Source organism: Sulfitobacter sp. JL08 (assembly GCF_003352045.1).
Classification (GTDB): domain Bacteria; phylum Pseudomonadota; class Alphaproteobacteria; order Rhodobacterales; family Rhodobacteraceae; genus JL08.
The window spans coordinates 845,807-1,069,868 of record NZ_CP025815.1 but is presented as its reverse complement, the minus strand read 5'-3'; the positions used below and the strand labels follow the sequence as shown (position 1 = coordinate 1,069,868).

The following is a 224,062-nucleotide window of genomic DNA, read 5'->3' as shown; positions in this document are numbered from 1 at the left end:
GATCAGCCCTGTCGGTGAACACGGTTTCGGCTTCGTGCGTTCGGATGGCGTGGCCGATATCGCCGGATTTGTTCTGACAAACGCAGACCCGCAGGGGCTGGCCCTTGATAATTTGCGGTTTGAACAGCCCCCCCAAATGGGCGCCCTGCATTATCCGCTGCGGGATGCGGGGTGAACTCTTGCCTGCAAGGCTGGATCGGGTAACCTGTTTTCATGCTGAACCGGATTTTCAACCGCCCGCCCGCCACACCGGCCCCATTGCCGGAACCGGATGCCCGTCTGGCGCTGGGGGCGCTCTTGGTGCGCGTCGCCATGGCCGATGGCGTCTATACCGCTGCCGAGATCGGCCAGATCGATCGCATTCTGGGCCAAAGCTATGCCCTGAAACCGATCGAGGCCGCGCGGCTGCGCGCTACCTGCGAAAAACTGGAAAAACACGCCCCCGGCACCGACGAGTTCGCCCGCCTGATCCGGCAGGAAGTGCCTTATCAGGACCGGTTGCAGATTGTTGCGGCGTTGTGGGATGTCGTTCTGGCCGACGGGGAACGCGATGATGCAGAGGAACAAACATTGCACCTGATCGAAACGACATTAGGTATTACCGCGCAGGACAGCGACGCGGCCAAACTGACCGCACTGCGCGACGCAGAAACAGGATAAGCAAGACATGTTCGGAGAATTCTTGAAACGGCTGACCCAGCCGGAACCGGCCACTCTGCCCGATGACGATGCACGGTTGGCACTGACCGCTTTGCTGGTGCGGGTGGCACGCACGGACGGGCACTATGCGCCCGCCGAGGTGGCCAACATAGATCGCATCATTGCAGCGCGCTACGGGCTGGATCAGGACGCAACTGTCGCGCTGCGTACCGCCGCAGAAACGCTGGAAACCGAAGCACCGGATACAGTGCGTTTTACCCGCGCCATCAAGGATGCCGTGCCCTATCCCGACCGTCTGGCCGTGGTCGAGGCGATGTGGCGGGTGGTACTGGCCGATGGCGTGCGGGACGATCATGAAGATGCATTGTTGCGCCTGGTGGCAAATCTGCTGGGCATCAATGACCGTGACAGCGCGATGGCGCGCCAGCGGGTCGATACACCATCATGACGGCCATGTTGGGCATGTATGACCTGCCCCATCTTCAGGCCGCGAATAACAGGTTCTGGGCCACGATCCGTTCTTGTCTGAATACCGGTCCCGACACGTTAGAGCGGTCGCGGGATTTCTGGGATATCTGGCGCGATCCGGGCATGGTGTTTGCGCAGACCTGCGGCATGCCCTACCGCACCGCTCTGCACGGGCATGTGCATCTTGTTGGCACCCCCGATTACGGCCTGCCGGGTTGTCCGCCGGGATATTACAATTCGGTGCTGGTGGCCCGCGCCGATGCACCGGGCGACACGATGGCCGATTTCTCCGGCCAGCGGTTCGCCTATAACGAAGCAGTGTCGCAATCGGGCTGGGCCGCGCCTGCGACCCACGCCGCCAAAACCGGCACGGTTTTCGGGGCCTATATTCCAACCGGCGCACATATCGCATCGGCAAAGGCTGTGGCCGACAACAATGCGGATATCGCCGCAATCGATGCGCTGACATGGGCATTGATCTGTGAATGTGAACCATGGGCCAGCCACCTGCGCGAGGTCGAGCGTACGGATCCGACACCGGGGCTGCCCTATATCACGTCCCTTGCCAATGATCCGGTTCACATACGCACCGCGGTGGAACAGGCGATCGCCATGCTGTCAGAGGCCGACCGCGCGGCCCTGCACCTGCAAGGTCTGGTTGTTATTCCGCAGGATACCTATCTGGCCGTCGCAACGCCGCCCCCGCCACCCGCCTGATGCCGCATCCTGATGCCTTTTTGACGGGCATTTCGGGCTTCCCTCCGGTCACTTTGCACCTTTCGGCATCAAATCGTCCGTTTTGGACGTTGCATTGGCGCGATTTTTCATCCCTATTACCCTGCAATCGCCGCATAACAAGATTGGCCTGCCTTTGTCCGACACCGATACCGATCCAACACCTGTGATAGAAATCAAAGGGCTGCACAAAAGCTATGGCCATCTGGAAGTTCTGAAAGGTGTCGATATCCTTGCGCATCGCGGAGATGTGGTATCGTTGATCGGGTCTTCGGGATCTGGCAAGTCGACATTGCTGCGCTGTGCCAATCTTCTGGAAGACAGCCAGCAGGGCGAAATTCTTTTCAAAGGCGAACCGGTGCTATGGCGCGGCAATGGCCACAACCGCCGACCTGCGGACCCCAAACAGGTTCTGCGCATCCGCACGAACCTGTCCATGGTATTCCAGCAGTTCAATCTGTGGTCGCACATGACAGTGCTGCAAAACGTGATGGAAGCGCCCTGTACCGTTCTGGGCCGCGAGCGTGGCGAAGTGGAAAACGCGGCACGCGGATATCTGGACAAGGTCGGAATCGGCGACAAATGCGATGTGTTTCCTGCCCAGTTGTCGGGTGGCCAGCAACAGCGGGCCGCAATCGCCCGCGCCCTGTGCATGGAACCCGAGGCGCTGTTGTTTGACGAACCGACATCGGCACTGGATCCGGAACTGGAACAGGAAGTTGTGCGCGTGATCAAGGATCTGGCCAACGAAGGGCGCACGATGCTGATCGTGACGCATGATATGAAACTGTCCGCCGATGTATCGGATCACGTTGTGTTCCTGCATCAGGGCCTGATCGAAGAACAAGGGCCGCCCGCCACACTGTTCGGCGCGCCCAAATCAGAACGATTGCAAGGGTTCCTTTCGGCAACCGTTGCAGCGTAAAAAGAACGACCAAAAAAATCAAAGTGGGAGAAAAACCAATGAAAAAACTGATACTTGGAACTGCGGCATTCGCCTTGTCCGCAACATTCGCGATGGCCGATACGGTGCGCATGGGCACAGAAGGTGCCTACCCTCCGTATAACTTCATCAACGACGCCGGCGAAGTTGACGGGTTCGAGCGTGAAGTGGGCGACGAGCTGTGCAAGCGCGCCGGTCTGACCTGCGAGTGGGTCAAGAACGACTGGGATTCGATCATTCCCAACCTGGTGTCCGGCAACTACGATACGATCATCGCCGGGATGAGCATCACGGACGAACGCGATGAAGTCATCGACTTTACGCAAGATTACTTTCCGCCCACCGATTCGGCCTATGTCGGCGCAGCCGAGGGTCTTGATGTGACGTCCGCAGTGGTTGCCGCACAAACCGCGACCATTCAGGCCGGTTACATCGCGGAAAGCGGTGCAACGCTGGTTGAGTTTGCTACACCCGAAGAAACCGTTGCCGCCGTGCGCAACGGCGAAGCGGATGCCGTTTTTGCAGACCGCGACTATCTGGCGCCGCTGGTTGAAGAATCCAATGGCGAGCTGATGTTTGTCGGCCCCAATGTTCCGCTGGGTGGTGGTGTTGGCATGGGCCTGCGCGAAAGCGACAATGAACTGCGCGACAAATTCGACGCCGCGATCACCTCGATGAAAGAGGACGGTTCGTTGAACGAACTGCTGATCAAATGGTTCGGTGAAGGCACCGCAACCTATTGATAGGAAACAGACAGGCCCGCGCTTAGCGGGCCTGTCGTTTTGGCACCCGACATGTTTTCATTTTGCACCGATCCGGACACGCTGGGCACCTTCAGGTGGTTGTCCTGCTATCTGACGACTGGCGTGCACATGTCGTTTTACATCGCTTTTTTCAAAGTGCTGTTGCTGCTGGCCATCACGGCACCTGTGGCGCTTGGCTTTGGCTTTCTGGGGGCCATGGCCGCACGGTCGCGCATTGCGCCGCTGCGCTGGTTCGGGAAAACCTATATCGCGCTGGTGCGCGGTGTGCCCGACATCGCCTTTTTCCTGTTTTTCGTCATTGCGCTGGATCAGGCCTTTGAATTCCTGCGGCACAAGGTCATGTGCCCCGACTGGGATCAGCCGATCCGCCAGGGCAGTGATTTCATCGTCTGCCAGTCCGCGAAACTGCCGCTGAGCACCGCACCGCAATGGGTACACGAGACATACGGCTTTTCGCTGGCGGTGATTACCTTTGCCATCGTGTTCGGCGCTTTTGCCGCCAACGTCCTGTTCGGGGGCATGCGTGCCGTTCCCCACGCCCAGCTTGAAACAGCCGAGGCTTACGGCATGTCGCACCGCCAGACATTCTGGCGCGTTCTGGTGCCGCAAATGTGGGTCTATGCCCTGCCCGGCCTCAGCAATCTGTGGATGGTGCTGATCAAGGCAACGCCGCTGCTGTTCCTGCTGGGGATTGAAGATATTGTCTATTGGGCCCGTGAACTGGGCGGCACCAAGACCAGCAAGTTCACCGCGTATCCTCATGGGGATTGGCGGATGTGGTATTTCCTGTTTTTGCTGGTGTTCTACCTCGCCTTTACCCGCGTTTCGGAAATTGTTCTGGAACGGCTGATGTTGAAACTGACCCATGGCCAGGCCACCGCCGGCGGTGAAGCGCAACGCAAGGCGGCTACGTCATGAGTTGCTGGCAAACCTTTCAGGATTACGCGCTGCGCTCTATCGGTATTGGCGAACGGTTGCTGCCGCGTGACAATTTCACGATTTGCGAACAGGTGACCCTGATCGGATCGGGCATGATCTGGAACGTGTATTTCGGCGTTCTGGCGTTGCTGACCGGCTTTTTCCTGGCCACGGCGCTGGCCGTCGCCAAAGGATCGGGCAACAAATGGCTGCGCAAACCTGCGGAATGGTTCATCTTCGTGTTCCGCGGATCGCCGCTGTTCATCCAGTTCTTCTTTGCGTATTTCCTGTTTCTCAGCCTGAAAGGCGTGAACCCGATCTTTGATCCGTTTACGGCCGCTTGGCTGGGGGCGCTGATCGTGCTTTTCCTGAACACCGCCGCCTATACCGGTGAAATCTTTTACGGCGCGCTGCGTTCGATCCCCAAGGGCGATATCGAAGCTGCGGATGCCTATGGGCTGTCGGGTTGGTCGCGGTTTCGCCGTATCATCTGGCCGACGATGCTGCGGCTGGCATGGCCTGCCTACACGAACGAGGCGATTTTCCTGTTTCACGCCACGACCCTTGTCTACTTCAGCGGATTTCCGGCATGGCAGCAACGCGGCGATGCGCTTTATTATGCCAGCTACTTTGCCGACAAGACGTTCAACCCGTTTGTGCCCTACCCTATTCTGGCCGGTTTTTTCATCCTGCTGACCTTGTGCATCGTCGGCTTGTTCGGACTGGCGAACAAGCATCTCAACCGGCACCTACCGTCAAATGTGCGCCAGAAACTAAAGCTGAAAGTGAACGTCATTCGCTGAATCGCGCGCCCTGGCAGCGCTGTGCCGATTGCATCCCCATAGACATTTACCGCGATGCGTGAGTATTTGAGCAAAAAAATGGGAATGGACGTCGTTTAATGGATTTGAAAAGTTATTCGACCTTTCGTGTCGCGGCCAGCGACCTGAACGGTCAGATGCGGGGCAAACGTGTGCCCGCAAGTTACGCTCGCAAACTGGACACCGGTGTCGTGCGCATGCCGCTGTCGGTGCTGAATGTCGATCTTTGGGGGGCCGACATCGAAGACAGCCCGCTGGTTTTTGCGACAGGCGATGCCGACGGCATTCTGCGCCCGACAGACCGGGGCGCGGTTCCGATGCCATGGTTGTCCAACCCCAGCGCGCTGGTGCCGATGGCGATGGAAACAGCCCCCGGCGTTCCGTTCGAAGGCGATCCGCGTAACGCGCTGGCGCGCATTGTCGCCAAATACACCGCGCGCGGCTGGTCTGTCATGGCGGCAACGGAAATGGAATTCACCCTGATCGATGATTCCGGCGACAGACCGCAGGCGCCCAGCAGTCCGGTGTCGGGCCGCCCGCTCACCAGTTCTGCAATCTTGTCCGTGGCGCAGCTGGATGCGTTTGATGATTTCTTTACCGATCTCTATAACGCCTGCGACGCCATGGAAATTCCTGCGCAGACCTCGATTTCGGAATCCGGCATGGGCCAGTTCGAGGTGACACTGAACCACCAGAACGCCATGCACGCCGCGGATGATGCGTGGCTTTTCAAGACACTGGTGCGCGGAATGGCCCGCAAACATGGCTATTCCGCCACCTTTATGGCCAAACCCTATCCCGAAGATGCCGGCAATGGAATGCATGTGCATTTTTCCGTGGTCGATGGTGACGGGCAAAACGTGTTCAGCAATGGTGGCCCCGAGGGCAGCCAGATCTTGCGCCATGCGGTGGCCGGTTGTCTGGCGGCGATGCCCGCATCGACCCTGATCTTTGCCCCCCACAGCAATTCATATGATCGTCTGGTTCCTGGCGCACATGCCCCGACGGCGGCAGCCTGGGCCTATGAAAACCGCACGGCTGCGATCCGTATCCCAAGCGGCAGCGCATCGGCGCGGCGCATTGAACACCGGGTCGCGGGCGGCGATATCAACCCCTATCTGATGCTGGCCGTTGTTCTGGGTGCGGCCATGCAGGGGATCGAGGCCGAACTGACACCCCCTGACCCGGTCACCGGAAATGCCTATGATGTTCCGGGTCTGCCGCAGCTTGCGTCGGACTGGGAAAGCGCTGTCAGTCTTTTTGAAACCGATCCGATCATTGCCGGTATCTTTCATCCACAACTGATCGAAAACCTTGTGATGACCAAACGGCAGGAAATCAAACGCATGGCCGAACTGCCATCCGAAGAGCACTGGCTGGCGACGCTGGAGCGCGTTTAATCCCTCTTGCCCGCTGAAGAAGGCTCCGCTATTCTGAATTTGATCAAATTATTGGTGACCTATGAAAATCGGCATTCTACAGGCGGGGCACACGCCTGACGACCTGATCCACAAGCTGGGTGATTATGATGTTCTGTATCCCAACCTACTGGCGGGGTACGGGCTTGACTTTCAGGCCTATCCCGTCGTGGATGGCGTGTTTCCCGATGCCGTCACCGACTGCGACGGCTGGCTGATCAGCGGATCGCGCTATGGCGCTTACGAAGATCACCCGTGGATCCCGAAACTGGAAGAGTTCGTGCGCGATATCTATGCGGATGGCCGCCCGTTGGTCGGTGTCTGTTTCGGGCACCAGATCATTGCGCAGGCTTTGGGTGGCAAGGTTGAAAAATATTCCGGTGGCTGGTCTGTCGGCTATACCGAATATGATTTTGACGGCCACAAGGTACCGCTGAACGCCTGGCATCAGGATCAGGTGGTCAAGGTTCCCGAGGGCGCAGAGGTGATTGCGCGCACGGATTTCTGCGAAAACGCCGCTCTGGTTTACGGCGATAAGATATGGTCGATCCAACCCCATCCCGAATTCACGGCTGAATTTCTGGACGGGCTGATGAAAGGGCGCGGCAAAGGCATCGTGCCCGACGAGATCATGGCCGAAGCAAGCACCAAGTTGGACAGGCCCACCGCCAGCGCCGACATCGCAGCCCAGATGGCCGCGTTTTTCAAAAAAGAGAGAACAAGATGACCGACTGGACCGATAAGCTGCCCGAGGCCGCCCGCACCTTTCTGGAGGGGCGCCGTCTGGACGAAGTGGAATGCATTATCTCGGACTTGCCCGGTATCGCGCGGGGCAAGGCCATGCCGGCCACCAAATTTGCCTACCAGAAATATTTTCACCTGCCCGACAGCATCTTTTATCAGACCATTACGGGCGATTGGGGCGAAGCCGCGGGTGAAGAGGGATTTATCGAACGCGACATGATCCTGAAACCGGACCTGAGCACGGCTTCGGCGGCACCATGGACCGGCGACTGGACGTTGCAGGTGATCCACGACGCCTTTGATCGCAAGGACAAACGCGTGCCTTACGCGCCGCGCAATGTGCTCAAGCGTGTGGTTGATCTTTATCGTGCCAAAGGCTGGGAACCGGTCGTTGCCCCCGAAATGGAATTCTATCTGGTGGCGCGCAACATTGATCCTGCACAGGAAATCAAACCGATGATGGGCAGATCGGGCCGGCCCGCCGCCGCCCGTCAGGCTTATTCGATGACTGCGGTCGATGAGTTCGGCGCCGTGATCGATGACATCTATGATTTCGCCGAAGCGCAGGGGCTTGAGATTGACGGTATCACGCAGGAAGGTGGCGCTGGCCAGCTTGAGATCAACCTGCGCCACGGCGATCCGATCAAACTGGCGGACGAGGTGTTCTATTTCAAACGCCTGATCCGCGAGGCGGCGTTGCGCCACGATTGTTTCGCCACGTTCATGGCCAAACCGATTGCCGATGAACCGGGCAGCGCGATGCACATCCACCATTCGATCATCGATATTGAAACCGGCAAGAACCTGTTTTCCGGCCCGCAAGGCGGAGAGACAGACGCATTTTTCAACTTTATCGCTGGATTGCAGAACCACATGCCGTCGGCCATCGCCGTGATGGCGCCTTATGTGAACAGCTATCGGCGCTATGTGCGCGAACACGCCGCGCCGATCAATCTGGAATGGGGCCGCGACAACCGCACTACGGGCATTCGTATTCCGCTTTCGGGGCCGGAGGCACGCCGCGTTGAAAACCGTCTGGCCGGAATGGACTGCAATCCCTATCTGGGCATCGCCGCATCGCTGGCCTGCGGCTATCTTGGTCTGATCAACGAAGAATGGCCCGACAAGCAATACAAGGGCGACGCGTATGAGGGCGAAGGCGATATCCCAAGCGTATTGGGCGACGCGCTGGATCTGTTTGACGAGGCCAAGGATCTGCACGATGTGCTGCACCCGGATTTCGCGCGGGTCTACTCGATCGTGAAGCGGGCCGAGTATCAGGAATTTCTTCAGGTGATTTCACCGTGGGAACGCGAGCACCTGTTGATCAACGTCTAAAATCCAACCGGCACCGGTGCCGCAAGACGCGCGGCGGGAGCAGGTGAGTATTTCCGGACGAATGAAGGCAAGGCGCTGTTCCCCCGGCGCCAGAGCGGAGCTGTAGCATGAACCTTTTGTATTCAAATGACAAAACAGGGACATATCCCGACAGCTGGTATGCCGCGACAGCAAATGCGCTGCCGCCTTTTGCGCCGCTTCGGGGCGAAACCCGGGCAGATGTGTGTGTGGTCGGCGCAGGGTATACCGGATTGTCGGCGGCGCTTCATCTGGTCGAGGCGGGTCTGGACGTTGTGGTTGTCGAAGCACACCGCGCCGGGTTTGGCGCGTCCGGGCGCAATGGCGGCCAACTGGGCAGCGGCCAGCGCATGGAACAGGACGGTCTGGAACGTCTGGTGGGCAAGGATGATGCGGCCAGTCTGTGGCGCATGGGAGAAGAGGCAAAGGCACTGGTCAAGGCGCTGGTGAAAAAGCACAAGATCGACTGCCATCTGAAACCGGGTGTGGCGCACACCGCATCCAGCGCGGCGGATGTGGAGCACGCGCATCGCTACGCCGAAAAGCTGCAACGCGATTACGGCTATGACGAAATCGAACCGCTGGACGAAGCGGCGTGCCATGCGCTGTGCCCGTCGCCCGATTACAAGGGCGGTACGCTGGACATGGGGGCGGGGCATCTGCATCCGCTGAATTTTGTGCTGGGTCTGGCACAGGCGGCGGCAAAAGCAGGTGCTCGCATTCATGAGTTGAGCCATGTGCATAACATCACCGAAGGGACCAAACCCATCGTACACACCGACAAGGGCCGCGTGGTTGCCGATCACGTGGTTCTGGCCTGTAACGGATATATGGGAAATCTGAACCGCAAAGTGGCGGCTCGGGTGATGCCGATCAACAATTTCATCGCAGCCACCGAACCCCTGGGCGACGATGCCGCGCAGGTTCTGACGCGGGATGTGGCGGTGGCCGACAGCCGCTTTGTGGTCAATTATTTCCGTCTGTCCCATGACAAGCGGTTGTTGTTCGGCGGTGGCGAAACCTATGGCTACCGTTTTCCACAGGATATCGGCGCGGTGGTGCGCAAACCGATGTCTATCGTGTTTCCGCATCTGAAAGACGTGAAATTCGATTATACATGGGGCGGAACGCTGGCCATTACGATGAAGCGCCTGCCCTACGTGGCGCGGGTTGCCCCCAATATCCTGTCGGCGTCGGGTTATTCCGGCCACGGCGTTGGCACGGCCACCCATGCGGGGCAACTGATGGCGCTGGCCATTCAGGGGCAGGCCAGCGGATTTGATGTCATGTCGAAGGTTCCGACACCGTCCTTTCCGGGCGGATCGATGATGCGCTCGCCGCTGCTGGTACTGGCGATGACATGGTATGCCATGCGCGACCGCATGGGCCTCTGAGCCGGTCAGCGCAAAGCCGCACATTACCTGAAATCAAGGCCAGTCCGGTTTCGCCGATGCAAGGCGAACGGGCAGTTTTTGCTTTGCACGCCCGCTACATTGTTTTATTATTTTGAAAGGTAGAATTAAGGAAAGCTGATTATGCCCCCTCTTCCCGACACCCATTCCGCCGAACCGATCCCTGAAACTGCCCGCGCCGAAATTGACCGGTTGCTGAAAACGGGCGATCTTTTTCGCTATACGGCCGATGCCGATGCGCCGGTGGCGCTGCTGGAAGCGGAATTTGCGCAAATGATGGGCAGCCGGTTTGCGCTGGCGGTATCATCGTGTTCTGCGGCGCTGTTCCTGTCTCTCAAGGCGTTGGGTCTGCCGCGGGATGCGCGCGTGCTGATCCCCGGGTTCACATTTGCCGCGGTGCCGTCTTCGGTTCTGCACGCCGATTGCATTCCGGTGTTGTGCGAGGTGGGCACGGATTATCGTATTGACCTGGCCGATTTTGAACAGCGTCTGGGGGATGACATCAGCGCCGTGATCATCAGCCATATGCGCGGGCACACGTCGGATATGGATGCCATTCTGGCGCTGTGTGAGAAAGCCGGAGTTCCGGTGATCGAGGATGCCGCCCATTCGCTGGGCACCACATGGAACGGGCGCAACATCGGAACGCTGGGGCGCGTCGGGTGTTATTCGTTTCAATCCTACAAGATGATCAACGCCGGTGAAGGCGGAATTCTGATCACGGATGATGCCGATCTTGTCGCGCGCGCCATCATCATGTCGGGTGCTTACGAACATAACTGGCAGAAACATCCGGTTCTGCAGGAGGCCTTTGCGCGCTGGCAGAACAAATTGCCGCTTTATAACCTGCGCCTGAACAACCTGAGCGCTGCAATCATTCGCCCGCAACTGGCCGAGTTGCCGCGCCGTGTGCGCGACGGGCGGCGCAACCATGATTACGTGGCCGCACAGTTGAACACATCAAAGTGGATGCAGGTGCCTGATGCCCTGCCCCCGGAAAACCGCGCGCCGGATTCGATCCAGTTCAATTTGTCGGGTTTGTCGGATGACGAAGTGCGCCATTTCGTGCAGATCGCAGGGGCAAACGGGGTCAAGGTGCAGGTGTTTGGCCTGTCGGCAGACAACGCGCGCGCATTCTGGAACTGGCAGTTTGTCGCGGATCTGCCGGATTTGCCGCAGACCCGCTCCATGTTGATGCGGGCCTGTGATGTGCGCCTGCCGGTTCAATTGCGGCAAGGCGATCTGGACGCGATTGCCGGCGTCCTGCTGAACGCAATTACCGAAACCATGGGGCCAGTGTTGGGGTCGGTGCGCGCCTATGGCACCTGAAAGGCCTGCCGTCAGTTACTTCAGGCGCGACAGCTTTTCCTGAAGTTCGGCCAGCTGCTTTTTGATCGCATCGAGGTCTTCGGTTTCTTCCGCCTCTTCCGGTGCGGGGCCAGAGGCAGCACCGGTCCATTTGTCAGACATGCCGCCTGTCATGGCCTTGATGAATGCCTTTTGCTGTGCCTGCATCGCATCAAACCCGGGCATTTTCGCCATCGGGTTCAGAGTGGTCATGTTTTCAACCATTTTGGATTGGCCATCGCGCAGCATGTCAAATGACGCTTGCAGAAATTGCGGCACCACAGACCCGCCCGGCAGCATGTAGCTGCGCACTAAATCGGTCAGCACATCAATCGGCAATACGCTTTCACCGCGGCTTTCGTGTTCGGCAATGATTTGCAGCAGGTACTGGCGCGTCAGGTCGTCGCCGGATTTCAGGTCCACGATCTGCACCTCGCGTCCGGCGCGGATGAATCCTGCGATATCTTCCAGCGTCACGTAATCGCTGGTTTCGGTGTTATACAGCCGTCGGCTTGCGTATCTTTTGATGAGCAGGGGTTTATCTGTCTGTGTCACGCGCCAACCTTTCCCAAATGCAGCACTGCGGCATAGCCTAGGACAGGTGCGGTGGAATTGAAAGAGCGTGTCGTACTGGCGGACCTGTGATTTAAGTCAGTCTGCAAAAAAGAAAGGGCGAACCAGAAGGTTCGCCCCCGCAATCGCGTCCTCGGGAGGAAGAACGCTGATCAGCGTTCTTATTTTGCAGTTGCAGCTTTCTTGGCAGCTGCAGTCACTTCGCCTGTGGCTTTTTTGACTGCGGCAGTTGCATCTTCCGAGATGTCTTTGCCAGCGGCCATCATCAGCTCAACTGTGTCCATCTGAACTTTTTTCGCGATTTCAGCGAAAGCGGCCATGTTTTCAGCAGCAACTTCGGCAGAAGCGGATGCGAAATCGGTCATTGCTTTGGCGTAATCGGCAGGCTCTGCTTTGACTTTCGACATTTCAGCCAGTTTGGCCAGAGTGTCTTTTGTCCATTTGCTGGAAATCTCGGTGGATTTTTCAGCAGCGTTCAGAGCAACGCCCGACAGTTTTTCGTTCAGCGATGCTGTTGTCTTGAATGCGTCTTCCATTGCAGCTGTGTCGACCGGGAATGCGCCCATCATGTCTTTCAGAACTGCTGTCATGTCTTGTGCTTTAGCCATTGTCTTAATCCTTTGTCTCTATGTCCGGGCCAGCCCCGTTTCGTCTTGATGACAAAGATATACTTGCTGCGGCGCAGCATTTCAAGTATTTTTTGCTGCATCGCAGCATAAATATTAAAATATTATTGAAATCAAGAACTTGCCTTGATCTCCACATAGGTTCCCGGCGCTGCGGCCAGAACAGGATGATCCGAATCCCCGACTTTTCGGGCCGAAACCATCTTGCCGGACCGTTTCGCCAGCCACCCTTCCCACCGGGGCCACCATGATCCTTCGTGGAAATCCGCGCCTTTCAGCCAGGCATCGTGATCAAGATCCAGATCAGGATTGGTATAGTGGCCGTATTTGTTTTTTGTGGGCGGATTGACGATGCCGGCGATATGGCCCGACTGGGTCATGATAAAGGTCTTGTTCTTGGATCCCATCTGCTGGACCCCGCGATAACAATCCTTCCATGCCGCGATATGATCGGTTTCACACGCGATGGAACACAGCGGCACATCGACATCTTTCAGATGCAGTTTGGTATCGAACAATTCAAACCCGTCTTCGGCCAGTGCGTTGTTCTGGCAAAGACCGCGCAGATATTGCACCGCCATCCTGCCGGGCAGGTTCGCACCGTCGCCGTTCCAGTACAGAAGATCAAATGCCGGCGGGGCCTCGCCCATCATGTAGCTTTTGATCGCGGGTGTATAAATAAGGTCGGTCGAGCGCAGGAAACTGAAGGTCCGTGCCATCACGAATGAAGGCAGCATGCCTTTGTCGGCCACCTCGGCCTCGATACCGTCTATGAAATCGTCTTGCAGGAACGGGGTAAATTCGCCCTGATCCGAAAAATCGGTAAGCGCCGTAAAGAAGGTTGCCGACTTGATCGATTTGTCACCGCGCTGTTTCAACAGCGACAGCGTCAGCGCCAGCGTAGTACCCGCGATGCAATAGCCGACCGTGTTGACCTGTTTTTGACCGGTGATCGCTTTGACCTCGCGAATGGCGGTCAGATATCCCTCTTCGATATACTGCTCCATCCCGACATCCTTGTATTTCGCGTCGGGGTTGATCCAGCTGACTACAAACAAGGTATAGCCCTGATCGGTGATCCAGCGGATCAGGCTGTTTTGCGCCTTGAGATCCAGAATATAGAATTTGTTGATCCAGGGCGGAAAGATGATCAGCGGAACTTCGTGAACCTCTTTCGTGGTGGGCGAATACTGGATCAGTTCCATCATCCGGTTACGGTAAATGACGCTGCCTTCGGCCGTGGCAATGTTGCGCCCCAGTTCAAATGCTTTTTCGTCTGCAAGACGCACAACCAGTTCGCCATTGTTCGCCTCAAGATCGGCAACAAGGTTTTCCAGCCCGTCGACAAGCGATTTGCCTTCGGTCTGGATGGCCTTTTCCAGCGCATCGGGGTTTGTGCCCAGAAAATTGGTGGGCGCCATCATATCGACGATCTGCTGGGTGAAATAGGTCAAACGGCGCTGTTCAACCGGATCCAGATCGCCGGCCTGTGCAACGGCCTGCTTCAGAGCTTCGGAATTGATCAGGTATTGCTGCTTGATAAAGTTGAAATAGGGATGCGTGTCCCACAGCGGGTTTGAAAAGCGGCGGTCTTTCGGGCCGGGATCGGCGGGGGCCTCGAATTTGCCATGGCTCAAGATATGTTGCGCTTCGACATAATGTTTGACCGATTTGCTCCAGAACTCCAGCTGATGCTCCAGCAACTTAGCCGGATTGTGCATCGCCTGCGTCCAGTAGGCCGTGGCCGCTTTGCTGAAAAGCTCCTGATCCGGCGCGCTTAGGGCGGGATTGCTTGGCTTCTTCTGTGACATTGCGTTGATCAAACGCTTTGACAGCTCTTCCACCTTGGTCAGGTTCTCGGTCAGCTTTTCCAGATTTTCTGCTGCAATTTCGCCACCTTCCGTGCCGATCGTATTGCCCGCGTCATTGTCTCGTGTTGTCATCTTGCCGAATCCCCCTTAACGTCGCTGCTGTGCAGCATAGCGCCGCATTCGCTGCGGGGCAAAGCGACGTATGATCCGGACGTGGTTCGCGATCAAGCAAGGAGATGGTTGATGCGCTACATGGTCACATATGACTGGATGGAAACGATCCGGAACACCAACCAGTGGATGGGGGCCTCGGCGCTGGCGATGGCATCCTACCCTGCGTTTTCGATGTTTCCCAATCCGATGATGAACATGATCGCCGCGTGGGGCGAAGTGACGGAACGCACGTTCCAGCGTATGACGGTGAAACCGGACTGGGGCATTCGCACCTTTACCGGCGAAGACGGCAAGGACCATCTGGTTAATGTCGAAACCATCGTATCGCGCCCGTTCGGCGATCTGATCCATTTCAACATCAATGGCCGCAAGCCGCGCCCGCGCAAGGTTTTGCTGGTTGCGCCGATGTCGGGCCACTATGCCACGCTGCTGCGCTCGACCGTGAAAAGCCTGCTGATCGATTGCGAAGTCTACATCACCGACTGGCACAATGCGCGCGATATTCCCGTCAGCGCCGGAAAATTCGATGTCGAAGACTACACATTGTATCTGGTCGACTTCATGCGCGAAATGGGACCGGACACACATGTGATTGCCGTATGCCAGCCCGCCCCGCTGACCTTGGCCGCCACCGCCTATCTGGCCGAACAGGACCCGGATGCGCAGCCCCGCTCGCTGACCCTGATTGGTGGCCCGATTGATCCCGATGCGACACCGACAGACGTTACAGATTTCGGCCGCCGCGTGACGATGGGCCAGCTGGAAGAAACCATGATCCAGCGGGTCGGGTTCAAGTATCCCGGCGTGGGCCGCATGGTGTATCCCGGTTTGCTGCAGCTTGCCTCGTTCATGTCGATGAACAGCGAACGCCACGGGCAGGCCTTTGTGGATCAGATTCAACGGGTCGCCAAAGGCGAAGCATCCGATCACGACGCCCATAACCGGTTTTATGATGAATACCTTGCCGTGATGGATATGCCGGCCGAATTCTACCTGTCCACGGTTGAACGGATTTTCAAAGACCGCGAAATCGCCAAGAACGAATTTATCGTTGCGGGCAAGCAGGTGGATATCGGCAAGATCACGACGGTTGCTGTCAAAACCGTCGAAGGGGCCAAGGATGATATTTCCGCTCCCGGCCAGTGCATTGCCGCGCTTGATCTGTGTACCGGCCTACCCGACAGCAAAAAAGCCAGCCATGTAGAACCCGAAGCGGGCCATTACGGCATTTTCGCAGGCAAAAGCTGGCGCAACAACATCCGCCCGCTGGTTCTGGATTTCATCGACGCCAACAGCGGCAAACCATCCAAGAAAGCCGCGAACAAGAACGCGGCGGCCTGAAAGTCAGCGCAGGATAAACGGCATTTTCAGCCAGTCCCGCAACACCTGAGTGACCGCGTCGGATTGTTCCAGCGGCGGCAGATGGCCGGAATGTTCCATGATCTGCAACTGCGCATTCGGGATCAGTTCGGCCATGAAACTGTGGCGTTTGACCGGCGTAAGCTGGTCGTGCGCGCCGCACATGATCAGCGCGGGAACCTTGCATTTGCGTAACGTGCTTTGCTGATCGCGCCGCCGCTGCAGGGCGCGCGACTGGCGTATGAACACATCCGGGCCCAGCGCCTGCGACATCTCTTTTACAATCGATAACACTTCTACCCGTTTGGGACCGGGGGCAAGGTATTCGGGCTGCAGTGTTTCAGCCATCACATCCTCAAGCCGTCCTGCTTTGGCCCGCACCATCAGGGGCTCGCGCGCGGCGGATATCTGGGGCGTGTCATCAAGCGGGCTGGTCGATATCAGCGCGATCCGCGAAACCCGCTCTGGCGCGCGGCGCAAAAGCTCCATCGCGACGATGCCCCCCATGCTTAACCCGACCAGCGCGCATTTGGCGGGCAAGGCATCCAGCAGGGACGATGCAATCTCCTCGATCCGTTCGCCTTTGGTGATGGGGGCCACCATCACCGGCGTCTGCCCCGACAAATCAAGTATTTGCGCGCCGAACACACGGGCGTCACACATCATTCCGGGCAGAAAAACGACAGGTTCGGTCATGGCCAGCCGCGATTAGAAAGGATTGGGGAAATCATGCTGTGTCCTGCGGCCCGTCATTTTTGGGGTCTTCTTGACGCCACATTGACCAATGCGCCGACCGCAGGCAAGGCCAAGCCAGCCTGTCGGCAGAAAAATGTGGATTAGGGATAGGCTATGCCGCGAAACGGTGGAAAATCGGCATAGCGCGCGCGGCGTTCATCGATCGGCTCATCAGGCGATGCCCCGGCCGCCAGCAGCTTTCCCTTGGGCGCGATATAGCTTGAAATCGTGCGGCGCGGCACCTCGCGCCAGCTTAGGTTGAATGCGGCGAGTTTCGGAAAAAAATACATATGCGAATAGGGCAGATGATCATGGATCCACCACGCGAGATCGCGCCAGTCCCGCCCTTGATCATACTGGTCGGCGAACCACGGGATCGCCAGCGATGTGCCTGCCCCCATCACGCCATTGTCCAGCACATCCCAGATGTGGTGCCCGTAATTGGCATCGTTGCGCGCACAGTTCAGATTGTTTTCGTTGCCATACCGGTTCAGCACCTGACTGCGAAACCCCGAACGGATCGCGATGCGGCCAAAGGTTTCTTCCAGCGGGTCCAGCAGTTCTGTGCACAATATTTTGCCCGCCTTGATCGCCAGATCGGGATTGTCCGGCAGGTTTGGAATACTGTGGAAATTGCCGATTTCGGAATAAAGGAAATCGCGCATGAAAAAATGTTTGCTCAAACGGGTGCGCCCGAAATTTTCAAGGCTTCTCATGCTGGCGGGCGGTTTCATTGTTCCGGATACCCCGCCCAGCGGAATGCGCCCTTGTCGGACAAGGGCGAAAACGGGTTGAACGCAACCTCCCAGATGTGGCCATCGGGATCGGCGAAATATCTTTGGTGCCCGCCCCAGAACACGTCTGATGCGGCTTTCAGGATGCGCGCGCCTGCGTTTTCTGCTGCAGACAGAACTTCTGCCACCTCATCCTTGCGACGGCAATTATACCCCAGTGTTTTCGCGCCGTGGCCCAAGTGATCAACCGGCAAGCCGATATCATCCGCCAGCGCCTGAAGCGGATAAAGCCCAAGCGTCTGACCGATCAGATCGAACACCACAATGCCGCCTTCTGCATCGGCCTGTTCCCATCCAAGGGCGGAGTAAAATGCCTGCGAAACAGCAATGTCACGCACACCGAGGGTAATCAGGCTAATCCGCTGGTCCATGTCCGTCTTCCTTGTCGCAGTATGCTAATCCGCCAGCACATCGTTGACGGCGGACACGATCAAATCCAGACACACATCGTCAGAAAACCGGTGATCCGCATCCTTCACCAGCGTCAGGCGCATATCGGGGCCAATTGCGTGATCCAGCAGGCGCAGGGCGGTTTGCGTGCTGACGGCGGTGTCTTGGGTGCCTTGCAGGAACCGCACCGGAAAAGGCAGGGCAAGCGGTGCGCGCAACACCAACTGGTCTCGCCCGTCTTCGATCATCCGTTTGGTGATGATGTAGGGCTCCATATAGTCAGAGGGCAGTTCCACATGGCCGACACTGTCCAATGCGGCCTTTTGGGCATCGCTGAAACCGGCCCAGTACCCGTCTTCGGTAAAATCCGGCGCGGCGGCGATCGTGACCAGACCGGCGATCCTTTCGGGGATGGCGCGCGCCAGCAAAAGCGATTGCCACCCGCCCATGGACGATCCGACCAGCACCAGCGGCCCGGTGGTCAGGGCGGTGACGGCAGCAAGGCTGTCTTGCGCCCAATCGCCGATACACCCGTCTGTGAACCGGCCCGAGGATTCGCCATGCCCGGAATAATCAAACCGCAAGAACGCCCGCCCCTGCGCTCTGGCCCATGCTTCAAGGTGGACCGCCTTGGTGCCTTCCATATCCGATTTCAGCCCCCCCAGAAACACGATGCACGGCCCCCGCCCCTGGGTCAGATGATAGGCCAGCGTGCGGCCCTGATCGGTCTCCAGAAATGTGGTGGCAGGCATCGGTTTCTCCTTTTGCTGCCATCATGCACGTGACCGGCCTGACCGCAATTCTTCATTGCGATATGGCCGAAAATGTGGCGAGGTATATCAAGACAGCCAAAAACCGGTAAAAAAGGGGCAAAACCCGCGCCGGTGTCTAATCGGGCAGAACAGGGGACAGGCCATGCGACTTGTCGGTAAAATCATTTTCGTCGGCATCCTTGTGTTGCTGGTGGCGGGGCTGACCGTGTGGTCGGGCCTTGCCCTGTGGTTTCGCCTTCCGATGGAAGAAACGGCCCGCATGATTGCGGCGGGGGGTGTGGGCCTGCTGGGCCTGACCACGCTGGCAGCCCAGTTTGGCAAACGCCCGACGCGCTCGCTTGCGATGTTTGCCTTTGCGATGGCGCTTATCTTCATCTGGTGGGAGTCGATCGAACCCCCTGCCGATGGCAATTGGGCCCCGGACGTGGCGCGGCAGGTCACCGGGGAAATCGACGGAGATACACTGACCCTGAACGATGTGCGCGATTTTGAATGGCGCAGCGAAGACGACAAGACGCAAAACTGGGTGCAGCGCAGCTATGATCTGACGACACTGGAAGGCGTCGATCTGTTTCTGTCCCACTGGGACGGGCCGGAAATCGCCCATTTCATTGTCAGCTTCGGGTTTCAGGACGGGCGTTATCTGGCGTGGTCCGTCGAGGTGCGGCGCGAGGTGGATGGCGGGTTTTCCCCGCTGGCGGATTTTTTCAAGACCAACACGCTGGTTCTTGTCGCCGCCGAAGAACGCGATGTGGTGGGCGTGCGCTCCAACATCCGGGGCGAAGACGTGCAGCTTTACCGGTTGAACACATCTCCCCTTGTGGCGCGCACCCTGTTGGAAGAATACGTACGCGATGCCAATTTGCTGGCGGCAACACCGCAATTCTACAACTCTGTCACCACCAACTGCACCACAACCGTGTTTCGCATGGTGCGGGCCATCGGCGTGAACATCCCGCTGGACTGGCGGTTGCTGCTAAACGGCTACCTGCCCGATTTTGCCTATGATCAGGGCGCACTGGACACGCGGGTGCCGATGGAAGAGTTGCGCGCGCTGTCCCATATTGACGAACGCGCGCAGGAGGTTGGGCTGACGTCCGGCTATTCACAAGCGATCCGTGTCGGGGTTCCGACACCGGCGCGGTAATCGTACCGGTTGACTTACCCGCAATCTGTCGCCACACAGCGCGCGAACATAACCCGCAACCGGGCGTCTCGTAGGCGCCAAACCGACGAGGAGGCCCAACATGGCCCAAATCCAACTTACCCTTCCCGATGGCAATGCACGGTCCTATGACGCAGGTATCACCGCGTTGCAGGTTGCTGCCGATATTTCCCCGTCTCTGGCGAAAAAAGCCATTTCCGCCACCGTCGATGGCGCGCATTACGATCTGGCATGGCCGATTGAAAGTGATGCGAGTATCGCCATTCACACCATGAAGGACGAGGCGCAGGCCAATGAACTGGTGCGCCACGATCTGGCGCACATCATGGCGCGCGCGGTGCAGGAAATCTGGCCTGATACCAAGGTCACAATCGGCCCGGTGATTGAAAACGGCTGGTATTACGATTTCGACAGGTCCGAACCGTTCACCCCCGAAGATCTGGGCCTGATCGAAAAGAAGATGAAGGAAATCATTAACAAACGCGATCCCGTCACCACGGAAGTGTGGGACCGCGAGCGCGCCATCAAGTTCTACAAGGCCAATAACGAACCCTACAAAGTCGAACTGATCGACGCCATTCCCGGTGACGAACCGTTGCGCATGTACTGGCACGGCCACTGGCAGGATCTGTGCCGCGGGCCGCACCTGCAACATACCGGTCAGGTTCCGGGTGACGCGTTCAAACTGATGAGCATCGCCGGCGCCTATTGGCGCGGCGACAGCGACCGCGCGATGTTGCAGCGGATTTACGGCGTCGCGTTCACCAACAAGGAACAGCTCAAGGCGCACCTGCACATGCTGGAAGAGGCCGCCAAGCGCGACCATCGCAAGCTTGGCCGCGAGATGGACCTGTTCCACATGCAGGAAGAAGCACCAGGGCAGATTTTCTGGCACCCCAACGGCTGGACGGTTTACACGGAACTACAAAATTACATGCGGCGCAAGCAGCGCGTTGACGGCTATCAAGAGGTCAACACGCCTCAAGTCGTCGACCGAAAGCTATGGGTAGCGTCCGGGCATTGGGACAAGTACCAGGAGCACATGTTCATCGTCGAAGTCGACGAAGAGCACGCACGCGAGAAAGCCATCAACGCTCTTAAACCGATGAACTGCCCCTGCCATGTGCAGATTTTCAATCAGGGCTTGAAATCCTACAGAGACTTACCTTTGCGGTTGGCCGAATTTGGGTCGTGCACTCGATACGAGCCTTCTGGGGCGTTGCATGGAATAATGCGGGTGCGCGGGTTTACTCAAGACGACGCACATATTTTCTGTACCGAGGACCAGATCGAGGCGGAATGTGCCAAGTTCATCGCGTTTTTGTCATCAGTTTACAAGGATCTCAGATTTGAGAAATTCGAGATCATGTTTGCAACAAGGCCGGAAAAACGCGTGGGTACTGAGGAAAGCTGGGACCATGTTGAAAACGCGCTTGAAAATGCAATCAAGGCTACCGGAAACGCCTATACGCTCGACCCAGGTGAAGGCGCGTTTTACGGACCGAAACTGGACTTCAAACTGACTGACGCGATCGGTCGTGAGTGGCAATGCGGCACCTTTCAGGTCGATCCCAACCTGCCGGAACGGCTGGGTGCCACCTATATCGGTGAAGACGGTGCCAAGCACCGCCCTTACATGTTGCACCGCGCGTGTCTGGGATCATTCGAACGTTTCATCGGTATCCTGATCGAAGAACACGCGGGCAAGCTGCCGTTCTGGCTGGCCCCGCGTCAGGTTGTCGTGGCCTCGATCATTTCGGATGCGGATGACTATGTGCACGAAGTTGTGGCGCAACTGACCGCCGCTGGCGTGCGCGCCGAGGCCGATGTGCGCAACGAAAAGATCAATTACAAAGTGCGCGAACATTCGGTTGGCAAAGTGCCTGTCATTCTAGCTGTCGGCGCCCGCGAAGTGGCCGAGCGCACCGTGACGTTGCGCCGTCTGGGCGAAAAACACACCAGCGTCGAGCCGCTGGAGGATGTAACAAAGACGCTGAAGACGGCAGCGACACCGCCCGATCTGCTGTAACAATTCGCAAGGATTTGGCGCAATCCGGTCGGCATGGCCCGGCCGGATTGAAACACCCGGGCGAATCTTTACTATATTTCAACGCGTTGCCGTGTCAGGACTTGTCACACTCTTTAACACGCACGTGAGACACAGCCTCGTGAGTGGAAACCGATGCCGTGGCCGGATATCAATGTTTCACAACAAGTAATGGCGAACACTTCGCTTAGTCCAACAACAGAAGGAACTGCAAAATGTCTACAGCTTTCAAATCTCTGGCCGTCGCAGGCGCCGTTGCCACAGCACTGGCATCGACAGCAACAACCGTGTCTGCCGCATCCAAGGAAAAATGCTTTGGCGTGTCGCTAGCAGGCAAAAACGACTGTGCCGCCGGACCTGGCACAACCTGCGCCGGGTCATCTGTTGTCGATTATCAGGGCAACGCGTGGTCGCTGGTCGAAGCTGGCACATGCACCGAACTGGAATTGCCTGCGCAAGCCGACGGCACACCGCGCAAAGGATCGCTGGAAGCGCTGGAGCGTGACCTGCCGGCCTAAGATCAGGTACAATCACAAAAAGCGGGGTAAGGCAGCTGGTGCCTTGCCCCACGCAAGAAAGGCCTGAACATGCTGGACACCGCATCGCGATTTGACCGCCTGCCGGCTGCGCCGGGCATCGGCTACAAGCCGCAGCATTTCAGCGAAATTCAGGATGATCCGGGCCATGTGCGCTGGCTTGAAGTGCACGCCGAAAATTACATGGGCGACGGCGGTCGTCCGATTGCGCAACTTAAACACCTTTCAGAGCGGTTTGCCATGTCCGTACATGGCGTCGGGCTTAGCATCGGCGGCGAAGGGCCTTTGGATCAGGACCATCTTGCCCGGCTCAAACATCTGGTGGGCTGGCTTAATCCGGCCAGCTTTTCCGAACATCTGGCATGGTCCACCCATGACAGCCATTTCCTGAACGATCTGCTGCCCCTGCCCTATAGCAACGACACGCTGGCCCGCGTCGCATCCCACATTGATCAGGTGCAGGACGTTCTGGGGCGACGGATGCTGCTGGAAAACCCGTCAAGCTATCTGGCGTTCAAGGCATCGACATGGTCGGAAACCGACTTCCTGCGCGAACTTGCGGCGCGCACCGGGTGCGGGTTGTTGCTGGACGTGAACAACGTATTTGTTTCGGCCACCAATCTGGAACTGGACGCGCGCGCCTATATCGACGGGTTTCCGCTGGATCAGGTTGGCGAAATCCATTTGGGCGGGCATGACGAAGACATGGATGATCACGGCGCACCGTTGCTGATCGACAGCCACGGCGCACCGATCGCCGATCCGGTATGGGCGTTGCTGGACTATACGCTGGACCGCGCAGGCCCGCGCCCCGTGCTGGTGGAATGGGACAATGACGTGCCCGACTGGCCGGTGTTGCGTGCCGAAGCGGCAAGGGCGCAGGCCGCGCTTGAAAAGCTGCCGGCATGATCCCCGACCAGACAGCGTTTCACGCCGCCTTGCTGGACGGCGCGCACCCTGTGCCGGACGGCCTGACAGACGGGCAGAACCGCCCCGCCGGGCGCCGCTATAACGTCTATCGCAACAATATTGCCGTGTCGCTGGGCGAAGCGCTGGCCAAAGGGTTTCCGGTGATCGCGAAATTGCTGGGGCCACAGAACTTTGACGGTATCGCCGCGATCTATCTGCGCGCGCATCCGCCACAATCGCCCCTGATGATGCAGTATGGGCAGGATTTTCCCGATTTTCTGGCAGAGTTCGCCGCTTTATCGCATCTGGGATATCTGGCGGATGTGGCGCGGCTGGAACTGGCGTTGCGCGCGTCCTATCACGCGGCGGATGCGCAGCCGGTTGATCCCGCCATGTTACAAACCATCTCGCCCGAAACCCTGATGGCAGCGCAAATCCGGCTGGCCCCGGCGGTGCGTCTGGTACGCTCGGACTGGCCGATATTTGATATCTGGCGCTACAACACAGAAGAAAACGCACCGAAACCGCAGGCAGGTGCGCAGGATGTTCTGATCACACGGCCCGAATTTGATCCCGCGCCCCATCTTCTGCCCCCAGGCGGCGCCGCGTGGATTGCCGCGCTATCAGACCATACGTTCGGGGCGGCGCATGATATCGCCCTGAAGGAAAACCCGAATTTTGATCTTGGCACGGCACTTGGGCTGCTGGTGCAGGGCAATGCCATGACAGATATTATTTCAAAGGACATCCCATGAACGCGCTTATTTCTTTGCACACTGCGATTTTCGGCAGGCTGGACAGGGCCGACTGGCTGTTGCCCACGCTGGCCCGGTTCGTTTTTGCCGCCACGCTGCTGATGTATTTCTGGGTCTCGGGCCTGACCAAGCTGGGCGATGGGTTCATGGGCCTGTTCCAGCCGTCAACCGGGGCCTATGCGCAAATCTTTCCCCGCGCCTTCGAAGCGGTGGGATATGACACCGACGCGTTCGGTTTCTTTCACTGGGCGGTGGTTGTGGCCGGCACCTGGGCCGAATTCATCCTGCCCGCGCTGATCGTGATCGGGTTGCTGACACGGCTTTCGGCGCTTGGCATGATCGGGTTTATCGTGGTGCAATCACTGACCGATCTTTACGGCCATGGCGGCATTGATCATCCCGAAACGCTGGGCGCGTGGTTTGACCGGTTTCCAGATGGCATGATCATGGACCAGCGGGCGTTCTGGATCATGCTGCTGCTGATCCTTGTGGTCAAAGGTGCAGGTCCGATTTCGGTGGATCGCGCAGTGTCACCAAAAGACGCCGCCTAGAAATGCGCCTTGGGTTCGTCGGGCTGGCCCGCGGCGATGCCCAGAACCGCGCCTAGGCCGGCAAAGGCGATGGGGAACATCGTGAACACGTTAAAGCCGAAAGCGGCGTACATTCCCACTGCTGACAGGCCCATCAACAGCCCGCCCGCCAGTGCGCGGGCGCGTGCCATTGCGCCGCCGGCAATCGCCAGCATCGGCGACAGGATCGCCACCACCTGCACCAGCCCGACATTGGAGACCTGTTCGGCCAAACCTTCGATTTCACCGTATTTTTCGATGGCTTCGATATAGCCGAAACTGAAAAATCCGACGATCATACCGGTCAGTCCGGCGATAATGCCAAGGGTCAAAGCTGCGTTGCGCATCGGGGCCTCGTGTCTGTTTCGGGTGCCTTACATAAGGGCGCGGTCACGCAATCCCAAGGGCGGCGCGCACATCAGGCCCCCAGCCCAGATACATCGCGTCCCCCGCCACGATCAGCGGGCGTTTCATCAGCGCGGGGTGGGCGGCCAGCAATGCCAGCGGCGGGGTTTGGCGCGTATCCTCATCCAGCGCGCGCCATGTGGTGGAACGCGTGTTCAGCAAAGCGGCACCAAATTGCTCATGCGCGCGGGCCATCACATCGGCGGGCACGCCATCGGCGCGGACATCGACAAAATCGGCATTTGGCAATTCTTTCAATGCCTTGCGGCAGGTATCACAGTTTTTCAGCCCGTAGAGTATCATCACGCCCCCGTTATCTGGTGCCCAAAATAGCAGCACGGCGGGCGATTGCATCCCGTTTCGCTTGATTTTTATAATTACCGTGTAATCATTCAGGCCGTGGATGTGGTAACGACCTGCCGGTTGCGGTGCGGCGCGTGCCCGCCACTTAGTTTGCCTGCATCGGGTGATGGTGCGGGCGTTAAGGGAAGAAGGAGACACGTGATGCCAACAGGCACCGTGAAGTGGTTTAATACAACAAAAGGGTTCGGATTTATCGAACCCGAAGATGGCGGCAAGGATGTGTTTGTGCACATTTCGGCTGTGGAGCGGTCCGGACTGACCGGACTGGCGGACAATCAAAAGGTCAGCTACGAGCTGGAAGACGGGCGTGACGGACGGCAGATGGCCGCCGATATCAAACCGCTCTGACCTTTCCAAAACGGCGACAGGATCGGGCCGGCCTCTGGATACTGGGGGCCGGGCACAGGTGAAGTGTCGCCGGATGATTTCATGAACAAGGGGTGTGACTGCTGCGCTGCGGTGTGGCGGTGATGTAATTGAGGTGTGCGCATTGGGTTTGCGTTCTAAATAGTGCGCCGCGCCCGAACCGAGGGATGGGCGTAAGCGCCCGCATCACGCCGCAGGCGTGCCTTCGGCACGACGGGGGCGGTTCGGGCGCTGCCCAATCGGAGATTGGGCAACAAATTTCAATTGTAGTCGTGAGCGTTAAGAAAAATACAGGTTCCTCAATTCTTCGCAAATGCTCTCAATTCCAGGAAATAGAGTCGCCTTGGTTATGCCCATTAATCTCAAATCATTTAGAGCTTTCTCTGCTTCTGAAACGGGCAAATCAATTGCCCTTAGGGAAAGTCTGATCAACGCCTTCGGCTTCGCCGCCGTGCCGGCTTGAAGGTAGTTTGGGGCGTCAGACGTCCCATTTCCAGCGATTTTCCCGCTGTTTCGGCCGCCTGAGTGGCGGTTTCGGCGTTTTTGGGCAGACTCTGCCTCATGCTGCCAGCTTTCTCCGGGTCATGAACAGGTTGCCGAGGGCGAAGAGCGTGAACAGATGCGCCCGGTTCTTGGCCAGCCCACGGTAGCGCGTCTTCACGTGGCCGAACTGGCGCTTCAGGATCCGGAACGGGTGCTCAACCTTGGCCCGGACCTTTGCGATGATCCGGTTGATCTGCACGTCGAGCGGATCCAGTTCGCCACCTTTGGGTGCCTTGCGCATCACGCCCCAGAACCGGCCTGCATCCTTGGTGAAGGCCGCCTCTCGTTCGGAATGCACGTAGCCCTTGTCCGCCCAGACGGATGTTTCGTTGCCGTGCAGCAGTTCGTCCCAGACCTGGCTATCGTGGGTCTTGGCAGTGGTGGTCTCCAGGCTGTGGACGATGCCGCTGTCTGCATCGACGCCAACATGGGCCTTCATGCCGAAGTACCAGTCATTACCCTTCTTGGTGGATGACATCTCGGGATCGCGGGCCTTGGCTTCATTCTTGGTCGAGGACGGCGCATCGATGATCGTCGCATCCACCAACGTGCCAGAGCGCAGCGTGACGCCCTTGTCGGCAAGATAGGCATTCACCTCGGCAAACAGCTTCTCGGTCAGCTGATGCTTCTCCAGCAGGTGCCGGAAGTTCAGGATCGTTGTTTCGTCGGGGATGCGGTCATCGCCAAGCTCGATACCGGCAAACCGGCGCATGGCCTCGCTGTCATACAGGCTCTCTTCGGCCATCGGATCGCTCAGCGCGTACCAGCTCTGAAGGAAATACACTCGCAGCATCGTCTCCAGTGGCATCGGTGGCCGACCACCCTTTGACCCAACCTTCGGATAGTGCGGCTCGATCAGCGCCAACAGACGACCCCAAGGCACCACCGCATCCATCTCCGACAGGAACTTCTCGCGGCGCGTCACCTTCTTCTTCACCGCATCACCAAGGCCGGGAATGGCAGGCTGTTTGGGCATCGGCGGGCTCCTCTCTCATCCGCAGAAACCATACCAAATCAAGCCAAAATGGGGAAGTTCTTCAGAGATTCCTTCAGTTCGAATGCGCGCTAAGGAGGATGGGATTAAATCACCGTCTGGGAACAAGTAAGCTATGCCTGAAGCGGCGCCGTCTTCGGCATCGACATCCAACAACACCTCAGCACTTGGATCACCATTGCTTTTGCCAAGCCACTGACCAGCCAAGGAGGAGTTGTTTTCGTCACCCACCAATAACCCCCTCAAACTCCCGCCATTCCCCTTTGCTCATGCCGGAGTTTTCCTGCGTCACCGTCTCGCCCTTCAGCATCCGCTTTACACAGTCCAGCGCGGTCGCGCTTAGCTGTGCGCCGCCCATGCGGTAGTCTTCGAAGGCACCGTAGGCGGCGGGCACCCAGTCGGCGACCACGTTGCAGATCGCATCGGCATAGACACGGATTTCGTATTGCGCGTGGGCATCTGCGCGCAGGCGCAGGAAATGGAACAGGTTGTGAAGATCGACCTTCCAGTACCATTGCGTGTAGATGTTGGCGGGCAGGTTCATGCGGGCCAATTCGCGCGCCAGCCCGTCCTGTCCGTCCTGTGAAATCATCGCCTCGTAATTGTCATAGGCGCGGGTGCTGTCCGCCTTGAGGATTTCCAGAACGCGCGCGGCCTCTTCCCCTTGCAGCACGGCACCGCGGCCCTGATTGTTCACCACCGACTGCGCGTTGATATGTTCAGGCGCGGGGATGTAAAACTCGCGATCCAGAATGGAATAGCGCGCGGAATATTCGTTCACGTTGGCGGTGCGGTGGCGGATCCACTGGCGCGCAACGAACACCGGCAGTTTCACGTGCAACTTGATCTCGCACATCTCGAACGGAGTGGAGTGCCAGTGGCGCATCAGATAGCGGATCAGTCCGGCATCGTTCTGCACCGATTTGGTGCCCTTGCCATAGCTGACCCGCGCCGCCTGACAGATCGCGGCATCATCGCCCATGTAATCGATTACACGGACAAACCCGTGATCCAGAACCGGATTTGCGCTGTACAAATGCGCCTCGATTCCCGGTGCGACGGTGCGCAGGGTTGGCGTGGGCGCACTGCGCTGGGCATCAATCTCGGCCTGTTGTTCGGGGCTTAGCGACATCTTCATTCTCCTGATCCGCAGGTTCTGTTACAGAATCTATTTGCGCCCTACTGTATATAGCTGTTGCCCCTGCGTGAACCGCAATATGATGGTAATTTATCGGCCACGCTGATTTCTTATTACACTGCAACAGCGTTGACTTTTGCAGCGCCCCAATGGAATCTGCCCCAAAGTCAAAAAACGGATTAGGGGCAGATCATGCGCGTTTGGATGAGTGTGGCACTTTTGGCGGCGCTGGCAGCCTGTGGCGACGGCAACCCGTTTGATACCCCGCCACCCGGAAGCGGTGCGCCGGGTGAAATTCCCGACGACAGCACGAACGGCATTCCCGAAGTTTTGGCCGGCAACCTGCAATCGGCAATTTACAATCCCGCAGACGGCACTTTGCAGCTTGAACTGACGTCGCTGGATGCCGGGACGCTTATCGCCCCTTATGTGCGTACGCCCGGGCTTGATATCGGGAACTATCAGGCCTTCACCTACCAGCAAGATTGGGCGAACCGGCATTTTACCGCCCTTGTCGCGGAAAGCACCGATCCCGGCACCTCTGTCAAAGCTGGCGCCGTCTCCGATGGCGGACAGTTCAACCGCTTCTTTTCGGGGGCGTTTTATCAGCGCACCGGCGCCTATGATCCCCCCGGTGGGGTGGCATCGCCATCCGGCCTTGTAACTTACGCCGGTAATTATGCGGGCGTGACCAACCTTGAAGCACCCGGTGGCCCGAACCTTTTGCCCCCGCCCGTTGGCGCGGTGCTGTCAGACCTTCCGGCACAATCGGCCCGCACCACCGGTCAGATTTTCCTGAACGTTGATTTCACCGACGATTCGGTGAACGGCAACGTGTCGGGCCGCACATTGGTTGATACGGCAACCGCCCTGCCGACAATCGTACTGGTCGAAGGCAACATCGCGGCCGATGGCACGTTTCTGGGCAATGTCGAATATGACGGAGATCCGAGCCGCAGCATCGGTGCATTCGGCGGCGTGTTCGGTGGCACAGACGCGGCGGCCGTGGGCGGCGTCATTTCTCTGGACCAGTTTTTTGACGATGCAGGCATCGCCAACGGCACCGAACGCGAACGCGGTGTCTTTGTCCTGATCCAGTGTGGCAAGCCTGGCGATGATCCGGCCTGTCCGTAAACCTGCGCAGGCCATTCGGAACGCTGTCTACCTGATTGCCGCTTGTTTTTCTGTCGTCCTGACGCCGCCGCTTGCGGCGCAGGACACAGCGCAAACCGTCACCCTGTCGCTGGATCAGGCCCGTATCGTTGCCGAACAGGCGCTCAAGGCCGGTGATCCCGACATTGCGTTGCAAGTGGCTGGCGGGTTGTTGCAAGCCGACCCGAACGATGCTTTCGCGCATTTCGTGATGGCCGTGGCCTATTCGCAGAAACGAAACCTGCGCGAGGGCCGCAAGGCGGCATCGCAGGCCTATCGCTATACCCAAAATCCCGGGCGCAAGTTCGAAGCCGCGCAACTGGCGGCGCAACTGTCCTATGCCGAAGGGCGCCCGACGCTGACACAAATCTGGATGCGGCGCGCCGTTCAGCACGCCCCGACCGAGGAGATAGAGAGCCAGATCGGACGTGAATACGCACAGGTGCGCGCGCTGAACCCTTGGTCATTCCAGATCGGGGTGGGTCTGCGCCCATCTGACAACGTGAACAACGGGGCCGATACCGGCCTTAACATCATCGACGGCGTTCCCGCGACCGGCATTCTAAGCCCGGATGCGCAAGCGCTGAGCGGTGTGATCGGGACGCTGGATATTTCAACCGGATACCGCCTGCGCGGGGACGGCAGAAGCACGACAACATGGGGCGGGCGGCTTTACATCAAAGAGGTGCGATTATCCGATGACGCACGATCGCAGGCGCCGATGGCTTCGGATGATGATTTTGACAGCACCTATGCCGAAACCTCGTTACGGCACGATTTTGCGATAGGCTCTGACGGATTCGGATCGGTCGAGGCGGCGGCGGGCCGGTTCTGGTCGGGGGGGCGGGAATCTTATGATTTCGGACGGGTCACTGCGTTGCGCGGGTGGCGGTTGAATGCGCAAAGCGGCGTTACCGTCAGCGGGCTTTATGAAAGCAGGTCGCGGATTGATCCGGCCTCGCAGGATGCAGACATCTACGGGCTGGGCGCACGGTATTTCCAGCGGCTTGCAAATGGCGATGCCGTCAGCGTTGATCTGACCCTGCGCGATGTCAATTCCGTAAATATAAACAACGACTTCAACACAACGGCCTTGCGGGCGGCCTATAGTTTTGCCAACCCGGTTGGCCCAGTCGAAGTCAGTGCCGGAATCACCTTTGGGTATTCCGATTACGATGCGTTCAATGTCGGGTTCATCTCGGTCCCCGGCGGGCGGCAGGATGAATCCGTGCTGGCAGATGTAACCCTTTTGTTTCGCGGGATCGATTATGCCGGGTTTGCCCCGACCATGCGGTTCCAGGCAGGCAAAAGCCGGTCAAATGTCAGCCGCTTTGATACGCGCGAACTGTCGGTGTCGATGGGTATCCGCTCCAAGTTCTGAAACCGTGGATCGCGCTGGATCACAGCGCGGGCTGTGCTAGGTTGAACACGAACAGAAGGAGTTTTTTTATGGGTTTGAAATATTTGCACACCATGGTCCGCGTCAAGGATCTGGAAACGTCGATGGCGTTTTACGAACTGCTGGGTTTGCGGGAAACGCGGCGCTGGGACTCTGAACAGGGGCGTTTCACCAACGTGTTCATGGCAGCGCCGGGACAAGAGGAATGCCCGCTTGAGCTGACGTATAACTGGGATGGCGATGACGCTTTGCCCAGCGACAGCCGCCATTTCGGCCATCTGGCCTACGGTGTCGACAATATTTTTGAAACCTGTCAGCACCTGATGGACAACGGCGTAACCATCAACCGCCCACCGCGCGACGGGCGTATGGCCTTTGTACGCTCGCCGGATAACATTTCGGTCGAATTGTTGCAGAACGGCGATGCGCTTGAAGTGGTCGAACCCTGGGCCAGCATGGAAAACACCGGCCATTGGTAAAACGGCGCCTCTTGCAAGGCGCCGTTTGCGCCATGATGGCGGGCGGGCCGGCGCAGGCTGTAGATTGTCGGCTGGCGCTTGTTCTGGCGATTGATGTGTCGTCATCGGTGGACGAGGCCGAAGACCGTTTGCAGCGCAGCGGTCTGGCCGCCGCATTAATCTCGCCCGATGTGCAGGCCGCGTTTTTTGGCGCGGACCTGCCGGTGGCACTAGCGGTTTTTGAATGGAGCGGACGGTACAATCAGTCGCTGCTGGTCGACTGGCAGATGGTGACAGGCCCTGAAACGCTGCAGGATATCGCCCTTGCGATCCAGCGGTCTGATCGCAGCGAAATCGAATTTCCTACCGCCATGGGTTATGCGCTGGGATATGGCGCGGGCCTGCTGCGGCGCGGCCCGACTTGCCTGTTTCGCACGCTGGATATGGCGGGGGATGGCGTCAACAACGAAGGGTTCATGCCCGATACGGCCTATGGCGCGTTCCCGTTCGAGGGCGTCACCGTGAATGGTCTGGTGATCGCCACGCCGGACACGTCGGACGGGCAGGACGTGATCCGGTTCTATCAGGATCAGGTTCTGCGTGGTCCGGGGGCGTTTCTGGAACAGGCGCACAGTTTTGAAGATTACAAGGACGCCATGCGGCGCAAGCTGGAACGCGAGGTTTCTGCCCGGACAATTGGCAATCTGTCAGCGCCTGCGCCAGACATTCCGGGGTGAACGGGGATGCGCCGTATCGTGTTTGCCGCTTTTGTTCTGGCGTTTTGGGGTCAGATGGCGGTGGCACAATGCCGGCAGGCACTGGCGCTGGCGCTGGATGTTTCGGGATCGGTGGATGCCCGGGAATACCGGTTGCAACTGGATGGACTGGCGGGCGCACTGTCGCATCCCGATGTGCGCGGCGCTTTGCTGGCGATGCCGTCGGCACCAGTGTCGCTGGCGATTTATGAATGGAGCGGCGCGCAGGATCAGCGCATGTTACTGGGCTGGACATATATCGAAAGTGACGCCCAGATTGACAGCATTGCCGCACGGTTGCGTTTAACGCAGCGCATCGTGTCCACACCGGGCACATCACTTGGCGAGACGATGCTGTTTGGCACTGATCTGCTGCGCCAGCAATCGACCTGCTGGAAACGGACACTTGATATTTCGGGCGATGGCAAATCGAATATCGGGCCGCACCCGCGCGCTGTATCGGACAGATTGCAGCGTGGCGGCATCACGATCAATGCGCTGGTGATCGGCGCGGATGCGCCAAAGATCAGCGATGCGCGCCAGGTCGATATTGCGGAAATCTCGTCCTATTTTCGCGCCTATGTGATCGTCGGGCCGGATGCGTTTGTGCAGACAGCGCTGGGGTTCGAGGATTTTGAAGACGCGATGGTGCGCAAGCTTTTGCGCGAATTGCAGGGTCTAGCCCTGTCCAGCCGGTAAGCCCTGCCCCCTGCCCTGTAGATTTAGTAAATGTAGCGGATCTGATCCGTTCAGTACCGTTCCATCCGTTTCAGGGACATCGTGATTTCTTCGATCCCATCAATGCCCAGCACGCCTTTGGTTTCAAGCCCGTCTGCATGTCGCGCAAACAATGCCCCGACAATATCGCGAATGTCACGCCCCTTGCGGGTCAGCCTGACGCGCACCGACCTGCGATCGATCTCGCATCGCTGGTGGTGCATATAGTCCATTTCCACCAGTTTCTTGACGTTTGTAACTTAGGAGAGGATATAGGGAGGGTAGATGACGATTGCTTTGGAGGCTTTCATATGCCCACGGATACGTGTCTGGCGAATGCATACAGTAATCATCATGACGTTCTACACGAAGGTGACGTTGGTTCTGTCGAGCGGGTCTATCTGCACGCCGTGGATACGCTGGGGTTGGTTCACGCGATTATTCTGAGAATTCAAGTATTTATGCTCCCGGTGTTTTCTTTGGTCTTGAGTGGCCACTAATTTGGAACTCATCAGGGAAGTAACCCGCACAACCACGCCGCCTTCAGCCGCCGTTAGTGACCGTTGCGGCGAAGGGGCGGTTTACGGACTTTGATATCTCAGGACGTCGATTTGAAAAATGGCCCACAGAAACGCAAAACCCCTGCTGTCAGCGGGCAACAGGGGTACATTTGTTCAGCATCGAGGAATGAAATGCATCATCCTTCGCGTTCCAATTTTTTGCGTGCCAACTTACGGGCACGGCGGATAGCTTCAGCTTTCTGGCGTGCGTTTTTCTCGGACGGCTTCTCGAAATGTTGCTTGAGCTTCATTTCACGGAAAACGCCTTCCCTCTGTAGCTTTTTTTTCAGAACCCGGAGGGCCTGATCGACATTGTTGTCACGAACGCTAACTTGCATGAGATTTGCACCACCTTTCTAGTTTGAAGTTGCAGTAATTTTCAGCAATTGGCCGAGCTAATTTTTTGGCTTCATCCGCCACTAACTTAGAAAGAGAAAGTAATCTCACCGGATTGCCCGCTGATGCTTTCTGCGTCGACAATTCCCGCCGCAATCATTTTTCCAAATGCGGCTTTGTTGATTTCGGTTGCAGCCTCCATCTTGGCTTGAGTGTCATATTTGGCGATAACAATGCCTTTGCCATCGCCCACTGAGATAACATCAATAAATTCCGCGCCAGCAGCTGCCACTTCTTCGCGTAAAGTTTCAGCGAACTCGACCATCTTGCTCATATCTCGTGATGTAAATTCGGTAAGTCTAAAAACTGGCATCTTTTTGAGCTCCTTGGCTTCTGTTTGAATGGTGAAGGTTACCAGTCTTTCCAATCCGGGCAAACAAAATCTGAGAACCTGTGGGTTTTCTACGCTTCATCTGCTTTTTGCCAAGGTCGCCAAGTCCGCAGTGCGGACCTCCACGCATGGCGCAACGAACGTCCGGAATCCGCCCGAGATATCAGTGGGCTTTCTAAAACAGTTGGAATTTCGCACTTGCAGCGAATTCACACTTTGTCCCGCACAATAGACGCTGCTCGAATTTTTGCGAATGGCTGCTCCAGGAAGAAGCTGACATTCGGACCTGAAATCGCCGTTTCGCTACCGCCAACTCCAGCTTTACCCCGAATAATAGGCATCTGAGCAAAAAAGTCGGATGACTGCGCGGAGCCCAGAGCGGTCCTTTCCTTGACGCCGTGAATATCCAGTACCGGTGGGCACCGGGCGACTTACATCATGTAGGGTATTGCCAGAGACTGCTTCGGGCCGCACTGTAGTTCGGGTAAAGCTTCCACATCGCAGCAAGGATTTCATCTGATGGCCCTCGAAATTATTGGCGCCGGCTTCGGGCGTACTGGCACGGACTCCCTCCGTGAAGCATTGGCGGTTCTCGGCTTCGGACCTTGCCACCACATGCATGAGATCCGGGACAATCCGGAGAAAGCGGGTCCATGGCATGATTATTTTTGTGGTGGGTCGCCGTTGGATCTCGACCTGTTGTTCGACGGCTATCGGTCGCAGGTCGACTGGCCTGGCGCCCATCTTTGGCGCGAGTCGGCTGAATACTACCCGAACGCGAAGGTAATCCTGTCGGTGCGTGATCCGGAGGGCTGGTATGCGTCCTACTCGAAAACGATCAAAGTTTTTCGCGAAACCGAAATGCCGCCGGAGGCGCCACATATGCGCCAAATCCAGGAGTTCGTGGATGTCTTTCTCGCCGACCGCTTCGACACCGAGGAACGGGCAATAAAAGACTTCGAGGCGCATGTTGCCGAGGTGAAGTCAGTGATCCCGGCGGACCGTCTTCTCGTATATGAACTGGGCTCAGGATGGGAGCCGCTCTGTGAGTTCCTCGGAGTATCTGTGCCGGATCAAAGCTATCCGCATACAAACGCCACGACAGACTTTCAGAAGCACAATATTGAACTGCAGAGATAGTCCGCAAAGCAGTCTGTCCGGTCGCGTCTGCGGCAGCTTGGTCCGCATTGCGTGAATTCGCCCCTGAGCTGATTTTGCGATCGCAGCGAATGTCGGCAATGTGGGCTGCAGATGCAGCATCGAACGGCAGTGGTCAACGGCAGCAAAGGGCCGAACGCAACGCTTGGACATCGAAACTTTCTGCTGATCTACCTAGAAGGCAAGGTTTTGACTCTTACAGATACTCGGGTCTCTCCCATAATTAAGACGGATAGCTGAGCCTTGAGTTTTCCATAAGTGCACCCCGGGTTACTCATTAGGATTTCGCCCCAAAAATCTCTGAGGGTATATATACGTGAGCCTTCCGCCAACTCCCCCGTGGCCCCCTCAGAAACCCCGCGAAACACTCAAGGGTGGCTGGGGGTATCTGGCTGGTAACGTGTACATAAATGCTATTTGTCACAAACATCTTGAGGTTATAGCTGACATTGCTGCCCTGATAGTAACCACGGCTTTTCAGCTCGCCCGCCGTCACCTCGTTTTCGCCGATATTGAACAGCAGCAGTGCCTGAACCGCGTTTATTTCCAGTACCCCGACGCGTTCGAATTCATCTTTCACCACATCAAGAAGCAGACGGTGAAGCCGTTCCACCAGCGCCAGCGCATCAAGGTATCCGGCCATGAAACCCTTGTTCTGGGTCATGCCAAGCTGTTGTTGCATACTCATTCCTATCTCCGACTCAAGGCAGTGCAACACCACCCTGACGAAGAAAACCCAACAATCCGTTAAGCCTGTTCAGGCTTGACGGATCAGTCCCTGGTTTGAAGAGTTTGCGCGATATCGTTCATCAACGCCGCATAAGGGGCCGGTGTTGCTACCTGCCCGGTCACCCATTGATAGAGGTCCTGATCGTTTTCGTTCAGCAGCGCATCAAAAAGCGACAGCCCCGCCTCGTCCATATGGGCAAGGTTGGCATCGGCAAATGCGGACAGGATCAGATCCATTTCCTTGATCCCGCGCCGCATTGACCGCATTTTCAGGCGTTTGAGCCGGTGTTCGGGCGTTTCGATCACGCGGCGCTTTCCAAAAGGGAACGGCGCAGTTTCTTTTCCAACCGGCCAAGCCGTTCGGCGGATTTTGTCATCTCGGATTTTACCGCGCGCAGTTCAACCAGAAGGTCCTGCATGTCCTCGGGCATGGTGTCGGTTTCGACGGGTCCGTCCAGGCCTTCGCCTTCGCCGTTGATCAGCCACATCATCGACACGTTCAGAATGCCCGCCAGCATCGAAAGACGGTTGGCGCGCGGTTCGGCCATGTCATCTTCCCATGTGCGCATGGTTGACTGCTTTACGCCCAGTCGTTTCGCCATTTGCGCCTGATCCATACCTGCGGCTTCGCGCGCGGCGGCCAGACGATCCCCAAAGGTGGCAAATTCCGGTCCGTAAAAGTTCGAGTTCATTTCACTCATTCTGCTCTCCTTTGCGTCGTATCACTCTAAGCGCTTGATCGGGATCAACGCGCCGCCTAAGCATGGGTTCGTCATAACCGAACCGAGGCCCCTATGGATTTCCTGTCTGCGACACTGTCACGTGTCAAACCGTCGCCCACAATCGCCGTTAGCACCAAAGCCCAGGAACTCAAGGCCGCAGGCCACGATGTGATCGGGCTGGGCGCGGGCGAACCCGATTTCGACACGCCGAAAAACATCGCGGAGGCCGGTATCGCCGCAATCCGTGCGGGCAAGACGCGGTATACAGCGCCTGACGGAATTATCGAGCTTAAACAGGCCATCTGCGCCAAATTGAAGCGTGACAACGGGCTTGACTACGTTCCCGCGCAGGTGAGTGTGGGCACAGGCGGTAAACAAATCCTTTATAATGCGCTGATGGCCACCCTAAATCCGGGGGACGAGGTGGTGATTCCCGCGCCCTACTGGGTCAGCTATCCCGATATGGTGCTTCTGGCTGGGGGCGAGCCTGTCGTGGCCGCCGCCACGCTTGAGGATGATTTCAAGCTGTCGCCTGCCGCGCTCGAGGCCGCGATTACCCCGAAAACGAAATGGTTCATCTTCAATTCCCCGTCCAATCCGACGGGTGCCGGGTATAGCCGTGCGGAATTGAAGGCGCTGACAGACGTGCTGTTGCGCCATCCCCATGTGTGGGTGATGACCGATGACATGTATGAACATCTGGCCTATGACGGGTTTGAATTCTGCACCCCTGCCCAGGTCGAACCCGCCCTTTATGACCGCACGCTGACCTGCAACGGCGTGTCCAAGGCCTATGCCATGACAGGCTGGCGTATCGGATATGCAGCAGGGCCGGAACATTTGATCGCGGCCATGCGCAAGATCCAGTCGCAAAGCACGTCCAACCCCTGCACTATTTCGCAATGGGCCGCGGTTGAGGCGCTGAACGGCCCGCATGATTTCATCGACAGCAACAACGCGGTTTTCAAACGCCGCCGCGATCTGGTCGTGTCGATGCTGCGCGAAATTGACGGGGTCGCCTGCCCAGTTCCGGAAGGGGCATTTTACGTCTATCCATCGATCGCCGGGCTGATCGGCAAGACCAGTGCCGCCGGAACGCTGATCGACACCGACGAAGCGTTTGCCACCGCGTTGCTGGAAGAAGCCGGAGTTGCCGTGGTGTTCGGTGCGGCATTCGGATTGTCACCGAATTTCCGGATCAGCTATGCCACGTCGGATGACACCCTGAAAGAAGCATGCACCCGCATCCAGACTTTTTGCAAAGGTTTGTCCTGACGCCGAACTTGACCCGTCGGCCAGCTTGATGTGGAACTAGGGGCGACCACCTGCTAGGTGTTCGCCACCATCAACCTGTTCAGGGGCCGCATCATGGCAAGCGAGTTGCCCGATTATTATTTCAGGGTGCGCGAAAACGGCGCTGTCGTGTTTCGTATCGACACCGAGAACCGCCAGCGCCGCATCGAAATGGATCAGATCGCTGTGCTCAATATCCGCAACGGCGAGGTAAAGCCGCACGGGGATCGCACCCTGTCGGATGAAGATCTGGCCATAATCCGGGACTGGATGGAAAAACGCGCCGCGGTTCTGGCGCATCGCGACATTGATGATATCCACCGCGCCGTCGACTACATGAACCTGACAACGCAATGGGCCCAGTCCAAGGCCAGCCCCGACCAGCTTGAGGCGGTCACAGACGATCTTTTGCTGGCCATGCATGATCTGCGGTCTGTTCTGGTGCGCAAGAAAGCCGACCGGTTGATGAAAGGGGATGCCGACGACTAGTCTATGTCGGTATCTGCGGCGCAGGAGCGGCCGAAACCCGCTTTAAAACGGCCTTTCCTTCGGCCACGCGCGATCCAGGCATTGCGTCCGGGCCATTTTTGCTTTGTTTTGTATCTGGCCGGGGGCGGCGACAAGGACAGCAAGAGTGCAGCCAGACTTCAGGAAACCGGCGTGGCACATCGCCTCTTATCCGCGCAGCGGCAGCAATCTTGTCCGCACCCTGCTTGAGACATTTTCCGGTCGTCCGACCATTGGCTGCCCCCAAAGCGGCAAAAAAGATTTGCCGATACATGCCCGCGCGGTGCAAGCGGGCCGGAACCCGATCGAAATCACCGATCAGGATCCCATTGGATACACATCGCATCGTCCAAGCCAGATCATGTTCCACCGCGCGCATGTGGATGCGCCGCTGGGATTTCTTTTTCTGACGCGCCGACCAAGTGCTGCGATTGCATCCAAGCTGCTGCAAGAACACCGACGTTTTGCCGCTTTATCGCCCCTGAAACAGCGCCGGCTGATCGAGACCGAAATCGACAGCTATCTTGGGCTGATGACATTTTTTGCGTCGGAACCTTCGGCCACCAAACATCATCTTCGGTTTGAGGATCTGGTGTCCGGGTCATGGCAGGACGCGCATCTGGCCGAAACACTGGGCCAGTTGTCCGGCGTGCACGATGATCAAGATATCAAGGTGCCGCCGGTTTCATGCCCGAAATCGGCCGGGCAGGATGATCTGAAATCGGGCATTGCCGAACGGGTCGCGCGCGTGTTGACCTATGATGACGTGATGGAAATCATCATCCACAATTCGTGAATTCAACCGCGCAAACGGTGCATTGTGGGCCCCCAGAACCGGACCATCAGCAGCACCGCCGCCACGGCAAGCCCGATCACAAGACCCAGCCAGACGCCGATTGCCCCCATCCCTGCGACAAAGCCCAGAACATAACTGCTTGGCATTCCGATGCCCCAATAGCTGAAGGCCGCAATGAACATCGGCACCCTTGTGTCCTGCACACCGCGCAACAGGCCCAGCGCGATCACCTGTGCGCCATCGACCAATTGGAACAGGGCCGCCATTGCCAACAATCCGACCCCGATGGCCAGTATCTGATCCCGCGCCGGTTCGCCCGCGTCCAGAAAACCGTCGATCAGGAATTCCGGAATGGCCAGAAACACCAGAACCGTCAGCGCCGACATGCCAAGGGACAGGACAATAGCAGTGCGCCCGCCGCGGGCCATATGATCCACATCGCGGCGGCCATAGGCATTGCCCGCACGGATCGTGGCCGCGTTGCTGATCCCCAGATGCACCATAAAGGTGCCACTGGCCAATGTGATGGCGATGCCGTGCGCCGCCAGCGGTATTGTACCCAGCCACCCCATCATCAGCGCGCTGGCCACAAACAGCCCGGTTTCGGCAAGGCTGGTCAGGCTGATCGGCCATCCGAGGTTGAAGACGCGGGAAAACATTTCCGGATCAAGCCGCCACAGGCGCTGGAACAGGTGATGATCGGGCAAGGCACGCACGGCATACCAGACAACGCCGACCAGCCCGATGATCTGCGTGATCACCGACGCAATTGCAGCCCCCTGAAGACCCAGTTCAGGGGCGCCCCAGTTGCCAAAGATCAGCGCATAATTGGCCAGACCGTTTGCAATGGCCGACAGCAGCGAAATCCACAGCACGATCTGTGTCCGCTCCAGCGCGGCCAGATAGGATTTTATCACCATCACCAGCAGGGCCGGCACGATCCCCCAGCCTGCGATACGCAAATACCCCTGCGCAGCCATCGCCAGTTCCGGGTCTTGCCCCAGCGCCTGCAAGATCGGTGAAGACCACCAGAAAACCGGCAGGGCGCAAGCGGCAAAGATCATCGACAGCCACATGCCCATGCGGGTCGCACGGCGCAGGCTGATTTCATCGCCCTCCGCGTGAAAGCTGGCCACCATCGGCATGACGGCCCATGCAAATCCACCCCCCATAATGAACAGGGTGAAAAAGACGCTGCCCGCCAAGGTCACCGCCGCTAGGGCCGTGGCCCCATACCAGCCCAGCATCACGGTATCGGTCAGCCCGATGGCGAACTGCGCAAGATGGCCGCCGATCAAAGGCAGGCCAAGCACGCTTAATGCGCGCGTGTGCAGGGCATAGCTCATCCTGGGTGTGGAATGATGGGATAGAGACGTCATGGCCAACGCTTAGGCCGATTGGCCTGCCCCGGCAAGGCCGCAACCGGATCAGATCAGACGCAGCAGGATTTGAAAGGCAAGGGTTGCAACAACAGCACCCGCCAGCATCTCAAGCACCGCCATCGCGCGCAGGGCCGTTGTGCCCTGCATCTGTGCCAGCGTGCCTTCACGCAGGAAAGTCGCGGCAAAGGCCACGGCCAGCGTGACGCTGGCCGTTCCCAGCCCCATGGCAAACGCACCCGCAATACCGGCGGCGGCAATGCCCATCTGCCATGTCAGGATCAGCACGAACAGCGCACCGGTGCAGGGGCGGATCGCGATCGCCCCGATCAGAATGGCCGCATCACGCCATGTGGTGATCTGGGTCACATCTTCGGGTGTGGGTGCATGTTTGTGCCCGCATGTGTGGCAGTTGTCGTGCGCATGCGTAACGTGGCTGGTCGGGCGCACCGCGCGGAACCGTTTTATTCCGCGCAGCAACAGCCACAGGCCAACCAGCGCAATCGCACCATAGCTGAGCGGCGCAAACAGGGATTCTGCGGCCCCTGTCAGCGCCTCGCGGCCCATGCCCAGAACCCAGACGCCGGAATAGACAAGGATAACAGCCGTTGCCGCCTGCGCCAGCGACGACATGATGGCCAGCGCCCCCAGTCGAAGAGCGGAAACCCGGCGTGCAACGCCATATCCGCCGATCACCAGCTTGCCGTGGCCAGGCCCCGCCGCGTGAAAAAAGCCATAGGCAAAACACAGGCCCAGCAAAACAGACCACGCCCCCGCATCACCGGCGCGCACGGCGCGCAACGCCCCCGCCAGCGCGTTTTGCGCATCCCGTTGTCCGACCGCCGCCCAGCGCGTGACATCGGCCATGCCACCCATCGGCCAAAGCCATATCGCCAGCGCGGCAATTGCGGCCAAACCCACCCAGATCAATTTGCGCATGACACGACCACCGTGCTGGCAAAGGCTTCGCCAACTTCGGGATAGGCATCTTCATCGGCGTCTGCCGCCATTTCACCAACCAGTTTTTCGGTCAGCGCAAAGGCAGCATCCAGATCGGCCTCTTGGATTTGCGTGCTGCATCCACCGCTTACTGTCACGGATTTCAGATCATAGGCGGTGTAGAACGTGGGATCATAGGCGCGTATTGTCACCGCATCCGCCGGCACAGGATCGACCGATCTGTAATGCACGGTACGTATCCGCGCATTCACAACTGTGGTTTCGCGCGGTTGCGGCGGCCCCAACACGATGTTCTCCTGATCGGTGCGAAGGTACAAATCACCTTCATATCCTTCGATCCAGTTCATGTCGAAACCGGCAAGGCGAGCCTCTTCCTCGGGGTTCAAACGCCCGTCATCATCCGGGTCCAGCCCCATATCTTCAAACAAAAGCAGGGAATACAGATCGTCATATTCCCATACCAGTTCAACACCGGTCAGCATGCCGTTGTCATCCACCTGAACCCGCAATTCGGTATCGACAAAAACATGCGGATGCGCGGCCGCACAAGCAGGCCCCAACAACATTGCACACAAGATCAGAACGCGTTCCATGGAAGACATCTAATCTGTAATTTGCAGTGTCACAACGTGGCGCGGGCGTGATTTCGGGCCATTGGCTGGCGCGAAGGCATGTTTTCGCCAAGGCCGGTCAGATGCACAGCGGGTTTTCCGCATTCTTTCTGCCGGCGCAGGCTGTCGCGCGAACTGCCGATGCCCGGCACAACGCCTTTGCCGTGTTCCAACCGGCGCTTAGGCCTTGGCAGTCTGTGCTTTGGCCGGTTCGGCATTTTTCCTGCGGCGCTGACCCGGATGCTGCGCCGTGCCCAGAATCTGGTCTGCGTTGTGCACAACATGGTTGGCGTGCCCCACGATCAGCGGATCGGGCTGTCCGACAAGATCATAGTCTTTGCCCGGGTATTCCAGCGACGCCAGAAAATGGGTCATACAGGCCAGACGCGCGCGTTTCTTGTCATTCGATTTGATGATCGTCCACGGTGCATCGGCGGTATCCGTGTAAAAGAACATGGCTTCCTTGGCCTGGGTGTAATCATCCCATTTGTCCAGCGACGCCTTGTCAATCGGGCTAAGCTTCCAGCGCTTTAACGGGTCGGTGGCGCGACTGTCAAAACGTGCCTTTTGTTCCCTTTGCGTCACTGAAAACCAGTATTTGTAAAGTTTGATGCCCGACCGCACCAGCATCCGTTCCAAATCCGGGGTCTGGCGCATGAATTCCAGATATTCGCCGGGTTCGCAGAATTCCATCACGCGTTCCACGCCCGCCCGGTTGTACCAGCTGCGATCATAAAGCACCATTTCACCGGACGTGGGCAGATGTTCGATATAGCGCTGGAAATACCACTGGCCGCGTTCTTCTTCGGTGGGTTTGTTCAGCGCGACAACGCGGGCAGCCCGCGGGTTCAGGTGTTCGGTAAACCGTTTGATCGTCCCGCCCTTGCCTGCGGCATCACGGCCTTCGAACAACAGAACGAACTTCTGGCCGGTTTCCTGCGCCCATAACTGCACCTTCAAAAGTTCGGCCTGCAACAACGCCTTGCGGGCTTCGTATGTGCGGCGCGACATGCGTGTCGTATAAGGGTAACGCCCGCTTTCAAATGCTTGACGGATTTTATCGGGCGAAGGAGCGTGTTCCACAATTTCCTTCGCCTCAGGCTTTGCCTTGGTGTCGATTTCTGCTGTTTTGGTGGCCGTTGATGTGACTGTCATACAATAATTTCCCGCTTTTGAACTCGGGCAGATTGTAATTCCACCGCGTTGGCCTGTCCTTGATCCCTGTCAAACTAAGCGATCAAAACCCTTGCGCACCAAAGCGGCCTGTGTGCCTTCTGTACCCGTAAGCCGGGGAATTGCGCCCGACAGGAGTATGCCGTGACTGCGAAAACACCCAAATCGGCCATGGTTGCCGCCATGCTTGGCACAGCGCTGGGACAGGCCGCACTGGCGGAGAACCAGATCAGCATGGTGCGTTCGGACGCTCCGGAACTGGCAGCGTTTGGCGATTATACCGTCGGCGTTCAAACCCGCAGGTTCGTACATGCCGATCAGGTCGACATCATAAACACGACAGCCAGTGAAACGCCGCGTTATGACCGCCCCCTGACGGTGGAAATCTGGTATCCGGCACGTTCGGGTACGCCGCAAGGCGGCACCTATCGCGCCATCCTGCGCGACGGCAAAACCGAAGTGACGCTAAGCGGGCGCGCCGCACGGGATGCGCCGCCCCATACCGGCGATGCGTTTCCGCTGATCGTGATCAGCCACGGCTACCCCGGAAACCGGTTTCTGATGTCACATCTGGGCGAAAACCTTGCGTCCAAAGGCTATGTCACGGTGTCCATTGATCACACCGACAGCACCTATTCCGATCAGGGGGCGTTCGGATCGACGCTTTATCATCGCCCGCTGGACCAGAGGTTCGTGATCGATCAGATGGCCGGTCTTGATGGCCCGCTGGGCGATATTGTGGATGCTGGCAATACGGCTGTCATCGGGTTTTCCATGGGCGGGTATGGCGCGCTGGTTTACGGTGGCGCCGGCATCACCCCTGCCGCTGTCGAAGCAAGCTGGAGCGCACCGAACGCCCTGCTTGAACGTCATCTGTCAGGCAGCGAAAGCCACGAGGCGCTGATAGATGCCCGCGTCAAGGCCATTGTGGCGATTGGCCCGTGGGGCATGAATGCCGATATCTGGGACGATGTCGGACTGGCCGGATTGCAAAAGCCCCTGCTGCTGATTGCAGGGTCTGTCGATGATGTTTCGGTCTATGCCGCGATCCGGCAGATTTTTGACGAAACGGTTGGAACGGAACGTCATCTGCTGACCTTCGAGAACGCCAACCACAATGCGGCCGCGCCGATCCCCGCCCCGGTTGAAAGCTGGGCGCCGGTCGACAATCTGGAGTTTGCCCCGGCCGAACATTACAGCGATCCTGTCTGGGACACTGTGCGCATGAACAATATCGCACAGCACTTCACCACGGCCTTTCTGGATATCCACCTGAAACAGGATGTGTCGCGGGCGCGCTTTCTTGATCTGGTTCCGCAGTCTTCCAATGGCGTGTTTGCGCTGGATGATGCCGGCAAGGAAACTGCCGATCACACCTATTGGGCGGGATTTCCCGCGCGCACCGCCGCCGGCTTGCGGTTTGAAACCAAAGCAAAGGACCAATAAAATGCATACTCAGGAACTGACCCTGAACGGCCACCCGTTTTTCATCCGTTCCTGGGGCAATCCGGAGCTGCCGACATTGCTGATGATGCACGGTTTTCCCGAATATGGCGGTGCGTGGGATACGCTGGCGCAGTTGTTGACGGATCGTTATCACTGTGTCGCGCCCGATATGCGCGGCTATGGCCAAAGCTGGACCCCGGAAGGCGTGGAAAACTATGCCGTACCCGAACTGGTCGGGGATATGGCGGCACTTGTCGGGCATTTGGGCGGCGGGCCTGTCACGGTTCTGGGACATGACTGGGGCGCAGCCGTGGCCTACGGGTTGGCGCTGTTCTGCCCTGATCTGGTTGAAAAACTGATCATCATGAACGGCGTGCATCCTGTGCCGTTCAGGCGTGAAGTGTCCGCAGGTGGCGCGCAGTCGCAGGCCTCGCAGTACATGAACCTGCTGCGCTCGGACGGGAGCGAAGACGTGCTGTCGGCGAACGGGTTCGCGGCCCTGTTGGGGTTCATGAACGAAACGATGGATATGGCGTGGCTGACACCTGAAAAACAGGCAGACTACATCACCGAATGGTCGCGCCCCGGGCGGTTCAACGCCATGCTGAACTGGTATCGGGCGGCGCCGTTCAAAGTGGCCGATCCGGGCGTGCCGGTGACTGACATCCCGCAATTGCCGCCCGAAACGATGCAGGTCCACTGCCCTCATCTGCTGATCTGGGGAGTCAATGACACCGCCCTGCTTGAGGTTTCAACCGAAGGGCTGGAAGAGTTTGCCGCCGATCTGACGCGCGTGCGGATCGAAGGTGCGGATCACTGGCTGCACCATCAGAAACCCGCCGAAGTGGCCCGCGCCATTCTGGACTGGAATTAGGCCGCAGGTCTGGGGCGTATGGACACCGGCGTTTCTCCGTAATGTTTCTTGAACGCGCGCGCGAACCCTTCGGGTGAATGATAGCCATAGCGGCGCGCGATGCTGTCCACCCTGTCGCCGCGCAGCACGTCCTGGCGCGCCAGTGTCAGACGCCAGCGCCGCAGATAGGCCGCCGGCGTTTCACCCACCATTTTCAGAAACATGCCCGCGAACCGGCTGAGCGACAGGCCGGCGATCTGCGCCAGATCCTCGTTGCGCCAATCGCGGCCCGGTGTGTCGTGCATGGCGACAATGGCGCGGCTAAGCCGCGGGTCTGACAAACCCGCAAGCAGACCGGTGCGGGTGGTGCCCGCCTCGATCTGGGCGCGCAACAGGCGCACGATCAGCACCTCGCCCAAACGGTTAACGACCGAACCCGATCCGCAGCGTTGGCCCAGCAATTCCGATTGCATCAGCAGGATCAGGCCGGTAGTTTCCCGGTCCCCCGTCACGTCCAGTTCCACAAGCTCCGGCAGCGCGGCCACCAGCGGGTTTGCCGCACCGCCCCAATCCACCTCGGCCGACAACAGAACCGATTGAACCGGCATATCATCCAGATTGGCCTGCGGCCCGAACCGCACCTTTGCCGGCGCGCCATCCGGCCCCGAAACGACCACCAGTGTCGCGTCCCGCACGGCGGCGGGGTGCACGCTCAGGCTAAAGCGGTCCATCAGGGTGGTCAGACGGTCAAAACGGCTCATTCAGGTGTTTCGGTTTGGTATTTTGCATTTTTCAGATGGTAATGCTGATATGTAGGGTAAAGCAACCCATATTCCCGAAAGGACACACGATGCTTATGCCCCGCCAGAAAACCCCCGATCTGACCCTTGAAACGCTGGATCATGGCACATTTGACCTGACCACCGATGGATCGGAACGGGGCACCGTGATCTGTTTCTATCGCGGGCTGCACTGTCCGATCTGCGCCACCTATCTGACCGAATTCCAAAAGCGGGTCGCCGATTTTGCGGATCGCGGCGTAAAAACCATCGCGATCAGTTCCGACGGGCAGGAGCGCACCCGCGCGATGGCGGACAAGATCGGCGCCGATACCTTGCGCTTTGCCTATGATCTGCCCTTGGCCAAAGCGCGTGAATGGGGCCTTTATATCTCGACCTCGCGGGGCACCACATCGATCGGCATCGAAGAACCGGCGCTGTTTGCCGAACCCGGCCTGTTCATGGTGACGCCGGAACAGACGCTCTATTACGGATCGGTGCAGACCATGCCGTTTGTGCGCCCGCATTTTTCGGAACTGGTTGGTGCGCTCGATTTCGCAATCAAGAACAACTATCCGGCGCGCGGCGAATACACCGGCGCCGTTTAAACCGGCCTAGGCATGGCTCCAGTCGTCCGGATCTTGCGAATTTCCGGGCGACAGGCCAATCACATCGCCATCCGTCGAACAGCCCAGCCCCAGAACCGTGCGATTTGCATAGGAAAAATAGGCGCAAACCTGATTGATTTCCAGAATCTGGCCATCATCAAAGCCCGCGGCGCGCAGGTTTTCGATATCGTCTTTTTGCAGGGCGGCGGGGTCTTGCGTTAACATCTGCGCATAGCGCATTGCCGCCTTCTGGCTGTCATCCAAAGGCACGGCATCCACATCGCGCGCTTCAATCGCCGCGCGAATGGCATCGGCGCGCGGATCATCCCCCAAAAGCCGCTTCATCCCCGCAAAATGGTGTTCCACGCAGTAATTGCAGGTGTTCAGCGCGCTGACCCAGACGCCCAGAACCTCAAGAAACCACTTGGGAATGGTATTTCCAGAATGGTGCAGCACATATTTGTAGATCGCCATGTGCCCCTCCATCGTGTGGGGGCGCAGGGAATGCAGCATCATGATATTGTCGACATTGTTGTCGGGGCCGGTCACCCGCTGGTACAGCGTTTTGAGTTTGCCAGTGGCGGTGTCAAACGGAATGGTGGCGATCCAGCTCATCTTGCGTCTTTCTGTTCTGGTATTGGTTGCTTTCACCCTCACATGAATTTCCGGGGCAGGAAAGCTGCACCCTTGCCTGTTTTTCCCGCCCCGCATACCCGAGTGTCGTGCAGGTTCACCCTTTCCCATCGCCCCGCGCGCTGCCATAATGGCGCAAACAAACAAGAACTGAGCAGCGGTATGAACGATCTCCTTTCCGGCCAGCCGGACCCGAAACACTATGATGCCTCTTCGATCGAGGTTCTGGAAGGTCTGGAACCGGTGCGCAAACGTCCGGGCATGTATATCGGCGGCACCGATGAACGCGCGCTGCACCATCTGGTGGCCGAAGTTCTGGACAACTCTATGGACGAAGCGGTGGCCGGACACGCCACCCGGATCGAAGTGGAACTGCTGGAAGACTATTCGGTGATGATCCGCGACAACGGGCGTGGCATTCCGATTGATCCACACCCCAAATTCCCCGACAAATCCGCGCTTGAGGTGATCCTTTGCACGCTGCATGCGGGGGGCAAGTTTTCGGGTGATGCCTATGAAACTTCGGGCGGCCTGCACGGTGTGGGCGCATCCGTGGTCAACGCGCTGAGCGACAGCATGGTGGTGCAGGTCGCGCGCAACAAGGATCTTTACGAACAACGCTTTTCCCGCGGTATCCCGCTGGGACCGGTGCAAAAGATCGGCGCGGCCCCCAACCGGCGGGGCACAACCGTAACGTTCCACGCGGATGCCGATATTTTCGGCCACCACCGGTTCAAGCCGGCGCGCCTGTTCAAATCCATCCGTTCCAAGGCCTATCTGTTTTCAGGTGTCGAAATCCGCTGGAAATCCGCGATCGATGATGGCGAAACGCCGACCGAAGCGACGTTTCATTTTCCCGGTGGTCTGTCGGATTATCTGACCGAAACCCTGGGCAGTGCATCGACCTATGCCGACAAGCCGTTTTCCGGCACGGTGGATTTCAAGGAAAAATTCAACACCCCCGGCAAGGTGGAATGGGCGATCAACTGGACGCCATCGCGTGACGGGTTCATCCAGTCCTATTGCAACACCGTGCCCACACCCGAAGGCGGCACGCACGAGGCCGGGTTCTGGGCCGCGATCCTGAAAGGCATCCGCGCCTATGGCGAACTGGTCAGCAACCGCAAGGCAACGCAGATCAACCGTGACGATCTGATCACCGGCGGCTGCGCTCTGGTCAGCTGTTTTATCCGCGAGCCGGAATTTGTCGGCCAGACCAAAGACCGTCTTGCCACGGTCGAGGCACAGCGGCTGGTCGAAAATTCGGTGCGTGACCATTTTGACAACTGGCTGGCGGCCGATACCAAATCGGCGGGCGCAATTCTTGATTTTCTGGTGCTGCGCGCCGAAGAACGGTTGCGCCGGCGGCAGGAAAAGGAAACCCAGCGCAAAAGCGCCACGAAGAAACTGCGCCTGCCCGGCAAACTGACGGATTGTTCGTCAAACTCGCGCGAAGGCACAGAACTGTTCATCGTCGAAGGCGACAGCGCGGGCGGGTCAGCCAAAATGGCGCGGGACCGCAAGACACAGGCGCTGTTGCCGTTGCGTGGCAAAATTCTGAACGTGCTGGGCGCGGCTTCATCAAAACTGGGATCAAATCAGGAGATTTCCGATCTGACCCAAGCGCTTGGTGTTGGGCTGGGCAGCAAATTCAACGTTGATGATCTGCGCTATGACAAGGTGATCATCATGACGGATGCGGATGTTGACGGTGCCCATATCGCCGCGCTGCTGATGACCTTCTTTTTCACCCAGATGCGTCCGATGATCGATGCGGGGCATCTTTATCTGGCCTGCCCGCCCCTGTTCCGTCTGACGCAGGGGGCCAAGCGGGTCTATTGCCTGGACGAGGTTGAAAAGAACAAACATCTAGAGGCCGGACTGGGCGGCAAGGGCAAGATTGACGTGTCGCGATTCAAAGGCCTGGGCGAAATGGACGCGAAAGACCTGAAAGACACCACGATGAACCCTGAAACCCGCAAACTGATCCGCGTGTCGATTGACGAGGACGAACCGGGCGAAACCGGCGATCTGGTGGAACGTCTGATGGGCAAGAAGCCCGAAATGCGGTTCCAGTACATTCAGGAAAACGCGCGGTTTGTCGAAGAACTGGATGTCTAAGGGCGCGGCATTTCAACTGCCTGGCTACCCCGCCTAAAATTCATACCGCAGACGTACCAGCAATACATTCACACCGGGGTTCACATCCGAGGTTCCGGCGTTTGATTTATGTGTGATCGCAACCGAAAGCGCCGTCTTGTCATTGATCTGGCGGCCCATGCCCAGCAGGGTTCTGATTTCAAAACGGCTGCCGATATCGGTTGAAGGTTCTTCATGAAAATAGAACCCCGGCATCACACTGCCCTCGACAAACCAGCGGTTGCGCAACAGATAAAGCGCGGCAAGCCCGGCACCGGCCCAGACATCGCGGCTGGCATGAACAGTGGCGGCAACAGCCAAAGACATATCCGCGCCCCATATCCGGGTCACAGGATCGGTTTGGTATTCAACACTGCCAATCGCGCGGTCCTTGGTTTCAAGCTCGGTAAAATCGTTAATCCCAACGCCGAATATCCAGGCTTCGGCCCTAGCGGAACGCACACTCGAAAGCGTTGCGCCGAACGCGCAAACGGCGATCAAGGCGCTCCGCAACGCATGACGAAACCGCTTTGGGCGGCTCCGCACGCTCCGTTTTCCATCTTGCTTTTGCATTTTAAGATTTCCACCGTTCGCGCGCCTTTTCTCACAGACACAACCGCCCGCGTCAAACAGCAACTTTTTTGACAGTGCGACATAGGGTGAATTTACAGAGGTGTTGGCACACCGCTTTGCCGACCCTGAGACATTTCTGGCGGGCAAGGTGCAATTCTCTTTCCTTTACGCCTTTGCGCACTAATCTGCCGGTATGGTTTTTCGCGCCCTTTGCATCCTGATCCTGCTGGCCGCTTGCGGACGTCCGCTAAGCGAAAACGAAGCGGCATTCGTCGCCCGCATGAAAGGTGGCGCTATTGATACCAGTCGGGTGCGCCTGATCGAAGGTGTACCGGCGGGTTCTGTCACCTTCAAACGCCCGGCACGCCCGCGCGTAACCTGCCGCGAACGTATCCTGCCGCCGCAGGACGAACAGATTGTCACCGTCAAACCCGGCGCCATGGCTCTTTTCAACCGCGTGTTTGTCCGCAAGGATATTTTTTTCGCTGATTACATAAACGGCTATCCCGACCAGATCAGCCTGCTGGCCACAATGTTCTTTGCCCATGAAATGACCCATGTCTGGCAGTGGCAGAACCGCGACAAGACCGGGTATCATCCGCTAAAGGCCGCATCGGAACATGCACAAAGCAAAGATCCTTATCTGTTCGACATTTCGCCCGATACGCAGTTTCTGGATTTCGGGTATGAACAGCAGGCCTCGATCGTCGAAGAATACATATGCTGCCGTGCGCTGGCCAAAGACGCGCCACGCACCCAGCGGCTGCACGACATGATTTCGCAAAATTTTCCGGTGGCCCCGCTTGAGGATGATCTGCTGGGGCGGGCCGTGGTGCTGCCCTGGAAGGATGCGCAGATCAAAGGTATCTGCGACTGATCGCGGTCAGCTCTGGATGCTTTCCAGATAGGCCAGCAAGGCGGCCAGCGACCGCGGTGTCGGCGTCAGGATACCATCCACTTCCACTGGCACGGTGTCTTCGCCTGTCATCTGCGCGCCGAATTCGGGCATCGCGCGATCCTTGTGGGTGCCTTTGGAATAGCCGTCGATCACCGACAGGGTTTGAGCACGTGGAAACACGCCGCCATTGCGTGCGGCGATCTGTGTCAGGTCCGATGGCGCGGGCGACAGGCCATTGGCCAAGGGGCCGTTTCCGGTGGCTGACACACCGTGGCAAGATACGCAGTTTTCAGCGAAAATTGCGGCTCCTTCGGACGGGCCGGGCATTTCCGATGCCGCACAAGCCGCAACAACGGCAAGTGCGCCGACAGTTCCCCAGATTTTCATGCCATGTTCCCTTCTGCCAGTTTCGCGCCCTTAACGGCGCTTATTGTGTCTGGACAGATTGCAGGAAGGCGACCAGTTGCGCAATGGGGCCGCTTGTCAAAATCGGCTGGCCATTGGCGGCTTTCAGCGCGGTATCGTTACCTTCGAAAAAATCGCCGTATACCGGCATCGGGCTGCCGTGGCTGACCAGCGGGTCACGCCCGTCGATCCGCCGGACCACCCGCTCCATCGGGAATACGCCGTCGTTTTCATTACTCAAGGTCGTCAGATCGGTGGGTTTGATCACCAGAACGCCTGCCATCGGGCCCTGCCCTGTCGCTTCGATCCCGTGGCAGGTGGCGCAATGCTTGAGATAAAGGCCGGCACCTTCGGTAATGTCCTGAGCCTGTGCGCCGCCTGCCGCCAGAACCAGCCCGCACAGCAATGCGGATATCTTTGTAAACTGCATTTTCGCCTCCCGCTTTCGGGCCTGAAATTCCGGCACGGCTGCACCGGAAAGGGTGCGGAATGTCCCCTTTGACCCGCACCCAAGTCTTGTACCAAAGCGCACTTGCAGCAATGATCCAGATCAAGACTCAGCACAGGGACAGAAGAATGGCGCAATACGCAGTGATCATGCTGGTGGCAGGCATCGGCATCCCAATCCTTGCCGCCCTGAACGCCGCCCTTGGTGCGCGGATCGGATCGCCCGCGGCGGCCGCAACCGTGTTGTTTGCCGTTGCCTTCGGGGCCACCGTGCTGGTGTTGCTGGCCACAGGGCCACAGGCGCTGTCCAAAATCACATCTGCCCCCAAACACCTGTTGCTGGCGGGGCTTCTGGTGGCGTTCTACGTGCTGTCGATCACCTATGTCGCCCCCCGTTTCGGAGTGGGCAACGCGGTGTTTTTCGTGTTGCTGGGCCAATTGATCAGCGCCGCCGCGATCGATCACTTCGGATTGTTCGGCGCACAGGTTTCAACGCTGGGCTGGATGCGCCTTGCCGGGATATCGGTCATGGCGCTTGGGGTCTGGATCACTCAACTGGCGTAAGTGGCCAGCGCTTGTGTCTGCGCCCATAGCGCATCGGGCACATCGACCGGATCAGACAGGGTCTTGCCCTGTCCGGGCAGGCGCGCGCCCTTGTCCTGTGCCACCAGATCGCTGATCTCGGACAGGTGCGTGAAAAAATGATCTGCATCTGACGGATCAATCAGCAGGTAATACTGTCCCAGATCATGCGGCGGACCGTCTGCCGCCTTGAGCGCCTTGACATCGCGCGACAGGGCACCCCCAGTCAGGCCCGCTGCCAGCAATTCGGCCATCAGACCAAAGCCCCAGCCCTTGTAGCCGCCCATCGACACCAACGATCCCTTGAGCGCGGCAGCAGGATCGGTTGTGGGTTGTCCGTTTTCATCCACGGCCCAGCCTTCGGGAATGCGTTCCCCCGCCGCATTGGCCATTGTGATCTTGCCCAGCGCGACGGTTGTGGTGGACTGGTCAAACTGCATCGCAACCCCGCCCTGTCCGTCAGGCACGGAAAACGCGATCGGGTTGGTGCCCAGAACACGGGTACGCCCGCCGGGCGGTGCAACAATGGCGGATGCGTTGGTGAACCCGATGCCGATCAGTCCTCGGCGCGCGATCTGGCCGGTAAAATAGCCCAGCGATGTGCAGGTGTGGGCATGACAGATGGCCAGTGATGCGGTGCCGTTGGTGCGCGCCGCAGCGATGGCAGCGTCAAGCCCGGCGGCAAAGGCGGGCTGGGCAAACCCCAGCATGGCATCAACGCGCACGGCACCGGCGCGCGGTGTGCTGACATCGGGCGCGGCATGCCCGTTCACACGGCCCGAAAGCAACTGTTCGCAATAGCTTTGCAGATAATAAAGACCACAGATTTTGTTGCCGGTGCCTTCGGCCTCGCGCACGGCATCCGCAACCGCATCCGCAGCCGGCGCGGCAGCCCCGTGCGCGATCAGCGCTTCGCGCGTTGCCTGTTCGATCTGATCCAGCGAAACCTTTGTCATACCCTGTCTTTCCTTCCTGTCCGCGCCCAGATGTGCGCGCGGCCCGATGTTATGGTCAACCGTGGCTTGCCGTGTCGCTTAACCGGCCCGCATCCAGCCGCACAATCCTGTCCATCCGCGCGGCCAATTCCAGATTGTGGGTCGCGATCAGGGCCGACAGGCCGGTATTGCGCACCAGATCCATCAAGCTGGCAAACACCTGATTGGATGTTTCCGGATCAAGATTACCGGTCGGTTCATCCGCCAGCAACAGGCGCGGTTTATTGGCCAGTGCGCGGCAGAACGCGACGCGCTGTTGTTCCCCGCCCGACAGCGCGGCAGGGCGGTGGTCTGCCCGCGCGGCGATGCCGACAGTGCGCAGCAATTCGATCGCGCGGTTCTGTGCCTGTGTCTTGGGCACGCCGGCGGCCAGTTGGGGCAGCACGATGTTTTCCTGCGCCGAGAACTCGGGCAGCAGATGGTGAAACTGATAAATGAACCCCACATCGGTGCGGCGCACCGTGGTGCGCTGACGGTCGGACAATCCGGTCATGTCGGTGCCCCCGATATGCACCTGCCCTGCATCCGGCGTGTCCAGCAGACCCGCGATATGCAGCAGGGTGGATTTACCCGCACCTGACGGGGCGACCAATGCAACTACTTCGCCCTTGTCCACATGCAGATCGACACCGCGCAGGACAGCCACCTCATTCGGCTTGCCCGCATTGTAGGTCTTGGTCAGGCCCTTAAGATCAAGAATGCGGACGTCATTCATAGCGCAGCGCCTCGACCGGGTTCATCCGTGCGGCGCGGCGCGCCGGAAAGATCGTCACGACAAAGGACAGCCCCAGAGACAGCGTAACGGCGGACAGCACATCTTTGAGATGCAATTCGGCAGGCAGTTGGTAGATGCCGCGCACAGCCGGATCCCAGACTCCGCCGCCCCATGCGTAGTTCACGAAGGAAAAAATCGGATCGATATAGATGGCGAACAAACATCCAAGGATCACGCCAAGGGCGGTGCCGATGATACCGGTAAACGCCCCGCATATGAAAAACACGCGCAGCACCGACCCTTCGGTCAGGCCCATCGTGCGCAGGATACCGATGTCGCGCCCCTTGTTCTTGACCAGCATGATCAGGCCGCTGACGATATTCATCGCCGCAATCAGCACCAGAATCGACAGGATGATGAACATCACATCATCCTCGACCTCAAGCGCGCGCAGGAACCCGCCCGATGCATCACGCCATGTCCAAAGCTGGGCCCGTTCGCCTGCCGACTTCAGCAGATCGAAATTCATGCTGTCGACGGTTTCAGGATCGCGCACCATGACCTCAAGTTCGTCCGCAACACCTTCGCGGTTGAAAAACGCCTGTGCTTCGGCAAAGGGCAGATACACACGGGTGCGGTCGATATCATAGCGTCCCGCATTGAAAATATAGGTTACTTCATAGGCGTTGATGCGCGGGCTGGTGCCAAAGGCGGTTTTTACCCCGTTGGGTGAGATCAGTTTGATCTTGTCGCCCAGTTGCGCGTTCAGTTCCCGCGCCACCCCAGACCCGATCGCCACCCCGCGATCAAAATCGGCGATGTTGCCGATGGCCGTTTCAGGGTTCGCAATACGCGGGATTGTGGCCAGATCGGCGGCGCTGATGCCGTAGACCTCAACCCCGGCGTTGCGGTCGCGCAGGTTGACCATGACCTGCCCGCGCACCAAAGGCGCCACGCGGGTCACACCGTTCACCTGTGCCACGCGATCTGCCAAGGCACTGTAATCCTTGATCGTGCGGTCCAACTGGCCGTTGGGCAGCACATCACCGATCTTGTAAACCGTCACATGGGCATTGGAGCCAAGGATCGTATCCACAAATTCGGCGCGAAAACCTGATCGCACGGCCAGTGTGGCGATCAGGGCGAAAACGGCCAGCGTGATGCCGATCAGGCTGATCCACGTCATGACCGATACGCCGCCTTCGGCGCGGCGCGCGCGCAGATAGCGCCACGCGATCATCCATTCAAAAGGGGCAAAGGGGGCGGGTGTTCTGGCCAAGTTCGCTGTCCTGCTCGTTTGCGCGCGAAAGTGGGGGTTCGCAACAGCGGGGTCAAGCGGTGACTGACGTTTGTGCGATATTGGCGGCCCGTGCCCTGTCAGATCAGCCGCCGCCTGCGCCGGAGAAGGTGCAGCAGCATCAGCACGGCGCGGATCGCGGCCGCCCCAAGGCCAAAGCCAACGAAGGCAAACGCAGCCCCTTCCACCGTGACCGGCACCGCCGGTTTGAACGCCACCAGTGCGGCACTTGCAATATCAGGATCTGTCAGGCGCGTACCGTGATAGGCGCGCATAAACGGCCCTGCGGCAGCCAGTGCTTCCAGATCGGCGCTTCAGGCGCGCATGTCGCGCAAAGCTGCGCTGCATGTCATCACGCCGCCGCTCTACAAACGCTGTGCCGGTCATTTGCGCCAGTGCCTGTTCGCGGGTCAGCCCTTCGGCGGCGGCAGAGGCATCAAAATCGGCCACCACCTGCCCCAGTGCATCAACCGCACCGCCCAGACGCTGGGTGTATTGCTGTGCATATTCGGGAAACTGCGACAGCGTTGCCGCACTGGCAACGCCGCCCGCAAGCACCAATGTGCGCGTGATCATTTCGTCTGCTCCTGCCGCGTGGGCCATCGCCGTCTGCCGTGCGATGTGCCCTTTTGCGTCAGTCTAGCAGATCAGACCGGTCCGATCAAAATCTGAGTCAGATGTAGGTGTGGAACGACCGTTTCCCCATCATTTCCACATGATCCGCCTTGTGATGGCCCGTGTAAATCTCGTAGATTTTCTGCACCGCAGCCTCGGGCGGCAGTTCTTCGCTTTCGCCAGTGCGGCGGCTGGTCAGTTCAACCACACCGTTTTTCAGCCCGCGCGGGCCGACGGTGATGCGCCAGGGCAAACCGATCAGGTCCATCGTGGCGAATTTGCCACCGGCCCGTTCATCGCGATCATCATAAAGCGGGTCCAGCCCCAGCGCCGTCAAAGAAGCATAAAGCGCCTCGCAGGCGGCATCGGCTTCGCCGTCGCCCTGTTTCAGGTTCACGATCCCGCAATGGAACGGCGTGACCCCTTCGGGCCAGATGATCCCCTTGTCGTCATGGCTGGCCTCGATGATCGCGCCCAGCAGGCGGCTGACGCCGATGCCGTGGCTGCCCATATGCACAGGTACCTTTTCGCCGTCCTTGTTCTGAACAGTGGCGTTCATCGCTTCGGAATATTTGGTGCCAAAATAGAAAATCTGCCCCACCTCGATGCCGCGGGATGTCTTGCGCCGCGCTTCGGGGATGGCATCAAACAGGGCCGCATCATGGGTTTCATCGGTGCGGGCATAGGGTGTTGTCCATTCTTTCACGATGGCCGCACATTCGTCCCAGCTGTCATAATCCACCACTCGGTCGCCCAGTTTCAGGTTCAGGATATCGGCATCATAAAACACTTCGGATTCGCCGGTGTCCGCCAGAACCAGAAATTCATGCGTGTCATCCCCGCCAATCGGGCCACTGTCGGCCCGCATCGGCAACGCCTTCAGGCCCATCCGTTCATAGGTCCGCAGATAGCTGACCATATGGCGGTTGTAAGCATGCAGCGCCGAAGGCTTGTCCACATCGAAATTGTAACCGTCCTTCATATAGAATTCGCGGCCCCGCATCACGCCAAAGCGCGGGCGGATTTCATCGCGGAATTTCCACTGGATATGATAGAGCGTCAGCGGCAGATCCTTGTAGCTGCCGACATGGCTGCGGAAGATATCGGTGATCAGTTCCTCGTTCGTGGGGCCATAAAGCATATCGCGCCCGTGCCGGTCGGTGATGCGCAGCATTTCTTCGCCGTAATCGTCATACCGCCCGCTTTCGCGCCACAGATCTGCCGATTGCAGCGTTGGCATCAGCATCGGAATATGGCCTGCACGCATCTGTTCTTCGTGCACGATGTTTTCCACCTTTTTCAGCACCTTGAAGCCCATGGGCAACCACGAATAGATGCCCGCGCTGGCCTGTTTGATCATGCCGGCCCGCAACATCAGGCGATGGCTGACAATCTGGGCATCGGCAGGGTTTTCCCGCAAGACGGGCAAGAAATATCGGGTCAGGCGCATGGGTTTGAAACCTTTTGGCAGTCGAATGTTGCAAGGGGTCTAAGCCAAAGCTGGCAGGCCCGCAATCCGGCAATCACAATGAACAAAGGTGTTTCACCTGTTACAGGCAGTTTACGCGAAACACCTGCCAATTAGAACGATACCGGAATTAGGCAAACAGTGATCACGTCGGCGTGACACTGTGAACCGGGGCGCGATGCAGGCCGTATTCCCTACCACATGCAAGACAGCATGATTGAAACACGGGAAGGGACCCAGAAATGAACAAATTCCGCACCATCGCCGCTGCCGCCGCGACTGCCTTCACATTCGGCACCGCCGCGAGCGCCGCCGACATCGTTGACATCGCCGCCGGAGATGACCGGTTTAGCACGCTGGTCGCAGCCGTCACCGCCGCCGGACTGGTCGATACTCTGAAAGGCCCGGGTCCGTTTACAGTATATGCTCCCGTCAACGATGCATTCGCCGCCCTTCCAGAAGGCACGGTTGAAACGCTGCTGAAGCCGGAAAACAAGGGACAACTGACCAATGTGCTGCTGTACCATGTCGATGACCGCAAACTGACTGCCGGGGACATCCCCAACGGTTCGAACTATTTCAAGCCGGTGCTCGCATCCGAACGCCTGTGCATCACCAAAGGATCGGACGGTGTCACAATTGCTGATGGAACCGGTGAATCCGCGACAGTCATCATCGCAGATATCATGGCCGATAACGGTGTGATCCACGTAGTAGACAAGGTGCTGCTGCCCGGAACACGCCCCGCCTGCCACTGACCCTTTGCCAGTGTCAGATGTTGTGATCATCTGGTTGGTCCCCCCAATCTCATGATCCGGCCGGAAAGGTCCTGCTGTTACAGCAGGGCCTTTTTGCTTGTTCTGAACGTGCTTGCCCCTTGAAACCTTCGGTGGCATCGGCGATGTGTACACCTAACCAACCCGAGGATCGAATGACATTGTCAGCCCGAGATCAGCTGAAGTACTGGGGCATTGCTACGGTCGGTTTTGTCGTGGCTATGTGGCTTCTCGGTGATGTGCTGCTGCCGTTTGTTCTGGGCGGCGCCATCGCGTATTTTCTGGATCCCGTCGCGGACAGACTGGAACGGATGGGTTTGTCGCGCGCTGCCGCAACGGCGATCATTACCGTCGCCGCGGTTCTGGTTTTTGTCATTCTGATCCTGCTGGTCGTGCCAACGCTGGTGGAACAATCCGTATCGCTGTTCAACACCGCGCCCCAACTGGTGCGAGAGTTTTCGACCTTTCTGACCGAACGGTTCCCATCTTTGGTGGATTCCGAATCGACGATCCGCAAATCGCTGGTCACAATCGGGGAAACCGTGCAGGACCGCGGCGGCGAATTGCTGAATTCGGTGCTGTCATCGGCGGCGTCGGTGATCAACGTTGTGATCCTGATGGTCGTGACGCCGGTTGTGGCCGTCTATATGCTGCTGGACTGGGATCGCATGATCGAACGGATCGACGGGCTTTTGCCACGGGATCACGCGCCGGTTATCCGCCAACTGGCCCGCGATATTGACAAAACGCTGGCCTCGTTCATTCGCGGGATGGGCACTGTGTGTCTGATCCTTGGAACCTACTACGCTATCGCGCTGATGCTGGTGGGCCTGCAATTCGGGCTTGTTGTGGGTTTTGTCGCCGGGCTTGTCACGTTCATTCCCTATCTGGGCGCGTTGATCGGCGGGGCGCTGGCGATCGGGCTGGGATTGTTCCAGTTCTGGGGGGATTGGATATCGCTTGCGATGGTGGCGGGTATTTTCGTAATCGGTCAGGTCGTGGAAGGGAATATTCTGACACCCAAGCTGGTGGGAAATTCCGTCGGCTTGCACCCTGTCTGGCTGCTGCTGGCGTTGTCTGTTTTCGGGGCCTTGTTCGGCTTTGTCGGAATGCTTGTCGCTGTTCCGGTCGCCGCTGCGATGGGCGTAATCGCGCGATTTGCTGTCGGGCAATATACCCATAGCCGCCTTTATCTGGGACAGTCGGGCCAGGACAAAACCTGAAATGTCGTCACAACAGCTCAGCTTTGATCTGCCCGCCAAACCGGCGCTGGGGCGCGGTGATTTCTTCGTATCGCCCGCCAATGCGGTTGCCGTGTCGATGATTGATATGTGGCCCAACTGGGTGGGCCGCAAGCTGACTCTGTGTGGCCCCGCAGGATCGGGCAAAACGCATCTGACCCATGTGTGGGCAGCAGCATCGGGCGCGCATGTCGTGCAGGCCCAAGATGTAGGCGACGCCGATATCCCCGCCCTGTCGCGCGGCCACGTCGCGATCGAGGATGTGCCCGACATTGCCCATGACGCCGCCGCCCAAGAGGCGCTGTTCCACCTGCACAATCTGGTTCTGGCCGAAGGTCATTCGCTGTTGCTTACCGGAGTGTGCGCACCGGATCACTGGGGCCTGACATTGCCTGATCTGCAAAGCCGCATGCAAGGCACGCAGAACGCGGCACTCCAGCTGCCCGATGACACGCTGTTGGCGGCGGTTCTGGCCAAACTATTCGCAGATCGCCAGATTACGCCACCGGCTGATCTGATCCCCTATCTGATCCCCCGCATGGATCGGTCTTTTGCCCGCGCCCGCGATTTGGTAGACATGCTGGACCGTCAGTCTTTGGCGCAACGGCGCAAATTGAATCGCGCCCTTGCCAAGGAATTGCTTGGAACAGGCTGACTCTGTTACAAAAACATAACAATTCATCGTAATAAGGCCTTTATGACAAACACAGATTTTCTCAAGGCACCGTTCCCCGAAGCTGTCGACTTGCCGGATCTTGATCTGGGCGGGCCGGGCCGGTTCTTTAACCGGGAACTCAGTTGGCTGGGCTTTAACTGGCGCGTTTTGGAAGAGGCGGAAAACCCCCGGGTGCCGCTTCTGGAACGCTTGCGGTTCCTGTCCATTTCGGCCGGCAATCTGGATGAATTTTATACGGTGCGCGTGGCCGGCCTGCGCGAACTGGCGCAGGCGGGAAACACGATGCCGTCCGATGACGGGCTGACGCCTGCGGAACAATTGCTGCTGATCAACGAGGACGCGCAGAACCTGTTGCGCGCGCAGCAGGCGGCCTTTGTGTCGCTGCGCACGGAAATGGAAGCCAACGGAATCACCATTCTGGAACGCGAAACCCTGAACGAGGCTGATAAAACCTATCTGGAAGACGTATTTCTGAACCGCGTCTTTGCCGTTCTGTCGCCGCTGGCGATTGATCCGGCACATCCGTTTCCGTTCATTCCAAACACCGGCTATTCGCTTGCCCTGCAACTGGAACGCACGCGCGACAAACGTCCGCTTCAGGCGCTTTTGCCTATTCCCGGACAGATCGACAGGTTTATCGCCCTGCCGAGTGAAGAAGGTGAACACCGTTTCCTGCCGCTGGAAGAACTGCTGCTGCTACATCTGGGCAGCCTGTTTCCGGGCTACAAGCTTAAGGCGCATTTCAGTTTTCGCGTCCTGCGCGACAGCGATCTTGAGGTCGAGGACGAGGCCGAAGATCTGGTGCGCGAATTCGAAGTGGCGCTGAAACGCCGCCGTCGCGGCGAAGTGGTGCGCCTGACCCATTCAGCAGGCGCGCCGCCCAAGCTGAAAGAGGTCATCATGCGCGAATTGCATGTGCGCCCCGACGAAGTGATCGAAATTGACGGCATGATTGGCGTGGCCGATCTGGCCGAACTGGTGATTGATGCGCGCCCCGATCTGCTGTGGCCGTCGTTCACGCCACGGGTGCCGGAACGTGTCAGCGATCACGATGGCGACATGTTCGCCGCGATGCGACAGAAAGACATGCTGTTGCATCACCCGTATGAAACATTCGATATGGTGATCCGGTTCCTGCAACAGGCGGCGCGCGACCCTGACGTTGTTGCGATCAAACAAACGCTTTACCGGACCTCCAAGAACTCGCCCATCGTCGAGGCGCTGTGCGAGGCGGCGGAAGACGGCAAATCCGTGACCGCATTGATCGAATTGAAAGCCCGCTTTGACGAGGCCGCCAACATCCGGCAGTCTCGCCGTCTGGAACGGGCGGGCGCGCATGTCGTGTACGGGTTTCTTGATCTGAAAACGCATGCAAAAATCAGCACGGTCGTGCGCCGCGAGGGCAATCTGCTGGTCACCTATACCCATTACGGAACGGGAAACTACCACCCGATCACAGCCCGCATCTACACAGATGTGTCGCTGTTCACCTGCGATCCGGAACTGGGCCGCGATGCCACCAAGGTGTTCAATTACCTGTCGGGCTATGCCGAACCGGAACATCTTGAAAACCTTGCCATTTCTCCCACGACCCTGAAAATCCGCCTGTTGGATCTGATTGCGGCCGAAGCGGCCCATGCCGAAGCGGGCAAACCTGCCGTGATCTGGGCCAAGATGAATTCGCTGATCGACAGCGAAGTCATCGATGCGCTTTATGCCGCAAGCCAGGCAGGGGTGAAGATCAGCCTTGTGATCCGCGGCATTTGCGGCCTGCGCCCCGGCGTCAAGGGGCTGAGCGAAAACATTCGCGTCAAATCCATCGTCGGGCGGTTTCTGGAACATTCGCGCATCGTCTGTTTTGGCAACGGTCACGAATTGCCGGGCAAAAAGGCGCGGGTGTTCATTTCATCGGCCGACTGGATGGGGCGCAACCTGAACCGTCGCGTCGAAACCCTTGTCGAAATCAACAACGCGACCGTCAAGGCGCAGATCGTCAGCCAGATCATGGCCGCCAATCTGGCGGATGTTGCGCAAAGCTGGGTCATGTCACCAGATGGCACGTTTGTGCGCCCGGATGTGCCGCAAGGTACGTTTGCCTTCAACTGCCATCGCTTTTTCATGGAAAATCCGTCGCTTTCAGGGCGGGGTTCGGCGGGTGCGTCCGATGTGCCACAACTGACCCATACTGACGATTAGTGCCGGTTTGCGCCGCGACGGTGATTGACCCTTGCCCGTCGGTGACGCATTTTGCAGGCGCGCCGAAGAACCGGAAAACGGGGGATTGAATGAACGTGGCAGCCGAACCCGCCAACACCGATTGGGGGCCTTTCGGTCGTCCGCTTTTCAATGATGCCTCGGCCCGCGCGCTGTCGCGGGTGGGCGTGATTGATATCGGATCGAACTCGGTGCGGCTGGTGGTATTTGACGGCGCGGCCCGCAGCCCGGCCTATTTTTACAACGAAAAGATCATGTGCGCCCTTGGCGCAGGTCTGAGCGAAACCGGCCAGTTGAGCCCACAGGGCCGTGCGCGGGCGCTGGCCGCGATCAAGCGGTTCCAGACCCTGGCCGATGGCATGGGTATTCCGCCCTTGACCGCTGTGGCCACCGCCGCTGTGCGCGAGGCCAGTGACGGGCGCGACTTTTGCAGTGACGTGGAACGCGAAACCGGATTGCGCATCTGGGTGATAGATGGCGAGGAAGAGGCCCGTCTTTCGGCGCAGGGCGTATTGCTGGGCTGGCCCGGCTCTTACGGGCTGGTCTGTGACATTGGCGGGTCTTCGATGGAACTGGCCGAAATATCGCAGGGCCGCGTCGGGCGGCGGGTGTCTTCGCGACTTGGCCCGCTGGTTTTGTGCGATATCAAGGGCGGCAAGGCCGGGCGGCGCGCGCATATCAAATCGGTGATGCAGGAACTGGGCGAAAAAATGGGCCCGCAGCGCGACCGCCTGTTTCTGGTTGGCGGATCATGGCGTGCCATCGCGCGGATCGACATGCACCGGCGCGGCTATCCCCTGCACGTGCTGCACGAATACCGGATGACAGCGCGATCAGTATCGCAGACGGTGAAATACATCGAAAAATCCGACCCCGAGCAATTGCGCAGCGAATGTGGTGTATCATCGGCACGCATGGCGCTGGTGCCCATCGCCGCCGAAGTGCTGAAACGGTTGATCAGCACCTTTCGGCCCAAAGACATTGCGCTGTCCAGCTATGGCATCCGCGAAGGCATGTTATACGAACAAATGCCGCAGCGCCTGCGTGACCGGGACCCGCTGATAGAAGCGTGTCGCTTTGCAGAGGCCAAGGATGCGCGGCTGCCGGGGTTTGGCAAGGCCTTGCACAGTTTCATCATGCCGCTGTTCCAATCGGCACCGGCTGACAAGAAACGACTGATCAAGGCGGCCTGCCTGTTGCATGATGTCAGCTGGCGCGCGCATCCCGATTATCGCGCCGAGGTGTGTTTTGACAACGCCACGCGGGCCAATCTGGGCGGGCTGAAACATTCCGAAAGGGTATTTCTGGGCGTGGCCTTGCTGCATCGCTATCGCAACCGTCGCGAGGGCACGCGTTTCGAAGACCTGTATAACCTGATCGATGAAAAGAAGCAGTTGCAGGCCGAAATTCTGGGCAAGGCGATGCGGTTCGGCGCAATGCTGTGGATGGAGCCCGACGCGCAAATGGGCAAGCTACGATGGTACCCCAAGAAAAAGCGGCTGGAACTGACGCTGACGCCAGAGGCTGTGCCGCTTTACGGTGAAGTGGCCGAAGCCCGGTTTCTGTCACTGGCGGCCTCACTGGGCGCTGAAACGCATGTCAGCACCGCGGCGTAATCCTTAAAGATCTATGGATCCGTCAGGGCCAAGTTCGGGGCCAAGTTCGGGCGTTGCATCAGGCCCGATTTCTTCCGGTGTTTTCTTGCGCAGTATGATATCGCCGTTGGGCAGGATTTCAGGCGGGTGATACGCGCTCCAATCCTCGACCTGCGCCAGCAGATCAGACAAGGCAGGCCCCATCTGTTCGGCAAACCCCCGCAAGGCTGGTCCCACCTCTTCGCCCAGCCCTTCCAGATCTTTCAGGGTCGGTTCCATCTGTTGCAGGATGCCTTCCATGAACATCTGGGCACCGCGTTCCATCAGCGACAGGCCTTCGCTGTCCTGTTCCTGCGCGCTGGCGGGTACACCGGACAAGGCAATGATCATCACAAGGGGAGCAAACTGTTTCATGCTCCTCAATATACGAGATCCCGCCGTCGTTTTTAAGGGGTCAAAGATCAATATCCAGTGTGACGGGAAAATGATCTGATGCGATAAGCAAAGCATCGCGCAATTCCTCAACGGCCCAGCATGCCGGATCATCCAGAGGATGCCAGATCCGCCAGACCGGCCTTTTCTGGCGCAAATCCTGCGACACCATGATGTAATCCAGCAAGGCTTGCAGATAGCGGCCCTCGTCCTTGATGAAAAACCGCGATGTGGTCGGAAGTGCCGGAATGCGCTGCCCAAGTGCGCGCTGCGCGTGCGGATCAAACAGCGGATTGCCGTTGCCTTCACCCATCACGATTTCCACCGAAGACCGCCCGAACAATCCTTCGTATTCGTCCAGACCGGGGCCGTCATTCAGATCGCCCAGCACAATCACCGGTGTTCCCTGATCCAGATGCGCCTGCACCCGTGCCCGCAACCAGATCGCCTGGGCAAGCTGTTTGCGACGGTTCGCAATCGACAGGCGCATGATCGCATCGCGGCCACGCGCCCCGTGCGGTGCCTTTGATTTCAGATGCGCGCCGATCATCCGGAAAGCCACACCCGTTCTGGTTTCCATCGCCAGTTCCAGAGGCGGCTTGGAAAACTGAACAAGGTCTTCATGCGCGTCAATGTCCAGATCAATCCGGAACACACCGTCAAAGCGGGGCGCATCAACACCGCCCTTTTTACCGGTTTCATCCCCCTGGGGATCATGGCGCGCGCTGACCACTTCCGGATCATAGAGCAGGGCAATTTCCTGCTGGGTGTCGTTGGCAAACCCCATCACGGCCCGGTTTGTTCTCAGATCAAAGGCCGCGGCGAAATCTTCCAGCGCCGCGACTGTCGATTGACTCGGACTTTGATCGGGGGCTTCGATGATCATGATCGCATCGGCATTCAGGGCGGTAAACACGATCCCCAGGGCCTCGGCCTGCTGCGCACGGGTAACATCGCGCCGTCCCGACCACGCGCCATCCGCGACCAGTTTGCTGTTTTCGTCAAAAAGATTGGCGAACCATTCCACGTTATACGTGGCAATCCGCATCAGCCCTGCGCCTCTTTGATCGCTTCCCATGCGCGGTTGATGTCAATCATCCGTTTTTCCGCCAGCTTCACCGCCTCGGGCGGAACCCCCCGCGCGATCATCGCATCGGGGTGGTTGCTGCGCACCAGTTCGCGCCAGACCTTGCGAACAGAGCTTATCGGGGCATCGGCGCTGACCCCCAGAACGGTGTAGGGGTCGGGGTGTGCATCGGGAACGAACCGCGCGCGCAACGCCTGAAAGCTGGCATCGGGCAGACCGAAAATCTCGGCCACGCGTTTCAGAAACAGGTTCTCGTTGGGATGATAGAACCCATCGGCCATGGCGATGTGAAACAGGCCTTCCATCAGGTCGCAGAGCGTGCCCTCCTGACCGTCAAACATTTTCTGGATGCGGGTCGCGTAATCTTCGAATCCGGCAACGTCCTGACGCGCCAGATTGAACACTTTCGCCGCGCCCGCCTCGTCTTCTGCGGCGATCTGGAACACTTCGCGAAAAGCGGTCACTTCGGCGCGCGTGACCTGCCCGTCGGCCTTTGCCATTTTGGCACCCAGCGCAATCACGGCAATCGCAAAGGCCACGCTGCGTTCCGGCGGGCTGCGCAATTTGTCAAAGACAGCCGTCAGGCTTTCGCCCTGGGTCAGGGCGGCAAGGGCATCTGAAATACGGGTCCATAACGTCATGGCGCGACGATACAAGCTGCGGGGACAAGTGTCAGTGGGGTCAGCCGATTATTTTCTGCATCAGGATCAGATCAATCCATTGCCCGTGCTTGAACCCCGCCTGACGGATACATCCCGCATCAGCAAAGCCAAGACTGCGGTGAAACGCGACCGCACCGGGGTTTTGTGCGCTGATCCCCGCGATCAGGCTGTGAACCCGGTGCGCGCAGGCGGCTTTTTCCAGTGTAGCCATCAAATCGCACCCAATGCCCTGACCGCGCGCGCCTGGGCGCAGCATGACCGAATGTTCCTTGCAAAACGCGTATCCCGGCCCGGACCGGAAAGGCCCGTAAGTGGCAAACCCGACAACCGCGCCGGATGTGTCCGTTGCGACAAAAAACGGGTCGGGCGCGTTTGCAATCCTTTCGGCGATGGTTTCGGGTTGTTTTTCTTCGGTTGTGAAGGTGACAAGCGTATCGCGGATGACATCGTTCCAGATGTCACAGATGGCAACGGAGTCCTGCACTTTGGCCGCGCGTACCGGCATCACAGGTGTTGAGTGCCAGTCGGCGTTTCGATATCGGCGTGCAACCCGGCGGGCCCCTTTTCAAAAACGATGACGGACCTGTCGAGATAGGGGGCCAGTTCACCCTCAAGCCGTTCGACCTGCGGGTGCGACACGATCAGGCGCGACAACCGGCAGCCCTGCGATGTCAGCAGGGCACTTGGATGCACCGGAGACTGCCATTCGATCAGCGCCGGAAAGCAGTTGTCATAGGGCAAAATCCCGTCTTTCGGAACGGCCATGCGCCACCGCAGATCACCCCGGCTAAGCGATACGGGCACACCCGCCTGGGGTAACACGCCCAGAACTGCATCCAGATCTTCAACCTGGCAAATCCAGTTGGTCAGACGCGGCGGCCCCTGAAACCGGTCCAGATCAAACCACCGCGTCCGTTCGGGTGGCAGGGCGGACGGATCGATTGCGATGACTTCCAGATACAGCCCGTCGGCCAGACCCAGCAATTCATTGTGGGTACCAAAAAAATCATGCGCTCCGCCGGGTTGCAGGGCTACGCCAAGGCGTGATTCCGTCCAGTCTGTTGCCTCGGCCAATGTCTGGCCTGCGATGGCAATATGATCCAACCTGATGGTTTCAGTGCTCAAATTCTGTGTTCTCCCAGCGCCGTCGCCCGAAATGGCAGCGGGTTCGGCCACAACAGAGCCCATAGGAAAATGAATTTGAGAATATTTCAACTGTTTCCGGACGCAAAGCGCGTTGAAAGCGCGGGCGTCTCAACCCACCCAGACGACGACAGACCAAAGTGCCGCAAGAACTGTTGTGTAGAACGTCGCGGCGAAACCCAACCCGCGCAGCGGCGGGGACAGATGGTATCCGACCCAGAACACCAGCCGCGAAAGCGCAAAGGCAACCCCCATCACCAGCACGACAAAGCCGCCCAGCGTGGTGGCAACAAACGGCCAGATCACCAGCGCAAGCACCGCCTGTTCGGTTGTGTTGGCCAGAACCTTCTGATCGATCCATGCCGCAGAACCCGGTGCGAAATCCTGACCGTCGATGATACTGTCATCAAAGAAACGCCGCTGCGCCAGCCGAGCGATCATCGCCATCATCACCAGACCGGGCGCAAAAAAGGCGGTCAGCAGCGCGACGTTCGCGGGCATGAACGCCCCGCCCGCCAGTCGCTGCCCGCCCCAGACCACGGCCAGCGCCCACAGGGCACCGCCCGCCATGCCCGAAAGGATGGTCGGGCGTTTGCCCATCAGGCGCGCGCCTTGCGGATCAGGCGCAGAATGTCCTGCGCCGCCTCGGGGATGTTGGTGCCGGGGCCAAAGATCGCCTTGACGCCCGCGTCATAGAGAAACTTGTAATCCTGCTGCGGAATGACACCGCCGCAGATCACGATGATATCTTCGGCATCGGCATCCTTGAGGGCCTGAACCAGCTGCGGCGCCAGCGTTTTATGCCCTGCAGCCTGCGAACTGATGCCAATCACGTGCACATCGTTGTCCACCGCGTCCTGCGCGGCCTCTTCCGGTGTCTGGAACAGCGGCCCTACATCCACGTCAAACCCGATATCGGCAAAGGCGGTGGCAATCACCTTGGCGCCGCGATCATGCCCGTCCTGCCCCATTTTCACGACCAGCATGCGCGGGCGGCGGCCTTCGTCAGCGGCGAAATCCTCGACCGATTTCTGGATTGCGGCAAACCCTTCGTCGCCTTCATAGGCCGCGCCATAGACACCGGCCAGCGTTTTGACTTCGGCGCGGTGACGGCCGAATTCCTTTTCCATTGCCATACTGATCTCTCCTACGGATGCGCGGGCGCGGGCGGCATCCACCGCGGCGTCCAACAGGTTTCCGCCTTCGCTGGCGCGGCGGGTCAATTCGTTCAGGGCAGCGGTGCAGGCAGCATCGTCCCGCGTTGCGCGCATTTTCTCAAGCCGCGCCACCTGGCCCGTGCGCACCGCGTCATTGTCGATATCCAGAATGTCGATCGGATCCTGTTTATCCAGTTTGTATTTATTGACCCCGACAACCACCTCTTGGCCGCGATCAATCATCGCCTGTCGACGCGCGGCGGATTCTTCGATCCGAAGCTTGGGCAGGCCGCTGGCAACCGCCTTGGTCATGCCGCCCATTTCCTCGACTTCGTCAATCAGCTTCCACGCCTCGGCCATCAAATCTGCGGTCAGTTTTTCAACGTAATAGGAACCGGCCAGCGGATCGACCACATTGGTGACGCCGGTTTCTTCCTGCAAAATCAACTGGGTATTGCGCGCGATGCGGGCCGAAAATTCGGTTGGCAGGGCAATCGCCTCGTCCAGCGCGTTGGTGTGCAGGCTTTGGGTGCCACCCAACACGGCACTCATCGCCTCGTAGGCGGTGCGCACCACGTTGTTATAAGGATCCTGTTCCTGCAAGGACACGCCGGATGTCTGGCAATGGGTCCGCAGCATCGACGATTTCGGGTTTTTCGGTTCGAATTCCTTCATGATCTCGAACCACATCTGGCGCGCGGCGCGCAGTTTCGCGGCTTCCATGAAAAAATTCATGCCGATGGCAAAAAAGAACGACAGCCGGCCGGCAAACTTGTCGACATCCATGCCGCGCGCAATCGCGGCGCGGACATATTCGCGCCCGTCGGCCAGCGTATAGGCCAGCTCTTGCACAAGGTTCGCGCCCGCCTCTTGCATGTGGTAGCCGCTGATGCTGATCGAATTGAATTTCGGCATCTCGGTGCTGGTGTATTCGATAATGTCCGCGATGATGCGCATCGACGGTTCGGGCGGATAGACATAGGTGTTGCGCACCATGAATTCCTTGAGAATGTCGTTCTGGATCGTGCCGGACAGAACCGCACGGTCATGGCCCTGCTCTTCTCCGGTGACGATAAAATTGGCCAGTATAGGGATCACCGCACCGTTCATCGTCATCGACACCGAAACCTTGTCGAGCGGGATGCCGTCAAACAGGATTTTCATGTCCTCGACGCTGTCAATGGCCACACCGGCCTTGCCCACGTCACCGACCACGCGGGGATGATCGCTGTCATAGCCGCGGTGCGTGGCCAGATCGAACGCAACTGACACGCCCTGCTGCCCTGCCGCCAGTGCCTTGCGGTAAAAGGCGTTGCTTTCCTCGGCAGTGGAAAAGCCGGCATATTGCCGGATGGTCCATGGCCGGCCCGCATACATGGTGGATTTCACACCACGGGTAAACGGCGCCTGCCCCGGCAAGGTGCCCAGATGGGTCAGGTCGGCCATATCCTCGTCCGTATAGACAGGCTGCACGTCGATGCCTTCAAGGGTGTGCCATGTCAGGTCTTCCAGGCTGCGGTTGCGCAGTTCGGCCTTGGCCGCTTCAGCCCATTTCTCTTTTTTCGTTGTCATGTCCGTGTCCTCTTGCATTTCGGGCGATGGCAGACGTGTTCCCCGTCTTGTTCGCCCCTGTTCCCTGGGTGAAATTGGCCAATCCGTCGGCGCCTGTGCGCAGCCAGAACAGATCGTCCAGATAGGTTTCTCGCAGATGCGCGGTTTGTACGGCATCAAACGGATACCAGCGATCCGTACCGGTCAGGCCCGCGCCGTTCTGTCCGCGCTCGGCCACCATCTGGCGCAAGACATCCGGTGCTGGCGTGGCATTGCACCAGTTTCGGGCATGCGTTTCCGGACCGGCCTGCCCTGTCATCAGGGCCAGTTGCACATCGGGTTGGCCCACATAGTTTTCGAATGGCACCACGTTAATGTCCGCATGTGGCATAGCGCAGGCGATATCGGTAATCACGTCGCGCCAGCTGCGGCGCCCCTGCACCAGCCGATCAAGTTCTGCCCGATCAGGCACGCCGCGCCCGCGGGTGATCCCGTATCCCAGCGACGATGCCCAATACCGGTCCAGCGCGCGGATGGTCAGGAAAACCCTGGTTTTCCGGTCTTCAAACGCAGGTGCGAAATGGGCCAAACGCTCACCCGCCGCAGGATAAAGGGTATTTGTGTCCAGATTACCGCATACCGACCCGATCATGTTTTCGTCGCTGATCACCAGATGTGTGTGGCCCCGCGAAAAGGCCCGCGCGCAGCCCAGTTTGACCCGCCCGATCCCGCGTTTTTGAAGATCGCGGCCCGTTGCCGCCCCCGGTTTTGGCAGGATGCCGGCAAAAACCCCGCGCCGTGTGCGCCTTGGCCCCCAGAACCCTGTTCCCATCGCGTTCAGTTCAATCAGGTTGCGACGCATGTAATCCTGAAATGTCGTCGTGCCGGTACGGTGCGCCCCGATATGCAATATCACGTCCATGAATGCGCCCGCCTGTCGCCACAGGGCCGCCCAGTCCGGCCCGATCCTTGGGATGGCGGCCATCATTGCGTTGAACCTCTGACAAAGCACTTAACACAGCCGTTTTGTACAACAACGTTACGATCTGTGTTCGCATTCCGGAAATTGCCCCCTATATTGCGCTTAGCAGGAGACATTATGAAAAACACGTTAGCCCTTGTTTTAGCCGGATTTCTCGCACTGCCAGCCGGTGCGACAGGATCGGTTGATCCAGCCGAACTGCCCTTGATCCGGCCCGCTGAAAGCTCAGATTTGAGCGAATTTTTATGGATAAAGCGGCCCGTCGTCGTGTTTGCGGACACCCCGGCCGACCCGCGGTTCATCGAACAGATCGAATTGCTGGAAAAAGAGCTTGAGATGCTGGAAGTGCGCGATGTCGTGGTGTTGACCGACACAGACCCTGCGGCAAAATCCGCAATCCGCACAAAGCTTCGCCCGCGCGGCTTTACACTGGTGCTTGTTGGCAAGGACGGCGGGGTCAAGCTGCGTAAACCGGCGCCGTATACAGTGCGCGAACTGACACGGGTGATTGACAAGATGCCCGTGCGCCAGCGCGAGGTGCAGGAGCGCCGCGGAGAATAATGCGACCGCGGCCCCTGTAGGGCGGCGGATTCATTGCATGTCAGGCGGCGATGCCCTATATTGAAACAGGAAACGGGCGCATGGTGCGCCTTACCGTCAGGAGTGACCGGATATGTCGAATACACCGAAATCACCGCCTCCTAGAACTGGCCAGACCGGACCGCGTCCGGGGTACTGACGGCTGCGCCATTGGGCGCACCGATACTGGCATTTAACGTTTCAATAGCCTGATTGCCCTGATCCAGCGCTTCAAGCTTGAGCGAAATGTAATCCGTGTACATCTTGATACGCTGTTCCTGATCCATGCCGTCAAACTTGTAGGATCGCAGGTCTTCTATCATCGCCTCGATCGCGAATACCTGATTGTAATAGCGCACCACCGGGCCGATCACCTGTTCGGGCAGGATGCTGATATCGGTCAGGACCGTCTTGAACACCGTGTCATTGCGTTCGGACGGCACAAACGGGGCATAGTTTTCATCGGTTTCCATCTGCCCCACCACTTCGGCCCAGATATCGCGCAGATCGAAGCCGGGATTTGACAGAATATCCATATAATGCTGGATTTCCGCGCGCAGGGCGATTTGCAAATCTTCGCACCTCTCGCGGCGGCGACGCCGGTCGCGCCTGACTTCGCGCTGCCCGGTCACGAACCAGCCCGCCACATTGATCAGCGCCGCAATCACGGCGGCAATAATGGCCGGGCCTATCCATTCGACGGGCAGCATTCAATCTCACTCAAACTCCATGATAACATCGTCCACGGCAAGGCTGTCGCCAGCACCGGCGTTGATCTTGGATACGATGCCCTTGCGCTCGGCGCGCAGGATGTTTTCCATTTTCATCGCCTCGACAGTGCACAGCGCCTGTCCGTCCTGCACTTCATCGCCTACTTCCACGTTCACTTTTACGATCAGGCCCGGCATCGGGCACAGCAGCATTTTCGATGTATCGGGCGGCAGTTTTTCCGGCATTTTGGCGGCCAGTTCGGCCTGGCGCGGGGTACGCACGTGCACTTTCAGATCGGCACCCCGGCTGCGGATACGGAACCCGCCGCTGACCTTGCCCACTTTCAGCACCAGCGGCGCGTCATCCACCGTCAGCATCGCAAGCTGATCGCCCGGCGTCCAATCGCTGGTCACGCGGTGCGATGTCCCATCTTCAAAAGCCACGGTTGCGCCAGCCTTGTCCGCATCAATGGTCACGTCATAGCTTTGGCCCTGCACGGCGACGTTCCAGTCGCGTCCGACCTTGCGCTCGTGATTGTCCATACGGCCCGAGACTCGCGCACGGCGAATTTCGGCAACCCGGTGCATCGCGGCGCAGGACGCTGCGATCTTGCGCAAATCGGCCTCGGCCAGTTCGACGCCTTGAAATCCGTCGGGGAACTGTTCTTCGATAAAGGCGGTGGTCATGTCACCTGCCACAAAGATCGGGTGATCCATCACCGCTGCCAGAAACGGCAGGTTGTGGCCGATGCCTTCCACTTCGAAGCTGTCCAGTGCCACCCGCATCCGTTCAATCGCATCTTCCCGGGTCGGGGCCCATGTGCACAGCTTGGCGATCATGGGGTCGTAATACATGCTGATCTCGCCGCCCTCGTAGACACCGGTATCGTTGCGCACGACATGGCTGGCCTCGGCCACCTCGGCGGGCGGGCGATAGCGCGACAGGCGGCCAATGGATGGCAGGAACCCGCGATACGGGTCTTCGGCATACAGACGGTTTTCGATCGCCCATCCGTTCAGTTTGACATCATCCTGTGTGATGCTCAGCTTTTCGCCGTTGGCGACACGGATCATCTGTTCTACCAGATCAACACCGGTGATCAGTTCTGTCACCGGGTGTTCAACCTGAAGGCGCGTGTTCATTTCCAGGAAATAGAAATTCTTGTCTCCGTCGACGATGAATTCAACCGTGCCCGCGCTGGTGTAATCCACCGCCTGCGCCAAAGCGACGGCCTGTTCGCCCATGGCGCGGCGCGTTGCCTCGTCCAGAAACGGGCTGGGGGCTTCTTCGACAACTTTTTGGTTGCGGCGCTGGATACTGCATTCGCGTTCTCCCAGATAGATGCCGTTGCCGTGACTGTCACACAGCACCTGAATTTCGATGTGGCGCGGCTGGGTCACGAATTTCTCGATAAAAATCCGGTCATCCCCGAACGAACTTGCCGCCTCGTTCTTGGAACTTTGAAAGCCTTCGCGCGCTTCGTCGTCATTCCACGCGATACGCATGCCCTTGCCGCCGCCACCGGCAGACGCCTTGAGCATGACCGGATAGCCGATTTCGTTGCTGATGTTCACTGCCTCGTCGGCATCCGAAATCAGCCCCATATAACCGGGCACGGTGCTGACCCCGGCCTCTTGGGCGATTTTCTTTGACGTGATCTTGTCGCCCATCTTTTCGATGGCGCCGACAGGCGGGCCGATAAAGGCAACACCTTCAGCGGCCAGTGCTTCGGCGAATTTGGAGTTTTCCGACAGGAACCCGTATCCCGGATGCACCGCCTGCGCGCCGCTGGCGCGGATCGCCTCCATCACCTTGTCGATCACGATATAAGACTGGTTGGCGGGGGGCGGGCCGATGTGCACGGCTTCGTCTGCCATCTGAACGTGCAACGCCTGTTTGTCAGCGTACGAATAGATCGCAACGGTCGATATGCCCATCTTGCGGGCGGACTTGATAACACGGCAGGCGATTTCGCCCCGATTTGCGATCAGGATCTTACTGAACATATTTTGTCCCTTTTGGTGATGGAGTGGTCGCACGCCAAACGGCCGCGTGCCCGAAGGTGCGCGGCAGTCAGATCGTGACAAGGATGATCCGAACGCGGCGGGCAGAGGCCCGCAACGGTCAGAGGATTAGCATTTGCCGGGGTTTTGATCGCAATAGATGACGCTACCGGCGGCACCGACTGCCGCTGTGGCAAACGGGTTGGTGTCCAGCAACAGCGCTGCGCCGACACCGGCACCGGCGCCGACAAGCGCCTGTTCACCGGTCGTATCGCCACAGGCTGCGAGCCCGGCGCACACAACGATTGCGGATGTCCATTTGAGGATTGGCATCGGATTTTTCCTTTTTTGCCTGACTGCTCGTTTTCCACAGATGACATAACCTGGCCCAGAGGCAAGGAGTTTTGCGCCAAGGGCGGCAAATGCGCCAAGTGTCGCGCAAAATCGGCCCCGCGCAGCCCAATGGCGGCCGGCGAAACAGAAAAATCTGGCCGCCGACCGTCAAGGGAAGGGGTACGGTAGTGATGCAACTTACGCGCTGTTCGGATGGAAACAGGCGCTGCACCTGCGACACTGGCAATCAATGCGCTGCACGCCAATGGGATTGGACCCACCTGTGAATTTTGGGCTGCATTCTGCCGATTATGATGAACGTTCAGCAACATAGTGCTCAAATTCCGTCAAATACTTCGGGAAACGCCGCGCGCGCCGCCGCTTCGTTGATCTTCAGAAGCGACTCGTAATCAGCAGGATCAAACGGGTCTTCAGCTGGCACCACCTCGCGTCCGAACAGCCAGCTCAGGCGTCCGGCATCCAGATTGCCGCGTTCGAATGGCTGGTCGCCGAAATGTTCCCACAGCGCGGCCATGAATGCCGCATCGGCGCGCCGGTCAGGCGGGCGGCGGTCGGCATAGCGTTCGCGCCGGGTCAGCGGCGTGACGCCTTTGGGGTTGGGCCGCCGGATGGTGAAATGGAAATCCGATCCCGGCAGACGACCGGGAAATCCGCGGTGTTTCAGCATGAAACACCCCCTGTCGCCCCTGTCGGGGCCAGTGCGGGTTGGATCAGGGCAAGCGTTGCCGCCCGCCCTGCCCGATACTTACTTGTACTTGCCTGTATAGGCCGGTTCCTGGCTGATCGGCTCAGGTTCGACGACAACGTATTGTTCCTCGACCGGCTCTTGCGCACAGGCTGCAACAACAGCAACAAAGCTGAATGCTGCAAGTAGCTTGATGTAGTTTGACATCTGCGTCTCCTGCGTTCGGGTCGGGGGGATGCGGCGTGAACTTGCCGCACAACACCCGACATATCAGTGCCTGCCATGACGGCAGCACCGCCGGTCAATCTAGCGTAAGCGCGGGTCAAAAGATATCTGGCGCGCAGCAAGCTGTCGCCCTGTGACTCCAAAGACGCAGAAGCGGCCAGACCTGCAAAAGGCGGCGCAACATATTGTGGTTGCATCATAAACCCTCCCAGATGCAGGTGCCGTTTTCCAGCGTGAATGCCTCGAAAAACTGGGTGGCGTCGGGATCGGGCGTGCCGAATTCAACCGCACGGTCGGCAAGCGAGATGACAACCCTGCCAACATGTACCCCCTGTTCGGCTATGTAAGGCAGAGCCACGGTTTCACACAGATGGGCCATATCGGCCTCGGCGTCGGTAAAGCGGATCGTGCCACCATCGCGCGCGATCGCGGGGGCCAGAAACCGGAACCGTAACACCGGCGCGCCGACGGTTTCGTCCAGCAACACCTCTTGCAATTCCACCGCCTGACCTGACGGAACCTGCTGCGCCCGTGCGGCCGAGGCCGCCCAAAGAACGGACGCGGCAACACCGCCCCCCCAACCCCGTTTCCGGGCTCCTCCCGCTGGGGGGGCGTGACGCAGGGCAGTGCCGCGCGTCTGTTCATATGCCGCAGATGCGATCACGGCGCGGCTTCATCCTGAGTGTGAAAATCGGCGGGCGATATGATCTCGATCAACTCCATATCATCTGAATGGCGCACCTCGCGGTGTTTGATACCGGGGGGCTGCAACACGCAGGATCCCGCGCACAGCATATGTTCGCCCTGCCCCTCGTATTCGAACACCACCCAGCCTTGGGTGACATAGACCATCTGAAAGTCCAGATCATGAGAATGCCACGCCGCAGGGCTTTCCATGCCCGGGACGGCGCGGATCACATGGGCGCCATAAGCGCCCTTGGTCGCATCCCTGATGCCCAGATCACGGTATTCAAAGAACGGCCGCAGCCCCGCGCCCTGAAACTTGCCATCATCGGCATGGGCGATGGTGAAGGCCTGATTTTTGAAGAGTTGGGTCATTTCAGTTTCTTTCAGGTGCGGCGCAACAAAGGCTTACAACGGAATATTGTCGTGCTTCTTCCACGGCATCTGTTTGCGCTTCTTGCGCAAGGACGCGAAGGCGCGGGCAACACGTTTGCGGGTGCTGCGCGGCTGGATCACCTCGTCGATGAAACCGCGTTCGGCGGCGACAAACGGGTTGGCAAACCGCGCCTCATAATCGGCGGTGTGTTTGGCCAGCTTTTCAGGATCGCCCAGATCGGCGCGGTGGATGATTTCGGTTGCACCCTTGGCCCCCATCACCGCAACTTCGGATGTGGGCCATGCATAGTTGAAATCGCCCTGCAGATGTTTGGATGACATCACCACATAGGCGCCACCATAGGCCTTGCGGGTGATCACCGTGACCTTGGGCACTGTCGCCTCGCCATAGGCGAACAGCAGTTTCGCGCCGTGTTTGATCACGCCGCCATATTCCTGGCTGGTGCCGGGCATGAAACCAGGCACGTCGACCAGCGTCAGGATCGGGATTTCGAAGGCATCGCAGAACCGCACAAACCGCGCGGCCTTGCGGCTGCTGTCAATGTCCAGACAGCCGGCCAGCACCATTGGCTGGTTGGCCACAACGCCCACTGTCTGCCCTTCCAGCCGGATGAAGCCGACAATGATGTTGCGCGCGAATTCTTCCTGAATTTCGTAAAAATCGCCCTCATCCGCCAGTTTGACGATCAGTTCCTTCATGTCATAGGGGCTGTTGGGATTTTCCGGCACCAGCGTATCCAGTGAAGGTTCGATCCGGTCTGGATCATCGAAAAACGGCCGCACGGGTGGTTTTTCACGGTTGCTGGCGGGCAGGAAGTCGATCAGGCGGCGGGCTTCGGCCAGCGCCTCGACATCGTTTTCAAATGCAGCATCGGCGACGGATGATTTTTTGGTGTGGGTACTGGCCCCGCCCAGTTCTTCGGCAGTGACCTGTTCGTTGGTCACGGTTTTCACCACGTCGGGGCCGGTGACGAACATGTAAGAGCTGTCTTTGACCATCAGAATGAAATCGGTCATCGCGGGCGAATAAACCGCCCCGCCCGCGCACGGCCCCATGATCATGCTGATCTGGGGCACCACGCCGCTGGCCATGATGTTACGCTGAAACACCTCGCCGTAGCCGGCAAGCGAATCCACGCCTTCCTGAATACGCGCGCCGCCGCTGTCGTTGATGCCGATGACCGGCGCGCCATTTTCAACGGCCATATCCATGATCTTGCAGATCTTGCGCGCATGGGTTTCCGATACGGACCCGCCCAGAACGGTAAAATCCTGGCTGAACACATAGACCAGACGGCCATTGACCGTACCCCAGCCCGTCACCACGCCATCGCCCGCAGGCTTTTGTTTTTCCATACCAAAATCGGTACAGCGGTGGGTGACAAACATATCGAATTCTTCGAAACTGCCCTCGTCCAGCAGCAGATCTATCCGTTCCCGCGCGGTCAGCTTGCCGCGTCCGTGTTGCGCGTCGATCCGCTTTTGCCCGCCGCCCAGTCTGGCGGTGGCACGGCGATCTTCAAGTTGGGACAGGATATCTTTCATGGCAGGACCCTTTTGCAATGTTGCGTGACCTTAAACATTTCTGCGCTGCGGCCAAAGGCCAATTTGGCAAATTTGCAAATCATTTTCCAAAGCGTTTCTGCATAATGCAAATTTGCAAATACGCTCACTTTGAACTGATCAGTTCATTTCGTCTGGACAAGCCCGCGGCTCGGGCATAGGTCTGGGTCATGCCCGATGCGTCACCCCAGACTGCGCAAGCGCCGGCTGTTCGATTTCTGGACCGCACCACCGCTCCGCATATTGCCACGCTGATCCTGCTTGCCAGTATCTCGGCGATGGCGATGAACATCTTTCTGCCCAGCCTGCCCAACATGACCGACTATTTCCAGACCGATTACCGGCTGATGCAGCTTTCGGTGGCGGTGTATCTTGGGGTCAACGCGGTGATGCAGATCATCGTCGGGCCAATCTCGGACAAGTTCGGGCGGCGCCCTGTCCTGTTGTGGGGCTTGGGCCTGTTCCTGCTGGCCACACTGGGCTGTCTCTATGCGCCCAGCGCCGAGGTGTTCTTGTTCTTCCGCATGTGTCAGGCCGTGGTTGCCATTGCCATGGTCCTTAGCCGTGCCGTGGTGCGCGATATGTACCCGCAGGATCGCGCCGCTTCGATGATCGGCTATGTCACGATGGGCATGGCCATCGTGCCGATGATCAGCCCGGCAATCGGCGGCGTGCTGGACGAAGCGTTCGGATGGCGCGCCAGTTTCTGGGCGCTGTTCGGCATGGGCGCACTGACGCTGGTGCTGACCTATGCCGATCTGGGCGAAACCGCCGCCAAAAGCGGGCGTACGCTGGGCCAGCAATACCGCGAATATCCCGAACTTCTGCGCGCTCCGCGGTTCTGGGGCTATTCGCTGTCCTCGGGCCTGTCGTCGGGGGCGTTCTTTGCCTATCTGGGCGGCGCGCCCTTTGTCGGTTCCGAAGTGTTCGGCATGTCGCCCAGCACGCTTGGCATCTACTTTGGCGCACCCGCCATCGGATATTTCGTCGGCAATTTCCTGACCGGCCGGTTCGCCACGCGGTTCGGTATCAACGCAATGATCCAGTGGGGCTGCGGCCTGTGCAGCTTTGGCCTTGGCCTGTCGCTGTTGATTTTCCTTGCCGGACAGGGAAGCGCATTAGTGTTTTTCGGGTTGATGACCTTTGTGGGGCTGGGCAACGGTTTGTGCATCCCCAACGCCACCGCCGGAATGTTGTCGGTCCGCCCGCATCTGGCCGGTACGGCATCCGGATTAGGCGGGGCGATCATGATCGGGGGCGGTGCCGCGCTTAGCGCATTGGCGGGCGCGATGCTGGCACCGGAAACGGGCGCGCTGCCGTTGCTCTGGATCATGTTCATCACGTCGGCATTGTCCGTGGTCTGCATCCGGTATGTCGTGTTCCGCGAAAAACAACTGGGCCTTTAGCGCCCCGGCAATAGCGATTGCAGCCAGGTCTTTGCAAAGTTAGCATCAGGCAGATGCAAATTTGCAAAGGTGCGACATGGCCACCCAGAAACTTTATGCAGGCGCGAAACTGCGCGATATGCGCACCCGTATGGGGCTGACGCAAAAGGATTTCGCCGCCAAGCTGGGCGTGTCGCTGCCCTATCTGAACCAGATGGAAAACAACAACCGCCCTGTCAGCACGACGGTGGTTCTGGCGCTGGCGCAGGAATTCGGGCTGGATGTGACCGAACTCAGCACCGGTGACAGTGAACGGCTGGTCAGCGACATGCGCGAGGCGCTGGCCGATCCGGTCTTTGCCGAAGCCGCGCCGCCGCTGGCCGATCTGCGCCTGACCGCCTCGAACGCGCCGGCGCTGGCACGCGCCTTTATCGAATTGCACCGCGCCTACCGGCAAACCCACGAACGGCTTGCATCGCTGGACGAGGCATTGGGACGCGAAGATGCGCGGATGCAGGCCAGCCCGTGGGACGAGGTGCGCGATTTCTTTCATTACTGCGACAATTACATTGACGCGGTGGACCGCGCCGCGGAACGGTTTGCCACCGGACAGGAACCATCCCAAGACATCCGCGTCCTTGCATTGGCGCAGCTGAAAGCGGGCGGTGTGAAGGTCGAGTTCGTGCAACAGGCGGCTTTGCGCAGCTACGATCCGGACGTCGGTATCTTGCGCCTGTCGGCCCGTGCCGCGCCGGAAACCCAGACGTTTCAGGCGCTGTTGCAGGTGGCGCTGCTGACCCAGGACAAACTGCTGGAAGCAACGCTGGATTTCGCACGCTTTCAGTCGGACGAAGCACGCGCAATCGCAAAGATCGGGCTGGCCAACTATTATGCGGGCGCATCGCTGATGCCCTACGGGCTTTTTCTGGCCGCGGCCCAGGAATGCCGCCACGATCTTGAGGTTCTGGCGGCGCGGTTCGGGGCGTCTGTTGAACAGGTGGCGCACCGCCTGTCCACGCTGCAACGACCTGGGGCCAAGGGCATTCCCTTCTTCTTTGTGCGTGTTGATCAAGCCGGCACGATCACCAAACGCCATTCGGCAACGCGGCTGCAATTTGCCCGATTTGGCGGGGCGTGTCCGTTGTGGAATGTGCACCGCGCCTTTGAAACACCGGGGCGGTTTCTGCGCCAGCTGGCGGAAACGCCGGATGGCGTGCGTTATATTTCGCTGGCGCGGGATGTGTCCAAATCGGGGGGATCTTTCGGAGCGCCCGTGCGCCGCTATGCGATTGCCCTGGGCTGCGAGGTGAAACACGCGCGATCGCTGGTTTATGCGGACAGTCTTGATCTGGGACAGGACAGCGCATTCGAACCCATCGGCATTTCCTGTCGCATCTGCGAACGCAAGACCTGCCATCAACGGTCCGTTCCGCCGCTTGAACGGCGTTTAACGATCAAACCGAACGAGCGCGGCGTGTTGCCTTACGAGGTAAATTAAAAACAACACGCCGCGCTGCTTCACTCAGGATTTGGAAAGATAACCCCAAATTTCGTCTTTCAAGGCCGCGCGCTGCTTGCGCAATGCGACCTCGGCCAGATTGTCCATTGGTTCGACATTGGTCTCGGCCCGGTGCACGGCGCGGTTCACTTCGTGGTATTCATCCGCGAGTTTGGCAAAATGTGCATCCGTTTGTTTCAGGGTGCTGATGGCTTCCGCCTTGTCAGGGAATTCTTCGTGCAATTCGTGGGGGGTGTGAGACATCAACATACTCCGTTTTATTGTGTTGCGCATCACCCTAGCATTTTGGAATGCCCGTGTTCTTTGATACGCATCAAGTCCGGCCCGACATTTGTGGCGCGCATCACCGTTTTGCCGCCCGCCACCCGGCCTTACGCGCGTCAGCCTCGGTGCAGAACCAGCGTTCGCCCTTGGCGGTGTTTATGCCGGTTTTTTCGTAATCCACCTGCCCCGGAACGTGATAGATGCGGGTGCCTTTGGACGATATATTGCCTTTGATGACACAGTCGTCATTCGGCGCGACACGTCCGGTTGTGCGCGCGGCGCGAAACTGTTCGGGCGACTGAACGCGGCTGGCATGCAGGCCACGCGCATTCACGGCAGCGCCTTTTTCGTCCAGATCGTAATCCATCGAATAGCGGCGATAGGCAAAGGCAAGACCGGCAGACACCAATGTGCGCCCTACATCGGCCCCGTCCACGCTACAGCGTGCGACAACGCGCCCATAGCGATCGCGATCAATCTGCTGGCAGGCCGCCTTTTTGCCCTGATAAAGCGCGCGCACCTGGGCGCTGACCCATTCGCCGCAGGGCCAGTTGGCATTCTGCGCATCGGCACAATCCTGATCCGTTTCGGGCGCGTCGATCCCGAAAAGGCGCACCCGCGTCTTGCCAACATCGAATGTGTCACCATCAATGACGTGCACTCTTCCGGTGACATCAGCCAGCGCAGGGGCCAGTGATATGCTTGAAAGCGCAAGAACGAAGGCAAAACAAATTCTTAACATTGTGTTAATATGGGCCAGCCCCGGAGCCGCCACAAGCCGAAGTCACGGTCAGGCGAAACTCTGTTGCAAATTGCCATTTCGCCTGTAGCCGGCGAATTTCCAGCCCTGCAGCGGCGCCATCGCCTTGCCATTCAGGGCGGGGTCTGGCAGGTAATACACAAATGAAATGTCGCTTTAGCGAGGCCCACCATGTCTTTTCTGAAAACAATCACGAAACCTGTCGCGCGGGTCGATGCACCGGGTGTAAATCCGCCGATCTTTGACGGTTCCAAACCGTCAATGAAAACGCGGGCCACCCAGTTCTTTGCGCAAATGCTGCCGCTGTCCTATTTCAAACGGCTGCCGACAATCATCATCATCGACGCCACCAACAGCTGCAATCTGCGCTGCCCTGTCTGCCCCGTTACATTCGCCATGACCCGCAAACGCGGCATGATGAAGCTGGACGTGTTCAAGGGCATTGTGGACGATTTTAAGAACGAAGCCAAAAAGCCCGCCATGTATTTCAGCTTTTCCGGCGAACCGACAATGAACAAGGATCTGCCGGAATTTGTGGCCTATGCCCACGAAAACGGACACGAAACCTATCTCAGCACGAACTGCACCAAACTGACCGAAGAAATGTCGGAACGTCTGATCCTAGCCGGGCTGGACCGGGTAAACCTGTGCATGGACGGATTTTCGAAAGAGGCGCAGGAAGCCTATCGCGTCAATTCCGATTTCGACGAGGTCAAAGCCAACATCGAAATGTTCCTGAACACGCGCAAACGGTTGGGCACCAAGCACCCCAAATGCGTATTGCAGACGTTGCTGACCGGCTATTCCGAAACCCAGATGAAAGACATCGAAGTCTGGGCGCGCGAGGCAGGATTTGACCGCATCCGGTTCAAGACCTTCAGCATCGGATCCTACACAAGCGAAGAACAGAAGCGCGAATTCAGCCACTTTCTGCCCAAGAGCAAGGAATTGCTGCGTCACCCGACCGAAGTTGCCCGCTCGCTTTGCACCGTACCGCTTTATCAGTCGGTGGTGTTCTGGAACGGCGATCTGGGCCTGTGCTGTATCGATTACGACCGCGTCATCGAATTGCCCAATGTCGGCGAAGGCGGCTTTGTCGCGGCCTACCGTTCAGACGAAGCGGCAGCCGCGCGCAAAAAGGGCTATCTGAAACAGTTCGACATTTGCAAAGGCTGTTCCTACAGCAACGCCGAAAACATGGGCTTCAAGGTCGATCTGCACTGACAGCCGATTGATAGGACCAGATTCAAGGCGAGGCGGGAAACTCCATAATTTTCCGCCTCGTTTTTTTTAGCCAAAAGCAGGCCAGATACGCCCTATCGTTGCGATGTTTTCCAATCGGGATGAATCCAAGGCCGGTCATTGGCGCGCGGCAACGGATCAAGCCCCAGTATGTGATCCGATATCTTTTCCCCCACCATGATCGACGGCGCATTCAGGTTGCCATTGGTGATGCGCGGGAAAATGCTGCTATCGGCCACACGCAACCCGTCCACCCCGATTACCTGGCCCTGCGGGTTGACCACCGCGTTTTTGTCCGAGGCACGCCCCATCCGGCAGGTGCCACAGGGGTGATAGGCGCTTTCGACGTGTTCACGGATGAACCCGTTCAGTTCATCATCTGATTGCAACGCCGCGCCGGGCTGGATTTCGTGTTTGACGAAGGGTTTGAATGCCTCTTGGGCGAAAATTTCACGGGTCAGGCGGATACAGGTGCGAAAATCTTCCCAGTCCTGCGGATCGGACATGTAGTTGAACAGAATGCGCGGATCGTCTTTTGGATCGGCAGAGCGCAACGTGACAGCCCCGCGTGACGCGGACCGCATCGGGCCGGTATGGGCCTGAAATCCGTGCCCCTCTGCTGCCGCCTGCCCGTCATAGCGCACCGCCATCGGCAGGAAGTGATACTGAATGTCCGGATAGGGCACGCCCGCACGGCTGCGGATGAACGCCGCGCTTTCAAACTGGTTGGATGCACCAAGACCGGTTTTGGTGAACAGCCATTGCGCGCCGATCACACCCTTGCTGATCAGGTTCCAGTGCTTATAGAGCGTAATCGGCTGGCTGGCCGCCATTTGCAGATAAAGTTCCAGATGGTCCTGAAGGTTGGCGCCGACACCGGGGCGGTCGGCGACAACGTCGATGCCGTGTTCGGCCAGATGTGCGCCCGCCCCGATCCCCGACAACATCAGAAGTTTGGGCGAATTGATCGAGGATGCGGCCAAAATCACCTCACGGCGGGCATGGATCACTTCAACGCGCCCGCCTCGTTCGATTTCAACACCGGTGGCCTTGCCGTCAGTGATCACGACACGCCGCGCGAGGGCGCGCACAAGATCGCAATTGGGATGCTTCAACGCCGGACGCAGATAGGCATTGGCCGCTGACCAGCGCCGGCCGTTCCAGACAGTCTGCTCCATCGGGCCAAAGCCTTCCTGCTTTTCCCCGTTGTAATCACCGGTCACCTCGTATCCCGCTTGCTGGCCACTTTTGACAAAGGCCTCGTATAGCGGGTTCTGTCGCGGGCCGCGGGTGACGTGCAGCGGGCCATCCTTGCCGCGCCATTCGGTATCCCCGCCATGGCCGCCATCGTGCCAGTGTTCCATCCGCTTGTAATAGGGCAGCACATCGGCATAGGCCCAGCCATCGGCGCCCGCTTCGGCCCAGTGATCGAAATCCATTGCATGGCCGCGCACATAGACCATCCCGTTGATCGAAGATGACCCCCCGATCACCTTGCCACGCGGACAGGCCAGGCGGCGCCCGCCCAGATGCGGCTCGGGTTCGGATTTGTAGCCCCAGTCATAGCGCTTCATGTTCATCGGATAGGACAGGGCGGCAGGCATCTGGATGAACGGACCGGCATCGGTACCGCCGTGTTCGATCACCAGAACCGAAGCCCCTGCCTTGGTCAGCCGATAGGCTATGGCACATCCCGCGCTGCCGGCGCCGACGATGACAAAATCGGCCTCCATCATCCGGCCTCCGGATGGGCCAGCGCGCTGTAGCTGATCATGACATGTTCGCGATAGGCCGGACGCGCGGACAAACGTGCATACCAATCCGCGACACGCGCAAGGGGTTTGCGTCGAATATCAATGTCATAATAGCGATGCATCAGATGGCCTGCGATCACATCGGCAAGGCTGAACTGATCCCCCGCAACGAAATCGCGCGTCACAAACACATCCTCCAGCTTGTCCAGTTCAGTTTCGAACGCGACAATGGCCTGTGACAGTGCGGCCTCGTCCCGGTCGTTGGCAGAAAACCGGACGCGGGGCCAGAAAATCGGCGTGGTAAAGCCCAATGCAAGGGACAGTTTGGACCATTCGGCCCACATATCGACCTGCGCGCGCGCCGCCGGATCAGCAGGCCAGAACGCACCGCCATCGCCATAGCGCGACGCCAGATAACGCAGGATCGCACAGCTTTCCCAGATCACGACACCCCCGTCGCGCAGGACAGGCACACGCCCGTGCGGCGACATGGCGCGAAATTCGGGCGTACCGGTGCCGCCGTGCACATGGCCGTAATCCAGCCGTTGTGCGGACAGGCCCAGTTCGGTCAGGCCCCACATCACGGCTTGCACATTTGATGAATTGGCGCGCCCATAGACGGTCAGTTCCGGGGTCTGTGTCATTGGTTTGCCCTGCCCCGCAGGCGCGCGTTCCGGTGCGCAATGCGGGATCGTTGTTTGAGGAAGATCTGGAACATGGCGCTGCTGCTATCCGATCAGTCGCCGCGCGGAAAACGCTGGTTTTCCTCGACCACGTTCAGATCCATGTGGTTGCGCATGTAGCGTTCCGATGCTTTTTGCAGCGGTTGGTAATCCCATGGATAATACCCGCCCTGGCGCAACGCTTCGTATACAACCCAGCGGCGGGCCTGGCTTTCGCGGACTTCGCTGTCGAACCGGTCCAGATCCCATCTGGCGTCGGCCTTGGCGCGCAGGCTTTGCACTGTGCCCTGATGGTCGGGGTGATCTGCCAGATTGGTCAGTTCATGCGGATCAGCATCCAGATCGAACAGCTGGTCGGGATCCAGCGTACAGCGGTTGTATTTCCACTTTCCATAGCGCAGGGACACCAGCGGCGCGTAGGATCCTTCGGCGGCGTATTCCATCGCCACAGGGCTGGTGCGCTGCCCGCCCTGCCCCAGATGAACAAGGCTTTCGCCGGTTGTCCATGGCATCACCTCGTCCATGCTGACCCCTGCCAGATCACACAGGGTCGGGCACACGTCGATTGTCGAGACAGGCGTTTCCACCAGTTCGTGTTTCATCACACCAGGCGCGCAGATCATCAGCGGAACACGCGACGACCCTTCGAAGAACGACATTTTGAACCACAATCCGCGCTCGCCCAGCATATCGCCGTGATCTGACACAAACAGGATGATCGCCTCTTGTCCGGTCGTTTCCAGCGCTTCCATCACCTCGCCGATCTTGTCGTCCAGATAGCTGATATTCGCGAAATAGGCGCGCCGCGCGCGCTGGATATCATCTGCCGTAATGTCAAAGCTGCGCCAGTCATTGGCATCGAAAATGCGTTTTGAATGGCTGTCCTGTTTTTCATAGGGCATCGTGCCAATTTCGGGCAGCAGATGATCGCAATCGGCGTACATGTCCCAGTACTTCCGGCGCGCGACATAAGGGTCATGCGGATGGGTAAAGCTGACCGTCAGGCACCATGGCCGATCATCGTGTCCGCGCGCCAGATCGTACACCTTGCGCGTGGCGTTGTAGGCGACCTCGTCGTCATATTCCATCTGGTTTGATATTTCGGCCACGCCCGCACCCGTGACAGAGCCCATGTTGTGATACCACCATTCTATACGTTCACCCGGTTTGCGGTAATCAGGCGTCCAGCCGAAATCGGCGGGGTAGATATCGGTGGTCAGGCGTTCTTCAAAGCCGTGCAATTGGTCAGGGCCGACAAAATGCATCTTGCCTGACAGGCAGGTCTGATATCCCGCACGGCGCAGATGGTGCGCGTAGGTCGGGATACTGGATGCGAATTCGGCGGCGTTGTCGTAGACGCGCGTGGCGGATGGCAATTGCCCCGACATGAAAGATGCCCGCCCCGGTGCGCAAAGTGGCGATGCGGTATATGTGTTTGCAAACCTTGTGGACCGGGCGGCCAGCTTTTTCAGGTTTGGCGCATGAAGCCAATCGGCAGGTCCGTCGGGAAACAGCGTGCCGTTCAACTGGTCAACCATAAAAATCAGGATGTTGGGCGCGCTCATTTCTGTTCTTTCAAGCATTGGCGGACAGTTTCGAGGATCAGGTTGATTGCGTCTTCGGCGCGCATCGGGCGCTGGCGCAATGCCTGACGGATATAAACGCCATCGATCATCGCCCCGATGGTTTCGGCGACAGGTTCGGGATCATCGACCATCTTGCGCAAACTGGCCATCAGGTTGGAATGCAACCGGCGCTGGTAAATGCCCAGCAGGCGGCGCACCTCTTTTGATTTGTGGGCGTGGACATAGAAATTCAGCCATGCGGCGACAATATCGGGGCGAAAATTGCTGGATGAGAACGAGGCGCGCACAATCGCCTCGATACGTTCCGAAGGGCTGTTTGCCATGCTCATCGCGCCACGCACTTCGGCCCCGTAAAGGTTCAGGATATGGCGCATGGCGGCCAGCAGCATCTGGTCCTTGCTGCCGAAATAATGATGGGCCAGCCCGCTGGACATACCGGCGCGTTTGGCGATCTGGTTCACCGTCACATCCAGTGTTCCAAGCGTGCCAATTTCTGCAATCGTCGCTTTGACCAGCGCGTCACGCCTGATAGGCTCCATCCCAAGCTTGGGCATTCACGACTCCGTTCTGTGCGAAAAGACTGGTGAACGCTAACGGAAATATAATTGACGCGTCAATCAATAAAAAACTACACTGCATGAAATAAATACCAAACGGGAGAACACCATGACCATCAAATCCACCTTATCCGTGCTGGCCCTTCTGGCTGCCACGCCGGCACTTGCCGATTGCGACACTGTCACCTTTGCCGATGTCGGATGGACCGACATCACCGCCACCACAGCCGCGACCAGCGTTGTACTGGATGCGCTGGGTTATGAAACTGACATCAAAGTGCTGAGCGTGCCGGTGACATACACGTCTTTGGCCGCAGGCGACATTGATGTGTTTCTGGGCAACTGGATGCCGACGATGGAAGCCGATATCGCGCCCTACCGCGAGGCCGGCACCGTTGATACCGTCCGCGCCAATCTGGAAGGCGCGAAATACACGCTGGCCGTGAACAAGGCTGCCGCCGATCTGGGCATCGCGGATTTTTCCGATATTGCCAGCCAGTCGGACGCGCTGGAAGGCAAGATCTACGGCATCGAGGCGGGCAATGACGGCAACCGCCTGATCCAGTCGATGATTGATGGCGATGCCTTTGGACTGTCCGGTTTCGAAGTTGTCGAAAGTTCAGAACAGGGGATGCTGGCGCAGGTCGCGCGGGCCGACCGCAAGGATGAACCGGTTGTGTTTCTGGGCTGGGAACCGCACCCGATGAACGCCAATTTCGAAATGTCCTATCTGACCGGCGGCGATGATTTCTTTGGCCCCAATCTGGGCGGCGCCACCGTTTATACGAACACTACTGCAGGCTATGTCGATGCCTGCCCGAATGTTGGTAAATTGCTGACCAACCTGGAATTCACGCTGGCGATGGAAAACGAGATCATGGCGATGATCTTGGATGACGGCATGAACCCTGAAGAAGCCGCCGCCACATGGATCGAAAACAACATGGGCGTGCTGGACGGCTGGCTGGCCGGCGTAACCCACAAGGATGGCAGCGACGGTCTTGCCGCTGTGAAACCAGTTCTGGGCAAATCCTAGAACCTCCAGGCGGCCCGCACATTCTGCGGGCCGCTTCGTTTTTGCCACCTGCGCGCCCCGCGCACCCACCCCAAACCGATGAAGGCCCGCTATGGAATGGCTGACTGACCAGAAAATACCGATTGGCAAGTGGGCAGCTGGCCTGTTCGACTGGCTGCAAACCCACGGCGCATGGTTCTTTGACGGCCTGTCCGAAGCGATGGAAGCGTTGATTGACGGCATTTTGTGGGTGTTGCAAACGCCGCATCCGCTGATTGTCGTCGCAGCCTTTGCCGCGCTGACCTATCTGTTGCAGCGCAGCTGGAAGCCGACCGTACTGATCGCGCTGGGGTTCCTGTTCATCCTGAATCAGGGCTATTTCGAAGAAACCACCGAAAGCCTGACGCTGGTCTTGTCGGCCTGTGTCGTGTGTATGGGTGTGGGTGTGCCCATCGGCATTGCTGCCGCCCACCGGCCCAAACTGTATCAGGTGATGCGCCCGATCCTTGACCTGATGCAGACGTTGCCAACCTTTGTTTACCTGATCCCCGCGATTGTGTTTTTCGGCATCGGCATGGTGCCGGGCCTGATCGCAACGGTGATCTTTGTGCTGCCCGCACCGATCCGGCTGACCCATCTGGGGGTGACATCGACACCCCAGCCTCTGCTTGAGGCGGCGCAGGCGTTCGGGGCCACCCCGCGCCAGACCTTGTGGAAGGTCGAACTGCCTTATGCGTTGCCACAGATCATGACCGGCCTGACACAAACCATCATGCTGTCCCTGTCGATGGTGGTGATCGCCGCGCTGGTCGGGGCGGACGGGCTGGGCGTGCCCGTTGTGCGCGCCCTCAATCAGGTCAATACGGCCCTTGGATTTGAAAGCGGGTTCATCATTGTGGTTGTGGCCATCATGCTGGACCGGATGCTGCGCATGGAGCAGAAATAATGGCCGTTGCCGTCGATTTTCAGGAGGTTTGCATCGTCTTTGGTGACAAACCGCAAACCGCCCTGCCGCTGATGGATGCCGGGCAGGAACGTGGCGAGATTCAAAGCGAGACAGGTCAGGTTCTGGGGGTGCACAATTGTTCGCTGACCGTGGAAGAAGGCGAGATTCTGGTGCTGATGGGCCTTTCGGGATCGGGCAAATCCACGCTGTTGCGCGCTGTGAACGGGTTGAACCCGGTGGTGCGCGGGCAGGTGCAGGTGCGCGGCGAAAACGGGCTGGTCGATGTGACCAACGCAGACGCGGACACTTTGCGCAAAATCCGGCTGAATTCCGTGGCGATGGTGTTTCAGCAATTCGGGTTGCTGCCATGGCGCACGGTGCGCGAAAATGTCGGCCTGGGTCTGGAACTGGGCGGGATGGACAAATCCGAACGCCGCCAGAAAACCGATCAGCAGCTTGAACTGGTCGGGCTTTCGGACTGGGCCGATCGCAAGGTCGGGGAATTGTCGGGCGGGATGCAACAGCGCGTCGGCCTCGCGCGCGCCTTTGTCACCGATGCACCAATCCTGCTGATGGACGAACCGTTTTCCGCGCTGGACCCGCTGATCCGGACCCGGTTGCAGGACGAATTGCTGGATTTGCAGCGCGCACTAAAGCGCACGATCATTTTTGTCAGCCACGATCTGGACGAAGCGTTCAAGATTGGCAACCGCATCGCCATCATGGAAGGCGGGCGCATCGTGCAATGCGGCACCCCGCAAGAGATTTTTTCAGCTCCGGCCACCGAATATGTGGCCGATTTCGTGGCCCACATGAACCCTCTGGGTGTGCTGTGCGCGCGCGACGTGATGGAACCGGCGACCGACGCCGCCAAGCAAACCGTGGCGCCGGATGCCGATATTCGCGATGTGATGGCACAGATCAATTCGGTCGCCGCGCCGATTGCGGTAAAGGATGAAACCGGCCGCACACTGGGTCAGATCACCAAGGACGGTATTCTGGCCAAACTGCTGGATCCGCGCGGATAAACGCCGCGCGGTCGGTTTGGTTCACACCTTGGTTGCAGGTGCGGGCGGCGCGACGACGCGGCGTTTAAGCATGGCTTCGCGCCATGTCAGGAAGCTGATCGATCCCATGATGATGCACCCGCCCAGCACCACCCATCCATCTGCGGGCTCACCAAACACGACCGCGCCCAGCGTCACCGCCCAGACCAGTTGCAGGAACGTAACAGGCTGTGTCACCGTCATCGGCGCGGCCTGAAATGCCAGTGTCATCGTGTAGTGCCCCGCCGTGGCAAAACAGGCGACAGCAAACAACAGCGTGATCTCACCCAGTGTCGGTGTGACCCAAACGGCCGCCGCGAATGGCGCCAGCCCGATTGTCACCCAGACCGACAGCATCGCAACCACAACCACGGGCGACAATTCATCGGTCAGGATTTTGGCCAGCAGGTAGGACGCCGCAAACACAACGGCGGCAAACAGCATCGCCAGGTGGCCCATGTTCACTTCACGGAAACCGGGGCGCAGGATGATCAGCGCGCCCAACAGCGCCGCCGCGACCGCCAGAATGCGCCGCAAAGCCAGTTTTTCGCCCAGAAACAGGGCCGCGCCGATGGTCACGTAAACCGGCGATAGGTAGTTCATCGCCGTCACCTCGGCCAGCGGGATCTGGGTCATGCCGAAGAACCACAGCATCACGCCGATGGAATGCACTGCGCCCCGCGCGCCGAACAATGTCCACTGGCGGCGGCTGACCCGCGCCCGCAACAGCGGCCGGATCATCGGAACAAGAAACACAAGCCCCAGCAGATAACGTAAAAACGCCGCTTCGGGGGCGGGTATACGTGGCCCCAGAACCTTGACCAGGGCCGTGACCGCCACAAAACACAGGCCGGTCACGAGCATCCAGAATACGCCCAGTGCAGGCCGGGAAAGCGCGGGTGGTGTCATGGCTGCATGAACACCCATTCACGGACCGACTGCAAGATGTCACATCAAGATTAATTTGGCCGCAATGGCCCACATGGTCAGGCCGATGATCACGTCCAGCGCCTGCCACGTGCGCGGTCTGGCAAAAAGCGGCGCCAACAGGCGCGCGCCGTAGCCAAGTGCAAAGAAAAACGTGAAACTGGCAGTCACTGCCCCGGCCCCAAACGCCAGTCGGTTGTCATATTGTGCCGAGATCGAGCCAAGCAGGACAACAGTGTCCAGATAGACATGCGGGTTCAGCCATGTCAGCGCAAGAAGCGTCAGCAGGGCTTTGCGCAGGGATTGTCCGTCGCGGCCTTTGCTGTCCAGAATTACCCCACCCCGCCAGGCCGCCCGGAAATTCATCGCCCCGTACCAGATCAGAAACGCTGCCCCGCCATAGCGCATCAACGGTTCGAACCACGGCAGTTTTTGGGCCAGCAGGCCAAATCCCGCCACGCCCGCCGTGATCAACAACGCATCGGACACCGCGCAGGTCAGGCACACCCAGAACACATGCGCGCGATGCAGCCCCTGACGCAGCACAAAGGCGTTTTGCGCGCCAATGGCCAAAATCAACGACAGGCTCAGCGCAAAGCCGGGCAGAAAAGTATCATACATTTTGAAACGGGTCCTCTTGGGGTCCGGGTTTGACTATGTTCTGCTTCCCCATTAATCAAATTAAAGACATTTACGTATGATTAGAGTTTCTAATGCAGTTCGATCCCAACCATCTGGCCGCGCTTTGTGCCATTCTGCGATCAGGCAGCTTTGATCAGGCGGCGGCCGACCTGCGCGTCACGCCCTCTGCGGTATCGCAACGGCTGAAAGCGCTGGAAGACCGGATGGGGGCCACGCTGGTGCAACGCGGGCCGCCCGCACAGGCGACGCCGCTGGGCCGCCGTCTGGCCAAACATGCCGAAGATGTTTCTCTGCTGGAAGCGCAGCTGGCGCGTGATCTGTCGCCGCAACATAATGACAGGCTGACAACCGTGCGCTTTGCCCTGCCCGCAGATTCACTGGGCACATGGGTGATCCCCGCGCTCGCCGCCGTTCCCGATCTGGGGTTCGATCTGGTGATCGATGATCAGGATCACAGTGCGGACTGGTTAAGGCGGGGCGACGTGAATGCCGCGATCACATCGCGCGCCGCCCCCGTCACCGGACATGACAGTATCCCCTTGGGATCATTGCGCTATATTGCAACGGCCAACCCGACCTTTGCAGCGCAGCGGTTCACCAAGGGCCTGACAGCCGATGCGTTTTCGTGCGCCCCGATGATGACCTTTCACCAGAAGGACCAGTTGCAGCATCGCTGGATCAAAACCCTGACCGGGCGCAAGATCAACCCGCCCAAACATGTGCTGCCGTCTACCCACGCGTTTGTCGACGGGGCTTTGGCGGGTCTGGGCTGGGGTATGAACCCCGAACCACTGGTACGCCACCACATTGCAAGCGGCGCGCTGGTTGCGCTGGCCCCCGATCTGCCGCTTGATACGCCGCTTTACTGGCAGGTCAGCCGGATCATGGCCCCGGCACTGGCCCCGCTCAGCGCTGCGATCAAGCAGGCGGCGCGGGTTGCCCTGATCCAGCCCTAAGCCGTCTTGCACCTTCTTTGCCGCCCCGCCAAACTGTGCCCGACCGACAGGAGACATCGACATGTTCGCCAAGGACACCCTGACCTATGCGCCCCACCCTCTGCCCGACCGTGCAGAGATGACGGATGCGCAAATGCGCGCGGCGGCACAGGCGTTTTATGACAAAATGCGCCAACGCCATTCGGTGCGCGACTATTCCGACCGCCCGGTTGCGCGCAACGTGATCGAAAGCTGTATCCGAACCGCCGGTTCGGCCCCGTCCGGCGCCAACCACCAGCCCTGGCACTTCGTCGCCGTTTCAAATCCGGCGATGAAGCAACGTATCCGCGCCGAAGCCGAAGACGAAGAACGCCGCTTTTACGAAGGCGGTGGGGGCGATGAATGGATCAAGGCGCTTGAGCCGATCGGCACGACAGCCGACAAACCGCATCTGACCATCGCACCGTGGCTGATTATCGTCTTTGCCCAGCGCTGGGGCGAATTTGACGATGGCACCCGCTATAAAAACTACTATGTGCCCGAAAGCGTGAACATCGCGACAGGGTTTCTGCTGGCCGCGCTGCACCATGCCGGATTGTGCAGTCTGACGCACACACCCAACCCGATGAAGTTCCTGAACGGCGCGCTGGGGCGGCCTGCTTCTGAAAAACCGACGATGATCATCGCGGTCGGTCATCCCGCAGCTGATGCAACCGTGCCCGGCGTGGCCAAGATCAAGAAACCGCTGGACGAAATACTGACCGTGCTGGATTAAACCAGCACCGGCATCACAGCTGTTCCATCACCTCGTCAGAGGCTTCGAAATTCGTGGTCACGCGCTGGACGTCATCATCATCTTCCAGCGCATCGATCAGACGCATCAGCTTTTGCATCCCGTCCAGATCCATTTCGGTGGTGGTTGTGGGGCGCCAGACCAGCTTGGTCGAGTCACTTTCCCCCAGTTCCGCCTCAAGCGCGGTCGACACTTCGTTCAGCGACGTATCCTCGCACCAGATCACATGCCCCTCTTCGGTGCTTTCCACATCTTCGGCACCAGCCTCGATCGCGGCCATCAGAACGGTATCGGCATCGCCCACACTGGCCGGATAGGTGATTTCGCCCTTGCGGTCGAACATGAACCCGACGCTGCCGGTTTCCCCCAGATTGCCGCCGCATTTGGTAAAGGTCGAGCGCACGGTGCTGGCGGTGCGGTTGCGGTTGTCTGTCATCGCCTCGACAATCACCGCCACGCCATTGGGGCCATAGCCTTCATAGCGGATTTCTTCGTAATCATCGCCTTCACCGGCCTGCGATTTCTTGATTGCGCGATCGATCACGTCCTTGGGCAAAGACTGGCTTTTGCCCTCCTTGATCGCCATGCGCAAACGCGGATTGTTGTCGGGATCGGGATCGCCCATTTTGGCCGCAACGGTGATTTCCTTGCTCAGCTTGGAAAACAGTTTGGAACGAACTGAATCCTGACGGTTCTTGCGGTGTTGGATGTTTGCCCATTTGGAATGGCCGGCCATGGTACTCTCCGATGTGTTCTGCTGTGTCAGCGCGGGTGTCGGTGTCATAATCAGAGCCTGCCTGAGAGGCAATCCCCCTGCACGCGCCACGGGCAGCACAAAACCGCATAGCTCTCTGTTATTGCTGGTTACATGGACGGCGCGTTTGCGGTAATTGAATCCCATGACCCTTGATCAGATCATCCTGTTTTCCCTCTTCATCGCCGTTTTCGCCATGCTGTTGTGGGGCCGCTTCCGCTATGATCTGGTGGCGTTTTCAGCGCTGATGCTGGGTGTGGTTCTGGGGGTTGTGCCGGTAAACGATGCGTTTTCGGGCTTTGGCCACCCCGCAACCATCATTGTGGCGCTTGTCCTGGTGGTGTCCGCGGGGCTTGTGCGCTCGGGCGCGGTGTTTCTGATCACCCGGACGATGGTTGACAGCAGCCGCGCGCTGGGCAGCCATATCGCGATCATGGGCGGTATCGGCGGCGTGTTGTCGGCGTTCATGAACAATGTTGCGGCCCTTGCGCTGTTGATGCCGGTTGATGTTCAAACCGCGCGCAAGGCGGGGCGCAGCCCCGGATTGTCCCTGATGCCGCTTAGTTTCGCGACCATTCTGGGGGGCATGGTCACACTGATCGGCACACCGCCCAACATCATTATTGCCGCCATTCGTCAGGATGCGCTGGGCGCGCCGTTCAAAATGTTCGATTTTGCGCCCGTGGGCGGGATTGCTGCCATCGCGGGGCTGATCTTTGTTGCCCTGATCGGCTGGCGCCTGATCCCCGCCCGCGAAGACGCCGGCGCATCAACCGCCGATCTGGCACAATATATCGCCGAACTGGTGGTGCCGGACGAGGCAAAGATCATTGGCCAGCGCCTGGCTGAACTGGAAGACGTCGCCCATAGCAGCGATGTGGCGATCCTCGGGCTGATCCGTGATGGTAAACGGCGCTACGGCACGGCGCGCAATACCGTGCTGAAGGCCGGCGATTCCCTTGTGCTCGAGGCGACGCCGGATGCGCTGGATGAATTCCGCACCGCGCTCAACCTCGCCTTTGCCGATGCCAAACGCTCTGAACAGCTGAACGCGGATGCCGAAGGGCTTGATATTGTCGAGGTCGTCGTGACCGAAAGCGCGCGCATCGCGGGCAAGACCGCGCAGTCCATCGGATTGTCCTGGCGCCAGCGCACCGTGCTTATGGGCATTTCGCGTGAAGGCACGCGCATCACCAATGAAATGCGCAAAACAGTGATCAAGCCGGGCGATATCCTGTTGTTGCTGACCCCGCGCGACACGGCAAGCGATGTGACCGACTGGCTGGGATGCCTGCCGCTGGCAGATCGTGGTCTGGCCGTCACCGAAAACAGCAAGGTGTGGCTGGCCATCGGCATCTTCGCCGCCGCCGTCGCCGCCGCCAGCTTTGGCCTGATCTATCTGCCGATTGCGCTTGGGCTGGTGGTCATCGCCTATGTGCTGGCCAGAATTGTCCCGCTGTCCGAACTATATACCCATATCGAATGGCCGGTTGTGGTGCTGCTGGGGTCAATGATCCCGCTGGGCGCCGCACTGGAAAACGCCGGCGGAACCGAACTGATCGCCGGCGCGATTGTCGATCTGACCCTGGGCATGCCCGCGTGGATGATCCTGACAGTGCTGATGGTGGTCACGATGACATTGTCGGATGTGCTGAACAATACGGCCACCACGATCGTTGCCGCGCCGGTCGGCATCCAGATGGCCCATTCCCTGAACGTTTCCCCCGATCCGTTCCTGATGGCCGTTGCCATTGCCGCCTCCTCCGCCTTCCTGACCCCCATCGGCCACAAGAACAACACCTTAATCCTATCTGCAGGCAACTATCGCTTCGGTGATTACTGGCGCTGTGGGTTACCCTTGGAGATCATTATCGTGGCTGTATCGATCCCCGCGATACTGGTGTTCTGGCCTTTATAACATGACAAAAAAGGTGGTTGCAGCGGTGTCGGCTGGGGTACCCAAGCGGTACACATCAAGCACCCCTCAGCGCCCCGCACAGCGCCTCTTACAGCGCAGCGTAGGGGTATAGGTAGAGACCACCGGCACCCCATGGGCACCCCCCGCCACCCCCCGTGTACCTTGGGTGTTTCGTGGGGTTTCTGAGGGGGCCACGGGGGGAAGCGGCGGAAGGCTCACGTATATTAACCCACTCAGATTTTTGACCCCAAAACTGATCCCCCTAGTTCACTCAATGTGCAACCCCGCACATCCCATGTTCCACCTTGCCGCTTCCATCCGTACCACCCTGCAGCCATATTTAGGAACAACGATGATGCCATCACAGGAGAGCAACGAATGTCTTGGAACCCCGCGTTGGACCCACACTGCCCCACAGGTGACGCTGTGGATTCCATCGAGACCGTGATCATCCCCCGTGCCCGTGATCTGGGCGGCTTCGAGGTACGCCGTGCCCTACCCGCGCCACGCCGTCAGATGATTGGAAGTTTCATCTTTTTCGATCAAATGGGGCCAGCGGAGTTTCTACCCACAAAGGGGTTGGATGTTCGCCCTCACCCCCACATAGGCCTAGCTACGATCAGCTACCTCTATCGCGGTCGAATGCACCACAGGGACAGCCTAGGAACGGACCAGTGGATTGAACCCAATGCGGTCAACTGGATGGTGGCGGGAAAAGGCATCACTCACTCAGAGCGAACTGATGATGAAACTCAGAAAGATCCGATGCCCTTCTTTGGTATCCAGACTTGGGTCGCCCTACCAAAGGACCACGAGGACCGTGATCCCCTGTTCCAACACGCCCCCGCTGACTCCCTGCCGTTGATCGAGGGAGAGGGTAAGGAGGTTCGTCTAATACTTGGCAATGCTTACGGTGAACGGGCACCGGTCGAGACGGCTGCTGAGATGTTCTATCTCGATGCAGTTCTTGAAGCGGGAGCATCGATACCCCTTCCGGATGATCATGAGGATCGAGGAGCCTATGTGGTCGAAGGTGAGGTAAGCGTTGCGGGTGAAACCTACACTGCTGGTAAGATGATGGTGTTTCGCCCCAATGATCGGGTGTCGCTAAAAGCTGGACCTAAGGGTGCGCGGGTGATGCTGCTCGGAGGTGAAACGCTAGAGGGGCCTCGGTATATCTGGTGGAATTTCGTGGCGTCCTCCAAGGAGCGCATCGAGGACGCAAAGGAAGCGTGGCGTCGTGAGAACTGGGATAGTAACCCACGGTTCCACCTGCCGGTGGGCGATGATCAGGAGTTTATCCCGCTGCCGGATAAATAGGTTGGCCTTGAGGTCGCTGAACGGGATCGACCGGTTACACGATTGGTTACTGCAGGGATGGCGCATGGTGGTGACCTCCTTGCATGAATGAAGTGGCTGGGACGTTAAATGTCACAGTCACCGGTGAGGCGCTGGACATGGTTGGATTGATTGGGGTGATTGATTGGGGTGGTTACCGGTATCGGTTACACGTTGAGGATCATCTCGAGGTACATCTGATCATCTATTGATCATGATCACCCTGCACCCATCACGGCAGGTTCAACATGATGATATCTCTAAGTTGTAACTTGGTAGGTAGATCACCATACATCCATCACTCTGGGTTCACCCAAGGTACACTGTAGGAGAACTTGAGGTGTACTCTTAGTATACAACTATAGTTTATCCTTGGGTATCTTATCTCTAGGCGTAGGGGTAATTCGATAGCCATAGAAACAAGGGGTTCCAGAGGGTGTGGCTCGGGGTGGCTGTGAGTGGTCGTGAGGTGCATCTCACCCACGTCAATGCTGAGGGGTGCAGCTTATCGTATGTGCACCGTGTATATCCCCGTGCTCTCACACGGGGTTAACTCGGGGTATCTACTTAGGTGATTGATTGATGGTGGTATTGATGGTGGTAATCAACACCTCCCATGCTCATGGTTAACCTTATGTAGAACCCGAGGTTAACTCTAGGTGTAACTCTAGGTGGTAACATAGGGTTTAACCTTGGGTGGGTATCTCATGGGGGAGGGGTTATTATTTGCCCTTGTTTATATGGATTGGCTGCATACCCACCGAGGCATCCCCGATGCTCAACCTCACCCCATTCTTGAGGCGCAGTAAGATGGCGATCCGCTGGTTAGGACCACGACCATCACGGTACACCCTTGCCTCCTCGATCAGCTTCCTGACCCACTCGTTGGCCTCGGGGATGGGCATGAGGACAATCTCAGAGGGGACCGATCCGTGTACTCGGGTGGAGCGGGACACAGCCTGCAGGTTCCGGTGGCACTCTTCGACCTCGGCCTCTGCAGCGATGATCAGACGCTCTAGGGCTGCGTTGGGTCGCCCTGCTGGTCTCTTGCCTGTGGTGGACGCTAGGCGGGCTTGGAGGAACTCTAGGTTCTCCTCGGCTGCTTTGAGTTCCTCTTCCATGGCCTCAGCCTCAGCACTGGTCTCGACCCCGTAGGCCTTCACCACCTCTGGCCAATCATCCATGAGGACCTGATCGATGTAGGTCACAGCCCCGATGTACTTATTGGTGATGATGTCCACGTATGAGACAGACCCGCTGTTGCGCTTGGCCTTCGCCTTGTTGCCCTCAGAGGACCTGAGAACACCCACGAGGCGACCCCTGCATTGCCCCTGCTGTTTCACCTTCACCGTGGCTGCACCGGTCTGGATGCGGTGACGTACACGCCGCTCTGTCTCCTCATCGACAATGCGGGGGTAGTAGTCCTTCACGGTATCGATGATCACCCGTTCCTTCTTGGTCCCCTTGCCGATCTGGAGGGTGCCATAGGGTGTCACCTCACGGACCAGTAGGTAGATCAGCGGTCCTGTCCATTTGCCACGTCCAGACAGCGTTGGGATGCCTCGGTTGCGCAGGTCCGTAGCGATGGCGTTGGTTGGTTCACCGGTGGCGTAGCGCTCGAACAGTTCCTTAGCGACTGCAGCCTTGTCCTTGATGATCGTGAACGACCCTGTCTCCAGTGTGTCCCCCTTGAAGTTGATCCAAGCGGGTACCTTGGTGGTTCTCTTACGTTTCCCCTCGGCAACCTTCTTGGCATTGCTCTTCCATGCAGCCCCTACCCGCTCTGACTTGTACTTGCTCTCTTGGTTGGCTCTCTCGAACCCCACGATCATGGTGATCATATCGACCAGTGCGAGTGGGGAGCCTGCGTGATACATCTTGTTGTCGCTTAGGGTGACCACGTTGATGCCAGCTTGGGTGATCCGCTTGATCAGGAGATACCCTTCCTCGAAGTGCTGACGGGATAGACGGTCTAGGTTCTCCACGATCAGGATCGACCCACTCTCCACAGCACCGGTCTCGACAGCCTGAAGGAATGCGCCCAGCGCACCGAGATCGACGTTGGCCCCCTTGAAGGCAGAGACCCCCAAGTCCTCGAAGGTTTCCGTGGAGAGGTTGTAGCCTTCCCGCTGGCACCACTCCTGTGCCTTCTTGATCTGACGTTCGACTGAGGTGCCTTCCTTCTGGCCCTCAGAGGAGAACCGGACGTAACTGTAGGCGGTGGCGGTCTTCTGATCTGGCATGTTGCTGTGGATGTTCATCTGGTTTCCTTCAGGTTTGCAATAGGACCGATGCGGTCCCTCTTCCTCACTCAGTTATCGTAACACGGGAAAGCAGAGATAGATCAATGACTTACCAAAGAACCTCAGGTACAACCCAACGCTACACACCACCCATAGCACTATACCCCATATAATAACAACACGCTGATCCTTGGTCCCGGCGGGTATCATTTCGGCGATTACTGGCGGATCGGCCTGCCGCTCGAGGTGATCGTCGTAACCGTATCCATCCCCGCGATACTGGTGTTCTGGCCGCTCTGACAGGTGGCCGGGTCGCGCATGGTCCCCACGTTGCCGCTTCATCTTTTCAAAAATACTTTTACCCGGCCTGTGCTGTGTCAGAACGGCCAGATGAACGGAATAAGCGCGGATGCCAATATTCCGATGCTCAGGTTCAGCGGGATACCGACCTTCATGAAATCCGTAAAGCGATAGCCGCCCGGGCCATAGACCAGCGTGTTGGTCTGATAGCCGATCGGCGTGGCAAAAGACGCGCTGGCCGCGATCATGACAGCCACGACCAGCGGGCGCGGATCAATACCCATGGCGCTGGCCAACCCGATGGCGATGGGGGTAACAACCACCGCGACCGCGTTGTTGGACACCAGTTCGGTCAGCACCGATGTCAGCAGGTAGATCGCCCAGACAATCAGGAAGGGCGGCAACAGGCCAAGCCCCGGCGCAATCACGTCGACGATCAGGGCGACGGCACCGGATGCATCCAGCGCCGCCCCGATGGCCAGCATCGCGAAAATCAGCGCCAAAAGCCGCCCTTCAACAAAGGAAAACGCCTCTTCTGCGTCGATACAGCCGGTGACAAGCACCACCGCAACCGCCAGAATGGACAGGAAGAAAATCGGCGCCACACCGAACGCCGCCAGAATGACGATGCCGAACAGCGACGCGATGACAATCGGCGCATGACTGCGCCGGAATGCGCGCGCAGAAGGGTGCGAGACATCCGCCAGTTCCATATCGGCAGCAAGGCGGGCAATGTCTTCTGGCGCGCCTTCCAGCAAAAGCGTATCGCCGACCTTGACCACGACATCATCCAGCTGGCGGCCAAAGCGCTGGTTGCGTCCGTGCACGGCCAGTGGATAGACACCATAGCGTCGCCGCAGCCGCATGGATCCCAGACTGCGCCCTGCCATCTTGCAGGCTGGCGTCAGCAATACCTCGACCGTGGCGGTTTCGACCGCCGAAACCTGATCGACCCGTTTCAGGGATTTGTCGCGTTGCAGGCTTAACAATTCGGTCATCTGCGTGCGCAAGACGACACGGTCACCCACCTCCAGCGTGACGTCCTTTAGATTGCGGCGCAGCGAAACGTCGCCCCGGATCACGTCGATCAGGCGCACGCCTTCGCGTTTGAACAGTTGCACGCCCAGCACCTCGCGCCCGATCAGGTTGCTGTCGGGCGGAATGACCGCTTCGGTAAAGAACTTCATCTGCGATTTGTCAGACAGCAGGTTGCCGATACTGTCCCGGTCGGGCAGCAGCATGGGCGCAATGAACCGCAAATAGATCATGCCCCAGATCACCAGTGCAAATCCCAGCGGTGTCACTTCGAAAATGGTGAACGGCTTTAGCCCCTGCGCGCGTGCAACCCCGTCCACCAGCAGGTTTGTCGAGGTTCCGATCAGCGTCAGCGTGCCGCCCAGAATGGCCGCGTAGCTTAACGGGATCAGCAGTTTTGATGCATTGATGCCCAGGGTACGTGCCAGCTGGATGAAGACCGGTATCATCACCACGACCACAGGCGTGTTCGACACCACGGCCGAAGACAGAACGACAAATGCCATCAGCATCACAATCGCCATCGTCGGATTTGATTTGGCAGTCCGGTCGGCGACCGATGTAAAGGCGTCCAGCGCGCCCGTCCGAACAAGCGCGCCCATGATGATGAACATCGCCGCGATCGTCCATGGCGCGGGGTTTGACAGAACGGTCAGGGCCGCATCATAGGGCAAAACACCCAAGGCAAGCATCAGCGCGACACCAGCGATTGCCACCACCTCGGTTGGCAGGGCCTCGCGCAGGAACAACAAAAACATGATACCCACGACACATAGCGCAACAATGGCACTCGCGGTTTGCGAAAGTTCAAAAATCTGCATCGATAACCCGTTGCTCCGGAACGTCTTTTTTCAAAAGTCCGTCATCACTTTACAGCGCATTGTCGCCCATCGGCTTGGCCGGAGCAAGGATTGCTTTGGGCCGTGGCTGAACCAGAAAAAGGCCCGCAAACATCAGCGCAAGCGCCATCCAGATATAGGGTGAATAGCTTTCGTTCAGCACGATCAAAGACCAGATCACACCAAAACCCGTCACCAGATAACTGACCTGCACCGCAAAAACGGGACCGGCCTTGCCCACCAGCCAGACATAGCCGGCATAGACAAGCACATGGATCAGCGATGATCCGATCAGCGCCCATTCCGCGACACCGTAGGGGATAAACGGATTGATCCACTGCCCGCTGCCCAATGCCAGAGGAAGCGCGATCAGCGCGCCCACAACGGATGCACCAAACAACACTTCGATCGGGTCCAGCCCCGCGGTGCCCCACCGGGCGACGTAATTGCCTTCGAACGCGTAGCAGATGCTGCTTGCCACAGCGATCATAACCCACCAGATCGCGCTACGGTCCGGCAGCGACGCTTCGGGCAGGATCAGCACCATCACACCGGCAAGCCCGAACAGCAGCCCGCAAAAACGGCGGGTGTTGAACTGGTCCTGTCCAAGGGCAAGGGCCATGGGAAAGGCCAGCATCGGGATCAGGGACAACAGGATCGACATGACACCGGCGGGCAGATGCGCGATGGCCTGATAGCTGGCTGAATTTGGAATGACGGTCCCGATCAGCGCGATCACCAGATAGGTTTTGATTTGCGCCCGCCCCAACGGCAATGCGCGCCCGCGCAAACGTGACAGGCCCGCCATCAGCGTTGCCCCGATCACCAATTGCCAGAAAATAAGGCCAAAATGCTGGTGCCCCGTGCTGACCGCGAGTTTGGTCATCGGAATGGTTGCGCCCCATCCCACCCCAAGAAGAACCAGAATGGCGATGAAAAACAGGCGCATGTGCGTCGTCATGGGGCGGCCTGTTGCAACCGTCCGCCAATCCGGACCATCTGCACCTCGCGCGCAAGGCCGGTTTTATCGTCGCTGTCGACAAAAACCCCCGAAAGCGTTGCCTCGCCCGCGGCGGGGGTAAACCGTGCCTTGGGCATACCGGTGATAAAACGGCGCATCGGTTCGCCCTTGTCCATGCCGATCACCGAATTGTAATCGCCGCACATGCCCGCATCGGTCTGATAGGCTGTTCCGCCGTTCAGAATCTGGGCATCGGCCGTGGGCACATGGGTATGGGTGCCGACCACCAGGCTTGCGCGTCCATCGCAGTAATGCCCCATCGCCATCTTTTCAGAGCTCGCCTCGCAATGCATATCGACGATCACGGCGCTGGCCATACCGCCCAGAGGGTGCGATTTCAGTACTGGCTCGACAGCGGAAAACGGATCATCAAACGGGCGTTTCATGAACACCTGCCCCAGCACCTGCAGCACCAGAACCTTGCGCCCGCCCCGCGCGGTGAACAGGCGAAACCCCTTGCCCGGTGCGGATTTGGCAAAATTCAGCGGGCGCAGGATGCGCGGTTCGGTTTCGATGAACTGCAGCATGTCCTTTTGATCGAACGCATGATCGCCCAAAGTGATGCAATCGGCCCCCGCCGCCAACAGCACCCGCGCATGATCGGCACTTAGCCCCATGCCGTTGCTGGCATTTTCACCGTTCACCACGACGAAATCCAGCCGCCATTCATCCCGTATGCGGGGCAAATGCTCCCACACTGCCGCGCGCCCGGCGCGGCCCATTACGTCACCCAGAAACAAACATCTCATGTCGCCCGTCCTAGGGCGGGGGACAGACAAGAGCAATAGAAAGCTGCATCCTCTAACAGCGCTTAGGGCGTGATCACGCCGCGTTCCGTTACGATCAGGTCCAGCGGCTGATCGGTGGGTTCCAGCGGCAATGCATCAGTCTCTTGTGCGGCAAAGGCAAATCCGATGGCCAGCGTCGGGCGACTGGCGCGCAAGGCTTGCAAGGTGCGATCGTAAAACCCGCCGCCATAGCCCAACCGCCCGCCTTTGCGGTCAAAGGCAACCAGCGGCACGATCAGAATTTCGGGTTCGATAAAGTCATCTACGGCGGGCACATTGGCGCCAAAGGGGCCGTCGCGCAGGGCAATATCAGGTGTCCAGCGGCTGAATTTCAGGCGCTGGCCCGCCCCCATGATCACCGGTACGCACACCGGCCCGTGGGCTGCAGCCTCTTCCATGGCGGGGGTTGGATCGATTTCGGTGCGCATGGCCATGTATCCGGCCAGCGGCACCCCGCGATAACCTGCCAGAACCTGGCTTAAATGCCCGGCGGCACCGGGATATGCGGCGTTAAACGCCACTTGACGACGGGCAAAAGCGGCTTTGCGCGCCGCCGCCTTGATCACGGAAAGATCGGTCATAACAACACCATCGAAGCCATACCCAGAAAGGCCATAAAGCCGACCACATCCGTCACCGTTGTGACAAAGGTGCCCGAGGCAAGTGCCGGATCGATGCCGACACGTTCCATGACAACCGGTATCGCAATACCGGCCAGCCCCGCCACCAGCAGGTTGATGATCATGGCCAGCGCAATCACCATCCCCAAAGCGGGCGAACCGAACCAGATCAGACTGACAACCCCCATCATCACCGCAAACACCAATCCGTTGATCAGGCCCACCGCCGCCTCGCGCCGGATCACGCGCCAGATGTTGGAGCCGGTCAAATCGCGGGTGGCAATGGCGCGCACCGCAACCGTCAGCGATTGTGTGCCCGCATTGCCCCCCATCGACGCCACGATCGGCATCAGGATCGCCAGCGCCACAAGGCTTTGCAACGTGCCTTCGAACTGGGCAATCACGATCGATGCCAGAATGGCGGTGCCCAGATTGACAACAAGCCACGGCAGACGCTGGCGGGTGGTTTCGAAAATACTGTCAGACAACGAACTTTCGCCGACACCGGCCAGACGCAGAATGTCTTCTTCGTGTTCTTCATCCAGCACGGCCATCGCGTCATCAATGGTGATCACCCCGACAAGGCGGCCGTTTTCATCAATCACGGGGGCAGAAATCAGATGGTACTGGTTGAACGCATAGGCCACATCGCCCTCGTCCTGATCGACCGGAATGATCTGGAAAACGTCTTCCATGATGTCACGCAATTTGACTTTGCGGGCCGATCCCATCAGACGGCCCAGCGTGACATTGCCTACCGGATGCATGCGTGGATCAACCAATACAATATGGTAGAATTGTTCCGGCAGATGTTCAGAACTGCGAATGTAATCAATAGCTTCGCCAACAGTCCAATGTTCGGGCGCCATGACAACTTCGCGCTGCATCAAACGACCGGCAGAATATTCCGGATAAGACAGGGCCTGCTGCACCGCGACCCTGTCGGCATCGTCCAGCGCGCCCAGAATCGCTTCTTGCTGGGGCTCGTCCAGATCTTCGACCAGATCGACAACATCGTCGCTTTCCAGCTCGCGCACCGCGTCCGCCAGAATCTGCGGGTTAAGAACCGCAATAACTTCCTCGCGGATGCTTTCATCAAGCTCGGTCAGAATTTCGCCGTCGAACTCGCGGTCATAAAGCCGGATCAGGCGCGCCCGGTCATAGGAGTTGATCTGTTCCAGAAGGTCGGCGATGTCTGCGGCGTGCAGCGGCTCCATCAACCGGGTCAGCGTTTCGCGGTCGTCTATGTCCACCGCATAGAGAATCGCAGCAACATCCTTGCGCCCCAACGAATACGCGACTTCGTCGCGCTCGGCTTCCGGGTTTTCGATCTCGTCCGACATTCGCGCGCCCCGCAATTCTTTGTTTGACGGTGTGCCCGCACAATAGGATAAGGCGTGCTGGACTTACAATGGCACCCTTGCCACGTTGCGCAAATTCCCGTGAAGGCTGGCGTGGCACAGAAAGGCAGACGCAGATGACCACAACCGCACTTTTGCTGGGGCAAACCCTGAGCTTTGATGCCGATCCCTTTGCGGTCCCGGTTGCGCAAGCCGCGCGTATCAACACCGATGGCGGCGTTTTGCTGCGCGACGGGCAGATCGAGCAGGTCGGCGATGGTGAAACCCTGCGCGCACAAAACCCGCAGGTGCCGGTTAACGATTACGGTGACAAACTGATTTTGGCAGGATTTGTGGATGCGCATGTGCACTATCCCCAGACGGCCATGATCGCCAGTTGGGGCAAACGCCTGATCGACTGGCTGAACAGCTACACCTTTCCCGAAGAAATGCGGTTTGGGGATGCGGATTATGCCGCTGAGATTGCGGCACGCTATCTGGATATCACCACATCGCACGGCACCACGACAATGTGCAGTTTCGGCACGATCCATCCCACCAGCGTGGATGCGTTTTTTAAAGAGGCTTTGCGGCGCGGCCAGCGGGTGATTACGGGCAAGACCTGCATGGATCGCAACGCGCCGGACGGGCTGCGCGATACGCCACAATCAGCTTATGACGACAGCAAGGCATTGCTGGAAAAATGGTATGGGATGGGGCGTTTATCCTATGCGATCACGCCGCGGTTTTCGCCGACATCCACGCCCGAACAGATGGATGCGGTTGGTGCGCTGTGGGCCGAACATCCCGATTGCCTGATGCAAACCCACCTGAGCGAACAGGTGGATGAAATCGCCTGGGTGAAAGAGCTTTATCCGCAGGCCCGTGATTATCTGGACACCTATGAAGCCCACGGATTGCTGGGGGGCAAGGGACTTTACGGGCATGCGATCCATCTGGAACAGCGCGAAAAGGACCGCCTGCGCGAGGTAGGTGGCGCGCTGGTGCATTGTCCGACGTCAAACACGTTCATAGGATCGGGCCTGTTCGATATGGCAGGGTTGAAGGCGGGCGGCCAGCGTGTCGGGCTGGCCACGGACACCGGTGGCGGATCATCGTTTTCGATGTTGCGCACCATGGCGGCCGCCTATGAAATCGGCCAGTTGCGCGGCACACCGCTGCACGCAGGCCAACTGATATGGCTGGCCACCGCCGGATCAGCGGCGGCGCTGCATATGGATCATCAGATCGGCAACCTTGTCGCCGGGAACGAGGCGGATATCGTCGTACTTGATCTGCACGCCACACCCGCCATCGCCCAGCGCGCAGCCCGCGCCGACGACCTGTGGGAGGCGCTTTTCCCGACCATCATGATGGGCGATGACAGATCAATTGCCGATGTCTGGATCGGCGGCAAACGCGCACAGATCGCCTGACCGCGTCAACACCCCGGCGTGGCCAGAACCATCACCCAGATGTTGTCTGGCGCGCGAAACAGGCCGAATGCGGTTGCCTTGCGGTGCAGCATGTTTTTGCGATGCCCCTTGGATTTGGCCCAACTGTTCATTACCGCGCCCAGTGATGTCTGCCCCTTGGCGATGTTTTCGGCAGCAAAACAATAGCTGTACCCGCCCGCGCGCAGACGATCCCCCAGACCGGACCCGTTGCTGCCGGTGTGGGAAAAGAAGCCTTTGCTTTCCATATCCATGCCGTGCGCGCGTGCCACGCGTTCCAATTCCTGCGAATAGACCACCGGCGCGCGCCCGTTATCGGTGCGATACGTATTCAGTGCGTCCAGTGCCTGTGGGTTCGCAGCCCCCGACACGGCCCACAGCACGGTCATCACCGTGATAATCGCAAGCTTCATCCATCACTCCATCAATTGCATTGCCAGCCTGTTTTGTTTGGCGATCAGTGCGGGCAAATCAAGCGTCGCAATCTGCCCGTCCGTCACAACCGCGCGCCCGTCCACCAGCAAATGTTTGACGCGTGTCGGCCCCGCCAGCAAAAGCGCTGCCGGATCCCAACTTCCCGCGCTTTCAATGCCCGACACATCCCAGATGGCAATATCCGCACGCTTGCCTACGGTGATGCGCCCGCAGTCGGGTCGGCCCAGCACGTCGGCACCGCCGCGTGTTGCAATCTCCAGCGCCTCACGCGCGCTCATCGCGTCGGCCCCGTTGGCGACCCGCTGCAACAACATCGAAAGGCGCGCCTCGGACACCAGATTACCGGCATCGTTGCTGGCCGATCCGTCCACACCCAGACCCACCGGTACACCGGCATCGCGCATGGCGCGCACTGGCGCGATACCCGACCCAAGGCGGCAGTTGGAACAGGGGCAATGGGCCACGCCGGTGCGGGTACGCGCGAACAGATCAATCTCGGATGTGTCCAGCTTGACGCAATGCGCGTGCCAGACGTCATCCCCTGTCCAGCCCAGATCCTGTGCGTACTGGCCCGGGCGGCAGCCGAATTTCTCAAGGCTGTAGGCAATATCTTCGTCATTTTCGGCCAGATGTGTGTGCAGCATCACGCCCTTGTCCCGCGCCAGCAGCGCGGCATCACGCATCAATTCACGGCTGACGGAAAACGGGGAACAGGGGGCAATGCCGACGCGGCACATCGACCCTTCGGCGGGGTCGTGAAAGGCATCGATCACGCGGATGCAATCGTTCAGAATAGCAGCTTCGGCCTCGACCAGATCATCGGGGGGCAGACCACCCGCGCTGACCCCGATGCTCATCGCGCCGCGGGTCGGGTGAAACCGCAGCCCGACGCTGCGCGCGGCGTCTATCGTATCCTCAAGGCGGGCGCCGTTGGGATAAAGATACAGGTGATCGGAGCTGAGCGTGCAGCCGCTGAGCGCCAGTTCAGCCAGCCCGACCTGCGCCGACACGCGCATTTCATCGGGCCCGAACCGCGCCCAGATCGGATAGAGCGTTTGCAGCCAGCCGAACAACAGCGCATCCTGACCACCGGGAACTGCACGCGTCAGGGTCTGGTACAAATGGTGGTGCGTGTTGACCAAGCCAGGGGTCACGACACAGTATTCAGCGTTCACAACCGTGCCACTGCGCGGCAAGTTTGGTCCAATTTCGGTGATCACCCCGTTGCTGATCCGGATATCGCATCCGGCCAATTCGCGGCGCGTGTCGTCCATTGTCACAATGGACTGTGCATTGATGATGGTGATGTCGGTCATAAAAAAAATCCTTCACACTTCGTATGGCCCGCTTCGGTTTGAAGTGTGAAGCTGCATCAACAGAAGACGGGCGTAAGGACTTGATGCGGGCAAATGCTAGCCGATCGTTCCCGAACGCTCAACCCGGTCTAGAACGCCGACAGAATATCCAGTGCCTGCCGGTGAATTTCCGGATTTGCCGCAGCCAGAATGCGCCCGCCATGATGCGCCGGTTTGCCCTGCCAGTCTGTGACCGTGCCACCGGCGGCAAGAATAACACCGATCGGCCCCTGTACATCATAGGCGTTCAAACCCGCCTCGATCACCAGATCGATCTGGCCGGCGGCCAACAGGGCGTAGGCATAACAATCCATGCCATAGCGCACCAGATTGGCCTGTCTCGCCACAGCTTCGAACCCGTCGCGCTCGGGGCGGGAACCGACTTCGGGAAAGGTGGTGAACAGTGTCGCCTTGTTCAAAGGGCGAAAAGGGCGTGTGGAAATCGGGTGACGGCCGCCCGGACCATCGACAAAGGCCTGCCCCGCGCCACCGACAAACCGTTCGCGGATATAGGGCTGGTCGATCACACCCAAACGCGGGCCGTTGTCATCAGACACGGCGATCAGAACGCCCCATGTCGGCGTACCGCTGATGAAACCACGTGTGCCGTCAATCGGATCAAGCACCCAGGTCAGACCAGAGGTGCCCGCCGTCGCGCCGAATTCTTCGCCCAGAATGGCATCTTGCGGTCGCAGGCGGGCCAGAACGGCGCGCATCGCCTGTTCGCTTTCGCGATCGGCAATGGTGACAGGATCGAACCCTGCACTGTCTTTGTTGTCCGATTGCAGGTCATGACGCCGGAAATGCGGAAGGATCGCGGCGCGCGCGGCATCGGCCAGTTCCAGAGCCACGTCCAGCAATTCGCTATCACAATGCGTCATGCGCACGATCTGACACCGCCCCTGCATTATTGCAAGGGCGGATCATTTTGATTGATTGTACCGAAAGGCGGCGTGCTCAGGCCACGTCACTCAGAACACGTGCCAGTTCAAACAGGCGGCGGCGCTGGTTCTCGGGGATCGCGTAATACGACCGCACCAGATCCAGGGCTTCCTTGTCACCCATCAGGTCTGCGGGCATAGAACCCAGTCCCTCGACAGCGGCCGTATGTTCCGCATCCAGCCCTTCAAAAAAGAAACTGACCGGTACGTCCAGTGCATCGGCAATATCCCAAAGCCGCGACGCGCTGACGCGATTGGCCCCGGTTTCGTATTTCTGGATTTGCTGAAATTTGATCCCAACCTGTTCAGCAAGTTGTTGCTGTGTCATTCCCACCAACCACCGGCGATGGCGCACCCGTTTTCCGACGTGAACGTCTACTGGATGTGTCATTGATTTACTCCCTTTTCATTTACTCACTACTTCTTGACAAGCGATGGCCTCACGCGTGTGAGTTTCGTCGTCCCAACCACGAACACTTAATACAAACGGCGTCCCACCTACGCACATCATGGTTCTATTCTACGTTGTTTAAAATTCATATCAAGATGTTTGACACACGATATAGGAGAACGCATGGCGCAAACACTCAATCTGAGGCTGAATAATGGTGCGAATCAACTGGTTTAGCCATTGTTAACCACTGCAACTTTTTGCAGAAACGACCTGTTCAAACAGGGCAATCCGTCGCCAAATTCACCGAAAACCACTAAAAATCAAGGACTCAACCATGCGCGCCTACACGATCAACGCCATTGGAGATCGCCCGCAACTGACCGATATTGCGGTCCCTGAACCGGCGGCGGGACAGGTGCGTATCGACATAAAAGCCTGTGGGCTGAACTTTGCCGATCTGCTGATGCAAAGCGGTACGTATCAGGACACGCCCCCTGCCCCGTTCACTTTGGGCATGGAGGTTTCCGGCGTTGTTTCGGCGTTGGGGCCAGACACCAAAGGCGCACATATCGGCGACCGGGTGGCGGTTTTTGGCGGTCAGGGCGGGTTGGCCGAACACGGGTGTTACGATGTATCGCGCCTGTTGCCCCTGCCCGACACGATGGATTTTGAGACAGCGGCGGCGTTTCAGATCGCCTATGGCACCAGTCATGTTGCCCTCGGGTATCGCGCCCGTCTGCAACCGGGCGAAACCCTTCTGGTGCTGGGCGCGGCCGGCGGCGTTGGTCTGACTGCGGTTGAAATCGGAAAGCAGATGGGAGCCACCGTGATCGCCTGCGCGCGGGGCGCGGACAAGCTTGCCATTGCGCAGGCAGCCGGGGCGGATCACCTGATTGATACCAGCAGCGCCGATCTGCGCGCCGAGGTGAAGGCCCTTGGCGGTGCGGATGTGGTCTATGATCCTGTGGGCGGCGATCTGTTTGATGCCGCATTCCGCGCGTGCAAACCGGAAGCGCGCATTCTGACCATCGGGTTCGCCAGCGGCGGCGTTCCCAAAATTCCGGCCAATCACCTGCTGGTCAAAAACATATCGGTTCTGGGATTCTACTGGGGCGGCTACATGTCGTTCAAACCGCAGGTTATTATCGAGTCTCTGAACGAGTTGCTGGCGTGGCACAGCCAGGGCAGGATCAAACCGCATATCAGCCACACCCTGCCGCTGACGCAGGTGGCCGACGGGATGGAGCTTTTGCGCAAGCGAAAATCGACCGGCAAGGTCGTGATCACCATCTGATCCTGTACCGGCACCTGACTAGACTGCGCGCAGCTTTGCGTTTGGTTCGCTGTTTGCAAAGGCGCGGCGCAACAGGCCGGCCATCGCATTGATGACTTCGCCCTTGCGTTCATCCGCGCCGTAAAGGTTGATCTTTTGCACAGGCAGGTCCGGCAGCACGCCGCCATGGTCGATCTGCGTGAGGTGGCCGGGTTCGGTGCCTTCGATCACGGAATGCACGGCAAGATCGGCCGTCACTGTTGCTTCGATGGTGCGATCGGATTCCGTATCGACCGCCATTTCCCAGTTGATACCCGCCCCGTCCAGTGCCTCGATCACCCGCGGGCGGAATGTGCAGTACCGGCAGAACGCGATGCGCAACGGGCGCTGGCGCCATGCAGACCCGCCCGGCGCGCCGATCCAGCGCAAGGGGCGTTCGGCAATGGTTTCTGCCTCGGCCACTGCATCGTTTTCGGTGGTCAGGATCAGGTCAAGCTCACCCTTGGCGAATTCTTCTTTCAGGCTGCGGGTAAACGTGGTGACCAGTTGCACGCGCACACGCGGAAACGCGACATTGAACTGTTGCAGCACGCGGGGAATGGCCGGATAGACGATATCCTGCGGCACGCCGATTGTAATTGCGCCTTCGAACGCCTGATCGGTAAGGCGGGTGATCACCTCGTCATTCAGGGAAACCATGCGGCGTGCATAGGTCAGCAACTGTTCCCCCGATGCGGTCAGCGCCACGGTGCGCCCCGATCTGTCCAGCAGGTCCAGCCCCAGCATGTCTTCCAATCGCTTGAGCTGCATCGACACGGCAGATTGCGTCAGATGCAGGAACCCCGCAGCCCGCGTAACACCGCCAGTATCTGCCACAGCCACGAAAGACCGCAGAGTCGTTACATCCAGATTTCGCATCATCACAATCCTTGATCAATGTCGTCACAAACATTCGTTTTTAAAATGAAGCACGGCTTGCCATATAGATCAAGTAATTTGATGAAACCCCGATGAAATATTCCGAATGAATGAAAGGACAGTGGAAATGACCTTTTCACACGCTCTGCACCGCCCCACCGGATTTGCCCGCTCTTCCAGCGCGTCTGGCGCGACTTTCCTGCGCCGTATGTACGACACATGGCGGCAGCGTCAGGTTCTGCGCGATCTGGACATCGATGCCCTGAACGACATCGGCATCAGCCGCAAGCAGGCGCAGGCCGAAGCCCGTCGTCCGATCTGGGACGCGCCACAAAACTGGTGCGCCTGAATCATCTGCCATTTGGGCCCATGACGGGGGAAATCCCCCGTCATGCACCATTCTCGCAACGGTTGTGGGTCTTTTCTGACAATTTTGCGCAGGTTTGGCCCCGAAAACGCTTGAAAAGCCGGTGCAGACCCCCAATATCTGACAAGCAATGCGGTCGGAGTGTGTCCGGCACCGCTGATGTGTCTTACTTGGAGGTTCCAAATGGCTGAACTGAACACAATCCGGACAGCGGCCGGTTCCGTCGCCGCTGATATTGATGCGGGTCTACGCGCGCATATGAACAAGGTCTACGGCACGATGTCCGTAGGCATGCTGATCACCTTCGCTGCGGCATGGGCGATTTCCGGTCTGGCCGTCACCGCCGACCCAAGCGCCGCCGCCGCACAGATCGGCCCTGACAAATACCTGACATCGCTGGGCGCCGCCCTGTACCTGTCGCCGCTCAAATGGGTTGTGATGTTCGCTCCGCTGGCCTTTGTTTTTGGGCTTAGCGCAATGATCAACAAAATGTCCGCAGCGACTGCGCAAACCACGTTCTACGCGTTTGCTGCCGTTATGGGCGTTTCGATCAGCTCGATCTTTCTGGTATTCACCGGATATTCGATCGCGCAGATCTTTCTGATCACGTCGATCGCCTTTGCCGGCCTGTCGCTGTATGGCTACACCACAAAGAAAGACCTTTCCGGTTGGGGTACATTCCTGATCATGGGCGTGATCGGTCTGATCATCGCGTCGATCGTGAACCTGTTCCTGCAGTCGGGCCCGATGATGTATGCGATTTCCGCCATCGGTGTTCTGATCTTTGCCGGTCTTACGGCCTATGACACGCAGCGTATCAAAACCGAATATGTGGCCCACGCCGCACATGGCGATTCTGAATGGCTGGGCAAGGCCGCCATCATGGGCGCGCTGAGCCTGTATCTGAACTTTATCAACATGTTCATGATGCTGCTGCAGTTGTTCGGCAACCGCGAATAACGTCACCTGATATCCGACACGACAAGGGCCAGCCGAAACGCTGGCCCTTTTTCGTTCTGTAACACCACACATCCTGCGCCGGGCATTTGCGGCTTCCGGGTTTCGGTCGAAGTCCCTGACCTTGGGGACCAGTGTCAGAAACGTTTTTCGCCTCGGAAACGCCATTATTTCAAGGTTTCTTGAACCCAACGGCCATTCACCGGGAGATTGCCAATTGAAAGATCGAAACGACAAGTCAGAGGAGGCATTGCCAATACTCAAGCGAGGCTTCCTTGAAAAGTTCATCAATGACTTGAAGTCGCTTGCAATCGGCGTCTGCATCGGTGCTGTCTTGGGTTTGATTGCAAGCTATTTTCTGGGGATTTCGGCGCAATCCGGATTGAAGATCGGCGCTTTGACCGGCGCAATTGTCGCCCTTCTGAAAGGGGCCATTGCCCCCAAAATCAACTTTGATCAGCGCCCCCCTGACAAGGGTCCCGATTCCTGACCGGTCACCGGCTGTCATATTCGCAGAGGGCAGTTTTGCGAAGGGATGACAAAGGCGCAATCTTAACCTATTTCCCGAGCACTGGCCCAACTCTTGAATGAAGGAATGTGCTTTATGATTGCCTATGTCACCGTTGGCGCAGATGACTTGGCAAGTGCGGAACGCTTTTATTCTGCCTTCCTGCCCGCCCTCGGCTATAGCCTTGAAGAATACCAAGGAGATTTGAGTTACATTCCACCGGCACAACCGGGTCAAAAGCCGACTTCACCCGATTTCTATGTAAAAGCCCCCTTCAACGGTGCCCCTGCTTCATCCGGGAATGGGTCTATGGTGGCATTTGAAGTACCCGGCCAAGTCAAAGTGCGTGAGCTTCACGCCGCAGCACTTGCCGCTGGTGGAGTTGACGAAGGCCAGCCTGATTTCCGTGCTTCGTACGGCCCGCACTTTTACGTTGGCTATCTTCGCGACCCGCATGGAAACAAGATCGCACTGTTCTGCGATAATCCCGATGAACCCGGACGCGACGATTGATACCGGACATTGCTGACTTTGGTGCGGCTTGCGGCATCCGGCACAGTGGACTCTGACCCGTCATAAGCTGCCATTTGCGCAGAGGACGGGGGTGCTGGGCGAAGCAAAGACCGGTTTCGAATTCAACCACCGAAGATTTCGTTCCACCGCTTGAGAGACGATCCAGACCAAACGTCCTCAAACTTGTAAAATTCATCAAAGCTGGGAATGTCCGGGTGCAATGGAACCCAAGGCTGTTTGCTCGACGTGAAGATTTGAACATCCGGTGGACACCTAGACGGGTCGTCCAAAGTGCCGACACGGACATACGTCAACTTGCCCAGTCTGACCAAATAGCTGCTGAAGACAGCGGTTCCGCAGCTTGCACATCTGGTAATGACCTGCCCTTTGCCACTTGGCGTGGGGAGGGTGTGTTCGGTCGTAGCGCCCTCGCAGATCACGCGGTCAGCTTCGATGATCGCGTTCAATACATATGCTGCCCCGGTTTGCTTTTGGCATTCCTTGCAGTGACAGCAATGCACAATCATCGGATTGCTTGTCATTTTGTAGGCCACTTTCCCACAACCACAGCTTCCCGAATGCTCTTTATGTATCATTCGATTCATTCCACGAGATTGTAATGTTTGATTGATCTGGATTCGACCAGTTCAGCTTCCGCAGGATCTACATGGGCATTTTGGTAATCTTCGCCGACGAAAGCTTTGAGTGACGCGAGATCTTTCCACACCATCACGAAGCTGAATTCCCTTGGTGTGGCAGAATGCGGAGCACCTGGCAGCACCTGCACAATCCCGTCTGTTTGGCGCATCAAAGGAATGGCCGTGTTGTGAAAGAAAGAGCTGAACTCTTTTTCTTTACCAGGTTTCGTTACAACCTGAAAAATGCGCATGATCATGCCAAAGCCCCTTTTCCTTGGGCTCTTGCCGAATGACTGCCTCATAAACCAGTGTAGCACATCACAGGCAAAAAATCTGCAATCAGCCCATGGACTGCCATTTGCCGTGTGATACCGCCACGGCTGCGCGGCAGGCCAAGCTGACATTTCGGATGTTCCGTGTTAGGTTCCGGAAAACGGAGATTGCGGAATGACGGAACGCGTAACCGGTGGATGCAAATGCGGTTTGGTCCGCTACGAGGGCGTTCAAGCGGATGCGCCCATGTTCCGCTGCCATTGTCGTGATTGCCAGCAGCTGACAGGTTCGGGACATGCCGAGATGATGCAGCTTGATCTGGGTTCGTTTTCAGTCAGTGAAGAGTACAGAACCTATGAAATGCGTGGTGGTTCCGGTCAGTCGACTTATACCGGGTTCTGCCCCAGGTGCGGATCCCAGCTTACCCGGCGTAGTGAACGCGCAAGCGGCCGGATTTATGTCCATGCCTCTTCGCTGGATGATCCGGCAAGATACACTCCGGATAAATCGATTTATTCAGATGCGGCGCAATCCTGGGACAGAACGTCGATCATCAACGCGCAATAAGGGTGCGGCCCTGCTGACGGGGCTGTCGGGGCTGCCAAAACCGCACCAAACAATCGCAAGGCACAAACAAAAAGGCCACGCAGGATGTCTGCATGGCCTTGTCTACACTGTCCGGTTTCGGAAAGGCTTATTTGATTTTGCCTTCTTTGTATTCGACATGCTTGCGGACCACGGGGTCATATTTGCGCACAACCATCTTTTCAGTCATGGTGCGTGCGTTTTTCTTGGTCACATAAAAATGGCCTGTGCCCGCAGTCGAATTCAGGCGGATTTTGATTGTGGTTGGCTTCGCCATGATAACACTCCTGCGCCGGGGCATTGCCACCGGGTAAATTCGTATGAAGCCCGCGTTTTACGCAGGCGCGGGTCCGAGTCAACCCTGAAACGTGATGGGCTGCGCGCATAACCGCACAAACCCCTTAAAAAAACGCGCGGAGAGCCTGTAAGCCGGATTCTGTCCCCCGCGCGAACGCGGATGGATGACCATTCCTCTTGATGCCGTGTTGCCACGGCACCTCTAGCTGCCAACCCGACCCTTCCGGCTAAAGCGGCCTGCGGCGGTATCGGTTGCCCGACCAGCCCGCGCAAGGGTCCTATTTGGCATTGCTCCCGGTGGGGCTTGCCGTGCCACCCCTGTTGCCAGCGGTGCGGTGGGCTCTTACCCCACCGTTTCATCCTTACCTTTCCGGGGAAAGGCGGTTTCATTTCTGCGGCGCTGTCCGTCGGGTTGCCCCGCCCGGGTGTTACCCGGCACCGTTGCTTTAGGGAGTCCGGACTTTCCTCGGACGGGTTGCCCCGCCCGCGGCCATCCAGCCCTCCGCGCAGAACCGCACTTAGGCAGTGGCGGGCGTCCGGTCAATCCCCGGTCTGTGCATGGCGATCACGAAGTGCAGGCCGGTGTTTCGATCAGGGCCGTCGCCTGATCCGAAAAAACCGCCGCAAAATCCATACCATCGCGTGTCAGCGTCACAGTGGCACCGCTGATTTCCGCATCACTGACCGTAATTTCGCGTCCGCCGGTTGTGTCGTCCACGTCTATGGTGAACGCCACGGGCTGGTTCGCGATCATGTTCTTTAACCCGATGTTCAGGACGGTGTCGCCATCGCGCACCTCGGGCAGGGACGACACAAGGTCTTGTCCGGCGACCAGAACGAAAGGCTGGAACACGTCGACTCCGGCCCCTGCCGGGGTGACATCAAAAATCAACCCCGCAAGCGAACCGGACAAATCGACGGTCAGCCCAATGGGGCCGTTCAGGCAGTGATCTGTCGACATAAATGTGAATCTGTCGGTCGGCGCGCCTTCGTCAAAGCGCACGATCACGTCCGCAACCACCGGTGTGGCCAACAGCGCGCCTATGACTGCTCCTGATATAGTTTTCATCTCATACGTCCGGCTTGTGAGTTTCTGACTGACCGGAAAACTGGTGCGGCGCGGCGATAAATCAACCGCGTGTCAAGCGTTTCCAACTGACACAACACGCATGTCGTCTGAACACAGCGGCCCCGACGCGCCCGGACGAAAGCGCAAGCGGACGGTTTCAAGCAACAGATCATCGGCGATATCGGACGTATAGCCGATCCGCTGCGCTGCCTTGCGAAACTGTTCTGCATCCGGCGCGCTGGTCTGCATGCCCGCTTGTGCGGCCAGCCCCTGACGGGCCAGACGCTGCCAGTCGAATTTCGGGCCGGGGTCTGCCTTGCGGCCCGGGGCCATATCCGAATGACCGATAACGCCGGCTGCCGGAATGGCCCAGCGTTTCATAAGCACGGGCAGCAAGTGTTCAAGCGCGTCCATCTGCGCAGCGGCAAAGGGCGTTGCCCCGTCATTGTCCAGTTCGATCCCGAAGGAGCGCGAATTGACGTCCCCCCGCCCCTGCCATTCTCCGGCCCCGGCATGCCAGGCGCGCATGGATTCTTCGACCATCTGGGTGATGCTGCCATCCGCGCCGATCAGATAATGCGCCGAGACTTCGCAATCGGGGTTACACAGCCGGTCCAGCGCGGCCTGCGCGCTGTTCATCGCCGTATAATGCAGAACGATCAGGTCAGGCTGCAAACCGTCGCGGCGCGGCCCGAAATTGGGCGACGGGCGCCATATCGTGCCGGGCGCGCGGATCAGTTGCCAACCGCTGCACGAAACGGCGCTGGATCCCATCCACAGGCATAGCCATCGCCATCCGGGTCCAGCCCCTTGCGGTCGCGCTGCGGGCCGCCCGCATTCAGGAAATCGACCTGCGCCAGATCGGGCGAGGCGTATTTGGCGCAGTTGCGCTGGAATTTGGATTGCGACGCTCCGGCACGGTTATAGACGCGCGTGCCTTTGGGGTTCGAGGTTTGCAGCGCATAGGCCACCACATTGGGCTGGGTGCTGGCGCTGCGCGATGGCAGTTCGGTCGGCTGGATCACCTCGTATTGCGCGCGGTTCTGCGCCAGACGCTCGGCATCGCTTTCAATCGTCTGCTCGGCGCTGACGGCTGCAAAATCGTTTTCGCTGGAAATGCCCGGATTGCTCAGGATCGCGGGGGGCGGATTGGACGGGCTTGCCTCAAGCGGAGGCACACCGGAATTGGCCGATGTCGCGGCAAGGGCGGCGGTGGTTTCCGCGGCAATATCCGCATTGGGCGAGGTTTGCGCGCTGGCAAATGGGGTCGGCGCGATGGATTCTTCGGAAATTGCATAAGGCGATGGCAGGCCGGGGTTGGCCAGCGCCGCATCACGGGCGCGCTGTTCCTCGCGCGAGGCCGGGCCGCTATCGGGCACAGGAGGAGAGCACGCAGCCACTGTGGCTGCGACGATCACCGCAAGAATTGAACGCATTCCGACTGCCCCGCTGATACCCGTTTTCACCTGATTGACGCCCGATTTACCACCATTTCGAAGGTTTGGCCACAAAGCCTGCCGCCTGTTCCAGCGCATACGCGGAATTGAGCAGATCAGCCTCTTCCCAGGGGCGCCCGATCAGTTGCAGGCCCAGCGGCAACCCTTGGGCGTTCAGCCCCGTTGGCACCGCAATGCCCGGCAATCCGGCAAGGTTGACCGTCACGGTAAACACGTCGTTCAGATACATCTGGACCGGATCGGCATCCACCATTTCCCCCAGACCAAACGCCGCAGACGGGGTGGCCGGTGTCAGGATGCTGTCGATCCCGTCGGCAAACACGTTTTCAAAATCGCGCTTGATCAAGGCGCGGACGCGGCGGGCGCGGTTGTAATAGGCATCGTAAAACCCCGCCGACAGCACATAGGTGCCGATCATGACGCGGCGCTGCACCTCGGGGCCAAAGCCTTCGGCGCGGGTTTTTTCATACATTTCGGTGATGCCGTCGCCCTGTGCCAGCGTCGCGCGGTGGCCATAGCGCACCCCGTCATAGCGCGCCAGATTGCTGGACGCTTCGGCGGGCGCGATCACGTAATAGGCGGGCAAGGCGTATTTGGTGTGCGGCAGCGTGATATCGACGATCTCGGCCCCTGCATCGCGCATCATTGCGATGCCTTCGGCCCAGAGAGTTTCAATTTCTTCGGGCATTCCATCCATCCGGTATTCTTTCGGAATACCGATTTTCTTGCCCCTGATATCGCCCGTCAGCGCGGCTTCGAAATCCGGGACCGGCAGGTTGGCAGATGTGCTGTCTTTGGGGTCGTGGCCGCACATGGTGCCCAGCATGATGGCCGCATCGCGCACCGATTTGGTCATCGGGCCCGCCTGATCCAGCGAGGATGCAAAGGCCACAATCCCCCAGCGCGAACAGCGCCCGTAGGTCGGCTTGATACCGACCGTTCCGGTAAAGGCTGCCGGCTGGCGGATGGAACCGCCGGTGTCGGTGCCGGTGGCCGCCAGGCACAGATCGGCCGCGACAGCCGCCGCAGACCCGCCCGATGATCCGCCCGGTGTCAGCGCCGCGTCATCATTGCCGCGCCGCCACGGGCTGACCGCGTTGCCATAGGTGCTGGTTTCGTTCGACGATCCCATGGCGAATTCGTCCATGTTCAGCTTGCCCAGCATCACCGCGCCCGCATCGGCAAGGTTCTGGCTGACAGTGGATTCGTATTCCGGCAAAAAGCCCTGCAAGATCCGGCTGCCCGCCTGCGACGGTACGCCCTTGGTGCAGAACAGATCCTTGATCCCAACGGGCAGACCACACATGTCCGGTGCATCGCCTGTGGCCAGTCGCGCATCGGCGGCGCGGGCACGTTCAAGCGCCAGATCGGGCGTTTTGTGGACAAAGGCGTTCAGCGCGTCAGCGGCATCGATTGCATCAAGACAGCTTTGCGTCAGTTCGACCGACGTGACCTCTTTGGCGCGCAGCGCATCGCGCGCGGCCGCCAGACCCATTTTGTTCAGATCAGACATCATTCAACCACCTTGGGAACAGCAAAAAAGCCTTCGCGCGCATCCGGCGCATTGGACAGAACCGCGGATTGCTGGTTGCCGTCTGTCACCTTGTCCTCGCGCAGGGGGGCGTGCATGGGCGTGACCGACACCATCGGTTCTATCCCGTCGACATCAACCTCGTTCAGTTGCTCGATAAAGCCGAGGATGGTGTTGAATTCCGAAGCCAGTGCCGGCAACGCCTCGGGCTCGACTTTGATCCGGGCCAGTTTCGCCACGCGCGCGGCGGTGTTTTCGTCGATGGACATGGAACGCCCCTGTGTTGTGTCGGTTCAGCGCCGTTTACCGCCCTGTCCGGCGCGCTGCAAGCCAATCCGGCCTGTCCACGCGCCCCAATGGGCGAACAAGCGGCTTGCATCCCGATGGTATTCCATTTTTCATTGTTCTGTCAGGTTCGCACCAACCCCGCAGGAGGAAACGATGAAAATCACATGGCTTGGACACAGCAGCTTTCGAATGGAAATCGGCAACCAGATTCTGCTGATTGATCCGTGGATGACCGGAAACCCGATGTTTGAAGGCCATGACGCCGGTGCCGCAACCCAAGATGCCACCCATATCTTGCTGACGCATGGCCACGGCGATCACACCGGTGATTGTCTGGTCATCGCGCGCGAAAAGGGCATTCCGATTGCCGGGATTTACGATCTGATGAGCCATTGGGAAGCGTCAGAGGGGGTTGAGACCGTTGGCTTCAACAAAGGCGGCACCGTGCAACTGGGCGATGTGGCCGTAACGATGGTCAACGCGGTTCATTCTTCGTCAGTCGGCAGTGATGCAGGGCCGGTCTATGCCGGATCCGAAGCGGGCTATATGATTTCGGCAGAGGGCCACACGATCTATGTCACCGGCGATACGGATATCATGGCGGATATGGAATGGATGGCTGACATTCACGCCCCCGATATCGGCATCTTGTGTGCCGGAGGGCATTTTACGATGGATATGAAACGGGCCGCCTATGCGGCCAAACGGTATTTCAACTTTAAAACCGTCATCCCCTGCCACTATCGGACCTTTCCCTTGCTGGAACAGTCCGCGCAGGTCCTGATCGACGGCTTGCCTGACGTCGACGTGATCAAGCCGCAGGTGATGCAACCCATCGCGCTGTAAGAAAAAGCAAACGGATCCAACCGGCACAGGTATCTGGTTTCAGGTGCGCCGGCCCACAAACGGACGGCGCGGTGTATCACCCCAGGAAAAGGTGATACACCAGTGCGCAGACGACCAGTGCAATTACAGTTGCTTCGGCAATTTCGCCAAAACGCTCTCGCGTGGTCATGGTATGCTTCTTGCGGATTGCAAAGGGATCATACTCTCCGTCTCGATGCAGTTCATTCATTTGAAAATCCAACTCACTCGTTACTAACATCCCCAGTATTGAATAGGTTCTTGGTCGGAATAAGACTGTTTCTGGGTTTTTTCGAAGGGCAGGTACATCTTGGTAAAGTTCTTTTTAATCATTTAATATCAAATATTTATAGCAAAATTGTCCAACCTTAGTGTAAAAACGTACACCTTTAAGTCTACTAATTGACACTTTTCACCCACCCTTTATAAATAACCCATGCTCGTTGGATATTTTGTTTACCAGTTCCCCGCGTGTTGTTTGTGTCTGTAACCCGTTCTTGTTTTGAAAGCCTTCGAGTATGACTTTGTTAGCCGCGTACGTCGCCATTTGTCGCAAAGCCTTGTCCAAGCCAGCGTCATTTGCGACGTACGCCGACATTGACCTGTCGGTGCCCTATCGCCCAACACCTTTCATTGATGTTCCGGCTGTGCTGATCGCTACTGCGGCGTTTTCGATCGTTGTGATCGCGTGTTCCAAAAGCGTGGAATTCCTGATCTAGGGCTGGTGCCCGCTAATCACCCGTTCCGCTTCCTTGCGAAAAACTCTTTCAGCAATTGTTCCGATTCCGGTGCAGCGATGCCGTCGTAAACATCGGGCACGTGGTGGCATTGCACATGCGAAAACACCCGCGCACCATGCGCCAAACCCCCAGATTTTGGATCAGCGGCGCCGTAATACAGACGCGCGATGCGGGCGACGCTGATGGCGGCCGCGCACATGGCGCAGGGTTCCAGCGTGACATACAGATCATGCCCGACCAGCCGTTCAGAGGCCGCCGCCTTGCACGCCGCACGCAGCACCAGAATTTCGGCATGCGCCGTCGGATCGTTCAGTTCGCGTGTTCGGTTGCCTGCGCTGGCAACAACCTGCCCGTGCGGATCGACAATCACCGCGCCCACCGGCACTTCGCCCCGCGCTGCGGCCGCACGTGCTTCCTTCAGGGCCAGCGCCATATGTGATTTGAACACCATTCCCCTGTCTGGCCCGCAATGGGCGCTTTCGCAAGTGGGGCAGATCGGATAAGCCCGCTTCATGACACAATCTTCCTCTTCCCCGCCGGGCGACCGGATTGCCAAGGTACTGGCCCGCGCCGGCGTTGCTTCGCGTCGCGAAGCAGAGCGTATGATCGAAGCAGGTCGTGTCAGCGTGAATGGCACCAAAATTGACCGTGCCGCCCTGAACGTAACGGAATCGGACAAAATCACCGTTGATGGCAAACCACTGAATGCCCCTGAACCGGCGCGCCTTTGGCTTTATCACAAACCTGCAGGTCTGGTCACAACCACGCGTGACGAACAGGGCCGCCCCACGATTTATGATGATCTGCCCGAAGACCTGCCCCGCGTGATGAGCGTCGGGCGGCTTGATCTCAATTCAGAAGGGTTGCTGTTGCTGACCAATGACGGCGCGGTCAAACGGCAACTGGAACTGCCCAGCACCGGCTGGCTGCGCAAATATCGCGTGCGGGTCAACGGGCGGCCAACCGATGACACGCTGGAACCGCTGCGCAAGGGTTTGAATGTGGCCGGGGACAGGTTTCTGCCGATGACTGTCACGATCGACCGCCAGCAAGGCGCGAACGCATGGCTGACTGTCGGACTGCGCGAAGGCAAGAACCGCGAAATCCGGCGCGCTATGGAAGATGTCGGATTAAGCGTGAACCGGTTGATCCGCATATCTTATGGTCCGTTCCAGTTGGGCCAACTGAAACCCGGTGCCGTGGAAGAACTGCGCCGCCGTGTGGTGCGCGACCAGTTGGGGCTGGATCACGCGGATGACAGCGGCAATGCGCAGAAAAAACCGAAGGCCGTGCGTCACAGTTCCACTAGGCGCGCCACCGGTAAACCCGAAACGGAAGGGGCAAGCACCCGAACCGGTGCACCGCAAAAAAACAGACCGCGCAAGACGCGATAAGACCAGCCGGGCCACAAAACGCCCGTTTGAATGGCATAATCCAACACCATTGCGCGCGTTATCCCGCTTTTGCCAATCTATACCGGTACTTCCCCCTAGAAAGCGCGGGCCGCTTGGCTTACTTCTATCTTTGCAGATCAGATGAGGCGCAACATGTCAGGGGCTGGCATCCGCAAAATCACATATGCAGCACTGCTTGTGCTGCTTTTTGGCGTTTCCACCGGCTGGCTCGGGGGGTTGTGATCCATGGCTAAACGGTTTGGTGGCAAGTACAGCCCCGACGCTGCAGAACCAGACCAGCCGTTGCCACGCAGCCAGTTTGATGGCGCAAGGGTCGATCCGGCGGGCGCGCGCTCGAACCTGTTGTTTCTACCGGGCGTGTTGCTGGTTTTTCTGTCACTGAATGACGGCGCAATCGGATTATCAATCGCTCTGATCGCGGCTGCGGTGCTGACGCTGGCCGCGTGGCTGTTGCGCGAAGGCCTGCGCGCGCAGGCGGCCTATGACGCCCGCAAAGTGGCACGCCGCCCTGCATTTCCGCGCAAGATGGCGGCAAGCGTCCTTACCGGGATCGGCGTCACGCTGGCCGCTTACAAGGGCGAACACAGCCTGCCCGATCCCAGTCTGATTGCACCGTTTCTTTATGGCATCGCCGCACTGGTTCTTCATTCCGTCAGTTTCGGGTTCGATCCCCTTAAGAACAAGGGCATGGAAGGGGTCGACACCTTTCAGCAGGACCGCGTCGCACGCGTTGTCGACGAAGCCGAAAAACATCTGCGCGCCATGTCCGATGCGATTGTGCGCGCAGGCGACCGCAAGATCGAGGCGCGCGTCGAAACGTTTCAGAAAACCGCACGCGATCTGATCCGCACGGTCGAGGAAGACCCCCGTGATCTGACCGCAGCGCGCAAATACTTGGTGGTGTATCTTCAGGGTGCGCGCGATGCGACCATCAAGTTTGCCGATGTCTACAGTCGCACCCGCGATCCCAAGGCGCGCGCGGATTATGTTGCCCTGCTGGATGATCTGGATCAGAATTTTGCCGCCCGCACCCGAAAATCGCTGCTGGACGACCGCAGCGACATGACTGTTGAAATCGAGGTCCTTCGGGATCGTCTGAAACGCGAAGGCGTGCGCGTGAAATAGCGCCCGCCGTTTTACCAAAGGAAGTGTCCCATGTCCGATACCGTCCGTCAAAAGGCCCAAAGCGCCGCCGAGCTTGTCGAGGAAGTGACCGCCGTTGTCCTGCCCGAGCCCAGTCAGGAAATCGTTCCGCTGGCCAAAGCCGATGCACCGGTCAGCGCCGAAATCCGCAAACGGATGGACGAAATCGATATGGAAGACACCAATTCGATCGTGTCCTTCGGATCAGGCGCACAGGCAGAATTGCAGGAAATCAGCCAATCCATGCTGGCGGACGTACGCAACAAGGATGTCGGCCCTGCTGGCGACAGCCTGCGCGATATCGTCACGACGATCCGGGGCTTTTCGGTCAGCGAACTGGATGTGCGCCGCGACCGGTCCTGGTGGGAAAAACTGCTGGGCCGCGCTGCCCCTTTTGCAAAGTTCACCGCGAAATTCGAAGAGGTACAGGGCCAGATCGACAGGGTCACCGACGATCTTCTGGGGCACGAACACAAGCTGCTGAAGGATATCAAATCGCTGGATATCCTTTATGATAAGACCCTTCAGTTTTACGACGAACTGGCGCTGTACATTGCCGCCGGAACCGAAAAACTGGAAGAACTGGATGGCACGCTGATCCCGCTCAAGGCATCCGAGGTGGAAAAGACACCCGAGGCCGATCAGGTGATGGCCGCGCAGGAATTGCGCGATCTGCGATCGGCGCGCGACGATCTGGAACGGCGCGTTCATGATCTGAAACTGACCCGGCAGGTGACGATGCAATCGCTGCCATCAATCCGGCTTGTTCAGGAAAACGACAAGTCGCTGGTCACGAAAATCAACTCCACTCTGGTCAACACTGTGCCGCTTTGGGAAACGCAACTGGCGCAGGCCGTTACAATCCAGCGCAGCGCCGAAGCGGCCACAGCCGTACGCGACGCAAATGATCTGACCAATGAATTGCTGACCGCCAATGCCAAGAACCTGCGCGACAGCAACAAGATCATCCGGCAGGAAATGGAACGCGGCGTTTTCGATATCGAGGCTGTGAAAAAGGCCAATGCGGATCTGGTGGGCACGATCAATGAAAGCCTTGCGATTGCCGACGAAGGCAAGGCCAGACGCGCGGCCGCCGAAATCGAACTGCAAAAAATGGAAGCCGAGTTGCGCGACACTCTGGCCTCGGCCAAGGCGCGGCGCGACGGTTTGGGTGATACCGCCGGAACTGCGGTACCGGGTTAAACGGCCAGTGGATGTGAGCGCAAGAATTCCCGGATTTTCGCGGGTTTTGCGAACCGGCGCCATCATGGTGGCGCTGGTGGCGATGTCGTCTTGTGATCTTGCACAATTGCCGGCACCAACGGCGCCCCCGCCGCGCCCGTCGGCCCCCACCGATACCGGCGTGGCGCGCGGTCCGTCGGACGAAAGCCTTGCGTTGACGCGGTATTATGCCCGTGTGCAGAACGACATGCTGGTGCGCGGATTGTTGCGCCAGGATGGCGGAGGGCCGGACACGCCGTTCAGCGCGGACGATCTGGCCCGGAATTTCGAGCGTATCGCGTTTTATGACGAATATGTGCGCGGGGCCGGCCTTAGCCGCGGGGGCGGCGCGCAAAGTGCGCTGCGCCGTTGGGGCGGGCCGGTGCGTATGCAGGCCGTTTTTGGCAAATCCGTTTCAAAAGACCGCCAGGACCGCGATGTGGCCGAAGTGCAGAACTATGCCGCGCGGCTGGCACGGATCACCGGCCATCCGATTTTCTATTCGTCAAACAACGCCAATTTTTTCGTGTTCTTTCTGAACGAAGACGACAGGCCCGATGCGCTGGACCAGATCCGAGATATCGTGCCCGGAATATCCGAGGAGTCGGTGGACATCTTCCGCGACATCCCGCGTTCGATCCATTGTCTGGTCGCCGCCTTTTCCGAAAGCGGCAATGACCAGAATTATACCACGGCCATCGCGCTGGTGCGCGATGAACACCCCGATCTGCTGCGCCGCTCGTGCATCCACGAGGAACTGGCCCAGGGGCTGGGGCTGGCCAATGACAGCCCGCAGGCACGGCCATCGATCTTCAATGATGACGACGAATTCGCCCTGCTGACAAGCCAGGACGAATTGCTGCTGAAAATGCTATATGATCCCCGCCTGAGCCAGGGCATGAGCGCAAAGGAGGCCGCGCCTGTTGTCCGCGTGATCGCGGGCGAATTGCTGGGTGATAACTGACACGAAACCGCGACGAACACAGACACATAAAGAGGACCGCACGCCATGGGCATTTTCGACTTTCTGACCGGAGAATTCATCGACGTTATCCACTGGGTCGACGACACCCGCGATACGATGGTGTGGCGTTTCGAACGCGAAGGCCACGAAATCAAATACGGGGCCAAGCTGACGGTGCGCGAAGGTCAGGCGGCCGTGTTCGTGCACGAAGGCCAGCTGGCGGATGTGTTCACGCCCGGGCTTTATATGCTTGAAACCAACAACATGCCGATCCTGACCACGCTGAACCACTGGGATCACGGCTTCAAATCCCCGTTCAAATCCGAAATCTATTTCGTGAGCACGACACGGTTCAACAATCTGAAATGGGGCACCAAGAATCCGATCATCTGCCGCGATCCCGAATTCGGCCCCGTGCGCCTGCGCGCCTTTGGCACCTATTCTGTGCGGGTCACCGATCCGGCCCGTTTTCTGGTTGAAATCGTCGGCACCGACGGCGAATTCACTATGGATGAAATCAGCTTTCAGATCCGCAACATCATCGTTCAGGAGTTTTCGCGGGTGATCGCGTCCTCGGGCATTCCGGTGCTTGATATGGCCGCCAACACCGCCGATCTGGGCAAACTGGTCGCGGCCGAAATTGCGCCACCCGTCGCCGCATACGGCCTGTCGATCCCGGAGCTTTACATTGAAAACATCTCGTTGCCGCCAGCTGTCGAAGACGCGCTGGACAAGCGGACCTCGATGGGGCTGGCGAGTGATCTGGGCCGTTTCACCCAGTATTCGGCCGCCGAAGCCATGACCAATGCCGCCAAGACACCGGGCGGCGGGGATGGTCTTTCTGCCGGGCTGGGCGCGGGAATGGGCATGGCGATGGGCGCGCAGATGGCGCAGCAAACCGGCCCCTGGGGCCCGGTTGCGGCCCCGCCCCCGCCGCCCGCGGAACATGTCTGGCACATTGCCGAAAACGGCCAGACAAAAGGCCCCTTTTCCAAGGCGTCGATGGGGCGCATGGCAACGGACGGCACGCTGACCCGCGACAGCCTTGTGTGGACCGCGGGGCAGGACGGCTGGATGCGGGCGGAAGACGTGCGCGAACTGGCCCAGTTGTTCACTATCCTGCCGCCGCCGCCACCACAGATCTGACCGGTTCTTTTTGCTGAAAATACGGAAATCCGAACGTCTGCATCATGCCTGACCCCCGCGACAGCAGCGCCCAACCCAGCGAAGCGTCCCACAGGTTTCCTTGCGAAAACTGCGGCGCGGATTACCGGTATGCGCCGGGCACAGACACGCTGATCTGTGATTTCTGCGGTGATACGCGTACCATCGCGCAATCCGGCGCAATTGCACCGGCCATTCGCGAACTGGATTTTCGCGCCGCACTTGATCAGAACCTGCCCGATGTCGAGATCGAGGAAACCCGCGTCAGCCAATGCCCGAACTGCGCCGCACAGGTCGAATTCCGCGAAGATGAACACGCAACGGAATGCCCGTTCTGCGCCACGCCGGTGGTCAGCGGCACCGGGCTGAACCGGCATATCAAACCGCGCGGTGTGCTGCCGTTCGGGTTTGACGAAACCATCGCGCGCAAATCCATGACAGACTGGCTGGGGCGGCTGTGGTTCGCGCCGGGCGGATTGCAGCAATACGCGCGCAAGGGGCGGCGGATGCAAGGTATTTACGTGCCCTACTGGACGTTTGATGCCGATACCCGATCCTCTTATCGCGGGGAACAGGGGACCGTCTATTATGTGACGCGTACGGTCGTGCGCGATGGCCGCCGCGTGCAACAACAGGTGGCCAAAGTGCGCTGGCGGCCCAAATCGGGCCGGGTTGCGCGGTTTTTCGACGACGTTCTAGTGCTGGCCTCAACCAGCCTGCCGAAAACCTTTACCGACGCGCTGGAACCCTGGGATCTCAGCGCGCTGGAACCTTATCGCCCTGAATTTCTGGCCGGGTTTCGCGCCGAGGCCTATTCCGTTGAACTGGCCGACGGCTTTGAGCAGGCGCGCACCTATATGGACGCGATCATCGCGCGCGATGTCAAATTCGATATCGGCGGCGATCGACAGCGCATCCACGCCATCGAAACCGCAGTGCGCGATGTCACGTTCAAGCATATTCTGCTGCCGGTCTGGCTTGCCGCTTACAAGTACCGTGGCAAGACCTACAGGTTTGTCGTGAACGGGCGCACCGGACGGGTGCAGGGCGAACGGCCCTATTCGGCGATCAAGATCGCATTTGCGGTGGTTGTCGGCGCGGTTGTGGCGGGTGCGATCGGTTATCTGATGGCGCAAAACCAGTAAGAAATGGCGGCAGACGGATCACCGCCCGCCGCCCGATTTGGGTTTTACCCGCGCGAAATTTCAATGCGTTTGGCCTTTGGTGCATCGCCGGCCACCGATTTTTTTGCCGTGATCGTCAGAACACCGTCTTTCATTTCTGCCGTCACCGCCTTTTCATCGGCATCCGCCGGAAGCCGGAACGAGCGCCGGAAGGCACCGTATTGGCGTTCACTGAAAAACCATGTGTCGCCACTTTTTTCCGTGCTGGTCTTTTTTTCGCCGCGCACGGTGACAACTCCGTCTTCAACGCTCAGGTCCACGTCTTTTTCATCAACGCCGGGCAATTCCATATTGATGGTATAGGCGGCATCCCCTGCCGATGCTTCGGCGGCCGGGCTAAGCCAGTCTGCCACCCGCGATCCCAGCGCGCGGAAGGGATCGTAAAGCGAGGGCCACAAACCGGCATGTTCCGTTTTCTCAACCATGAACTGTTCTCCTTTTCCTGATTGCGGGCCAAGCATATCGCGAGTCGCATGTGTTGATTTTGATCAGGCGCAAATCGGCGTTCGGGACCGGCTTGCAAGCCCGCGTGTGGCAGGACAGAGTGGCACGACTTTATTGCCAGGAAACGTGAAATGCCCGATCCTTATGAAACGCTGCTGTCGGTCTTGCAGGCCCGCTGGTCCTGCCGGGCGTTTTTGCCCGATCCCGTGGACGGCGCGGACATTTCCCGCATTGTTGAGGCTGCGCGCCATGTTCCGTCATGGTGCAATGCGCAACCCTGGCAACTGGAAATCACCCGCGGCGCAGAAACCGACAGGTTCCGCGCCGCACTTTACGCGCACGCAGAGCATAACCCGCCCGCACCGGATCTGGATTGGCCAACGCAATATTCGGGCCGGTACAAGGATCGCCGGCGGGCCTGCGGCTATCAGCTTTATGATGCGGTCGGGGTCGAAAAATCGGACAGGGCGGGAACGGCGCGGCAAATGATGCAGAATTACGCCCTGTTCGATGCGCCACATGTGGCGATCCTGCACAGCCCGTCCGAACTGGGTGCTTATGGCGCCATGGATTGCGGCGGCTTTGTCACTGCGTTCACACTGGCGGCGCAATCGCTGGGCATCGCCACAATTCCGCAGGCCGCCGTTGCTGCGTTTGGCGGGTTTCTGCATGATTATTTTGATATTGCCGATGACCGGCTTGTGCTGTGCGCGATTTCGTTCGGCTATCCGGACAGCGGGCATCCCGCCAACACATTCCGCACGGAGCGCGCGGATGTCACCGACATCGTGCGCTGGCACGGATGATCAAGCCCGTGCCATCCGCCCGAACCGCAACCCGAAAGGATGTTTTGTGCGTGCATTGATACAAAGGGTCAGCCAAGCCCGCGTAGAGGTTGATGGCACCATCATCGGCCAGATCAAACACGGGCTTCTGGTGCTGGTCTGTGCCATGCAGGGCGATACCGAAGAAAGCGGCGCCAGGCTTGCCTTGAAAATCAGCAAGTTGCGGATTTTTCGCGATGATGCCGGAAAGATGAACAAATCCCTGTCGGACGTGGGCGGGTCGGCATTGATCGTCAGCCAGTTCACACTGGCCGCGGACACTTCCCGCGGCAACCGGCCCGGATTTTCGTCCGCGGCACCGCCTGAAACGGGACAGGCGCTCTATGAAAAATTCAGTGATCAGATGGCGGAGTTGGGCATACCTGTCGCCACTGGCGCGTTCGGTGCGGACATGGCCGTCACGTTAACCAATGACGGGCCGGTCACGTTGTGGTTGGAGGTTTAGGTGGCACATTCGGGAAGCGGCGCAAATGACGGGCCTGAAACACCTATGAAACCCCATGGCGCGCGCGCCACTGTCCGGGCTGTCTGGCAGGCCGGCGTCGATGCGGTGGGGGGCGAACAGGCGGTGGCGGCAGCTTTGCGCACCTGCCCGGCGCCTGCGCCCGACCAGATCATCGCCGTGGGCAAGGCCGCAGGTGCCATGGCGCGCGCGGCCATTGATCATTTCCAAACCGGCTGTCCAACGTTGGTGGTCACGAAATACGGACACGCAGCGGACCTGCCGGATCACGTCACCCTGATCGAAGCGGGACATCCGGTGCCGGACCGGAATTCGATACTGGGCGGCCAGGCGCTGAAAGATACGGTCGGCGCCATGGCCCCGGACAGCCATCTTATGGTTCTGGTGTCGGGTGGTGCATCAGCCCTGGCCGAATTGCCGCGCGACGGATTGGACCTTGACGATCTGGCACGCGCGAACCGCGAAATGCTGGCCGCCGGCCTTGATATTCATGCGATGAACCAGCGGCGCAAAACGCTGTCGCAGATCAAGGGCGGGCAATTGTTGGCCGGGTTTTCGGGACGGTCCGTGACGGTTCTGGCCATTTCGGATGTGCAGGGCGATGATATTGGGGTGATCGGGTCCGGTATCGGGGCAGTTCCGCAAGGCGCGCCCTTTGCCGCAGACATGACCGTTGTGGCCAGCAACCGTGTTGCGCGCGATGCCGCGATGCATAAGGCTGCAGCACTGGGCCTGCCGAGCGTGGAAAACAGCGAAATACTATATGGCGATGTCAACGATATCGCAGCAGCGCTGGCCCCGCGCCTGATCGCATCTGCCAAAGGGATATCCGTTTTCGGCGGCGAACCGACGGTTGTGCTGCCCGACCCCGCAGGGCAAGGCGGGCGCAATCAGGCGCTGGCCCTGTTGCTGGCACGCGAGATTCAGGGGATCGAGGGGCTGACGATCCTAGTGGGCGGAACTGACGGAACTGATGGCCCGACCGATGCAGCCGGCGCAGTTATCGACGGCGCGACATGGGGGCCGGGCGCGGATGAGGCGCTGGAACGCGCCGACAGCGGAACCTGGCTGGACCGGCGCGGCGCACTGGTGCGCACCGGCCCGACAGGCACCAACGTGATGGACCTGCTGGTCGCGTTGCGGGCTTGACAGAATCTGTACGGCACACAACCGTCTGCGGATGACCAGAACACCCCCTGCCCCCGCCCCGAACGCGCTGCGCGACATCGAAGAGCTGCCAGATCTTGGTATTACCCTGTCTGACGGCACGCGCCTGTCCGCCCGCGTCTGGCGGCCTGTGGATGCCGGTGACCATCCGGTGCCTGCCATTCTGGAATACCTGCCCTATCGCAAGCGCGATGGTACCTGCGCGCGGGATGCCCTGACGCATCCCTATTTCGCGCGGCGCGGTTATGCCTGCATCCGCGTGGATATTCGCGGCAACGGTGACAGCCAGGGCCTGATGGAAGATGAATATTCCCCGCAGGAACTGGCCGATGGTGTCGAAGTAATCAACTGGCTGGCTGCGCAGGACTGGTGCAGCGGCAGCGTCGGGATCATGGGGATCAGCTGGGGCGGCTTTAACGGATTGCAGATCGGCGCGCTGGCCCCCGATCCGCTGAAGGCGATCATCACGCTATGTTCCACGGCAGATCGTTACGCGGACGACATCCATTACAAGGGCGGCTGTCTGTTGAATGAAAATCTGGGCTGGGGGGCAACGATGTGGTCCTATTCCAGCCGCGCGCCCGATCCGGCGCTGGTGGGTGATGCCTGGCGCGAGATGTGGCTGGAGCGGCTGGAAAACGAACCGTTTCTGCCATCGGTCTGGCTGCGCCACCAACGGCGCGATGCCTATTGGCAGCACGGGTCCGTGTGCGAGGATTTCAGCGCGATCAAGGCGGCGACGCTGGCCATTGGCGGCTGGGGCGACAGTTACAAGAACACGGTGCCGTTGCTGGTCGAAAACATGACTGCGCCGATCAAGGGCATTGTCGGGCCGTGGGTACACAAATATCCGCATTTCGCCGTTCCCGAACCGCGCATCGGCTTCCTGCAAGAGGCGCTGCGCTGGTGGGATAAATGGCTTAAGGGCATCGACACCGACGTGCAGAACGATCCTGATTACCGCGCCTATCTGATGGACGGGGTGCGCCCGAAAACATGGTATGATCATCGCCCCGGACACTGGATTGCAGAAGACAAGGGTGCAACATCGCATCTGAATACGGCTGCCTATCACCTGACGGATACCGGGCTGTCCCAAAGCGAAGGCCCATTGAATGCCGTTGTGGCCTCACCGCATCATTGCGGCGGATCGGCGGGGGAATACTGTGCGATCTGGCTGGGGCCCGAACTGCCTGGGGATCAACGCGCGGACGATGCGCTGTCGGCGTGTTTCACCTCCGCCCCGCTTGGCGCGGATCAGGACATTGTCGGTGCGCCGCGCGTTCACCTGACGTTAAATGCGGACAGGCCGCAGGCACAGATCGCGGTCCGCCTGAACCACATCCATCCTGACGGGGCCAGCACCCGCATCACCTATGGTGTGCTGAACCTGAGCCATCGCGAAAGCCATGCACAACCGACCGCGTTGAAACCGGGCACGCCCTACACCATCGCACTCGATCTGGATCATATCGCCTATCGCGTGCCGGCCGGGCATCGCATCCGCGTGGCGGTGTCGTCGGCCTATTGGCCGCTGATCTGGCCATCGCCGCAAACCGCCACCTTAACGCTGTCCAAGGGGCACATCGATCTGCCGTTGCGCCCGTCCGGTGACAAGGATGAATGGGGGTTTCCCCCTGCAGATGCGGATGCCCCGTGGCAATACCGGACCCTGCGCGATGAAAGCCACATCCGGCGCAGCGAAATCGATCACCAGACCGGAGAAGTGCATCTTGTGGTAGAAGATGACTTTGGCAAGGTCGAAGATGCCGAGCATGGCATGATCGCCGGATCGATCGCGCGCGAACGCTGGACGATTCACCCCGGTGATCCGCTTTCGGCCCGCGCCAGCCTGCACTGGAGCGATGAAATGGAGCGCGGCGACATAAAATTGCGCACCGAAACCTATTCTGAAATGTGGTCCGATGAATCGAATTTTTACCTTACCGCGCGTCTGATTGCCTTTGAGGGCAACGAAAAAATCTATGAACGCGATATCGAAGACCAGATTCCACGCGATCAAATGTAGTTTAGGCTGTATCGAAACCTGCCAATAAACCTTGCGGGATGCGACAAAATCGGCAAACTTGATTCATCACTCAATAAAAACCGCCAAAAACGGCGGACCTATCAACCGGGAGTACTCCATGAACGACGAACTAAAGTATCTATCCACGCGCGCCGTAAAGGGCCTCATGTCACGCCGTGAATTTATGGGCAAAGCAGCCGCAATGGGTGTAAGCGCCGTTGCAGCAAGCACCATGTTTGCAAATGCCGTCAAAGCGGCCGGACCTGTCAAAGGCGGAACATTCCGCATCGGTGTGCAGGGCGGCGAATCCACCAACAGCCAGGATCCGGCACTTTGGGCATCCGATGTGCCAATCGCCGGCGGCAACCACTGGGGCGAGACTCTGGTCGAGGTTGGACCGGATGGCGAAATCGAAAATCTGGTCGCCGAAAGCTTTGAAGGATCCGCGGACGCTAAAACGTGGCGCTTCAAGGTGCGTCAGGGCATCGAATTCTCGAACGGGAAATCCGTTACCGCCGAAGACGTCATGCGCACGATGGAGCGCCATACAAACGAAGATTCCAAATCCGGTGCGCTGGGTATCGTACAGGGCATCGAATCCATGCGCGTTGACGGCGATGTGTTCGAACTGACACTGGGTGTCGGCAACGCCGACATGCCGTACCTGATGGCCGACTATCACCTGAAAATCCAGCCCGATGGCGGATTTGACGATCCGACAGCGGCAATTGGTACTGGCCCCTACAATCTGGAAACCGACGAGCCCGGCGTGCGCATGACATTCTCGCGCAATCCGAATTATTGGGGTGGCGATGCGGTTGCGCACTATGAAGCCGCCGAAGTGATCGTTCTGAACGATGCAACGGCCCGCACCGCGGCGCTGCAATCGGGTCAGGTGGATGCGATCAACCGTGTAGAACCAAAGATTGCCAAACTGCTGGATCGCGCGCCCAATCTGGCGGTGCGCAACGTTTCCGGCCGCGGCCACTATGTGTTCATCATGCATGTCGACACGGCCCCGTTTGATGAAAACGAACTGCGCCTTGCATTGAAACACGCGATCAACCGTCAGGAACTGGTCGACAAGATCCTGCAGGGCTATGGCGGCATCGGGAACGATATGCCGATCAACGCAGCCTATCCGCTGTTTGACGAAACCATTCCGCAGCGTGCATTCGATCTGGCGAAAGCGGCCGAGCACTACAAGAAATCGGGCCATGACGGATCGCCGATCATCCTGCGCACCGCAGATGGCGCGTTTCCGGGCGCTGTGGATGCCGCGGCGTTGTTCCAGCAATCTGCACAAGCCGCAGGAATTCCGCTGGAAATCAAGCGCGAACCCAATGATGGGTACTGGTCCGAAGTGTGGAACGTGCAACCGTTCTGTGCGTCTTACTGGGGCGGACGCCCTGTACAGGACCAGATGTACACGACGGCCTATCTGTCGACCGCAGACTGGAATGACACGCGCTGGAAACGGCCCGATTTCGACGAGATGCTGCTTTCCGCACGCGCCGAGTTGGACAAGGCCAAGCGCAAGGAAATCTATTCCAAAATGGGCCGCATGATGAACGAAGAAGGCGGTTTGATCCTGCCGATGTTCAACGACTTCATCGACGCGGTGTCCAACGACGTTCAGGGCTGGGAACCCGATCCCAACGGCCCGATGATGAACTGGTACGGGTGCAAGAAGACCTGGAAAGCATAAGGGCTTCGATAGATGCATCCCATCTTGAAACTGGTAGCTCAGCGCCTTGCGCTGAGCGTCCTCCTATTACTTGCCGCATCGGTTCTGATATTTGCCGGAACAACCATTCTACCCGGCGATGTGGCGCAACAAATCCTTGGTCAGTCGGCAACCCCTGAGAGCCTTGCCAACCTGCGCGAAGAACTGGGCCTGAACGACCCGCCATTGACCCGTTATTTTGCTTGGCTGGGCGGGGTGTTGCAGGGCGATCTGGGAACGGCCCTGACCAATGGTCTTGATATCGCCACCGCCATGGGTGAACGGCTGAGCAAGACATTGTTTCTGGCATTCTGGGCCGCCATTATCGCGGTGCCACTGGCGATTTTGCTGGGCCTGATCGCGGTCCGCTACAAGGACCGCTGGCCAGACAAGTTGATTTCCAGCATTACGCTGACATCCATTTCCATACCCGAATTCATGATCGGCTATATCCTAGCCTTTTTTATCGGCGTGAAACTGGGCTGGGCGCCGTCTGTCGCGCTGATATCGGACAGTATGGGCCTGCTTGAAAAACTTCATGCCATTTCCCTGCCCATTGCCACGCTGACGCTGGTGGTGCTGGCACACATGATGCGCATGACCCGCGCCGCCATCCTGAACGTGATGCAGTCGGCCTATATCGAAACCGCCGAACTCAAAGGTCTGTCGGCCTTTGAAGTGATCCGCCGCCATGCGTTTCCCAATGCTGTCGCCCCCATTGTCAACGTGGTGATGATCAACCTTGCCTATCTGGTTGTCGGCGTTGTCGTGGTCGAGGTGGTGTTCGCCTATCCAGGCATGGGGCAGTATCTGGTGGATCACGTTTCCAAACGCGACGTGCCTGTTGTGCAGGCCGGCGGGTTGATCTTTGCCGCGGTCTATATCGGGCTGAACATGATTGCCGATATCGTTTCGATCCTTGCCAATCCACGTCTGAGGCATCCGAAATGAAGAATATACCTCTTGCCGCTATCATCGGTCTGTTTTTCACCGGTCTTTACTTCCTCATGGCGATTTTCGCGCCGCTGATCGCGCCCTATGGCCTTGCCGAAGTTGTCGGCGATGTCTGGGAGCCGTCTTCGGCCGAACATTTGCTGGGCACCGACCAGATCGGCCGCGATCTGCTAAGCCGTATGATCTATGGCGGGCGCACAACCATCTGGATCGCCACGATGGCCACTATCCTTAGCTTTGTCACAGGATCGGTACTGGGCTTTATCGCGGCGGTGAACGGCGGCTGGATCGATCAGGTGCTGTCGCGCTTTGTCGATCTGATCATGTCCATTCCGTCGCTGATCTTTGCCCTTGTGGTGCTGTCGGTCATCGACACCACCGTGCTGGTACTGATCCTGATCATGGGGCTTCTGGATTCCACTCGGGTGTTCCGGCTGGCGCGCGCTGTCGCCGTGGATATCACCGTTATGGATTATGTCGAGGCCGCGCGCCTGCGTGGCGAAAAACTGATGTGGATCATCTTTCGTGAAATCCTGCCCAATGCCCTGTCACCGCTGGTGGCGGAAATGGGGCTGCGGTTCATCTTTATGGTACTGTTCATCTCGACACTGTCGTTCTTGGGCATCGGGGTGCAACCCCCTGCGGCCGATTGGGGCGGTATCGTGAAAGAGAACAAGGAAGGGATCAACTTTGGCATTGGCGCGGCGCTTTATCCTGCGGTTGCGATTGCCACGCTGGCCATCTCGGTCAACCTTGTGGCCGACTGGATTCTGAACCGGACCACCAGCCTGAAAGGGGGCCGCGGATGACCGAGCCACTCGTAAAAGTCCGAGGCCTGAAAATCGGCGCCACGATCTATCCCCCAGGGGAAAAACCGCGGGACATCGAAATCGTGCATGGCGTCGATTTCGATCTGGAAGCGGGCAAGGTTCTGGGGCTAATCGGCGAATCCGGTGCCGGCAAATCCACCATCGGTCTGGCCACGATGGCCTATGGGCGGGGTGGTGTGGAAATCACCGGTGGCGAAGTGTTCGTGAACGGGCGCGATATCCTGAAATCCGGCATTCGCGATGTGCGCAAACTGCGCGGGTCGGAAGTGACCTATGTTTCGCAATCTGCCGCCGCGTCGTTCAATCCGGCCAAGCAGATCATGGAACAGGTCACAGAGGCCGCGATCAGTCAGGGCAAGTTCGGCAAGAAAGAAGCCGAGGAACGCGCTGTCGAACTGTTTCGCAAGCTGGGTCTGCCGGATCCCGAACACATCGGCAACCGCTATCCGCATCAGGTTTCCGGCGGGCAGTTGCAGCGCTGCATGACAGCGCTGGCGCTGTGCCCCGAACCCGATCTGGTGGTGTTTGACGAACCCACCACCGCGCTGGATGTGACCACCCAGATCGACGTTCTGAAAGCCATCAAAGAGGCGATCAAGGACACCGGCGTTGCCGCGCTGTACATCACCCACGATCTGGCCGTCGTGGCGCAGGTCAGCGACCATATCATGGTGCTGCAAATGGGCGATATGGTGGAATACGGCACCACCGACCAGATCATCAACGCGCCGAAAGAAGACTATACCAAAGCGCTGGTATCGGTGCGTTCGATCGAACACGAGGAAAAGAAACCCAGTGGCGATCCGGTGTTGAGCGTGACCGGGATCACCGCGCGCTATCGCGGAACGCCCTTTGATGTTCTGCACAACGTCACGGTTGATCTTGATCCCGGCCAGACCCTGGCCGTTGTCGGCGAAAGCGGATCGGGCAAATCCACCCTTGCCCGTGTGATCACCGGCCTGCTGCCGCCCCGCGAAGGCACCATTGAGTTTTCCGGCCGAACGCTAAGCCCTGATCTGCGCAGTCGCACCAAGGAAGACCTGCGCGAATTGCAGATGATCTATCAGATGGCGGACACGGCGATGAACCCGCGCCAGACGGTCGGAACGATCATCGGGCGTCCGCTGGAGTTCTACTTTGGGCTGAAAGGCGCGGAAAAGCAGAAGCGCATACAGGAATTGCTGGACGAAATTGAACTGGGGCAAGGATTTCAGGATCGCTATCCCGCAGAATTGTCCGGCGGGCAAAAGCAACGGGTGTGCATCGCGCGCGCGCTGGCGGCCAAACCCAAACTGATCATCTGTGACGAGGTGACATCGGCGCTGGATCCGCTGGTGGCGGACGGCATTCTGAAATTGCTGCTGAACCTGCAAAAGATCGAAGATGTGGCCTATCTGTTCATCACCCATGATCTGGCCACTGTCCGCGCCATCGCGGATTCGATTGCCGTGATGTATCAAGGGCATGTGCAGCGCTACGGAACCAAATCCAAGGTGCTGTCACCGCCGTTTGACGATTACACTGATCTTTTGCTCACATCGGTCCCCGAAATGAAACTGGGCTGGCTGGAAGAAGTGATCGAACATCGCAAGATGGAAAGCGCGGGAAACTAGGGGTTACAGGGCGGGCGATCCCGCCCGCCTTTTTACATTGGCAAGCTTGTAAAGATGCGGCAGGGTCCGGCGCAACACCAGACCGGAGAGCGCCATGACCACAAAACTATTGCTGATCATCATCGACGGAGTGCCCTATCGCAACTGGCGGCGTCTGTTTGGCAATCTGGAAGGCTGGGTCGACAGCGGCGATGCCCGCGTGTGGACGCATCGCGCCGTTTTACCATCCACATCGGCCAGTTGCTATGCGTCGATCCACACCGGCGTATCCCCGCAAGTGCATGGGTGTACAGGCAATGGCAACGTGTTCCGCCTGAAACAGCCCGATATTTTCAGTCAGGTGCGCGCCGCTGGCGGCACAACCGGCGCTGTCGCACATTCGTTCTGGTCCGAGTTCTTCAACCGCCACCCGTTCGATCACGTGCGCGACGTGGAATATGACGAACCGGACAGTGCAACCATCAATCACGGGCGGTTCCACACCATGACGGGCTATGGCCATGACAACCAGATGACCCCCTGCGATCTGGACCTTTTTGCCAGCCTGACCAATCTGTGCCAGCGGTTTGATCTGACCTATGGCATGCTGCACACCTGCACGCTGGATTCCATGGGGCACCGGTTTCATCACGAATGCGATGAAATGGATCATGCGTGTTTTATGATGGATGAAATGCTGGCGCCGTTCATTCCGAAATGGCGTGATGCAGGATATGAAGTGATCGTGACCGCCGATCATGGTCAGGACGAACGTGGCCACCATGGCGGGCGATCCGCGCTACAGCAGGAATCGGCTCTTTACTATTTTGGCGATGCCGAAGGGCCAAACAAAAGTACTGTTATCGATCAGTTGCAGCTGGCCCCCACGATTCTTCGGCGGCTGGGCGCACCTGTGCCCGACACCATGAAGGCCAAACCGTTTCTGAAATAACACAATCGGTGGCGGGCGCATAACCGCCCGCCCTTTGCGTGGATCAGGCTGCCCATTCCCAGGGTCGCGTAAATGCCCCCAGAACGGTGTTAATCTCGGCTTCTTCCGCGCTGGCGGATTTGTCGATCTGTGCAACCAGTCCGCGTTTCTTGTCGTCAATGACTGACACGACACGCGCCGAAACACCGGCCTTTTCCAACGCTTCGTTGTAGATACGGGTGATCGCGTTCTTGCGCAGGTCCGGCTTGAACACCTTGCCAACGGCGGTTTTGGGCAATTCATCCAGAATGGTGATGTGTTTTGGCTGTGCCGCGCGTTCGTGAACATGCACTTTGCAATGCTGCATCAACTCTTCCGGGGTCACGCTGGCGCCGCCAACCAGTTCGACAAAGGCACAAGGCAATTCGCCGGAATGGGCATCTGGTTGTCCGATGGCACCGGCAAAGGCGACCGCAGAATGGCCCAACAGGGCCTCTTCGATCTCGGCCGGATCAATGTTGTGGCCGCCGCGAATGATCAGATCCTTGGCGCGCCCGGTTATCCAAAGATAACCGTCTTCGTCCACCCGCCCCAGATCGCCTGTGCGCAGATATTTGTCACCGTAAAACAGATCAATGTTCTTTTCCGCCTCGGTATATGTATGTCGTGCAAAAACTCCGGGGTTGGAAATGCAGATCTCGCCGATTTCATCGACATCGGCCTCAAGCAGCCCGTTGGGCGTGCCTTTGATGATCTTCACGTCCGTGTAGGGCAGCGGGATCCCGATCGATCCGACTTTCTTCAATCCATCGGTCGGATTGCAAGACACAAGACAGGTTGCTTCGGTCAGGCCATAGCCTTCGACGATGGTGACGCCGGTCGCTTCTTCGAAGCGGCGGAACAGTTCCAGCGGCAAAGGCGCCGATCCGGAAAACGCGGTTTTAACCGTGCTGACATCCGCATTCACCGGGCGCTGCATTTTGGCGGAAATCGCGGTGGGCACCGTGATGATAAAAGTGATTTTCCAGCGTTCGACAAGTTTCCAGAAGTTATCGAACACGCCTTCGCCGCGATAGCCCTGGGGTGTCGGGAATACCACGTGCGCACCGCTGGACACCGCTGCCATCAGGATGACGTGGCAGGCAAAAACGTGGAACAACGGCAGCGGGCACATGATGTTATCCTGTTCGGAAAACAGCAGCGTATGGCCAAGCCAGCCGTTATAGATCAGGCCGGAATACTTGTGCTGCGCCACTTTGGGCATGCCGGTGGTGCCACCGGTGTGAAAATAGCAGGCCACCCTGTCCTGTTGCACATCTTCGAAATCCAGCGTCGTGTTGTGTTTGGAGAGTTCCGCCAGAAAGTTCTTGTAATCTGCGTGGGTGTTCCCCTGATGCTTGGGCCGGATCAGCGGCACGATCCAGCTTTTGGGCGGGGTCAGGTACCGGTTCAGATCGACTTCCAGTACCGTTTTGACATTGGGCGCGTGTTCGACCGCCTCGCGGGTTTTCTGCGCCACATCGGTTTTGGGAAACGGTTTCAGCGTGACCACGACCTTGGCCTTGGTTTCACGCAGGATCGCCGAAATCTGTTCGGGTTCCAGCAACGGGTTGATCGGGTTGACGATGCCGGCTGTCGCACCGCCCAGCAGCGTGATCGTGGTTTCGTGGCAATTGGGCAGGATATAGGCGATCACGTCGTTCGGCCCGATACCCATCGCGCGGAACATGTTGGCCGCCTGCGTCACCTTGGTGTGCAGGTCGCGCCAAGTCAGGGTTTCGGCCTTGTCCGTGGGGCCGGACAGAATTTGATAACTGACAGCATTGTTGTCAGGAAACTTCTGTGCTGTCCCGCTTAGCATGCCGTAAAGCGTGACTGCGACGTCCCGCTTTTCCCATGGCATTTCGTTTTCAAGCGCGTCGCGATCTGCAAACCCTGCAAATGCCATATGTAATCCTCCCAGATGCCCGATTTCAGGCTGTTTTGTTCACTTCGCGTTAAAATGATTGCGTTTGCCCCCCAAAGCAAGCGTTACACGAGGCTTGGACGCCACGTTACAATTCTGCCGCAAGCAGTTGGGCCAAACGTTCCAGACCCAGATCAAGGTTCACCTCGGCACCGCCGCCGACGCCCAGACGGATATGATGGGGCAAACCATAGCTGCTGCCGGGCAACAGAAAGGTGCGGTAGGGCGCGTCCAGCAACGATTTGGCAAAGGCATCACAATCCGTTCCATCGGTAAAACGGGCCAGCCCGATCAACCCCGCTTCGGGCGGGTGCCAGCTGAGCCGCGGTTGTTGCGCGACGAATACATTTACCCGCGCCAGATTTTCACACCCCTCGCGGCGCGCGGTGGCAATCGCGGCATCGTAACGATCTGGGCGCAACGCAATCTCCGCGATATGTTCGCCCAGAACGTTCATGATCTCGCTGCTGTTTTCGCGCAGGATAATCGCGTCCATCACCAGATCAGGATCAGGACAGATCAGCCACCCTGTGCGCAACCCCTGAAGGCCCAGCGCCTTGGATACGCTGCCTGTGGTGATGCCACGCGGATAAAGCCCCGCAACAGACGGCGCCCGCGCGCCCTGCCATTCCAGACCGGCATAGACTTCGTCCACCAGCAGCCACGCGCCGACACGGTCGGCGATGCGCACAATCTGGTCCAGCGTCGGGGCGTCCATCAACTGGCCCGTCGGGTTGTTGGGGTTGGTCAGGAAAATCAGCCGGGTTTTCGCACTCACCGCCTGTTCCAGCCTGTCCAGCGGCAATTGCCAGCCGTCTTCTTCGCGCCGCACAACCGGCACGATCCGCGCACCAACCGCCTTGGCCAACACCTCGGCCTGTGGCCATCCGGGTTGTTCCACGACCACCTCGTCGCCGGGCTGCACCAATTGCATGAATGCAAGATAATTCGCCTCGGCCGTGCCTGCGGTGATCAGGACATCATCGGGGGTTAGATCAGCGGCAAGACCCGCCTGCCCCAACACCCGTTCGCGCAAAGCCGGCAGGCCGCGAAACGATTTCTGGTTCCAGTCCAGCGACAGGTCGGGATCCAGATCATCCAGAAAATCGCCCAGACGTGGCGAACGCGAAAGCGACAGCCCCACAATGGCTTCGGGATCACCGGTTGTGGTTTCCAGCAGGTACTGGAACAGTGTGTGTATCTTGACTTTCATTGTTACTGCACCTTGGAATGCCGCAAAAGGATGTGTCCATGACTAACGCCAATTTACTGCGGGGACACCCGGTTTCATTGCATGTTCTTGATTACGGGTTGTTCAAGGTACATGCCAATGGCCGCGTGATCGGCATCTGCGGCTTTCTGATCCGCACCAGCGAAGATGAATACGTGCTGATCGACACCGGTTTTCCGGCCAAATACGCGCAGGATGCGGCCGCCGCGACCGCTGAAGACGGTTTGGGCAGTTTCGGCGAGGTTCTGGAATGTGGCCCGGACAATCTGCCCAGAGCGCAACTGGCGCGCGCCGGTGTCAGCCCGGATCAGATCAGCCTGATGATCCAAACCCACACCCATATCGATCATGTCGGCGGGCTGCATGATTTTCCCGATGTCCCCATTCTGATGTCTGAGGCCGAGCGCGACCTTGAAAAGCCGCTTTACTGGGGGGATGTGCGCCCGATCGACTGGCCGGACCGCACCTATCACCTGATCACGGATGACAGCAGGATAGGCCCCGGGTTTCAGGTTCTGCACGTGCCGGGCCATGCACCGGGGCAACTGGCCATGCTGATCAATCTGCCAGATACAGGTGCTGTGCTGCTGACATCGGATGCCATATCACGCGCCGAAGAAATCGACGAAAAATTTGCCGGGTCGTGGAACGAAAGTCTGGCCAGACACCACGGCGCACGTTTGATGGACCTGGCTGTGGATCGCGGCGCCATGATCATTTTCGGACATTCCCCCGAACAATGGCCAAGTCTGAAAAAAGCGCCCGAGGCCTATACCTAACGCACATCGCGTCCCTGATTAAGAATAATCACATTCCCCGAGCAGATGTCGCCCATCGGTGAAATCAGAAATCCGACCCAGTCGGCGATTTCGCTGGGCTGCATTGCGCGGCCATGCGGCATCGCTGCAATCGCCTTGTCCAGAACCTCTTGCGACAGGACGCCGAACAGCGGCGTTTGCGTCATTGCGGGCGCGATGGAATTGACCGCGATCCTGTCACTGGCGTAACGGCGCGCCAGGTCCTTGGTCAGCGTGTCCATCGCCGCCTTGCTGGCGCGGTAATGGGGCGGATCGAACACATCGAAATTATACGCCCCGTTGGACGAAATATTGACGATCTTGCGCACGCCTGTGCGCCCCTGCATCGCCTTAATTGCCTGCTGGCAACAGTGGAACGCGGATGAAAAATTGATTGCCATCTGCGCATCAAACTCAGCCGCTGGAATGTCGGGGAAATCCGACATGAAGCAGGTGCCGGCATTGTTCACCAGCGCATCGATCCCGCCGATTTCTGCAAAAGCGTCGGCAATGGCCGCAGCGTCGGTCAGATCAAGCGTGAGCGGCTGGAAACTGGCCCCCAGATCCGCCGCGACCTGCGCAAGACCGGCGGCATCCTTGTCCAACCCCGTCACATGAAACCCGTCCGCGACCAGCCGCGCGGAAATGGCCTGCCCCAATCCACCGGCGGCGCCTGTAACTACAGCTTTTCTTCGCATACCCTGTTTCCTTTGTTCTTTGCCGCAGGCTAGCACAGGGGTTGAGCGGCACAACCGCGCGCGCCGGATAACTGGCTGATCATCATCGCCCTGACATTGTCGCGGGCGGAGTTATTCGGCAGCGACCCCATCGGTGAACTGCAACCGCGCCAGTCGCGCATAAAGCCCGCCATCCGCGACCAGTTCATCATGCGCGCCCATCGCGACAATACGGCCTTCTTCCAGCACCACGATCCGGTCGGCTTTTTTCACCGTGGCCAGCCGGTGTGCCACAATCAGCGTGGTACGCCCCTGGCTGAGTGCATCAACAGCGTGCTGCACTGCGCGTTCGCTTTCGGCGTCCAGCGCGCTGGTGGCCTCGTCCAGCAGCAGCACAGGCGCGTCGCGCAAAATCGCCCGTGCAATCGCAACCCGTTGCTTCTGCCCGCCCGACAGCATCACGCCACGCTCTCCGACATAGCTGTCATAGCCATCCGGAAGGGCGCTGATGAATTCGTGCGCGGCGGCGGCCCTGGCCGCGCGTTCGACATCCGCGTCACTGGCCCCCGGACGCCCGAACCGAATGTTATCCCGCGCCGAGGCGGCAAAAATCACGGGATCCTGCGGCACCGTGGCGATCGACTGGCGAAAGACATCGCGCGCCATGGTGTGAAGCGGCACACCGTCAAGACGCACCTCACCCGAGTCGGGATCGTAAAAGCGCAGGATCATCTGGATAATGGTGGTTTTGCCCGCGCCGGACGGCCCGACAAAGGCCACGGTTTCACCGGGCGCAATTGTCAGGCTAACATCATCCAGCGCCGCAATCGCGGGCCGCGCGGGATAGCGGAAGGTTACATTATCAAAAACGATTTCACCGCGCACCGGCCGGGCCAGCGTGGCAGGTGTTTCCGGGTCCTGAACCGCATCAACCGTCTGAAGCAGTTCAATCAACCGCTCGGTCGCGCCCGCAGCGCGCTGCAATTCGCCCCAGATTTCGGACAGGGCCGCGACCGCGCCAGCCACCATCACCGAATAGATCACGAATTGCACCAGCGCACCCGCACTCATCGCATCGTTGCGCACGTCTATCGCGCCGATCCACAGAACCCCGACAACGCCCGTGAACACCAGAAAGATCACGATAACGGTCATCACCGCCCGCACCCAGATACGGCGTCGGGCCGCATCAAAGCTTTTTTCGGTCACGTCCGAAAATTCGCGGCGGCTGACGTCTTCGTGGGTAAAGGCCTGCACCGTCTGAACCGCTGTCAGCGCTTCGGACGCGTTGCCGCTTGATTCGGCAATCCAGTCCTGGTTTTCGCGGCTGAGCACCCGAAGACGGCGCCCCAGAACAAGGATCGGCACCACCACTGCCGGCACGATCAACAACACCAGCATGGTCAGCTTGGCGGAGGTCAGCAACATTAGCGCCAGACCACCCAGAAAGATCAGGACGTTGCGCAGCGCAATCGAAATGGAAGACCCGATGACAGACTGGATCAATGTCGTATCGGTGGTGATACGGCTCAGCACTTCTCCGGTCATGATCTTTTCGTAAAACGCGGGGCTCATGCCGATGACGCGATCAAACACGGCCTTGCGGATATCCACGACCACGCGTTCCCCCAGACGCGTGACCAACGCATAGCGCAAGCCGGTGCCAACTGCCAAAAGCCCGGCAATCACGATGGCCGCGACAAAATACAGATCCAGCAATGCGCCGTCTTTTGTATTGAAATTGTCCACCACCCGACGCACCGCCAAAGGCAGTGTCAAAGACACCATCGCCGTCAGCATCAGGGCAAGACCGGCCATGACCATCAGAACCCGATAAGGCGCAACAAAGGGCCACAACGCAGCCAGCGCCCCGACTTTCTTGGATTTCTCCCGGTCTTCCTTGGCCGAACGGGTGGCGCGGATTGGGGCCTGTTGGGTTGCCATTTGCATCCTCATGCTTTTGCGCATTCCTATTGGCGGGCAACACAGGTCGGGTCAAGCGGCCAGTTGCCACAATCGAAGATCGATCAAAGCCGCTGTTCCGGCATCACGGCCAAAACCGGCACCCGAAAGATGCAATTCGCAACCACGTTTTCGCACTGAAAAGCAGTTGATCCCCGTGTCTGGTTCTCGGTAAAGTATGCCTTGAGAAAGCCTGGAGCGGGCGGCGGGAATCGAACCCGCATCATCAGCTTGGAAGACAAACGTTCAAATCAGAAAAAATATAATTTTGTAGGTAGCTTGTCGGAAACGATCACAAAACTTTGCAGGTATTTTGTAGGAAATGGATTTCTGGAGCGGGCGGCGGGAATCGAACCCGCGTCATTAGCTTGGAAGGCTAAGGTCTTACCACTACACAACGCCCGCTCAACGGATTTAGGTAGTATTTCATAGCTGTGTAAGCGTCAAGTGCAACAACTCGAAGAGTGCATCAAGTGTCCTAGATAAATGCGTCTCTCGGCGAAAAGCCGGCCAACTGCGATTGACTGCGGTACCGCCCGAACAGCAAACATTCGCTACGACAGCACAATCTTGACCCGATGAGATCCACACAACGCGGAATTTCGCAGTCCTCATTCCAATTGGAATATAAAATCTGGTTTTGGACCAAAGGCTGTTCAGCCATGAAATCCGACATTCGGCGGCGCACGGAGTATAGACGGGAGTTCATTCATGTACTTATGTATCGCGATGAGCACACTCGCACCTTCAGGTGACGAGCGCTGAGACTCAGCTCCATGTGTCCAGGCGCTTGATGAAGGTGGATTTACCGATGCCCTGCCCACCTTCGAGGATCGGGGCGAAGTCGAACTTGCACCCCGGCTCGAATACACGGGCCACAGAGGCCACCATGACGATCTTGGCGACCTCACGGTTGTAGGGGTTGTCCTCAGCGCCACAGAAGTCGATGAACAGGCGCTCGACACCACCGGGCTTGTACTTGGTCTTTTTGTGAGCGTGTTGCAGGTACTCTTGCACCGGATGGTATCCGAACACGCTCAGCGGCGGACTTATAGCATCGAAAAATCTGCGCCGCTTGTGAACTGTGTCACAGATTGAATTATCTTCTTTTGATACGAATGAGTCAGGGAGGATAAATCATGCATACGTCAGCATCGAAGTTCCATCAGTTGTACTTGGTAATCTGCAAGTCCGTTCGGCAGTGTCATGGCATTCAAGCGAAACTGGACGTCTACCACTAGAAGCCCGTGGCAAGACGCAAGCCCAAGCGCACTCGGAAGCGAGCGTACTGGAGTTTTCGTCGTCCGGTCCTTTCGCGCGTTCCCCTTCCTTTAAGCCCTGATCGTTGACCATAACGTTTCAGACCCTTGAGAGGCCGACTAGCTCCAAGTCGACGGATCAAGCCGGAAAAGCTTCGCGAGTTGCTCATAGACTGCGGGCTCCTCTCGTTTGAGAGCTGTCGGTCTTTCAAAGAAAAGCTCGACCGTGACTGCAAAATACTCCTCATGCCCTTCCGCGCCATATGCGTCGATTGCAGTCTTACGGCCCGCCTGGACATGTTGAAGATGCCTTTTATGCGCATGGACGAAGACGTGTTCCCACTTAGCAAAGCTCTGGCTTTCAGCAAGGTTGGGAACACCATCCGTGTAGCCGGATAGATCGTCGATTTGGTGAGCAAACTCATGAAAGACAACATTGTGACCGTCTTTTGTGTTGAGTGCACCTTGCTGGGCATGCGCCCAAGATAAAATGACAGGACCGCGCGACCAACTCTCACCCGTTCGCACCGTTTCGCGCTCTGTCACGACATATCCACTACGGGAAGCGTGTCGCGATTTGAAGGCTCCGGGATAGACAAGAATGGTGTGTAAATGATCGTACCACGTGTCACTGTTAACGATTAGGAGGCAAGCTTGGGCGGCAATTGAAAACCGCATCTCCTCAGTCACCTCCAACCCATTACACCCCGTGAACTCGACTTGGTTCAGAAAGGCCTGAATTTTGCCCTCAAGCTTACAGCTCAGTTCGGACGGAAGCCTACGGGTAAGAGGAACCTGATTTGCAACAAGTTCACGTTGATGATCTGAAAGTGTGGATGTGAGCAAGCTTTCATGCGTCTTGCGCTTTGTCCAATATCGATACCCAAAAGCACCGGCAACAACGAGGATGAAGATCAGAAAATACGCCACTTTCACCCACCTTAAGCGTTAACTACCGCGGATTGATCACACGCGTTTTGAGCCGCTCATTTGTCGCTTTGAACCTTGAAGCCAATAGAAACATAACGAGAGAAACCGCAAGCGCAGCAAATGCGATGGCCCAACCAAGCGCGACCAAGCCCGATCCGGGCCAGAAAATAAGCACTGCCCCAATAACAAGGGCTGCAATTCCGGCATTGCGCGTAGTCATCCGTTCTGGTGCGCCTACCGGCATTTGTCTGTAGGCCATCAGCGATCCCGCTCCAGTCAACAAGGCAAACGCGCCCAGTAGTGCGAAAGCAAACCGCGCCGTCCCCTCGGGCCAGACCAACAATAACAGACCGATCAAAATTGAGCCGACGGCGACGCCAGCAACGGCACCTCTCCGTCCAATGCCAAGAAAGGTAAGCCCTCCGTCCAAGACCAAAAGCAGCCCAATCGCTTGCATTAAAAAAGAAATACTACCAGTGGGCCAAAACAACGCTGCGATGCCGACAACTGCAGCCAGCACCCCGCGCAAAAGAAATGCCCACCAGAGGCCACCGAGCCTCTGACTGATTGCTTCTCGCGCCTCAAGCCGATCGTCATCGACAATTTCGGCCTGAGGGAATTTTCGATCTTCCATATACGCGATACCCTCCTTTAGAGCCGCCAAGGCACTGGCATTGCCAGCCGGATAAATTCCACCTTACAGATTGCAATTATTAACGTAAAAACAAGCTGCAGGCCAAATCTCTACGAAAAACTTCAGCATTTATACCCCTACAGCAGCATTGACCTGCCGACGATGCAACTTGTAGCACGAAAGGTATCCTGCTCACTCTGATCGAATGGTTTACCATGAAACTCTTTGCCTCTCTGGTGGTATCCGTATCCCTTTTGCTGGCAACGCAAGCGCCTGCTCAGAATAAAGCCGCAATCGAAAAACAGTTTCGAACTTGGCTTGAGCAAACTGTATGGCCGCAGGCTAGATCGAAGGGCGTGTCGGCAGACACGTTCAACGCGGCATTCTCACGCATCAGTTTGAACTGGAAGCTGCCAGATCTGGTCCCACCAGGCAAAAAAGCGGAAGTCCCTAAGAAGCAAAGTCAGGCGGAATTCGCATCGCCCGCGAGATACTTTAATCGAGGTTCGGTGCAAGGGGCTACATCTGTGGGCCGCCAAATGGCGCGAAAGCATGCAAGTACGCTTGCGTCGGTGGAACGAGAAACAGGCGTTCCCGGGCGGATCATTCTCGCTATTTGGGGGCGCGAAAGCGGATATGGGCGTGTTGCCATACCGTACAATGTATTTGAGGTGCTCGGCACCAAGGCCTTCATGAGCACCAGGAAAGACTATTTCGAACAAGAGCTCATTGCAGCACTTGAGATAGCTCAGGCAGGTCACGCGCCACCCGGCAATATGAAAAGCAGTTGGGCGGGTGCACTGGGGCAGCCGCAATTCATGCCATCAAGCTTCTTGAAGTATGCAGCCGACGGCAATGGCGACGGACGAGCTGACATATGGAATTCAGATGCCGACACGATTGCTTCCATTGGTGCGTACCTCGATCAACATGGCTGGATCGCAGGGCGCGACTGGGGCTTTGAGGTCTCAGTGCCACCAACCGTTTCCTGCACTCTTGAGGGGCCGGACCAGGGTCGACGTATCTCTGCGTGGGAAAAAATGGGGATCACCCGCGTATCTGGACGACCCTTTCCAGACCATGAAAGACGCGGCGAAGGCTACCTGCTGATGCCCGCCGGGCGCAATGGCCCCGCGTTCATCGCCACCCCAAATTTCTACGTTTTGAAGGACTACAATATGAGCGATCTGTACGCCCTTTTCGTTGGGCATGTGGGCGATCGCATTCAGTATGGCGTCGGAGACTTTGCTGGCAGCTGGGGTGCTGTCGGAAACCTATACCGCTCTGACATCGCGGCGATGCAAAAGACCTTGGTGGCTGAAGGCCACGATGTAGGCGGCGTGGACGGATTGCCCGGATATAAAACCAGACGGTCGGTCGGGCGATGGCAGGAGGCGAAGGGTCAACGCGCAACCTGTTTCCCGGCAAGGGGCTTGGATTTGAAATGATCGCAAAGCAATTCAACAACGAGAGTGCTCACATATTTTGCTTCGCAAGTGTAGGTGTCTAAGACAAACAATTGGTATGCGACGTTAAGGGGGGAGATAACACTTCGTTCATCGGCGCCCTCCTGCGCAATGCTTTCGTACAAATGGCGCTTGCCAATTGTACGAGGGTAAATCCCGAGTGGAAATTGGCGGCAACTTCAACTCTTCAGGCCAGTCATCGATGTCCAATTTTCATGCCCCTGAACAGATTTCGGAATTCATTTGGCTGGCATCGCCAATATTGCTCAGGCACGTTGACTTGCGCACCAAGTTCAGCCGCTGCATGCCAAGGCCATCGCGGATTGTAGAGCATGCCTCGCGCCAGAGCGATAGCATCCGCCTGACCCTTTTGCAGTATCTCTTCAGCTTGAGCGGCTTCAGTTATCAGGCCTACGGCAATTGTCGGGAGGCCAATTTCAGTTTTGAGGCGTTGCGCAAAGGAGACCTGATAACCCGGTGCAAGTTTGATTTCCTGTTTTGGGGAAACTCCTCCGGAGCTCACATGGATCGCTGCACAACCACGTCCCTTCAATATCCTGGAGAGCGCCACAGTACTCTCCACATCCCATCCACCCGGCACCCAGTCCGTGGCAGATACACGCACCCAGACAGGCATGTCTTCTGAAACTGCGGATTTGACCGCATCAAAGATCTCGATCGGGAAACGCATGCGGTTTTCAAGGTTTCCACCAAATGCGTCAGTGCGGATATTGGAGAGCGGTGACAGGAATTGGTGCAGCAAATAACCATGCGCCATGTGAATCTCTATGCCCTCAAGGCCCAATCGCTCCGCACGCTGCGCCGCCAGCACAAAATCATTTTTGATCTTTAGCAGTTCGCCTTCATCAAGTTGCCTCGGAACGTCCTCTCCCTCTGCGTGCGGCATTGCTGAGGGCGCTAATGTTTTCCAACCTCCCGGTGCGTCGGGCATAATCTGCGCACCGCCATCCCAAGGGACATGGCTCGATCCTTTACGCCCTGCATGACCGAGCTGAATCGCCAAAGGAATGTTTGAGTATTTGCGGATCGCCTCCAGAACCCGTCCAAGAGCCTGCTCATTGTTGTCGCAATACAGGCCAAGATCACCCGGCGAAATACGCCCTTCGGGTGATACCGCTGTTGCTTCAAGGATCAAAAGACCAGCACCGGACAGAGCCAAGCTCCCGAGGTGGATCATGTGCCAATCTTGTGCATTGCCATCGATCGCGGAGTACTCGCACATCGGCGCGATGACGATCCGGTTTTTCAGTTGCAACTTACCAAGCGCGAGGTGTTCAAAAAGGATACTCATGTACGCTACTCCTTTGTTTATAAGCTGGCATTCAAGTCAACTTACCCTTTCTGCCCGTAAATGAGCAGGTTTTCCAAGGTTGTCATCCGCGACTTGCCATGACACGCAATTTCAACACACATTAACGCTTAATGAAGTTGGATATCTGGAGACAAAAATGGCTGGTAAATTTGAACTTTTCGAAGATAAGGCAGGAGAGTATCGCTTTCGCCTGAAGGCTGGCAATGGCGAGATCATCTTGGCGAGCGAAGGCTACAAGCAAAAAGCGAGCGCACTGAATGGGGTCGACTCTGTCCGTAAAAACGCGACCATCGATGACCGCTTTGAGCGAAAAGACACCACATCCGGAAAGCCGATGTTCAATCTCAAAGCATCCAATGGCCAGGTCATCGGCACCTCAGAAGTCTACAGCAGTAAAGCGGCGCGCGATAACGGTATTGCATCAGTGCAAAAAAACGCCCCCGAGGCACGATTGGATGACCAAACAGCTTAACCTCATAATCGTTTTTGCCTTTTTCGGACAAGTCTAAGCACCTGCGGCATTGGACAGCCAAGATACGATTTGCGGGGCTGAAATCGCGCCAGAATGTCGTTTTGTTTCGCGACCTTCGCTGAAGGCGATCAACAGCGGAATGCCACGAACCCCGTAGCGTTGGCTGGCTTGTGGGTAAGCTTCTGTATCCAGTTTGGCAAACCGGGCTTTGCCCTCCAGAGTTTTCGCCGCTTTTGCGAATTCCGGCGCCATCATCCGGCACGGCCCGCACCATGCTGCCCAAAGATCAACGACAAGCGGCAATTCGTCGAGCGCCTGGGCTTTTTTCAAGGTGTCTAGAGAAATCTCTGTGGGTTCACCTTTGACAAGTTTCGCACCACAAGTGCCGCACTTTGGGCCCGCGCCCAGCTTGTCATCCGCAACCCGATTACCCTGTCCGCATGCCAGACACGCCAACTTAAATGCCATATATACCCCCATCTGGTTGAGCTAACCAATTCATACCGCCAATTTTGAACCTCACAAATCCCATCGTACCTGATCAACCGCACTAAATTCGCGGGGAAAAGTTCGTGCTTTGACCGAAATCATGGACAGAGGCCAGAAACACGACCATGCGCGTCTTCGCATGCCACTTCGGATTGATCACCCAGAAAGCTCAATGTCAGGTGCAGATTGTCCGACGGCACCGCCCGACCGACTGGCAGATACTCCTGAAGTCTTTCAAGTTCACCGCGGATTTCATCCGGAAGGTCTATAGCCACAAATACGCGCATGTCATTTTGGGTTTGTGAACTGGGAAAGTCAGTGTCTCTTACTGCCCGCTTTGTGGGGCAACAAAAGCGCATAAATAACTTTGTTTATGGGTACGTCCAAACCTGCTTTCTCCGACAGTCGAGCCACGGCACCAGACACCCATTCGATCTCCAGCGGTCTGCCATTTTCCAAATCGATTGCCGTTGAGGCACGCATGTTAGGCGGAAGCGTCTGCGCCCGCTCCCAGGTCTTGGTCTCTATGTCGTCACCGAGCGCAACGCCACGGGCTCGACCCAAAGCAGCCGTTTCGCCCATCACGTTTCGAAACAGTGCGCCCAGTTCAGGCGTGCTCGTAATATCGGCGATTGTGCAGCGCCCTGCGGCCGTTACGCCGGAGACCGCAGAAAACAGTGCAAATTTGGACCAGAGATCGTGTTCAATATCGTCGGTCGCTGGAGCAGACACACCTGCGTCTGTCAACGCTTCCTGAAGTGCCGCGATCCGCTCCGACGGTTGACTGTCCCGTTCTGCAAAAACGAATTGGTTGAACTCACCCGTTTGAGTGATCACACCGGGTGAAGAGATTGTTGTTGAGACCTGGGCCATACCATTGGCAACATTTTGGTGCGGGATGATCTTGCTTAGGCGATCGGCCGCCTCGACCCCGTTGAGAAAAGGCACGACAACCGTTTCTGTTCCGAGAAGCGGCAAGCACGCCTGAGCCGCTGTTTCTAGGTCATCTCCCTTCACCCCGAAAATGACCGCATCGACTTCGCCGACATTTTTCGGATCATCCGTCGCGATCCAGGGATGCACAGTGAATTTGCCACTTGGCGCATCAAGGATTAGACCATTTTGAGCAATAGCCTCGAGATGCGCTCCGCGCGCAATCGTGGCGACCTGATGCCCCCGCAGCCCCAGTTTGACAGCCAGGAACCCGCCAATTCCGCCCGTTGCTACTGTTGCGATCTTCATGGGCCTCCTCCCTCAAGCTTTATTTGCAGGCTTTCAGTGTAACACAATCATGCAGCTCAAAAAAATGAGCAGTGACATTTGCCCTTAGGAAGATGCAAAGCCGCTCAAGACATCGCAGACCCGGTCCGCCATTTGTGATAGTTGTGTTTAAACACGACGACGCAGAGTCGCAGCATGACTGATGAGCCATTCTACAAAGCACACTGGCGCGACATCGAACCCGATCGCATGGCGGCCTACAAGGGCGGGTTCAGCTGGGATGACGCGGCTGAAGCCCTGTATGCTGCAGCCGACGTGTATGAAGGACAGATAGTTGCAGATTTCGGATGCGGCCCGGGCAAAGTCGCAGTGGAACTCGCCAAGCGCATTGGCCCATCAGGGCATGTCCATGCCATCGACATCAACGCGGGCTTCTTGGAGATCGCCAACGAAAATGCGGTGCAGGCAGGTGTCTCGGATCGATTGACCACCCATCAAAACGATGGTGTGGCACTGCCCTTTTCCGATAACGCGCTGGACCGGGTCACTGCGCGCAACGCAATTATGTATGTCGATGACCCGGTTGCGACATTGCGAGAATTTCATCGGGTGCTGCATTCCGGCGGTCTTGCGCATGCCATCGACGGGGATTGGTACATGATGGTTGCGGAACCCGTGGAGCATGACCTGTGGCGCAGTTTCGTCAAAGCTGCTGCGCACGCCTGTCGCAACGCTGACATGGGCAGAAAGCTTTTCGCTAATTTTTCGGATGCGGGTTTCCAAGACTTGCGGGTATCTGTGATTGCCAACGTTGATACCAGCGGCCGGCTTCTTGGAATGGTGCGCAATATGGCAAAATACGCAGCGAAGAGCGGAACCCTTGAACAGACTGCAATTGATGAAGTTGTTACCAAGGTCGAAGAGGCACTGACAAATGAACGCTACCTGGTCGTGTCACCGCAGTTTGTCGTTACAGGCCGCAAATCAAGTTAGCCCACGACCATTGGGAGTATTTTTAAAAAGGAGTTGGCCCAGATGAAAATCGAGATCAAAGAAAAAGAAAACCTTTTCGTCATTTCACCGGAAGGCAAAATATCCAAGGATGACATCGAGGGTCTCGTTGGAAAGATGAACAGCTATATCAACGAGCGTGATCGCGTGCCGAGCCTCGTTGTTGTGACTGAAAGCGCCCCGATGTGGGAAAGCTTCGATGCGCTGAAGTCCCATATTTCGTTTATTCATGAGCGTCAGAAAATCGTACCAAAGGTCGCCTTTGTCACGGAAAGTGTCCTGCTTTCCCTTGCGCATCCTTTGGCTGACGTGTTCACCGGTGCAAAGATAAGGCGTTTCAAAACCGACGCTTTGGACGATGCGCTGAACTGGGCCGCAATGGAAGAAGATCATCCCGGTGCGATCACCGCGATGGAAGGTTTTCCAGGCGACGTCATCGCGCTGCGCTTTTCCGGTTTGATTACATCGAAAGACTATACGGACAGCCTCGTGCCCTTGATTGAAGGGGCAGCGAAAAACCACGACAAGCTCAAACTGTTATGCGTACTTGATCAGTATTTTGACGGATACTCCGCGGGCGCCATGTGGGACGACGTGCGGTTCGGGTTTTCGCACCTGACGACATTCTCCAAGTTGGCACTGGTAACCGACATCGACTGGATAAGAAAAAGTACGAAACTGTTTGGCAGCCTGATGCCAACAGAAGTCATGGTGTTTGATGTTGAAGACCTCGAAGATGCGAAGAAATGGATTGTCACCTGACGACCGCAAAGGACGTTCAGTCTTTCGCACTGTCAATTGCCAAACTATTCTGTCTGGAGGGACTCCAGATAAACGATCACATTTGCCAACGGCAAACCGGCCATCATTTGTTGACCACTGTTCATGCGCAGTGCCACGTTTTTGTCGGACTCGAGTGATTGTCCGAAGATCGGCATTTCTCCACCGTGGGCCAGCACAGGAGATCGGCCGTCAATTTGCATGGCCACAGCCTCTGTTGGAAACACACCACCATTTCGTTTCGAAAGCTCAGTCAGATCAGGTGTTTCGATCGCGAGCATCTCGGCCATCGGACCAAACCCTTTCGCATCCAGTCCATGGCACTGCCAGCAAGAGTTAAGGAAAAGGGTTTTGCCGTCCTCAACATTTATTTCTTGTGCTGAGGCGGCGCCCGCTGCCGCGAGTGTAAAGATCATTGCTCGAATTGTTACCATCTAAGTTCTCCTTATTTTAGAAACCTAGCTTGCCTGACGATAACGCTATTCCAAAGACTTTAGGTATGCGATCAAGTCATCGATTTGATCCGGCTCAAATTCGAACCGCGGCATCTCCGGGTGTCCGGTGTAAATGCCTTCAGCGAACGCTTCTTCAAGATGTTCGACAGGATAACGCTTATGGAGGTCTCTTAACGGGGGAGCGGCAGACAAAGGGCTGGAGCCGGTCTTTCCAACGGCATGACACTGTGAGCAATACGTCTGAACTATTGTCTCCCCGCGTTGAACTGCAAGCACCGTCTGCGCTTCGGCGGCGTGAGCGAAGAAGAGACCGGCAATGGTTGCTAAGCCAGAACAAAGTGTCTTCAAATGTTTCTCCCTCTTTACTGATGCGAATTGTGCAATCCGACCTCATTCACTTTGGAGCTTGCGGCAATCCCCGCAAGCAATAAAGACCCGACATATGCAGGGTCGTTTCGCTGGCGACACCACCGAAAAAAGAAGCGGCGTCATTCGCGAAATACGAACAGGCTAGCCGTTTGTCATTGTACTACAACCGCTTCGGGTTGGATAGCGGACCTAACTGAAACAAATAGCTAGGTCCGCCATGCTGGACGAAGCAGCCCGTTTCAGGTGCAGCATCTGAGTAGGTTGACCAAAGCTTGCAAGATGTCTCCTCGTGTCAGAAAGTACCTGGCAACGTATTCAGGGAGAACGCAAACATGGGTTTCGTTGACGCAATAAAGACATGCCTTGCAAAATACTTCGTTTTCTCGGGGCGCGCGTTGCGGTCCGAGTACTGGTGGTTTGTGTTGTTTGTCGTCATCGTCAGCATTGTCTTGGCAATTATCGACGCCTCTCTATTCGGCATGAACCCTGAAACTGGAGAGAGTAACCAAGTCATCACACCAATTTTCCAACTTGCAGTTGTTATACCTATGCTTGCTGCTGGATGGCGTCGTTTGCACGACACTGGAAGACCAGGCTGGTACCTGCTTTTGCCCGCAGCGCTCAGCATCGCAACCATGTTTATGCTTTTCAGCGGCGTCGCCGCGTTCTCAGTTCTCGAACAAGGTGCGGACGACCCTGATGCGTTGAGAGGCCCAGCAGCCCTTCTAGGCGCAACCGGCTTGATGGTTGTTGGGGTACTTCAGCTCATACTCTCAGTACTGATGATCTGGTGGCTAAGCCGACCGTCACAGGAAGGTGCGAATGACTACGGCCCACCTGCGGCGTAAGACGATGGTGGGCCGTAGTCAGGGATTTTTCAGCGCCCTAACGCAACACTAGTAAACTACTAAGAAGGTTACCTATGAAGAGACATCTGATCACCGGCACGGTCCTCTCAATATTGATGTCATCCCCCGCTACGGCTGAGTGGAATTTTAGCGGACCGCCCAATGCCAACGCCTTCATCCAGACTGACAACATGACGCTGGAGCTGCAATGCGACCTGGTCCGTTTCGCGCCGGCGGGTTATGAAGACGCAAAGGATATTGTTGCCAAGCAAGGCCTGTCATTCCGCTTCATGAAGGATGGCTCGACCGAGGTTGGCGCATTCCAGACGGGATCGGCGAATGCGGATATCTCGATCGCCGACAACTATCCTGTCGAAATCCGTTTCTTCGAGCAAAGCGACTATAATTTCGTTTTGGATCAGATCGCGCAAAACGCAGTACTGAACCTTTCGATGGTCGAGCAGGATATCACGTACGGTATCTTCACACTCAAAGGATCATCCGCAGCTATCAAATCGCTACGAGCGGCCTGCAATTCCGGTGCATCTGTCTCTCAAACCTTGGAGGCGCCCGAAGGTATTGTCTATTGTGGAGGTGGTGCCGTTCAGAGGGTCATCGAATACGCGATGGTGGGTCAACCAGGTGACCAGTGGGATGCCATCGTGACCGTCAATGGTGAGACCGTACGCGCGATGACTTCATACAGCTTCTTCGGAAACTCCCAACCACCAGCGGGCTTCCAGCTCGCTCTATTGGGCGAAGATCGGTCAGAGTTCCTTGTCTTCAGCGACGGGGGGCGGAACTGGATCGAATTCGGCGATTACAACTACGAGCAATGCAATTGAAACACATGGGAAGGCTGGAGAGACAGAGATGGGACACCAGCTAGCCGGAACGGGCAAAGGAATTGCTGTTCGACGATGGACGGTCGCTCTTTATGCGATGTTTGCAGCTCTTTGTACTGCTTCGGCAAACGCGCAAGATTTGTCCGAACTGCCTTTTCAGTTGCTGGAAAAAGTCGAGGTCGCACGGCAGGCATGTTCAGAATTCGAGAACGGACAGTTCGCCCTCGAATTAGGAGCCGTTCACCGTATTGATCTCGATGGTGACATCCAACGGGACTGGATTCTGGACGAGTCCGGGTTCGCCTGCTCCACCGCTGTGTCGCTCTATTGCGGCACAGGCGATTGCATGTCTCACTTCCTGATCGGGGATCATATGTTCTCGCTTCTCAATCAGGGTTGGGACATGGCCAACATCGGTCCATTCCGGGTGCTTTTGGCAGATGTGCATGGCTCGCAATGTGACGGGATCAATCCAACACCCTGCGTTGTTGCTAGTGTTTGGGATGTGGATGAGAAAATCTGGCGGAGCACGGGGGCAGAGTGGGAGTAGAACCAATGAAACAACGCCTCGAAAGGTGTATGACTGCAATCGGCATCTGCGCTCTGGTGCTGGCCGCATCGGGATGCGTCGAAACTGCTCCCGAAGTCGCGATCAGCGAACCTGACCCGGAACTGAACTTTGTCCGCGGATACCGAAGCGTTGCAGACGAGTGCCAGCTTGTCGGCGAAACGGCGTTCACGGTCGATTTCCTCGACGATGCTGCCGATCTTGTGGCCTGCCCGACGGGCAGCGCAGCGATGGCGAGCCTAATGGCGGAAACGGAAGCGCCTGTAATCACCCAGACCAACAGCTTCTCGTTCTTCAGCATTCCTTACCGCTGAACCACATGCTTGCGCCAGGCAATGAATGGCCTGCTCAGTCGAATATGCTAGAACAACTTCTGAACTAGTCCGCAACATTCATCGAGAAGAAATAGGTCGCGCACATAGTCTGGTCGGCAATGCTTGTGGGCGCGTCTATCCCGGTGAACATTGCGATGCCTAGATAGCTAAAACCGGAGCCTTCCTCGTCCCAGGCTGCCATATAGGTTATTGGCTGGTCTCCACAAAGCGTGTTTCCCTGCCGCAAGGGTCCGACATCCCCTGATACACGGAATACCTGAGCAACAGGCACATCGCCGGACGCGCCCCAATTGCCAGCAGCCCGAGGGTCAATAACTTCGAGATCAAGAAACCTGCCGGTCTCGAAAACCATTCGTTTGGTGGACAAAATCACTGGGCCGGTAATTGCCATCGCCGTCTCGCTGTAGGGATTGAAGGCCTCGGATTCTTCCAAAAGCGGTTGGGATGATGCGGGGCCGCCCAATATCCCCATTGCCATTAGCTGCATCAGGATCGATCGACACATTTGTTTCTCCATTGAGCGAAGTGGTCTGACAACTTTAAAACACCATTTTGCTATTCCATCGAACGCAGTCGAGTGTCTCTACCCATCTTTTCGAATGCTGCGTACGCGATCAAGGTCTGAGAAGGGCTCGACTCAGTCATCCGATTGTTTATCTCAGATGACGGCTAAGCGCTGCTCAGCGGTCGTTCGGTCGCGAAAAACCGAACTTTCTGCTGTCAATGACCGGTTCCGGAGATAGCAGACGCTCGTCAAAAATTCGTCTATGACCGAGTTGCGGACCTTCCAGCCGTTCGCCGCAACTGCGAAGATTCAAGGTTCGCGATCGATTGAATCGGCACCACATAACTGTCGTTCTTCACCAATTCTTCCTCCAAATGACTGCAGATGACAGTCTTAAGTGATGATCCATGATACTCACACAAGCGGCGGGTGAATCGTGATGGTTGGCTCCAATTTTTTTTGGGAGCACAGATAAGTTGAAACATCGGGAAAAAGCATGGGGAAAAAAAGTATGAAGCGGTTTTTGTCACTAACCACAGTTGTGTGTTTAATGGGGTCGACGGCACTTGCTTTCGAACCAACGCCGGAGGCTGAAAGTCTCAAGAAAGCATATCCTGGAAAATCCTATTCCCCTTACGCTCAGCGCGGCATTCCAGACCGCCCGCTGTGGGGCGATACACACCTGCATACCTCGACATCATTTGACGCAGGCGCCTTTGGCAACCGGCTGGACGCGCGCGCTGCATACCGCTTCGCCAAGGGGGAGGAAGTGCAGTCCACTACGGGTTTCATGGCGCGACTGTCCCGACCACTTGACTGGCTAGTTGTCGCTGACCACTCGGACAACATGGGCTTGTTCGACATGATCTTCGACCAAGACCCCAGCATCATGTCCGATCCCGAAGGTAACCGTATTGCGACCATGGTCGCCAATGGTGGCGACGAGGGTGTCACTGCGGCGCTAGAACTGGTCGATGCCTATTCGCGCGGCGAAGTACTTTCTCCAGCACTAGCCGTCGAGGCTGGCTCCAAACTATTCCGCTCGGTCTGGCAACGTCAAATCAAAGCAGCGGAAGAAGCTTACGAACCGGGTCAATTCTCTAGCTTCATAGGATACGAATGGACTTCGCTCATACAGGGCGCCAACATGCACCGCGTGGTGATGTATCGTGACGGGGGCGACAAAGCTGGAATGATGGACCCGTTCACGACTGAAGCGCCAAACGGTTCGATCAATCCGCGCGATCTTTGGAACTGGATGGCGAATTATGAGGAGGTCACACGCGGAGACGTTCTGGCCATTGCTCACAACGGCAACCTGTCCAACGGCATCATGTTCCCTGAGGTTGCACAATTTGATGGTCGTGAACTGGATGCAGATTACGCAGCGACGCGTGCGCTCTGGGAGCCTGTCTATGAGGCCACGCAAATCAAGGGTGATGGTGAGGCCCACCCCTTCCTGAGCCCAAACGATGAGTTTGCCGACTACGAGACTTGGGACACAGGTAACTTGAATTTGTCCGAGGCAAAGACCGAGGACATGTTGGCCGGTGAATATGCCCGCGAGGCGCTAAAAACTGGGCTGATGCTTGAAACATCACTGGGCACCAATCCTTACAAGTTCGGTATGGTCGGCTCGACCGACAGCCATACGTCCCTCGCCACCGCTCAGGAGGACAATTTTTTCGGTAAGCATTCTGGTGCAGAGCCGAGCCCACAGCGACCAAAACATGTTGTTGCCCAATTTGACGATGTGCAGCTTATCAGTTGGGAGATGGTGGCCTCAGGTCTTGCGGCGGTCTGGGCAACTGAAAACACCCGCGAAGCAATCTTCGACGCGATGGAACGCAAGGAGGTCTACGCAACTACGGGATCACGTATGGGAGTAAGGTTCTTCGGCGGCTGGGATTATTCCATTGATGACCTGACATCGCGGACGCCAGCGACGCCGGGATACGCCAAGGGTGCGCCAATGGGCGGCGATCTCCCAGCGCGCCCCGAGGGCGTCGAGGCACCTAACTTCATGGTATATGCGCTCAAAGACCCGCTTGGGGCAAACTTGGACCGCATTCAGATTGTAAAAGGATGGTTGGATTCCGATGGGGCAACCCAAGAGCAAGTCTATGACGTGGTATGGGCCGGTGACAGACAGCCCGACGCCAACGGCAAGCTACCTGCAATTGGCTCGACAGTGGATGTTGAGCGCGCGACGTGGACAAACTCGATCGGGCAGGCTGAGATGGGTACAGTATGGACCGATCCCGACTTTGATCCTTCCCAGTCGGCTTTCTACTACGCACGGGTTATAGAGATACCGACCCCGCGCTGGACAGTTTATGATGCCTTCCGAATGGGCGCAGAACTGCCCGAAGAGGCGCCCACGGAAACGCAAGAACGCGCCTACACGTCACCCATCTGGTACACGCCTGGTTGAACAACTCATTCCCAAAGTGAGAACCGAGGCGGCCCGACGGGCCGTCTCTTTTTTTGCGGTTCTTACAAATGGCTGAGTAGTTTGATGGAGCATCATTGAATTCGGCCAAACTAAGAGCTGCATAGACCAGATCAAACGTGAAGCAGACGGTTCTGCAGATCGTCCACCGACGCAATTGCGCAGGAATGTGTTCAACCACCAGTGCGACAGGTGCTCAGCCCGGCGCTCAGGCTTCGGGTGGCTCCCCCCGCAGCGAAGTTCGATGAAGCTATGACCGAGTTCCGCCTGCCTTGCATCGACCACCGCGATTGCAGCTGACGTGTCGATCACCGAGGACAATGTAAATATTGGCGCAGCGAAGTACTCCCCGTATCTTTACCGCGGACATCCCACACAAGTCTTTTGGGGCGATACGCATTTGCACACGTCCTATTCGACCGATGCAGGCATGATCGGAAACCGCCTGCCTCCCGACTCTGCCTTGCGGTTCGCCAAAGGAGAGAAGGTAGTATCATCCACCGGCGTCGAAGCGCGCTTGATTCAGCCACTGGATTTTCTCGTCGTAGCGGATCACGCAGAGAACCTTGGCTTGGCGGTGATGATTGAGGAGTCAGATGCGGCGCTGCTTCGCGATCGATGGGGCAAGGAAGTCCACGATCTCGTCAAGGCCGGGGACAGCTACGGCGCCTATGGAAAGTGGGGCGAAGAAGGGGTGGCGACCGGCATCAACCCAATGCCAAACGTTGCTTTGCAAAGGAACATGTGGGAGCGGCTCATTGATGCCGTCGAACACCACAATGAACCGGGTGTCTTCACTTCATTGCATGCTTTCGAGTGGACCTCATCTCCCAGCGTCAGGAACCTGCACCGCGTGGTGTTGTTCCGGGATGACGACGACCGTGTAAAGCAAGTGCTGCCGTTCTCAGCATATGACTCAGAAGATCCAGAGGATTTGTGGGACTATCTCGAAATCTATGAGGAGAAAACCGGCGGCCAGGTGCTCGCCATCCCACATAACGGCAACTTGTCCAATGGATTGATGTTTGACGTGGAGACCCGAGCGGGCGAGCCCATCGACGCGGCCTACGCAAAACGGCGGATGCGTTGGGAACCGATCTATGAGGTAACTCAGGGCAAAGGCGATGGAGAGGCGCATCCCTTCCTTTCGCCCGAAGACGAGTTCGCCGACTTCCATATCTGGGACAAGGGCGATTTCGGCTTAGAAGCAAAGACACCCGAAATGCTTCCCAATGAATATGCCCGCAGCGCGCTCAAGCTCGGGTTGGAGCAGCAAGCAGCGCTTGGCGTTAACCCTTTCAAATTCGGTATGATCGGATCGAGCGACTCCCATACCTCACTTGCCGGTACACGCGAAGAAAACTACTTCGGAAAATTCTCCGGCGTGGAGCCCGGTACTGGTGCCTTCCGCTATGACGACGACGTTGTTTCAGATCGACGTCCAGATGGTGACGGAAGCGTGCAAATCAAGCACTGGGAGACGACGGCTGGAGCGCTGGCCGGTGTTTGGGCTCGGGAGAACACCCGAAAAGCGATATGGGACGCGATGGCCCGCAAGGAGGTATATGCTTCTACCGGCACGCGACCGGTGCTCAGGGTCTTCGCCGGATGGAATTTCACGGAGGACGATGTGTTTACGCCGGACTTTGCCACCATCGGATATGCAAACGGTGTGCCCATGGGCGGCGACATGACCGCGGCACCCGAGGGGCGCGCGCCCAAACTGATGGTCCGCGCCTTGCGTGATCCGAATGGTGCCAACCTCGACCGGATCCAGATTGTGAAGGGCTGGCTTGATGCCAACGGAGTGTCCCAGGAACGGATTTATGACGTGGCCTGCTCGGACGAACGAACGATTTCGGACAATAATCGCTGCGATCGCCCTGTCGGGGACACAGTCGATCTGGAGACCGCGACCTATACCAACACTATTGGAGGGGCAGCATTGGCAGCCTATTGGGAAGACCCGGATTTCGATCCATCCAGCAGTGCCTTCTATTATGTGCGCATCCTGGAAATTCCAACACCAACATGGCTTGCCTATGACCGTGTCAAGCTTGGCTCAGAGATCCCGGCCGAAGGCATACTAAAGCATCAGGAACGCGCCTACACTTCACCGATCTGGTACACGCCGGAAGGGTGACTCCAGCTTTTTCGATTTGCGACTGGAGATAGAACTTCGTTTAGGCTGTCAAAGCGTGAAAGGCGTCACCAACTGCAAGGTGGCGTCTTTTTTCGGCTGTTTTGGGGCTCGGAACTGACCTACGCCGGTTTTCATCGGCGTCTGTCGTAATTGAGAATTTGAGATTTAGAATTTCCGGTGGGGCCGGAGATAAAAGATCGTAGATCGTAAGACAGGCCATGGAGGCTGGACCAACATATGCGTTTCTTGAGGTGGTTATTGGTGATTGTGGCTCTCTTTGCAGTCGGGGTGGTGGTGTTGAGAACAGTATCCTTCCGGCAGCCCGGCTGTGCGCAGGTCATCAATGAAGCGTTCGGCGATGTTGTGATCCCTGAACTTTCCCTCAAGGCTATTGAGCTGATCCTTGATGGTGTAGTCAGGTTGGTTTTTAAGCAGCTCGCTAATGGATGTCCTTGCTTTTTCCGTTTGACCAGTTCGCACGTACAAGGCCGCTTGGGTGCGACGCGCCAGATTGGGCATGTTTGTCATTTGATCTATAGCTTCGAGCCCAGCTTCATACTGACCTGCAAAGTATCGGGCCCAGGCCAGGGTCCAGAGATACCAATCGGGGTGATGTGGATTGAGGCGCATGGCGGTTGTCAGCCTGTCGACCGCTTCATTGACCCGTCCGAGGTAGACTAGCGTTTCTACCGAGCCCGCTAACACTCCTGCCGAATTAGGGTTAAGCTCAATAGCCCGATTGTACTCTTTTTCGGACTGATCTAGCGAGTTGGCTTGCATATATGCATGTGCCAAAACCCAATGCGCAAGGGAGCTGTCTGGATCAAGCCCAACAGCTTCTCGGGCAGCTTCCAATGCAAGGCCAAGCGCTTCCTCTTGTTTCCGGTCGGCGCACCATCCCCACCGATCGCAGTTAATATGTACCCAAGCGAGGCTGAAATAGGCAATCGCGTAATCTGGGTCGAGTTCGAGCGCTTTTTCCGCAAGTTGCTTAGCGTTTTCGTTGCCCTCAGGTGTGAACTTAAACCGTTCAGCCCGGCTCAAATATACAAGCTCATACGCACCCTGGCTTTTTGTCGGTCGGTGCAGCAGGCGATCGTATTCAGCGATGTCGATGTTCTGCTCGAGCGTTGCAACAATGGTGCGTGCAATGTCATCTTGTAGTGCGAAGATATCGTCCATTTCCCGATCATAGGTTTCCGTCCAAATGGCGTACCCGACAGTTGCGTCAATGAGAGTGGCAATCACCCGGATCCGGTCACCTGACTTTTGCTGACTGCCTTCCAGTACGTATCGCACGCCTAGCTCGCCGGCGATATCACGTACGTCTGCGGACTTGTCCCGGTAGTAGAAGCTGGAATTCCGGGCAATGACGAAAAACTCGGGAAACCGCGACAGCTTGCTGATGATTTCTTCACTGATGGCATCGCTGAGGTAATCCTTGTCGTCCCCTTGGCTCAAGTCGTTGAACGCCAGCACGGCAATGGATGGTTTGGTCGGAAGTGGAATGTCCATTTCCGCTGACCCAACCGGGGCGAAATCTGGTCTACTAAATTGCCACCAAACCAACGCCACGCAGACAATCACTGCGCACAAGCCCACTGCCAAAGCAGTAAATCGCGTAACTTGCCGGCGTTGGCTTTCGTCGTGCTTGAACACCGGTGTAGCCAGCGCTTCGGCCTTTTCATTAAGCGATACGTCGAACACTGGAACCGGTTGTTGGATATTTTTTACCGAAACGTCCCGCTGATCTTCGAAATCAAGGTCCAATTTTCCGCGCAGCTGGCTATGCACGTTCCGGTGCATAGCAATCCCGCCCGCTTTGGCGAGCCCTTCGATCCTTGCCGCGATATTTACTCCGTCTCCGTGTATGTCACCTCGATCGTCAATTATATCACCGACATTGATCCCGATACGGAAATCGATCCTTTCGTCATCGGGAAGAGCAGAATTTCTTTTTGCCATCGCAAGCTGCACCTCGACCGCAAACCGAACTGCATCCACAGCGCTTGCAAACTCCATCAAGGCACCGTCGCCCATCAGTTTGATGGTTTGCCCACCGTACTGAGAAGCCTTGGGATCGATTAGCTCGGCGCGATGGGACTTGAGAGTTGAAAGCGTTCTCGTCTCAGCAATCTCCATCAAGCGGGAATACCCTACAGCATCAATGGCCAGAATAACTGTGAGACGGCGCTTTTCCATTTGATCTCCCGAGATGCAGATTATTGCAACGGCACCTTAAACTCCAGCATGCCATCTACTCTTCGGTAAAAGTTGTACTGGGTCAGAAAATACAACGGTTCAACCAATGGCAGCTCCGGGCTCAGGGCAGTCATTCGCTGCGTTTTGCATGAGCGCCCGCTTTTGAATTGTCAGTCCCATAAGAAATTCTGCAGCTCATCAGAACCCCTTCGATAGTTATGCTAAAAATTCGGCAAAGCTGACATGCAGAGTCATCTGATCTATCCTGCTTGCATTCAACAAAGGAGGTTTTCCGATGACCAATTTGCAAGATGTGGCTCAGCACTACCATTCCGGACACCTGCTAAAACGTATCTCCGATGGCTGCACTGCCCTGGACCTGACACCGCCGATCGCTCATGGCGCCCTGGCGCCAGTGGACGAGTTTCACATTGGTGGCCGACGCGCGACAGAACCGTTCGTGAAGTCGCTGCAGCTTTCACAAGGAAGCTGTGTACTGGACCTTGGCTGCGGATTGGGAGGCCCTGCCCGCTTCGTCGCCGCGACGACAGGTGCTCATGTGACTGGCATCGACCTGACGCCCGAATTTGTTGAGGCCGGGCGTGCGTTGACCGAATGGACTGGATTGGCAGACCAGATCGAGCTTGTTGAAGGCAGCGTGCTCGAATTGCCGCTCGAAGAGGACACGATGGACGCTGCCTATATGATCCATGTGGGCATGAATATCGCCGACAAAGCCGGGATCGCACGAGAAGCGGCACGAGTTCTCAAACCCGGCGGCATCTTCGCCATCTACGATGTGATGCAGGTGGGCAGCGGGCAAATGGACTACCCTGCGCCTTGGGCATCTTCCGACGACCAAAGCGCGCTGGCACCGCCTGAGACCTACGAGGCGGCTTTAAAGTCCGTTGGGTTCGAAATCGGAGAGCGCATCGACAGAACGGCGTTTGCCAAACAGTTCTTTGCTGATCTGGCTGCTGCGCAAGCCAATGCCGACGGTCCTCCGCCGCTGGGGCTGCATCTCATCATGGGCGATGATACTGCGCTGAAAGTTCGTCATATGGTTCAGAACATAGAGTCAGGCTTAATTGCCCCGATCGAGATTCACGCGCGACTGCCTGGTTGAACTCTGGACTGCTGCCGCTCTTTCAGTTCGGCGCAAACCGTCTCCATCGCCGGCCTCAGAGCATCCAGTGAAGGCAGAGTGTAGCGTTGACCTGTAATGGACAAAGGCGTGTGATTTAGAAGCCGTCCCACCACTTCTTCAAGCACGCCCGCCTCCATCGCCACAGTTGCAAAAGTCCGCCGATGCGCGTGGGCGCTCCACTTCATGCGCTGTGGACCAGTGATGTATCCGGTCGCAGATTTCGGCGAAGGGAACACCCACTTGCGGCTCAGCGGTTTGAGCGGTGCCAGTATATCATGGTGTGTTTGCAGGATCGGCAAATCGAAACTGCGGCCATTCTTGGTCATTGGAAGATGGATGCGATCCTCATAGACGTTTTTCCATTCAAGGTTCAGTGCCTCGCCTTTCCGCAGGCCCGTGAACAGCAACAACTCATAGAACACCGTGTGGATCGGATTGCGCAATCCATCAATGGTGCGCCGCCACTCTGACAAATCCTCGATCGTCCGACCGTCGGGTTGCTCTTCATACCATTCGATTGCCATAGTCGGACACTCTGGCAGGTCATGCGTGCGCCGTGCATGGTTATAAATCGACCTGAAATATCGCAGGGCATGGTTCGCCGTTGATGGGTTGTCAGCCAGTTGCTGGTGGCGCCGCACAACCATGGACTTTGTTATCTCGTCCAGAGGCAGTCTCAGCCAGTCCTTGAGCTGGTTTTCCATGTAGGCTCGAACACCGTGCTTGTATTGATCTGACCTTAGCTTTGGGCGGGCCAAATAGGCTTCCGTCGCGGTCTGTAGTGTTGGTGCGCCAATCTGGGCCGCCTTCCCTGCCCCACGCCCCATTTCCAGTGCAAGTTCCATAGCGGTCTGGCGGGCCGCCTGCGAGGAGATCACTGGGTGGCGACCAATCAGTACACGCTTGGTCTGGCCTCCAACGTCTTTCTGAAAATACCAGGTCTTCGACCTTTTCCCCACAAAGAGCACAAGCCCCTTTATCTCGGTGTCCCAGTACTTCTGCGTCCCCTCGGGCGAGAACGAAAGCTTCTTTGCGTAGGTTTCTGTCAGCTTTGGCATTTTGTCGGCTTTTTGTCGGAAACAGTATCATACTATAGGTATCAACAGCATGCAGTATGCGATACAGAAGTCAATAAAATGATATGGTTAACGGCAATAAGCAACAGAGTGATACGTAGGACACCTGCTTGGAAGGCTAAGGTCTTACCACTACACAACGCCCGCCCAGTGGATTCATCCACTATTTCATACCTATACTGGCGTCAAGTGGAACGAATTGAATGGCTGTCCCTGTGGACTAGTGCAAGGGTACTTCCGGCCCAAAGTCGCTATCGTAAACTCAAACTTTCGAGATTTCAGTCCGAACGTCGGCTTTCAACAGGACCGGACGTTCGCTGCGGGAACAACGAATGTCTCAGTTGCTCGGACCGGTCATTCGCCGCAGACTGCCCCGATGGCTGCTTAGCGCACGGAGCCGACATTACTGTCAGCTCCTGTTTTGTGGTCCATTCAAGGTTTCGGCGTGTACCAGATGGGAGATGTGTAAGCCCGTTCCTGTTGTTCCAAAGGTGCCCCTTCTGGAGCCTCAAGCCCGTATCTCACAACGTCATAGAGATACCACGGTGGCGTCGGGATTTCGAGAACGCGCGCATAGTAAAACGCCCGTTCATTCGCATCGAAATCCGGGTCGGCCCAAACAGTGACGAGCTCCGACGCTCCGATTGTATTTGACCATGTTGCCGTTGCAGGGTCGACCGTGCTGCCGACGGCGGGCAGCTTACCGTTGTCGCCTATGACGCGATCGCCAGACCAGACAACATCGTACACTTTTTCCTGCGTGTTACCATCCGCATCGATCCAACCCTTGATGATCTGAATGCGGTCAAGATTAGCGCCGATAGGATCGCGTAAGGCAGCCAGCAGGAAAGTCGGGGCTGCACCGTCTTCCGGCGGGGCAGTCAAATCGGACCCCATCGGAACACCTTTGGTGTAACCGACTTCAGAGATCTCACGGCGGATGAGATCAGTTTCAGTGAAATCGTAGCCGCCAAAGAACCGCACTGCCATACGTGGCCCGGTTGTGCCGTAGACCTCCTTGCGGTCCATTGCATCAAAGAGCGATGCACGAGTGTTTTCCTGTGCCCAGACGGCCGTCAAACCGGACGCAACCTGTTGCCAACTGAAAAGCTCGCCATTTTCGTTGCTCATAAATGGATGCGTTAAGCGTTCAGCAGAAGGCTCATATCCAGTGTGCTTTCCGAAGAAATTGTTCTCCTCAATTGCGGGTAAGGATGTATGAGAGTCCGTCGCACCTGCCATGCCGAACTTATATGGGTTGGTACCGAATTTCTCTTCAAGCAACATACCATTCTTCAAAGCTTCGCGGGCATACTCACCTGCGAGCATATCGTCGGTTTTGGCTTCGCTCAGATCAAGGTTGCCAACGTCCCAAGTCCCGTAATCCGCAAACTCATCATCTGGTGACAGGTACGGATGGGTTTCTCCGTCACCTTTGATTTGCGTGACCTCATACATGCGTTCCCATTTGGCCCGCTGTTCGACGTAAAACTGGTCTATTGCCTTGCCAGTGAACTGCGCGTCCATCGGGAACATTATCCCATTCGAAAGATTGCCATTGTGCGCAAAGGCCATTGTTGCGCCATTTGTCCTAGCTTCGTAGTCCTCAAGATATTTGTACAGATCCAGAGGATCATTGCTGCCAACCGGCGCTAGTGTTGTGTAGGGTACAACCTGCCTTGCACGATCGGGACCATCGCGGAAAATGACATTGCGGTGCAAGTTGGCACCCGCTTCAAGTGAGGTCCATTCGAAACCGATGAAAGCTGTAAAAGTGCCCGGGTCGTTGAACTCTTCAGCAGCGTTTATGACATCATCCCAAATCGTGGCATACCGACGCGCGCCCGGTGAGTAATTCGCAAACATTTCCGGGTCCATTTCACCCTGAGAAAATGTTGTAATCAGATCAAGGGTCGCATTAACGGCATCCTGACCGCCGGCTCCGAAGCCTTCCGCCCACCGCGCACCTTGTTCGTACTGTGTGACAATTGGGGACTTTGCAAGAATGTCTGTTATCATTCCCATGCCGTCGGAGTGATCGGTAATGGCAAGCCAATCCAAAGGCCTGCTAAGTCTGATATCCTGACCGGAAGATGCTGTAACCTGTTCACCACGTGCAACGCGATACGCTTCACGCAGCCCCAGACGGTTCCCGAAACCTCCTGCATCCATTGAAAGACCAGTGTGTAAATGGTTGTCACCCCACAATGGCCGTTCAGGGAAATTACGATCCACATAGGGTGAGTAGGGAGTATCTATAGGAAAAACATCGGCGAGTTGATCTTCATTTGCCTGATATTCTTGTGACACAGCAACGCCGCTAACGAACAATGCGAGTGCGGTCGAATAAGTGAGAAAGCCTAAGCGAGACATATCTATTTTTCCTTCCGGGTAATTTGTCCCAAGTCTTGCACAGGTTCTTGAAGAAATGAAAGCATATTGCTTGTAAACGTCTCATTCGGTGACGCAGGTCGAACCTTTGGGTCGCTCTGGGCTTCCGTTTCTTGAAATTATTGAAATTGGCTTGCGATACACATTTCTGTATTGCGATGTGCATCTGGGCAAGCGATTTCCAAAGGCCTCTCTGGGCTCGAACCAGCCGTTCTCCGAGTTTGGTTTGCATGGCTGCTTTCGATCTCAGCATGTAATTTCGCATTAGCCCCCAACACCTGTGCGACTATTTGATTAGCACAGGAGAGATAATTCTATTCTCAAGGCTGAACTGTCTTTCCGCAAACCACTCAATTTTCGAAGCACTTGCCGTTTGTGGCGACCACTCTTTCGAAGAATGCTTTGTGATTGCGTTCTAAGCCTGTGTCCGGGAAACGCGCTGGCAAAAAGTAGGCATCGTTTTTCTTTAGCATGGCAAAGAGAGCATCAAGTTCGATCTCGATATGTTCCCGGATCCCCGGCCGCCAAACCACGATGAAAAACTGCGACAACCGGCAGCTTGTCATTATCGTCCGATCCTGTTGAGACAGTTTGGAATCCGTCTGGATAAACGGGTGATCCACCGCACCAATGACGGACGCCGCCTGATTGTAATGCATGGAGATCAGTTTGATGGTCCTCTGTTGAGAGGCGCATCCAAGCGCGCTGACGGTTTATGGTCTCGGTTGGACAAAATTTCCTGGGCAAGATCGAAACCATCAGATCTCGACGGAAACGGCAATGGCTCGCGGTGGTCGCTGGGCAAGGCAATTGCAACCAACGCCAAGTCGCTGATCTGGAGCTTTACCGATACCGCGTTGCGTGAGGCTGTGCGGGGCGGCGTGGACGGCATTGTCTGCGGTCACAGCCATGTGGCTGCGGTATCCTCACGCGGTGCGCATGTTTTTGCAAATTGCGGTTCCTGGACCGGTGCCCGCGAGCAGGCGGACATCACACGGCGGTCGTCGAACGCTGCAACGGAACTTTGGAGCTGATGAAATGGCCGCCGATGCGACCGTCCCGGCAGGATCAACAATCCCGAACACTCAGTCCGGACCATCCAAACACGCGAAGTTCCAAGGCAGCGAGGCTCGTACGCTTAGTGCACAGGCTTTGGATGCCTTTACACGTCGATGGCGCTGCCCCGGGTTTCCAGTTGAACACGGAATACGGCGCGACAGGTGCAAATAGATAAACAGGAAATGGCCAAAGGAAATGGAAAAAGTGCGATTGACGGGGTTTCCCCATCTCAAAGCCGCCTGGTTTAACTCTCTGAACGGGTTGAGAGATGTTTGGAAAACCGAGGAAGCGTTTCGCATCGAGGCTGCGGCGTTGATTGCGAGCGTGCCATTTGCGTATTGGTTGGGAGAAACAGTTTTCAACGCAGCCATTCTATGCGGAGTGGTTCTTCTGATCTTGATCGTTGAAGTACTGAACACGGCTGTGGAAGCGGTCGTTGACAGGATCGGTCCGGAGCGCCACGAATTATCCCGCATTGCAATAGACTTGGGATCTCTTGCAGTTGTAATGGCATCTGTGCTTGCAGGGATTATTTGGCTGGCAGCACTCTATGACAGGGTTTTTGCCTGACTGTCTGTCATCTACTTCAAGAAGCCACGGCGGCTTCGAATACACGCCGATGCAGCAGTCTCGCTAGACGACCCCTTGCTCGCGGAGTTATGCGACATGATCGAAGCAGCACCCTATGGACTGAAAACAGAAACCTAGTTTTGTAATACGTTTTTATAGATCACGCCGTCTTTCATGATCAGGTCGAAATTGCCTTCGGGGTTGCCCACAAGATCAATATCTTCCAGCGGATTGCCATCCACGAGGATCAGATCCGCATATGCGCCTTCTTCAATCACGCCCAAAGGTCCATCAGGATAAGGCGTCAGCGGACCCGACAGTTTGAGCAACTCGGCGTTGTCGCAGGTCGCCATCTTCAGCGTCTCAAAAGGCGTGAACCACTTTTGCAATTTGGCTAATTGAGCGCCTTGCCGCTTTGCAAGGTCGGGGCTGAACAACGTGTCGGTACCAAAGGCGATTTTAACGCCAAGTGCCTTGGCCGTACGGTAAACAAAATCTGTACCGTCGGTCACGAACTTGTATTTGGCACTCTGCACAATGTTCAATGTTGGCGCATCCTCGTCGTCCAGAAACGGCTGCATACTGAGCCATACGCCCTCATCCCGCATACGCTCAAGCGTTTCGCGCGTGGCCATATGGCCGTGTTCGATACTCTTCACCCCTGCGTCGAGAGAGTGGATAACAGCTTCGTTATTGATCGCGTGGGTAAGCACATACTTTCCCCAGTTTTCCGCCGCTTCCACAGCCGCTTCCAATTCCGCTTTGCTGAACTGGATCGTATGGATCGGGTCATATGACGATGTGACACCACCGCCAGCCATCAATTTGATTTGCGTGGCGCCCTGCATCAGATTTTCGCGTACACGTTTGGTCACTTCAGGTACGCCGTCAGCAATATAGAAACCGTTGTTTCTTTCGAGGCTGTGCGGATTGTCGGGTGTTGCGGGCACGTCATAGGTAAACCGGAAATCCATGTGCCCGGATGTTTGCGAGATCGCCGGGCCGGATGGGAATATCCGCGGGCCGACGATCAGGCCCTTATCGGTTGCGCGGGCGATGTCAAACATTGGCCCGGCTGCCTCGCACACAGTTGTAAAACCGCGATACAGCGCGTTCTCTTGTACACGTGCCGCGACGAGGTTCCAGTAGCCTTCACCAGTTGTCAGGATTTGGGGAATGGTCGCTTCGGCATAAACGCCGTGCCAATGCGCATCGATCAGGCCCGGGATCATGGTATAACCGTCAGCCCTAATCTCGAATGCACCTTCTGGCGCGCCGAGATCAGGCGCAATCGCCGCGATCTTTTTGTCGGTAATCAGCACGTCAGCCGAGACCAATTCCTCACGGCATCCATGAAAAACCTGTGCTCCGCAGATGACAATATTTTCGTATGTAACCGCCGGTCCATAGGTGTTCCCGTGCACGATCTCGCCACCGGTGGCTTCAAATGCAATAGGGTCGTGCGCCATTGCTAAGACAGGTACACTGGAGATGACTGTCGTGAGCAGCAATTTTTCTATCGTGTTGTGCATGACCCCGTTCCTTGCCTTCTTGGGTCCATTATTCGTTCTATCTTCAAGCTCTTGGTCATAAATTTTGCACCAAATCTGGTCACGCAACAAGCTTGGAAGCCCTATCAACTATAGCAGCGCTTTTTGACGCGTTCGTGAATGGCTGCTTTCGAACTCGGCATGCAATTTCGCATCTGCCCCGCGGCATCCGTCCGAACTCCGCGGCGCTGGTTTACCGGTCATACTCCCACCTTGCCCTTATGCCTCAGCTGATGCAAACTCCTGTGCGCAGGAGGAATGTCCGTTTCGCCGCTGGGCTTTTTGTCAAACAGGCGCGCCATTCCTTGAGAGGAATGTGTCATGACATCCAAAACCGCAGGGTCCGAACCGCCGCACAACCCGACGCCGCAGCAGCGAGCCATGCCCAAAGTCAACAAGGTGACAGCGGGTGATATCACCGCATCGCTGAAAGCCGGGTTTTCCGACTTTCTGGCGCGCCCTGTCATGAGCGGCTTTTTCGGTCTGTTCTATGCGGTTTTCGGAATTCTGCTTGTCTGGTGTCTGATCTGGTTGGGCAAGATCTGGATGATCATTCCCGCCGTTGTGGGCTTTCCGCTGGTTGCCCCCTTCGCCGCCGCCGGGCTTTATGAAATGTCCCGGCGTTTGCAAAAGGGCGAGAGTTTCGGCTGGTCCGAAATCCTGACCGTGATGGCCAATCAACGCAAACGCGAAATGGGCTGGATGGCCTTTGTCACCCTGTTCGTTTTCTGGGTATGGATGTATCAGGCCCGTCTGTGGCTGGCGATCATCCTGCAGGATGCCTCTTTTTCGGATTTTGACGGGTTCCTGAACATCGTGTTCACCACACCGGAGGGCTGGACCTTTCTTGCGATCGGCACCTGTGTGGGCGCATTTCTGTCGGCTGTCCTGTTTTCGGTGACCGTCATTGCCATGCCCATGCTGCTGGATCGGGAAACCGATTTTGTTTCCGCAATGTTAACGTCTATTCGCGTCGTCAGGGAAAACCCGGTGGTCATGCTGATCTGGGCGGCGATTATCTCTGTCACCATGGTGGCATCGCTGGTTCCAGCGTTTCTGGGCCTGATCTTTACCCTGCCGATCCTTGGCCACACCACATGGCATCTTTATCAGCGCGCCGTGCCACCGGCAGAGGGGTGATTTTCCGAACCCGCCGCGCCGCAGGCACACTGCAATACGCCGCTGAAATGATCAGGGCACATATCGGGTCGGTGCGGGATTTTGCAGCGTTTCCAGATAGTTCACTATTTCGATCAGCTTGCCCGGCACCAAGGTCGTCACTCCGTTTCCGGTATCGAACTCGACCATCTCGTTATCCAGAAAATTCTCGAAAACCGGCATATCTTCGCGCGGGAGCGTGTTTCGGGAATAGCCGTCAATAATCGCCATGATTTCAAGCATGGGCCAAACCCCATCGCGACGCGCGGCAATTTTTGTCAGATCTGCAGGTGGTGTGCCCAGTTCGCTTGCGTTGGGGCCGTCGCCTTGTCCTGAAACGCCATGGCAGGACACGCAGTTTTCCAAATACAGAACCTCGCCCGCATCTGCGGCCTCCAGCGAAGAACCAAAGATAAGAAACGGGATAAAAAGAAAGAATTGCTTCACGTCTGACCTGCTTTCAACAAAGTTGATCCAAGGCTAGAACGATCACCGGAAAATGCGTTGATCCTGATCAAATGCGTCAGCGATCACACGCAAAACGCGAATTGACTACGCGCGCTTCACCAGGCCAATCAGAAACAGCAGTATCACTGCACCAATCGTAGCGTGCAGAATTGATGCAACAATCCCGCCTCCGACGGAAAACCCAAGAGCCGGAAAAATCAGGCCCGCGACAAACGCGCCGACGATCCCGACAATTATGTTTCCCAGCAAACCAAAGCCGCGGCCTTCCATGATTTTTCCTGATAGCCAGCCGGCAAGAGCGCCGATGAAAAGCATCGCGAAAAGGCTTCCAAATTCCATGAGTGTTCCTCCGGGTTGCCATGTTTGGTGGAACCTTCGCCGCTATCCGCGCGTCACTCAAGCCCCTTGATTGCCTTTTGTCTGGTTTCAGAATTGCCAGACATGGCGGCTTTCGATCCCAGAGGCGTCTCACATAGAAAAATTCCTTTTGCCGCATGTGTGCCCAACCGAGTTGCTGTTAGGCTAAAGCGATGCAACTGAAACCTTTAACTATCGGCGCCGGACTTGCCGTGCTTCTTGCTCCGGTTGCCTTTCCCGCACCGGCGGGCATGTCAGACCTGTCCTGGCACGCATCGGGTCTTGCTGTAACCATGGCTCTCTGGTGGCTTACAGAGGCACTTCCACTGGCAGCGACTGCGCTGTTGCCACTGGCGGTCGCTCCGATCATGGGCCTCACCGATCTGGATGATACGGCTCGATCCTATTCTGATCCGCTGGTTGTTCTGTTTCTGGGTGGATTTCTGATCGCAAAGGCGATTGAAAAATCCGGATTGCACAGGCGACTGGCAGGGTCGCTGTTAAGACACGCCGGAACCAGCCCGCACCGTGTTCTTGGGGCGCTGATGCTCTGCACGGCATTTCTCAGCCTTTGGATCAGCAACACGGCATCGGCAATGGTCGTTGCGCCGATCGCTGCCGCTATTGTTACCTCACAAGACGATCAACCGTCCTTCGGCACTGCCTTGATGCTCGGCGTTGCATTCTCGGCGACGATAGGCGGCATGGGCTCACTGATTGGAACGCCGCCAAACGCAATTTTCGCATCCTATGTCAGCACGACATATGCTGTCGACATCGGCTTTGCCCAATGGGCGATGGTCGGGGTTCCCGTTGCGCTGATCCTGTTGGTGGTGACCTGGCTGTTTCTCGCATGGGTCACCCCGGGATTGGAGGCCCGGGAACTGGTCTTGTCCCATCATCCGCAGGACACCCCTGCCAATTCGGCAGAGCGCCGGGTTGCGGTTGTTGCCAGCCTGACAGCTGCCGCGTGGCTGTCGCGTCCCTTGATCATCAGGCTCTTTCCCGAAATCGCAATTACGGATGCAGGCATTGCAATGATTGCGGCGATTGCGCTGTTTATTGTTCCTGACGGGAAAGGCAAACGCTTGCTTGATTGGGACACTGCGGCGTTGTTGCGCTGGGATGTGCTCATTCTGTTTGGCGGCGGGCTGGCGCTTGCCGATATCCTTCAAAGTTCCGGTTTGGCAGAATTGCTCGGTGGCAGCGTGCAGGCGATCTCTCACTGGCCCGAGTTTGCTGTCCTTCTCGTAATTGCGGGGTTCATTGTGTATCTGGGAGAGCTTGCAAGCAACACTGCGATGGCGGCAATCTTCCTGCCCATCGCCGGAGTTGTGGCGACCAATTTCGGCGTTGACCCGATCGCTTTCCTGATCCCGATCGCACTCGCCGCCTCTGTCGGCTTCATGCTTCCCGTGGCCACGCCACCCAATGCCATTGTTTTTGCCAATCCGGCGGTAACACGGGCAAACATGCTGCGTGCCGGTGCACCGCTGGATTTGATTGCGCTGGTCATAACCGTGAGCGTCAGTTCCTTACTTGGAAAAGCACTCTTTGGATAAAGGCGCGGTTTCGCTCTTTATACACAAAGGGACGGGATGCATGTGCATGCCCGACCCTTACTGAAATGCTGTCTGCCGCGTGCCTTTTGCAGGTGTGATCGCTAGGCGGTTTCTTCTTCGTTGACCACATCGGCGAAAGACTTGAAGAACTTGGCCGCAAGTTTCTTTGCGGTGCTTTGGATCAGCCTGCTGCCCAGCTGGGCCAGTTTGCCACCAATGTCGGCCTTTGCCTGGTACCGCAGGATCGTCGTGTTTGGCCCGTCGGCTGTCAGCGTTACATCCGCGCCCCCCTTGGCGTGCCCGGCAGCGCCGCCATTGCCCTGCCCGGTCAGCGAAAATGCATCCGGCGCGCCTGCAGTGTCAAGTTGCACGTCACCGGTGAACTTGGCTTTCACCGGCCCGACCTTAAGCACGACTTTTGCCTCAAGTTCAGTGTCCGAGTGCTTGATCAACTCTTCACAGCCCGGAATGCATTGTTTCAGAACCTCGGGGTCGTTCAGCGCTGCATAGACCTGTTCTTTTGGTGCGTTGATGATGATTTCGTCTGCCAGTTCCATGGGATGTCCTTTTAGCAACAGGGAAATTTGATGTTGGCGAGGATGTCTGCCTGTTCGGGTGTCGGCGCGAAATGGCGGCGCAAACGCATGGCGAATTTTCGAACTGCAGTCATAAGGTTTCCTCCAGTCTGCCAGCTTTGAGAGCGGCATAGGTCTCGGGTGTGTCCACATCCGCGTAAAAGCCGGCCGAGGCCGAGGCGTGAAACTGGACATGTTCAGGAAGGGTGCGGGTGAATTTCTTGCATCCCGGTGATCTGGGATCCGCAAGAAGACGCGCGCGCAGGTTTGCGGGCACCACGATCGGGTTTCCGCGTTGCTGTTCGACAACCGGAATAGAGATGCGTGAAATATCTGCCGCTGCATGCGCCGCCAGCAACGATTTGATGTCATCAGACGTTAAAAGCGGCTGATCCCCCAAGCCGATCAAGAGGGTATCGCCGTCTGTTGCCGCGCGCAGCCCGCAGGCGACCGACGTCGGCTGACCCTGGGCGTAGTTGACGTTGAAAACGGTTCTGGCGTCACTGCCCGCCAGTGCGGCCTCGACCTCGCTCGCCTGATGGCCTGTTACCACCAGCACCCGTCCATCCGTTGCCCCGCTGTAGACATCAACCACATGTCGGATCATCGGGACATCGCCAATGGGCAAAAGCAGTTTGTTCCGCTCTCCCATCCGGCGTGAAAGCCCTGCGGCCAGTATGATAGCGGTGACCTCAGGCATCGGTCTGTTTCACCGTCGCGCGCCGGTTCTGAACAAGTTGCGCTAATATGGACAGCGCAATTTCTTCTGGCGTGACCGCACCCAGATCAAGACCGGCCGGGGCCTGAACGCGGTCGATAGCAGATTGTTCAAATCCGGCGGCGGCCAGTTTTTCAGCAAGCGCGGCGTATTTTCTGCGGCTTCCAACAAAGGCCACATAGGTCGGTTGTGCGCTCAGCGCGGCCTTGAGGGCGTCAAGATCACCCTGCCCCTGCGTGGCGACAACGACAAAGCATCGCTGGTGCTGTTTGTTCTGACCCGGTGTCGGCGACACCGACCAGTGGAACTGTGGGGCAAGCGTGCCCAGCGCCTGTGCCACCGGCGATGTGCCCATGACAACAAGTTGCGGTGATGGCATGCAAGGTTCGATGAATATATCGACCGTGCCGCGCGACGGACAACCGTTGCGGGCAAATTGCGTGCCATCCACTTCATCGCCGGCGGCCACGCCTTTTTCTGCCAGCAAATCTTCGGGGGCGACCGACACAAGCTGCGGCGTTCCGTCTTGCAAGGCCCGCAGGGCGGCACGTTTCACCGCGCCCTGTGTGCAGCCGCCCCCCAGCCAGCCTTGCAGAATTGTCCCATCCGCGCTCAGCAACGCCTTGGCCCCCGGTTTGGCGGCGGTAGAGCCCGCAGTGCGCACGATGGTGGCAAATGCAAAAGGTTCGTCTCTGTCCCGCAGCGCCTGCGCGGCCTCGGCCAGATCAGTCGAAAGGATTTCAGCCGGGGTCATAGTTGTGCCAGCTCCTGTTCCAGCGCGGCCAGATCACCAAGCGTGTTGGCCGCCTTGAAAACATCCAGATAAGGAAGGGCCGCCGCCATACCTTCGGCCACTGGTGCGTAATCGGCCCAGCCTTTCAGCGGGTTCAGCCAGATCACCTTGCAGCCCCTTTTGCGCAGCTTTTCCAGCGCGACAGCGATCACCTGGGGGGCTTCGGTGTCATACCCATCCGAAAGGATCAGCACGACGCTGCGCCCATCGACAAAGCGTTTGGCGTAAGTGTCGGCAAAGCGCATCAGCGATGGCCCGATTTTCGATCCACCGCCGAACCCATCGGCCATCAATGACATCCGTCTGATTGCGCGCATCGCGTCTTTGTCACGCAGGGCCTCGGTGATCCGCACCAGTCGGGTGTGAAAAAGATAGGCATCTGCGGTCGTATCCGCACGCATCAAACCGGCAAGGAACGCCAGAAAGACCTGCGCATAAACAGACATCGAACCGGACACATCGCAAAGTGCCACGATCTTGCGCGTCCTGTCGGGGCGCTTTTTCCGAAGCAGGCGCAGTGGCTCTCCTCCGGTGGCCAGACTGTGGCGTATGATCTTGCGGAAATGCAGCCGGTCGCCTTTGCGCGCGGCAATGCGACGGCGCGAGCGCGTGTCGCGCAAAGCGGCGCCGATGCGGCGCGCGACATCTTCGGCTTCGGCAATTTCTTCCGGGCGGACAAGATCGCGCAGGTCACGCCGGTTCAGGTTGCGTTGTTGCGTGGCGATCAGTTTTCCGGTTCCGTCACTGTCTGCCTCCCCGCCCTGATCATCAGGGGCGGTGGACATACCGGATGCGCCGGCATCTTCGCCCTTGGCATCGCGTGAGGAATGAACATCATCACTTATCGTAGAGGACGGCGTGGGAACGACCTTCTGCCTGACACGCCCCATGTCCATCCAGTAGCTGTCGAACAGATCGTCAAACCGTTCGGTTTCTTCCTTGCAACCTGTGCAGACGGCACGCAGGGCGCGGCGGCTTTCATCGGGCCGGGCCGCATCGACTTCGCACAGGGCGGCCATGGCCAGATCGGCCTCTGCCACCCCCAGGCGCAGCCCGTTGTCGCGCAAGTGCCGGATGAACCCAGCAACGCGCGCGGAAGGCCCGGGGTCACGTCCGGCAAATTTCGTGACACGGCTCATGCGGCTTTACCTGCGATGCGCCCCGCGACCACAGGCGTGATCTGTGCCTGATCGCTTTGGGTCTTCAGCAACGTCGTCAGCGTTGATTGCAAAACAGCCGGATCGTCTGTCAGATCTGCGATGCCAAGGCCCATCAAGGCAGCGGCGAAATCCAGCATCTCTGCCACGCCCGGGGTCTTTTCCAACTCTTCCTCACGCAGCTTTTGGACGAAGCCGACAATCTGACCGGCCAGCCGCGCCTCAACATCCGGGCAGCGCGCCTTGAGGATCGCCAGTTCGGTCGTCCGGTCCGGGTATTCCACGTAGGTATAAAGGCAGCGGCGGCGCAGTGCGTCTGACAGATCGCGGGTGCCATTGGATGTCAGGATCACGATTGGCCGTGTCGTGGCCCTGATCGTGCCAAGTTCGGGTATCGAAACCTGATAATCGGAAAGTATTTCCAGTAGATATGCCTCAAACTCTTCGTCGGCGCGGTCGATTTCATCGATCAGCAACACCGGTGGTTTGTCTTGGGTAATGGCCGCCAAAAGCGGGCGTTCCAGCAGAAAATCCCTTGAAAAAATGCGATCTTCGACAGCTTTACCCGTTTCGCCCCCTTCCGCCGCCGCGCGGATGGACAACAGCTGTCGTTGGTAGTTCCATTCATAAATGGCCTGCGCGGCATCAAGGCCCTCATAACATTGCAGCCGGATCAACCGGGTGTTCTTGACGGCGGACAACGTGCGCGCAATCTCTGTCTTGCCCACGCCAGCCGCACCCTCAAGCAACAACGGGCGGCCAAGGGACATTGCAAGCTGAAGTGCTACCGCCAGATCGTCCGAGGCGACATAGCCTTCACCCGCTAGGGCCGATTTCAGATCATTCCAGGTCATGGGCAAGCTCCGCAGGGCGGGGAAAACCCCGCCCTGTCATCAGGATCAATCGTGCAGACCAAGCTCATTGGCTGTGCGCCAGATCCGCCAGTGGTCATGCGGCATGTTCGTGTGCCGGTTGCCAAACGGGCGGAACGCATCCTGCACCGCGTTTGAAAAACAGGGCACGCCGCCCACATGCGGGCTTTCGCCCACGCCCTTGGCCCCAATCGGGTGATGCGGACTGGGTGTGACGGTAAAGTCGGTTTCGTAATTGGGCACTTCCCACGCCGTCGGCAGGAAGAAATCCATCAACGTACCCGTCTTGACGTTGCCCATGTCATCATAGGCAATCTCTTGTCCCAGTGCGACAGCAAGCGCTTCGGTCAGACCGCCATGTACCTGCCCTTCGATGATCATCGGGTTGATCCGTGTGCCGCAATCATCCAGCGCGTAAAAGCGGCGGATTTCCGGCACACCGGTGTCCACGTCAATGTCCATGACACAGACATAGGCGCCGAACGGATAGGTCATGTTGGGCGGGTCATAATAGCTAACAGCCTCAAGCCCCGGCTCGAGCCCTGGAATGGCCTGATTGTAGGCGGCAAAGGCGATTTCCTTCATCGTCTTGAACTTTTCAGGCGCGCCTTTGACGACAAACCGATCGACATCGAATTCCACGTCATTGTCGTGAACCTCGAGCAGGTAGGCCGCGATCATCTGCGCCTTGGCGCGAATTTTGCGTCCCGCCATGGCTGTCGCAGCCCCCGCAACCGGTGTGGAACGCGATCCGTATGTGCCAAGGCCATAGGGGGCCGTGTCAGTATCGCCTTCCTCAATGGTGATGCTGTCCGCCGGCAAGCCGATCTCGGATGCAAGAATTTGCGCAAACGTCGTTGCGTGCCCCTGCCCCTGAGAGATGGTGCCAAGCCGTGCAATCGCCGACCCTGTCGGGTGGATGCGGATTTCACAGCTGTCAAACATGCCAAGCCCGAGGATATCGCAATTCTTCACTGGCCCGGCGCCCACGATCTCGGTGAAGAACGACAGACCAATCCCCATCAGCTTGCGCGTCTTGCCCGCCTTGAAATCCTCGACCCGCTGCGCCTGTTCGGCCCGCAGCCCGTCATAATCCACGGCTTTCAGCGCCTTGTCCCAGGCCGTGTGATAGTCGCCGCTGTCATATTCCCAGCCAAGCGCCGCTTTATACGGAAACTGTTCCTTCTTGATAAAGTTGATCCGCCGCAACTCTGCCGCGTCCATATTCAACTCGATCGCAAGCACTTCGATCATGCGCTCGATAAAGTACACAGCCTCGGTCACCCGGAACGAACAACGATAGCTGACCCCGCCCGGCGCCTTGTTGGTGTAGACGCCATCGACTTCAAGATAGGCTGTCGGGATGTCATATGATCCCGTGCAGATATTCATGAAGCCCGCCGGAAACTTGGTCGGGTCGGCACAGGCATCAAAACCGCCGTGGTCCGCCGTTACATGGCATTGCAGGCCGGTAATCTTGCCTTCCTTGGTGGCCGAGATTTTGCCGGTCATATGATAATCACGCGCAAAGGCCGTGGTCATCAGGTTGTCCATCCGGTCTTCAATCCACTTCACGGGCTTGCCGGTCACGATGGACGCAACAACAGAACACACATAGCCCGGATAAGCGCCGACCTTGTTGCCAAAACCGCCGCCGATATCGGGCGAGATTACGCGAATGTTATGTTCCTCAATGCCAGAAATCAGCGAAACCACCGTCCGGATCGCATGCGGGGCCTGAAACGTGCCCCAAAGCGTTAGTTTGCCATTCACCTTGTCCATGGACGCAACGCAGCCGCAGGTTTCCAGCGGACAGGGGTGGGTGCGGTGGTAATACATGCTTTCGCTTGCGACAACCTCGGCATTGGCGATCACCTCTTCGGTCGGACCTTTGTCGCCTGCATCCCATGTGAAAATATGGTTGGGGTGCTTGCGCGGCCCGTGTGCACCATCCGGGATGGACCCATCTTCGCCAACCAGATCCTCACGCAGCACCACATCCGATTGCAGCGCTTCGAACGGGTTCACGATGACAGGCAGTTCTTCGTACTCGACCTCGACAGCCTCAATGCCATCGGCGGCGGCATAGCGGTCTTCGGCAACCACAAAGGCCACTTCCTGACCCTGAAACAGCACCTTGCCATCGGCCAGTACCATTTGTTTGTCACCGGCCAGCGTTGGCATCCAATGCAGCCCCAGCGGTTCAAGATCGGCGGCCGTCAGAACGGCCAGCACGCCGGGCACTTCCAGCGCAGCGGCGGTGTCGATATTCTTAATCCGCGCATGCGCATAGGGAGAGCGGACAAAGTCGCCAAACAGCATGCCGTCCAGTTTGATATCGTCGACATAGTTCCCCTTGCCCTGGGTAAAGCGGGCATCTTCAACACGCTTGCGCGAACAGCCCAGGCCCTTGAGATTATCGACGCGTTCGTCGCGGGTGATTTCGTCCTTCATTCTGCGGCCTCCTTGGCTGCATTCATTTCAGCCGCAGCGGCCTGAATGGATTTCACAATGTTCTGATATCCCGTGCAGCGACAAATATTGCCGGCCATGCCAAAGCGGATTTCCTCTTCGGTCGGGTTGGGGATTTCCTCCAACAGCTTGGTCGCGCGGGTGATCATACCGGGCGTGCAATAGCCGCACTGCAAGCCATGGTGCTCCTTGAACGCCTCTTGCAGCGGATGCAGGTTATCAGGCCCGCCGATCCCTTCAATTGTTGTCACCTTGGCGCCATCGGCCTGTGCCACGAACATGGTGCAGGATTTCACAGATTTGCCGTTGATCGTGACGGTGCAGGCCCCGCAATGAGACGTTTCGCATCCGATGTGCGGCCCGGTGATGTTCAGCCGCTCGCGCAGCGTATAGATCAGCAATTCGCGGGGTTCCGCGAGAAATTCCTCGTCCTTGCCGTTCACGTTCAGTTTGATGTGCATTTTCTTTGACATTGTGTGTTCCTCCTACGCCCGCGACCAGGCGCGCTCGATGGCGCGGCGCAGGATGACGCCAGCCACATGGTTTTTGAATGCAACGGGGCCGCGGTTGTCCTCGGTCGGGTCGATATCGCCCAGCATCGCAGCAACGGCAGCGTCCAGCGCGGCCTTGTCAACCGACGTCCCGACAAGTGCGTTACCGGCGTCGACGGAAAAAATCGGCGTGTCGCTAAGGTTTGTCATCGCGATCGCGGCACTCGTGCAACTGTCGCCATCCTTGACGATCTGCACGGCGGCGGCGGCAGTGGCATAATCGCCAATCTTGCGTTTTTGTTTCTCGTACGCGTAACCGCCCTTGGGTACGGGAATGGTGACAGCGGTCAGCACCTCTTCGTCCTCACGTGCGGTCATATAGGCGGCTTCATAAAATGCCCGCGCGGGAATATCACGTTCGCCATCTGGCCCGATCACGGTGAACACCGCGTCAAGGCATTGCATCAGCCCCGGCATATCGTTGCCCGGATCGCCATTCGCGACGTTGCCACCAACAGTGCCCATGTAGCGGACCTGGGGGTCAGCGATCTGCAGGGCTGCTTCGCGCAGGATCGGTGCCACATCTGCCAGACCGGCATGGTCGATGATTTCGGCCTGCGTGACCATTGCACCGATACGAATGGTGCCATCGCCAATTTCGATGTCGGACATGCCGCCAACGTCCTGCAGATCAATCAGATGCGGTACATCGGCCATGCGCAGTTTCATCATCGGGATCAGGCTGTGCCCGCCCGCCATGACACGCGCATCATCGCCGTGCTCTTCCAGAACAGCCAGCACACCGGCCATGTCCTTCGGACGATAATATTCGAATGAGACTGGAATCATAAGTGCTCCTCCCAAAGCAGAACTTCCTTTGGGAAAGCGTGCATGCCCGGGCCAGTCACGGCACTAGAAAATCAATGAAACACCGATAATTTGCACGAAATGCGGCCCCTCACGCACCAATTGCGCCGCCATGCGACGCAAGCACATCCTGAACCATCTTCAGTTTCGATCGGCTCACCGGGGCGGGCGGCAGATCACCTCGGTCAAACAAACACCGCCCCTTGTCTTTGGTCCGTTCAAATCGCGAGACACGGGCAGGATTGACCATGTAGCTGCGATGGGTTTGCAAGAATCCAAGAGGCAAAAGGCGTTTGAAAGCCACGGTGATCGGCCAGACACAGAACAACCGTTCGTTTTCGGTATAGATCTGTGTGTAATGCCCATCGGCCCGCACAAACATCACGTCCTTTGCCCTGACAAAGATCTTGTGGCCATCCGCTTCGCAGGGGATTTGCAATTCCGCATTCAATTGCGGTGCTGGTTGGGGTTCCGGGCGCTTGGCTTCTGATCCGGGCGCGACCAGATATGTCACGCTTACCCAAAGACACGCCCCGAAGATCACAAAACTGAAAAAGATCACCCCAAGCGCAAGGGTTTCGTTGCTCATGGCGGGGCCGAATTCCGCGACATTGGGTTCCTGCACGAAATTGGTCTGTGAAATCGCCAGAAAGTGTACCGAGCATACCGCAGCCGCGAAACAAATCGTGCCAAGCACAATGTTTCGTTTCGTCCGTTTTCCGTAAGCAATCCAAAAGGCAAGAACGCACAGCCCGATGGCCACAACCGAAGAAAAGACGACGCCAGACGTCGTGTAGACGGCACGGCACAGTTCCAGACCGGCCATGCCAATATAGTGCATGACAAGAATGCCGATCCCGACAATGGCGCCCGCAAGCGAAATGATAAGCGGTGTGCGCTGAGCAAAGTGCAAAAGGATCAGGGCCGCCCCGACGAGAAGTATGGCTGACAGAGCCGACACCAGCGTAATGGCCGCATCATAATAGAACAGAATTGGAAGTTTCAGACCCAACATGGCCACAAAATGCATAGCCCAGATGCCGCCGCCCAACGCAATGGCGGCAAGTGCTATTGCAGCTTTTTTCTGAAACATCGGTTTTTCCGACAAATCGCGGGTCAGCGAAAGACCGGTGAACCCCGCAACCAATGCAACGACGCAGGACATCGCGATCAGGAAACTGCTATGATTGACGGTCAGGAATTCCATGCCTCAGAGGATGACCAAGACTCGGGCAATTTGTAAACAGTGCTGTTCGAACGGCTCAGGATTTCGCCAGTGTTCGCAGCCAGGGCCTGCCTTGTTTCAGAACGGTCCGAAACTTTTGGGGTGAGATGCCACAGCGCGGAAACTTGAACCCAATAAGCCGTCAGAAAAATCGAACAAGTCTTCGTTTTTTACCAACGGCCATTGTGAAAACGGGTCGCAACCAGATGATGTGCGCTGCGACCCGCGAGTTTGCTTGCGACTACCTGATTTCGACCACAACCTGCCCTATGGTTCCGGTAAAGGGGAACGGGGCCTCGTACTCGTGGGTGACAGGCTGGCCGCTGTCCTCTCCGATCCCGAAGGTGTCGATGCCAAAGCGGGCAGGCACGGTGGCGTCCAGGCTGCCTGTCGCGATCTCTTGTCCGTTGACGACAAGCGTCAGGTCAGCGCCCGCACCCAAAGCACCGTCTTCGCCCAGATAATCGAACTTCACGGTGATCTTGTTGTCGCCTTCAGGCAGGGGTTCGGTTCCGCGCAAGACAGTGTGCTCTTCAAAGTAATTGTAATCGAAGACCAGGACACCTGCATCAAGGTACAGCACAAGCCCCGCCGCGACACCGCCAAAGCCGACAACCACGCCTTCGGTCCCGCTGCCTTGCGTCGTGATATCGGCCGTCATCGTCCAGGAGTTGTTCTTCATCGGCGGCGCAGCCGGTTCGGCGATGCGGATCGCGCCTGTGTAGTAGGTGTAGGTCGTCGCACCTTCTGCTGCACCCGGCACCGGCGGCTTGGCCATGCCAAGACGGGCCTGACCGCGGTCATCAAGCGGCAGGACATCAAACCGCTCTGCGGCCTTGACGAACATTTCCTTCAACTCGGCCAGTTTCTCGGGGTTCTCGTCGGCAAGGTTGTTCGCTTCCGAGAAGTCTTCCTCGAGATTGTAAAGCTCCCAGACGTCCTGTTCCCAGTTGCCGGGGGCAAAGTCCTGGCGCCAGGGAAAGGTGTGCTGTGCGTTGGCTTTCCAGCCGTCCGCATACATGGACCTGTTCGAGAACACCTCGAAATATTGTTCCGAGCGTCCTTTGAAGTCTGGATTTTCAAAGGCTTCAAGGAAGGATGCGCCCTCAAGTGGCTTCTGCTTCACACCGTTGACGGTCTCGGGCATTGGCAAACCCGCAGCCTCAAGGATGGTCGGCACCACATCGATAAGATGCAGGAAGGCATCGCGCGGTTCAGGGTCGTGTTCGATCCGCGCGGGCCATGTGATGACCATCGGGTTGCGCGTACCGCCCAGATGCGAGGCGACCTGCTTGACCCACTGGAACGGCGTGTTGCCAGCCCAGGCCCAGCCAACTGGATAGTGCGGTTCGGATTCCGGGCCGCCCAGCTTGTCAAGATTCTCCAGCACTTCGCCAAGCTCTGTCGGAACCCCGTTCAGCGCCTTGATCTCGTTCAGCGTCCCGTCAAGACCGCCCTCGGAGGACGCCCCGTTGTCGCCGACGATGTAGATGACCATCGTGTTTTCGGCGTCGGGCAGCGTTTCCACGGCATCAAGCAACCGGCCGATCTCGTGGTCGGTAAAGGCAAAATAGGCGGCAAAGTTTTCAAAGAGGGCCGTGTAGACCTGTTTTTGTTCATCGCTCAGTTCGTCCCATGGCTCTACCCAGTCCGGACGGGGTGTCAGAACGGTGTCTGCGGGGATCACCCCCATCTGTTTCTGGCGCTCAAAGACCTGCTCTCGGTAGGCATCCCAGCCCATGTCGAAAGCCCCGTCAAACTGCGCGCGCCATTCGAGGGTGACGTGGTGCGGCGCATGCACGGCACCGGGCGCGAAATACATCAGGAACGGCTTGTCCGGTGCGACCGATTTTGAAAACTGCATCCGCGCGATGGCGCGGTCGGTCATGTCGGTCATGAAATGATAGCCCTCTTCGGGCGTGGTTTCAGGTTCTACCGGCACCGTGTTCTCGAAAATCACCGGATAGAACTGGTGCGTTTCGCCCGCGTTGAAACCATAGAAATAGTCAAAGCCCATGCCGGTGGGCCACCGGTCAAACGGGCCGGCAACCGTTGTCTCCCAGTCGGGTGTGTTGTGGTTTTTGCCATACCACCATGTGGTATAGCCGTTGCCTTTCAGGATCTCGCCGATGGTGGCGGTTTCACGCGGCAGCATGGTCGAATAGCTGGGAAAGCCCGTCGCCCATTCCATCAGGAAACCATTGCCGCTGGAATGGTGATTGCGCCCCGTCAGAAGCGCGGCCCGGGACGGTCCGCAGATCGCCGTGGTGTGAAAGCGGGTGAATTTCAGCCCCTCTTCGGCCAGCGCGTCAAGTTCAGGCGTCGGGATCAACCCGCCAAAGGTAGAGGTCTGACCAAAGCCGACGTCATCCAGCAGGATCACGATGATATTGGGCGCATCCTCCGGCGCTGCGACCGGTTCCTGCCAGTCGGGTTCGGATTGCTGGTATGTTTCACCGACCTTGCCCTCGAACGGGGCAAGCGGGATCGGCAGGGTGGAGCGGTCGGGCCATTGCTGGGCCTGTGCCTGCGCGCCAAGCGCCAGAATTGCAAGCGCGGATAATGACGTTCTGAAAGACATTGAAACCTCCTTGTTGATGAAACTTTGCTTTGACGGCTGGCCTTATTGCAATTGCTTGAAACAGCGCATTTTTGCCCGTGTGATTGAAATCAGCGCGATTGACCTATCCCTGCGGCGCAACGGCGGGCGGTTGCCATGTGCCACGGGTGATGCCCGGTTCGCCCCAATAGGCGCGGATATAAAGCGAAAAGACATCGGCGGGCGCCGGTATCCAGTTTGTTTCAAGCTCTGCGCCCGGCGATGTGTTGCCGACATAAAGTGTCAGCGAGCCATCGTCGTTATATTGAAGCGACGCGTTCTTGGTGCCCAGCGAATAGCGCCCGAGATCGTTGGGGTGGAAAAAATGTTCCTTGTCGTAAAGTGTCATCGACCAGAAACCCCGCACCGGCGGCAATTCCGCAAAGGTGACGGCCTAGGTTGTTGTACCATCCAGCGGTTCGCCATCAACATCGACGTCGGTATAGAAATACTGCGTCTCGTTGGGCCGGTTGTCGAACATATTGGAGCGCGACGTGCTTACGCGGTTGTAGTAATCCAGCCCCCACTCGGCATTGTTCAGCGACCGGTTCCAGTTGTTTCCCGCAGGTTTGCCGTTATAGCGCCACTGCAGAAAGTCTGGGATAGTCTCTGCATCGACCCTTGCGACCGTATTGATCATTGCCTGCTTGATTTCGGGGTCGTTCTCTGCGGCCTCAAGCAGGGCGTGGAACTGGGCATAAAGCCCTTCCTCGCCCGGCAATGCAGGCACGCGATCCAGCACATCGGGAAGTTGGTCAAAAAAGGTCTCCGGCATCACCCACTTGGTTTCGCCGCCGCTGGAATCGTCGCCGGGAAAGTCCGGTGCCTTTGTCCAATCCGTTGTCTGCATCTTGCCGGTATATTCCTGCAACGGATACACCATGACCTGATTGACAAGCGGCTGCACAGCAGCCCGGTCTTCATCGGTATCGTTCAGGAAAATCCGCGGGATCATCATCGTAAGGTTCGTGTCCCACCGGATCAGGCCCGCCATGCCTTCTGGTATCTCGCCCTCACAGTCGGGGCCCACCATCAGGTACATGCCCGGTTTGGTGTTATAGGGCGCACCCACCTGACCCACCTGCGTGGTTCGGTGGTTATAGATCGCGTAAACATAGAAACGGTCGCCAAAGTCCGGCACCTGAACGACAACCGGGGACTGGTCGAGGAATTGGAAACCAAGGCCATACACCACGTCCTGATTGGGACAGGCGACAGAGCGCTGGCCGGGATCGATGTAATCAGTCAGCATGCCAATCCGATTGGGCGACGAAACCGGGAACACCCCGCCCAGCGTACCGGGTGCGGGCGCCGAACCTAGGCTCATCGAGCGGTTGATCATGTTGACCATGGGATAGCCCCAGAAGTAGGCAAGTTCGGCAATGGTCTCGACATAGTCGGGATGAAAGCTGGTTTTGCCCGAGGGCAAGCCGGTTTCAGTGGTCTGCGCCCAAAGGCCCGAAGGCAGTGCGGCGGCGGATATCAGTGCTGTTGTGGAAGAGGTGAGGAAAAAACGCCGTTTCATTGAGGAAACTCCAGTGTCAGTTGTTTTTCGTCGTCTGCGCAGGTCATGACCGGCGCAGGCAGAGATTTGTCTGAATGTCGAAACTGCTACTCGACCTTGACCAGATCATCGGGCTTCCAGCTCTGGTCGTAGAACTCAATCTCGGCGCCATAGAGCCTAAGGATGGCCATGAAGTTGCGGCCCGGGATGGTCTGGATAAAGTTGGTATCCGCGACATCTTCCGGCTGCTCTGGCGCGAACCAGATGTCGATGGAGCCATCTTCGTTCTTGGCCACATCATAGTAGCTGTTCGTCGAGGGCAGCAGTTGTTCCGTTTCGGGCATGGTTCCGTCTGTCAGATTGTACGCAGTCACCGCCCAGAACAGCGCCGCCGGTGGGTTGGCAGGCAGGTGCATCCGGTAGGTGTTGGAACCGTCAAGGAAATTTCCGTCCGCATCCCGCAGCGTATAGGGGTATTTCGACCCGGCGCCGATGGAGCGCTGGACCATCGCGGGGGCCGAAGAATAGGCATACTGGAAAAAGCCGGCGCGCTGATCGATGTCCAGGTATGTTTCCTGCATCCACTCCGCAGTCGCGGCAGCCCAGGCGCGTTCATACTGCCGGTCGTCATAGTAAAGATTGCGCCCATCCGCACGGCCAAGCTGCTTGCTCGCCAGGATCATCTTCGGCGCTGTTTCGACCGCTTTCAATAGCAACTCCTGCTGCCGTTCACTGGGCTCGAAGGGCTGACCCTTGACGATGCCGATGGACGCGAGCACGCCGCGCAACTCGGGATCAATCGCAGTCAGCGGTTCGTAATCGACGAAGTCCTTCAGCTTGGTCCAGAAGGCGTTGTCGATCGGATACATCATGTTCACGCGCTGGTTGCTCGCGTTGGGAAACTCCATCGCGGGGATATCTTTTTCCTGTGCCCACAGCGGATAGATCCGCGTCTGTTCGGCCTGCTCCACCGCCGGTGCCGGGTCCGGCACTCCGTCGCCCTGCCCCATGATCGTACGGAAGAACAGGAACACATTGTAGGTGGAGGATTCGAAGGTGAAGTACCCGTTGGGAACGCCAGCGAGCCGGTAACGGGCGAATTGGTCATCTGGACCGGTTCGAGGCCGGAACCAAAAACGGCATCTTGCAGATCTTCAATGCGCGTCAGCGGCACGCGCGACCATATGCCCTTTGGCGCTGGTCGATTTGTGTTTTTGTCCAATATGTTAAGGAATCTCTGAAGAACTCCCCCATTTTGGCGTGATTTGGTATGGTTTCTGCGGATGAGAGAGGAGCCCGCCGATGCCCAAACAGCCTGCCATTCCCGGCCTTGGTGATGCGGTGAAGAAGAAGGTGACGCGCCGCGAGAAGTTCCTGTCGGAGATGGATGCGGTGGTGCCTTGGGGTCGTCTGTTGGCGCTGATCGAGCCGCACTATCCGAAGGTTGGGTCAAAGGGTGGTCGGCCACCGATGCCACTGGAGACGATGCTGCGAGTGTATTTCCTTCAGAGCTGGTACGCGCTGAGCGATCCGATGGCCGAAGAGAGCCTGTATGACAGCGAGGCCATGCGCCGGTTTGCCGGTATCGAGCTTGGCGATGACCGCATCCCCGACGAAACAACGATCCTGAACTTCCGGCACCTGCTGGAGAAGCATCAGCTGACCGAGAAGCTGTTTGCCGAGGTGAATGCCTATCTTGCCGACAAGGGCGTCACGCTGCGCTCTGGCACGTTGGTGGATGCGACGATCATCGATGCGCCGTCCTCGACCAAGAATGAAGCCAAGGCCCGCGATCCCGAGATGTCATCCACCAAGAAGGGTAATGACTGGTACTTCGGCATGAAGGCCCATGTTGGCGTCGATGCAGACAGCGGCATCGTCCACAGCCTGGAGACCACCACTGCCAAGACCCACGATAGCCAGGTCTGGGACGAACTGCTGCACGGCAACGAAACATCCGTCTGGGCGGACAAGGGCTACGTGCATTCCGAACGAGAGGCGGCCTTCACCAAGGATGCAGGCCGGTTCTGGGGCGTGATGCGCAAGGCACCCAAAGGTGGCGAACTGGATCCGCTCGACGTGCAGATCAACCGGATCATCGCAAAGGTCCGGGCCAAGGTTGAGCACCCGTTCCGGATCCTGAAGCGCCAGTTCGGCCACGTGAAGACGCGCTACCGTGGGCTGGCCAAGAACCGGGCGCATCTGTTCACGCTCTTCGCCCTCGGCAACCTGTTCATGACCCGGAGAAAGCTGGCAGCATGAGGCAGAGTCTGCCCAAAAACGCCGAAACCGCCACTCAGGCGGCCGAAACAGCGGGAAAATCGCTGGAAATGGGACGTCTGACGCCCCAAACTACCTTCAAGCCGGCACGGCGGCGAAGCCGAAGGCGTTGATCAGACGTTCCTTAACAGGTCGCAATCGCGCTTTGCTCCTTCTAATGCGCATTTTTCTGCACAGAAAACCGGGCAGAACAGCTCAGATATGAAGGATAAAGACATCAGCCCCATGAAAGGTTCCGATCTGCGAGAAAAATCTTTTGCCACCCTCGCCTGATACGACGCACCCTGCCCCGCCCGGCGGGCGCAACTCAGCCGGGGTCAGCAGTTCAAAACTGTGGTTACGATCACCGGGGGTTGTTCAAGCTTTGCTGGTCCCAATTGCACAGATGCACAGGCTGCCCCACCGCCGGCGCTGGGATGTCAGTAATATCTGGCTGGCGAAACCATGTGCCACCAGAATGGCAGCACATCGCGTCAGTCCAGTTCGGTCCAGGGCCAGGGCTTAACCTGACTTGCCGCCGTTTGATATCGTGCCGCTTTTGCAATCCAGATGCCAAGGTCGGTCCCGAACTCTGCAAGCCGCGCATTCGGTTCCCTGTTGCTGACCAGCATGATGACAAACTGAACAATTGTCGCGAGGCCCAGAACCGTTTGCGCGAACGAGATCATCACGGCGATCAGCAACATGTAGATAAGCCGCATCAGCATGCTGTCAGGCGTCTGCGGTTCAATCTGTTCTCCGTGAAGGCGACCTTCGATTTTTGCGTCTTCTTTGTTCACTGTTTCATCCCCTTTCGTCCGGATGCACCCACAAGATGCAGAAATCCTCACATCTGATGCGCATAAAGACCGTAACACCATTCAACAAACACGTCAGTATCTGTTGACTCTGTCACGCGGCGGTCAAAGGCTGCCGGACGGACAGCCAGCACGTTATTCAATACTTTTTGAGGATCACCATGAAGTCACGACAAATTCGCCAGGACGGGAAAAAGGTATCAGAAGTCGGTTTGGGATGCTGGAGCTTTGGTGGCTCTTACGGCCCGACCACGCAAGCCGAAGCGCACAATACCCTTTCGGCGGCGCTGGACCTTGGGGTTGATTTTCTGGACACGGCAAACGTTTACGGGATGGGCGTTTCCGAAACGATCATCGGTTCGTTCCTGAAGGGCGACAGCGGTTGTTTCACCATCGCGACCAAGGCCGGGATCCGGCGCGATCCTGAGACGGGCAAACGCGGGTTCGACAATACTGCGGATTACCTGCGCACCGAGCTTGAACTGTCATTATCGCGGCTGGGGCTGGAGCGTGTCGATCTTTTCTACATTCACCGTCGCGACCAGAACGTGCAGATCGAAGACCTGATGCAAACGCTTCTGCGGTTCAAGGCAGAAGGCAAGATCGGCGGGATCGGTTTTTCCGAGATTTCACCAGCGACCCTGCAAAGGGCTGTTGCTGTCGGTCCTGTGGATGCCGTGCAAAGCGAATATTCCCTTTGGACGCGTCAGCCCGACCTCGGGATGATAAGGGCATGCAAGGAACTTGGCGTTGCATTTGTCCCGTTCTCGCCGCTGGGGCGGGGCATGTTTGCGCCAGTTCCGCCTGACCCGGCGACCTTTGAAAAGGGTCATTTCAGAACCGGAACACCACGTTTCACCGAACCCAATTTCAGCTACAACGTCAAAAAAATCGAAGGGTTCAAGGCACTGGCCCGCGATCTTGATACAAGCCCGATCGCGCTGGCAATCGCGTGGTGTCTGGCTCGCGGTGATCACCTTGTTCCCATTCCGGGAACGCGCAGCGCAGATCACCTGAAAGACTGTGTCGCGGGCAGTTCATTCCCGATGACAGAAGATATCATGACCATGATCGAGCAGGTTCTTCCGGCCGGATGGGCGCATGGCGACCGGTATTCGCCTGATCAATGGCACGGCGTCGAAGGGTATTGCTAACGGCTCAACCGATGGTCGGCTGTCGTTCCGGGCATCGCTGTCACCCGAACAGCAAATGGGCGCCTATTCATCCCCAGTGTTGGGATATCCGGCTTTGGTCACAGGTGGCCAGTGCGGGTGATGATCATCAATGATGTAGGGATGCGCGTGCGATCGGCCATGCCGCACATGCGGATGATCGTCCGCCAGATTTTCGTGGGTGTGCTGCAGAACCTCAGCTTCGCGCTTTGGCCAGAACACCAACGCCCCGGCCAGACCGATCGCCGCCAGAACGGCAAGCGTGACAAAGGCGGTGGCGGCCCCGGCAACGGTCATCAGCCAACCGGCCAGCGGATAGGTCACGAGCCAGCAGGCATGCGACAACGCGAACTGGGCAGCATAGACTGCGGGCCTGTCCTCGGGATGGGCCGAGCGTTTAAGCAGTCGTCCCGACGGCGTGAGGATGGTTGAATACCCCACCCCGATCACCAACCATCCCGCCAACAGCACAGTCCAGCCAACGCCATTGATCACCGTCATCAAGGCCAGACCCAGCAGGATGACAACCAGCACGGCGGCACCGCCGATCATCACCGGCCGGTCCGGTCGATGATCCAGCAGCCTTGGCAACACAAGGGCGGCAAGCATGGAGCCACTGCCAAATGCGGCAAGTGCAATGGCAACCCGAGTGTCGTCAAAACCCAGATCAGAGCATACCAGCACAACGGTATTGACCAGCACCATCGCGCCCGCCGCCGCTGCGGCAAGGTTCAGCGACAGCAAACCGCGCAGCCGCGGCGTGGCCAGATAGATGCGCATGCCCCGCGTTGTGCGGTCATAAATGCCGCGCCGCGTTGTTTCCTGCGGGCTCGGCAGAAGCACCGAAACCACCAGCAGGGCCGAACCGACAAACCCGATCACCGTTCCGAAAAACAACGCCTGATAGCTGACAAAAACCAGCACGATCGCCGCCAGCGTCGGACTGATGATGTTTTCAAGATCATAGGCAAGTCGCGACAGGGACAAGGCGCGGGTATAGCGGTCTTCTTGCAGCAGGATATCAGGGATCGTCGCCTGAAATGTGGGCGTGAAGGCGGCAGAGGCGGATTGCAGCACAAATATCAGCACATAGACCTGCCACACCTGCGTAACAAACGGCAGGCAAAGCGCGACAACTGCGCGAACCAGATCAAGGCTGACAAGCATGGAGCGGCGCGGCCAGCGGTTTGCAAAAGCCCCGGCGACGGGCGCGATACCAACATAAGCGACCATCTTGATTGTAAAGACCGTCCCCAGAACCAGACCGGCCCGGTCGCCCGAAAGATCATAGGCCAAGAGCCCAAGTGCGACAGTGGCAAGCCCGGTACCCAGCAGCGCGACGATCTGCGCCAGAAACAGGTGGCGGTAGGTACGGTCGGCAAGAACAGATAGCATATCAGACCTTTGGGGTGGTTCGCGTTGGCCCCGGCATCTGCCAGTACAGGCAAACGGAGTGGTACCTGTGATGTCTACAGTAACACAACGGTCAAATCAGGCCTGAAAGCACGTCCGTCCGGTTCAAATGGTTGCTGTTCAGATCTTACAAAGGCGCAGCAGCGTACCCGCGATACGCATTTACATGCGCAGGGTGTTCGCAGTCTGTCTGCCGATTAGGCGCATTCTTTGGCTTATCTCAACGCAGGTTCGTTCGCGATGCTGTCGGACGCGACGATGGAAGCGGCAATTATGTTGCCCAATGTGCGTGCCACGCAAGCCCCCGAATGTGGCGCACGGGCCAAAACTGACGGACGCATCTGGCTGAAGGAATGCGGTGATCCCTGCATTTCGTGCGAAACGGCAAAGACCCGCAGGAAATCGGCGTAAGGATCGCTGCCGTCCTGGCGCGGGCGATAGTGCATGCGGCCTTCACGCGTTTCCGCCTGATAGATCGTTTCGCCTTCCTTGATCGTTTCCAGCACGGTTATGCCGTCAATCGTTTCGGGGTCGATGGCGGTGGGGTCATCCGACAGGATGACCAGATCGGCCAGCTTGCCAGCTGCAAGGGAGCCTTTGCGATCTTCTTCGAAATGCTGGTAGGCGGGCCAGATCGTCAGCGATTTCAAACCCGTCAGAACATCAACCCGCTGCGCCGGGCCAATAATATCGTTCGAGCGCGACCGGCGTGTCACGGTGGCATCCAGAATCCGCATTGAATCGGGAAACGCCACCGGCGCATCGTGATGGCTTGAAAACATCATACCGCGATCACGCACCCATCCGGTGGGCGAAATGTTATCGGCAGCCGCAGGACCAACCGTGCGGTCGCGGTGCCAGTCGCCCCAGTAAAAGGTGTGCATCGGAAACAACGACGGGAACACATCCAGACGGTTGTAGGCATCTACCTGATCCTCGCGCAGAAACTGGCCATGGATCAGAACCGGGCGGCGGTCGGCCTGCCCGTGCGTCTGGGTTGCAGTTTCGATCGCGCCAATCAGGATGTCTGACGCACCTTCGCCATTGGCATGGGTCAGAATTTGCACATCGTTGGCAAAGGCCCAGTCGATCGCGTCAAATACCTGATCGCCCGTTGCCGCGCTGTAGCCCTTGTAATCCGAGCGCAGCCCTTCGGGCGGTTTGAAATAGGGGCGGTCCCGCAAGGCGGTAAAGCCCTGAGGCGATCCGTCGATGGTCAGTTTGGCGCCCCCCACGCGGAACCTGTCCTTATAGTCGCGCGACTGGTTTTCCACAATGAAATCGCGGTTCACCAGCACGTCGGGATAGGTCACTACATCGATATCAAGACCTTCTTCGGTGGCAACGGCCTGCATTAGCCGCACAACGGCGGGGATAGATCGCCCCTCTTGCGCGGTGGTATAGCCAAAGCTTGCAATCAGTTCCGTTCCGGCGCGGAAAATCGCGCGGTTGGCATTTTCGTCAAGGCCGCCAAGCAGCCCGCCGATCACCATATTCGCTGCGTTTTCTTCCAGAACACCGCTGGGCTCCGTACTGCCATCGCGCCGCCGGATCACCCCGCCCGCAGGATCCGGCGTATCGGCTGTGATCCCCGCCAGTTCCAGCGCCTTGGAATTCGCAACCCCCAGATGGCCCGACTGATGCACCGCATAAACCGGGATTTCCGTCGAAACGGCATCCAGTTCGTCACGGGTCGGGTGCCGCTGTTCGGCTAGCTGGGCATCGTCATAGCCAAAGCCCAGGATCAGGCCCGCCGCCCCGACACGCTCGGGCTGGGCCTCGGCAAAGTCGCGCAGCACCTGCTGCAATGTGGGGATGTCGTTGACCGAACCATCAGGTGCCGGTAGCAGATTGGCCGACAACGCCTGAATACCGATCATGAAGACATGGCCATGGGCGTCGACAAATCCGGGGATCATCGTGCGACCAGCCAGATCGATCATTTGTGTCTCGGGCCCTTTGAACGCCATGATATCATCTGCGGTTCCGACGCCCAGAATAAGACCATCCTTTTCGGCCAGTGCCTCGGCGCGCATCGCGTCATCGACCATGGTCAGGATCGGACCACCCGTCCAGATACGGTCGGCCACCACGAGGCCGGTATCTTGCTGCGGGGCCGCACTGTGCTGCTGGCGGAAATACTCCCATGCATCGATCACGCGCCCGTCCGCAAGGGTGCAATAGCCACGGTCGCCATCCGCCTCGCGTTCGATGGCATAGGTTCCACCCTGCGCAACGCAATATGTCGCGGCGGGGTTTGCCAGTTGCGTGCTGCCGCCTGTCTGGTTCTGGGCGTGCTGCTGGCGGAAATACTCCCACGCATCAACCACGCTTCCGTCTGCAAGGGTGCAAAGCCCGCGCTGCCCATCGGTGCCCTCCTCGGTGGAATAGGTTCCGCCCTGTTCGATACAATAGACCGCCGCAGGGTTCGGCAATTGCGACGCAGCGGCCAGAGAGGCAATCATGCTGAAGGTGAAAACGGTGACAATGGCCATAAATCGAAGCATCAGAATAAATCCCCGGCGTCAGAAGAGTGAGAAAGTTGTTTCAAAATCTAACTACAAAAACCAAAACGGACAATCTGGGGTTTAACCGGCTGGGAAAAACCGAACAGTTCGCCTTAGGTGAAACCTAAATCGCGGGCGCGATGCGTCAAAAGATTGATCCCGGCGCTTTTCCGCTTTTTCACAAACAGCGATCGAATTCGGCAGGGCAGCCATGGGATTGCGGCCTAACAGGGCCGCCTGCGCCGGGTTCAGGTGGCCTGGAATGGCGCCCAAGCATCGCGCATCCGGGCCAGTGGCGCTTTGTCAACGTGCACCAACTCTTTGCGCAGAAAATCCTCGAATGCGTTGGCAAGCACCGATGCGGGCCGATGTGCAGGAGTAAGAAGCGAGATACTGCTGGTGATCGCTGGGGTGAAAGCCTTGTAGGTGATGCCCGGCGCGGGGCTGGTGACGGCAGTTATCCGGTCAACCACCGCGGCGCACAGACCCGATCCGACAAGTTGCAGCGCAGGCAGCAGGGTCCGCAGGACAAACCGTGTGTTCAGTGTGGCGTTATCGCGAACGAAAGCGCTTTGGGTGGATCGGGTCAGAGGGTGTTCCGCGAACAGCGTGGCCATCGGGTAGTTTTCCAGATCGGTCGGGGTCAGAACATCCTTGCCGGCAAGCGGATCCTGATCAGAAAGCGCGATCACACACTCGGAATCAAAGGATTCGAACCTGATCGAACCGCGTTGCTTTGGTGTCTCGGCCAAGCCGATGTCAAATTCCTGCGACGCAATCAGATCCTCGACCGCCTGCGAATTGCGCATCATCAGATCTGCCTTGACCTCGGGCCTGTCCTTAAGGAACGCAGCCAGAACCTTGGGCATGAAAAAACCGGATGATGCGGGATGACAGGCGATCCGAAGGCTGCCGCGATCCCGGTTGCCAAACTCGGACATTATGCGCGCCGTCCGGTCCAGCCGGTCCAGCACTTCTTCGGCCTCTTCCAGAAAATAATGCGCCTCGGGCGATGGCGTAAGACGCCCGTGTTCGCGCACAAACAGCCGGAAACCCAGCTCTTTTTCGATGTTCAGGATCATCGTGCTGACCGCAGGTTGCGTGCGAAACAGCGTACGGCTTGCTTCTGAAATTGAACCGCTGCGCATCACTTCGCGGAACGTCTGAAGTTGCCGTATGGTCAGGTTTGCCAGCATGATATAAATCCAGTTTATGGCTATAGTAATATTATAGATTTGAATTTATGGCCAGCCTGGAACGATGCTGATCCCGAACTTTGATGCGAGGGGGGGATCATGGATCGTTTCATGTCTGTATTGCTGACCGGGCTGATCTGCTTTGTTGCACTTGGACAATTTGTGCAGGTGATCACCCGTTATGTGCTTCAGATCCCTGTCATGGGTCTGGAAGAGACAATGCTTTATCCCACGATCTGGCTTTATTTTTTCGGCGCCATCAACGCATCGCGCGAAAACACCCATATCCGCGCCAACGTGCTCGAGATTTTCATAACATCCCCTCGGGCGCACACTATCCTCGCGATCATTGGCGAAATCATCAGCCTGATCGTCGGCCTCTGGATCCTTAGCTGGGCCTGGGATTACACCCGCTACGCGTGGCGTGTCTGGCGTGAAAGCCCGACGCTTTACATCCCTACCTTTTATTCGGATGTCGCACTTCTGGTGGGCGTGGCGCTGATGATGGCCTACACGGCCTGGCACCTTTCCCGCCACATCCTAAGCCTGAAAAATGGAACAGCCGCATGATCGAGATCGCGCTTCTTGCCATCGCCGTTCTGGTCATCACGCTGACCCTTGGCGTTCCTTTGCCCTACTGTTTCGGGGCGGCCCTGATGGTGATGTATTTCATCGGCGACGTCACCATGAAGGGGATGATGCTTTGGGGCGTGCAGCAACTGGGCAACCCCATCCTGCTTGCCATCCCGCTGTTTGTGCTGGCCGGAACGATCATGTCGGAAAGCGGGATCGCGGCGTCGTTGCTGCGGTTCGTGAATGCCTTTGTCGGCCATGTGCGTGGCGGTCTGGGCGTTGTGGCGGCTGTCAGCTGTGCCGTGATCGGCGCGATTTCAGGGTCTGGCCTGACCGGCATTGCCGCGATCGGCCCGATCCTGATCCCCGAAATGGAAAAACGCGGCTATCCGCGTGAATACGCAACCGCGCTGATCGCCAATTCCTCGATCCTCGGGTTGCTGATCCCGCCATCGGTCACCATGATCGTCTATGGCTGGGTAACGGACACGTCTATTCTGGCCTGCTTTCTGGCCACTCTTGGTCCGGGGCTGCTGATCATGTTCAGTTTTTCGGTCGTGAACCTGTGGATGAGCCGGAAATTCAACCTGATTCTGGACGACAAACCCACATTCAGCGAACTTTCGACAGAAGTCGCCAAACGCGGCTTTCACGCCTTTCCCGCGCTTTTGATGCCGGTGATCATCCTTGGCGGCATCTACGGCGGGATCATGACCCCCACCGAGGCGGCGGCGGTCGCAGTGATCTATTCGGTTCCGGTGGGCTTTCTGGTTTACAAGGGCTTGCGCCTTTCCAACTTTTTCGCAGCCGGTAAAGAAGCGGCGACCGCCGTCGGCGCAATCATGTTCATGATCCTGTTTTCGATGATCCTGAGCCAGATGTTCGTTTATGAAAGCATCCCGCAGCAGATCGTATCCAGCATCTTTGCGATCACGGAAAACAAGGTTCTGCTTCTGATTTTCATCAACATTCTGCTGTTTCTGGTGGGCATGGTCGTCAACGATGTGACAGCCATCATTCTGATTGCCCCCCTGCTCTTGCCCCTGATGACAGCGATTGGCGTCAGCCCTGTGCAGTTTGCCGCCATCATGGGCGTCAATACCGCGATGGGTGGCGTCACGCCGCCCTATGCATCGATCCTGTATCTGGGTGCACGGATCGGCAAGGTCAAAGTTACCAAGGTCATCCCACCTGCAATGTTCCTGATCGTGACCGGCTATGTGCCTGTCGTGTTTCTCACATCGTTCTGGCCTGACCTGTCTCTCTATTTGCCGCGCTTGTTCGGGTACTAAGCCCGGCATTTTCAGCCAAAGAAACCCAATCAAAGGAGGAAATCATGAAAACCCAAATCCTGGCCACCGCACTTGCCGCCCTGATGGCGGCATCGCCCGCGATCGCTGAAACCCTGAAGATGAGCCATGTGCGCCCGCAAGACGCCACCATCGACGTCGAGTTGCGCGCCTTTGCGGCATCCGTATCCGAAGCCACGGGCAGCGGTGTCGAAATCCAGCTGTTCCCGGCGTCGGCGCTGGGGGATTACACGACCGTGCAAGAACGGATCAGCGTTGGCGCGCTTGATATGGCGACACAACCCGCTGCCGCTGCCGCGGATCGCCGGATGCAAATCTCGTCCTTTCCCTACATGGCTGAGACATGGGCTCAGGCGCGCGCGGTCTATGGCCCCGGCGGCGTCGTACGCGATGTAATGACCGGCCTTTATGCCGAACAGGACATCACCATGCTGGCCGCATACCCTGTTTATTTTGGTGGCATTGCGCTGAACGTGGCAAATCCGGATGCGGCCAGCACAGCGCCAAACGGCATCAAGGTCCGTGTGCCGGGCATCAAATCCTTCCAGCTTACCGGCGAAGCGCTGGGGTACATCCCGTCGCCGATTCCGTTTTCCGAAGCGTTCACTGCCGTGCAGACAGGTGTGGTCGACGGTGTGATCGGATCGGGCGCGGAAGGGTATTATGCCTCGTTCCGCGATGTGACCAAAACATACATTCCGGCCAATACGCATTTCGAAGTCTGGTATATGATCATCTCGAACGAAAGCCTTGCAGCCCTTTCCGAAGACGATCAGGCCGCCCTGGCTGAACAGGCGGCTGCGTTCGAGGCAACCCGATGGACCGTCGCCGAAGCCGATCAGGGCCGCAACGAGCAGCGTCTGGTCGATGAACTGGGCGCAACAGTTGCAGCGCTTTCGGATGCAGATCTGGCGGCCATGTCAGCCAAGGTACGTGCCGAAGTCTGGCCTGCCGTGCTGGAAGATGTCGGTGCCGATTGGGGTCAGGCGATCCTGGATCAAGTGGCCGCCGCCAGCAATTAAAACAGAGTTTCGGGGTGGCGCGCTATTGCCACCCCGAAACGCAAGTGAAAGACACCCCCCATGACCTCGGATTATGCTATCATCGGCGGCGGGATCGTTGGCCTTTCAACGGCCTGGGGCCTGCTGAAACGCGGGCTGCGGGTGACGGTGCTGGATGGCGATGACGGATCGTTTCGCGCCAGCCGGGGAAATTTCGGGCTAGTCTGGGTACAGTCCAAGGGCATGAACCAGCCGCGCTATGCGCAATGGTCACAGGAATCTGCCGCCGCATGGGCCGATTTTGCAAATGAGTTGGGCGATGTAACCGGACGTGACGTCGGGCTCGCGCAAAATGGCGGCTATGATTTGCACTTCTCGGAAGAAAGCCTTGAGGCGACGGTCGCGCAATACAACGTTCTGAAAGAAAACCTGGGCGGCAACTATCCTTTCGAAGTGCTGGGGCACAATGCCCTGCGCCGCGAAGAACCGGCAATCGGCCCACGCGTTGCAGGGGCGATCCTGCACCATCAGGACGGTCACGCGAATCCGCTGAAACTGCTGCGCGCGCTGGCCGACGATGTGCGCCGGCTGGGCGGTGTGATCCTGAACGGCAAGACCGTGACAGATGTGGAAAAGACCGATCTGTTCTGCATCCGCTGCAGCGACGGTTCGGATATCCGGTCGCGCAAGGTGGTTTTATCTGCAGGTCTGGGCGCGATCACCCTTGGCCCGATGATGGGGTTCAAAGCCCCGATCCGGCCGCAGCGCGGGCAGGTTCTGATCACCGAAAAACTGCCCAAGCTGATCAACCGCCCGTCCCTTATCGCGCGGCAGGTGGACGAGGGCGGCATCCAGATCGGTGCCACCAACGAAGAGGTCGGCCTTGATGATCACGTCACACAGCCCGGCCTTTCCGGTCTGGCCGCAGAGGCGGTCGCTGCCTTTCCCGCATTGGCCAAGGCGCAGCTTGTGCGCAGTTGGGGTGCCCTTCGCATCCTGTCGCCTGACGGACTGCCCATCTATCAGGAAAGCCCCACGATGCCGGGGGCCTATCTTGTCACCTGCCACAGCGGGATCACGCTGGCTGCCGCGCATGCCAGGTTCCTGCCCGACTGGCTTGAAGCGTCAGAGGCCGCGCCAAATCTGGAGGTGTTCAGTGAAGACCGATTTGCCGTTTCTTGAAATCACCCCGTCACAGGATCATGTGCCTGTCCGTTTCGAAGGGGAAACCCTGATTCTGCCACGCGGCGACAATCTGGCCGGTGCCCTGCTGGTTGCGGGTGTCATGCCATTTCGTCATTCGCCCGTATCGGGCGCACCGCGCGGCCCGTTCTGCATGATGGGCGCATGTTACGATTGTCTTGTCGAAATTGACGGTACAACCCGCCAAGCCTGCATGATGCAGGTCAGCGAGAACATGGAAATCACCATGCCCGCCGCCAACGGGGGACATGATGTATAAAGCGGACCTTATTGTCATTGGCGCGGGGCCCGCAGGTATGGCGGCAGCCCGACAGGCTGGCGATGCCGGGCTCAGCGTGCTTGTTCTGGATGAACAGCCCGCACCGGGCGGGCAGATATACCGCGATGTAGAACGCGCCAGTTCCGCGCGCGGGGATATTCTGGGGCGCGATTTCACCGATGGCCTGGCTTTGACCCGTGGTCTGGCGCACGACAACATCACCCACCTGCGCGGGTCCGTCGTCTGGCAAATCGAAGATGGATCGCGGGTATCCTTTTCCCGCGACGGAGCCGCGGCCCTCGCAGACGGCAAGCGCATTCTGCTGGCAACAGGCGCGCTTGAACGATCAATGCCGGTGCCCGGCTGGACGCTTCCGGGGGTGATGACGGCAGGTGCGGCGCAAATACTGCTCAAGCAATCCGGGATCGTGAGCAGACGTGCCGTTCTGGTCGGGTCCGGTCCTCTTCTTTATCTTGTCGCGACCCAGATGCTGCGCGCGGGCGCACCGCCTCTGGCGCTGGTCGAAACGCAATCCCGGCAGGATTTTGCGAAATCGCTGCGCCATCTGGGCGGCGCCCTGCGCGGCTGGCGCTATCTTCTCAAAGGTCTTGGGATGCTTTGGCAACTGCGGCGCGCCGGTATCCCCCGCCATGTCTGCGCCACGGCAATAGCGATTGACGGCGACACAAAGGCGCGCGCCGTCACCTTTCACGCCGGCAACACAGATCACAGGATCGAATGCGAAACGGTGCTGATGCATCATGGCGTTATTCCCAACACGCAGGCCGCCAGATCCATCGACATCCCGCATCATTGGAACGCATCACAAAACTGCTTTGTGTCCGATTGCGATCGCTGGGGGCGCACCGCCGTTCCCAGTGTTTTCATCGCCGGCGATGGGGCGGCTATCGGCGGCGCAAAGGTTGCGGCCCTCGCGGGCCAGATTGCAGCGCTGGAAATTGCCTGCGATCTCGGCAGGATCACAACAGCCGAACGCGATGCGGCAGCGCTCCCGCTGAACAGGAACAACGCAAACGAACGCAGGGCGCGGCCTTTTCTTGATGCGGCCTATCCCCCTTATGCGGGGGCCGTTTTGCCGGCAGATGACACGATTATTTGCCGATGCGAGGAAGTGACCGCAGGCGCCATCCGGCGCATGGCAGCGCTTGGCTGTCTGGGTCCGAACCAGACCAAGGCGTTCGGGCGGCCGGGAATGGGGCCCTGCCAGGGGCGATACTGCGGTCTGTCGGTAACGCAGATACTGTCAGACACTCTTGGCACATCACAGGACAAGACCGGATATTACAGAATCCGCCCGCCTCTGAAACCGGTAACGCTGGGCGAAATCGCCGCGATGTCAGAAAGCGACGCGACTAAGGATTTAGAATGACCGGACAGGTTGAACCCTGTCGAAATCAGCGGCGTTAGCCCGGTCTTAGTGAATTTGCGGCACAACCCGCTTGTCTGTCTTTGTCCCAAAGTGATGAGCTGTCTGCCGCATGAACACTGTACGATCAGGGCTGCCCGAACTCCGCAACGCCGCCCGGTCCGGTATCCGACTGGTATGGGCGGTGTTTCTGTTCAGCATATTCGTGAACCTGCTGATGCTGACCGGCCCGCTTTTCATGGTGCAGGTCTATGACCGCGTTCTCACGTCACGCTCGGAAGAAACGCTTGTGGCGCTGTTTCTTCTGGTCAGTGTTCTTTTTGGTTTGATGGCCGTTCTGGACTGGGCGCGGGGCCGGGTTCTCGCGCGGTTCGGGGCGCGCTTTCAATCCGTGCTGGAAGGCCGGGTGTTTGATGCCGTTCTTGATCACGCGGTTTCACCGACAAAACGGCCCGAACCTGCCAGCGGGTTAAGGGATCTGGCTACCATACGAAGCCTGTTCACCTCGCCGGTCGCTCTCGCACTGTTCGATATTCCCTGGACGCCGGTGTTTATCGCCGCGATTTTCGTCTTTCATCCCTGGTTGGGCTGGATGGCGATGTTCGGCAGCGCGACGACGATCGTGATTGCCCTTCTCAACAACCGGATGACCAGTGCATGCGTGTCGGATGCGCAAACACACGAACTTTGCGCGCAGGCACTGGCCGAACAGGCGCGCCGGTCGGCCGATTATGTCCACGCTCAAGGCGTCGGCGCTTCAATCAGGATGCGCTGGCATGCCTGTCGGGATGAGGCACTGGACCACTCGATCAGATCAAGCGACTGGGCCGGCCTGTTCATGGCGGTTGGCAAATCCTACGCGCTGTTCCTGCAAGCGGCCATGCTGGCCCTCGGAGCCTATCTGGTTCTTCAAAACGAACTGAGTGCAGGCGCGATGATTGCAAGCTCGGTTCTGCTCCGGCGCGCGGTGGCTCCGGTTCAACATGCACTGGCGCAGTGGCCAATGGTGCAACAGGCCCAAGGCGCGTGGGCGACTTTGGGAAACCTGCTGGAAACATCGCCCGTGCGGGCGCGATGCCACGCCCTGCCCCGCCCAGAAGCGAACATATCCTTTGCCAGCGTATCGGTTGCGGACCCAAAGACCCGCACCACGCTGCTGGACGGTATCACGTTTTCACTTGTCCCGGGTCAGGCCATCGGGATCATCGGCAAAAGCGGTTCGGGCAAGACAACCCTTGCCAGAACGCTTCTGGGCCTGACACGTATCACCACCGGAGAGGTGCGGATTGGCGGGGTCAGGCTTGATCAGTACGATCCCGATATTCTGGGGTCTTACATTGGGTACCTGCCCCAGACCGTGACCCTGTTTTCCGGCACAATCGCGGAAAACATCGCGCGGCTGTCCCCCAACCCAGATGCGGAACTGGACGTCAGGGCGGCAAAATGCGCCAATGCGCATGAAATGATCCTGTCCCTGCCCGACGGATACGACACGCGCCTTCACGGCGACGACAGCCGCTTGTCCGGCGGGCAACGCCAGCGCATCGCCCTTGCCCGTGCGGTTTACGGGTCTCCGGTTCTATTGCTTCTGGACGAGCCGAATTCAGCGCTTGATCATGACGGATCGGTCGCGCTGAACACTGCCATACGCAGTTTCAAAGCCGCCAATTGCGCGGTGACCATCATGACCCACAGACCATCGGCGATTTCGGAATGTGACCGGTTGATGGTTCTTGAAAACGGCTGCATCAAGACCGAGGGCGCGCGCGATACCGTGCTCAAATCCATGATCGCAAATGTGAAACCCATTCAGGCATCCCTTCTCAGGGTATCGGGATCATGACAGCGGGCCAGCATGTGCCCCGCCAGTGGCGCGCGACCGGACCCCTTTTTTGTTGGCGCAATAGCGCTGTTTGTGCTTGTCGTGGTTCTGGGCGGGTGGAGCGTTCAGGCACGGATATCGGGTGCCATCATCGCTACGGGCGTGATTGAGGTTGAAGTGAACCGCCAAGTTCTTCAGCATCCCGAGGGCGGGGTCGTTACGCGCGCTGCATCCCGACATTGTCGCCGAGACGATTGCTGGTATCGAGGCTTCGGGCGGCAAGGTAGAGCGGCATCCCCAAACAGACCTGCTCACCATCAATGGTGAATTCACCGCGTCTCTTGTCATCGTCCGTTGCAACGAAACCAATGCGGGCTCTTTGCGGTGGAACATCCGCTTCGACATGAGCCTCAAACCCGACATAACGATAGCCGTTCGTATGGATCGGCCAAACCAACAGCCGCTCGACTACTACCTGCTGCCGAGCCTCGACATGAGCAGGATGCGCCGTGTCAGGTTTCGACGGACGACGAGGCCTTCACCTACAACAAGCGCATCAGCCGCCTCGCCACCATTCAGGAACACAAGATGATCCTGAAAGCGCTCGAGCGCGGCGTACCGGAAGAGCGATTGGCGCGAGCCCTCAATGTGAACGTCAAATCCTTGCAGGACAAAAAGCGGCTGCTCGACGGCATATGCCCGGAGGCAGCAGAGCTCCTCAAGGACAAGCAGGTCGCGCTGACCGGGTTCCAAATCCTGAAGAAAATGAAGCCGATGCGTCAGATTGAGGCGGCGGAACTGATGGTGACGATGAACAAGTATACCGTCAATTACGCCCGCTCGCTCTTGGCTGCGACGCCGGCCAGCCAGCTGAAAGATCCGGAGAAGCCGAAAGCTGTGAAAGGGATCTCCCGGCAGCAGCTCGAGCTGATGGAGCGCGAGTCCGCGAACTTGGAGCGAGAGTTGCGCCTGGTCGAGGACACTTACGGCAGCGATCACCTCGATCTCGTTCTGGCCCGCGGCTACGTCTCAAAGCTCATCACCAATGCACGCATCACGCGGTATCTCGAGATGTATCATCCCGAGTTTCTGCCTGAGTTCGAAAAGATCACGGAGACGGAGGCCCTGGCCTCCTGATTCAAGCAGTTCGGTCAATTTCGGCTGAGCTGCATTCGGGGAAGCATGGCTCGCTCTCGTCGTCGAAACGGCAGATGCGAATTCTCCACTCGGTTATTCAGCCAGCGACCCGTTTCCTGCTTGTCTGCGACGCCAATCTCTTTCAGCGCAGCGCCGTACGATGCCAGCCCGTCCGTCACGATAACTTCAGGATTGCCGTACTTCCGCATTGTTTTCTTTAAGAATTTCAAGGCAGCCTTCTTATCGCGCACCTTTGTGACGTAGCTTTCCAGAACTTCGCCTTCATGATCGACGGCCCGCCAAAGATAGTGTTTCTCGCCGTTGATCTTCACGAACATCTCGTCAAGATGCCAGCGCCACTTGCTCGATTTCATCCCGGCAATCCGCCGTTTTCGTATCTCCGCCGCGAACATTGGACCGAACCGATGCCACCAGTATCTCACAGCCTCATGACTGACATCGATGCCGCGTTCATGCAGCAAGTCTTCGACATTTCGAAGGGACAGAGGAAAACGGACGTACAGCATCACCGCCAAGCGGATAATCTCACGGCTCGTCTTGAAGTAGCGAAATGGGTCAGGTTTGGTCATCCGGTGAGGCTACGAAACCGCCCTGCCCGGCTCAAGCTGGTTTTGTCTGAAAGTGCCGATGTCGATCCCCGATCGGAGAAAATTGCGTTCATTCAGGTTACCGCGGGAGCAGAGCCTCTGGCATGTTCTGGTAGCAGACGGGCCTAAGGAACCGGCGGATCGAGAGGGTGCCGACCGAGGTATGGCCGAAATTGGTTGATGCCGGATAGGGGCCGCCGTGGACCATGCTGTCGGCCACTTCGACGCCGGTAGGATAACCGTTGGCAAGCAATCTTCCTGCCTTGCGCTCAAGCACCGGCACTAGCCGCTGCGCCAGGTCGGAGTCAGCTTCGTCCATGTGCAGCGTAGCCGTAAGTTGCCCCTCGAACCCCTTTGCAAGCGTCATCATCTCGTCCGGCCCGGACACGCGGACGACAAGACCCAGCGGGCCAAAGACCTCTTCGCCCAAGGCATGATCTTGCAGGTAATCGGATGCGTTCGTTTCAAACAGGTTCGGGCTGGCATTGCGGCCTTCGCTATCGGTGGTGAAAACGGCCTTGACCGCGTTGCGGCCATCGAACCGGGTTTTTCCATCCTTATAGGCGTCCGCGATGCCGTCCGTCAGCATGCACTGGGACGACACGCCTTTCAGCGCCTCGGCGGTTGCGGCAACAAAAGCATCACCTTCTGCGCCAGTCTCGACAACCGCGATGCCCGGATTGGTGCAGAACTGTCCGGCACCCATCGTCAGCGACGAAGCCCAGCCTGCGGCTATACTCGCCCCCCGCGCTTTCAGCGCTGCGGGCAGAACGAACATCGGGTTCCCTTACGGTCAATTTGCTCCGTCTACTCAGCGCCGTTGGCAGATCCTGGAAAAACCCTACATTTCGTGCGGGATTCGTACTTGCCATGCTCATCCTGCTATCAGGCACGGTCTTTTACCGCACAGTCGAAGGATGGTCATGGATCGACGCCCTCTATTTCAGCGTAACTACTATTTCTACTGTGGGTCTGGGGGACCTGTCGCCGCAGACGGACTTTGGAAAACTGTTTACGGTGGTTTACATCTTTGTAGGCGTTGGCGTGTTCGTGGCGCTTTTTTCGCAATTCGCCCGTGCCATGCTCCATCTGGAGGACAGCGGCAAAACGCCAGAGAAACCTGACTGAATCCAAGCAAGATGCTCACTCCATCTTTGGTCAAAGATTAAAGTGTTGCAGCGACCCGTTTGCGTGTCGATGGTTGTTAGAGACGCGCACATCGCCAAAGCTCTGATTTGGTCGAGCCCCCAGCCAAAATCTTCAACCGGCGCTCTATGGCAAAGTTTTTCACCATTTCTTACAGAAAACAGAGTTTTTCAACACAATCAGCCCGAAGCGAAAGTTCATTATGGCGCTCAAGTACTCAGTTCCGCGCTGTAACTACGCGCACAGGCAGGTCTCCGATGACTTCTTCCAAAGCTGTTTGTCTTCGTGAACCATAAGATGGAGCATTGTTGAGTGCGCGCCCGATCAACTGGACGACTTCTGGGGATCCCGCGAATTTTGAATGACTGCCGGTCCTTGAGTCCTGAACTTTCGACAGGTCGATCGCGTTGACGCCAAGAGTGCTTAGTTCTTCGGCATCCGCAGCCCCCACGCGCGGGACACCACCGGCGATTTGGCGCGCAGCACGTAACGCAGAGTCATCCTTGGACAAAAGGACAAAGAATCTGTCGAATGTCGTATTGATTTGTCCCATCTGAGACCGAAACAAGTCGATATCTATGTCGGGTGATGCAAGCACTACGTTCTGCAGTCGACCCGTTCTGTTGAACTGATTCTTCTGCGCCACATCAACGATCGCTTCCATCGTCAGAAAACTTCCCATGGAATGGGCGAAGATGTGATACTTAGTAGCAATGCTCTTGCTGAGGAGTTCGGACGCGTCGATCAAAAGAGGCCGTGCAACAAGAGCACTGTTGAGGTCGTAAACGTATCTGGAGGTGCGACCTGCGGACGCCCAGGTGAAGAGTACCGGAACTCCTTCAAAGCCACTGTCTTCTACAAATTGTCCCACCTGCAAAATGGCGTCGCTGGTGGTCATGTTGTACCCATGGACGAACAATAGCACTTCCCGCTGAGCCGGAGCGCGAACTCGTAGCTCCGTATTTAGCGATGAGAGAAAAAGGCTCTTTGATGAGTATCTTGCGGGATCGATGACTGCGAATTCAGTTCGTGGATCAGGTGGAAGAGTTTTTGGTCGCTCCAAAGCACCGGTAACATGGGTCGGAGGTACAGATACTTCTACTGAGGCTAGTCCCAACTCATCCGCTCGTAGCTCGGAAAAAAGAGCTCCAACGACCTCCGTGTCTTCGCGCGTTGTGACAATAAAGACCTTATGTTTGGTAGCTTCGGCAACCGATCTTATAGGGATTTCGGGATTATCGATGCCCACAAGTTCTGGAGCGCGAGAGCATGCGACGATGCACACAAGCAGCAGAGGTAGCGATAGTTTTATAAGTGACACAAAACGCTCCGGATTTGATGCGCCCTAATCAAGCTTCATTAATCTCAAATGGATTTTAGGGCCACTGGAAACTTCGGCTTCATCCGCTGAGCTACAATTGGCTCAGACTGCGGCGAATGACCTTTCAGCCCAAAGCGTATGTCAGGTCGTCAAACTAAGTTTCCGAGATTTGTCTCAAATACACAGATGCGGAAGTCTAAAGATCGAGCTGCATGAAAAGCAAATAGGGCTGCAGTTCAGGGTCGCTTTCTCCTTCCGGGTAGCTTTCGATCTGGCGGAAACCCAAGTTGTGATACAATCCCTGTGCAGCGGTGTCATAGACGCCTGTATCCAGCAGAACGCGCGCTGCGCCCAAGTTTGACGCGTGGGACAGAATACTCTCCATGAGCTTTCGTCCGAGGCCCAACCCACGGGCCGCTGGTTTGACGTACAATCGTTTGATTTCGCACGCGTCCGGTCGGATCATTTTTAGAAATACGCACCCTTGCAAATTGTCGCTGCCGTCAATCGAGATGTGAAGGCCTCCGGCAGGAGGAAGGTATTCGTCGATGTGATCAAAGGTATTTGCAACCAACTCATCGACGTTGAGATCAAGCCCTGAGACTGCACGCAACTCCGAGATTTCATGGTTCAGATATTCACGAACCAAATCCCGAAGCTGCGCTTCTCTCTCTAGCTTGTCGATTGAGCGAATTTCCATGGCGATGGCTTTCCAAGTAATTCGGACAAACTCAGACTATCCTAAATCTCAATGTCGGGTAAGTCCTGCATTGCAGTCATAGGTGCAGACAGCGGCTAATGACCGCCAAGAGCCCATTCCTTCCACTTTGCTGCGTGATGGCGAATAGCGGTTTTTCGGCTCCCTGTGTGGTTCTCAGCTTGCGTAGTCTCGACCGCGCGCATCCAGCATGCGCATAAGACCTGCCCACTCTGTCTTTCCGTTGTAGTGGTAGTGTTCGGACAAGAGCCCAACTTGACCGATGCTGCGAAGAGCACCAATGTCCGAGAAGTATCAATTGCCTTCATTCTTTGGTCTGACAGCATGACTGTGAGAGACTGTCGACCTGATCGTCAGAGCAGAAGTGCTACTGAGCTGACGCTCACAAAGACGCCACTCCTGTCCTGTGCGGCGAATGGCCGGTCTGAAGTATCAGCAGATGCACTTTTGCCCCGATTGGGTCGACAATTGGCCGTGCTTTGCTGCGAGGACTTCTTCAGGCGACTTTGAAGATCGCCGCATCTCTCTGGCGCAGGATGGGCCGGGCGGCACGTTGAACGCCACTTGGTTCTTGTCGCGATTCAAAAAGCATTTGGATTTCATGTTGGGCTTCCTGATCCAATGCTAAAAGCGCCATTTCACCGGTCAACATACTTTCTGTCGGAGCGCCGTTTGCGGTGATGATTTCGTGTTGGTCGAAGAGCAGGTGATAGTAGGTGATTTGGTCAATATCGGGCAACGTTCGAACGGACTTTCCGTTGACCAAGGCGATGGCGGGGACGAGGATCTCCGACTCGCCGAAATGCAGTTCGGCCTGCCAACCTTCGACAAGAATCCGATGCTGTGGCGACACTGTCAGATCTACATGTGGCAGCCCGCGGCCGAGGGCGCCAGTATGGATCCGGACCGGTGCGAGATTGGGTCTGCGGGCCAGTTCAAGACTGTCCAACCGCCTACGGCCGATCCACCTGATAGGCTGGTCATCATTATCTCTGGTGCGAACCAGATCGCCTTCGGTCAGACATTCGACGGGCGTCGGACCAAGAGTGGTGTCAATGATTGTTCCCTTCGCAAAGCAGATGACAATCGGAGGAGGTTGGTCTGTGAAATCCTTTTCACCTTTATCTTTGGCGCGGAGGAAGCCGTTGAACGTGGCGCCATTTGCACCAATGTATTCAAAGTTGTATTCGTCTTCTTTTCCTGGATCGACATGGCGGTTGAAAGCATTGTTCAGGACAACTGAGTCAGTAGGGTCGTAATCGTTGATATCGATATGCAGACTGTAACTCTGGAAAGTCGAAAGATCGATTTCTACTTCGTCGGCGACGTGGTCATTCCCGCCAAAGTCGATCTTGAGGTTCTTGATATTGGCGTCCGGCGCCGCGACAATGGTAACGGTTCCACCGCCAACTATATCAACGAGAACGGAATCGCCATTTTTCACGACAATTGTCGTGCCGCTTGTGGTAACGACTAATTTCGCCAAACTACTGCCTCGTTCCTCGAATTGTTTCGAGTGTTCTTTGTATTATCATCACATTTTCAGGCGGTCTTTACCAGCATTTTTTTCCTGCACACCGACACATTGAGAAGAATGCGGCCTTTAGTTACCCAGCCAGCGCCCATATCCGGCGGCCCTGCGTACCCCGCCTATATACAGCGGGCGGGGAGACCCATGCCAGCGCCGCCTAGACGCGCTCCTGCTCCGTTTCAGGCGGGTGCGTTCGGCAACTTTGGCCGATCACCCAATCGTCAATCCGGCTTGCTGGATGTCGCGGTCCGTTCGCGCACCAACACGATTTTTGATCAGCTTGCACTGAGGATGGGCGGGATACCTGCGACGGGGGGGTATATAAGTTCGAAACATTCGGGTCAGGGGACCGGCGTAGATAATCAGATTTTTCCGCGATTACTTTTAGAGGGGGGCTTCTGGAAAGGGAATAGAGCTATGGCTAAATGGACCGAGAAGAGCTTCAGGCAAAAGCGGTGAAGCCTCCTCCGAAGCTTTCGTGTTACTCTACCACTTACCTGACGTTTGGAGGATGAAATGGCAGCATATGTGATAGGTCAACTCGAGATTTTTGATGAAGAGAGATATAAGTCTTACCTCGCGGGCTTTATGCCGATCTTTCGACGGCATGATGGTGAAATTCTTGCGACAACAAGCGGCAAAACAACGGTGGTTGAAGGCGAATGGGGTTTCCCACGCACGGTTGTCATGAAATTTCCCAGTCGAAGCAAAGCTGAAGAATGGCTTGCCGATCCGGATTACATTGAATTGGCGAAACACCGGCACGCCTCTGCGAAATGTAATCTCGCGATCATTGATGGCGTCGGTTGACAGTGGTCCGTGTGACACGCCTCTTTGAGGCTTAAAGCTTCGCGCCTTTAACCTGATCCATATCCTGCCTCGCAAAAGTAGTTCCAGCATTCTTGTGGGGTGAACAGGTCGCAGACTTCGGCCAATGCATCGAACATCTGATCGAACGTCCTGGCCCCGATTCGTCGAAGATGTGCTTTCAGTTTGGAGAAGGCCATCTCGATTGGATTGAGATCTGGCGAGTAAGGCGGCAGATATAAGAACCAGCATCCGATATCTTTCAGCGCCTGCGCCGCCTCCTTGTTGCGATGCGTCGCAAGGTTGTCACAGATCACGACGGTTCCCGGCAGCAGCTCTGGCGCAAGGACCTCCCGAATGTATGCGGCGAAGGCTTCTCCATCCATTGCCCCTTTGATCACCCAGGGCGCAATCAAGCTGTCATGGGTCAGACCCGCGATGAACGTTTGCGTGCCCCAAGCGCCGAAGGGTGCGCTCATTTCCAAGCGCTTGCCACGCAAGCTGCGCCCTCGCAGACGGGTCAGGTTGGTTTTGACGGACGTTTCATCAATGAACACAAGCCGATCAGGATACGTCTGCATTTTGGGGATGCGATATTTGAACCATTCCTGCCGCAGATGTTTTACCCGTGCGCGCAGCCGTTCGGTCGCGACCAGTGACTTTTTTTGTGCGTATATAGTCGACCTCGCCGGACTGGTGGCGTTTGGGAACCAGCCCGAGATAGGGCCCTACATCTCGCGAGCGTTTAAAGCGTGTCGGATCATCAATGGCTGCCGCGAACGCCAGTGCCGTGATCGGGCCAACGCCTGGCACTGTCATGAGGCGGGTGCAGATGTTTGATTTGCGCGTCATCACTTTGATATCGCTGTCGATGGCGACCACGGCCGTCAATATCGCGTGGCGCGCCGCAAACAGGCCTCGCAACGCAGCATGCAAACCGGGAACGCCGTCGCTGACTTTGAGGGCAGCGTCCTTGAATGCAGGCGACAGAGCCCGTGGCAATCGCACACCAAACACGACAACAAGTCCACGGATCTGATTATCGATGGTCACGCGTTGTCCGACCAGCTTCTTGCGCGCCGCGATCAGCGAGCGGATCGCATGAGCGGAAAGCGATTTGACATGGGTCGGTTTGTAGAACCCTGTCCGTGCCAAATGCGCCAATCCACGCGCGTCGTTTCGGTCGGTTTTATGCCCAGCTAGGGACTTCAGTGCCTGATAGGCTTGGCGGCTTTCGATGCAAACAACCGGGACACCAAGCTCCGTCAGGCCGTGGTGGAGCATTGGAGCCATCCGCCCAGTCTCAAAAACAACTTTGGTACATGTGGGTCCGGCGGCCAGAAACGCGGTGATCGCCTTCGGTGTCGAGGATGCTTTTCCTTCCAGGATAAGCGCCCCGTCTCGATCAAGAATGCAGATATGCGTCTCTTCCATGGACACATCCAAACCAGCAAAATATTCCATCGGTCGGTCTCCTTTTCAATGATATGAACATCAAGAATAACAGGCATCGATGCGCGCTGGTTCTGATTACGCCATGTTGAAAAACTCGAAAAATTCGCACTCTCGTTTTTCTGCCAAAATCCGTTGCATTGGAAAAGCTGGCCCTATTTGCGCGGACGGCCTTGGTAGAGCTGCGCACATCGCCAACCTATTGATTTGGCCGACCCCCTGGCCAAAATTCCCAACTGCCGCTCGGTGACAAAGTTTTTCGCCGTTTTTAGGTGAAAACTGAGTTTTTCAACACAATCAGCCCAATGCAGTCGCTCTCATACCGCGTTAAACGCAGAATGTGACTGAGCGGGTTAGGCTTCAACCCGATCCATGATCCATTTCGTGAAACGGGACCTTAGGGGCCGTGGTGCCATCTCGGCGGCAAACGAAAAAAGCTTGTTGCGCCAACCGGGTATCGTCATCCGCTTACCCTTCATCATCGCATCAAAGCCATCCTTAGCAACCTCGGAAGGGGACATGGTTTGCATGGGCCATCCGCTGGCAAGCCTCACATCGCTCATTCCCGCACGCCTGAAGAAGTCAGTTCGCATGGGGCCAGGACAAAGGCAAGTTACATCGACATCAGTTCCGCGGTATTCCTCAGCCAGAGCGAGAGAGAAGCTCAGCAAGTGCGCACGGGTTGCGAAGTGTACAGAGACAAATGGTCCCGGAACGAGTGCGGCTATTGAAGAAACATTTACGATCCGGTTCCGGTGAGTCCTTTTGCGATCCAACAAGAAGCCTTTCGTTAATTGCGCAACGGCGATTGTATGGAGCCGGATCATCTCGATTTCTCTTTCGAGACGAGTTTCTTCGAAACGGCCATAGACATTGAACCCAGCATTGTTGACCAGGACATCGGCGGTCACGTCCCAGTCACGCAGTTGGGAAAAAACTCTACCTGCCGCCACGCTGTTCGACAAATCCGCTGGTATCGTCCTGACCTTCACACCATGGGTCGCCGCAAGATCGCCGGCGCATGCTTCAAGGCGCGATTGATCTCGTGCCACCAGAACTAGGTCGCTCCCTGCTTGCGCCAAATGTTCAGCGAAGGCCAGACCGAGACCACTTGAGGCTCCCGTCACCACGGATTGCCGCGGCGGGGTGCGTTCCACTGTGTTCGCCATTTCATGGTTCTCCCTGCGAACCCGTCGCCTTGTGGCAGCACTTGACCTTTTCTAGCCGCCAGTCACCGAACCGCATTGATCGAGGACAAACCCTCGGACGGAAATGGCGCTTAAAGTGCAGGTCAAGCGATCCTACATCGGTCCTGGCGGCCGGTCGCTGCGTGGTCACAGGGATACCGGCGGATACAAAGATGTTGGAGCCAGATGTAACACTGACTGATTTGTTTCTCGCAATGCAGTGCGCGGCATTCGCTGTCGTGCTTCTTCGTGGGCGTGGCATAAACCCAGTTGAAACCCGACTGTTTGCTGCGCTGTTCGCCGCTCTTGCTGTGTCTTCCTTGTTTGGTGGGCTTTGGCACGGCGCCTTCTCCAAAGCCGATACGGTTACAGGAGACGCGATCTGGTCTATTGCCATGGCCGCCCTCGCTGGTTCCGCTGCGTTGCTTTGGCTCATTTCAGGCCGGTTGATCCGAAGGCCAGCGTGGGCTCTCTTGGCATCTTGGGTGGCCGTAATCCAGTTCATTTTTCAGGTTTTTGTTTCGGTCTGTGTCGCCGACAGCTTCCTTGTCCCAGCCGTAGGTCTGTTGCCGCCGATGGCGGCGACTGTTGTGGGCTACATCATCCGCGCTCAAAGTGGCCACGTGATCCATGGCATATACGGTGCGGCCGGTGTCACCCTCGCCGCGGTCGCTGGCCTCGTGATCGTGTTTGATCTGTCGCTCCACCCGCGTTGGGCGACGACCCTTGCCGTCTATCACGCGGTTCAGTTTGTTGCGTTCGGGTTGGTGTTTCTGTCTGTACCCGCGGTCTTGGCGGAAAAGCGGTAAACTGGCGCGGCGTGTTTAAGCCCGTCGGCCTATTCGACGGTTTCTTGCCGTTTTTCTTCGATGTTCGATCGGGTCCAACTTGTGGGAATGCCAAGCGGATATAGTAAGACAGCGATCAGAACTGCAACTTGAAGCCAGCTGGCGTCTCGGGCTGGCGGATTTGGCGGCGGCTTCACTTCTCGCGGTGACTTCAGTACCCAGATCAGCATGGCCAGTCCCGCGACGGCCATGGCGAGGTTGAAGACTTGTCCTGTCCCGATACCCAACCATGCGGCCTCATAATCGCGGAAGATATCCACAGAGAACCGCAAGGCGGCGTAAAGAAAAATGAATAGGCTCGCGACGACGCCACGGCCTGGGGGCCATTTGGCAAGGGCCCAAATCAGGATAGGAAAGATCACGAAGTTCTTGGCACTTTCGTAGAGTGCCACAGGGTGTCTTGCACCTTCCAGGTCCGGGTAGACGAACCCCCAAGGCACCGTAGTCTGAGAGCCGACAACCCCGCCTTCGATGAAGTTCCCGAAGCGGCTGATTGCCAGAAGAAATACTCCGGGCACTACGATCTCGTCGAGAAGTGTGATCAGAGCATGCCCTTTAAGTCGGGCGAAGGCCGCAGTGGCGGTCAGCCCGCCCAGCAGGACGCCATGGGAGGCCATCCCTCCCTCCCACCAGTTCAGCGCGGCCAGCGGACGTTCTAAGTAGTAGTCCAGTTCGTAGACGAGTATGTCGAAAACCCGCCCCCCAACAAGGACGCCGACGGCAAAGGAAATCGAGAAGGTAAGGACGTCCGAATTGGTGAAGCCACGCACATGGCGGCGGAACCAGAACCAAAGAAAGATGCCGACAAATCCGAGCGTATAAACCGCTCCGTACCAATAGATTGGGCCAGCCGGCGTGATCACGATCGCCATATCGAAATCATGTATCATCAAGTGTCTCCAAACGCCTTCTGGCCCCAACGCATATCATTTACGGCTTTCAAAGCACATGACGTGGATCAACCGAAACACCTCCAGCAGTCGGTAATCGGATAGCCATGCCTTGAACGGCGGATATGTCCGCAACTCAGCCATTGGTGCAGACTACGGCGAATGACCGGTCAGAGCGGCGGTTTCAACGGGTCGACGCAACACTTTAATCTTTGACCAAAGATGGAGTGAGCATAATGAAGTATCGTCGCCGGATATTTTTCACAGATAAACAGAAGTCAGAGATATGGGATCGATTCTGGCGCAACGTCAGACAGATCGCGATACTCGCGATTGAAGCGCAACGTTTTTGTCGGCGAAGCGGCCATTGATGAACGGTGCGGCGAATGGCGGGTTTGTCCGCATTTGTGGAAATAGAACTGCTAAATTTCACGGCAATATGAATGAACGTCCGCTTTTCTTGCTGAGTCGCAGCCAATGGGTTTGCACATTTCATCGCAGCGTCTGCGAAAGTCAAAAACGGAATGCTTCCGCCAAGGACTTGAAGCGGTCGTTCGATTGTCTGGCCGCGACCTTTGGCAACGAGAGGGGGCGGACGCTCTGGGTAAGATCAAAGCATCCATTCGATCGGGAGCCTCGCTATGAGCCAGGCCACGGCTCTCTGGATTCTGCTGGTCTCGGGTTCGACCTCGTGTGTTGTCACCTGTCCATCTGCGCCTGTTTCAATCCAGATGAGGTTACCATCATTGGATAACTCGACCCGATATGCGAACGCTGGTTTTGCGAGTTGCGATGCAAGCGCCTCTGCGATGGAGCGGCTTTCGATTAAGAGCCCCATCTCGGTGTTGAGACTCGCAGAGCGAGGGTCGAGATTGTAGGATCCAATAAAGACTTTCTCTCCGTCAAACGCGAAGACCTTTGCATGCAATCCCGAGGCCGATCCGGCAAGGATCTCCGGCAGACTGCGATCGCGACGCCTTTCGCGTAGTGCATGAAGCTCCAACAGTTCCACACCGGATTTCAGGAGATCTTCGCGATAACCCATGTAGGCTGCGTGAACGGGCATGACATCGGTTGCGTCGAGCGAGTTTGTCAACACGCGGACATTTACCCCTGATCGGGCCAGACCCTCCAATATCTCTGGCCCCCTTTCGCCGGGGATGAAATACGCCGAAACCAGATCGAGGGACGTTTGAGCCTGCAATGCCAGCCTGACGAGATGTTCAACCATCATCCCGTCGCCATCAGCATTTCCAAGCCCCTTTGCCGGGTCATCAACGATTAGCGTGACGTCGCTCCACTCGAACTTCAAATTTCTTTCGGCAATCCTTTTTGCGAGCGGGTTTTCGTCAATCGCCTTCTGATAGCCGGCACCGGAGGCAGACTGTCGCGCAATCTGCGCCGCGTCCAAGATTGTCTCTCCGTCAGTCGGTGTGAGAAAAAATGCTGCGTCATAGGCCGATTTACTGTTCCAATAATCGTCAAAGGCCGCCGATACCTCTTTAACGATCGGTCCGATGGCAAAAGCGTCGAGGTCGAGATAGTGGGTCCCAGTACCGTAGTCGAAATAAATATCCCCAATATTGCGCCCGCCCACGATGGTGGCGACACCATCGAACGTCATGGACTTGTTGTGCATACGGCGATTTAAACGCCTGAAATCATACGCGAAGGAGAGAAGTTTCGGATCCCTGAATGTGAACGGGTTAAAAATGCGAACGCTTGCAGTTGGCATCTCGTTAAGTTCCGCCAACAGAGGGTCGAGCCCCGAAATACCGTTGTCGTCGATCAGGAGCCTGACGCGCACACCGCGCTCGGCAGCGGCCCTAAGTTCATCAAGAAGCATCAGACCGGTCACGTCTTTTTGCCAAATGTAGTACT

The 224,062-nt window shown here is 57.8% G+C and carries 231 protein-coding genes, 1 tRNA gene, 1 other RNA gene and 5 pseudogenes (2 of these 238 cut by a window edge); 105 read left to right on the top strand and 133 right to left on the bottom strand.

The window, feature by feature from the left end:
• From C1J05_RS05445 to C1J05_RS05385, 13 genes are all read left to right on the top strand, one after another.
• A protein-coding gene (locus tag C1J05_RS05445) for a hypothetical protein (RefSeq protein WP_114869364.1) crosses the window boundary here: on the top strand, positions 1-175 show its end. 518 nt of this gene lie to the left of the window's left edge; only the last 175 of its 693 coding nucleotides appear in the window; the start codon falls outside the window, past its left edge; its stop codon occupies positions 173-175.
• 38 nt (positions 176-213) lie between these two features.
• Entirely contained in the window at positions 214-660 is a 447-nt protein-coding gene (locus tag C1J05_RS05440) for a TerB family tellurite resistance protein (protein ID WP_114869363.1), read from the top strand.
• 7 nt (positions 661-667) lie between these two features.
• Positions 668-1,108 (top strand): TerB family tellurite resistance protein, encoded by a 441-nt coding sequence (locus tag C1J05_RS05435; protein WP_114869362.1) that lies wholly within the window; start codon positions 668-670, stop codon positions 1,106-1,108.
• Positions 1,105-1,845: a phosphate/phosphite/phosphonate ABC transporter substrate-binding protein gene (locus tag C1J05_RS05430; RefSeq protein WP_114869361.1), complete on the top strand. Its 741-nt coding sequence runs from the start codon at positions 1,105-1,107 to the stop codon at positions 1,843-1,845. The genes C1J05_RS05435 and C1J05_RS05430 overlap by 4 nt, the downstream gene beginning before the upstream one ends.
• 154 nt (positions 1,846-1,999) lie before the next feature.
• Positions 2,000-2,788 carry an ABC transporter ATP-binding protein gene (locus tag C1J05_RS05425; protein WP_114872134.1) on the top strand — a complete coding sequence of 263 codons (789 nt, stop codon included), beginning with the start codon at positions 2,000-2,002 and terminating at the stop codon, positions 2,786-2,788.
• A gap of 38 nt (positions 2,789-2,826) precedes the next feature.
• The gene (locus tag C1J05_RS05420; RefSeq protein ID WP_114869360.1) at positions 2,827-3,549 is read left to right on the top strand and encodes a transporter substrate-binding domain-containing protein; all 723 of its coding nucleotides are present in this window, start codon (positions 2,827-2,829) and stop codon (positions 3,547-3,549) included.
• Positions 3,550-3,600: 51 nt separating this feature from the next.
• Positions 3,601-4,488: an ABC transporter permease gene (locus tag C1J05_RS05415; protein WP_114869359.1), complete on the top strand. Its 888-nt coding sequence runs from the start codon at positions 3,601-3,603 to the stop codon at positions 4,486-4,488.
• Entirely contained in the window at positions 4,485-5,291 is an 807-nt protein-coding gene (locus tag C1J05_RS05410) for an ABC transporter permease (RefSeq protein ID WP_114869358.1), read from the top strand. The genes C1J05_RS05415 and C1J05_RS05410 overlap by 4 nt, the downstream gene beginning before the upstream one ends.
• Positions 5,292-5,389: 98 nt before the next feature.
• Entirely contained in the window at positions 5,390-6,709 is a 1,320-nt protein-coding gene (locus tag C1J05_RS05405) for a glutamine synthetase family protein (RefSeq protein WP_114869357.1), read from the top strand.
• Positions 6,710-6,770: 61 nt separating this feature from the next.
• Entirely contained in the window at positions 6,771-7,454 is a 684-nt protein-coding gene (locus C1J05_RS05400; RefSeq protein ID WP_114869356.1) for a type 1 glutamine amidotransferase, read from the top strand.
• On the top strand, positions 7,451-8,809 hold the full coding sequence (locus C1J05_RS05395; RefSeq protein ID WP_114869355.1) for a glutamine synthetase family protein: 1,359 nt from the start codon (positions 7,451-7,453) through the stop codon (positions 8,807-8,809). The genes C1J05_RS05400 and C1J05_RS05395 overlap by 4 nt, the downstream gene beginning before the upstream one ends.
• 107 nt (positions 8,810-8,916) lie before the next feature.
• Positions 8,917-10,221, top strand: a complete 1,305-nt coding sequence (locus C1J05_RS05390) for an NAD(P)/FAD-dependent oxidoreductase (RefSeq protein WP_114869354.1) — start codon at positions 8,917-8,919, stop codon at positions 10,219-10,221.
• A gap of 141 nt (positions 10,222-10,362) precedes the next feature.
• Positions 10,363-11,568 (top strand): DegT/DnrJ/EryC1/StrS family aminotransferase, encoded by a 1,206-nt coding sequence (locus C1J05_RS05385; protein WP_114869353.1) that lies wholly within the window; start codon positions 10,363-10,365, stop codon positions 11,566-11,568.
• 15 nt (positions 11,569-11,583) lie between these two features.
• On the opposite strand, the gene phaR is transcribed toward C1J05_RS05385, so the two are convergent.
• The 3 genes from phaR to C1J05_RS05370 all read right to left on the bottom strand — a co-directional run bounded on the left by phaR (position 11,584) and on the right by C1J05_RS05370 (position 14,728).
• Positions 11,584-12,141 carry a polyhydroxyalkanoate synthesis repressor PhaR gene (gene phaR / locus C1J05_RS05380; RefSeq protein WP_114869352.1) on the bottom strand — a complete coding sequence of 186 codons (558 nt, stop codon included), beginning with the start codon at positions 12,139-12,141 and terminating at the stop codon, positions 11,584-11,586.
• Between the two features lie 179 nt (positions 12,142-12,320).
• Complete coding sequence (locus C1J05_RS05375) at positions 12,321-12,767, bottom strand: phasin family protein (protein WP_114869351.1); 447 nt, start codon at positions 12,765-12,767, stop codon at positions 12,321-12,323.
• A 131-nt stretch (positions 12,768-12,898) separates the two neighbouring features.
• Positions 12,899-14,728, bottom strand: coding sequence for a PHA/PHB synthase family protein (locus C1J05_RS05370; RefSeq protein WP_114869350.1), 1,830 nt, complete (start codon positions 14,726-14,728; stop codon positions 12,899-12,901).
• A 111-nt stretch (positions 14,729-14,839) separates the two neighbouring features.
• Here C1J05_RS05370 and phaZ point away from each other — a divergent pair, with 111 nt between their 5' ends.
• Positions 14,840-16,111, top strand: coding sequence for a polyhydroxyalkanoate depolymerase (gene phaZ / locus C1J05_RS05365; RefSeq protein ID WP_114869349.1), 1,272 nt, complete (start codon positions 14,840-14,842; stop codon positions 16,109-16,111).
• A 3-nt stretch (positions 16,112-16,114) separates the two neighbouring features.
• On the opposite strand, the gene C1J05_RS05360 is transcribed toward phaZ, so the two are convergent.
• The 4 genes from C1J05_RS05360 to C1J05_RS05345 all read right to left on the bottom strand — a co-directional run bounded on the left by C1J05_RS05360 (position 16,115) and on the right by C1J05_RS05345 (position 18,800).
• Positions 16,115-16,825 carry an alpha/beta fold hydrolase gene (locus C1J05_RS05360; protein ID WP_114869348.1) on the bottom strand — a complete coding sequence of 237 codons (711 nt, stop codon included), beginning with the start codon at positions 16,823-16,825 and terminating at the stop codon, positions 16,115-16,117.
• A gap of 140 nt (positions 16,826-16,965) precedes the next feature.
• Positions 16,966-17,580 (bottom strand): hypothetical protein, encoded by a 615-nt coding sequence (locus tag C1J05_RS05355; protein ID WP_114872133.1) that lies wholly within the window; start codon positions 17,578-17,580, stop codon positions 16,966-16,968.
• Positions 17,581-17,594: 14 nt separating this feature from the next.
• Entirely contained in the window at positions 17,595-18,029 is a 435-nt protein-coding gene (locus C1J05_RS05350; RefSeq protein WP_114869347.1) for a VOC family protein, read from the bottom strand.
• A 24-nt stretch (positions 18,030-18,053) separates the two neighbouring features.
• Positions 18,054-18,800 carry an alpha/beta fold hydrolase gene (locus C1J05_RS05345; protein ID WP_114869346.1) on the bottom strand — a complete coding sequence of 249 codons (747 nt, stop codon included), beginning with the start codon at positions 18,798-18,800 and terminating at the stop codon, positions 18,054-18,056.
• A gap of 163 nt (positions 18,801-18,963) precedes the next feature.
• Between C1J05_RS05345 and C1J05_RS05340 the strand changes: the two genes are divergently transcribed.
• The 6 genes from C1J05_RS05340 (at position 18,964) to C1J05_RS05315 (ending at position 24,784) form a co-directional block, all read left to right on the top strand.
• On the top strand, positions 18,964-19,968 hold the full coding sequence (locus C1J05_RS05340) for an Lnb N-terminal periplasmic domain-containing protein (RefSeq protein ID WP_114869345.1): 1,005 nt from the start codon (positions 18,964-18,966) through the stop codon (positions 19,966-19,968).
• Between the two features lie 100 nt (positions 19,969-20,068).
• On the top strand, positions 20,069-22,015 hold the full coding sequence (gene thrS / locus C1J05_RS05335) for a threonine--tRNA ligase (protein ID WP_114869344.1): 1,947 nt from the start codon (positions 20,069-20,071) through the stop codon (positions 22,013-22,015).
• A 233-nt stretch (positions 22,016-22,248) separates the two neighbouring features.
• Positions 22,249-22,551 (top strand): BufA1 family periplasmic bufferin-type metallophore, encoded by a 303-nt coding sequence (locus C1J05_RS05330; protein ID WP_114869343.1) that lies wholly within the window; start codon positions 22,249-22,251, stop codon positions 22,549-22,551.
• Positions 22,552-22,620: 69 nt separating this feature from the next.
• A complete protein-coding gene (gene bufB / locus C1J05_RS05325) occupies positions 22,621-23,478 on the top strand; it encodes an MNIO family bufferin maturase (RefSeq protein WP_114869342.1) in 858 nt (285 codons plus the stop codon).
• On the top strand, positions 23,475-24,233 hold the full coding sequence (locus C1J05_RS05320) for an HvfC/BufC N-terminal domain-containing protein (protein ID WP_114869341.1): 759 nt from the start codon (positions 23,475-23,477) through the stop codon (positions 24,231-24,233). The genes bufB and C1J05_RS05320 overlap by 4 nt, the downstream gene beginning before the upstream one ends.
• Positions 24,230-24,784 carry a DoxX family protein gene (locus C1J05_RS05315; protein WP_114869340.1) on the top strand — a complete coding sequence of 185 codons (555 nt, stop codon included), beginning with the start codon at positions 24,230-24,232 and terminating at the stop codon, positions 24,782-24,784. Before C1J05_RS05320 ends, C1J05_RS05315 begins: the two co-directional genes overlap by 4 nt.
• Here the strand turns inward: C1J05_RS05315 and C1J05_RS05310 are convergent.
• Positions 24,781-25,149: a hypothetical protein gene (locus C1J05_RS05310; protein ID WP_114869339.1), complete on the bottom strand. Its 369-nt coding sequence runs from the start codon at positions 25,147-25,149 to the stop codon at positions 24,781-24,783. The two genes, C1J05_RS05315 and C1J05_RS05310, sit on opposite strands and share 4 nt — an antisense overlap.
• A gap of 43 nt (positions 25,150-25,192) precedes the next feature.
• Complete coding sequence (locus C1J05_RS05305; RefSeq protein WP_114872132.1) at positions 25,193-25,510, bottom strand: ArsC/Spx/MgsR family protein; 318 nt, start codon at positions 25,508-25,510, stop codon at positions 25,193-25,195.
• Positions 25,511-25,711: 201 nt separating this feature from the next.
• Here C1J05_RS05305 and C1J05_RS05300 point away from each other — a divergent pair, with 201 nt between their 5' ends.
• Positions 25,712-25,918 carry a cold-shock protein gene (locus C1J05_RS05300; protein WP_114869338.1) on the top strand — a complete coding sequence of 69 codons (207 nt, stop codon included), beginning with the start codon at positions 25,712-25,714 and terminating at the stop codon, positions 25,916-25,918.
• 577 nt (positions 25,919-26,495) lie between these two features.
• Here the strand turns inward: C1J05_RS05300 and C1J05_RS05295 are convergent.
• From C1J05_RS05295 to thyX, 3 genes are read right to left on the bottom strand one after another with little or no spacing between them, the layout of a single operon-like run.
• Positions 26,496-27,455, bottom strand: coding sequence for an IS5 family transposase (locus C1J05_RS05295; RefSeq protein ID WP_114868636.1), 960 nt, complete (start codon positions 27,453-27,455; stop codon positions 26,496-26,498).
• A 15-nt stretch (positions 27,456-27,470) separates the two neighbouring features.
• Positions 27,471-27,704: a hypothetical protein gene (locus C1J05_RS21325; RefSeq protein ID WP_162797925.1), complete on the bottom strand. Its 234-nt coding sequence runs from the start codon at positions 27,702-27,704 to the stop codon at positions 27,471-27,473.
• On the bottom strand, positions 27,697-28,605 hold the full coding sequence (gene thyX, locus C1J05_RS05290) for an FAD-dependent thymidylate synthase (protein ID WP_114872131.1): 909 nt from the start codon (positions 28,603-28,605) through the stop codon (positions 27,697-27,699). Before thyX ends, C1J05_RS21325 begins: the two co-directional genes overlap by 8 nt.
• Before the next feature lie 198 nt (positions 28,606-28,803).
• Between thyX and C1J05_RS05285 the strand changes: the two genes are divergently transcribed.
• From C1J05_RS05285 to C1J05_RS05265, 5 genes are all read left to right on the top strand, one after another.
• Positions 28,804-29,745, top strand: coding sequence for a thymidylate synthase (locus C1J05_RS05285; protein WP_162797924.1), 942 nt, complete (start codon positions 28,804-28,806; stop codon positions 29,743-29,745).
• The gene (locus tag C1J05_RS05280) at positions 29,726-31,144 is read left to right on the top strand and encodes a tetratricopeptide repeat protein (RefSeq protein ID WP_114869336.1); all 1,419 of its coding nucleotides are present in this window, start codon (positions 29,726-29,728) and stop codon (positions 31,142-31,144) included. Before C1J05_RS05285 ends, C1J05_RS05280 begins: the two co-directional genes overlap by 20 nt.
• 68 nt (positions 31,145-31,212) lie before the next feature.
• Positions 31,213-31,641 (top strand): VOC family protein, encoded by a 429-nt coding sequence (locus C1J05_RS05275; protein ID WP_114869335.1) that lies wholly within the window; start codon positions 31,213-31,215, stop codon positions 31,639-31,641.
• A gap of 32 nt (positions 31,642-31,673) precedes the next feature.
• Positions 31,674-32,357 (top strand): DUF1194 domain-containing protein, encoded by a 684-nt coding sequence (locus C1J05_RS05270; protein ID WP_114869334.1) that lies wholly within the window; start codon positions 31,674-31,676, stop codon positions 32,355-32,357.
• A gap of 6 nt (positions 32,358-32,363) precedes the next feature.
• Entirely contained in the window at positions 32,364-33,074 is a 711-nt protein-coding gene (locus C1J05_RS05265) for a DUF1194 domain-containing protein (protein ID WP_114869333.1), read from the top strand.
• A 50-nt stretch (positions 33,075-33,124) separates the two neighbouring features.
• Here C1J05_RS05265 and C1J05_RS05260 read toward each other — a convergent pair.
• From C1J05_RS05260 to C1J05_RS05245, 3 genes and pseudogenes are all read right to left on the bottom strand, one after another.
• Positions 33,125-33,346, bottom strand: a pseudogene (locus tag C1J05_RS05260) (MarR family transcriptional regulator); the annotation flags it as partial.
• Positions 33,347-33,789: 443 nt separating this feature from the next.
• The gene (gene rpsU / locus C1J05_RS05250) at positions 33,790-33,990 is read right to left on the bottom strand and encodes a 30S ribosomal protein S21 (RefSeq protein ID WP_114869331.1); all 201 of its coding nucleotides are present in this window, start codon (positions 33,988-33,990) and stop codon (positions 33,790-33,792) included.
• A gap of 86 nt (positions 33,991-34,076) precedes the next feature.
• Positions 34,077-34,361, bottom strand: coding sequence for a hypothetical protein (locus C1J05_RS05245; protein WP_162797923.1), 285 nt, complete (start codon positions 34,359-34,361; stop codon positions 34,077-34,079).
• Positions 34,362-34,898: 537 nt separating this feature from the next.
• Here C1J05_RS05245 and C1J05_RS05240 point away from each other — a divergent pair.
• Positions 34,899-35,519, top strand: coding sequence for a sulfotransferase family protein (locus C1J05_RS05240; RefSeq protein WP_114869329.1), 621 nt, complete (start codon positions 34,899-34,901; stop codon positions 35,517-35,519).
• A gap of 295 nt (positions 35,520-35,814) precedes the next feature.
• Here the strand turns inward: C1J05_RS05240 and C1J05_RS22230 are convergent, their stop codons facing one another.
• The 3 genes from C1J05_RS22230 to C1J05_RS05225 all read right to left on the bottom strand — a co-directional run bounded on the left by C1J05_RS22230 (position 35,815) and on the right by C1J05_RS05225 (position 36,967).
• Positions 35,815-36,225: a hypothetical protein gene (locus C1J05_RS22230; RefSeq protein WP_254684710.1), complete on the bottom strand. Its 411-nt coding sequence runs from the start codon at positions 36,223-36,225 to the stop codon at positions 35,815-35,817.
• An 83-nt stretch (positions 36,226-36,308) separates the two neighbouring features.
• Positions 36,309-36,572: a succinate dehydrogenase assembly factor 2 gene (locus tag C1J05_RS05230; protein WP_114869328.1), complete on the bottom strand. Its 264-nt coding sequence runs from the start codon at positions 36,570-36,572 to the stop codon at positions 36,309-36,311.
• Positions 36,569-36,967, bottom strand: a complete 399-nt coding sequence (locus tag C1J05_RS05225) for a helix-turn-helix domain-containing protein (RefSeq protein WP_114869327.1) — start codon at positions 36,965-36,967, stop codon at positions 36,569-36,571. The genes C1J05_RS05230 and C1J05_RS05225 overlap by 4 nt, the downstream gene beginning before the upstream one ends.
• Positions 36,968-37,060: 93 nt before the next feature.
• Here C1J05_RS05225 and C1J05_RS05220 point away from each other — a divergent pair, with 93 nt between their 5' ends.
• The 3 genes from C1J05_RS05220 to C1J05_RS05210 all read left to right on the top strand — a co-directional run bounded on the left by C1J05_RS05220 (position 37,061) and on the right by C1J05_RS05210 (position 39,584).
• On the top strand, positions 37,061-38,263 hold the full coding sequence (locus tag C1J05_RS05220; RefSeq protein ID WP_114869326.1) for a pyridoxal phosphate-dependent aminotransferase: 1,203 nt from the start codon (positions 37,061-37,063) through the stop codon (positions 38,261-38,263).
• Positions 38,264-38,356: 93 nt separating this feature from the next.
• Complete coding sequence (locus C1J05_RS05215) at positions 38,357-38,770, top strand: hypothetical protein (protein WP_114872129.1); 414 nt, start codon at positions 38,357-38,359, stop codon at positions 38,768-38,770.
• Between the two features lie 145 nt (positions 38,771-38,915).
• Positions 38,916-39,584: a hypothetical protein gene (locus tag C1J05_RS05210; protein ID WP_114869325.1), complete on the top strand. Its 669-nt coding sequence runs from the start codon at positions 38,916-38,918 to the stop codon at positions 39,582-39,584.
• 2 nt (positions 39,585-39,586) lie between these two features.
• Here C1J05_RS05210 and C1J05_RS05205 read toward each other — a convergent pair whose 3' ends face one another.
• From C1J05_RS05205 to ppk2, 5 genes are read right to left on the bottom strand one after another with little or no spacing between them, the layout of a single operon-like run.
• Positions 39,587-40,963: an MATE family efflux transporter gene (locus tag C1J05_RS05205; protein WP_254684709.1), complete on the bottom strand. Its 1,377-nt coding sequence runs from the start codon at positions 40,961-40,963 to the stop codon at positions 39,587-39,589.
• 48 nt (positions 40,964-41,011) lie between these two features.
• Complete coding sequence (locus tag C1J05_RS05200; protein ID WP_114869323.1) at positions 41,012-41,902, bottom strand: nickel/cobalt transporter; 891 nt, start codon at positions 41,900-41,902, stop codon at positions 41,012-41,014.
• Positions 41,890-42,516: a DUF1007 family protein gene (locus tag C1J05_RS05195; protein ID WP_114869322.1), complete on the bottom strand. Its 627-nt coding sequence runs from the start codon at positions 42,514-42,516 to the stop codon at positions 41,890-41,892. The genes C1J05_RS05200 and C1J05_RS05195 overlap by 13 nt, the downstream gene beginning before the upstream one ends.
• A gap of 29 nt (positions 42,517-42,545) precedes the next feature.
• Positions 42,546-42,707: a hypothetical protein gene (locus tag C1J05_RS21320; RefSeq protein ID WP_162797922.1), complete on the bottom strand. Its 162-nt coding sequence runs from the start codon at positions 42,705-42,707 to the stop codon at positions 42,546-42,548.
• A 7-nt stretch (positions 42,708-42,714) separates the two neighbouring features.
• Positions 42,715-43,689, bottom strand: a complete 975-nt coding sequence (ppk2, locus tag C1J05_RS05190) for a polyphosphate kinase 2 (RefSeq protein ID WP_114869321.1) — start codon at positions 43,687-43,689, stop codon at positions 42,715-42,717.
• A 189-nt stretch (positions 43,690-43,878) separates the two neighbouring features.
• Here ppk2 and C1J05_RS05185 point away from each other — a divergent pair, with 189 nt between their 5' ends.
• Both C1J05_RS05185 and C1J05_RS05180 read left to right on the top strand, forming a co-directional pair.
• Positions 43,879-45,153, top strand: coding sequence for an alpha/beta hydrolase family protein (locus C1J05_RS05185; RefSeq protein ID WP_114872128.1), 1,275 nt, complete (start codon positions 43,879-43,881; stop codon positions 45,151-45,153).
• Between the two features lies 1 nt (position 45,154).
• Positions 45,155-46,027 (top strand): alpha/beta fold hydrolase, encoded by an 873-nt coding sequence (locus tag C1J05_RS05180; RefSeq protein WP_114869320.1) that lies wholly within the window; start codon positions 45,155-45,157, stop codon positions 46,025-46,027.
• On the opposite strand, the gene C1J05_RS05175 is transcribed toward C1J05_RS05180, so the two are convergent.
• On the bottom strand, positions 46,024-46,767 hold the full coding sequence (locus C1J05_RS05175; RefSeq protein ID WP_205389076.1) for an AraC family transcriptional regulator: 744 nt from the start codon (positions 46,765-46,767) through the stop codon (positions 46,024-46,026). The genes C1J05_RS05180 and C1J05_RS05175 overlap by 4 nt on opposite strands.
• Before the next feature lie 89 nt (positions 46,768-46,856).
• On the opposite strand from C1J05_RS05175, the gene C1J05_RS05170 reads away from it, so the two are divergent.
• The gene (locus C1J05_RS05170) at positions 46,857-47,393 is read left to right on the top strand and encodes a peroxiredoxin-like family protein (RefSeq protein WP_114869319.1); all 537 of its coding nucleotides are present in this window, start codon (positions 46,857-46,859) and stop codon (positions 47,391-47,393) included.
• 6 nt (positions 47,394-47,399) lie between these two features.
• On the opposite strand, the gene C1J05_RS05165 is transcribed toward C1J05_RS05170, so the two are convergent.
• The gene (locus C1J05_RS05165; RefSeq protein ID WP_114872126.1) at positions 47,400-48,008 is read right to left on the bottom strand and encodes a carboxymuconolactone decarboxylase family protein; all 609 of its coding nucleotides are present in this window, start codon (positions 48,006-48,008) and stop codon (positions 47,400-47,402) included.
• A gap of 180 nt (positions 48,009-48,188) precedes the next feature.
• Between C1J05_RS05165 and parE the strand changes: the two genes are divergently transcribed.
• On the top strand, positions 48,189-50,147 hold the full coding sequence (parE, locus tag C1J05_RS05160; protein ID WP_114869318.1) for a DNA topoisomerase IV subunit B: 1,959 nt from the start codon (positions 48,189-48,191) through the stop codon (positions 50,145-50,147).
• Positions 50,148-50,180: 33 nt separating this feature from the next.
• Here parE and C1J05_RS05155 read toward each other — a convergent pair whose 3' ends face one another.
• On the bottom strand, positions 50,181-50,627 hold the full coding sequence (locus C1J05_RS05155) for an acyloxyacyl hydrolase (RefSeq protein ID WP_254684708.1): 447 nt from the start codon (positions 50,625-50,627) through the stop codon (positions 50,181-50,183).
• A gap of 304 nt (positions 50,628-50,931) precedes the next feature.
• Here C1J05_RS05155 and C1J05_RS05150 point away from each other — a divergent pair, with 304 nt between their 5' ends.
• Positions 50,932-51,615 carry a hypothetical protein gene (locus C1J05_RS05150; protein ID WP_114869316.1) on the top strand — a complete coding sequence of 228 codons (684 nt, stop codon included), beginning with the start codon at positions 50,932-50,934 and terminating at the stop codon, positions 51,613-51,615.
• A 6-nt stretch (positions 51,616-51,621) separates the two neighbouring features.
• Here C1J05_RS05150 and C1J05_RS05145 read toward each other — a convergent pair whose 3' ends face one another.
• Both C1J05_RS05145 and C1J05_RS05140 read right to left on the bottom strand, forming a co-directional pair.
• On the bottom strand, positions 51,622-52,023 hold the full coding sequence (locus C1J05_RS05145; protein WP_114869315.1) for a c-type cytochrome: 402 nt from the start codon (positions 52,021-52,023) through the stop codon (positions 51,622-51,624).
• 40 nt (positions 52,024-52,063) lie between these two features.
• Positions 52,064-52,471 carry a c-type cytochrome gene (locus C1J05_RS05140; protein ID WP_205389075.1) on the bottom strand — a complete coding sequence of 136 codons (408 nt, stop codon included), beginning with the start codon at positions 52,469-52,471 and terminating at the stop codon, positions 52,064-52,066.
• 146 nt (positions 52,472-52,617) lie between these two features.
• On the opposite strand from C1J05_RS05140, the gene C1J05_RS05135 reads away from it, so the two are divergent.
• Complete coding sequence (locus C1J05_RS05135) at positions 52,618-53,052, top strand: DMT family transporter (RefSeq protein ID WP_114869314.1); 435 nt, start codon at positions 52,618-52,620, stop codon at positions 53,050-53,052.
• Here C1J05_RS05135 and C1J05_RS05130 read toward each other — a convergent pair.
• The 6 genes from C1J05_RS05130 to proS all read right to left on the bottom strand — a co-directional run bounded on the left by C1J05_RS05130 (position 53,040) and on the right by proS (position 58,142).
• Positions 53,040-54,026: an Ldh family oxidoreductase gene (locus C1J05_RS05130; protein ID WP_114869313.1), complete on the bottom strand. Its 987-nt coding sequence runs from the start codon at positions 54,024-54,026 to the stop codon at positions 53,040-53,042. The two genes, C1J05_RS05135 and C1J05_RS05130, sit on opposite strands and share 13 nt — an antisense overlap.
• 55 nt (positions 54,027-54,081) lie before the next feature.
• Positions 54,082-54,780, bottom strand: coding sequence for an ABC transporter ATP-binding protein (locus tag C1J05_RS05125; protein WP_114869312.1), 699 nt, complete (start codon positions 54,778-54,780; stop codon positions 54,082-54,084).
• A complete protein-coding gene (locus tag C1J05_RS05120) occupies positions 54,773-56,059 on the bottom strand; it encodes a lipoprotein-releasing ABC transporter permease subunit (protein WP_114869311.1) in 1,287 nt (428 codons plus the stop codon). The genes C1J05_RS05125 and C1J05_RS05120 overlap by 8 nt, the downstream gene beginning before the upstream one ends.
• Before the next feature lie 98 nt (positions 56,060-56,157).
• Positions 56,158-56,352, bottom strand: a complete 195-nt coding sequence (locus C1J05_RS21795) for a DUF2937 family protein (RefSeq protein WP_254684707.1) — start codon at positions 56,350-56,352, stop codon at positions 56,158-56,160.
• Positions 56,315-56,653 (bottom strand): DUF2937 family protein, encoded by a 339-nt coding sequence (locus tag C1J05_RS05115; protein ID WP_254684706.1) that lies wholly within the window; start codon positions 56,651-56,653, stop codon positions 56,315-56,317. The genes C1J05_RS21795 and C1J05_RS05115 overlap by 38 nt, the downstream gene beginning before the upstream one ends.
• A 97-nt stretch (positions 56,654-56,750) precedes the next feature.
• Positions 56,751-58,142, bottom strand: a complete 1,392-nt coding sequence (proS, locus tag C1J05_RS05110) for a proline--tRNA ligase (protein WP_114869310.1) — start codon at positions 58,140-58,142, stop codon at positions 56,751-56,753.
• 260 nt (positions 58,143-58,402) lie between these two features.
• On the opposite strand from proS, the gene C1J05_RS05105 reads away from it, so the two are divergent.
• The 5 genes from C1J05_RS05105 to C1J05_RS05085 all read left to right on the top strand — a co-directional run bounded on the left by C1J05_RS05105 (position 58,403) and on the right by C1J05_RS05085 (position 64,683).
• Positions 58,403-58,918, top strand: a complete 516-nt coding sequence (locus C1J05_RS05105) for a fasciclin domain-containing protein (RefSeq protein ID WP_114869309.1) — start codon at positions 58,403-58,405, stop codon at positions 58,916-58,918.
• Positions 58,919-59,091: 173 nt separating this feature from the next.
• Positions 59,092-60,159, top strand: coding sequence for an AI-2E family transporter (locus C1J05_RS05100; RefSeq protein ID WP_114869308.1), 1,068 nt, complete (start codon positions 59,092-59,094; stop codon positions 60,157-60,159).
• Between the two features lies 1 nt (position 60,160).
• Complete coding sequence (locus C1J05_RS05095) at positions 60,161-60,832, top strand: DnaA ATPase domain-containing protein (protein WP_114869307.1); 672 nt, start codon at positions 60,161-60,163, stop codon at positions 60,830-60,832.
• Positions 60,833-60,874: 42 nt separating this feature from the next.
• Positions 60,875-63,049 carry an RNA degradosome polyphosphate kinase gene (locus C1J05_RS05090; protein WP_114869306.1) on the top strand — a complete coding sequence of 725 codons (2,175 nt, stop codon included), beginning with the start codon at positions 60,875-60,877 and terminating at the stop codon, positions 63,047-63,049.
• 89 nt (positions 63,050-63,138) lie between these two features.
• Positions 63,139-64,683, top strand: coding sequence for a Ppx/GppA family phosphatase (locus tag C1J05_RS05085; protein ID WP_114869305.1), 1,545 nt, complete (start codon positions 63,139-63,141; stop codon positions 64,681-64,683).
• 3 nt (positions 64,684-64,686) lie between these two features.
• Here C1J05_RS05085 and C1J05_RS05080 read toward each other — a convergent pair whose 3' ends face one another.
• The 8 genes from C1J05_RS05080 to C1J05_RS05045 all read right to left on the bottom strand — a co-directional run bounded on the left by C1J05_RS05080 (position 64,687) and on the right by C1J05_RS05045 (position 71,682).
• On the bottom strand, positions 64,687-65,076 hold the full coding sequence (locus C1J05_RS05080) for a hypothetical protein (protein WP_114869304.1): 390 nt from the start codon (positions 65,074-65,076) through the stop codon (positions 64,687-64,689).
• 40 nt (positions 65,077-65,116) lie between these two features.
• Positions 65,117-66,142 (bottom strand): endonuclease/exonuclease/phosphatase family protein, encoded by a 1,026-nt coding sequence (locus C1J05_RS05075; protein WP_114869303.1) that lies wholly within the window; start codon positions 66,140-66,142, stop codon positions 65,117-65,119.
• Positions 66,142-66,822 carry a molecular chaperone DjiA gene (locus C1J05_RS05070; protein ID WP_114869302.1) on the bottom strand — a complete coding sequence of 227 codons (681 nt, stop codon included), beginning with the start codon at positions 66,820-66,822 and terminating at the stop codon, positions 66,142-66,144. The genes C1J05_RS05075 and C1J05_RS05070 overlap by 1 nt, the downstream gene beginning before the upstream one ends.
• Before the next feature lie 40 nt (positions 66,823-66,862).
• Complete coding sequence (locus C1J05_RS05065; RefSeq protein WP_114869301.1) at positions 66,863-67,348, bottom strand: GNAT family N-acetyltransferase; 486 nt, start codon at positions 67,346-67,348, stop codon at positions 66,863-66,865.
• Entirely contained in the window at positions 67,348-67,968 is a 621-nt protein-coding gene (locus tag C1J05_RS05060; protein ID WP_441351683.1) for a VOC family protein, read from the bottom strand. Before C1J05_RS05060 ends, C1J05_RS05065 begins: the two co-directional genes overlap by 1 nt.
• A gap of 129 nt (positions 67,969-68,097) precedes the next feature.
• Positions 68,098-68,586 (bottom strand): MAPEG family protein, encoded by a 489-nt coding sequence (locus tag C1J05_RS05055; RefSeq protein ID WP_114869299.1) that lies wholly within the window; start codon positions 68,584-68,586, stop codon positions 68,098-68,100.
• Positions 68,586-70,715 carry a methylmalonyl-CoA mutase gene (gene scpA / locus C1J05_RS05050; protein WP_114869298.1) on the bottom strand — a complete coding sequence of 710 codons (2,130 nt, stop codon included), beginning with the start codon at positions 70,713-70,715 and terminating at the stop codon, positions 68,586-68,588. The genes C1J05_RS05055 and scpA overlap by 1 nt, the downstream gene beginning before the upstream one ends.
• Positions 70,687-71,682, bottom strand: a complete 996-nt coding sequence (locus tag C1J05_RS05045) for a hypothetical protein (protein ID WP_114869297.1) — start codon at positions 71,680-71,682, stop codon at positions 70,687-70,689. Before C1J05_RS05045 ends, scpA begins: the two co-directional genes overlap by 29 nt.
• A gap of 111 nt (positions 71,683-71,793) precedes the next feature.
• Between C1J05_RS05045 and C1J05_RS05040 the strand changes: the two genes are divergently transcribed.
• A complete protein-coding gene (locus C1J05_RS05040) occupies positions 71,794-72,237 on the top strand; it encodes a DUF4174 domain-containing protein (protein WP_114869296.1) in 444 nt (147 codons plus the stop codon).
• Positions 72,238-72,377: 140 nt separating this feature from the next.
• On the opposite strand, the gene C1J05_RS05035 is transcribed toward C1J05_RS05040, so the two are convergent.
• The 8 genes from C1J05_RS05035 to C1J05_RS05005 all read right to left on the bottom strand — a co-directional run bounded on the left by C1J05_RS05035 (position 72,378) and on the right by C1J05_RS05005 (position 78,858).
• Positions 72,378-72,965: a hypothetical protein gene (locus C1J05_RS05035; protein ID WP_114869295.1), complete on the bottom strand. Its 588-nt coding sequence runs from the start codon at positions 72,963-72,965 to the stop codon at positions 72,378-72,380.
• Between the two features lie 6 nt (positions 72,966-72,971).
• Positions 72,972-74,972, bottom strand: a complete 2,001-nt coding sequence (locus C1J05_RS05030) for an acetyl-CoA carboxylase biotin carboxylase subunit (protein WP_114869294.1) — start codon at positions 74,970-74,972, stop codon at positions 72,972-72,974.
• 126 nt (positions 74,973-75,098) lie between these two features.
• On the bottom strand, positions 75,099-75,302 hold the full coding sequence (locus C1J05_RS05025; protein ID WP_114869293.1) for a hypothetical protein: 204 nt from the start codon (positions 75,300-75,302) through the stop codon (positions 75,099-75,101).
• 337 nt (positions 75,303-75,639) lie between these two features.
• On the bottom strand, positions 75,640-75,990 hold the full coding sequence (locus C1J05_RS05020) for a hypothetical protein (RefSeq protein ID WP_114869292.1): 351 nt from the start codon (positions 75,988-75,990) through the stop codon (positions 75,640-75,642).
• 78 nt (positions 75,991-76,068) lie between these two features.
• Positions 76,069-76,215 carry a hypothetical protein gene (locus C1J05_RS21660; RefSeq protein WP_205389072.1) on the bottom strand — a complete coding sequence of 49 codons (147 nt, stop codon included), beginning with the start codon at positions 76,213-76,215 and terminating at the stop codon, positions 76,069-76,071.
• A gap of 214 nt (positions 76,216-76,429) precedes the next feature.
• Positions 76,430-76,897 carry a DUF6497 family protein gene (locus tag C1J05_RS05015; RefSeq protein ID WP_114869291.1) on the bottom strand — a complete coding sequence of 156 codons (468 nt, stop codon included), beginning with the start codon at positions 76,895-76,897 and terminating at the stop codon, positions 76,430-76,432.
• Positions 76,894-77,292 carry a cupin domain-containing protein gene (locus C1J05_RS05010; protein WP_114869290.1) on the bottom strand — a complete coding sequence of 133 codons (399 nt, stop codon included), beginning with the start codon at positions 77,290-77,292 and terminating at the stop codon, positions 76,894-76,896. Before C1J05_RS05010 ends, C1J05_RS05015 begins: the two co-directional genes overlap by 4 nt.
• Before the next feature lie 33 nt (positions 77,293-77,325).
• On the bottom strand, positions 77,326-78,858 hold the full coding sequence (locus tag C1J05_RS05005; RefSeq protein WP_114869289.1) for an acyl-CoA carboxylase subunit beta: 1,533 nt from the start codon (positions 78,856-78,858) through the stop codon (positions 77,326-77,328).
• A gap of 188 nt (positions 78,859-79,046) precedes the next feature.
• On the opposite strand from C1J05_RS05005, the gene C1J05_RS05000 reads away from it, so the two are divergent.
• Complete coding sequence (locus tag C1J05_RS05000; RefSeq protein WP_114869288.1) at positions 79,047-80,282, top strand: multidrug effflux MFS transporter; 1,236 nt, start codon at positions 79,047-79,049, stop codon at positions 80,280-80,282.
• 76 nt (positions 80,283-80,358) lie between these two features.
• Positions 80,359-81,759: a helix-turn-helix domain-containing protein gene (locus C1J05_RS04995; RefSeq protein ID WP_114869287.1), complete on the top strand. Its 1,401-nt coding sequence runs from the start codon at positions 80,359-80,361 to the stop codon at positions 81,757-81,759.
• Between the two features lie 24 nt (positions 81,760-81,783).
• Here C1J05_RS04995 and C1J05_RS04990 read toward each other — a convergent pair whose 3' ends face one another.
• Entirely contained in the window at positions 81,784-82,023 is a 240-nt protein-coding gene (locus C1J05_RS04990; protein ID WP_114872124.1) for a YdcH family protein, read from the bottom strand.
• Positions 82,024-82,123: 100 nt separating this feature from the next.
• The gene (locus C1J05_RS04985; protein WP_114869286.1) at positions 82,124-82,786 is read right to left on the bottom strand and encodes a thermonuclease family protein; all 663 of its coding nucleotides are present in this window, start codon (positions 82,784-82,786) and stop codon (positions 82,124-82,126) included.
• Between the two features lie 189 nt (positions 82,787-82,975).
• Between C1J05_RS04985 and C1J05_RS04980 the strand changes: the two genes are divergently transcribed.
• Positions 82,976-84,028, top strand: coding sequence for a radical SAM/SPASM domain-containing protein (locus C1J05_RS04980; protein WP_254684705.1), 1,053 nt, complete (start codon positions 82,976-82,978; stop codon positions 84,026-84,028).
• Between the two features lie 92 nt (positions 84,029-84,120).
• Here the strand turns inward: C1J05_RS04980 and betA are convergent, their stop codons facing one another.
• The 4 genes from betA to betI form a co-directional block, all read right to left on the bottom strand.
• Entirely contained in the window at positions 84,121-85,779 is a 1,659-nt protein-coding gene (gene betA, locus C1J05_RS04975) for a choline dehydrogenase (RefSeq protein ID WP_114869285.1), read from the bottom strand.
• Positions 85,779-86,444, bottom strand: a complete 666-nt coding sequence (locus C1J05_RS04970) for a glutathione S-transferase family protein (protein WP_114869284.1) — start codon at positions 86,442-86,444, stop codon at positions 85,779-85,781. Before C1J05_RS04970 ends, betA begins: the two co-directional genes overlap by 1 nt.
• A 92-nt stretch (positions 86,445-86,536) precedes the next feature.
• Positions 86,537-88,048 carry a choline-sulfatase gene (gene betC / locus C1J05_RS04965; RefSeq protein WP_114869283.1) on the bottom strand — a complete coding sequence of 504 codons (1,512 nt, stop codon included), beginning with the start codon at positions 88,046-88,048 and terminating at the stop codon, positions 86,537-86,539.
• Positions 88,045-88,623: a choline-binding transcriptional repressor BetI gene (betI, locus tag C1J05_RS04960; RefSeq protein ID WP_114869282.1), complete on the bottom strand. Its 579-nt coding sequence runs from the start codon at positions 88,621-88,623 to the stop codon at positions 88,045-88,047. The genes betC and betI overlap by 4 nt, the downstream gene beginning before the upstream one ends.
• 112 nt (positions 88,624-88,735) lie before the next feature.
• Between betI and choX the strand changes: the two genes are divergently transcribed.
• From choX to choV, 3 genes are all read left to right on the top strand, one after another.
• Entirely contained in the window at positions 88,736-89,662 is a 927-nt protein-coding gene (gene choX, locus C1J05_RS04955; RefSeq protein ID WP_114869281.1) for a choline ABC transporter substrate-binding protein, read from the top strand.
• A 91-nt stretch (positions 89,663-89,753) separates the two neighbouring features.
• Positions 89,754-90,587: a choline ABC transporter permease subunit gene (choW, locus tag C1J05_RS04950; RefSeq protein WP_114869280.1), complete on the top strand. Its 834-nt coding sequence runs from the start codon at positions 89,754-89,756 to the stop codon at positions 90,585-90,587.
• Positions 90,587-91,615 carry a choline ABC transporter ATP-binding protein gene (gene choV / locus C1J05_RS04945; RefSeq protein ID WP_114869279.1) on the top strand — a complete coding sequence of 343 codons (1,029 nt, stop codon included), beginning with the start codon at positions 90,587-90,589 and terminating at the stop codon, positions 91,613-91,615. Before choW ends, choV begins: the two co-directional genes overlap by 1 nt.
• 21 nt (positions 91,616-91,636) lie before the next feature.
• Here the strand turns inward: choV and C1J05_RS04940 are convergent, their stop codons facing one another.
• Together C1J05_RS04940 and C1J05_RS04935 are read right to left on the bottom strand one after the other, a co-directional pair.
• Positions 91,637-92,542, bottom strand: coding sequence for a DMT family transporter (locus tag C1J05_RS04940; RefSeq protein WP_114872122.1), 906 nt, complete (start codon positions 92,540-92,542; stop codon positions 91,637-91,639).
• A 39-nt stretch (positions 92,543-92,581) separates the two neighbouring features.
• A complete protein-coding gene (locus C1J05_RS04935) occupies positions 92,582-93,181 on the bottom strand; it encodes a LysE/ArgO family amino acid transporter (RefSeq protein WP_114869278.1) in 600 nt (199 codons plus the stop codon).
• 92 nt (positions 93,182-93,273) lie between these two features.
• Here C1J05_RS04935 and C1J05_RS04930 point away from each other — a divergent pair, with 92 nt between their 5' ends.
• Together C1J05_RS04930 and C1J05_RS04925 are read left to right on the top strand one after the other, a co-directional pair.
• Positions 93,274-94,158, top strand: a complete 885-nt coding sequence (locus C1J05_RS04930) for a LysR family transcriptional regulator ArgP (protein ID WP_114869277.1) — start codon at positions 93,274-93,276, stop codon at positions 94,156-94,158.
• Positions 94,159-94,219: 61 nt separating this feature from the next.
• Positions 94,220-94,912, top strand: a complete 693-nt coding sequence (locus C1J05_RS04925; protein WP_114869276.1) for a nitroreductase family protein — start codon at positions 94,220-94,222, stop codon at positions 94,910-94,912.
• A 13-nt stretch (positions 94,913-94,925) separates the two neighbouring features.
• Here C1J05_RS04925 and C1J05_RS04920 read toward each other — a convergent pair whose 3' ends face one another.
• Positions 94,926-95,666, bottom strand: coding sequence for a YebC/PmpR family DNA-binding transcriptional regulator (locus C1J05_RS04920; RefSeq protein WP_114872121.1), 741 nt, complete (start codon positions 95,664-95,666; stop codon positions 94,926-94,928).
• 163 nt (positions 95,667-95,829) lie between these two features.
• Between C1J05_RS04920 and C1J05_RS04915 the strand changes: the two genes are divergently transcribed.
• Together C1J05_RS04915 and C1J05_RS04910 are read left to right on the top strand one after the other, a co-directional pair.
• The gene (locus C1J05_RS04915; protein WP_114869275.1) at positions 95,830-97,602 is read left to right on the top strand and encodes an SLC13 family permease; all 1,773 of its coding nucleotides are present in this window, start codon (positions 95,830-95,832) and stop codon (positions 97,600-97,602) included.
• A 378-nt stretch (positions 97,603-97,980) separates the two neighbouring features.
• Positions 97,981-98,922, top strand: coding sequence for a pirin family protein (locus tag C1J05_RS04910; protein WP_114869274.1), 942 nt, complete (start codon positions 97,981-97,983; stop codon positions 98,920-98,922).
• 740 nt (positions 98,923-99,662) lie between these two features.
• Here C1J05_RS04910 and C1J05_RS04905 read toward each other — a convergent pair.
• The 6 genes from C1J05_RS04905 to mgtE form a co-directional block, all read right to left on the bottom strand.
• On the bottom strand, positions 99,663-101,201 hold the full coding sequence (locus tag C1J05_RS04905; protein WP_114869273.1) for a recombinase family protein: 1,539 nt from the start codon (positions 101,199-101,201) through the stop codon (positions 99,663-99,665).
• 359 nt (positions 101,202-101,560) lie between these two features.
• Positions 101,561-103,339, bottom strand: coding sequence for an SLC13 family permease (locus tag C1J05_RS04895; RefSeq protein ID WP_114869271.1), 1,779 nt, complete (start codon positions 103,337-103,339; stop codon positions 101,561-101,563).
• Between the two features lie 49 nt (positions 103,340-103,388).
• A complete protein-coding gene (locus C1J05_RS04890) occupies positions 103,389-104,318 on the bottom strand; it encodes a DMT family transporter (protein ID WP_254684704.1) in 930 nt (309 codons plus the stop codon).
• Positions 104,315-105,127 carry a TIGR00282 family metallophosphoesterase gene (locus C1J05_RS04885; RefSeq protein WP_114869270.1) on the bottom strand — a complete coding sequence of 271 codons (813 nt, stop codon included), beginning with the start codon at positions 105,125-105,127 and terminating at the stop codon, positions 104,315-104,317. The genes C1J05_RS04890 and C1J05_RS04885 overlap by 4 nt, the downstream gene beginning before the upstream one ends.
• 62 nt (positions 105,128-105,189) lie before the next feature.
• Positions 105,190-105,747 carry a 5-formyltetrahydrofolate cyclo-ligase gene (locus C1J05_RS04880; protein ID WP_114869269.1) on the bottom strand — a complete coding sequence of 186 codons (558 nt, stop codon included), beginning with the start codon at positions 105,745-105,747 and terminating at the stop codon, positions 105,190-105,192.
• Positions 105,744-107,129 carry a magnesium transporter gene (mgtE, locus tag C1J05_RS04875; RefSeq protein WP_114869268.1) on the bottom strand — a complete coding sequence of 462 codons (1,386 nt, stop codon included), beginning with the start codon at positions 107,127-107,129 and terminating at the stop codon, positions 105,744-105,746. The genes C1J05_RS04880 and mgtE overlap by 4 nt, the downstream gene beginning before the upstream one ends.
• A 134-nt stretch (positions 107,130-107,263) precedes the next feature.
• Between mgtE and guaD the strand changes: the two genes are divergently transcribed.
• A complete protein-coding gene (guaD, locus tag C1J05_RS04870) occupies positions 107,264-108,562 on the top strand; it encodes a guanine deaminase (RefSeq protein WP_114869267.1) in 1,299 nt (432 codons plus the stop codon).
• A 5-nt stretch (positions 108,563-108,567) separates the two neighbouring features.
• Here guaD and C1J05_RS04865 read toward each other — a convergent pair whose 3' ends face one another.
• From C1J05_RS04865 to C1J05_RS04850, 4 genes are all read right to left on the bottom strand, one after another.
• Positions 108,568-108,993 carry a CAP domain-containing protein gene (locus C1J05_RS04865; RefSeq protein WP_114869266.1) on the bottom strand — a complete coding sequence of 142 codons (426 nt, stop codon included), beginning with the start codon at positions 108,991-108,993 and terminating at the stop codon, positions 108,568-108,570.
• Positions 108,994-108,996: 3 nt separating this feature from the next.
• Positions 108,997-110,331, bottom strand: coding sequence for an 8-oxoguanine deaminase (locus tag C1J05_RS04860; RefSeq protein WP_114869265.1), 1,335 nt, complete (start codon positions 110,329-110,331; stop codon positions 108,997-108,999).
• 128 nt (positions 110,332-110,459) lie between these two features.
• Positions 110,460-111,251, bottom strand: a complete 792-nt coding sequence (gene hisN, locus C1J05_RS04855; protein WP_114872119.1) for a histidinol-phosphatase — start codon at positions 111,249-111,251, stop codon at positions 110,460-110,462.
• A 76-nt stretch (positions 111,252-111,327) separates the two neighbouring features.
• The gene (locus C1J05_RS04850; protein WP_114869264.1) at positions 111,328-111,702 is read right to left on the bottom strand and encodes a helix-turn-helix domain-containing protein; all 375 of its coding nucleotides are present in this window, start codon (positions 111,700-111,702) and stop codon (positions 111,328-111,330) included.
• A gap of 337 nt (positions 111,703-112,039) precedes the next feature.
• Here C1J05_RS04850 and C1J05_RS04845 point away from each other — a divergent pair, with 337 nt between their 5' ends.
• Complete coding sequence (locus tag C1J05_RS04845; protein ID WP_114869263.1) at positions 112,040-112,999, top strand: NADPH:quinone oxidoreductase family protein; 960 nt, start codon at positions 112,040-112,042, stop codon at positions 112,997-112,999.
• 18 nt (positions 113,000-113,017) lie between these two features.
• Here the strand turns inward: C1J05_RS04845 and C1J05_RS04840 are convergent, their stop codons facing one another.
• The gene (locus C1J05_RS04840) at positions 113,018-113,896 is read right to left on the bottom strand and encodes a LysR family transcriptional regulator (protein WP_114872118.1); all 879 of its coding nucleotides are present in this window, start codon (positions 113,894-113,896) and stop codon (positions 113,018-113,020) included.
• A 127-nt stretch (positions 113,897-114,023) separates the two neighbouring features.
• Here C1J05_RS04840 and C1J05_RS21310 point away from each other — a divergent pair, with 127 nt between their 5' ends.
• The 4 genes from C1J05_RS21310 (at position 114,024) to C1J05_RS04820 (ending at position 116,241) form a co-directional block, all read left to right on the top strand.
• Positions 114,024-114,245, top strand: coding sequence for a DUF1127 domain-containing protein (locus C1J05_RS21310; RefSeq protein WP_162797920.1), 222 nt, complete (start codon positions 114,024-114,026; stop codon positions 114,243-114,245).
• A 201-nt stretch (positions 114,246-114,446) separates the two neighbouring features.
• Complete coding sequence (locus C1J05_RS04830) at positions 114,447-115,223, top strand: Bax inhibitor-1/YccA family protein (protein WP_114869262.1); 777 nt, start codon at positions 114,447-114,449, stop codon at positions 115,221-115,223.
• Positions 115,224-115,344: 121 nt separating this feature from the next.
• The gene (locus C1J05_RS21305; RefSeq protein ID WP_162797919.1) at positions 115,345-115,710 is read left to right on the top strand and encodes a hypothetical protein; all 366 of its coding nucleotides are present in this window, start codon (positions 115,345-115,347) and stop codon (positions 115,708-115,710) included.
• Positions 115,711-115,824: 114 nt separating this feature from the next.
• Complete coding sequence (locus tag C1J05_RS04820) at positions 115,825-116,241, top strand: VOC family protein (RefSeq protein ID WP_114872116.1); 417 nt, start codon at positions 115,825-115,827, stop codon at positions 116,239-116,241.
• Between the two features lie 122 nt (positions 116,242-116,363).
• Here the strand turns inward: C1J05_RS04820 and C1J05_RS04815 are convergent, their stop codons facing one another.
• Both C1J05_RS04815 and C1J05_RS04810 read right to left on the bottom strand, forming a co-directional pair.
• The gene (locus C1J05_RS04815; RefSeq protein WP_205389070.1) at positions 116,364-116,837 is read right to left on the bottom strand and encodes a GFA family protein; all 474 of its coding nucleotides are present in this window, start codon (positions 116,835-116,837) and stop codon (positions 116,364-116,366) included.
• Positions 116,838-116,842: 5 nt separating this feature from the next.
• Positions 116,843-117,136: an antibiotic biosynthesis monooxygenase family protein gene (locus C1J05_RS04810; protein ID WP_114869259.1), complete on the bottom strand. Its 294-nt coding sequence runs from the start codon at positions 117,134-117,136 to the stop codon at positions 116,843-116,845.
• Positions 117,137-117,326: 190 nt separating this feature from the next.
• Between C1J05_RS04810 and C1J05_RS04805 the strand changes: the two genes are divergently transcribed.
• Positions 117,327-117,719: a GFA family protein gene (locus tag C1J05_RS04805; RefSeq protein ID WP_114869258.1), complete on the top strand. Its 393-nt coding sequence runs from the start codon at positions 117,327-117,329 to the stop codon at positions 117,717-117,719.
• A gap of 127 nt (positions 117,720-117,846) precedes the next feature.
• On the opposite strand, the gene rpmG is transcribed toward C1J05_RS04805, so the two are convergent.
• The 7 genes from rpmG to gatC form a co-directional block, all read right to left on the bottom strand.
• A complete protein-coding gene (gene rpmG / locus C1J05_RS04800; RefSeq protein WP_007814563.1) occupies positions 117,847-118,014 on the bottom strand; it encodes a 50S ribosomal protein L33 in 168 nt (55 codons plus the stop codon).
• A gap of 132 nt (positions 118,015-118,146) precedes the next feature.
• Positions 118,147-118,540: RNase P RNA component class A (gene rnpB, locus C1J05_RS04795), an RNA gene on the bottom strand.
• 59 nt (positions 118,541-118,599) lie between these two features.
• The gene (locus tag C1J05_RS04790; RefSeq protein ID WP_114869257.1) at positions 118,600-119,103 is read right to left on the bottom strand and encodes an aggregation factor core; all 504 of its coding nucleotides are present in this window, start codon (positions 119,101-119,103) and stop codon (positions 118,600-118,602) included.
• Between the two features lie 72 nt (positions 119,104-119,175).
• Positions 119,176-119,877 (bottom strand): N-acetylmuramoyl-L-alanine amidase, encoded by a 702-nt coding sequence (locus C1J05_RS04785; protein ID WP_114869256.1) that lies wholly within the window; start codon positions 119,875-119,877, stop codon positions 119,176-119,178.
• Positions 119,838-120,539: a hypothetical protein gene (locus C1J05_RS04780; protein WP_114869255.1), complete on the bottom strand. Its 702-nt coding sequence runs from the start codon at positions 120,537-120,539 to the stop codon at positions 119,838-119,840. The genes C1J05_RS04785 and C1J05_RS04780 overlap by 40 nt, the downstream gene beginning before the upstream one ends.
• Positions 120,540-120,585: 46 nt before the next feature.
• Positions 120,586-122,073: an Asp-tRNA(Asn)/Glu-tRNA(Gln) amidotransferase subunit GatA gene (gene gatA, locus C1J05_RS04775; protein ID WP_114872115.1), complete on the bottom strand. Its 1,488-nt coding sequence runs from the start codon at positions 122,071-122,073 to the stop codon at positions 120,586-120,588.
• Positions 122,073-122,360, bottom strand: a complete 288-nt coding sequence (gatC, locus tag C1J05_RS04770; protein WP_114869254.1) for an Asp-tRNA(Asn)/Glu-tRNA(Gln) amidotransferase subunit GatC — start codon at positions 122,358-122,360, stop codon at positions 122,073-122,075. Before gatC ends, gatA begins: the two co-directional genes overlap by 1 nt.
• Before the next feature lie 172 nt (positions 122,361-122,532).
• On the opposite strand from gatC, the gene C1J05_RS04765 reads away from it, so the two are divergent.
• Positions 122,533-123,225, top strand: coding sequence for a metal-dependent hydrolase (locus tag C1J05_RS04765; RefSeq protein WP_114872114.1), 693 nt, complete (start codon positions 122,533-122,535; stop codon positions 123,223-123,225).
• Between the two features lie 76 nt (positions 123,226-123,301).
• Here C1J05_RS04765 and C1J05_RS21300 read toward each other — a convergent pair whose 3' ends face one another.
• Positions 123,302-123,454: a hypothetical protein gene (locus C1J05_RS21300; RefSeq protein WP_162797918.1), complete on the bottom strand. Its 153-nt coding sequence runs from the start codon at positions 123,452-123,454 to the stop codon at positions 123,302-123,304.
• A gap of 307 nt (positions 123,455-123,761) precedes the next feature.
• Between C1J05_RS21300 and C1J05_RS21295 the strand changes: the two genes are divergently transcribed.
• On the top strand, positions 123,762-123,962 hold the full coding sequence (locus C1J05_RS21295) for a hypothetical protein (RefSeq protein ID WP_205389068.1): 201 nt from the start codon (positions 123,762-123,764) through the stop codon (positions 123,960-123,962).
• 16 nt (positions 123,963-123,978) lie between these two features.
• Here the strand turns inward: C1J05_RS21295 and C1J05_RS04760 are convergent, their stop codons facing one another.
• Positions 123,979-124,434, bottom strand: a complete 456-nt coding sequence (locus C1J05_RS04760) for a nucleoside deaminase (protein WP_114869253.1) — start codon at positions 124,432-124,434, stop codon at positions 123,979-123,981.
• 61 nt (positions 124,435-124,495) lie between these two features.
• On the opposite strand from C1J05_RS04760, the gene C1J05_RS04755 reads away from it, so the two are divergent.
• The 6 genes from C1J05_RS04755 to C1J05_RS04730 all read left to right on the top strand — a co-directional run bounded on the left by C1J05_RS04755 (position 124,496) and on the right by C1J05_RS04730 (position 131,035).
• Positions 124,496-125,377: a pseudouridine synthase gene (locus C1J05_RS04755; RefSeq protein ID WP_114869252.1), complete on the top strand. Its 882-nt coding sequence runs from the start codon at positions 124,496-124,498 to the stop codon at positions 125,375-125,377.
• Positions 125,378-125,623: 246 nt separating this feature from the next.
• Positions 125,624-126,523: a 5-bromo-4-chloroindolyl phosphate hydrolysis family protein gene (locus C1J05_RS04750; protein WP_114869251.1), complete on the top strand. Its 900-nt coding sequence runs from the start codon at positions 125,624-125,626 to the stop codon at positions 126,521-126,523.
• Between the two features lie 30 nt (positions 126,524-126,553).
• Positions 126,554-127,744: a toxic anion resistance protein gene (locus C1J05_RS04745; RefSeq protein WP_114869250.1), complete on the top strand. Its 1,191-nt coding sequence runs from the start codon at positions 126,554-126,556 to the stop codon at positions 127,742-127,744.
• 13 nt (positions 127,745-127,757) lie between these two features.
• Entirely contained in the window at positions 127,758-128,726 is a 969-nt protein-coding gene (locus C1J05_RS04740) for a DUF2927 domain-containing protein (protein ID WP_254684703.1), read from the top strand.
• 45 nt (positions 128,727-128,771) lie between these two features.
• Positions 128,772-129,872: an SPFH domain-containing protein gene (locus tag C1J05_RS04735; RefSeq protein ID WP_114869249.1), complete on the top strand. Its 1,101-nt coding sequence runs from the start codon at positions 128,772-128,774 to the stop codon at positions 129,870-129,872.
• A 44-nt stretch (positions 129,873-129,916) separates the two neighbouring features.
• Positions 129,917-131,035, top strand: coding sequence for a primosomal protein N' (replication factor Y) - superfamily II helicase (locus C1J05_RS04730; RefSeq protein ID WP_114869248.1), 1,119 nt, complete (start codon positions 129,917-129,919; stop codon positions 131,033-131,035).
• A gap of 44 nt (positions 131,036-131,079) precedes the next feature.
• On the opposite strand, the gene C1J05_RS04725 is transcribed toward C1J05_RS04730, so the two are convergent.
• Positions 131,080-131,499, bottom strand: a complete 420-nt coding sequence (locus tag C1J05_RS04725; RefSeq protein ID WP_114872112.1) for an Hsp20/alpha crystallin family protein — start codon at positions 131,497-131,499, stop codon at positions 131,080-131,082.
• Positions 131,500-131,649: 150 nt separating this feature from the next.
• Between C1J05_RS04725 and C1J05_RS04720 the strand changes: the two genes are divergently transcribed.
• The 9 genes from C1J05_RS04720 (at position 131,650) to C1J05_RS04680 (ending at position 142,076) form a co-directional block, all read left to right on the top strand.
• A complete protein-coding gene (locus tag C1J05_RS04720) occupies positions 131,650-132,324 on the top strand; it encodes a nitroreductase (protein ID WP_114869247.1) in 675 nt (224 codons plus the stop codon).
• Between the two features lie 46 nt (positions 132,325-132,370).
• Positions 132,371-132,808: a D-aminoacyl-tRNA deacylase gene (dtd, locus tag C1J05_RS04715; protein ID WP_114872111.1), complete on the top strand. Its 438-nt coding sequence runs from the start codon at positions 132,371-132,373 to the stop codon at positions 132,806-132,808.
• Entirely contained in the window at positions 132,809-133,975 is a 1,167-nt protein-coding gene (locus C1J05_RS04710; RefSeq protein ID WP_254684702.1) for a glycerate kinase type-2 family protein, read from the top strand.
• A 31-nt stretch (positions 133,976-134,006) separates the two neighbouring features.
• A complete protein-coding gene (locus tag C1J05_RS04705; protein ID WP_114869245.1) occupies positions 134,007-136,022 on the top strand; it encodes a CocE/NonD family hydrolase in 2,016 nt (671 codons plus the stop codon).
• Between the two features lie 118 nt (positions 136,023-136,140).
• Positions 136,141-137,730 carry an ABC transporter substrate-binding protein gene (locus C1J05_RS04700; protein ID WP_114869244.1) on the top strand — a complete coding sequence of 530 codons (1,590 nt, stop codon included), beginning with the start codon at positions 136,141-136,143 and terminating at the stop codon, positions 137,728-137,730.
• Positions 137,731-137,742: 12 nt separating this feature from the next.
• Entirely contained in the window at positions 137,743-138,699 is a 957-nt protein-coding gene (locus C1J05_RS04695; RefSeq protein ID WP_114869243.1) for an ABC transporter permease, read from the top strand.
• Entirely contained in the window at positions 138,696-139,511 is an 816-nt protein-coding gene (locus C1J05_RS04690; protein WP_114869242.1) for an ABC transporter permease, read from the top strand. Before C1J05_RS04695 ends, C1J05_RS04690 begins: the two co-directional genes overlap by 4 nt.
• The gene (locus C1J05_RS04685) at positions 139,508-141,145 is read left to right on the top strand and encodes an ABC transporter ATP-binding protein (RefSeq protein WP_114869241.1); all 1,638 of its coding nucleotides are present in this window, start codon (positions 139,508-139,510) and stop codon (positions 141,143-141,145) included. Before C1J05_RS04690 ends, C1J05_RS04685 begins: the two co-directional genes overlap by 4 nt.
• 94 nt (positions 141,146-141,239) lie before the next feature.
• Positions 141,240-142,076, top strand: a complete 837-nt coding sequence (locus C1J05_RS04680) for an alkaline phosphatase family protein (protein ID WP_114869240.1) — start codon at positions 141,240-141,242, stop codon at positions 142,074-142,076.
• A 43-nt stretch (positions 142,077-142,119) separates the two neighbouring features.
• Here the strand turns inward: C1J05_RS04680 and C1J05_RS04675 are convergent, their stop codons facing one another.
• Together C1J05_RS04675 and C1J05_RS04670 are read right to left on the bottom strand one after the other, a co-directional pair.
• Positions 142,120-144,003 (bottom strand): acyl-CoA synthetase, encoded by a 1,884-nt coding sequence (locus tag C1J05_RS04675; protein ID WP_114869239.1) that lies wholly within the window; start codon positions 144,001-144,003, stop codon positions 142,120-142,122.
• A gap of 106 nt (positions 144,004-144,109) precedes the next feature.
• The gene (locus C1J05_RS04670; protein WP_114869238.1) at positions 144,110-145,234 is read right to left on the bottom strand and encodes a pyridoxal phosphate-dependent aminotransferase; all 1,125 of its coding nucleotides are present in this window, start codon (positions 145,232-145,234) and stop codon (positions 144,110-144,112) included.
• A gap of 38 nt (positions 145,235-145,272) precedes the next feature.
• On the opposite strand from C1J05_RS04670, the gene C1J05_RS04665 reads away from it, so the two are divergent.
• On the top strand, positions 145,273-146,031 hold the full coding sequence (locus C1J05_RS04665) for an N-acyl homoserine lactonase family protein (protein WP_114872110.1): 759 nt from the start codon (positions 145,273-145,275) through the stop codon (positions 146,029-146,031).
• Here the strand turns inward: C1J05_RS04665 and C1J05_RS04660 are convergent.
• The 6 genes from C1J05_RS04660 to C1J05_RS04635 form a co-directional block, all read right to left on the bottom strand.
• Positions 146,028-146,747, bottom strand: coding sequence for an SDR family NAD(P)-dependent oxidoreductase (locus C1J05_RS04660; protein WP_114869237.1), 720 nt, complete (start codon positions 146,745-146,747; stop codon positions 146,028-146,030). The two genes, C1J05_RS04665 and C1J05_RS04660, sit on opposite strands and share 4 nt — an antisense overlap.
• A 111-nt stretch (positions 146,748-146,858) precedes the next feature.
• Positions 146,859-148,670: an ABC transporter transmembrane domain-containing protein gene (locus tag C1J05_RS04655; protein ID WP_114869236.1), complete on the bottom strand. Its 1,812-nt coding sequence runs from the start codon at positions 148,668-148,670 to the stop codon at positions 146,859-146,861.
• A 349-nt stretch (positions 148,671-149,019) separates the two neighbouring features.
• Positions 149,020-149,093, bottom strand: a tRNA-Gly gene (locus C1J05_RS04650).
• Between the two features lie 363 nt (positions 149,094-149,456).
• On the bottom strand, positions 149,457-149,705 hold the full coding sequence (locus C1J05_RS04645; protein ID WP_205389066.1) for a VapE domain-containing protein: 249 nt from the start codon (positions 149,703-149,705) through the stop codon (positions 149,457-149,459).
• Positions 149,706-150,067: 362 nt separating this feature from the next.
• A complete protein-coding gene (locus C1J05_RS04640; protein WP_114872109.1) occupies positions 150,068-150,877 on the bottom strand; it encodes a zinc-dependent peptidase in 810 nt (269 codons plus the stop codon).
• 22 nt (positions 150,878-150,899) lie between these two features.
• Positions 150,900-151,511 carry an HdeD family acid-resistance protein gene (locus C1J05_RS04635; protein ID WP_114872108.1) on the bottom strand — a complete coding sequence of 204 codons (612 nt, stop codon included), beginning with the start codon at positions 151,509-151,511 and terminating at the stop codon, positions 150,900-150,902.
• Positions 151,512-151,726: 215 nt separating this feature from the next.
• Here C1J05_RS04635 and C1J05_RS04630 point away from each other — a divergent pair, with 215 nt between their 5' ends.
• A complete protein-coding gene (locus C1J05_RS04630) occupies positions 151,727-152,959 on the top strand; it encodes a lytic murein transglycosylase (RefSeq protein WP_114869234.1) in 1,233 nt (410 codons plus the stop codon).
• 214 nt (positions 152,960-153,173) lie between these two features.
• Here the strand turns inward: C1J05_RS04630 and C1J05_RS04625 are convergent, their stop codons facing one another.
• Entirely contained in the window at positions 153,174-154,289 is a 1,116-nt protein-coding gene (locus C1J05_RS04625) for an NADH:flavin oxidoreductase/NADH oxidase (RefSeq protein ID WP_114869233.1), read from the bottom strand.
• A 157-nt stretch (positions 154,290-154,446) separates the two neighbouring features.
• Between C1J05_RS04625 and C1J05_RS04620 the strand changes: the two genes are divergently transcribed.
• Complete coding sequence (locus C1J05_RS04620; protein WP_114869232.1) at positions 154,447-154,782, top strand: YegP family protein; 336 nt, start codon at positions 154,447-154,449, stop codon at positions 154,780-154,782.
• Positions 154,783-154,815: 33 nt separating this feature from the next.
• Here C1J05_RS04620 and C1J05_RS22225 read toward each other — a convergent pair whose 3' ends face one another.
• The 4 genes and pseudogenes from C1J05_RS22225 to C1J05_RS04605 all read right to left on the bottom strand — a co-directional run bounded on the left by C1J05_RS22225 (position 154,816) and on the right by C1J05_RS04605 (position 156,513).
• Positions 154,816-155,037: a thioredoxin family protein gene (locus tag C1J05_RS22225; RefSeq protein WP_441351686.1), complete on the bottom strand. Its 222-nt coding sequence runs from the start codon at positions 155,035-155,037 to the stop codon at positions 154,816-154,818.
• Between the two features lie 153 nt (positions 155,038-155,190).
• Positions 155,191-155,250, bottom strand: a pseudogene (locus C1J05_RS22220) (hypothetical protein); the annotation flags it as partial.
• Between the two features lie 119 nt (positions 155,251-155,369).
• Complete coding sequence (locus C1J05_RS04610) at positions 155,370-155,558, bottom strand: 2'-5' RNA ligase family protein (protein ID WP_114869230.1); 189 nt, start codon at positions 155,556-155,558, stop codon at positions 155,370-155,372.
• 28 nt (positions 155,559-155,586) lie between these two features.
• Positions 155,587-156,513, bottom strand: coding sequence for a ketopantoate reductase family protein (locus tag C1J05_RS04605; protein WP_114869229.1), 927 nt, complete (start codon positions 156,511-156,513; stop codon positions 155,587-155,589).
• Between the two features lie 174 nt (positions 156,514-156,687).
• Here C1J05_RS04605 and C1J05_RS04600 point away from each other — a divergent pair, with 174 nt between their 5' ends.
• Together C1J05_RS04600 and C1J05_RS04595 are read left to right on the top strand one after the other, a co-directional pair.
• Positions 156,688-157,485, top strand: a complete 798-nt coding sequence (locus C1J05_RS04600) for a methyltransferase domain-containing protein (protein WP_114869228.1) — start codon at positions 156,688-156,690, stop codon at positions 157,483-157,485.
• 42 nt (positions 157,486-157,527) lie between these two features.
• Positions 157,528-158,265, top strand: coding sequence for an STAS/SEC14 domain-containing protein (locus C1J05_RS04595; RefSeq protein WP_114869227.1), 738 nt, complete (start codon positions 157,528-157,530; stop codon positions 158,263-158,265).
• A 44-nt stretch (positions 158,266-158,309) separates the two neighbouring features.
• Here the strand turns inward: C1J05_RS04595 and C1J05_RS04590 are convergent, their stop codons facing one another.
• Both C1J05_RS04590 and C1J05_RS22075 read right to left on the bottom strand, forming a co-directional pair.
• A complete protein-coding gene (locus C1J05_RS04590; RefSeq protein ID WP_114869226.1) occupies positions 158,310-158,717 on the bottom strand; it encodes a c-type cytochrome in 408 nt (135 codons plus the stop codon).
• A gap of 45 nt (positions 158,718-158,762) precedes the next feature.
• Positions 158,763-159,014, bottom strand: a complete 252-nt coding sequence (locus tag C1J05_RS22075; protein ID WP_368073744.1) for a cytochrome c — start codon at positions 159,012-159,014, stop codon at positions 158,763-158,765.
• Positions 159,015-159,439: 425 nt separating this feature from the next.
• On the opposite strand from C1J05_RS22075, the gene C1J05_RS04580 reads away from it, so the two are divergent.
• The 4 genes from C1J05_RS04580 to C1J05_RS04565 all read left to right on the top strand — a co-directional run bounded on the left by C1J05_RS04580 (position 159,440) and on the right by C1J05_RS04565 (position 161,682).
• A complete protein-coding gene (locus C1J05_RS04580; RefSeq protein ID WP_114869224.1) occupies positions 159,440-159,955 on the top strand; it encodes a DUF805 domain-containing protein in 516 nt (171 codons plus the stop codon).
• 74 nt (positions 159,956-160,029) lie between these two features.
• Complete coding sequence (locus C1J05_RS04575) at positions 160,030-160,800, top strand: hypothetical protein (protein ID WP_114869223.1); 771 nt, start codon at positions 160,030-160,032, stop codon at positions 160,798-160,800.
• Positions 160,801-160,828: 28 nt separating this feature from the next.
• A complete protein-coding gene (locus tag C1J05_RS04570) occupies positions 160,829-161,350 on the top strand; it encodes a hypothetical protein (RefSeq protein ID WP_205389064.1) in 522 nt (173 codons plus the stop codon).
• A 5-nt stretch (positions 161,351-161,355) separates the two neighbouring features.
• The gene (locus C1J05_RS04565) at positions 161,356-161,682 is read left to right on the top strand and encodes a hypothetical protein (protein ID WP_162797916.1); all 327 of its coding nucleotides are present in this window, start codon (positions 161,356-161,358) and stop codon (positions 161,680-161,682) included.
• A gap of 64 nt (positions 161,683-161,746) precedes the next feature.
• Here the strand turns inward: C1J05_RS04565 and C1J05_RS04560 are convergent, their stop codons facing one another.
• Complete coding sequence (locus C1J05_RS04560; protein ID WP_114869221.1) at positions 161,747-162,220, bottom strand: hypothetical protein; 474 nt, start codon at positions 162,218-162,220, stop codon at positions 161,747-161,749.
• A gap of 499 nt (positions 162,221-162,719) precedes the next feature.
• On the opposite strand from C1J05_RS04560, the gene C1J05_RS04555 reads away from it, so the two are divergent.
• Both C1J05_RS04555 and C1J05_RS04550 read left to right on the top strand, forming a co-directional pair.
• Positions 162,720-164,642, top strand: coding sequence for a DUF3604 domain-containing protein (locus C1J05_RS04555; RefSeq protein WP_114872107.1), 1,923 nt, complete (start codon positions 162,720-162,722; stop codon positions 164,640-164,642).
• A gap of 319 nt (positions 164,643-164,961) precedes the next feature.
• On the top strand, positions 164,962-166,803 hold the full coding sequence (locus C1J05_RS04550; RefSeq protein WP_254684701.1) for a DUF3604 domain-containing protein: 1,842 nt from the start codon (positions 164,962-164,964) through the stop codon (positions 166,801-166,803).
• A 255-nt stretch (positions 166,804-167,058) separates the two neighbouring features.
• On the opposite strand, the gene C1J05_RS04545 is transcribed toward C1J05_RS04550, so the two are convergent.
• Entirely contained in the window at positions 167,059-169,005 is a 1,947-nt protein-coding gene (locus tag C1J05_RS04545) for an adenylate/guanylate cyclase domain-containing protein (protein WP_114869220.1), read from the bottom strand.
• A gap of 295 nt (positions 169,006-169,300) precedes the next feature.
• Here C1J05_RS04545 and C1J05_RS04540 point away from each other — a divergent pair, with 295 nt between their 5' ends.
• On the top strand, positions 169,301-170,131 hold the full coding sequence (locus C1J05_RS04540; protein ID WP_114869219.1) for a class I SAM-dependent methyltransferase: 831 nt from the start codon (positions 169,301-169,303) through the stop codon (positions 170,129-170,131).
• Here the strand turns inward: C1J05_RS04540 and C1J05_RS04535 are convergent.
• The 3 genes from C1J05_RS04535 to C1J05_RS04525 form a co-directional block, all read right to left on the bottom strand.
• Positions 170,110-171,210: a tyrosine-type recombinase/integrase gene (locus tag C1J05_RS04535; protein WP_114869218.1), complete on the bottom strand. Its 1,101-nt coding sequence runs from the start codon at positions 171,208-171,210 to the stop codon at positions 170,110-170,112. The two genes, C1J05_RS04540 and C1J05_RS04535, sit on opposite strands and share 22 nt — an antisense overlap.
• A 450-nt stretch (positions 171,211-171,660) precedes the next feature.
• The gene (locus tag C1J05_RS04530; protein WP_114869217.1) at positions 171,661-173,601 is read right to left on the bottom strand and encodes a DUF3604 domain-containing protein; all 1,941 of its coding nucleotides are present in this window, start codon (positions 173,599-173,601) and stop codon (positions 171,661-171,663) included.
• A 368-nt stretch (positions 173,602-173,969) separates the two neighbouring features.
• Complete coding sequence (locus C1J05_RS04525; protein ID WP_114869216.1) at positions 173,970-174,278, bottom strand: hypothetical protein; 309 nt, start codon at positions 174,276-174,278, stop codon at positions 173,970-173,972.
• A gap of 66 nt (positions 174,279-174,344) precedes the next feature.
• Between C1J05_RS04525 and C1J05_RS04520 the strand changes: the two genes are divergently transcribed.
• Together C1J05_RS04520 and C1J05_RS04515 are read left to right on the top strand one after the other, a co-directional pair.
• On the top strand, positions 174,345-174,653 hold the full coding sequence (locus C1J05_RS04520; RefSeq protein ID WP_114869215.1) for a hypothetical protein: 309 nt from the start codon (positions 174,345-174,347) through the stop codon (positions 174,651-174,653).
• A 220-nt stretch (positions 174,654-174,873) separates the two neighbouring features.
• A complete protein-coding gene (locus C1J05_RS04515; RefSeq protein ID WP_114869214.1) occupies positions 174,874-175,248 on the top strand; it encodes a diacylglycerol kinase in 375 nt (124 codons plus the stop codon).
• 134 nt (positions 175,249-175,382) lie between these two features.
• Here the strand turns inward: C1J05_RS04515 and C1J05_RS04510 are convergent, their stop codons facing one another.
• The gene (locus C1J05_RS04510) at positions 175,383-176,780 is read right to left on the bottom strand and encodes a metal-dependent hydrolase family protein (protein WP_114869213.1); all 1,398 of its coding nucleotides are present in this window, start codon (positions 176,778-176,780) and stop codon (positions 175,383-175,385) included.
• 339 nt (positions 176,781-177,119) lie between these two features.
• Between C1J05_RS04510 and C1J05_RS04505 the strand changes: the two genes are divergently transcribed.
• Positions 177,120-177,938, top strand: coding sequence for a DUF2189 domain-containing protein (locus tag C1J05_RS04505; protein ID WP_114869212.1), 819 nt, complete (start codon positions 177,120-177,122; stop codon positions 177,936-177,938).
• Between the two features lie 51 nt (positions 177,939-177,989).
• Here C1J05_RS04505 and C1J05_RS04500 read toward each other — a convergent pair whose 3' ends face one another.
• On the bottom strand, positions 177,990-178,403 hold the full coding sequence (locus C1J05_RS04500) for a c-type cytochrome (protein WP_162797915.1): 414 nt from the start codon (positions 178,401-178,403) through the stop codon (positions 177,990-177,992).
• 105 nt (positions 178,404-178,508) lie between these two features.
• A complete protein-coding gene (locus C1J05_RS04495) occupies positions 178,509-178,763 on the bottom strand; it encodes a GlsB/YeaQ/YmgE family stress response membrane protein (protein ID WP_114869210.1) in 255 nt (84 codons plus the stop codon).
• A 191-nt stretch (positions 178,764-178,954) separates the two neighbouring features.
• Between C1J05_RS04495 and C1J05_RS04490 the strand changes: the two genes are divergently transcribed.
• Positions 178,955-180,343, top strand: coding sequence for an SLC13 family permease (locus tag C1J05_RS04490; RefSeq protein ID WP_114869209.1), 1,389 nt, complete (start codon positions 178,955-178,957; stop codon positions 180,341-180,343).
• Positions 180,344-180,444: 101 nt separating this feature from the next.
• Here the strand turns inward: C1J05_RS04490 and C1J05_RS04485 are convergent, their stop codons facing one another.
• The 13 genes from C1J05_RS04485 to C1J05_RS04430 form a co-directional block, all read right to left on the bottom strand.
• A complete protein-coding gene (locus C1J05_RS04485; RefSeq protein ID WP_114869208.1) occupies positions 180,445-180,900 on the bottom strand; it encodes a CoxG family protein in 456 nt (151 codons plus the stop codon).
• 109 nt (positions 180,901-181,009) lie between these two features.
• Positions 181,010-181,618 carry a nucleotidyltransferase family protein gene (locus tag C1J05_RS04480; protein ID WP_114869207.1) on the bottom strand — a complete coding sequence of 203 codons (609 nt, stop codon included), beginning with the start codon at positions 181,616-181,618 and terminating at the stop codon, positions 181,010-181,012.
• On the bottom strand, positions 181,611-182,390 hold the full coding sequence (locus C1J05_RS04475; protein WP_114869206.1) for an XdhC family protein: 780 nt from the start codon (positions 182,388-182,390) through the stop codon (positions 181,611-181,613). The genes C1J05_RS04480 and C1J05_RS04475 overlap by 8 nt, the downstream gene beginning before the upstream one ends.
• Positions 182,387-183,568, bottom strand: coding sequence for a vWA domain-containing protein (locus tag C1J05_RS04470; protein WP_114869205.1), 1,182 nt, complete (start codon positions 183,566-183,568; stop codon positions 182,387-182,389). Before C1J05_RS04470 ends, C1J05_RS04475 begins: the two co-directional genes overlap by 4 nt.
• The gene (locus C1J05_RS04465) at positions 183,565-184,440 is read right to left on the bottom strand and encodes an AAA family ATPase (protein ID WP_114869204.1); all 876 of its coding nucleotides are present in this window, start codon (positions 184,438-184,440) and stop codon (positions 183,565-183,567) included. The genes C1J05_RS04470 and C1J05_RS04465 overlap by 4 nt, the downstream gene beginning before the upstream one ends.
• Positions 184,441-184,485: 45 nt before the next feature.
• Positions 184,486-186,912: an aerobic carbon-monoxide dehydrogenase large subunit gene (locus tag C1J05_RS04460; RefSeq protein WP_114869203.1), complete on the bottom strand. Its 2,427-nt coding sequence runs from the start codon at positions 186,910-186,912 to the stop codon at positions 184,486-184,488.
• Entirely contained in the window at positions 186,909-187,403 is a 495-nt protein-coding gene (locus C1J05_RS04455) for a (2Fe-2S)-binding protein (protein WP_114869202.1), read from the bottom strand. Before C1J05_RS04455 ends, C1J05_RS04460 begins: the two co-directional genes overlap by 4 nt.
• A gap of 12 nt (positions 187,404-187,415) precedes the next feature.
• A complete protein-coding gene (locus tag C1J05_RS04450; protein WP_114869201.1) occupies positions 187,416-188,270 on the bottom strand; it encodes an FAD binding domain-containing protein in 855 nt (284 codons plus the stop codon).
• A gap of 109 nt (positions 188,271-188,379) precedes the next feature.
• Positions 188,380-189,495, bottom strand: a complete 1,116-nt coding sequence (locus tag C1J05_RS04445) for an MHYT domain-containing protein (protein ID WP_114869200.1) — start codon at positions 189,493-189,495, stop codon at positions 188,380-188,382.
• Positions 189,496-189,754: 259 nt separating this feature from the next.
• Entirely contained in the window at positions 189,755-192,094 is a 2,340-nt protein-coding gene (locus tag C1J05_RS04440; protein WP_114869199.1) for an arylsulfatase, read from the bottom strand.
• A 103-nt stretch (positions 192,095-192,197) separates the two neighbouring features.
• Complete coding sequence (locus C1J05_RS21655) at positions 192,198-192,488, bottom strand: DUF1214 domain-containing protein (RefSeq protein WP_302622789.1); 291 nt, start codon at positions 192,486-192,488, stop codon at positions 192,198-192,200.
• A gap of 18 nt (positions 192,489-192,506) precedes the next feature.
• Entirely contained in the window at positions 192,507-193,637 is a 1,131-nt protein-coding gene (locus C1J05_RS04435) for a DUF1254 domain-containing protein (protein WP_205389057.1), read from the bottom strand.
• Between the two features lie 86 nt (positions 193,638-193,723).
• Positions 193,724-194,608, bottom strand: a complete 885-nt coding sequence (locus C1J05_RS04430; RefSeq protein WP_205389055.1) for a DUF1214 domain-containing protein — start codon at positions 194,606-194,608, stop codon at positions 193,724-193,726.
• Between the two features lie 310 nt (positions 194,609-194,918).
• Between C1J05_RS04430 and C1J05_RS04425 the strand changes: the two genes are divergently transcribed.
• Complete coding sequence (locus tag C1J05_RS04425) at positions 194,919-195,878, top strand: IS5 family transposase (RefSeq protein WP_114868636.1); 960 nt, start codon at positions 194,919-194,921, stop codon at positions 195,876-195,878.
• 491 nt (positions 195,879-196,369) lie between these two features.
• Here C1J05_RS04425 and C1J05_RS04420 read toward each other — a convergent pair whose 3' ends face one another.
• Positions 196,370-196,675, bottom strand: coding sequence for a DUF4389 domain-containing protein (locus tag C1J05_RS04420; protein WP_254684700.1), 306 nt, complete (start codon positions 196,673-196,675; stop codon positions 196,370-196,372).
• A gap of 179 nt (positions 196,676-196,854) precedes the next feature.
• On the opposite strand from C1J05_RS04420, the gene C1J05_RS04415 reads away from it, so the two are divergent.
• Complete coding sequence (locus tag C1J05_RS04415) at positions 196,855-197,847, top strand: aldo/keto reductase (protein ID WP_114869197.1); 993 nt, start codon at positions 196,855-196,857, stop codon at positions 197,845-197,847.
• A gap of 63 nt (positions 197,848-197,910) precedes the next feature.
• Here C1J05_RS04415 and C1J05_RS04410 read toward each other — a convergent pair whose 3' ends face one another.
• The 3 genes from C1J05_RS04410 to C1J05_RS04400 all read right to left on the bottom strand — a co-directional run bounded on the left by C1J05_RS04410 (position 197,911) and on the right by C1J05_RS04400 (position 202,981).
• Positions 197,911-199,260: an MFS transporter gene (locus C1J05_RS04410; RefSeq protein WP_114869196.1), complete on the bottom strand. Its 1,350-nt coding sequence runs from the start codon at positions 199,258-199,260 to the stop codon at positions 197,911-197,913.
• 233 nt (positions 199,261-199,493) lie between these two features.
• The gene (locus C1J05_RS04405; RefSeq protein WP_114869195.1) at positions 199,494-201,785 is read right to left on the bottom strand and encodes an amidohydrolase family protein; all 2,292 of its coding nucleotides are present in this window, start codon (positions 201,783-201,785) and stop codon (positions 199,494-199,496) included.
• Between the two features lie 248 nt (positions 201,786-202,033).
• Positions 202,034-202,981 (bottom strand): LysR family transcriptional regulator, encoded by a 948-nt coding sequence (locus C1J05_RS04400; RefSeq protein WP_114869194.1) that lies wholly within the window; start codon positions 202,979-202,981, stop codon positions 202,034-202,036.
• Positions 202,982-203,080: 99 nt separating this feature from the next.
• On the opposite strand from C1J05_RS04400, the gene C1J05_RS04395 reads away from it, so the two are divergent.
• The 7 genes from C1J05_RS04395 (at position 203,081) to C1J05_RS04365 (ending at position 210,557) form a co-directional block, all read left to right on the top strand.
• Entirely contained in the window at positions 203,081-203,551 is a 471-nt protein-coding gene (locus C1J05_RS04395; RefSeq protein WP_114869193.1) for a TRAP transporter small permease, read from the top strand.
• Positions 203,548-204,846 (top strand): TRAP transporter large permease, encoded by a 1,299-nt coding sequence (locus tag C1J05_RS04390; protein WP_114869192.1) that lies wholly within the window; start codon positions 203,548-203,550, stop codon positions 204,844-204,846. Before C1J05_RS04395 ends, C1J05_RS04390 begins: the two co-directional genes overlap by 4 nt.
• 44 nt (positions 204,847-204,890) lie before the next feature.
• Positions 204,891-205,886, top strand: a complete 996-nt coding sequence (dctP, locus tag C1J05_RS04385) for a TRAP transporter substrate-binding protein DctP (RefSeq protein WP_114869191.1) — start codon at positions 204,891-204,893, stop codon at positions 205,884-205,886.
• A 60-nt stretch (positions 205,887-205,946) separates the two neighbouring features.
• Positions 205,947-207,047, top strand: a complete 1,101-nt coding sequence (locus C1J05_RS04380; protein WP_114869190.1) for an NAD(P)/FAD-dependent oxidoreductase — start codon at positions 205,947-205,949, stop codon at positions 207,045-207,047.
• Complete coding sequence (locus C1J05_RS04375; RefSeq protein WP_254684699.1) at positions 207,022-207,327, top strand: (2Fe-2S)-binding protein; 306 nt, start codon at positions 207,022-207,024, stop codon at positions 207,325-207,327. Before C1J05_RS04380 ends, C1J05_RS04375 begins: the two co-directional genes overlap by 26 nt.
• The gene (locus C1J05_RS04370) at positions 207,317-208,717 is read left to right on the top strand and encodes an NAD(P)/FAD-dependent oxidoreductase (RefSeq protein ID WP_368073732.1); all 1,401 of its coding nucleotides are present in this window, start codon (positions 207,317-207,319) and stop codon (positions 208,715-208,717) included. The genes C1J05_RS04375 and C1J05_RS04370 overlap by 11 nt, the downstream gene beginning before the upstream one ends.
• Positions 208,718-208,826: 109 nt before the next feature.
• A complete protein-coding gene (locus C1J05_RS04365) occupies positions 208,827-210,557 on the top strand; it encodes a type I secretion system permease/ATPase (protein WP_114869187.1) in 1,731 nt (576 codons plus the stop codon).
• A gap of 196 nt (positions 210,558-210,753) precedes the next feature.
• Here the strand turns inward: C1J05_RS04365 and C1J05_RS21290 are convergent, their stop codons facing one another.
• Positions 210,754-210,993: a hypothetical protein gene (locus tag C1J05_RS21290; protein ID WP_162797860.1), complete on the bottom strand. Its 240-nt coding sequence runs from the start codon at positions 210,991-210,993 to the stop codon at positions 210,754-210,756.
• A 131-nt stretch (positions 210,994-211,124) separates the two neighbouring features.
• On the opposite strand from C1J05_RS21290, the gene C1J05_RS04350 reads away from it, so the two are divergent.
• On the top strand, positions 211,125-211,673 hold the full coding sequence (locus C1J05_RS04350; protein ID WP_254684777.1) for a plasmid partitioning protein RepB C-terminal domain-containing protein: 549 nt from the start codon (positions 211,125-211,127) through the stop codon (positions 211,671-211,673).
• 41 nt (positions 211,674-211,714) lie between these two features.
• On the opposite strand, the pseudogene C1J05_RS04345 reads toward C1J05_RS04350, so the two are convergent.
• Positions 211,715-212,263 (bottom strand): annotated as a pseudogene (locus C1J05_RS04345) (IS6 family transposase); the annotation flags it as partial.
• 97 nt (positions 212,264-212,360) lie between these two features.
• Positions 212,361-213,065, bottom strand: a pseudogene (locus C1J05_RS04340) (aldehyde dehydrogenase (NADP(+))); the annotation flags it as partial.
• Positions 213,066-213,151: 86 nt separating this feature from the next.
• On the opposite strand from C1J05_RS04340, the gene C1J05_RS04335 reads away from it, so the two are divergent.
• Positions 213,152-213,409 carry a potassium channel family protein gene (locus tag C1J05_RS04335; protein WP_114869185.1) on the top strand — a complete coding sequence of 86 codons (258 nt, stop codon included), beginning with the start codon at positions 213,152-213,154 and terminating at the stop codon, positions 213,407-213,409.
• Positions 213,410-213,644: 235 nt separating this feature from the next.
• Here C1J05_RS04335 and C1J05_RS21785 read toward each other — a convergent pair whose 3' ends face one another.
• From C1J05_RS21785 to C1J05_RS04320, 3 genes are all read right to left on the bottom strand, one after another.
• On the bottom strand, positions 213,645-214,490 hold the full coding sequence (locus C1J05_RS21785; protein WP_302622794.1) for an alpha/beta hydrolase: 846 nt from the start codon (positions 214,488-214,490) through the stop codon (positions 213,645-213,647).
• A gap of 454 nt (positions 214,491-214,944) precedes the next feature.
• Positions 214,945-215,448: a GNAT family N-acetyltransferase gene (locus tag C1J05_RS04325; protein ID WP_114869184.1), complete on the bottom strand. Its 504-nt coding sequence runs from the start codon at positions 215,446-215,448 to the stop codon at positions 214,945-214,947.
• Positions 215,449-215,962: 514 nt separating this feature from the next.
• Complete coding sequence (locus C1J05_RS04320; RefSeq protein WP_114869183.1) at positions 215,963-216,952, bottom strand: Hint domain-containing protein; 990 nt, start codon at positions 216,950-216,952, stop codon at positions 215,963-215,965.
• Between the two features lie 561 nt (positions 216,953-217,513).
• Between C1J05_RS04320 and C1J05_RS04310 the strand changes: the two genes are divergently transcribed.
• Positions 217,514-217,807, top strand: a complete 294-nt coding sequence (locus tag C1J05_RS04310; RefSeq protein WP_162797914.1) for a DUF1330 domain-containing protein — start codon at positions 217,514-217,516, stop codon at positions 217,805-217,807.
• Positions 217,808-217,854: 47 nt separating this feature from the next.
• Here the strand turns inward: C1J05_RS04310 and C1J05_RS04305 are convergent.
• The 3 genes and pseudogenes from C1J05_RS04305 to C1J05_RS04295 all read right to left on the bottom strand — a co-directional run.
• A pseudogene (locus C1J05_RS04305) lies at positions 217,855-218,469 on the bottom strand (IS630 family transposase); the annotation flags it as partial.
• Positions 218,369-219,268, bottom strand: a complete 900-nt coding sequence (locus C1J05_RS04300) for an IS110 family transposase (protein WP_254684697.1) — start codon at positions 219,266-219,268, stop codon at positions 218,369-218,371. The gene C1J05_RS04300 and the pseudogene C1J05_RS04305, both read right to left, overlap by 101 nt.
• 341 nt (positions 219,269-219,609) lie before the next feature.
• Positions 219,610-220,425 carry an SDR family NAD(P)-dependent oxidoreductase gene (locus tag C1J05_RS04295; RefSeq protein WP_114869179.1) on the bottom strand — a complete coding sequence of 272 codons (816 nt, stop codon included), beginning with the start codon at positions 220,423-220,425 and terminating at the stop codon, positions 219,610-219,612.
• A 191-nt stretch (positions 220,426-220,616) separates the two neighbouring features.
• Between C1J05_RS04295 and C1J05_RS22215 the strand changes: the two genes are divergently transcribed.
• Positions 220,617-221,252, top strand: a complete 636-nt coding sequence (locus C1J05_RS22215) for a DUF6962 family protein (protein WP_441351685.1) — start codon at positions 220,617-220,619, stop codon at positions 221,250-221,252.
• A gap of 29 nt (positions 221,253-221,281) precedes the next feature.
• On the opposite strand, the gene lgt is transcribed toward C1J05_RS22215, so the two are convergent.
• Together lgt and C1J05_RS04280 are read right to left on the bottom strand one after the other, a co-directional pair.
• Entirely contained in the window at positions 221,282-222,181 is a 900-nt protein-coding gene (gene lgt, locus C1J05_RS04285; RefSeq protein WP_114869177.1) for a prolipoprotein diacylglyceryl transferase, read from the bottom strand.
• Between the two features lie 610 nt (positions 222,182-222,791).
• Positions 222,792-224,062: the 3' portion of a phospholipase D family protein gene (locus C1J05_RS04280; protein WP_114869176.1), read on the bottom strand. The gene runs 271 nt beyond the window's last position; the window shows 1,271 of its 1,542 coding nt (coding positions 272-1,542); the start codon falls outside the window, past its right edge; its stop codon occupies positions 222,792-222,794.

Excerpts from the sequence above, each read along its gene's own strand:
- C1J05_RS05440 (WP_114869363.1), top strand. The coding sequence starts at position 214 with ATGCTGAACCGGATTTTCAACCGCCCGCCCGCCACACCGGCCCCATTG.
- C1J05_RS05435 (WP_114869362.1), top strand. The coding sequence starts at position 668 with ATGTTCGGAGAATTCTTGAAACGGCTGACCCAGCCGGAACCGGCCACT.
- C1J05_RS05430 (WP_114869361.1), top strand. The coding sequence starts at position 1,105 with ATGACGGCCATGTTGGGCATGTATGACCTGCCCCATCTTCAGGCCGCG.
- C1J05_RS05420 (WP_114869360.1), top strand. The coding sequence starts at position 2,827 with ATGAAAAAACTGATACTTGGAACTGCGGCATTCGCCTTGTCCGCAACA.
- C1J05_RS05415 (WP_114869359.1), top strand. The coding sequence starts at position 3,601 with ATGTTTTCATTTTGCACCGATCCGGACACGCTGGGCACCTTCAGGTGG.
- C1J05_RS05410 (WP_114869358.1), top strand. The coding sequence starts at position 4,485 with ATGAGTTGCTGGCAAACCTTTCAGGATTACGCGCTGCGCTCTATCGGT.
- C1J05_RS05405 (WP_114869357.1), top strand. The coding sequence starts at position 5,390 with ATGGATTTGAAAAGTTATTCGACCTTTCGTGTCGCGGCCAGCGACCTG.
- C1J05_RS05400 (WP_114869356.1), top strand. The coding sequence starts at position 6,771 with ATGAAAATCGGCATTCTACAGGCGGGGCACACGCCTGACGACCTGATC.
- C1J05_RS05395 (WP_114869355.1), top strand. The coding sequence starts at position 7,451 with ATGACCGACTGGACCGATAAGCTGCCCGAGGCCGCCCGCACCTTTCTG.
- C1J05_RS05390 (WP_114869354.1), top strand. The coding sequence starts at position 8,917 with ATGAACCTTTTGTATTCAAATGACAAAACAGGGACATATCCCGACAGC.
- C1J05_RS05385 (WP_114869353.1), top strand. The coding sequence starts at position 10,363 with ATGCCCCCTCTTCCCGACACCCATTCCGCCGAACCGATCCCTGAAACT.
- C1J05_RS05375 (WP_114869351.1), bottom strand. The coding sequence starts at position 12,767 with ATGGCTAAAGCACAAGACATGACAGCAGTTCTGAAAGACATGATGGGC.
- C1J05_RS05370 (WP_114869350.1), bottom strand. The coding sequence starts at position 14,728 with ATGACAACACGAGACAATGACGCGGGCAATACGATCGGCACGGAAGGT.
- phaZ (WP_114869349.1), top strand. The coding sequence starts at position 14,840 with ATGCGCTACATGGTCACATATGACTGGATGGAAACGATCCGGAACACC.
- C1J05_RS05360 (WP_114869348.1), bottom strand. The coding sequence starts at position 16,825 with ATGACCGAACCTGTCGTTTTTCTGCCCGGAATGATGTGTGACGCCCGT.
- C1J05_RS05355 (WP_114872133.1), bottom strand. The coding sequence starts at position 17,580 with ATGAGAAGCCTTGAAAATTTCGGGCGCACCCGTTTGAGCAAACATTTT.
- C1J05_RS05350 (WP_114869347.1), bottom strand. The coding sequence starts at position 18,029 with ATGGACCAGCGGATTAGCCTGATTACCCTCGGTGTGCGTGACATTGCT.
- C1J05_RS05345 (WP_114869346.1), bottom strand. The coding sequence starts at position 18,800 with ATGCCTGCCACCACATTTCTGGAGACCGATCAGGGCCGCACGCTGGCC.
- C1J05_RS05340 (WP_114869345.1), top strand. The coding sequence starts at position 18,964 with ATGCGACTTGTCGGTAAAATCATTTTCGTCGGCATCCTTGTGTTGCTG.
- thrS (WP_114869344.1), top strand. The coding sequence starts at position 20,069 with ATGGCCCAAATCCAACTTACCCTTCCCGATGGCAATGCACGGTCCTAT.
- C1J05_RS05330 (WP_114869343.1), top strand. The coding sequence starts at position 22,249 with ATGTCTACAGCTTTCAAATCTCTGGCCGTCGCAGGCGCCGTTGCCACA.
- bufB (WP_114869342.1), top strand. The coding sequence starts at position 22,621 with ATGCTGGACACCGCATCGCGATTTGACCGCCTGCCGGCTGCGCCGGGC.
- C1J05_RS05320 (WP_114869341.1), top strand. The coding sequence starts at position 23,475 with ATGATCCCCGACCAGACAGCGTTTCACGCCGCCTTGCTGGACGGCGCG.
- C1J05_RS05315 (WP_114869340.1), top strand. The coding sequence starts at position 24,230 with ATGAACGCGCTTATTTCTTTGCACACTGCGATTTTCGGCAGGCTGGAC.
- C1J05_RS05310 (WP_114869339.1), bottom strand. The coding sequence starts at position 25,149 with ATGCGCAACGCAGCTTTGACCCTTGGCATTATCGCCGGACTGACCGGT.
- C1J05_RS05305 (WP_114872132.1), bottom strand. The coding sequence starts at position 25,510 with ATGATACTCTACGGGCTGAAAAACTGTGATACCTGCCGCAAGGCATTG.
- C1J05_RS05300 (WP_114869338.1), top strand. The coding sequence starts at position 25,712 with ATGCCAACAGGCACCGTGAAGTGGTTTAATACAACAAAAGGGTTCGGA.
- C1J05_RS05295 (WP_114868636.1), bottom strand. The coding sequence starts at position 27,455 with ATGCCCAAACAGCCTGCCATTCCCGGCCTTGGTGATGCGGTGAAGAAG.
- thyX (WP_114872131.1), bottom strand. The coding sequence starts at position 28,605 with ATGTCGCTAAGCCCCGAACAACAGGCCGAGATTGATGCCCAGCGCAGT.
- C1J05_RS05285 (WP_162797924.1), top strand. The coding sequence starts at position 28,804 with ATGCGCGTTTGGATGAGTGTGGCACTTTTGGCGGCGCTGGCAGCCTGT.
- C1J05_RS05280 (WP_114869336.1), top strand. The coding sequence starts at position 29,726 with ATGATCCGGCCTGTCCGTAAACCTGCGCAGGCCATTCGGAACGCTGTC.
- C1J05_RS05275 (WP_114869335.1), top strand. The coding sequence starts at position 31,213 with ATGGGTTTGAAATATTTGCACACCATGGTCCGCGTCAAGGATCTGGAA.
- C1J05_RS05270 (WP_114869334.1), top strand. The coding sequence starts at position 31,674 with ATGATGGCGGGCGGGCCGGCGCAGGCTGTAGATTGTCGGCTGGCGCTT.
- C1J05_RS05265 (WP_114869333.1), top strand. The coding sequence starts at position 32,364 with ATGCGCCGTATCGTGTTTGCCGCTTTTGTTCTGGCGTTTTGGGGTCAG.
- rpsU (WP_114869331.1), bottom strand. The coding sequence starts at position 33,990 with ATGCAAGTTAGCGTTCGTGACAACAATGTCGATCAGGCCCTCCGGGTT.
- C1J05_RS05245 (WP_162797923.1), bottom strand. The coding sequence starts at position 34,361 with ATGCCAGTTTTTAGACTTACCGAATTTACATCACGAGATATGAGCAAG.
- C1J05_RS05240 (WP_114869329.1), top strand. The coding sequence starts at position 34,899 with ATGGCCCTCGAAATTATTGGCGCCGGCTTCGGGCGTACTGGCACGGAC.
- C1J05_RS22230 (WP_254684710.1), bottom strand. The coding sequence starts at position 36,225 with ATGAGTATGCAACAACAGCTTGGCATGACCCAGAACAAGGGTTTCATG.
- C1J05_RS05225 (WP_114869327.1), bottom strand. The coding sequence starts at position 36,967 with ATGAGTGAAATGAACTCGAACTTTTACGGACCGGAATTTGCCACCTTT.
- C1J05_RS05220 (WP_114869326.1), top strand. The coding sequence starts at position 37,061 with ATGGATTTCCTGTCTGCGACACTGTCACGTGTCAAACCGTCGCCCACA.
- C1J05_RS05215 (WP_114872129.1), top strand. The coding sequence starts at position 38,357 with ATGGCAAGCGAGTTGCCCGATTATTATTTCAGGGTGCGCGAAAACGGC.
- C1J05_RS05205 (WP_254684709.1), bottom strand. The coding sequence starts at position 40,963 with ATGACGTCTCTATCCCATCATTCCACACCCAGGATGAGCTATGCCCTG.
- C1J05_RS05200 (WP_114869323.1), bottom strand. The coding sequence starts at position 41,902 with ATGCGCAAATTGATCTGGGTGGGTTTGGCCGCAATTGCCGCGCTGGCG.
- C1J05_RS05195 (WP_114869322.1), bottom strand. The coding sequence starts at position 42,516 with ATGGAACGCGTTCTGATCTTGTGTGCAATGTTGTTGGGGCCTGCTTGT.
- ppk2 (WP_114869321.1), bottom strand. The coding sequence starts at position 43,689 with ATGACAGTCACATCAACGGCCACCAAAACAGCAGAAATCGACACCAAG.
- C1J05_RS05185 (WP_114872128.1), top strand. The coding sequence starts at position 43,879 with ATGGTTGCCGCCATGCTTGGCACAGCGCTGGGACAGGCCGCACTGGCG.
- C1J05_RS05180 (WP_114869320.1), top strand. The coding sequence starts at position 45,155 with ATGCATACTCAGGAACTGACCCTGAACGGCCACCCGTTTTTCATCCGT.
- C1J05_RS05175 (WP_205389076.1), bottom strand. The coding sequence starts at position 46,767 with ATGAGCCGTTTTGACCGTCTGACCACCCTGATGGACCGCTTTAGCCTG.
- C1J05_RS05170 (WP_114869319.1), top strand. The coding sequence starts at position 46,857 with ATGCTTATGCCCCGCCAGAAAACCCCCGATCTGACCCTTGAAACGCTG.
- C1J05_RS05165 (WP_114872126.1), bottom strand. The coding sequence starts at position 48,008 with ATGAGCTGGATCGCCACCATTCCGTTTGACACCGCCACTGGCAAACTC.
- parE (WP_114869318.1), top strand. The coding sequence starts at position 48,189 with ATGAACGATCTCCTTTCCGGCCAGCCGGACCCGAAACACTATGATGCC.
- C1J05_RS05150 (WP_114869316.1), top strand. The coding sequence starts at position 50,932 with ATGGTTTTTCGCGCCCTTTGCATCCTGATCCTGCTGGCCGCTTGCGGA.
- C1J05_RS05145 (WP_114869315.1), bottom strand. The coding sequence starts at position 52,023 with ATGAAAATCTGGGGAACTGTCGGCGCACTTGCCGTTGTTGCGGCTTGT.
- C1J05_RS05140 (WP_205389075.1), bottom strand. The coding sequence starts at position 52,471 with ATGCAGTTTACAAAGATATCCGCATTGCTGTGCGGGCTGGTTCTGGCG.
- C1J05_RS05135 (WP_114869314.1), top strand. The coding sequence starts at position 52,618 with ATGGCGCAATACGCAGTGATCATGCTGGTGGCAGGCATCGGCATCCCA.
- C1J05_RS05130 (WP_114869313.1), bottom strand. The coding sequence starts at position 54,026 with ATGACAAAGGTTTCGCTGGATCAGATCGAACAGGCAACGCGCGAAGCG.
- C1J05_RS05125 (WP_114869312.1), bottom strand. The coding sequence starts at position 54,780 with ATGAATGACGTCCGCATTCTTGATCTTAAGGGCCTGACCAAGACCTAC.
- C1J05_RS21795 (WP_254684707.1), bottom strand. The coding sequence starts at position 56,352 with ATGCGCGCCTATCACGGTACGCGCCTGACAGATCCTGATATTGCAAGT.
- C1J05_RS05115 (WP_254684706.1), bottom strand. The coding sequence starts at position 56,653 with ATGATCACGCGCACATTGGTGCTTGCGGGCGGCGTTGCCAGTGCGGCA.
- proS (WP_114869310.1), bottom strand. The coding sequence starts at position 58,142 with ATGCGCCTGACCCGATATTTCTTGCCCGTCTTGCGGGAAAACCCTGCC.
- C1J05_RS05105 (WP_114869309.1), top strand. The coding sequence starts at position 58,403 with ATGAACAAATTCCGCACCATCGCCGCTGCCGCCGCGACTGCCTTCACA.
- C1J05_RS05100 (WP_114869308.1), top strand. The coding sequence starts at position 59,092 with ATGACATTGTCAGCCCGAGATCAGCTGAAGTACTGGGGCATTGCTACG.
- C1J05_RS05095 (WP_114869307.1), top strand. The coding sequence starts at position 60,161 with ATGTCGTCACAACAGCTCAGCTTTGATCTGCCCGCCAAACCGGCGCTG.
- C1J05_RS05090 (WP_114869306.1), top strand. The coding sequence starts at position 60,875 with ATGACAAACACAGATTTTCTCAAGGCACCGTTCCCCGAAGCTGTCGAC.
- C1J05_RS05085 (WP_114869305.1), top strand. The coding sequence starts at position 63,139 with ATGAACGTGGCAGCCGAACCCGCCAACACCGATTGGGGGCCTTTCGGT.
- C1J05_RS05080 (WP_114869304.1), bottom strand. The coding sequence starts at position 65,076 with ATGAAACAGTTTGCTCCCCTTGTGATGATCATTGCCTTGTCCGGTGTA.
- C1J05_RS05075 (WP_114869303.1), bottom strand. The coding sequence starts at position 66,142 with ATGCGGATTGCCACGTATAACGTGGAATGGTTCGCCAATCTTTTTGAC.
- C1J05_RS05070 (WP_114869302.1), bottom strand. The coding sequence starts at position 66,822 with ATGACGTTATGGACCCGTATTTCAGATGCCCTTGCCGCCCTGACCCAG.
- C1J05_RS05065 (WP_114869301.1), bottom strand. The coding sequence starts at position 67,348 with ATGCCGGTACGCGCGGCCAAAGTGCAGGACTCCGTTGCCATCTGTGAC.
- C1J05_RS05055 (WP_114869299.1), bottom strand. The coding sequence starts at position 68,586 with ATGGGCAAACGCCCGACCATCCTTTCGGGCATGGCGGGCGGTGCCCTG.
- scpA (WP_114869298.1), bottom strand. The coding sequence starts at position 70,715 with ATGACAACGAAAAAAGAGAAATGGGCTGAAGCGGCCAAGGCCGAACTG.
- C1J05_RS05045 (WP_114869297.1), bottom strand. The coding sequence starts at position 71,682 with ATGATGGCCGCCATCCCAAGGATCGGGCCGGACTGGGCGGCCCTGTGG.
- C1J05_RS05040 (WP_114869296.1), top strand. The coding sequence starts at position 71,794 with ATGAAAAACACGTTAGCCCTTGTTTTAGCCGGATTTCTCGCACTGCCA.
- C1J05_RS05035 (WP_114869295.1), bottom strand. The coding sequence starts at position 72,965 with ATGCTGCCCGTCGAATGGATAGGCCCGGCCATTATTGCCGCCGTGATT.
- C1J05_RS05030 (WP_114869294.1), bottom strand. The coding sequence starts at position 74,972 with ATGTTCAGTAAGATCCTGATCGCAAATCGGGGCGAAATCGCCTGCCGT.
- C1J05_RS05025 (WP_114869293.1), bottom strand. The coding sequence starts at position 75,302 with ATGCCAATCCTCAAATGGACATCCGCAATCGTTGTGTGCGCCGGGCTC.
- C1J05_RS05020 (WP_114869292.1), bottom strand. The coding sequence starts at position 75,990 with ATGCTGAAACACCGCGGATTTCCCGGTCGTCTGCCGGGATCGGATTTC.
- C1J05_RS21660 (WP_205389072.1), bottom strand. The coding sequence starts at position 76,215 with ATGTCAAACTACATCAAGCTACTTGCAGCATTCAGCTTTGTTGCTGTT.
- C1J05_RS05010 (WP_114869290.1), bottom strand. The coding sequence starts at position 77,292 with ATGACCCAACTCTTCAAAAATCAGGCCTTCACCATCGCCCATGCCGAT.
- C1J05_RS05005 (WP_114869289.1), bottom strand. The coding sequence starts at position 78,858 with ATGAAAGATATCCTGTCCCAACTTGAAGATCGCCGTGCCACCGCCAGA.
- C1J05_RS05000 (WP_114869288.1), top strand. The coding sequence starts at position 79,047 with ATGCCCGATGCGTCACCCCAGACTGCGCAAGCGCCGGCTGTTCGATTT.
- C1J05_RS04995 (WP_114869287.1), top strand. The coding sequence starts at position 80,359 with ATGGCCACCCAGAAACTTTATGCAGGCGCGAAACTGCGCGATATGCGC.
- C1J05_RS04990 (WP_114872124.1), bottom strand. The coding sequence starts at position 82,023 with ATGTCTCACACCCCCCACGAATTGCACGAAGAATTCCCTGACAAGGCG.
- C1J05_RS04985 (WP_114869286.1), bottom strand. The coding sequence starts at position 82,786 with ATGTTAAGAATTTGTTTTGCCTTCGTTCTTGCGCTTTCAAGCATATCA.
- C1J05_RS04980 (WP_254684705.1), top strand. The coding sequence starts at position 82,976 with ATGTCTTTTCTGAAAACAATCACGAAACCTGTCGCGCGGGTCGATGCA.
- betA (WP_114869285.1), bottom strand. The coding sequence starts at position 85,779 with ATGGAGGCCGATTTTGTCATCGTCGGCGCCGGCAGCGCGGGATGTGCC.
- C1J05_RS04970 (WP_114869284.1), bottom strand. The coding sequence starts at position 86,444 with ATGACACAGACCCCGGAACTGACCGTCTATGGGCGCGCCAATTCATCA.
- betC (WP_114869283.1), bottom strand. The coding sequence starts at position 88,048 with ATGAGCGCGCCCAACATCCTGATTTTTATGGTTGACCAGTTGAACGGC.
- betI (WP_114869282.1), bottom strand. The coding sequence starts at position 88,623 with ATGCCCAAGCTTGGGATGGAGCCTATCAGGCGTGACGCGCTGGTCAAA.
- choX (WP_114869281.1), top strand. The coding sequence starts at position 88,736 with ATGACCATCAAATCCACCTTATCCGTGCTGGCCCTTCTGGCTGCCACG.
- choW (WP_114869280.1), top strand. The coding sequence starts at position 89,754 with ATGGAATGGCTGACTGACCAGAAAATACCGATTGGCAAGTGGGCAGCT.
- choV (WP_114869279.1), top strand. The coding sequence starts at position 90,587 with ATGGCCGTTGCCGTCGATTTTCAGGAGGTTTGCATCGTCTTTGGTGAC.
- C1J05_RS04940 (WP_114872122.1), bottom strand. The coding sequence starts at position 92,542 with ATGACACCACCCGCGCTTTCCCGGCCTGCACTGGGCGTATTCTGGATG.
- C1J05_RS04935 (WP_114869278.1), bottom strand. The coding sequence starts at position 93,181 with ATGTATGATACTTTTCTGCCCGGCTTTGCGCTGAGCCTGTCGTTGATT.
- C1J05_RS04930 (WP_114869277.1), top strand. The coding sequence starts at position 93,274 with ATGCAGTTCGATCCCAACCATCTGGCCGCGCTTTGTGCCATTCTGCGA.
- C1J05_RS04925 (WP_114869276.1), top strand. The coding sequence starts at position 94,220 with ATGTTCGCCAAGGACACCCTGACCTATGCGCCCCACCCTCTGCCCGAC.
- C1J05_RS04920 (WP_114872121.1), bottom strand. The coding sequence starts at position 95,666 with ATGGCCGGCCATTCCAAATGGGCAAACATCCAACACCGCAAGAACCGT.
- C1J05_RS04915 (WP_114869275.1), top strand. The coding sequence starts at position 95,830 with ATGACCCTTGATCAGATCATCCTGTTTTCCCTCTTCATCGCCGTTTTC.
- C1J05_RS04910 (WP_114869274.1), top strand. The coding sequence starts at position 97,981 with ATGTCTTGGAACCCCGCGTTGGACCCACACTGCCCCACAGGTGACGCT.
- C1J05_RS04905 (WP_114869273.1), bottom strand. The coding sequence starts at position 101,201 with ATGAACATCCACAGCAACATGCCAGATCAGAAGACCGCCACCGCCTAC.
- C1J05_RS04895 (WP_114869271.1), bottom strand. The coding sequence starts at position 103,339 with ATGCAGATTTTTGAACTTTCGCAAACCGCGAGTGCCATTGTTGCGCTA.
- C1J05_RS04890 (WP_254684704.1), bottom strand. The coding sequence starts at position 104,318 with ATGACGACGCACATGCGCCTGTTTTTCATCGCCATTCTGGTTCTTCTT.
- C1J05_RS04885 (WP_114869270.1), bottom strand. The coding sequence starts at position 105,127 with ATGAGATGTTTGTTTCTGGGTGACGTAATGGGCCGCGCCGGGCGCGCG.
- C1J05_RS04880 (WP_114869269.1), bottom strand. The coding sequence starts at position 105,747 with ATGACCGATCTTTCCGTGATCAAGGCGGCGGCGCGCAAAGCCGCTTTT.
- mgtE (WP_114869268.1), bottom strand. The coding sequence starts at position 107,129 with ATGTCGGACGAGATCGAAAACCCGGAAGCCGAGCGCGACGAAGTCGCG.
- guaD (WP_114869267.1), top strand. The coding sequence starts at position 107,264 with ATGACCACAACCGCACTTTTGCTGGGGCAAACCCTGAGCTTTGATGCC.
- C1J05_RS04865 (WP_114869266.1), bottom strand. The coding sequence starts at position 108,993 with ATGAAGCTTGCGATTATCACGGTGATGACCGTGCTGTGGGCCGTGTCG.
- C1J05_RS04860 (WP_114869265.1), bottom strand. The coding sequence starts at position 110,331 with ATGACCGACATCACCATCATCAATGCACAGTCCATTGTGACAATGGAC.
- hisN (WP_114872119.1), bottom strand. The coding sequence starts at position 111,251 with ATGACGCATTGTGATAGCGAATTGCTGGACGTGGCTCTGGAACTGGCC.
- C1J05_RS04850 (WP_114869264.1), bottom strand. The coding sequence starts at position 111,702 with ATGACACATCCAGTAGACGTTCACGTCGGAAAACGGGTGCGCCATCGC.
- C1J05_RS04845 (WP_114869263.1), top strand. The coding sequence starts at position 112,040 with ATGCGCGCCTACACGATCAACGCCATTGGAGATCGCCCGCAACTGACC.
- C1J05_RS04840 (WP_114872118.1), bottom strand. The coding sequence starts at position 113,896 with ATGCGAAATCTGGATGTAACGACTCTGCGGTCTTTCGTGGCTGTGGCA.
- C1J05_RS21310 (WP_162797920.1), top strand. The coding sequence starts at position 114,024 with ATGACCTTTTCACACGCTCTGCACCGCCCCACCGGATTTGCCCGCTCT.
- C1J05_RS04830 (WP_114869262.1), top strand. The coding sequence starts at position 114,447 with ATGGCTGAACTGAACACAATCCGGACAGCGGCCGGTTCCGTCGCCGCT.
- C1J05_RS04820 (WP_114872116.1), top strand. The coding sequence starts at position 115,825 with ATGATTGCCTATGTCACCGTTGGCGCAGATGACTTGGCAAGTGCGGAA.
- C1J05_RS04815 (WP_205389070.1), bottom strand. The coding sequence starts at position 116,837 with ATGATACATAAAGAGCATTCGGGAAGCTGTGGTTGTGGGAAAGTGGCC.
- C1J05_RS04810 (WP_114869259.1), bottom strand. The coding sequence starts at position 117,136 with ATGATCATGCGCATTTTTCAGGTTGTAACGAAACCTGGTAAAGAAAAA.
- C1J05_RS04805 (WP_114869258.1), top strand. The coding sequence starts at position 117,327 with ATGACGGAACGCGTAACCGGTGGATGCAAATGCGGTTTGGTCCGCTAC.
- rpmG (WP_007814563.1), bottom strand. The coding sequence starts at position 118,014 with ATGGCGAAGCCAACCACAATCAAAATCCGCCTGAATTCGACTGCGGGC.
- C1J05_RS04790 (WP_114869257.1), bottom strand. The coding sequence starts at position 119,103 with ATGAAAACTATATCAGGAGCAGTCATAGGCGCGCTGTTGGCCACACCG.
- C1J05_RS04785 (WP_114869256.1), bottom strand. The coding sequence starts at position 119,877 with ATGGGATCCAGCGCCGTTTCGTGCAGCGGTTGGCAACTGATCCGCGCG.
- C1J05_RS04780 (WP_114869255.1), bottom strand. The coding sequence starts at position 120,539 with ATGCGTTCAATTCTTGCGGTGATCGTCGCAGCCACAGTGGCTGCGTGC.
- gatA (WP_114872115.1), bottom strand. The coding sequence starts at position 122,073 with ATGTCTGATCTGAACAAAATGGGTCTGGCGGCCGCGCGCGATGCGCTG.
- gatC (WP_114869254.1), bottom strand. The coding sequence starts at position 122,360 with ATGTCCATCGACGAAAACACCGCCGCGCGCGTGGCGAAACTGGCCCGG.
- C1J05_RS04765 (WP_114872114.1), top strand. The coding sequence starts at position 122,533 with ATGAAAATCACATGGCTTGGACACAGCAGCTTTCGAATGGAAATCGGC.
- C1J05_RS21300 (WP_162797918.1), bottom strand. The coding sequence starts at position 123,454 with ATGAATGAACTGCATCGAGACGGAGAGTATGATCCCTTTGCAATCCGC.
- C1J05_RS21295 (WP_205389068.1), top strand. The coding sequence starts at position 123,762 with ATGACTTTGTTAGCCGCGTACGTCGCCATTTGTCGCAAAGCCTTGTCC.
- C1J05_RS04760 (WP_114869253.1), bottom strand. The coding sequence starts at position 124,434 with ATGGTGTTCAAATCACATATGGCGCTGGCCCTGAAGGAAGCACGTGCG.
- C1J05_RS04755 (WP_114869252.1), top strand. The coding sequence starts at position 124,496 with ATGACACAATCTTCCTCTTCCCCGCCGGGCGACCGGATTGCCAAGGTA.
- C1J05_RS04750 (WP_114869251.1), top strand. The coding sequence starts at position 125,624 with ATGGCTAAACGGTTTGGTGGCAAGTACAGCCCCGACGCTGCAGAACCA.
- C1J05_RS04745 (WP_114869250.1), top strand. The coding sequence starts at position 126,554 with ATGTCCGATACCGTCCGTCAAAAGGCCCAAAGCGCCGCCGAGCTTGTC.
- C1J05_RS04735 (WP_114869249.1), top strand. The coding sequence starts at position 128,772 with ATGGGCATTTTCGACTTTCTGACCGGAGAATTCATCGACGTTATCCAC.
- C1J05_RS04730 (WP_114869248.1), top strand. The coding sequence starts at position 129,917 with ATGCCTGACCCCCGCGACAGCAGCGCCCAACCCAGCGAAGCGTCCCAC.
- C1J05_RS04725 (WP_114872112.1), bottom strand. The coding sequence starts at position 131,499 with ATGGTTGAGAAAACGGAACATGCCGGTTTGTGGCCCTCGCTTTACGAT.
- C1J05_RS04720 (WP_114869247.1), top strand. The coding sequence starts at position 131,650 with ATGCCCGATCCTTATGAAACGCTGCTGTCGGTCTTGCAGGCCCGCTGG.
- C1J05_RS04705 (WP_114869245.1), top strand. The coding sequence starts at position 134,007 with ATGACCAGAACACCCCCTGCCCCCGCCCCGAACGCGCTGCGCGACATC.
- C1J05_RS04700 (WP_114869244.1), top strand. The coding sequence starts at position 136,141 with ATGAACGACGAACTAAAGTATCTATCCACGCGCGCCGTAAAGGGCCTC.
- C1J05_RS04695 (WP_114869243.1), top strand. The coding sequence starts at position 137,743 with ATGCATCCCATCTTGAAACTGGTAGCTCAGCGCCTTGCGCTGAGCGTC.
- C1J05_RS04690 (WP_114869242.1), top strand. The coding sequence starts at position 138,696 with ATGAAGAATATACCTCTTGCCGCTATCATCGGTCTGTTTTTCACCGGT.
- C1J05_RS04685 (WP_114869241.1), top strand. The coding sequence starts at position 139,508 with ATGACCGAGCCACTCGTAAAAGTCCGAGGCCTGAAAATCGGCGCCACG.
- C1J05_RS04680 (WP_114869240.1), top strand. The coding sequence starts at position 141,240 with ATGACCACAAAACTATTGCTGATCATCATCGACGGAGTGCCCTATCGC.
- C1J05_RS04675 (WP_114869239.1), bottom strand. The coding sequence starts at position 144,003 with ATGGCATTTGCAGGGTTTGCAGATCGCGACGCGCTTGAAAACGAAATG.
- C1J05_RS04670 (WP_114869238.1), bottom strand. The coding sequence starts at position 145,234 with ATGAAAGTCAAGATACACACACTGTTCCAGTACCTGCTGGAAACCACA.
- C1J05_RS04665 (WP_114872110.1), top strand. The coding sequence starts at position 145,273 with ATGACTAACGCCAATTTACTGCGGGGACACCCGGTTTCATTGCATGTT.
- C1J05_RS04660 (WP_114869237.1), bottom strand. The coding sequence starts at position 146,747 with ATGCGAAGAAAAGCTGTAGTTACAGGCGCCGCCGGTGGATTGGGGCAG.
- C1J05_RS04655 (WP_114869236.1), bottom strand. The coding sequence starts at position 148,670 with ATGGCAACCCAACAGGCCCCAATCCGCGCCACCCGTTCGGCCAAGGAA.
- C1J05_RS04635 (WP_114872108.1), bottom strand. The coding sequence starts at position 151,511 with ATGGAAGATCGAAAATTCCCTCAGGCCGAAATTGTCGATGACGATCGG.
- C1J05_RS04630 (WP_114869234.1), top strand. The coding sequence starts at position 151,727 with ATGAAACTCTTTGCCTCTCTGGTGGTATCCGTATCCCTTTTGCTGGCA.
- C1J05_RS04625 (WP_114869233.1), bottom strand. The coding sequence starts at position 154,289 with ATGAGTATCCTTTTTGAACACCTCGCGCTTGGTAAGTTGCAACTGAAA.
- C1J05_RS04620 (WP_114869232.1), top strand. The coding sequence starts at position 154,447 with ATGGCTGGTAAATTTGAACTTTTCGAAGATAAGGCAGGAGAGTATCGC.
- C1J05_RS22225 (WP_441351686.1), bottom strand. The coding sequence starts at position 155,037 with ATGATGGCGCCGGAATTCGCAAAAGCGGCGAAAACTCTGGAGGGCAAA.
- C1J05_RS04610 (WP_114869230.1), bottom strand. The coding sequence starts at position 155,558 with ATGCGCGTATTTGTGGCTATAGACCTTCCGGATGAAATCCGCGGTGAA.
- C1J05_RS04605 (WP_114869229.1), bottom strand. The coding sequence starts at position 156,513 with ATGAAGATCGCAACAGTAGCAACGGGCGGAATTGGCGGGTTCCTGGCT.
- C1J05_RS04600 (WP_114869228.1), top strand. The coding sequence starts at position 156,688 with ATGACTGATGAGCCATTCTACAAAGCACACTGGCGCGACATCGAACCC.
- C1J05_RS04595 (WP_114869227.1), top strand. The coding sequence starts at position 157,528 with ATGAAAATCGAGATCAAAGAAAAAGAAAACCTTTTCGTCATTTCACCG.
- C1J05_RS04590 (WP_114869226.1), bottom strand. The coding sequence starts at position 158,717 with ATGGTAACAATTCGAGCAATGATCTTTACACTCGCGGCAGCGGGCGCC.
- C1J05_RS04580 (WP_114869224.1), top strand. The coding sequence starts at position 159,440 with ATGGGTTTCGTTGACGCAATAAAGACATGCCTTGCAAAATACTTCGTT.
- C1J05_RS04575 (WP_114869223.1), top strand. The coding sequence starts at position 160,030 with ATGAAGAGACATCTGATCACCGGCACGGTCCTCTCAATATTGATGTCA.
- C1J05_RS04570 (WP_205389064.1), top strand. The coding sequence starts at position 160,829 with ATGGGACACCAGCTAGCCGGAACGGGCAAAGGAATTGCTGTTCGACGA.
- C1J05_RS04565 (WP_162797916.1), top strand. The coding sequence starts at position 161,356 with ATGAAACAACGCCTCGAAAGGTGTATGACTGCAATCGGCATCTGCGCT.
- C1J05_RS04560 (WP_114869221.1), bottom strand. The coding sequence starts at position 162,220 with ATGGAGAAACAAATGTGTCGATCGATCCTGATGCAGCTAATGGCAATG.
- C1J05_RS04555 (WP_114872107.1), top strand. The coding sequence starts at position 162,720 with ATGAAGCGGTTTTTGTCACTAACCACAGTTGTGTGTTTAATGGGGTCG.
- C1J05_RS04545 (WP_114869220.1), bottom strand. The coding sequence starts at position 169,005 with ATGGAAAAGCGCCGTCTCACAGTTATTCTGGCCATTGATGCTGTAGGG.
- C1J05_RS04540 (WP_114869219.1), top strand. The coding sequence starts at position 169,301 with ATGACCAATTTGCAAGATGTGGCTCAGCACTACCATTCCGGACACCTG.
- C1J05_RS04535 (WP_114869218.1), bottom strand. The coding sequence starts at position 171,210 with ATGCCAAAGCTGACAGAAACCTACGCAAAGAAGCTTTCGTTCTCGCCC.
- C1J05_RS04530 (WP_114869217.1), bottom strand. The coding sequence starts at position 173,601 with ATGTCTCGCTTAGGCTTTCTCACTTATTCGACCGCACTCGCATTGTTC.
- C1J05_RS04525 (WP_114869216.1), bottom strand. The coding sequence starts at position 174,278 with ATGCATTACAATCAGGCGGCGTCCGTCATTGGTGCGGTGGATCACCCG.
- C1J05_RS04515 (WP_114869214.1), top strand. The coding sequence starts at position 174,874 with ATGGAAAAAGTGCGATTGACGGGGTTTCCCCATCTCAAAGCCGCCTGG.
- C1J05_RS04510 (WP_114869213.1), bottom strand. The coding sequence starts at position 176,780 with ATGCACAACACGATAGAAAAATTGCTGCTCACGACAGTCATCTCCAGT.
- C1J05_RS04505 (WP_114869212.1), top strand. The coding sequence starts at position 177,120 with ATGACATCCAAAACCGCAGGGTCCGAACCGCCGCACAACCCGACGCCG.
- C1J05_RS04495 (WP_114869210.1), bottom strand. The coding sequence starts at position 178,763 with ATGGAATTTGGAAGCCTTTTCGCGATGCTTTTCATCGGCGCTCTTGCC.
- C1J05_RS04490 (WP_114869209.1), top strand. The coding sequence starts at position 178,955 with ATGCAACTGAAACCTTTAACTATCGGCGCCGGACTTGCCGTGCTTCTT.
- C1J05_RS04485 (WP_114869208.1), bottom strand. The coding sequence starts at position 180,900 with ATGGAACTGGCAGACGAAATCATCATCAACGCACCAAAAGAACAGGTC.
- C1J05_RS04480 (WP_114869207.1), bottom strand. The coding sequence starts at position 181,618 with ATGCCTGAGGTCACCGCTATCATACTGGCCGCAGGGCTTTCACGCCGG.
- C1J05_RS04475 (WP_114869206.1), bottom strand. The coding sequence starts at position 182,390 with ATGACCCCGGCTGAAATCCTTTCGACTGATCTGGCCGAGGCCGCGCAG.
- C1J05_RS04470 (WP_114869205.1), bottom strand. The coding sequence starts at position 183,568 with ATGAGCCGTGTCACGAAATTTGCCGGACGTGACCCCGGGCCTTCCGCG.
- C1J05_RS04465 (WP_114869204.1), bottom strand. The coding sequence starts at position 184,440 with ATGACCTGGAATGATCTGAAATCGGCCCTAGCGGGTGAAGGCTATGTC.
- C1J05_RS04460 (WP_114869203.1), bottom strand. The coding sequence starts at position 186,912 with ATGAAGGACGAAATCACCCGCGACGAACGCGTCGATAATCTCAAGGGC.
- C1J05_RS04455 (WP_114869202.1), bottom strand. The coding sequence starts at position 187,403 with ATGTCAAAGAAAATGCACATCAAACTGAACGTGAACGGCAAGGACGAG.
- C1J05_RS04450 (WP_114869201.1), bottom strand. The coding sequence starts at position 188,270 with ATGATTCCAGTCTCATTCGAATATTATCGTCCGAAGGACATGGCCGGT.
- C1J05_RS04445 (WP_114869200.1), bottom strand. The coding sequence starts at position 189,495 with ATGGAATTCCTGACCGTCAATCATAGCAGTTTCCTGATCGCGATGTCC.
- C1J05_RS04440 (WP_114869199.1), bottom strand. The coding sequence starts at position 192,094 with ATGTCTTTCAGAACGTCATTATCCGCGCTTGCAATTCTGGCGCTTGGC.
- C1J05_RS04435 (WP_205389057.1), bottom strand. The coding sequence starts at position 193,637 with ATGAAACGGCGTTTTTTCCTCACCTCTTCCACAACAGCACTGATATCC.
- C1J05_RS04425 (WP_114868636.1), top strand. The coding sequence starts at position 194,919 with ATGCCCAAACAGCCTGCCATTCCCGGCCTTGGTGATGCGGTGAAGAAG.
- C1J05_RS04415 (WP_114869197.1), top strand. The coding sequence starts at position 196,855 with ATGAAGTCACGACAAATTCGCCAGGACGGGAAAAAGGTATCAGAAGTC.
- C1J05_RS04410 (WP_114869196.1), bottom strand. The coding sequence starts at position 199,260 with ATGCTATCTGTTCTTGCCGACCGTACCTACCGCCACCTGTTTCTGGCG.
- C1J05_RS04405 (WP_114869195.1), bottom strand. The coding sequence starts at position 201,785 with ATGCTTCGATTTATGGCCATTGTCACCGTTTTCACCTTCAGCATGATT.
- C1J05_RS04400 (WP_114869194.1), bottom strand. The coding sequence starts at position 202,981 with ATGCTGGCAAACCTGACCATACGGCAACTTCAGACGTTCCGCGAAGTG.
- C1J05_RS04395 (WP_114869193.1), top strand. The coding sequence starts at position 203,081 with ATGGATCGTTTCATGTCTGTATTGCTGACCGGGCTGATCTGCTTTGTT.
- C1J05_RS04390 (WP_114869192.1), top strand. The coding sequence starts at position 203,548 with ATGATCGAGATCGCGCTTCTTGCCATCGCCGTTCTGGTCATCACGCTG.
- dctP (WP_114869191.1), top strand. The coding sequence starts at position 204,891 with ATGAAAACCCAAATCCTGGCCACCGCACTTGCCGCCCTGATGGCGGCA.
- C1J05_RS04380 (WP_114869190.1), top strand. The coding sequence starts at position 205,947 with ATGACCTCGGATTATGCTATCATCGGCGGCGGGATCGTTGGCCTTTCA.
- C1J05_RS04370 (WP_368073732.1), top strand. The coding sequence starts at position 207,317 with ATGATGTATAAAGCGGACCTTATTGTCATTGGCGCGGGGCCCGCAGGT.
- C1J05_RS04365 (WP_114869187.1), top strand. The coding sequence starts at position 208,827 with ATGAACACTGTACGATCAGGGCTGCCCGAACTCCGCAACGCCGCCCGG.
- C1J05_RS04350 (WP_254684777.1), top strand. The coding sequence starts at position 211,125 with ATGATCCTGAAAGCGCTCGAGCGCGGCGTACCGGAAGAGCGATTGGCG.
- C1J05_RS04335 (WP_114869185.1), top strand. The coding sequence starts at position 213,152 with ATGCTCATCCTGCTATCAGGCACGGTCTTTTACCGCACAGTCGAAGGA.
- C1J05_RS04325 (WP_114869184.1), bottom strand. The coding sequence starts at position 215,448 with ATGGAAATTCGCTCAATCGACAAGCTAGAGAGAGAAGCGCAGCTTCGG.
- C1J05_RS04310 (WP_162797914.1), top strand. The coding sequence starts at position 217,514 with ATGGCAGCATATGTGATAGGTCAACTCGAGATTTTTGATGAAGAGAGA.
- C1J05_RS04300 (WP_254684697.1), bottom strand. The coding sequence starts at position 219,268 with ATGGAATATTTTGCTGGTTTGGATGTGTCCATGGAAGAGACGCATATC.
- C1J05_RS04295 (WP_114869179.1), bottom strand. The coding sequence starts at position 220,425 with ATGGCGAACACAGTGGAACGCACCCCGCCGCGGCAATCCGTGGTGACG.
- C1J05_RS22215 (WP_441351685.1), top strand. The coding sequence starts at position 220,617 with ATGTTGGAGCCAGATGTAACACTGACTGATTTGTTTCTCGCAATGCAG.
- lgt (WP_114869177.1), bottom strand. The coding sequence starts at position 222,181 with ATGATACATGATTTCGATATGGCGATCGTGATCACGCCGGCTGGCCCA.